The 230686-nt window shown below is 55.0% G+C and carries 205 protein-coding genes, 11 tRNA genes and 3 pseudogenes (1 of these 219 cut by a window edge); 83 read left to right on the forward strand and 136 right to left on the reverse strand.

Annotated elements, in window-relative coordinates; all coding sequences use genetic code 11:
* Positions 1-150: pseudogene (locus tag LZP73_RS00005) on the forward strand (ISAs1 family transposase); the annotation flags it as partial.
* A 415-nt stretch (positions 151-565) separates the two neighbouring features.
* Here LZP73_RS00005 and LZP73_RS00010 read toward each other — a convergent pair.
* The 6 genes from LZP73_RS00010 to LZP73_RS00035 all read right to left on the reverse strand — a co-directional run bounded on the left by LZP73_RS00010 (position 566) and on the right by LZP73_RS00035 (position 5796).
* On the reverse strand, positions 566-1027 hold the full coding sequence (locus tag LZP73_RS00010) for a hypothetical protein (protein WP_234232490.1): 462 nt from the start codon (positions 1025-1027) through the stop codon (positions 566-568).
* 77 nt (positions 1028-1104) lie between these two features.
* Positions 1105-1557, reverse strand: a complete 453-nt coding sequence (locus LZP73_RS00015; protein ID WP_234232491.1) for a hypothetical protein — start codon at positions 1555-1557, stop codon at positions 1105-1107.
* A 376-nt stretch (positions 1558-1933) separates the two neighbouring features.
* Positions 1934-2911: a transposase gene (locus LZP73_RS00020; protein ID WP_234232492.1), complete on the reverse strand. Its 978-nt coding sequence runs from the start codon at positions 2909-2911 to the stop codon at positions 1934-1936.
* A 123-nt stretch (positions 2912-3034) separates the two neighbouring features.
* Positions 3035-4024: a transposase gene (locus LZP73_RS00025; protein ID WP_234232493.1), complete on the reverse strand. Its 990-nt coding sequence runs from the start codon at positions 4022-4024 to the stop codon at positions 3035-3037.
* 372 nt (positions 4025-4396) lie between these two features.
* Positions 4397-5104, reverse strand: a complete 708-nt coding sequence (locus LZP73_RS00030) for a hypothetical protein (RefSeq protein ID WP_234232494.1) — start codon at positions 5102-5104, stop codon at positions 4397-4399.
* 161 nt (positions 5105-5265) lie between these two features.
* Positions 5266-5796, reverse strand: a complete 531-nt coding sequence (locus LZP73_RS00035) for a hypothetical protein (protein ID WP_234232495.1) — start codon at positions 5794-5796, stop codon at positions 5266-5268.
* A gap of 218 nt (positions 5797-6014) precedes the next feature.
* On the opposite strand from LZP73_RS00035, the gene LZP73_RS00040 reads away from it, so the two are divergent.
* Entirely contained in the window at positions 6015-7217 is a 1203-nt protein-coding gene (locus LZP73_RS00040; protein ID WP_234232496.1) for an IS4 family transposase, read from the forward strand.
* Positions 7218-7320: 103 nt separating this feature from the next.
* Here the strand turns inward: LZP73_RS00040 and LZP73_RS00045 are convergent, their stop codons facing one another.
* The 3 genes from LZP73_RS00045 to LZP73_RS21420 all read right to left on the reverse strand — a co-directional run bounded on the left by LZP73_RS00045 (position 7321) and on the right by LZP73_RS21420 (position 10481).
* On the reverse strand, positions 7321-8043 hold the full coding sequence (locus tag LZP73_RS00045) for a hypothetical protein (protein ID WP_234232497.1): 723 nt from the start codon (positions 8041-8043) through the stop codon (positions 7321-7323).
* A gap of 96 nt (positions 8044-8139) precedes the next feature.
* A complete protein-coding gene (locus LZP73_RS00050) occupies positions 8140-8454 on the reverse strand; it encodes a hypothetical protein (RefSeq protein ID WP_234232498.1) in 315 nt (104 codons plus the stop codon).
* A gap of 680 nt (positions 8455-9134) precedes the next feature.
* Positions 9135-10481, reverse strand: coding sequence for a GGDEF domain-containing protein (locus LZP73_RS21420; RefSeq protein WP_234232499.1), 1347 nt, complete (start codon positions 10479-10481; stop codon positions 9135-9137).
* 582 nt (positions 10482-11063) lie between these two features.
* Here LZP73_RS21420 and LZP73_RS00060 point away from each other — a divergent pair.
* The 13 genes and pseudogenes from LZP73_RS00060 to LZP73_RS00120 all read left to right on the forward strand — a co-directional run bounded on the left by LZP73_RS00060 (position 11064) and on the right by LZP73_RS00120 (position 23726).
* Positions 11064-11423, forward strand: coding sequence for an ArsC family reductase (locus tag LZP73_RS00060; RefSeq protein WP_234232500.1), 360 nt, complete (start codon positions 11064-11066; stop codon positions 11421-11423).
* Positions 11420-12571 carry a succinyl-diaminopimelate desuccinylase gene (gene dapE, locus LZP73_RS00065; protein WP_234232501.1) on the forward strand — a complete coding sequence of 384 codons (1152 nt, stop codon included), beginning with the start codon at positions 11420-11422 and terminating at the stop codon, positions 12569-12571. Before LZP73_RS00060 ends, dapE begins: the two co-directional genes overlap by 4 nt.
* A complete protein-coding gene (locus LZP73_RS00070) occupies positions 12565-13290 on the forward strand; it encodes a M15 family metallopeptidase (protein WP_442800699.1) in 726 nt (241 codons plus the stop codon). Before dapE ends, LZP73_RS00070 begins: the two co-directional genes overlap by 7 nt.
* Before the next feature lie 78 nt (positions 13291-13368).
* Entirely contained in the window at positions 13369-14220 is an 852-nt protein-coding gene (locus tag LZP73_RS00075; RefSeq protein WP_234232502.1) for an alpha/beta fold hydrolase, read from the forward strand.
* A gap of 416 nt (positions 14221-14636) precedes the next feature.
* The gene (can, locus tag LZP73_RS00080; RefSeq protein WP_234232503.1) at positions 14637-15254 is read left to right on the forward strand and encodes a carbonate dehydratase; all 618 of its coding nucleotides are present in this window, start codon (positions 14637-14639) and stop codon (positions 15252-15254) included.
* Between the two features lie 182 nt (positions 15255-15436).
* Positions 15437-16624 carry an 8-amino-3,8-dideoxy-alpha-D-manno-octulosonate transaminase KdnA gene (gene kdnA / locus LZP73_RS00085; RefSeq protein WP_234232504.1) on the forward strand — a complete coding sequence of 396 codons (1188 nt, stop codon included), beginning with the start codon at positions 15437-15439 and terminating at the stop codon, positions 16622-16624.
* 34 nt (positions 16625-16658) lie between these two features.
* The gene (kdnB, locus tag LZP73_RS00090; protein WP_169565821.1) at positions 16659-17729 is read left to right on the forward strand and encodes a 3-deoxy-alpha-D-manno-octulosonate 8-oxidase KdnB; all 1071 of its coding nucleotides are present in this window, start codon (positions 16659-16661) and stop codon (positions 17727-17729) included.
* Positions 17730-17811: 82 nt separating this feature from the next.
* On the forward strand, positions 17812-18549 hold the full coding sequence (kdsB, locus tag LZP73_RS00095; RefSeq protein WP_234232505.1) for an 8-amino-3,8-dideoxy-manno-octulosonate cytidylyltransferase KdsB: 738 nt from the start codon (positions 17812-17814) through the stop codon (positions 18547-18549).
* Positions 18550-18666: 117 nt separating this feature from the next.
* Positions 18667-18787: pseudogene (locus LZP73_RS21510) on the forward strand (DUF2897 family protein); the annotation flags it as partial.
* Between the two features lie 1475 nt (positions 18788-20262).
* Positions 20263-20808 (forward strand): hypothetical protein, encoded by a 546-nt coding sequence (locus LZP73_RS00105; protein ID WP_234232507.1) that lies wholly within the window; start codon positions 20263-20265, stop codon positions 20806-20808.
* 80 nt (positions 20809-20888) lie between these two features.
* A complete protein-coding gene (locus LZP73_RS00110; protein WP_234232508.1) occupies positions 20889-21446 on the forward strand; it encodes a winged helix-turn-helix domain-containing protein in 558 nt (185 codons plus the stop codon).
* A 570-nt stretch (positions 21447-22016) separates the two neighbouring features.
* On the forward strand, positions 22017-23087 hold the full coding sequence (locus LZP73_RS00115) for a DUF262 domain-containing protein (RefSeq protein ID WP_234232509.1): 1071 nt from the start codon (positions 22017-22019) through the stop codon (positions 23085-23087).
* 9 nt (positions 23088-23096) lie between these two features.
* Positions 23097-23726, forward strand: a complete 630-nt coding sequence (locus LZP73_RS00120; RefSeq protein WP_234232510.1) for an MAE_28990/MAE_18760 family HEPN-like nuclease — start codon at positions 23097-23099, stop codon at positions 23724-23726.
* Between the two features lie 108 nt (positions 23727-23834).
* Here LZP73_RS00120 and LZP73_RS00125 read toward each other — a convergent pair.
* Positions 23835-24107: pseudogene (locus LZP73_RS00125) on the reverse strand (IS4 family transposase); the annotation flags it as partial.
* A 425-nt stretch (positions 24108-24532) separates the two neighbouring features.
* On the opposite strand from LZP73_RS00125, the gene LZP73_RS00130 reads away from it, so the two are divergent.
* From LZP73_RS00130 to LZP73_RS00155, 7 genes are all read left to right on the forward strand, one after another.
* On the forward strand, positions 24533-25492 hold the full coding sequence (locus tag LZP73_RS00130) for a putative phage abortive infection protein (RefSeq protein ID WP_234232511.1): 960 nt from the start codon (positions 24533-24535) through the stop codon (positions 25490-25492).
* Between the two features lie 85 nt (positions 25493-25577).
* Positions 25578-26951, forward strand: a complete 1374-nt coding sequence (locus tag LZP73_RS00135) for a Shedu anti-phage system protein SduA domain-containing protein (protein WP_234232512.1) — start codon at positions 25578-25580, stop codon at positions 26949-26951.
* 85 nt (positions 26952-27036) lie between these two features.
* Complete coding sequence (locus LZP73_RS00140) at positions 27037-27738, forward strand: hypothetical protein (RefSeq protein WP_234232513.1); 702 nt, start codon at positions 27037-27039, stop codon at positions 27736-27738.
* A 120-nt stretch (positions 27739-27858) separates the two neighbouring features.
* Positions 27859-28440 (forward strand): YjgB family protein, encoded by a 582-nt coding sequence (locus LZP73_RS00145; RefSeq protein WP_234232514.1) that lies wholly within the window; start codon positions 27859-27861, stop codon positions 28438-28440.
* A 527-nt stretch (positions 28441-28967) separates the two neighbouring features.
* Entirely contained in the window at positions 28968-29375 is a 408-nt protein-coding gene (locus LZP73_RS21425) for an alpha/beta hydrolase family protein (protein WP_326490323.1), read from the forward strand.
* A gap of 5 nt (positions 29376-29380) precedes the next feature.
* Positions 29381-29803 carry an acyl-CoA thioester hydrolase/BAAT C-terminal domain-containing protein gene (locus LZP73_RS00150; protein ID WP_267960036.1) on the forward strand — a complete coding sequence of 141 codons (423 nt, stop codon included), beginning with the start codon at positions 29381-29383 and terminating at the stop codon, positions 29801-29803.
* A gap of 494 nt (positions 29804-30297) precedes the next feature.
* Positions 30298-30753, forward strand: coding sequence for an RDD family protein (locus tag LZP73_RS00155; RefSeq protein ID WP_234232515.1), 456 nt, complete (start codon positions 30298-30300; stop codon positions 30751-30753).
* Between the two features lie 201 nt (positions 30754-30954).
* On the opposite strand, the gene LZP73_RS00160 is transcribed toward LZP73_RS00155, so the two are convergent.
* From LZP73_RS00160 to LZP73_RS00195, 8 genes are all read right to left on the reverse strand, one after another.
* Positions 30955-31524, reverse strand: a complete 570-nt coding sequence (locus tag LZP73_RS00160; protein WP_234232516.1) for an NADPH-dependent FMN reductase — start codon at positions 31522-31524, stop codon at positions 30955-30957.
* A gap of 376 nt (positions 31525-31900) precedes the next feature.
* A complete protein-coding gene (locus tag LZP73_RS00165; RefSeq protein ID WP_234232517.1) occupies positions 31901-32821 on the reverse strand; it encodes a transporter substrate-binding domain-containing protein in 921 nt (306 codons plus the stop codon).
* Positions 32822-33149: 328 nt separating this feature from the next.
* Entirely contained in the window at positions 33150-36242 is a 3093-nt protein-coding gene (locus tag LZP73_RS00170; RefSeq protein ID WP_234232518.1) for an efflux RND transporter permease subunit, read from the reverse strand.
* Complete coding sequence (locus LZP73_RS00175; protein ID WP_234232519.1) at positions 36239-37321, reverse strand: efflux RND transporter periplasmic adaptor subunit; 1083 nt, start codon at positions 37319-37321, stop codon at positions 36239-36241. The genes LZP73_RS00170 and LZP73_RS00175 overlap by 4 nt, the downstream gene beginning before the upstream one ends.
* A gap of 207 nt (positions 37322-37528) precedes the next feature.
* The gene (locus LZP73_RS00180) at positions 37529-38332 is read right to left on the reverse strand and encodes a DUF1338 domain-containing protein (protein WP_169565830.1); all 804 of its coding nucleotides are present in this window, start codon (positions 38330-38332) and stop codon (positions 37529-37531) included.
* Between the two features lie 92 nt (positions 38333-38424).
* Positions 38425-39909 (reverse strand): succinylglutamate-semialdehyde dehydrogenase, encoded by a 1485-nt coding sequence (gene astD, locus LZP73_RS00185; RefSeq protein WP_234232520.1) that lies wholly within the window; start codon positions 39907-39909, stop codon positions 38425-38427.
* Positions 39906-40952 (reverse strand): arginine N-succinyltransferase, encoded by a 1047-nt coding sequence (gene astA, locus LZP73_RS00190; protein ID WP_234232521.1) that lies wholly within the window; start codon positions 40950-40952, stop codon positions 39906-39908. Before astA ends, astD begins: the two co-directional genes overlap by 4 nt.
* A 69-nt stretch (positions 40953-41021) precedes the next feature.
* Complete coding sequence (locus tag LZP73_RS00195; protein ID WP_234232522.1) at positions 41022-42236, reverse strand: aspartate aminotransferase family protein; 1215 nt, start codon at positions 42234-42236, stop codon at positions 41022-41024.
* Between the two features lie 146 nt (positions 42237-42382).
* On the opposite strand from LZP73_RS00195, the gene LZP73_RS00200 reads away from it, so the two are divergent.
* A complete protein-coding gene (locus tag LZP73_RS00200) occupies positions 42383-42811 on the forward strand; it encodes an Lrp/AsnC family transcriptional regulator (protein WP_234232523.1) in 429 nt (142 codons plus the stop codon).
* A gap of 271 nt (positions 42812-43082) precedes the next feature.
* Here the strand turns inward: LZP73_RS00200 and bamC are convergent, their stop codons facing one another.
* On the reverse strand, positions 43083-44198 hold the full coding sequence (bamC, locus tag LZP73_RS00205; protein WP_234232524.1) for an outer membrane protein assembly factor BamC: 1116 nt from the start codon (positions 44196-44198) through the stop codon (positions 43083-43085).
* Positions 44199-44201: 3 nt separating this feature from the next.
* Entirely contained in the window at positions 44202-45086 is an 885-nt protein-coding gene (dapA, locus tag LZP73_RS00210) for a 4-hydroxy-tetrahydrodipicolinate synthase (RefSeq protein ID WP_234232525.1), read from the reverse strand.
* Between the two features lie 171 nt (positions 45087-45257).
* On the opposite strand from dapA, the gene LZP73_RS00215 reads away from it, so the two are divergent.
* Both LZP73_RS00215 and bcp read left to right on the forward strand, forming a co-directional pair.
* Positions 45258-45797, forward strand: coding sequence for a glycine cleavage system protein R (locus tag LZP73_RS00215; protein ID WP_234232526.1), 540 nt, complete (start codon positions 45258-45260; stop codon positions 45795-45797).
* A gap of 68 nt (positions 45798-45865) precedes the next feature.
* Positions 45866-46333: a thioredoxin-dependent thiol peroxidase gene (gene bcp, locus LZP73_RS00220; RefSeq protein WP_234232527.1), complete on the forward strand. Its 468-nt coding sequence runs from the start codon at positions 45866-45868 to the stop codon at positions 46331-46333.
* Positions 46334-46485: 152 nt separating this feature from the next.
* Here the strand turns inward: bcp and LZP73_RS00225 are convergent, their stop codons facing one another.
* Positions 46486-47118: a LysE/ArgO family amino acid transporter gene (locus LZP73_RS00225; protein ID WP_234232528.1), complete on the reverse strand. Its 633-nt coding sequence runs from the start codon at positions 47116-47118 to the stop codon at positions 46486-46488.
* 129 nt (positions 47119-47247) lie between these two features.
* On the opposite strand from LZP73_RS00225, the gene LZP73_RS00230 reads away from it, so the two are divergent.
* Complete coding sequence (locus tag LZP73_RS00230; protein ID WP_234232529.1) at positions 47248-48162, forward strand: LysR family transcriptional regulator ArgP; 915 nt, start codon at positions 47248-47250, stop codon at positions 48160-48162.
* Positions 48163-48233: 71 nt separating this feature from the next.
* Here LZP73_RS00230 and LZP73_RS00235 read toward each other — a convergent pair whose 3' ends face one another.
* Entirely contained in the window at positions 48234-49370 is a 1137-nt protein-coding gene (locus tag LZP73_RS00235; protein WP_234232530.1) for an AI-2E family transporter, read from the reverse strand.
* Positions 49371-49467: 97 nt separating this feature from the next.
* Positions 49468-49689, reverse strand: coding sequence for a sulfurtransferase TusA family protein (locus LZP73_RS00240; RefSeq protein ID WP_234232531.1), 222 nt, complete (start codon positions 49687-49689; stop codon positions 49468-49470).
* A gap of 147 nt (positions 49690-49836) precedes the next feature.
* Between LZP73_RS00240 and LZP73_RS00245 the strand changes: the two genes are divergently transcribed.
* The 4 genes from LZP73_RS00245 (at position 49837) to LZP73_RS00260 (ending at position 54266) form a co-directional block, all read left to right on the forward strand.
* Complete coding sequence (locus LZP73_RS00245) at positions 49837-51270, forward strand: beta-barrel assembly-enhancing protease (protein WP_234233299.1); 1434 nt, start codon at positions 49837-49839, stop codon at positions 51268-51270.
* A 95-nt stretch (positions 51271-51365) separates the two neighbouring features.
* On the forward strand, positions 51366-51716 hold the full coding sequence (gene arsC, locus LZP73_RS00250) for an arsenate reductase (glutaredoxin) (RefSeq protein WP_169565841.1): 351 nt from the start codon (positions 51366-51368) through the stop codon (positions 51714-51716).
* Between the two features lie 13 nt (positions 51717-51729).
* Positions 51730-52113, forward strand: a complete 384-nt coding sequence (locus tag LZP73_RS00255) for a DUF2069 domain-containing protein (RefSeq protein ID WP_234232532.1) — start codon at positions 51730-51732, stop codon at positions 52111-52113.
* A 185-nt stretch (positions 52114-52298) separates the two neighbouring features.
* Positions 52299-54266: a hypothetical protein gene (locus LZP73_RS00260; protein ID WP_234232533.1), complete on the forward strand. Its 1968-nt coding sequence runs from the start codon at positions 52299-52301 to the stop codon at positions 54264-54266.
* Positions 54267-54429: 163 nt separating this feature from the next.
* On the opposite strand, the gene hda is transcribed toward LZP73_RS00260, so the two are convergent.
* Together hda and LZP73_RS00270 are read right to left on the reverse strand one after the other, a co-directional pair.
* The gene (gene hda / locus LZP73_RS00265; RefSeq protein WP_234232534.1) at positions 54430-55140 is read right to left on the reverse strand and encodes a DnaA inactivator Hda; all 711 of its coding nucleotides are present in this window, start codon (positions 55138-55140) and stop codon (positions 54430-54432) included.
* Positions 55141-55214: 74 nt separating this feature from the next.
* On the reverse strand, positions 55215-56366 hold the full coding sequence (locus tag LZP73_RS00270) for a DUF2066 domain-containing protein (protein WP_234232535.1): 1152 nt from the start codon (positions 56364-56366) through the stop codon (positions 55215-55217).
* Between the two features lie 195 nt (positions 56367-56561).
* On the opposite strand from LZP73_RS00270, the gene LZP73_RS00275 reads away from it, so the two are divergent.
* Positions 56562-57797: a uracil-xanthine permease family protein gene (locus LZP73_RS00275; RefSeq protein WP_234232536.1), complete on the forward strand. Its 1236-nt coding sequence runs from the start codon at positions 56562-56564 to the stop codon at positions 57795-57797.
* An 88-nt stretch (positions 57798-57885) separates the two neighbouring features.
* Here LZP73_RS00275 and LZP73_RS00280 read toward each other — a convergent pair whose 3' ends face one another.
* The gene (locus tag LZP73_RS00280; protein ID WP_234232537.1) at positions 57886-58218 is read right to left on the reverse strand and encodes a Grx4 family monothiol glutaredoxin; all 333 of its coding nucleotides are present in this window, start codon (positions 58216-58218) and stop codon (positions 57886-57888) included.
* A 226-nt stretch (positions 58219-58444) separates the two neighbouring features.
* Here LZP73_RS00280 and sodB point away from each other — a divergent pair, with 226 nt between their 5' ends.
* Positions 58445-59029 (forward strand): superoxide dismutase [Fe], encoded by a 585-nt coding sequence (gene sodB, locus LZP73_RS00285; RefSeq protein WP_169565847.1) that lies wholly within the window; start codon positions 58445-58447, stop codon positions 59027-59029.
* 149 nt (positions 59030-59178) lie between these two features.
* Here the strand turns inward: sodB and LZP73_RS00290 are convergent, their stop codons facing one another.
* The 5 genes from LZP73_RS00290 to dnaQ all read right to left on the reverse strand — a co-directional run bounded on the left by LZP73_RS00290 (position 59179) and on the right by dnaQ (position 63745).
* Positions 59179-61047, reverse strand: a complete 1869-nt coding sequence (locus LZP73_RS00290) for a cation:proton antiporter (protein WP_234232538.1) — start codon at positions 61045-61047, stop codon at positions 59179-59181.
* A gap of 311 nt (positions 61048-61358) precedes the next feature.
* Positions 61359-61435 (reverse strand) — tRNA-Asp (locus tag LZP73_RS00295).
* Between the two features lie 65 nt (positions 61436-61500).
* Positions 61501-61577: transfer RNA gene (locus LZP73_RS00300), tRNA-Asp, on the reverse strand.
* 127 nt (positions 61578-61704) lie between these two features.
* Positions 61705-63006: a TIGR03503 family protein gene (locus LZP73_RS00305; RefSeq protein WP_234233300.1), complete on the reverse strand. Its 1302-nt coding sequence runs from the start codon at positions 63004-63006 to the stop codon at positions 61705-61707.
* A 10-nt stretch (positions 63007-63016) separates the two neighbouring features.
* A complete protein-coding gene (gene dnaQ / locus LZP73_RS00310) occupies positions 63017-63745 on the reverse strand; it encodes a DNA polymerase III subunit epsilon (RefSeq protein ID WP_234232539.1) in 729 nt (242 codons plus the stop codon).
* A gap of 68 nt (positions 63746-63813) precedes the next feature.
* On the opposite strand from dnaQ, the gene rnhA reads away from it, so the two are divergent.
* The gene (gene rnhA, locus LZP73_RS00315; RefSeq protein ID WP_234232540.1) at positions 63814-64287 is read left to right on the forward strand and encodes a ribonuclease HI; all 474 of its coding nucleotides are present in this window, start codon (positions 63814-63816) and stop codon (positions 64285-64287) included.
* 14 nt (positions 64288-64301) lie between these two features.
* Here the strand turns inward: rnhA and LZP73_RS00320 are convergent, their stop codons facing one another.
* Together LZP73_RS00320 and LZP73_RS00325 are read right to left on the reverse strand one after the other, a co-directional pair.
* Positions 64302-65198 (reverse strand): LysR family transcriptional regulator, encoded by an 897-nt coding sequence (locus LZP73_RS00320; protein WP_234232541.1) that lies wholly within the window; start codon positions 65196-65198, stop codon positions 64302-64304.
* A 57-nt stretch (positions 65199-65255) separates the two neighbouring features.
* The gene (locus tag LZP73_RS00325; RefSeq protein WP_234232542.1) at positions 65256-66002 is read right to left on the reverse strand and encodes a class I SAM-dependent methyltransferase; all 747 of its coding nucleotides are present in this window, start codon (positions 66000-66002) and stop codon (positions 65256-65258) included.
* A 171-nt stretch (positions 66003-66173) separates the two neighbouring features.
* Between LZP73_RS00325 and gloB the strand changes: the two genes are divergently transcribed.
* Entirely contained in the window at positions 66174-66950 is a 777-nt protein-coding gene (gene gloB, locus LZP73_RS00330; RefSeq protein WP_234232543.1) for a hydroxyacylglutathione hydrolase, read from the forward strand.
* 215 nt (positions 66951-67165) lie between these two features.
* On the forward strand, positions 67166-68710 hold the full coding sequence (locus LZP73_RS00335) for a lytic transglycosylase (protein ID WP_234232544.1): 1545 nt from the start codon (positions 67166-67168) through the stop codon (positions 68708-68710).
* Positions 68711-68787: 77 nt separating this feature from the next.
* On the opposite strand, the gene LZP73_RS00340 is transcribed toward LZP73_RS00335, so the two are convergent.
* The 3 genes from LZP73_RS00340 to LZP73_RS00350 are packed head-to-tail and all read right to left on the reverse strand — an operon-like array spanning position 68788 to position 71807.
* Positions 68788-69450, reverse strand: a complete 663-nt coding sequence (locus tag LZP73_RS00340; protein WP_234232545.1) for a BsuPI-related putative proteinase inhibitor — start codon at positions 69448-69450, stop codon at positions 68788-68790.
* A complete protein-coding gene (locus LZP73_RS00345; RefSeq protein ID WP_234232546.1) occupies positions 69447-71270 on the reverse strand; it encodes an AsmA family protein in 1824 nt (607 codons plus the stop codon). Before LZP73_RS00345 ends, LZP73_RS00340 begins: the two co-directional genes overlap by 4 nt.
* A 42-nt stretch (positions 71271-71312) precedes the next feature.
* Positions 71313-71807: a putative 4-hydroxy-4-methyl-2-oxoglutarate aldolase gene (locus LZP73_RS00350; protein WP_234232547.1), complete on the reverse strand. Its 495-nt coding sequence runs from the start codon at positions 71805-71807 to the stop codon at positions 71313-71315.
* 217 nt (positions 71808-72024) lie between these two features.
* On the opposite strand from LZP73_RS00350, the gene LZP73_RS00355 reads away from it, so the two are divergent.
* Positions 72025-72342 (forward strand): hypothetical protein, encoded by a 318-nt coding sequence (locus tag LZP73_RS00355; protein WP_234232548.1) that lies wholly within the window; start codon positions 72025-72027, stop codon positions 72340-72342.
* A gap of 242 nt (positions 72343-72584) precedes the next feature.
* Here the strand turns inward: LZP73_RS00355 and LZP73_RS00360 are convergent, their stop codons facing one another.
* The 4 genes from LZP73_RS00360 to LZP73_RS00375 form a co-directional block, all read right to left on the reverse strand.
* A complete protein-coding gene (locus LZP73_RS00360; protein WP_234232549.1) occupies positions 72585-72980 on the reverse strand; it encodes a VOC family protein in 396 nt (131 codons plus the stop codon).
* A 230-nt stretch (positions 72981-73210) separates the two neighbouring features.
* Entirely contained in the window at positions 73211-73651 is a 441-nt protein-coding gene (locus tag LZP73_RS00365) for a YcgN family cysteine cluster protein (protein WP_234232550.1), read from the reverse strand.
* Between the two features lie 111 nt (positions 73652-73762).
* Complete coding sequence (locus LZP73_RS00370) at positions 73763-74755, reverse strand: lytic murein transglycosylase (RefSeq protein ID WP_234232551.1); 993 nt, start codon at positions 74753-74755, stop codon at positions 73763-73765.
* Between the two features lie 69 nt (positions 74756-74824).
* A complete protein-coding gene (locus LZP73_RS00375) occupies positions 74825-75115 on the reverse strand; it encodes a YcgL domain-containing protein (RefSeq protein WP_234232552.1) in 291 nt (96 codons plus the stop codon).
* A gap of 121 nt (positions 75116-75236) precedes the next feature.
* Between LZP73_RS00375 and minC the strand changes: the two genes are divergently transcribed.
* From minC to minE, 3 genes are read left to right on the forward strand one after another with little or no spacing between them, the layout of a single operon-like run.
* The gene (gene minC / locus LZP73_RS00380) at positions 75237-75902 is read left to right on the forward strand and encodes a septum site-determining protein MinC (RefSeq protein WP_169562833.1); all 666 of its coding nucleotides are present in this window, start codon (positions 75237-75239) and stop codon (positions 75900-75902) included.
* Between the two features lie 29 nt (positions 75903-75931).
* A complete protein-coding gene (gene minD, locus LZP73_RS00385; RefSeq protein WP_169562834.1) occupies positions 75932-76741 on the forward strand; it encodes a septum site-determining protein MinD in 810 nt (269 codons plus the stop codon).
* 2 nt (positions 76742-76743) lie between these two features.
* The gene (gene minE, locus LZP73_RS00390) at positions 76744-77001 is read left to right on the forward strand and encodes a cell division topological specificity factor MinE (RefSeq protein ID WP_169562835.1); all 258 of its coding nucleotides are present in this window, start codon (positions 76744-76746) and stop codon (positions 76999-77001) included.
* A gap of 100 nt (positions 77002-77101) precedes the next feature.
* Here minE and LZP73_RS00395 read toward each other — a convergent pair whose 3' ends face one another.
* The 3 genes from LZP73_RS00395 to LZP73_RS00405 form a co-directional block, all read right to left on the reverse strand.
* Positions 77102-77596, reverse strand: a complete 495-nt coding sequence (locus tag LZP73_RS00395) for an anthrone oxygenase family protein (RefSeq protein ID WP_234232553.1) — start codon at positions 77594-77596, stop codon at positions 77102-77104.
* A gap of 86 nt (positions 77597-77682) precedes the next feature.
* Positions 77683-78135 (reverse strand): DUF3465 domain-containing protein, encoded by a 453-nt coding sequence (locus LZP73_RS00400; protein ID WP_234232554.1) that lies wholly within the window; start codon positions 78133-78135, stop codon positions 77683-77685.
* Between the two features lie 115 nt (positions 78136-78250).
* Entirely contained in the window at positions 78251-79126 is an 876-nt protein-coding gene (locus LZP73_RS00405; RefSeq protein ID WP_234232555.1) for a LysR family transcriptional regulator, read from the reverse strand.
* A gap of 108 nt (positions 79127-79234) precedes the next feature.
* Here LZP73_RS00405 and LZP73_RS00410 point away from each other — a divergent pair, with 108 nt between their 5' ends.
* On the forward strand, positions 79235-79846 hold the full coding sequence (locus LZP73_RS00410; RefSeq protein ID WP_234232556.1) for a LysE family translocator: 612 nt from the start codon (positions 79235-79237) through the stop codon (positions 79844-79846).
* A gap of 376 nt (positions 79847-80222) precedes the next feature.
* Positions 80223-81005 carry a hypothetical protein gene (locus tag LZP73_RS00415; RefSeq protein WP_234232557.1) on the forward strand — a complete coding sequence of 261 codons (783 nt, stop codon included), beginning with the start codon at positions 80223-80225 and terminating at the stop codon, positions 81003-81005.
* Between the two features lie 89 nt (positions 81006-81094).
* Here LZP73_RS00415 and LZP73_RS00420 read toward each other — a convergent pair whose 3' ends face one another.
* The 20 genes from LZP73_RS00420 to rimJ all read right to left on the reverse strand — a co-directional run bounded on the left by LZP73_RS00420 (position 81095) and on the right by rimJ (position 99878).
* Positions 81095-81586, reverse strand: a complete 492-nt coding sequence (locus tag LZP73_RS00420; protein WP_234232558.1) for an arsinothricin resistance N-acetyltransferase ArsN1 family B — start codon at positions 81584-81586, stop codon at positions 81095-81097.
* Positions 81587-81621: 35 nt separating this feature from the next.
* Entirely contained in the window at positions 81622-81924 is a 303-nt protein-coding gene (locus tag LZP73_RS00425; RefSeq protein ID WP_234232559.1) for a DUF1330 domain-containing protein, read from the reverse strand.
* A 336-nt stretch (positions 81925-82260) separates the two neighbouring features.
* Positions 82261-82599 carry a carbon starvation protein CstA gene (locus LZP73_RS00430; RefSeq protein WP_234232560.1) on the reverse strand — a complete coding sequence of 113 codons (339 nt, stop codon included), beginning with the start codon at positions 82597-82599 and terminating at the stop codon, positions 82261-82263.
* A 62-nt stretch (positions 82600-82661) separates the two neighbouring features.
* Positions 82662-83618 carry a DUF4268 domain-containing protein gene (locus LZP73_RS00435; protein ID WP_234232561.1) on the reverse strand — a complete coding sequence of 319 codons (957 nt, stop codon included), beginning with the start codon at positions 83616-83618 and terminating at the stop codon, positions 82662-82664.
* 103 nt (positions 83619-83721) lie between these two features.
* Positions 83722-84123 (reverse strand): hypothetical protein, encoded by a 402-nt coding sequence (locus LZP73_RS00440; RefSeq protein WP_234232562.1) that lies wholly within the window; start codon positions 84121-84123, stop codon positions 83722-83724.
* A 691-nt stretch (positions 84124-84814) separates the two neighbouring features.
* Positions 84815-85927 (reverse strand): ribonuclease D, encoded by a 1113-nt coding sequence (rnd, locus tag LZP73_RS00445; protein ID WP_234232563.1) that lies wholly within the window; start codon positions 85925-85927, stop codon positions 84815-84817.
* A gap of 58 nt (positions 85928-85985) precedes the next feature.
* Positions 85986-87659: a long-chain-fatty-acid--CoA ligase FadD gene (fadD, locus tag LZP73_RS00450; protein ID WP_234232564.1), complete on the reverse strand. Its 1674-nt coding sequence runs from the start codon at positions 87657-87659 to the stop codon at positions 85986-85988.
* 193 nt (positions 87660-87852) lie between these two features.
* Entirely contained in the window at positions 87853-88767 is a 915-nt protein-coding gene (locus tag LZP73_RS00455; RefSeq protein ID WP_234232565.1) for an alpha/beta fold hydrolase, read from the reverse strand.
* Between the two features lie 33 nt (positions 88768-88800).
* On the reverse strand, positions 88801-89631 hold the full coding sequence (locus LZP73_RS00460) for a class I SAM-dependent methyltransferase (protein WP_234232566.1): 831 nt from the start codon (positions 89629-89631) through the stop codon (positions 88801-88803).
* A gap of 88 nt (positions 89632-89719) precedes the next feature.
* Positions 89720-90421, reverse strand: a complete 702-nt coding sequence (locus tag LZP73_RS00465; protein WP_234232567.1) for a M50 family metallopeptidase — start codon at positions 90419-90421, stop codon at positions 89720-89722.
* A complete protein-coding gene (locus tag LZP73_RS00470) occupies positions 90414-90713 on the reverse strand; it encodes a hypothetical protein (protein ID WP_234232568.1) in 300 nt (99 codons plus the stop codon). The genes LZP73_RS00465 and LZP73_RS00470 overlap by 8 nt, the downstream gene beginning before the upstream one ends.
* Before the next feature lie 167 nt (positions 90714-90880).
* A complete protein-coding gene (gene tsaB, locus LZP73_RS00475) occupies positions 90881-91582 on the reverse strand; it encodes a tRNA (adenosine(37)-N6)-threonylcarbamoyltransferase complex dimerization subunit type 1 TsaB (RefSeq protein ID WP_442800700.1) in 702 nt (233 codons plus the stop codon).
* Between the two features lie 201 nt (positions 91583-91783).
* Positions 91784-92497 carry a glutamine amidotransferase-related protein gene (locus LZP73_RS00480; RefSeq protein ID WP_234232570.1) on the reverse strand — a complete coding sequence of 238 codons (714 nt, stop codon included), beginning with the start codon at positions 92495-92497 and terminating at the stop codon, positions 91784-91786.
* A gap of 67 nt (positions 92498-92564) precedes the next feature.
* Positions 92565-93725: an iron-containing alcohol dehydrogenase gene (locus tag LZP73_RS00485; protein WP_234232571.1), complete on the reverse strand. Its 1161-nt coding sequence runs from the start codon at positions 93723-93725 to the stop codon at positions 92565-92567.
* Between the two features lie 51 nt (positions 93726-93776).
* Positions 93777-95168, reverse strand: a complete 1392-nt coding sequence (locus LZP73_RS00490) for an aldehyde dehydrogenase family protein (protein ID WP_234232572.1) — start codon at positions 95166-95168, stop codon at positions 93777-93779.
* 77 nt (positions 95169-95245) lie between these two features.
* Complete coding sequence (locus LZP73_RS00495) at positions 95246-96613, reverse strand: glutamine synthetase family protein (protein ID WP_234232573.1); 1368 nt, start codon at positions 96611-96613, stop codon at positions 95246-95248.
* Between the two features lie 165 nt (positions 96614-96778).
* The gene (locus LZP73_RS00500) at positions 96779-97027 is read right to left on the reverse strand and encodes a YfhL family 4Fe-4S dicluster ferredoxin (protein WP_234232574.1); all 249 of its coding nucleotides are present in this window, start codon (positions 97025-97027) and stop codon (positions 96779-96781) included.
* Between the two features lies 1 nt (position 97028).
* A complete protein-coding gene (gene trhP, locus LZP73_RS00505) occupies positions 97029-98399 on the reverse strand; it encodes a prephenate-dependent tRNA uridine(34) hydroxylase TrhP (protein ID WP_234232575.1) in 1371 nt (456 codons plus the stop codon).
* A gap of 188 nt (positions 98400-98587) precedes the next feature.
* On the reverse strand, positions 98588-99250 hold the full coding sequence (locus LZP73_RS00510) for a glutathione S-transferase N-terminal domain-containing protein (RefSeq protein WP_234232576.1): 663 nt from the start codon (positions 99248-99250) through the stop codon (positions 98588-98590).
* Positions 99251-99338: 88 nt separating this feature from the next.
* Complete coding sequence (gene rimJ, locus LZP73_RS00515; RefSeq protein WP_234232577.1) at positions 99339-99878, reverse strand: ribosomal protein S5-alanine N-acetyltransferase; 540 nt, start codon at positions 99876-99878, stop codon at positions 99339-99341.
* A 177-nt stretch (positions 99879-100055) separates the two neighbouring features.
* Between rimJ and LZP73_RS00520 the strand changes: the two genes are divergently transcribed.
* A complete protein-coding gene (locus LZP73_RS00520) occupies positions 100056-100469 on the forward strand; it encodes a VOC family protein (protein WP_234232578.1) in 414 nt (137 codons plus the stop codon).
* Positions 100470-100490: 21 nt separating this feature from the next.
* Here the strand turns inward: LZP73_RS00520 and LZP73_RS00525 are convergent, their stop codons facing one another.
* From LZP73_RS00525 to LZP73_RS00535, 3 genes are all read right to left on the reverse strand, one after another.
* Positions 100491-100748, reverse strand: coding sequence for a hypothetical protein (locus tag LZP73_RS00525; protein WP_234232579.1), 258 nt, complete (start codon positions 100746-100748; stop codon positions 100491-100493).
* A 205-nt stretch (positions 100749-100953) separates the two neighbouring features.
* A complete protein-coding gene (locus tag LZP73_RS00530; protein ID WP_234232580.1) occupies positions 100954-103005 on the reverse strand; it encodes an alpha/beta hydrolase family protein in 2052 nt (683 codons plus the stop codon).
* A 155-nt stretch (positions 103006-103160) separates the two neighbouring features.
* Entirely contained in the window at positions 103161-104675 is a 1515-nt protein-coding gene (locus tag LZP73_RS00535; RefSeq protein ID WP_234232581.1) for a fumarate hydratase, read from the reverse strand.
* 292 nt (positions 104676-104967) lie between these two features.
* Here LZP73_RS00535 and pabB point away from each other — a divergent pair, with 292 nt between their 5' ends.
* Together pabB and LZP73_RS00545 are read left to right on the forward strand one after the other, a co-directional pair.
* The gene (pabB, locus tag LZP73_RS00540) at positions 104968-106374 is read left to right on the forward strand and encodes an aminodeoxychorismate synthase component I (RefSeq protein ID WP_234232582.1); all 1407 of its coding nucleotides are present in this window, start codon (positions 104968-104970) and stop codon (positions 106372-106374) included.
* Positions 106375-106447: 73 nt separating this feature from the next.
* Entirely contained in the window at positions 106448-107062 is a 615-nt protein-coding gene (locus tag LZP73_RS00545) for a CoA pyrophosphatase (protein WP_234232583.1), read from the forward strand.
* Here the strand turns inward: LZP73_RS00545 and LZP73_RS00550 are convergent.
* Complete coding sequence (locus LZP73_RS00550) at positions 107041-107376, reverse strand: hypothetical protein (RefSeq protein WP_234233301.1); 336 nt, start codon at positions 107374-107376, stop codon at positions 107041-107043. The two genes, LZP73_RS00545 and LZP73_RS00550, sit on opposite strands and share 22 nt — an antisense overlap.
* 153 nt (positions 107377-107529) lie before the next feature.
* Here LZP73_RS00550 and asnS point away from each other — a divergent pair, with 153 nt between their 5' ends.
* Complete coding sequence (gene asnS / locus LZP73_RS00555) at positions 107530-108930, forward strand: asparagine--tRNA ligase (RefSeq protein WP_234232584.1); 1401 nt, start codon at positions 107530-107532, stop codon at positions 108928-108930.
* 67 nt (positions 108931-108997) lie between these two features.
* Here asnS and hrpA read toward each other — a convergent pair whose 3' ends face one another.
* Positions 108998-112873, reverse strand: coding sequence for an ATP-dependent RNA helicase HrpA (hrpA, locus tag LZP73_RS00560; RefSeq protein WP_442800701.1), 3876 nt, complete (start codon positions 112871-112873; stop codon positions 108998-109000).
* Between the two features lie 469 nt (positions 112874-113342).
* Here hrpA and LZP73_RS00565 point away from each other — a divergent pair, with 469 nt between their 5' ends.
* Positions 113343-115154: an autotransporter assembly complex protein TamA gene (locus LZP73_RS00565; RefSeq protein WP_234232586.1), complete on the forward strand. Its 1812-nt coding sequence runs from the start codon at positions 113343-113345 to the stop codon at positions 115152-115154.
* Entirely contained in the window at positions 115151-119035 is a 3885-nt protein-coding gene (tamB, locus tag LZP73_RS00570; protein ID WP_234232587.1) for an autotransporter assembly complex protein TamB, read from the forward strand. The genes LZP73_RS00565 and tamB overlap by 4 nt, the downstream gene beginning before the upstream one ends.
* A gap of 76 nt (positions 119036-119111) precedes the next feature.
* On the opposite strand, the gene rplY is transcribed toward tamB, so the two are convergent.
* The 11 genes from rplY to LZP73_RS00625 form a co-directional block, all read right to left on the reverse strand.
* Positions 119112-119399: a 50S ribosomal protein L25 gene (gene rplY / locus LZP73_RS00575; protein WP_169562870.1), complete on the reverse strand. Its 288-nt coding sequence runs from the start codon at positions 119397-119399 to the stop codon at positions 119112-119114.
* A gap of 140 nt (positions 119400-119539) precedes the next feature.
* Entirely contained in the window at positions 119540-120088 is a 549-nt protein-coding gene (locus tag LZP73_RS00580) for a DUF882 domain-containing protein (protein WP_234232588.1), read from the reverse strand.
* A 144-nt stretch (positions 120089-120232) separates the two neighbouring features.
* Positions 120233-121573, reverse strand: coding sequence for a L,D-transpeptidase family protein (locus tag LZP73_RS00585; protein ID WP_234232589.1), 1341 nt, complete (start codon positions 121571-121573; stop codon positions 120233-120235).
* A gap of 269 nt (positions 121574-121842) precedes the next feature.
* Positions 121843-121929, reverse strand: a tRNA-Leu gene (locus LZP73_RS00590).
* Between the two features lie 46 nt (positions 121930-121975).
* Positions 121976-122049: transfer RNA gene (locus LZP73_RS00595), tRNA-Cys, on the reverse strand.
* A 29-nt stretch (positions 122050-122078) separates the two neighbouring features.
* Positions 122079-122154: transfer RNA gene (locus LZP73_RS00600), tRNA-Gly, on the reverse strand.
* Positions 122155-122339: 185 nt separating this feature from the next.
* The gene (gene pgsA / locus LZP73_RS00605) at positions 122340-122888 is read right to left on the reverse strand and encodes a CDP-diacylglycerol--glycerol-3-phosphate 3-phosphatidyltransferase (RefSeq protein WP_234232590.1); all 549 of its coding nucleotides are present in this window, start codon (positions 122886-122888) and stop codon (positions 122340-122342) included.
* 44 nt (positions 122889-122932) lie between these two features.
* Positions 122933-124765 (reverse strand): excinuclease ABC subunit UvrC, encoded by a 1833-nt coding sequence (uvrC, locus tag LZP73_RS00610; protein ID WP_234232591.1) that lies wholly within the window; start codon positions 124763-124765, stop codon positions 122933-122935.
* Between the two features lie 54 nt (positions 124766-124819).
* Positions 124820-125464 (reverse strand): UvrY/SirA/GacA family response regulator transcription factor, encoded by a 645-nt coding sequence (gene uvrY, locus LZP73_RS00615; RefSeq protein ID WP_169563320.1) that lies wholly within the window; start codon positions 125462-125464, stop codon positions 124820-124822.
* A 694-nt stretch (positions 125465-126158) separates the two neighbouring features.
* Positions 126159-126249 (reverse strand) — tRNA-Ser (locus LZP73_RS00620).
* Between the two features lie 571 nt (positions 126250-126820).
* Positions 126821-126911 (reverse strand) — tRNA-Ser (locus tag LZP73_RS00625).
* A gap of 220 nt (positions 126912-127131) precedes the next feature.
* Between LZP73_RS00625 and LZP73_RS00630 the strand changes: the two genes are divergently transcribed.
* Positions 127132-128865, forward strand: a complete 1734-nt coding sequence (locus LZP73_RS00630; protein ID WP_234232592.1) for an AAA family ATPase — start codon at positions 127132-127134, stop codon at positions 128863-128865.
* Between the two features lie 74 nt (positions 128866-128939).
* Positions 128940-129455 (forward strand): bifunctional 3-hydroxydecanoyl-ACP dehydratase/trans-2-decenoyl-ACP isomerase, encoded by a 516-nt coding sequence (fabA, locus tag LZP73_RS00635; protein WP_234232593.1) that lies wholly within the window; start codon positions 128940-128942, stop codon positions 129453-129455.
* Between the two features lie 81 nt (positions 129456-129536).
* Here fabA and rmf read toward each other — a convergent pair whose 3' ends face one another.
* The 5 genes from rmf to rlmKL all read right to left on the reverse strand — a co-directional run bounded on the left by rmf (position 129537) and on the right by rlmKL (position 136058).
* A complete protein-coding gene (gene rmf, locus LZP73_RS00640) occupies positions 129537-129713 on the reverse strand; it encodes a ribosome modulation factor (RefSeq protein ID WP_169562876.1) in 177 nt (58 codons plus the stop codon).
* Between the two features lie 176 nt (positions 129714-129889).
* Positions 129890-131749: a DUF3466 family protein gene (locus LZP73_RS00645; protein ID WP_234232594.1), complete on the reverse strand. Its 1860-nt coding sequence runs from the start codon at positions 131747-131749 to the stop codon at positions 129890-129892.
* 26 nt (positions 131750-131775) lie between these two features.
* Positions 131776-133695, reverse strand: coding sequence for an ABC transporter ATP-binding protein (locus LZP73_RS00650; RefSeq protein ID WP_234232595.1), 1920 nt, complete (start codon positions 133693-133695; stop codon positions 131776-131778).
* Position 133696: 1 nt separating this feature from the next.
* Entirely contained in the window at positions 133697-133933 is a 237-nt protein-coding gene (locus LZP73_RS00655; protein WP_234232596.1) for a glutaredoxin family protein, read from the reverse strand.
* Positions 133926-136058 carry a bifunctional 23S rRNA (guanine(2069)-N(7))-methyltransferase RlmK/23S rRNA (guanine(2445)-N(2))-methyltransferase RlmL gene (gene rlmKL / locus LZP73_RS00660; protein ID WP_234232597.1) on the reverse strand — a complete coding sequence of 711 codons (2133 nt, stop codon included), beginning with the start codon at positions 136056-136058 and terminating at the stop codon, positions 133926-133928. The genes LZP73_RS00655 and rlmKL overlap by 8 nt, the downstream gene beginning before the upstream one ends.
* A 246-nt stretch (positions 136059-136304) precedes the next feature.
* Here rlmKL and LZP73_RS00665 point away from each other — a divergent pair.
* The 4 genes from LZP73_RS00665 (at position 136305) to LZP73_RS00680 (ending at position 136771) form a co-directional block, all read left to right on the forward strand.
* Positions 136305-136381 (forward strand) — tRNA-Met (locus LZP73_RS00665).
* Positions 136382-136415: 34 nt separating this feature from the next.
* A tRNA-Met gene (locus tag LZP73_RS00670) sits at positions 136416-136492 on the forward strand.
* A gap of 63 nt (positions 136493-136555) precedes the next feature.
* Positions 136556-136632: transfer RNA gene (locus tag LZP73_RS00675), tRNA-Met, on the forward strand.
* A 62-nt stretch (positions 136633-136694) separates the two neighbouring features.
* Positions 136695-136771: transfer RNA gene (locus LZP73_RS00680), tRNA-Met, on the forward strand.
* 554 nt (positions 136772-137325) lie between these two features.
* Here the strand turns inward: LZP73_RS00680 and LZP73_RS00685 are convergent.
* The 13 genes from LZP73_RS00685 to LZP73_RS00745 all read right to left on the reverse strand — a co-directional run bounded on the left by LZP73_RS00685 (position 137326) and on the right by LZP73_RS00745 (position 158038).
* Positions 137326-137859: a cell division protein ZapC gene (locus LZP73_RS00685; RefSeq protein WP_169562881.1), complete on the reverse strand. Its 534-nt coding sequence runs from the start codon at positions 137857-137859 to the stop codon at positions 137326-137328.
* A 165-nt stretch (positions 137860-138024) separates the two neighbouring features.
* Complete coding sequence (gene pyrD / locus LZP73_RS00690) at positions 138025-139044, reverse strand: quinone-dependent dihydroorotate dehydrogenase (RefSeq protein WP_234232598.1); 1020 nt, start codon at positions 139042-139044, stop codon at positions 138025-138027.
* A 62-nt stretch (positions 139045-139106) separates the two neighbouring features.
* Positions 139107-143951 carry an NAD-glutamate dehydrogenase gene (locus LZP73_RS00695; RefSeq protein ID WP_234232599.1) on the reverse strand — a complete coding sequence of 1615 codons (4845 nt, stop codon included), beginning with the start codon at positions 143949-143951 and terminating at the stop codon, positions 139107-139109.
* Positions 143952-144212: 261 nt separating this feature from the next.
* The gene (locus LZP73_RS00700) at positions 144213-146543 is read right to left on the reverse strand and encodes an efflux RND transporter permease subunit (RefSeq protein WP_234232600.1); all 2331 of its coding nucleotides are present in this window, start codon (positions 146541-146543) and stop codon (positions 144213-144215) included.
* 28 nt (positions 146544-146571) lie between these two features.
* Positions 146572-147594, reverse strand: coding sequence for a WD40/YVTN/BNR-like repeat-containing protein (locus tag LZP73_RS00705; RefSeq protein ID WP_234232601.1), 1023 nt, complete (start codon positions 147592-147594; stop codon positions 146572-146574).
* 53 nt (positions 147595-147647) lie between these two features.
* Complete coding sequence (locus LZP73_RS00710; RefSeq protein ID WP_234232602.1) at positions 147648-149012, reverse strand: DUF1329 domain-containing protein; 1365 nt, start codon at positions 149010-149012, stop codon at positions 147648-147650.
* A gap of 12 nt (positions 149013-149024) precedes the next feature.
* Positions 149025-151067, reverse strand: coding sequence for a DUF1302 domain-containing protein (locus tag LZP73_RS00715; protein WP_234232603.1), 2043 nt, complete (start codon positions 151065-151067; stop codon positions 149025-149027).
* Positions 151068-151397: 330 nt separating this feature from the next.
* Positions 151398-151613, reverse strand: a complete 216-nt coding sequence (locus LZP73_RS00720) for a DUF2835 domain-containing protein (RefSeq protein WP_234232604.1) — start codon at positions 151611-151613, stop codon at positions 151398-151400.
* A gap of 38 nt (positions 151614-151651) precedes the next feature.
* Positions 151652-154213: an aminopeptidase N gene (pepN, locus tag LZP73_RS00725; RefSeq protein ID WP_234232605.1), complete on the reverse strand. Its 2562-nt coding sequence runs from the start codon at positions 154211-154213 to the stop codon at positions 151652-151654.
* Positions 154214-154288: 75 nt separating this feature from the next.
* A complete protein-coding gene (prc, locus tag LZP73_RS00730) occupies positions 154289-156334 on the reverse strand; it encodes a carboxy terminal-processing peptidase (protein ID WP_234232606.1) in 2046 nt (681 codons plus the stop codon).
* A gap of 28 nt (positions 156335-156362) precedes the next feature.
* On the reverse strand, positions 156363-156995 hold the full coding sequence (proQ, locus tag LZP73_RS00735; RefSeq protein WP_234233302.1) for an RNA chaperone ProQ: 633 nt from the start codon (positions 156993-156995) through the stop codon (positions 156363-156365).
* Between the two features lie 282 nt (positions 156996-157277).
* Positions 157278-157736: a GAF domain-containing protein gene (locus LZP73_RS00740; RefSeq protein ID WP_234232607.1), complete on the reverse strand. Its 459-nt coding sequence runs from the start codon at positions 157734-157736 to the stop codon at positions 157278-157280.
* Positions 157737-157750: 14 nt separating this feature from the next.
* Positions 157751-158038: a YebG family protein gene (locus tag LZP73_RS00745; RefSeq protein ID WP_234232608.1), complete on the reverse strand. Its 288-nt coding sequence runs from the start codon at positions 158036-158038 to the stop codon at positions 157751-157753.
* A gap of 196 nt (positions 158039-158234) precedes the next feature.
* On the opposite strand from LZP73_RS00745, the gene LZP73_RS00750 reads away from it, so the two are divergent.
* Genes LZP73_RS00750 through LZP73_RS00760 form a run of 3 tightly spaced genes read left to right on the forward strand, consistent with a single transcriptional unit; the run spans position 158235 to position 162103 of the window.
* Positions 158235-158867, forward strand: coding sequence for a paraquat-inducible protein A (locus tag LZP73_RS00750; RefSeq protein WP_234232609.1), 633 nt, complete (start codon positions 158235-158237; stop codon positions 158865-158867).
* On the forward strand, positions 158854-159483 hold the full coding sequence (locus tag LZP73_RS00755) for a paraquat-inducible protein A (protein ID WP_234232610.1): 630 nt from the start codon (positions 158854-158856) through the stop codon (positions 159481-159483). Before LZP73_RS00750 ends, LZP73_RS00755 begins: the two co-directional genes overlap by 14 nt.
* The gene (locus tag LZP73_RS00760; RefSeq protein ID WP_234232611.1) at positions 159470-162103 is read left to right on the forward strand and encodes an MlaD family protein; all 2634 of its coding nucleotides are present in this window, start codon (positions 159470-159472) and stop codon (positions 162101-162103) included. The genes LZP73_RS00755 and LZP73_RS00760 overlap by 14 nt, the downstream gene beginning before the upstream one ends.
* Positions 162104-162183: 80 nt before the next feature.
* On the opposite strand, the gene LZP73_RS00765 is transcribed toward LZP73_RS00760, so the two are convergent.
* On the reverse strand, positions 162184-163410 hold the full coding sequence (locus LZP73_RS00765; RefSeq protein ID WP_234232612.1) for a nucleoside recognition domain-containing protein: 1227 nt from the start codon (positions 163408-163410) through the stop codon (positions 162184-162186).
* Positions 163411-163514: 104 nt separating this feature from the next.
* On the opposite strand from LZP73_RS00765, the gene rsmF reads away from it, so the two are divergent.
* Entirely contained in the window at positions 163515-164939 is a 1425-nt protein-coding gene (rsmF, locus tag LZP73_RS00770; protein WP_234232613.1) for a 16S rRNA (cytosine(1407)-C(5))-methyltransferase RsmF, read from the forward strand.
* 235 nt (positions 164940-165174) lie between these two features.
* Here rsmF and LZP73_RS00775 read toward each other — a convergent pair whose 3' ends face one another.
* Genes LZP73_RS00775 through apbC form a run of 9 tightly spaced genes read right to left on the reverse strand, consistent with a single transcriptional unit; the run spans position 165175 to position 172132 of the window.
* Positions 165175-165963, reverse strand: coding sequence for a TatD family hydrolase (locus LZP73_RS00775; RefSeq protein WP_234232614.1), 789 nt, complete (start codon positions 165961-165963; stop codon positions 165175-165177).
* Between the two features lie 44 nt (positions 165964-166007).
* A complete protein-coding gene (locus tag LZP73_RS00780; protein ID WP_169562899.1) occupies positions 166008-166334 on the reverse strand; it encodes a PilZ domain-containing protein in 327 nt (108 codons plus the stop codon).
* Between the two features lie 6 nt (positions 166335-166340).
* Positions 166341-167294, reverse strand: a complete 954-nt coding sequence (gene holB, locus LZP73_RS00785) for a DNA polymerase III subunit delta' (RefSeq protein WP_234232615.1) — start codon at positions 167292-167294, stop codon at positions 166341-166343.
* Entirely contained in the window at positions 167288-167917 is a 630-nt protein-coding gene (gene tmk / locus LZP73_RS00790) for a dTMP kinase (RefSeq protein ID WP_234232616.1), read from the reverse strand. Before tmk ends, holB begins: the two co-directional genes overlap by 7 nt.
* Positions 167914-168924, reverse strand: a complete 1011-nt coding sequence (gene mltG, locus LZP73_RS00795) for an endolytic transglycosylase MltG (RefSeq protein ID WP_234232617.1) — start codon at positions 168922-168924, stop codon at positions 167914-167916. Before mltG ends, tmk begins: the two co-directional genes overlap by 4 nt.
* On the reverse strand, positions 168921-169736 hold the full coding sequence (pabC, locus tag LZP73_RS00800) for an aminodeoxychorismate lyase (protein WP_234232618.1): 816 nt from the start codon (positions 169734-169736) through the stop codon (positions 168921-168923). The genes mltG and pabC overlap by 4 nt, the downstream gene beginning before the upstream one ends.
* Positions 169736-170320, reverse strand: a complete 585-nt coding sequence (gene dcd, locus LZP73_RS00805) for a dCTP deaminase (protein WP_169562904.1) — start codon at positions 170318-170320, stop codon at positions 169736-169738. The genes pabC and dcd overlap by 1 nt, the downstream gene beginning before the upstream one ends.
* 46 nt (positions 170321-170366) lie before the next feature.
* The gene (gene udk / locus LZP73_RS00810; RefSeq protein WP_234232619.1) at positions 170367-171005 is read right to left on the reverse strand and encodes a uridine kinase; all 639 of its coding nucleotides are present in this window, start codon (positions 171003-171005) and stop codon (positions 170367-170369) included.
* 11 nt (positions 171006-171016) lie between these two features.
* On the reverse strand, positions 171017-172132 hold the full coding sequence (gene apbC / locus LZP73_RS00815) for an iron-sulfur cluster carrier protein ApbC (RefSeq protein ID WP_234232620.1): 1116 nt from the start codon (positions 172130-172132) through the stop codon (positions 171017-171019).
* A gap of 160 nt (positions 172133-172292) precedes the next feature.
* Between apbC and metG the strand changes: the two genes are divergently transcribed.
* Positions 172293-174317 carry a methionine--tRNA ligase gene (gene metG, locus LZP73_RS00820; protein WP_234232621.1) on the forward strand — a complete coding sequence of 675 codons (2025 nt, stop codon included), beginning with the start codon at positions 172293-172295 and terminating at the stop codon, positions 174315-174317.
* Between the two features lie 92 nt (positions 174318-174409).
* Here metG and LZP73_RS00825 read toward each other — a convergent pair whose 3' ends face one another.
* Entirely contained in the window at positions 174410-175162 is a 753-nt protein-coding gene (locus LZP73_RS00825) for a Nif3-like dinuclear metal center hexameric protein (RefSeq protein WP_234232622.1), read from the reverse strand.
* Positions 175163-175344: 182 nt separating this feature from the next.
* On the opposite strand from LZP73_RS00825, the gene LZP73_RS00830 reads away from it, so the two are divergent.
* Positions 175345-175668: a hypothetical protein gene (locus tag LZP73_RS00830; protein ID WP_234232623.1), complete on the forward strand. Its 324-nt coding sequence runs from the start codon at positions 175345-175347 to the stop codon at positions 175666-175668.
* A gap of 98 nt (positions 175669-175766) precedes the next feature.
* On the opposite strand, the gene LZP73_RS00835 is transcribed toward LZP73_RS00830, so the two are convergent.
* Positions 175767-176237 carry a glycine zipper 2TM domain-containing protein gene (locus LZP73_RS00835; RefSeq protein WP_234232624.1) on the reverse strand — a complete coding sequence of 157 codons (471 nt, stop codon included), beginning with the start codon at positions 176235-176237 and terminating at the stop codon, positions 175767-175769.
* A gap of 53 nt (positions 176238-176290) precedes the next feature.
* Here LZP73_RS00835 and aat point away from each other — a divergent pair, with 53 nt between their 5' ends.
* The 3 genes from aat (at position 176291) to infA (ending at position 178003) form a co-directional block, all read left to right on the forward strand.
* Positions 176291-177001, forward strand: coding sequence for a leucyl/phenylalanyl-tRNA--protein transferase (aat, locus tag LZP73_RS00840; RefSeq protein WP_234232625.1), 711 nt, complete (start codon positions 176291-176293; stop codon positions 176999-177001).
* Entirely contained in the window at positions 176991-177701 is a 711-nt protein-coding gene (locus LZP73_RS00845) for an arginyltransferase (protein ID WP_234232626.1), read from the forward strand. Before aat ends, LZP73_RS00845 begins: the two co-directional genes overlap by 11 nt.
* 83 nt (positions 177702-177784) lie before the next feature.
* A complete protein-coding gene (gene infA / locus LZP73_RS00850; RefSeq protein ID WP_006081934.1) occupies positions 177785-178003 on the forward strand; it encodes a translation initiation factor IF-1 in 219 nt (72 codons plus the stop codon).
* Positions 178004-178106: 103 nt separating this feature from the next.
* Here the strand turns inward: infA and clpA are convergent, their stop codons facing one another.
* The gene (gene clpA / locus LZP73_RS00855) at positions 178107-180368 is read right to left on the reverse strand and encodes an ATP-dependent Clp protease ATP-binding subunit ClpA (protein ID WP_234232627.1); all 2262 of its coding nucleotides are present in this window, start codon (positions 180366-180368) and stop codon (positions 178107-178109) included.
* Positions 180369-180410: 42 nt separating this feature from the next.
* Entirely contained in the window at positions 180411-180719 is a 309-nt protein-coding gene (clpS, locus tag LZP73_RS00860) for an ATP-dependent Clp protease adapter ClpS (RefSeq protein WP_169562914.1), read from the reverse strand.
* 195 nt (positions 180720-180914) lie between these two features.
* Between clpS and cspD the strand changes: the two genes are divergently transcribed.
* A complete protein-coding gene (gene cspD, locus LZP73_RS00865; protein WP_011072576.1) occupies positions 180915-181121 on the forward strand; it encodes a cold shock domain-containing protein CspD in 207 nt (68 codons plus the stop codon).
* A 111-nt stretch (positions 181122-181232) separates the two neighbouring features.
* On the opposite strand, the gene LZP73_RS00870 is transcribed toward cspD, so the two are convergent.
* Positions 181233-183458 (reverse strand): NADP-dependent isocitrate dehydrogenase, encoded by a 2226-nt coding sequence (locus LZP73_RS00870; protein WP_234232628.1) that lies wholly within the window; start codon positions 183456-183458, stop codon positions 181233-181235.
* A gap of 267 nt (positions 183459-183725) precedes the next feature.
* Between LZP73_RS00870 and LZP73_RS00875 the strand changes: the two genes are divergently transcribed.
* The 6 genes from LZP73_RS00875 (at position 183726) to LZP73_RS00900 (ending at position 189513) form a co-directional block, all read left to right on the forward strand.
* Positions 183726-184457 (forward strand): pseudouridine synthase, encoded by a 732-nt coding sequence (locus tag LZP73_RS00875; protein ID WP_442800702.1) that lies wholly within the window; start codon positions 183726-183728, stop codon positions 184455-184457.
* Positions 184441-184920, forward strand: coding sequence for an NUDIX hydrolase (locus LZP73_RS00880; RefSeq protein WP_234232629.1), 480 nt, complete (start codon positions 184441-184443; stop codon positions 184918-184920). Before LZP73_RS00875 ends, LZP73_RS00880 begins: the two co-directional genes overlap by 17 nt.
* A gap of 234 nt (positions 184921-185154) precedes the next feature.
* Positions 185155-186270: a tRNA 2-thiouridine(34) synthase MnmA gene (mnmA, locus tag LZP73_RS00885; protein WP_234232630.1), complete on the forward strand. Its 1116-nt coding sequence runs from the start codon at positions 185155-185157 to the stop codon at positions 186268-186270.
* A 1-nt stretch (position 186271) separates the two neighbouring features.
* Positions 186272-186907 (forward strand): high frequency lysogenization protein HflD, encoded by a 636-nt coding sequence (gene hflD / locus LZP73_RS00890; protein ID WP_326490324.1) that lies wholly within the window; start codon positions 186272-186274, stop codon positions 186905-186907.
* A 25-nt stretch (positions 186908-186932) separates the two neighbouring features.
* A complete protein-coding gene (gene purB, locus LZP73_RS00895; protein WP_234232631.1) occupies positions 186933-188303 on the forward strand; it encodes an adenylosuccinate lyase in 1371 nt (456 codons plus the stop codon).
* 67 nt (positions 188304-188370) lie between these two features.
* Positions 188371-189513, forward strand: a complete 1143-nt coding sequence (locus LZP73_RS00900; RefSeq protein WP_234232632.1) for a ribosomal protein uL16 3-hydroxylase — start codon at positions 188371-188373, stop codon at positions 189511-189513.
* A 185-nt stretch (positions 189514-189698) separates the two neighbouring features.
* On the opposite strand, the gene LZP73_RS00905 is transcribed toward LZP73_RS00900, so the two are convergent.
* Positions 189699-190127: a DUF4826 family protein gene (locus LZP73_RS00905; RefSeq protein WP_234232633.1), complete on the reverse strand. Its 429-nt coding sequence runs from the start codon at positions 190125-190127 to the stop codon at positions 189699-189701.
* Positions 190128-190389: 262 nt separating this feature from the next.
* Here LZP73_RS00905 and LZP73_RS00910 point away from each other — a divergent pair, with 262 nt between their 5' ends.
* Positions 190390-191424, forward strand: coding sequence for a Glu/Leu/Phe/Val dehydrogenase dimerization domain-containing protein (locus tag LZP73_RS00910; RefSeq protein ID WP_234232634.1), 1035 nt, complete (start codon positions 190390-190392; stop codon positions 191422-191424).
* Between the two features lie 177 nt (positions 191425-191601).
* The gene (locus LZP73_RS00915; RefSeq protein ID WP_234232635.1) at positions 191602-191949 is read left to right on the forward strand and encodes a hypothetical protein; all 348 of its coding nucleotides are present in this window, start codon (positions 191602-191604) and stop codon (positions 191947-191949) included.
* 25 nt (positions 191950-191974) lie between these two features.
* Here the strand turns inward: LZP73_RS00915 and LZP73_RS00920 are convergent, their stop codons facing one another.
* From LZP73_RS00920 to ppsA, 4 genes are all read right to left on the reverse strand, one after another.
* Entirely contained in the window at positions 191975-192394 is a 420-nt protein-coding gene (locus tag LZP73_RS00920; protein ID WP_234232636.1) for a MarR family winged helix-turn-helix transcriptional regulator, read from the reverse strand.
* Positions 192395-192613: 219 nt separating this feature from the next.
* Positions 192614-193069, reverse strand: coding sequence for a DUF1285 domain-containing protein (locus tag LZP73_RS00925; protein WP_234232637.1), 456 nt, complete (start codon positions 193067-193069; stop codon positions 192614-192616).
* A gap of 80 nt (positions 193070-193149) precedes the next feature.
* Positions 193150-196197 carry a D-2-hydroxyglutarate dehydrogenase YdiJ gene (gene ydiJ, locus LZP73_RS00930; RefSeq protein ID WP_234232638.1) on the reverse strand — a complete coding sequence of 1016 codons (3048 nt, stop codon included), beginning with the start codon at positions 196195-196197 and terminating at the stop codon, positions 193150-193152.
* 94 nt (positions 196198-196291) lie between these two features.
* Positions 196292-198661 (reverse strand): phosphoenolpyruvate synthase, encoded by a 2370-nt coding sequence (ppsA, locus tag LZP73_RS00935; protein WP_169562926.1) that lies wholly within the window; start codon positions 198659-198661, stop codon positions 196292-196294.
* Between the two features lie 124 nt (positions 198662-198785).
* Here ppsA and ppsR point away from each other — a divergent pair, with 124 nt between their 5' ends.
* Both ppsR and LZP73_RS00945 read left to right on the forward strand, forming a co-directional pair.
* Positions 198786-199598: a posphoenolpyruvate synthetase regulatory kinase/phosphorylase PpsR gene (gene ppsR / locus LZP73_RS00940; RefSeq protein ID WP_169562927.1), complete on the forward strand. Its 813-nt coding sequence runs from the start codon at positions 198786-198788 to the stop codon at positions 199596-199598.
* 181 nt (positions 199599-199779) lie between these two features.
* The gene (locus LZP73_RS00945; protein ID WP_169562928.1) at positions 199780-200844 is read left to right on the forward strand and encodes a 3-deoxy-7-phosphoheptulonate synthase; all 1065 of its coding nucleotides are present in this window, start codon (positions 199780-199782) and stop codon (positions 200842-200844) included.
* A gap of 151 nt (positions 200845-200995) precedes the next feature.
* On the opposite strand, the gene LZP73_RS00950 is transcribed toward LZP73_RS00945, so the two are convergent.
* Positions 200996-204103: a glycosyl hydrolase family 18 protein gene (locus LZP73_RS00950; protein WP_442800712.1), complete on the reverse strand. Its 3108-nt coding sequence runs from the start codon at positions 204101-204103 to the stop codon at positions 200996-200998.
* 360 nt (positions 204104-204463) lie between these two features.
* Between LZP73_RS00950 and LZP73_RS00955 the strand changes: the two genes are divergently transcribed.
* Positions 204464-204889, forward strand: a complete 426-nt coding sequence (locus tag LZP73_RS00955; RefSeq protein ID WP_169562930.1) for an acyl-CoA thioesterase — start codon at positions 204464-204466, stop codon at positions 204887-204889.
* Positions 204890-205140: 251 nt separating this feature from the next.
* Positions 205141-205800: a response regulator transcription factor gene (locus LZP73_RS00960; protein ID WP_234232640.1), complete on the forward strand. Its 660-nt coding sequence runs from the start codon at positions 205141-205143 to the stop codon at positions 205798-205800.
* Between the two features lie 79 nt (positions 205801-205879).
* Here LZP73_RS00960 and fghA read toward each other — a convergent pair whose 3' ends face one another.
* Both fghA and LZP73_RS00970 read right to left on the reverse strand, forming a co-directional pair.
* Positions 205880-206716, reverse strand: a complete 837-nt coding sequence (gene fghA / locus LZP73_RS00965; RefSeq protein ID WP_234232641.1) for an S-formylglutathione hydrolase — start codon at positions 206714-206716, stop codon at positions 205880-205882.
* Between the two features lie 42 nt (positions 206717-206758).
* Complete coding sequence (locus LZP73_RS00970) at positions 206759-207889, reverse strand: S-(hydroxymethyl)glutathione dehydrogenase/class III alcohol dehydrogenase (RefSeq protein ID WP_267960039.1); 1131 nt, start codon at positions 207887-207889, stop codon at positions 206759-206761.
* 145 nt (positions 207890-208034) lie between these two features.
* Here LZP73_RS00970 and LZP73_RS00975 point away from each other — a divergent pair, with 145 nt between their 5' ends.
* Positions 208035-208946 carry a LysR family transcriptional regulator gene (locus LZP73_RS00975; protein WP_234232642.1) on the forward strand — a complete coding sequence of 304 codons (912 nt, stop codon included), beginning with the start codon at positions 208035-208037 and terminating at the stop codon, positions 208944-208946.
* A gap of 29 nt (positions 208947-208975) precedes the next feature.
* Positions 208976-209593, forward strand: a complete 618-nt coding sequence (locus LZP73_RS00980) for a DUF938 domain-containing protein (protein WP_234232643.1) — start codon at positions 208976-208978, stop codon at positions 209591-209593.
* Here the strand turns inward: LZP73_RS00980 and LZP73_RS00985 are convergent.
* Entirely contained in the window at positions 209590-210408 is an 819-nt protein-coding gene (locus tag LZP73_RS00985; protein WP_234232644.1) for a helix-turn-helix domain-containing protein, read from the reverse strand. The two genes, LZP73_RS00980 and LZP73_RS00985, sit on opposite strands and share 4 nt — an antisense overlap.
* A 250-nt stretch (positions 210409-210658) precedes the next feature.
* Here LZP73_RS00985 and LZP73_RS00990 point away from each other — a divergent pair, with 250 nt between their 5' ends.
* Positions 210659-212062: an aspartate ammonia-lyase gene (locus LZP73_RS00990; protein WP_234232645.1), complete on the forward strand. Its 1404-nt coding sequence runs from the start codon at positions 210659-210661 to the stop codon at positions 212060-212062.
* Between the two features lie 139 nt (positions 212063-212201).
* Here LZP73_RS00990 and LZP73_RS00995 read toward each other — a convergent pair whose 3' ends face one another.
* Positions 212202-212807 (reverse strand): DJ-1/PfpI family protein, encoded by a 606-nt coding sequence (locus LZP73_RS00995; RefSeq protein WP_234232646.1) that lies wholly within the window; start codon positions 212805-212807, stop codon positions 212202-212204.
* Between the two features lie 214 nt (positions 212808-213021).
* Positions 213022-213492 carry a hypothetical protein gene (locus LZP73_RS01000; protein ID WP_234232647.1) on the reverse strand — a complete coding sequence of 157 codons (471 nt, stop codon included), beginning with the start codon at positions 213490-213492 and terminating at the stop codon, positions 213022-213024.
* A 364-nt stretch (positions 213493-213856) separates the two neighbouring features.
* Between LZP73_RS01000 and LZP73_RS01005 the strand changes: the two genes are divergently transcribed.
* From LZP73_RS01005 to LZP73_RS01025, 5 genes are all read left to right on the forward strand, one after another.
* Positions 213857-214408, forward strand: a complete 552-nt coding sequence (locus tag LZP73_RS01005) for a phosphatase PAP2 family protein (protein ID WP_234232648.1) — start codon at positions 213857-213859, stop codon at positions 214406-214408.
* 130 nt (positions 214409-214538) lie between these two features.
* Positions 214539-215393, forward strand: coding sequence for a D-hexose-6-phosphate mutarotase (locus LZP73_RS01010; RefSeq protein ID WP_234232649.1), 855 nt, complete (start codon positions 214539-214541; stop codon positions 215391-215393).
* A gap of 152 nt (positions 215394-215545) precedes the next feature.
* Positions 215546-218665, forward strand: a complete 3120-nt coding sequence (locus LZP73_RS01015) for a YdbH domain-containing protein (RefSeq protein ID WP_234232650.1) — start codon at positions 215546-215548, stop codon at positions 218663-218665.
* A 21-nt stretch (positions 218666-218686) separates the two neighbouring features.
* On the forward strand, positions 218687-218878 hold the full coding sequence (locus LZP73_RS01020) for a YnbE family lipoprotein (protein WP_211164282.1): 192 nt from the start codon (positions 218687-218689) through the stop codon (positions 218876-218878).
* A 27-nt stretch (positions 218879-218905) separates the two neighbouring features.
* Positions 218906-219226: a YdbL family protein gene (locus LZP73_RS01025; RefSeq protein ID WP_234232651.1), complete on the forward strand. Its 321-nt coding sequence runs from the start codon at positions 218906-218908 to the stop codon at positions 219224-219226.
* A gap of 55 nt (positions 219227-219281) precedes the next feature.
* Here LZP73_RS01025 and LZP73_RS01030 read toward each other — a convergent pair whose 3' ends face one another.
* The 13 genes from LZP73_RS01030 to LZP73_RS01090 form a co-directional block, all read right to left on the reverse strand.
* Positions 219282-220148 (reverse strand): F0F1 ATP synthase subunit gamma, encoded by an 867-nt coding sequence (locus LZP73_RS01030; RefSeq protein WP_234232652.1) that lies wholly within the window; start codon positions 220146-220148, stop codon positions 219282-219284.
* Positions 220132-221592 carry a F0F1 ATP synthase subunit alpha gene (locus LZP73_RS01035; RefSeq protein WP_234232653.1) on the reverse strand — a complete coding sequence of 487 codons (1461 nt, stop codon included), beginning with the start codon at positions 221590-221592 and terminating at the stop codon, positions 220132-220134. The genes LZP73_RS01030 and LZP73_RS01035 overlap by 17 nt, the downstream gene beginning before the upstream one ends.
* Entirely contained in the window at positions 221579-222331 is a 753-nt protein-coding gene (locus tag LZP73_RS01040) for a F0F1 ATP synthase subunit delta (protein ID WP_234232654.1), read from the reverse strand. Before LZP73_RS01040 ends, LZP73_RS01035 begins: the two co-directional genes overlap by 14 nt.
* A gap of 11 nt (positions 222332-222342) precedes the next feature.
* Positions 222343-222609, reverse strand: a complete 267-nt coding sequence (locus LZP73_RS01045; RefSeq protein ID WP_234232655.1) for a F0F1 ATP synthase subunit C — start codon at positions 222607-222609, stop codon at positions 222343-222345.
* A 19-nt stretch (positions 222610-222628) separates the two neighbouring features.
* Positions 222629-223312 carry a F0F1 ATP synthase subunit A gene (locus LZP73_RS01050; protein WP_234232656.1) on the reverse strand — a complete coding sequence of 228 codons (684 nt, stop codon included), beginning with the start codon at positions 223310-223312 and terminating at the stop codon, positions 222629-222631.
* Entirely contained in the window at positions 223309-223584 is a 276-nt protein-coding gene (locus tag LZP73_RS01055; protein WP_234232657.1) for an AtpZ/AtpI family protein, read from the reverse strand. The genes LZP73_RS01050 and LZP73_RS01055 overlap by 4 nt, the downstream gene beginning before the upstream one ends.
* The gene (locus LZP73_RS01060) at positions 223581-223988 is read right to left on the reverse strand and encodes a F0F1 ATP synthase subunit epsilon (protein WP_234232658.1); all 408 of its coding nucleotides are present in this window, start codon (positions 223986-223988) and stop codon (positions 223581-223583) included. Before LZP73_RS01060 ends, LZP73_RS01055 begins: the two co-directional genes overlap by 4 nt.
* Positions 223985-225364: a F0F1 ATP synthase subunit beta gene (gene atpD, locus LZP73_RS01065; RefSeq protein WP_234232659.1), complete on the reverse strand. Its 1380-nt coding sequence runs from the start codon at positions 225362-225364 to the stop codon at positions 223985-223987. Before atpD ends, LZP73_RS01060 begins: the two co-directional genes overlap by 4 nt.
* A gap of 121 nt (positions 225365-225485) precedes the next feature.
* On the reverse strand, positions 225486-226181 hold the full coding sequence (locus tag LZP73_RS01070) for a potassium channel family protein (protein ID WP_234232660.1): 696 nt from the start codon (positions 226179-226181) through the stop codon (positions 225486-225488).
* A 24-nt stretch (positions 226182-226205) separates the two neighbouring features.
* Positions 226206-227672, reverse strand: a complete 1467-nt coding sequence (locus LZP73_RS01075; protein ID WP_234232661.1) for a TrkH family potassium uptake protein — start codon at positions 227670-227672, stop codon at positions 226206-226208.
* A gap of 266 nt (positions 227673-227938) precedes the next feature.
* Complete coding sequence (locus LZP73_RS01080; RefSeq protein WP_234232662.1) at positions 227939-228298, reverse strand: hypothetical protein; 360 nt, start codon at positions 228296-228298, stop codon at positions 227939-227941.
* A gap of 74 nt (positions 228299-228372) precedes the next feature.
* Positions 228373-228654: a putative quinol monooxygenase gene (locus LZP73_RS01085; RefSeq protein WP_234232663.1), complete on the reverse strand. Its 282-nt coding sequence runs from the start codon at positions 228652-228654 to the stop codon at positions 228373-228375.
* Positions 228655-228972: 318 nt separating this feature from the next.
* A protein-coding gene (locus tag LZP73_RS01090; RefSeq protein WP_442800703.1) for an ExeM/NucH family extracellular endonuclease crosses the window boundary here: on the reverse strand, positions 228973-230686 show its 3' portion. 1124 nt of this gene lie beyond the right edge of the window; the window shows 1714 of its 2838 coding nt (coding positions 1125-2838); its start codon lies off the right edge, out of view; the stop codon is at positions 228973-228975.

Genomic DNA, 230686 nt, shown 5'->3' on the forward strand with positions numbered 1-230686 from the left:
AATTTGGCTGGTCTTCGTCACATGGCACTTAACATGCTGCGCGCCGAAACAACCAAGATCAGCGTGCCGATGAAGCAGAAACGCTGCATGATGAAAACCGACTTTCTGGAACGCGTGTTATTAGCCGGTTTTGCCTCTATGGCCAATTAATGCACACTCATGCGGATGCCCTGCCGATAACGGCTTACTAATCCAGCTCTTAGAGTTACGAATACACTCTGACAGTTAAAGGCGGCGGCAGCGGTGAGAGCAACCCTCGAGGGCGTTAAGCGGTCACATCCGCGCTCCTAGACTGAGGCAAGGCTCCAGCGGCGCAAACAAGTAATGCGGTTAAAATCCGCGGATATCAGCAAGGTCAACCGCCGACACTTACTGGCCAAAGCCTACTGTCAGAGTGTCCTTACCGGAAATTTTTTGGGTTTCCGGTAAGGACACTATTTGCCTATTTGACAAAAGGAATCATATCAACGCCTTGCTCACCGGCGAGTAAGTTGGTGCTGTTTTTGCGGCCTTTTCTTTTAGCAAAAACCGCGACAACTGTATCGAGTCCGCGTGCAGCAACTTGTTATATGCATTCGACTTTGCTAACTATTAAATTGTATAAACTAATGTTGTTGTCGAAATCTGGTTCTTGCTCACGATATGTACCATCTAGTTTTGATTCTTGAGCATAAGCAAATAGCCATTCTGCTTTGCATTTATTTTGTACAGTAATTCTAGAATTTGTGCGTTCGGTAAATTGCGATGATGTTATATCGACGTAAACTCCGTCAACCTCTAACCAAGCATGACTTTTTATATCTGGGAACTTATCACTATCGAGCTTTGCACTTATTAGCTTAACGCTGCATCCTAATTCTTTTAGATAAACACCAAGAAGACTTGAAGAGAGAAAGCATGCACCATGTGGAAAGGAATTTAAACCTACCCAAGCAAAACCACCAAGGTTCAGAATTTTATAAGATTCAAATTCAACCAAAAATGAAAGTGCGTTTCTAAATTTATGAATATCACTTAAATGTTTCAAAGCTACTCCTTGCATATAACGCCTAAAGCAACCGCGCGCGCTTTTTGCGCGTCGGATTGCCTTTACTTGTTAGTTGCTTATGCCTCAAGATTTGACACCTGCTCTTGAAGCACTAAATTCAATTGTTCTTGGGTTATTTGAAACTCTTCATAAGTTCTTGCTGTAACTTCAAGCATTACATCTTGGAAGCACGCCACGTAGTGTGAAAGCCCAGAAAACAACGAATCACTATGCCTAGGATGAACTTCGTTTAGTTTAATTTGCTCTTTTATCCACGGCGAATTCTCTACCTCGAAGAAACCATAAATTCCCAAACCATGTTTTGTTAATGGATGCCCACCTCTAGCTTCATCGTTTGGACTTCCGTACTTGACTAGGCTAGATTTGAATTTAATACCGTAGATAAAGCCTTCGGATTTCTCGATTAAGAGATAAATCTCATGCTGTGTTGCCAGTACAAAGTTTTCATATGAAAAATCGTATTCACGACTTAATTTGATCTCTTTGACTATTGGTTTTTTCTCAAACAATGCACTGAATCCTTATGGGCAACTAACGCCCAGCGAAGCGGAAAATTTGTCCCGCTTGCGCTGTTTGTTAGATGTTTTGCGCAATTTCCGCCTGGCTTCTTGGGGCTGATTTTTGCCCAGATAATATTTCCTGAGAATATTTTAAACAAATCAGGCCAGCCATGTTAAAACAATAACATAATGCACTTTCAGTTAGGGCTCAAGCTAGGGAAAGTGATTTAACCGATAAAGAGTCGACAGGACATGATGCAAAATGGATGAGGATTGATAAAACAGGTCTACTTCACTCAAAAACAGTGATTTTTGGCGTCAGTTACCCAACCCATTTCCATTCATAGGGTCCTGAAAGGTATCGCTGTAAACAATGAAGTTAACGTCAGCCTGCGTTGAGGTGCTGGCAACAGGCGGAGAAATGCCGTCGTCGCTTCTCTAAATGTTCACAATAGCTGCTGAGTTCTTGCAGCGTTCCCACGGGACCATGGAACAGCTTGCCAAATTCAGTGGTGAGTTTTAACCAACTCTCTTGCTCGATATTCAATCTTGTTAGCAACTTAGCGCTGTTCTCTCCGATAGCACCACGCTTGTCATCTCGAATAATACGCCCTGTATCATCAATCAATTCAAGGTAATCCTGGAGCGAAAATGCGATGCCATTGGGCTGATTATCGCGTTCGTTGCCAATAAAAGGCAGTAGGTTTGGTGGTTGTTCGCCTTTCAACGCTGCCTGAATTCGCAGTTGAATGCTGGTGTGATTGGATTGCTCTGGGGTAGCCGCCATCTTGGCTCTGATGGGATTCAAATCGACATAAGCCATACAGGTTAATACTGCGGCCTCATCCAATAACGCCTGCGACTTAAACCTGCCTTCCCAGAATCTGCCTGAGCAGTTATCCTCTTGATTTGCTTGCCTGGCTATCGGTTCATTGAGGCAACGCATAAACCACGATATATCACATAGCCTGCTGCGATAGGTCGCGATGGAGTGCTTTAAATGGATCACTTCATGAGATTCAACCAGCCCACCCTGGGCAAATTTACGGGTTAATTCATCGCCTTTAAACAGTTTATGCCACTGCTTAAGCACTTCTGCGTCGCTCCAACCGTTGGCCGTGTCGAGATCAATTCGCAACACTACATGCAGGTGATTCGACATCACAGCAAAAGCAGCCACATCAATGGCAAACACCGCTTCAAGTTCAAACAGCAATGACTCTACCCAGCCCCGGCGATGGTCATAGTTCTTACCCGAGTATCGATCATCCCCACAGAGGAAGGCGCGACGCACCACCCGGCTGCAGCAGTGGTAGAAAGGGGTGTCTTCGACACTGATCTGAGTTCTTCTGGGACGCGGCATGGCAAGACTCCAACATCGACAATTTATCTCAGTCTAGAAGAGGCCGTTGGATCACGCCATTTACTGTGGGTGGCCTGATTCAGCACTGTCGTCGTAAAAATACCTCAATCAGGGACAGGATGCTTAGCCTGGATGCAGTGCTTCACTCTGCCGTTTGCCTCGACACCATTTACCACCGGATTTGGCTTTCATGGCACACATGGCATCCCACCTACCGCTGATGCCGCTGTATTGGCGGCGAAATTCTTTGGCGGAAGTGACCCAGGCATCCTCGCTGATACCCAGTTCAGTGAGCAATTTGGGGCGGGTGCCATCAATAAAGCCACGCTTATCTTCGCGCACAGCACGACCGGTCCAGTCAATCAATGCCAGATAATCGGCAAAGTGAAACGGAATACCGCTTTGCCCGGCAGCTACGGCCGCGCCATCGAAAGGCAGTAAAGGTTTGAGTGACACTCGAACAGGCTTTTCTTGCGCAAGCGCTTCAATCCGCTCCTGAATCGAAGTGTAATCAGACTCTTGCAGCGAGTCTGCAATACCCGCACGAATAGGATTTAAATCCACATACATCATGCAGGCAAGCAGCGCCTGCTCATCCAGTAGTGCCTGGGACTTAAAGCGCCCTTCCCAGAATACCCCTTTGCAGCCATCTTCCCGATTGGCTTTACGGGCAATCTCTTCATTGAGGCAGCGCATAAACCAACTCACACTGCCAAGCCGCTCTTGCCATTCGACAACCAGGCTGTCGAGCAGCATTCGCTCGCCTTCGGACAAGCTATCGCCTTTAAGAAATCGGGTAGCAATGGCATTACCGGCAAACAGCGTCGTCCAGCGTGCAACCACGTCAAATGGAGACAGGCCCTTTTGAGCGGCAAGGTCGATTTTCAGTACCAGATGATAGTGATTTGACATCACAGCATAAGCACAGACATCGATGCAGAATACCGATGACAACCGCCTGATTTTATCGACTATCCAGCCACGCCTGTGCTCGTAACTGTGTCCGGTGACCACATCTTCCCCACACAAAAACGCCCTTCGGACACAGCGATTAATCACATGGTAGAAGGGCGTACTTTCGGCATCAATCAACTGGCGACGGGCTGTGGTCATGGCAAGCCTCGGCAGGCAAAAGGGGATACCTCAAAGCCTAGTCAGACAGGCCCAAAAACACAAAAAGATTTGGATGTCCCCATAGACATCAATCAACTGGCGACGGGCTGTGGTCATGGCAAGCCTCGGCAGGCAAAAGGGGATACCTCAAAGCCTAGTCAGACAGGCCCAAAAACACAAAAAGATTTGGATGTCCCATCTTTACTGGGGACGCGGCATGGCAAGACTCCAACATCGACAATTTATCTCAGTCTAGGAGAGGCCGCTGGATCACGCCATTTATTATGGGTGGCCTGATTCATTATTTTTAAGCGAAGCGTAACACAAAGAACGCGACACTTTTGGGTTCGGGTTGAACGCCTTGTTAGCCATTTATTTGATTTGAATATCATTCTCGGTAATTATTACTTCGTATCCATCGTGATACTCTACTAGCTCTCCGGTAGAGCCACTTTGATAATCTAGCGCGAATGAATTGTAATATTGAGATATCGGACCAAATCTCAAATATAAATAATCATCTCGACCAAAATACTGCGAAACAGGAACTCCACTTCCGGTGTTATCCGTGGCATTGCCTTGCCGGATATCTGGTGGCACCGAAAAAGTGTAACCGACCCAAGTGAGAGATATTGGCTTACCCTCTCCATATGAATAGCCTGTCAGGTCATAACGCCACATTTCCGTAGACTTCAGTTTTACTGGTGTTTTGATGTGGTAGTAGCGCTTAGCCCATTCCTCGCCTTTTTTATATCCATTATCTGGGTGGGTAAAAGTAAGTACGGAACGCCTTCTACTTATATTTTTCTCACCCAGTTCCTTTCTTATTTGGAGAAGCAACTGATCCGCTTCTTTCTGGTTTTTCTCGATTTGAATAATTGCCTTATTCGCTCGTGCTTTGGCTTCCCCCATTAAATTATCATCGACCAAAGTGCCGATTTTCTGATAGGTAAAGCCGAAAAATGCCAATAAAGCAAGGGATAGCACGGACATAGACCAAATCATGGCTTTTCGATCCGACTTGTATTCAATTTTGAGTGTATTCAAATCCTCGCGAACTTTTGTTATCTCTTCTGACACGCTATGACCTCCAGTTCCAATTGGCTAACGCTTTGCTAAGGGGCAATTACCAGTTGGCTATACTTGCGCGAAGCGCCAAGCCGACTGGTAATTGTCCCAGTGAGTTTACGAACGAATTTCAGCAACTTGTTATGTGACATCTCTGATGTTGGGTATTTGGCTTATAAAAATGCCAACACTGCTTTTGCACCCAGAACTAAAGTCCATAAGATAGATAATATAAAGACCCCGTTAACTATGTTTGCCAGCCCAACATACTGGTATGTGGAACGCCTAAATTTCGTATATGAAATCCAATATTCTCTAGCAGCCTGATCTCGGCCTGATTCTGAAAGAGCCTTCACATCATTAGATGGATCCATTACTTGTTCTTCAATTTCAGTGAGCCTTTGGGTTCGATCTTTTATTTCGTTGTCACCAAGCGCAGATACAGTCTCTAGTATTGCCTGCTCTACGCCTAATCGAAATGCACCTGTTACATTGTTGCCAAAGAACACGATAAAGCAACCCGCAACAAATCCTGTAAGCTCAACGCCAAATAATTTACCTGTTAAATCTCCAGTGATGATCCAGGCGAGCACAGCAACCACAAAAATTAGACTTTTATCTCTGTCTTTGTCTACACCTAGCTCCTCCATTCGTTTGAGAAGCTCAGGGGAGCTCAAGATGGAGTAAAACTCTTGCTGAGTCATGTCTGTTCTCATCAAACCTCTAATGGGAATTGTGCGATTCGCATTTCTAATGAACTTGACGTTTCTGGGCAACATGCTTCCTCCTGAATCGTATCCTTGTCACATAACGCCGTTTTCTAGCGAATCCCCAGATAATTCCTTTTGGATTCAAATTGGTAGACACGCATGGTGTTGTTTGATCTAATCAATTTCGCCAAAAACCTACCAGATCCAACACCATGCGTGACATCCGTATCTTACACGATTTACTCAAAAAGCAATGCCCTCAAATACACCAAAAACGCCTTAATTCTCTGGTGGTTGCTACAGAAGCCTTACTCGATGGCAATCAGCTTTCATTGACTCAGTTAGGGCGTAATATTTCCGGCTCCGTGGCCCCTAAACACAACATCAAGCGTATCGACCGTTTGCTGGGAAATCCTCATCTGGTTGCTGATAAGTTTCTGATTTACCGCTGGCATGCGCTGCATCTTTGCGGTGCCAACCCTATGCCCGTCATTTTGGTTGATTGGTCTGATGTCCGCGAACAGCTCAGGATGATGACGCTGCGTGCATCGGTCAGTGTTCAAGGCCGTTCGGTGACCCTGTATGAGCGCACTTTCCTCTTTGAAGACTACAATGCGCCCCGCAGTCATAATGCTTTCCTGGCCGAGCTGGCTAAGGTCTTGCCGCCACGCTGTTGTCCGCTGATTGTCACCGATGCCGGTTACCGAAATACCTGGTTTCGAGAAGTTGAGCGCCATGGCTGGTTCTGGCTTGGGCGTGTTCGTGGTGATGTCAGCTACCAGCCTTGTAAGCAGTCGTCGTGGTACTCAAATAAGTCTTTGTATCCAAAGGCAACAAGCATAGCCAAACATATAGGTCAGGTGAGATTGGCCCGCAAAGCCCCCTTGCTGTGTAACTTGCACTTGTACAAAGCCAAGCCCAAGTCGCGTAAAGATACCCGTTCGTCCAAGGCTGGTCGCAACCACACTGCGCAAAAAAGCTATCGTCTGGGAAGTAAAGAGCCTTGGCTGCTGGCGACCAACTTACCCCCCGAGTCTTTCCCGGCAGTTAAGATAGTGGCGCTATATGCCAAACGGATGCAGATAGAAGAAACCTTCCGGGATTTAAAGAGCCCTCAATATGGCATGGGTCTGCGGCAAAGCCGAAGTAAAGATCCAAGACGCTATGATGTGCTTTTACTCATCGCCATGCTGGCCGAGATGCTCTTGTGGTGCATAGGTATCGCAGCGATGCATCTTGGTTGGCAGAGGCATTTTCAGGCCAATACGATAATAAACAGGGCTGTATTATCAATCGTCCGGCTTGGGAAAGAAGTTCGACGGCGACCTAAATACCAGATTAAAGAGTCAACTTTTCGTTGGGCTATGGTGGAATACATCAAACGGGTTCATGCCGGAGGCATGCCTGGATTATGAGGGGATCCTCCAGCGCCGTTTTAAGCGGCTTGTAATTGTTTGCTAAAATGTGACGCGAAGCGGAACCGAGCAAACTGTTACGAGTCCGACTTGAAAACCCTTGTTATGCGTACTCTTCGAGTATGCCATATAAACCTGCAAATCTAATATTCAAAGTATCATTATGTTTTAATACAACTTTTAGTTCATTTTGATCATACATAATAGGGTTTGCTTGAATAGAGCCATTCCAAGATTTCATTAACAAAATTTCCGAAGTTGGAACATCTATTCCCCACCAACTTTCTACGAGTTTATTTAAAAAATTAACAAGAGACTTTAATGCGATTAGAGAATCTTCAGGGCCGTAATTTGAGGGATTGAGTGACATTTTTGTAATCTTACATTTCTCAAAAGAATCTGAATCATCTGCTTTATGGTAATAAGCTACAGCATCATCACCTAGTGAAGTTACTACATCTTGTTTTATTACTTTTACTTTTGGGTGTACTAATTGATTACGTTGCTCGATTAACTTTTTTACTATTTGTGTTTCACTATCTCCTCGCGGCAAAGAAATGTCTTTGTGCCACTGAAGAATAAAATCAAACTTATCTAGTGTTGAAAACCTATCAACTTGAGCACTAATTTTGGAGTTTATATCAACAGATTTAAGAAAAGAATTTGCAGCAGCTTCCAATGCATAATTTACAGACAAAATAGATGATGTAGATAAGGTTCTACGAACATGCTCATTACTTTCCGATGATGCAAGGTCATAAAGTAAAACAGCATCGGAAAAAATTGAAAAGAAACTATTATCTGTAATTTCGACTGAACGCTTCATAACACTCCTTGTACGCATAACGCCGCCAACACAGGCGAGCGTAGCGAGTCCAGCCAGCTTGCTGGCGTTTGTGCTTGGCCTTGTTAAATGCGACGTTCACTTATAAAACACCTTTTTGATAAGCTTGCCGCTGTCTTGGTTAATAGTGCATGTGTGTGAACAAAAACTATTAACTATGAGCGGTTTTATTGAAGAAAAATTATAATATGCTGACAATTTCTCTCCAGGACTTTCTGCAATCCAGACTTTCTTACCATTTTTATCGTAAGCTATAAAATTGTTATGAGCTTCATTTTTAGGGAGTTCCATATAGTCATAAATGACGAGAACTAAATCATCAAGTTCTGCTTTATCTAGAACAGAATACTCTGCCTCAAATTTATAATCATTACTTTCAATGTAAATCATCATTTATGCCATTTAACATTTTAATAGTGCGCATGCGCATATGTACATAGATTCAATGCAAACCAGATTATCACAAGTGACTGTTCTGTAAAGCATTCAACTTATTCACTCCACTGAGCCTTCCGGCTAAACGCGCAAACGCGTTTGCACCTTTTTATGAGCGGGATAAGATCTCATGATTTCAGCACTGTTTTCAGTAACAGTACTTAGGGCGCACTCGACAGCTTAAACATGGCTGCCGATTGATCCCTTGAGCAACTAAGCGACTCAGGCAGCCGGCACTCACAGATGCTTTCGGGCAGGCTACCGCACGGGATTGCGGCTTCCAGAGTGCCAGGATGACGGCTAAGCAAAAGGGGAACGGGAGGTTCAAGATAAGGTTAGCTTCGGCTCATCCTGAGTCTGTTTCCATTGCACTGCGGCGTCTTGTGCTGTCCTTGCGTAGACCTAAGGCTCTGAGGCTACTGACGCCACTTGGAATAACTTAAGGTGCGCCTTGGACTAACTTAACCTAGTTTAGATTAACGATTAACTCAAGCAAAAACAGCGACAAAGGCAAGGCAAATCCCAATAGCACTGCCCTAGTGCTATTGAGGCTAACATTGCCGCAACCCAAGCGCCAATCAGGGTTCTGCCGCTGTTGCGCCGCTGACGTGTCTCTTGCTACCCTTTTAGCATTTGCATCATTGGCCTTTGTTGGCATCGGCAAAACAGACCCGATTGCGACCATTCTGCTTGGCCTGGTACAGGGCTTCATCGGCGAGGTTCAGGCTGCTCTCCAGGGTATGGCTGCCATCATTGGCCGCGCAGCCAATGGACACTGTGATGGGGCCATGTATATCCGTCCAACCCGCGACGCTGAGCCTGGCTATGCTGGCACGAATGTCCTCTGCAACCCGTTCGGCGCCCTGGCGGCTGGTATCGACCAGCACCAGGGCAAACTCTTCACCGCCTATACGGCTAACCAGATCGACCGTACGGACCGAATTGTGCAGCGTCTTGCCCAACGCGACCAGTATCTTATCCCCCATGGCATGACCTGAGGTATCGTTGATCTTCTTGAAATGATCCACATCCAGGAGCAGCAGCCAGAGCAGACTCTCGGTACTTTGGAGACGCTGAAGTTCCTCCTGGCCGAATTCGATGAACTTCCTGCGGTTGGCTAAACCTGTGAGTTGATCGTTCATGGCGGCCTGGGTGAGCAGAAATTCCCCCCGGCGCCGCTCATGATCAATTTTTTCCTGAAATATCGCCGACATGCTGACCATCAAGATGATGAACCAGCATATGGTAACGACAAAAATACCGAACAAATCCCCTTCATTGGAATTGAGCGATTTAATCAACAGGTACCCGAGTAGGGTCGGAACAGCATAGCCGGCCATGGTCTGCAGCCTGGCTATCTTGCCGCCTATGTACGGACTCAGAATCGCCTTCACCGCGCCCGAGTTGGCTGTCATCAGCAAGGCCGCGACCGCCAATGCAAAGCCGGTGGATGCCGTCAGCATGGACATTTGTCCGTAGAATTGGTCGATGCCATAGGCATAACCTGTGAAGGAGATGGTGGGTATGGCTAGCGCAATGAAGGCGATGAACTGCGAGGCTGTGACTCTTTGAAAACCATAGAGTAGCAGGCTGAGGGCGATGCAAAAGAACATGATCGCCGAATTGACCCCCATGTGGTTGCTCTTGCCCAGTTGCAGATCCAGCGTTACTTGCTGCTGGAAAGGTGTGAACAAGGCCAACACATCCGAGTCGAGCAGCACGTCAAAGCAACGCAGCGAGGTGATGATGATCACCAGCGAAACCAGGGCGCGCTGCAACCAGAGTTCGCGCCCCTTGCCGCGACTGGCCCTGAGGCTGAAGCCGATAAAAATCATGCATATTGCCGTCAGAGGGTTGGTTGCCGGTCCACCCGTGACCGGCCGGTACAAGGCCTCGACAGAGCCGAAGTACCCGGCAATGACGGTCAGACCAAACAAGATACAAACGGCACTGAGGGGACGGATAAGCGCTTGAGCAAATTTCACCAGTATCCAGGGTTTTTCTTCAATATTTGTCGCTAAACTAACGGCGGCTAACATACTCTTTGTCTCTTTTTCTGGGCTTCAAGCCGGGTGGAAGAAAGATAGCTCCCGACGCTTGCCTGTTTTTATCATTGTGGGCGCAGAGGCAGCTTCACCCCACGACAACCACTGTCTCTGGGGTAGCCTATTGTCTTCACGTAACAGGCTCGATGGGCCTAGGTGTTGCCTGAATCGACGAGTTTCGCCCATAAGTAATCAGATCCAACACTCCTGCCCCTGTCATTGCCTCTGTCATTTCATTGCCTATGCCATGGGTACCCGGCCTATCTTACACTATTTGTTATAAGATCAATGCCCTATTGTCCCTTAGACGGCCCAAGGCGAGGACACCTTGCCCCAAATGCCCGGGCATTGGCGTCTGAGGCTCGGGCGGACCAAGTTACGGATGGCATGAGCTCTTGCAGGTAATAAATAACCTCCATTCCAGGTAAATCCCTCAGCCGGCACTTGTGACTGCAAACGCACAATGCCACAATGCCTGCCTGCACCTAGGCTTTCGACACCAATTCAAGGGAGTAACCCACTTTGACCCTCTCTGGCACCAAAATTTATGGCATCAAAAACTGCGACACGGTAAAAAAAGCCCGTAAGTGGCTGGAATCAAACCAACTGGATATCCCCTTCCATGACTTCCGAGAGCAAGGCCTGGATGAGACGCTGCTCGGCGCCTGGGTCGACGCCCTGGGCTGGGAAGCGGTATTCAACAAGCGCAGCACAAGTTACCGCGCCCTGTCCGACGCAGATAAAGCCGACATAGACGCGCCCAAGGCGATCCTCCTGATGTTGGCACAGCCGACGCTGATCAAACGCCCCGTGCTGGTCGATGCCGAGCGGGTGCAGACAGGCTTCTCCGACGCAGCTTACAGTGCGTGGTTCCAGCTATGAGTCAATCACGGCCGGTTCACGAGCAGGACGTGGTAGCGCTCGCCATGCAGCTCATCGCCCGTCCCTCGGTGACGCCACTGGACGAAGGCTGCCAGACCCTGATGGCCGAGCGCCTCGGTGCCGCAGGCTTCGATATCGAGCCCATGGTGTTCGAAGACACCACCAACATGTGGGCCCGCAGGGGCAGTCAGAGTCCTGTCTTTTGCTTCGCGGGTCATACTGATGTGGTGCCGACCGGGGATCTCAATCGCTGGCATACCCCGCCGTTCGAGCCCACCCTAATAGACGATTATCTGTTTGGCCGCGGCGCCGCCGACATGAAGGGCTCACTGGCCGCCATGTTGGTGGCAACCGAGCGTTTCGTGGCCGAGCACCCGGATCACAAGGGCTCCATCGCCTTTCTGATCACCAGCGACGAGGAAGGCCCCTTCATCAACGGCACCACCCGGGTGATAGACACCCTGGAAGCGCGCAACGAGAAGATCACCTGGGCCCTGGTGGGCGAGCCCTCCTCGACCCACAAGCTCGGGGATGTGGTCAAGAATGGCCGTCGTGGCAGCCTCACGGGCAAGCTGACGGTCAACGGTATCCAGGGACACGTGGCCTATCCGCATCTGGCGGACAACCCTATTCACAAGGCGGCCCCGGCGCTGGCCGAGCTGGCGCAGATGCATTGGGACAAGGGCAACGAATTTTTCCCGCCAACCAGTTTCCAGATAGCCAACATCAATGCCGGTGCCGGCGCATCCAATGTGATCCCGGGCTCCCTGGAGGTGATGTTCAATTTCCGCTATTCCACCGAAGTGACCGCCGAGTTGCTGATCCAGCGGGTGCTGGGGATCCTCGATGCCCATGGCTTGGATTACGATCTCGACTGGACCTTCAACGGCCTGCCCTTTCTCACGGGTGAAGGCCCCCTGCTGGACGCCACCCGTGACGCCATTCGCGAGGTCACGGGCAGTGAGACGGATCCCCAGACGTCCGGCGGCACCTCGGATGGCCGTTTCATCGCCCCAACCGGCGCTCAGGTGCTGGAACTTGGGCCGGTGAACGCCAGCATCCACAAGGTCAACGAGTGCGTGCGAGTCGAAGATCTCGAGCTGCTGGCCAAGTGTTACCAGGGCATACTGGAAAGACTCCTGTGCTAGCCAGCGGCGCGCCGCCGGGGTTGCAGCGCCCCGAACTGTACGGCTTGGGGCCTGATGCCCTGGAAGAGGGGACACAGCTGATCCCGTATCAGGAACACTGGCTCGAAGCGAATACCGCTGCCGCCTTCGCCAACATGGCACGGGCCGCTGAAGACGCCGGCCTGACGCTGGCCATCTGCTCCGGCTATCGCAGTTTCGAGCGCCAGTTGCAGATCTGGAACGCCAAGGCGACAGGCCGGCGACCGCTGTTCGATGCCCTGTCCCGGCCGGTGAACCCAGAAGGCTTGAGCCATGCCAGGCTGGTCGAGCTGATCTTGCTCTGGTCGGCATTGCCCGGCGCCTCGCGCCATCATTGGGGCACGGATATCGACCTGTTCGATGCCAATGCCATCTCCAGGCAAGCCCTCAGGCTCAGCAGCGACGAGTATCTGCCTCAAGGCCCCTGTGGGCCCCTGTACGCCTGGCTGCAGGCCAATGCCGGGCGCTTCGGCTTCTATTTCCCCTACCAAGCAGGACTCAGCGGCGTCAGCCCCGAGCCCTGGCATCTGAGCTACTACCCTGTGGCATCGGGCTGGCTGGCAGATTATGATCCCAAGGCCCTGTATCTCATCCTGGAGCGCGCCGAGCTGGCCCTCAAGCCCCAGGTGCTGGCACGGCTTCATGACTTGGTCGACGAATACGTGTTTAGAATCGCACCTGCGCCGACGGCCATGCCCTAGCCGAGACTATGAACGGGAATAGAACGAGCTAACCTGTTATTTTTAATCTTATTTAATACTTTTTTGTGAGTCACTGTTATGGATTTTTCTGCCTGCCGTCACCAGGTCACCCTGGATGCACAGCCACTGAGTTACCTGGACATAGGCCAGGGACCGACACTCCTGTTCGGCCACGGCTACCTGTGTGACAGCCGTATCTGGGCGCCACAAGTGGCGCAGCTGAGTCAAGATTATCGCTGCATAGTGCCGGATCTCTGGGGCCATGGTCACTCTGGTGCCCTGCCTGCGTCCTGCCGCAATCTGCAGGATCTGGCCAAGCAGATGCTGACACTGCTCGATCTGCTGGGGATAGACAGCTGTGAGCTCGTGGGCCACGGCATGGGCGCCATCTGGGGCACAGAGCTGGCCCTGCTGGCACCGGGAAGAGTCAGGTCTTTGGTGCTGCTCAACAGTTTCATCGGCTTCGAGCCCGAAGTCACCCGCGACAAGTATCTCGCCCTGCTGGATGAGGCAGCAGCTGCCGGTCACTTCCCGAGTGCCATGATAGACAGCATGGCGCCGCTCTTTTTTGCCGCAGACACCCGGACACGAGCGCCCGGCTTGTATCAGGATTTCTGCCGTTTTCTGGCAACACATGGCACAGCTCACGACTCGACTAATAGTGCAGAGCCATTCGCCAGCCTGGTCCGCCTAGGGCGCATGTTGTTTGGCCGCCGGGATCTGCTGGAGGAGGTCGAAGCTTTGGCACTGCCCTGCCTCATCATGGTGGGATGCGAGAACCGGCTGCGGACCGTGCTCGAGAGTTACCTGATGCATGATGCCATAGCCGGCAGCCAATACGTCCAGCTGCAGCACGCGGGGCATCTCGCCACCCTGGAGCAAGCCGAGGCTGTCACCGCCAGACTCGGTCAATTCCTGAGCCGCCCATGATCCTGGCTGGCGCCGCCGGCACTGGTGTCAGTACCGGCACCAGTACTAGACACAGCAAAAATCTTGTTCCAACAAAAACATGGTTAATCAGTTGTATACTTATGTTTAAGCCATTTTTGACTAAAGGTTTTTAAGTTTGGATTAAATTATTTCATCCTTTGCCCTTCAGGATAAATTTGCAGAAATAAACCGATATAACATTTTAAAAAACAATAAGATGGGATATATTTCCGGCAGAACGCCTGCAACCTCGACACGAAAGTTGGCTGCAGGCTTGGATGGATAGATTGGATGGATAGACCAGAGCGCGAAAAATTACTGGTACACTAAGCAGACAATGGGCCCGAAGAACGGCTCGAGTCCCACTCAAGCAACTCAAAGCATGAGTGCTGGCATAGAAAAAAACACAGGTATCAATGAAACTACTTAAACAGCTATTCGATAATAATCGCCGATGGGCCGGCCGCATTCGCCAGGAAAACCCGAGTTTCTTCGAGCAATTGGCGACCCAACAGAATCCCGAGTATCTGTGGATAGGTTGCTCCGACAGCCGGGTGCCCTCGAACCAGATCATCGACCTGATGCCCGGCGAAGTCTTCGTTCACCGCAACATAGCCAACATGGTGATCCACACAGATCTCAACTGCCTGTCGGTGCTGCAATACGCCATCGACGTGCTCAAGGTGAAGCACATAATGGTAGTGGGTCACTACGGCTGCGGCGGCGTACGCGCCGCCATGGGCACCCAGCGCCTGGGGTTGATAGATAACTGGCTAGGTCACCTGCGGGACATACATCGCCTGCATCAGGAAGAACTGACAGGGCTCGACGAGCAGGCCAGGTTCGATCGCCTGTGTGAGCTCAACGTCATAGAGCAAGTGGCCAATGTCACCAGCTCACCCTTGGTCCAGGAAGCCTGGGAGCGCGGCCAGGAAGTGGCAGTGCATGGCTGGATCTACAGCGTCCAGAATGGCCTGTTGACGGATTTGGACGTGACAGTGGACCGCACCCTGGGGCTCGCCAACGCCCGTTGACATGACAGCCGCGGCTCCATGGCCCGGCTCATCCCCAAAAAAGTCTGCCCCAGGGCAGACTTTTTCCTTTATCGATAAATTTTCCTTAATAAAACATCGCAGATAGCACTTCATCCCAGTTATAATCTGGCGGTTTATTGGAGCGCATCTGACGCGCAACGCATTCTGAGGAGATTACTTCCATGCCCGGTTTTGAATTATTTGGTCCTGAAGAGAAGCAGGAAGTCGCTGACGTAATGGAGCACGGCTTCACCTTCCGTTACAACTTTGACCATATGCGTAACGATCGCTGGAAGACCCGCGACATGGAACAGATGCTCTGCGACAAGATGAACGTCAAGCACGTGCACCTGTTATCCAGCGGCACGGCCGCACTGCAGACGGCCATGATGGCCGCCGGCATAGGCGCAGGTGACGAAGTCATAGTGCCGCCCTTCACCTTCGTCGCCTCGGTCGAAGCCGTGTTCATGGCCGGTGCCATCCCGGTATTTGCCGAAATCGACGAGACCCTGTGTCTGTCTCCCGAAGGCATAGAAGCCGCCATCACCCCACGCACCAAGGCGGTTAACCTGGTGCAAATGTGTGGCTCCATGGCCAAGATGGACGAGATCAAGGCCATCTGCAAGAAACACAACCTGGTGCTGCTGGAAGATGCCTGCCAGGCCATAGGCGCCAGCTACAAGGGCCAGGCCCTGGGTACCCTGGGCGACGTGGGTTGCTACTCCTTCGATTCGGTCAAGACCATCACCTGTGGTGAAGGCGGCGCCGTATTGACCAACGACACCACTATCTACAACCATGCCCACATGTTCTCCGACCACGGCCACGACCATGTCGGCAACGATCGCGGCGCCGAATCGCACCCCATCATGGGTCTGAACTTCCGCATCTCGGAAATGAACGCCGCCGTGGGTGTCGCCCAGCTGCGCAAGCTGGACACCATCATAGAAATCCAGCGCAAGCACAAGAAGCTGATCAAGGATGCCATGGCCGACATCCCGGAAGTCAGCTTCCGTCTGATCCCGGATCCCGAAGGCGACTCAGCCGGTTTCCTGAGCTTCATGCTGCCCACTGAAGAACGCACCCAGGAGATCAGCCAGAAGCTGGCCGCCAACGGCGTCGATGGCTGCTTCTACTGGTACGTGAACAACTGGCATTACCTGAAAAACTGGAAGCATATCCAGGAGCTGCAATCCCCGGCCGCCCTGCCCATCATGCTGATCCAGGACAGACCCGATTACACCCAGGTGTCTGTGCCCAAGTCGGATGCCATCATGAGCCGCACCATCTCCATGCTGATCAAGCTGTCATGGACGGAAGAGCAGATCATGGCGCGTATCGAAAACATCAAGAAAGCCTTCGCCCAATAATTTCAGGCCAATAATTCCCAGGGAGTGTATTGCAATGAGTTTCAAGAATTTTAAAGTCGTTGAAAAAATGATCTTCGGCCGGGGCTCCTTCGCCCAACTGGACGAAGTGCTGGCCGCCGAGCGCAAGACAGCCGAGGACTTCGTGGTCTTCCTGGTCGACGACGTGCATCAGGGCAAGCCGCTGGAAGCCCGTATTCCCAAGAAGGCCCAGGATCTGGTGATCTGGGTCAACGTCGACGAAGAGCCGAGCACAGTGCAGATAGACACCCTCACCGAACAGGTGCAGGCCTTCAACGCCAAGTTGCCGGTCAGCGTGATTGGTCTGGGCGGCGGCTCCACCATGGATGTGGCCAAGGCCGTGTCTCTGATGCTCACCAACCCGGGCGGCTCCGCCATGTACCAGGGCTGGGATCTTATCAAGAACCCGGCGGTGCACCATGTCGGCATTCCAACTATCTCGGGTACCGGCGCCGAAGCCTCGCGCACAGCTGTGCTCTGCGGCCCGGTGCGCAAGCTGGGACTGAACTCGGATTACACAGTATTCGATCAGATCATCATGGACTCTGAGCTCATCGCCGGCGTGGAAACGGATCAGTGGTTCTACACAGGCATGGATTGCTATATCCACTGCGTCGAGTCACTGCAGGGCACCTTCCTCAACGAGTTCTCCAAGTCCTATGCCGAGAAGGCCATGGATCTGTGTCGCCAGGTGTACCTGGACGATCACCCGGAGAAAGACGACAAGCTGATGATGGCCTCCTTCATGGGCGGCATGAGCATAGCCTACAGCCAGGTCGGCGCCTGTCATGCCGTGTCTTATGGCCTGGGCTATATCCTCGGCTACCATCACGGCATAGGCAACTGTATCGCCTTCGACGTGCTGGAAGAGTTCTACCCTGAAGGGGTGGCAGAGTTCCGCCTGATGCTGAAGAAGCACAACATCACCCTGCCGAAGAATATCTGCAAGGACTTGCCGGATGAGACCATAGCCAAGATGGTTGCCGTGACCAAGAGCATGGGGCCGCTGTGGGCCAACGTCTACGGTCCGACCTGGGAAGAGAAAGTCACGGATGAAATGTTGACTAAGCTATTCCGCCGTATCTAGTCTTAGAGACGCTGCGTTTATTCTGGGGCTCCTTTGGGAGCCCATTTCACTTTAGCCTCGCTAAGTAAAGTAGGTAGATTTGATGAATGTTACTCTGTTGATCCCGGCGCGCTACGGCTCGAGCCGCTTTCCTGGCAAGCCGCTGGCACCCATTAACGGCAAGCCGATGATCCAACACGTCTACGAGAGAGCCGGACTGGCCAAGGGCCTGACCAGCATCTATGTTGCCACCGACGACGTGCGTATCAAGGATGCGGTCGAAGGTTTCGGCGGCAAGGTGGTGATGACCTCGGCCGAAGCGGCATCGGGGACGGACAGGATCGAAGATGCCATCACTCAGCTGGGCCTGGGCGATGACGATCTGGTGATCAACCTCCAGGGCGATCAACCACTGATAGATCCTATCTCGATTGAGCAGATCATCAGCCTGTTCGAGCGCCATCCGGGCGAATTCGAAATGGCCACCCTGGGCTTCGAGATAATCGACAAGGCCGAGCTGGACGATCCCATGCATGTGAAGATGGTATTCGACAACGACTATAATGCCCTCTATTTCTCCCGCGCCCGTATTCCCTTCGGCCGCGATACCCAGGACTACCCCGTCTACAAGCATTTGGGGGTGTACGCCTACACGCGTCGCTTCGTTAAGCTGTTTAATAGCCTGCCGCTGGGACGTCTGGAAGATCTGGAGAAGCTGGAGCAACTGAGGGCACTGGAATACGGTCATAAGATCAAGGTCGCCATCAGCGCCTTCGATTCGCCGGAAGTCGATACCCCGGAAGACATCCGCAAGTGCGAACAACGCCTGGCGGTAGACTGAGCCTGACCGGGTTCCTGTTGCTTTGATGAACAGGAACCCGGATCGGCCTTCAATAACGCGCTTGCGGCAAGCCCCGCACAGGCGCGTTAACAACACTGAGATACGCGAGGTTAGAGCATGTCATCATGGGAAGTGTGGATCATCATCCTGCTTGTGGTCGGCGTCATCGCCAGCAACCTCGTAGTCCTGAGGTACAACGCCAAGTTCAAGCTGCCGCAGTTTGGGCCTGAGACCAAGGGCAAAACCAAGCCCGAAGCCCTTAGCGAAACCCAGCCAGAAGCCTTTCCCGAAACCAAGACCCCGACCGAGGATGCCGAGCCGAAAGATGCCTCCTCGGTGAACAGCGAAGCAGACAAGGCAGAGCCAGCCGAAGCTTCGGCAGGCAGAGACGCAAAGGCAAGCCAATCTCAGCCAAGTAATGAAAATCCCAAAGCGCAGCAACCCAAGAGCTAGCAGGTACGGCTCGCGAGCGGTTCGCACTATCCCCTTGGATGCGGACTTGCCGCGAACGACCGCCGCTGAACCTGCTGCGAATGCAGCCATGGCACTCCTGACGGCTGGCATTTCTGACGGCTGGCACTCCTGACAGATAGCAACTCTTACAGATAGCACTCTGGCGTATAGCCCCCTGCCCTGATTATCTTCCCCCGACCTCCCCTCTACTGCTTGTTAACTTATTGTTGTTATTGTAATCTCGATGGCAATCTTTTGCGGCCGCCCTGCATTTACAAGCATAAGGGCGTTCGTAAGCATGAGGGCCTTCGCAAGCATAAAGGCCGCAAGCATAAGGCTCAGGCCAAGGACACAGATCCAGGGAAGAGAGATCCAGCAAAACTGCCAATCGCCCCACGTCTTTGTCCCGCCACGCCGGCACCCTGTTGAAGGCAGCCTTCACAGCTGACCGGCACAATGCCTTAACAGCTGTTTTTTAACAATCCGGATGCCATGGAATGACCATGGCGTCCTGCGGTAGCCATGGCCTCGGGTTTTGCCTTTCTCGTGTGACCTGACTCAGCAGAGACTGCCCGGCCGACTGACACTACCGGCATAAGGCTGCCGATAGATGCCAGGTGGCAGCCTTGAGCCTGCTCATCAATGTGTCGCGCAGGCGCTCTGTTCAGGATGTTTTATGACAGGGCAAGAGTGTTTAGGCTGTCTTTATCCTTTTACATGATGTCGGTTCGCCAGGTAGGGCAGAAATGCCGTGACCTCCGGTGCCCCCCATAGTGTCAGGATGCTCAAAGACAATGGAAACGTATCTAGTATGTGATCCAATACAGGTAGGTTTTTCTGTCCGCAGCCAGTAGCACCGCAATCTGAGACTTTCACTTATCTGAGTGAGAAAGCGGCTCTTGAACATAAAATTTATTCGCATGAGTTATTGCACTGGAACACTGGATGTTTATCCAGTTGATTTTTTGGTTTTAGCCTAAAACTGCCGCGTTTGCATGAAAAAGTATCTGAGCGATGCGCATTTGCACAAGGGTGTCACAAAATAAATATTATAATTCAGTGTGTTACAGGAATACTGTGTTGGAATCACGAGATCTCGTTATTTGTGTAAACGCGCATGCGCGTTTAGCCGGAAGACATTGGACTAAAACCAAACTTAATGCTTTACACAACAGTAACTTGTGATAACGTGGTTTACATTGGACTAATGTACATATGCGCATGCGCACTATTAAAATGTTAAACGTACAGAGAAGAATCATGGCCGATGACGGAAGCGATAAGTCGACAAAAGACAACTATGTAAAATGGGTCAAGTACCACGATCTGGGTAAATCCAGCCCGGCTTTCACCAAAGTGCTTGTTGACTATCTATGGGAGAAGTCTACCCCATCTATTTATTCCGAATTTTTAAGTCTTTTCAGTAGCAAAGCTAAAGATAGAAAGCGAAGTCTAGAAGAAGAAAAACACACTCTTGTCAAAGAACTCCTTGAATCGGATATTGATCCTGTTGCATTTGATGTTCTGTTGTCTAATGAAATAAATAGGCGTCTAAAGGTACGGTTTGGTGTTGCATTTTTGATTCTGACTTTACTATTTACTGCCGCTTCATATGCAATAGTAATTCTTGATGGGGTTTATAATTGGGGTATTTCAGAAATCGCGATAACCGCATTGGTTATCGAAACACCAATACAGTTTATCGGGCTGCTCTACATCATTGCTAGAAATCTATTTCCGAGTGCAGGAAATGAAAATGGTCATTATCCTAAACTACGAGCGGAATCGAGAAATGAAGACGATTAACAAGTCAATGCAACCGACCGCTAACGCGTCGGCTGATTGAAGCGTTATGTTCGGAAGTACGCCAGAAAGATGAGATTAAAATGAAAGTAAGTAATCCATTGACGATCATTGCTATATTTGCTGGGCTAGCAGAAACACTAGCAACCGTTGCTCTTGTAAAGCTACCGTTAGAAATACAACAAATATTTGTCTATTTTGTTATAGCTTTTCCATCTGGAATAGTTCTTCTTTTTTTCTTTGTTCTCTATTTTAAAAATATAGTTTTGTATGCTCCCAGTGATTTTGATGATCAAAACCACTACCTCGAAGCAAACCATATTAAGAAAACATTGAATGAACGCGTTGATGAAATATTTAGTGAGATCAATAAAAATGGAATGAGGCTGACTAAAGAAGAAATCGAAAGGGCCAAGAATAGATTGGGGGATAGCATCGATAAAACAGTAGCTATATCAAATAGAGAAAAGGATATTCTTGAGCTATTAGAGGATGGGCCAGCATCACTAACTTCTATTTCAAATCACGTAAACGCAAGTCATCAATCGGTGGCTAGATCGCTCCATAAACTGGTTCAGAATGGCTATTTGGAGCAGGTAAAAGATGCCTCTGGCAAAACGACATGGTCACTTGGAACATAACAAGGCGCTCAATCAAGGACGCAGCGAAGCTGCGCCGCTTAGCTTGGCGTTGATATGATTCCCTTTGTCAAATAGGCAAATAGTGTCCTTACCGGAAACCCAAAAAATTTCCGGTAAGGACACTCTGACAGTAGGCTTTGGCCAGTAAGTGTCGGCGGTTGACCTTGCACTCTTGTTTATGAAATGGCCGCGGATTTTAACCGCATGCTCTTACTGATCTTGGCTTATTGATTTTTTAATAAGTTTATCGAAAGAGCGCAGGTTGGTTGGCAAGGTGCCTAACTCTTGGCGAAAGCTCGCAGATAAGAGTGCACAGCGTCAGTTAACCTATCAGAAACCAAGGCCACATCTGTGGTCTCCTTGTGCACGTCCAAACCAATAAAAAGTGTGTTAGCTTTAGACATGTCGGCCTCCTGTGGATGTTTGATGTTCAACAAACAGTGTGGCTCTGCTTTTGCTAATCCACGAGAAAACACGGAGGCCGACACTTGCACAGGGAATCATTATGTCTAGCAGCCTTACTAGTATCGAGTAAATATTTATCAAGCATCATAACAAAATGGAGTAAACATGCTTAGTGAACAAAAGTTAACTGATATAGAAAAACAAATATTAGATGAAAAGAAAACTGTAGATTTTGATACAAGAGAATTTACAATCGAGTTCTTAGTTCAAAAATATTTAACCGATATTGAAACGGAAGAAAACGATATATTTGTTCCTGAATATCAACGCGATTTTGTATGGGATGAAGTACGTCAATCACGACTAATAGAATCAATTACTTTAGGACTTCCAATACCTATCGTTTTTATGGCTGAAGATGCCCAAGGGCGACTGGAAATTGTAGATGGCTCACAAAGAATCAGAACATTAGCTGCTTTTATCTCAGACGATCTAAAGTTAACGCGACTTGAAAAACTGACCGAACTAAATGACTTAACATTTGGAGACTTGCCTAAATCTCGTCAAAAAAAGATTAAAAACACACCCATAAGAATGATCGTTCTTTCTGAATCGGCAACAGAAGAAGTTAGAAACGATCTGTTTGAACGAATAAATCGTGGTAGTGATTTATTGCGCAATATGGAAAAGAGGAAAGGCATCTACCCAGGTACTTTCAATGACTTTATATACAAAGAATGTGCTAAAAATGAACTGTTAGTTAAACTGGCACCATTAGGGAAAAGTGTACTTAATAGACAGGAACATGAAGAATTAATTCTCAGGTTTTTTGCATTAATGGATTCATACCCAAAATTTCCAACATATGGGCGAGGCATTGGTGTAATGCTCGACGAATATATGGAAGAAAAAAATAAGACTTTTACTCCTGATGAAAGAGAAATTAAACAGAAGCAATTCACTGATATGTTAGAGTTTGTGGATGAGGTTTTTGAAAATGGCTTCCGTAAGAAAAATGGCAATTCAATAACAAGAATTTTCTTTGAAGCAATTTCTGTTGGAGTTCATCTAGCTCTCCAAAATGGTAATGCTCTTAATACATCCAAACTTGACGCAGGTGAATGGCTTAAAGATCAAAATTTCAAACGCCTAATCTCTGGCACGCATCGCACTCATAGCCCTGATAAAATTAATAAGCGCATAGATTTTGTAAAAAGCCAGTTAATTAATAGGTAGGTGACAGTCTTGCATACAATTAAAGATGATTTTGAAGAGAAGCGACTGGAAGCTGAAATTTTAATTAATCATATCCAAGATGTTTCTAACGAAACAGGGAGCGTCAATAAAGTAGCAATATTAAAATCAGCATTCATTATACTCCTTTACAATGTGATTGAATCGACAGCGGTTCTAATACTTGAGAGAGTACATGAGAAAGTTTCTCGGCACCAATATTGCGAATTGTCAGAGCAACTTAAAAAGCTTTATATTGAATGTTATATGTTCAATGAAAGTAAAAAGAAACAACAAGTAGCGTTGGATTTGATTATTGGTAACTCTCTTGCTTTTCCTGATTTTGAGGAACTGACAAAAAAGATAAACCTTTTTTCTGGCAATCTTGATGCCAGAGAGTTAAGCAAAATTATGGAGCGTTATGGAATAGGAAAAATAACAAGCTTAAATAAAGAAAAGCTGGTCATAGTTAAAAATAAGAGAAACAAAATTGCACATGGCGAAGTTATGTTTAAGGAATGTTGTCGTAATTCCACTCATAAAGAATTATCTGTAATTAAAACTGCTGTTTTTGATTCATTAAATCAAATGATTTTACTGACAGATAAATATTTTGAGCAAAAAAGGTATCTCGTACATTGAGTTATTGGCTGCTAACAAGTTGCTTAAACGGAATAAAAACAGTTGGTTATCGCTACGCGATTTTAACCAACCATTTTTATCCGCTTAGCAAAGCGCTGGAGGATCCCCTCATAATCCTGGCATGCCTCCGGCATGAACTCGCTTGATATATTCCAGCATTGCCCAACGAAAAGTTGACTCTTTAATCTGGTATTTAGGTCGCCGTCGGACTTCTTTCCCAAGCCGGACGATTGATAATACAGCCCTGTTTATTATCGTATTGGCCTGAAAATGCCTCTGCCAACCAAGATGCATCGCTGCGATACCTATGCACCACAAGAGCATCTCGGCCAGCATAACAAAAAGATGGGACATCCAAATCTTATAACGTGGTTTGCATTGGACTAATGTACATATGCGCATGCGCACTATTAAAATGTTATTGAACTCGACCTCTCGGTTAGGTTAGCAAGAAAAGGATGTGCTTCAAGTGTGTGCCATTGTTCGGCGCGCCAGCATTAAGAGTGTGCTGTATCTAAATCCGCTGCTCCGTTCGTGATGCCAATAGTTGGGCCGCAGTATGTGGTCGGGGTGTGCCAGCTTCGTGCTTTGCCCAAAGTTAGTTTCAAATGGCGGCAAGTGAGGTATTCTTGCCACAATAGTAACCGGCGGCTTCGCTCTCGCTCCGTAACCCGCGTTGTAGCAGGGGCAAACCGTCGTTCAATAACAAGTAAAGCCATGCGACCCCAAACTTCCGCTTCGCTCCAGTTCGGGTCGCATGCTTTAGGGCGTTAGTTTTCTTTCATGGGTAAGTTCAACTTTGGTATATGAATAAAAAAATATTAGTTGTAGTCATAATTGTGGTTTGCTTAAGTTCACTAGTGCCAATATCTTATGTGATCAATTTTGGTCATTTGGATATCTCGAGCAAACCAGAAATTTGGGGAGCTTTTGGCGATTTTATTGGTGGTATATTAAACCCTTTCTTAAGTTTCGCCGCATTTATCAGCGTTCTAATCACTGTCTTTATGCAACAGGCTCAATTAAAGCAAAACGAAAAACAGTTAGAAATGACAAGAGATGAACTTGCTCTTTCTACAGATGAATTGAAACGTAGTGCTGACGCTCAGAATGTACAGATAGATACTGCTAAATTACAGAATTTTGAATCTACATTTTTCAACCTATTAAACCGCTTTGAATCTCAAATTGCTCATTTGATTAGGGTGTATATTGAAGAAGATGTATTAAATGATTCAAATGTACCAAGTAAGTTTGAGTTAGACAGGGATACTAGATACTGCGGTTTTGAACATCTTAGGTATGAACTATATAAATACCAAGAGTACTACAGCTCAGAGGAGTATGGCGGAGACAACCCGAAAAGGTGTGATTCTAAAGAAGCCTACTACGGAATAACTCAACATGGTAATCATGGTATCGTTCTTGATTCATATTTCATGCATTTCAAATTTCTCATAGACTTCATAGAAGAAAGTGATATATCAGATAAAAGAAAATATTACCGGATTTTATTTTCTGAACTTACTAATGGAGAATTGATCTTTGTATTTTATCAAGTCCTATATGGCCAAAACTTAGTCAACCTAAAACCTAAAGTTGAAGAATATAGCCTTTTTGAATACATAGGCTATAGGGGACTAATAGATAATGCATTGGATCTAAGTAAGTATGAAATGACGGCTTATGGAAATAATGACGCTATCAAAACCAATATGGCATATTACTTTAAAGAGAAAACTAACAAACAAATCAACGCGGACTAATAAAGCTTGGCTTGGTTCGCTACGCTTACAATTATAGCCAAGCTTTATTCGCCCGTTATTCGGGCGTTAAATGCCAAAGGAAAATATGAGCATTGGAATTGAAAATTTAGGAAAATTTGTTTTCGAGTACATCTCTAAATATAGAGAAGGTTACGAAAGCTTTACATCATTGCCCCCCAATGGGGCTGGATATCCTAAATACACAATTTCGCCATTTTTAAAGTCAGAAGCATTTGAAGTAATTCTTGCAGAAGATGGGGTTGTGATAAATGAAGTTGCAAGTGAGCCTGAGCATCAATGGTATATTGCTGGTGGACCTGCATTAAAGGTCGATCTTGAGCCTACAAAAACGCCAAGTGAAGTAACTCAATTTATCAAAGATAACGGACTAGCCGGAAAACCTATCGGAATCTATCGGATTGTTGCCAAAGAACATATTCCATCATCCGTTTGGAAAGGAAAGATAAAGAATATTTCTTTTCAAAAAACAGTCGTAAATGACGAGTTGAATGTTTCACTTCATTTAATAGAGGTGAAAACCAGTTTAAAGAAGCTTGTTTGTAATCTGACATTTGGTGCATACGGTATCGTTTTAGAACCCCACTTGCCTGACACACGTTCTTCTTTTGGAGAACCCTATATAATTGAAAAAATGGGGTTTTTCCCCGCAGATCTGAATAATAGGCGATTCTTCAATTACATCGAAATTTTTGGCCAGTCGGACATAGAGGCTTGGGATGAAAGAATTATTAGCCTTCGTGTCAAACATGACTTAAGACGAGACTTTGCCAAAACTCTGTCTAGACCTGAAGGGAATAATGGCGGCTCAATCTCCATGGGAGCAACTAATCAGTGGGTGGAGAATTATACAAATCGCTTAGGCACGTTAAAACTAGTAATAGATGATTTTAGAAATACTCTACTATTTCAATCTCATGAAACTGAAGATGTATTTCATAAGCTAATAGAAAAACATCCAATTCTATTAGATGTATATGGCAGTTGTGAAAGTAAGCCTAAGCTACATTACCCAGATGGAGAGTTATCGCCGATTGGGAAAACATATGTAGAGCCGGATTTTATAGTTTCCTACGCTGATCAATCTTACAAGTTAGTTGAACTAGAAAGAGCTTCTAAGAATGTTGCCACTAAACAAGGCCAACCAAGAGCAGAAGTTGGTCAAGCAGCATTTCAAACTGCCGAGTGGGTACACTACATTAGAGAGCACTATAACCAAATACGAACAAGGTATCCTGGAATTCATACCAAGTGCAAAACAAGCCTTATAATGAGTCGTTCGACTCAATCTAGTTTTAATAACGTAGCAGATATCAATAGATATAAGGAAATGATAATTCAGCAATACAACGTAGATGAGTTTTTAACCTATGATGATCTATTTGATAGGGCGTGTACTGCATATACGGTTCTTACGGGGTTATCGCCACATGGCATTTAACAAGGCGCTGCTACGGAAAATTTACTCACTAGCGCTCCTAAATTTCCGCAGAGCACGGCGTTAGCCTGCAATTAGGATAAAGCTCTTGTACAAGATTATAAATTTCTTAGCCTTTGTCGGCTGCATTGTCTGGCTGTATATCGATCAAAGCCCAGAACCGGTTGTTGTCTTGTTGCTAAGTGTCGCTGGCTTTTTCCGTGATGATATTCATGGAATGATTGGTAAGAATGTTTTCTCGTTAACCCCAAAAACTGGCTTGATTCGCGATCTCGAATCTGCGAAGTACTCATTCATTGATTCTGAGTTTATTAACCCTAGAATTCTAGATGATTTATGTGGATGGCTTAGCGATAACGGAGATCAAATTGTTTCTATAAATATCACTGACTCAAACGAGAGCAATCGATACTTTGGTGATGTTGATGTAGAGAAGTCCGATACAGATTTCCCCATCGTCACATGCACAAACGAAGAAGGTCGGGTTTCATACAAATACATCGGCCGGTCGTTTAGTGGGCTTCATGTCGTTCAAACGTGGTCGAATGGTGGTGGATCCGGAGTTTTCTGCAATGTGCTGCTTGTCACTCTAAGTCTGGATTTTGCTTTGAAGTATGACGGTGTTAAGTATGAAAAGAAATCTCGGTATGTTGTTAAACTCATAGGCTCCTTTCCATTGGGAGATCGCTATGATGGAAAAATTGGCTACAAGTTCGGTATTCTTACCATACCAGCTTGTAAGGGACGCAAGTCATTGCGAGACAAAAGGTCACGTGTGCTGGTGCTATAAGGCTAACAATGCCAAGCACAGCGACGGCTTTTTCGTTGCGGCTTCGCCTCCATTACAAAGCCGCGCGTGTTGGCGGCGTTATGTTTCTCTCACACTATGTACCAAACAAAGGAGTTGTACATGAGATATTTTGCTGCGCTAGCGATTTCTTTAGCGCTACTAACAGGATGTCAATCTACCCAAGAGTTGAAACCTGTTTCCCAGATAAAACCAGCGGTTGCAAAAGAAGGTTCACTGGCCAATGAAAAACTAATCTTAGATGCGACAGCAGACTTGCAGGCGCTAACAGGAACCCCTATCAAAAGCTCCGAAGTATTGAAGTTCGTTATTCAGCAACCAGTTGGGGAAGTTGGTTCTCGCGCATGGCGGGAAATGTGGGTAGTTAAAACACCTGATGGCAAAACTCAGTTTTTACTTACCTTCAAGGAAGTTGGTTTAGGCGCAGCTGATTTTGAAATAACAAAAATGGAAAATGAGCACAGCAGTAAGAAGTGCCCAAAAAATGTTGCAAAGTTTCCCATTGGTGAAACCACTTCAGATGATATTGTTTCATGTATGGGCAAACCTAGTCACGAAGACTACAACCCAGACGGTCGCTTTGTTTACCTTTATGACAGTCAGAAAAAAATCGTGCTCGCGTATCTTTTCGGAAAAGATAAAAAGCTGATCAAAGTTACAGGTTACGAAAAAACGGGCAGCTAGAAACATAACAAGTTTGTGAAGTTCGCCCAACAAGTTGGGCTGGGACGCGCGAACAGCGCGCGCCCCTTACAAAAGCGCTGGAGGATCCCCTCATAATTCGGGCATGCCTCCTGCGTGAACTCGCTTGATGTATTCCATCATTGCCCAACTAAGAGTCGACTCTTTAAATCTAACTCTTTTTAACTGAAATGTTGGTTCGCAGCCGGACTTCCCAAGCCAGACGATCGATAATACTGCCCTGCTACTTATCCTGTTGGCCTGAAATTGGTGCAATCGGGCAAGGCCTAAAGTGGCAGCCATCAGAGAATTAGGTTTTTTGTACCTTCTTTATCAACAAGAGTAAGGAGATTGTTTTTTGAGTAAATCGCATAAGATATAGACTCACGCGGGTAGGCAGGCGCATAATCCCGGGCGAGTAGGTTTTTGGCTAAATTGATCAGACAGCAGCATGCGTGTCTACAATTGTAAATATAAAGGGAATTATCTGGAAATTCCCTGGATGGTGACATTAGTACCAAGGAGAACTTGTGCGTAAATATCTTTTAATTTTCATCTCTATCTTTCTAGTCAGTAACGCAAACGCTGAAACGTTTGAATACGAGGTTAGTAAGGTTAATTATAAAAACCTAGTCGCAAACCTTTATCTGCCTAAAACCAACCATAAGGTACCTGTAGTCATTGCTTTTGGCGGTTCTGAAGGAGGCCTACACACTGGTAATGCAAATGGTGAAATGATAGCTCCCCATGGCATAGCAGTACTTGCTTTAGCTTATTTCAAAGAAGATGGAATTCCACAAACATTAGATCAAATACCAATGGAGTACTTTGTTGATGCCATTGATTATATTGAAACACAGCCATTAGTCGATGCGACCAGAATAGGGGTTGTTGCAGGCTCCAGAGGCTCAGAAGCTCAGAAGCTGCAATTATTTTAGCGACTATGGATGACAGGATCAAGTCTGTTGCCGTCACAACCCCATCTAAAGTAGCTTGGAATGGACTAACTATACCAAAATCAGCTTGGACCTATAATGGAAAGGATATTCCTGCCCTAGGTTTAGAACTTGATTCCAATGCAAAATTGCTTAAGCGCTTTACCGTTTCCTTACAGAATGAAGAAAAGGTAAATGATGCGTTATTTAAGTTTGAAAAAATTAACGGTCCTTTGCTATTAATTTCAGCTGAAGAAGATCAAATATGGCCTTCTTACAAAATGTCTAAAGATATTGAACTTTATTTAAAACAAAAGAATTTTAGATATTCAGTTGTTCATAAATCTTATAAGACAGGGCACGGGTTCAGCCAAGAAACGGCCCCTGAGATTAAGCAAACAATAATAGATCATTTTGTAAATACGTTATAGCGACAACAAGTTATTGAATAGTTTTAAAATTCAATCAGCTTTAAGATTATATTAACCGGGCGTTGATATGATTCCCTTTGTCAAGTGAGCAAAGAACATCCTTACCGGAAACCCAAAAAATTTCCGGCAAGGACACTCCGACAATGGATTTTGCCCGTAAGTGCCGGCGGTTGGCCTTGCACTCTTTGCGACAAAAACAGCGCAGATTTTAACCGCATTGCTGGCTTGAGTCACAGGCGTGTCGTCTCTCAGTCAACGCAGGGCTGGCTTATCTCAAATCAAGGCCACATGAGTGATCTCCTTGTGCATCCAAACCGATGAAAAGTGTGTTAGTTTAGGCATATAGATCTCCTGTGTATGTTTGCCCATTTAGGTTTGCAAATGGCATCAAACAGTGTGGCTCTGGTTTTGCCTGCCTCAGGAGAGTCAGGATAAAACGCACAGGCCGGCAGCTGCACAGGGAATCACTATGTCTAAACCTTTAAGGAGAAATAATGAAAGACTTAGAATATGCAGGGTTTTGGGTTAGGACGGGAGCGGCGTTAATAGACAGCATCTTAATCCTCATCATTATCATGCCAATATTGACTCTCATTTATGGTTCAGATTACTGGGGTGGCAAGTCATATTTTTGGGGGTTTTGGGATCTTATGTTCAACTATATATTACCCGCTATTGCGGTCATTCTATTCTGGGTATACAAATCAGCTACGCCGGGTAAAATGGCTTTAAAATTAAGTATCGTGGATGCAAAAACGGGAGGAAAACCCTCTACCGGTCAACTCGTAGGGCGTTATTTCGCGTATTACATTTCCACGATTCCTCTTTTTCTTGGGATCATCTGGGTTGGTATCGATAAACGCAAACAAGGTTGGCATGATAAATTAGCCGGCACTGTTGTGGTGAGAAATACGGCAAAAGAAACTGTGCAATTTGAGAGTCAGGTTTAACAAGGCCAGGTACAGAAATTCTGGCTATCCTCATAGCGCCTTAGGATGCCGTCAGTGATCCGGAAGCACGGGCTCCGACGTGCAGGCATACCAATCTACCAATAAAAGGCGCTCAGGCGCCTTTTTTGTGTCTTTTAAAGCAAGATCCGGGACGACTGCACTACCGGACTAAGGCATCACTCAGCTTATGAAGCTCATGGCTTAGCGGCTGGGTTTAGTGGCTTGGAGTCGTTCCGTCCAGGCGGCCAGGGACTGTAACAGCCGCGCCAGGTGCTCGCGGGTGTCCACATCGATGAGATGACCATCGGCGTCGAAATGGGTGCCGGCGGAGGCGATCATCACCTCGGGTTTATTGACGAAGTGTACATCCAGGTAGATGAGGATGCGGCGCAAGTCGTATTGGGCCCTGGCGCCACCGAAACGTCCTATGCTGGCGCTGACGATGGCCGCGGGTTTATCTGCCAGCGGCATGGGGTTGCAGCGCGACAGCCAGTCTATACAGTTCTTGAGTACCCCGCTGACCGAGTAATTGTACTCTGGGGTCGCGAACAGTATGGCATCGGCCGCCAGCACCTGTGCCACCAGCGCCTCGACGCTTTTCGGTATGCCTTTATCTTTAATGTCTTGATTATAAATGGGTATATCCGAAATATCGGCAATCTCAATCTTCATGCCGGCGGGCGCCAATGTCTGCGCCGCCCTGAGGGTCGCCGAATTGTATGAGCCTTGGCGCAGGCTGCCGGAGATAGCAATCACATTAAGCTCAGCCATAACACTTCCTTTCCGATAGGGTTCATCATCTTGGTCTGGTATTTGGCCTAACAGGCCAGCGCATTCAGGCACAGAGTGCCAACTCAGCCGGCCCGGCGATAAACCCTGGCCGCCTGACATGCATAATCAGCCTAGCCCATAAAGCGCGCTTGCGACAGTCGGCTAAGCTCGCACTGGGCAGTCGTACTGGGCATAAGTTCAGGCGCATAGGTTCAGCAGCATGAGTTCAGTAGCATAAGCTCAGAAACATAAGTCAGGCGCATGAGCTCAGAGATATAAGCTCAGAAACATAAGTCAGGCGCATAAGCTCAGAGACATAAGCTCAGGAGCATAACTTGAGTAGACGCTTCAAGCCATGGCCCGAGAAGCGGACGGCCTAATGCGCCGGCGACTGCCACCAACTTGTGTCTATCGCCGGCATGTCGGCGGGCAAGGTGGGATTGGTCAACTCGAACACCCGTCGATTCCTCAGCTCGGTCACCAAGCGGCCATGATAGCTCAGGAAGAGGCGCTTGAAGGAGCCATCGGCCAGAGCCAAACGCAGGCCCTTCTCTATGCGATTGGCCAATTGCCGGTTCGCCTTATTGACGAAGAAATAGATGGGATAGTCATAATGCAGCGCCAGTTGGCTATCGACCAGCAGCCCAGGGTATTGCGGTCCCATGACGGCCATCTCGTCCCAGACCTCGTTGATGCCCCTGGGCACATAATCGAAGCGGCCGGCATTGAGCATGGGAAACAAGTTCTGATATTGAGTCACCCTCTGAACCTGCAGCCTATTGTGGGTCAATATCGCCAAGTCGGTCCAATCGGCACCGAAACCGGCCACAAAATGGCGCTGCAGCTGTTCCAGCGTCTCCAGTTTGGCAAACTTGGCCTGGTTGCGGCTATGGATCAACAGCACTCGGTAGCCCAGCAGGCCCTGCATGATAGGAATGCGTACGGCTAGCAGCCGTTGTTCGAGCTCCCGGCTGGTAGGCAAAAAGGCCACATCGACCTCCCCCTGCTCCAGCATGGCGATGCCGCGGCTCTGGGTCACGGCCGTCGTCAGCGGCAGCAACGGCAAGCCGTTTGTTGCGCTTTCTGTGGCTGTGATTTCAGCGGCTATGATTTGAGGAGCTGCGGTTGCTGTAGCTATTGTTTCAGGAGCCGTGGTTTCAGGAGCTGTGATTTCTGCCGCTGCGGTTTCAGCAGCTTGGCTCTTGCGTAACGCCAGCTCGAGCAGTTCGATCCGATATTGATACCTGAGATCTGTCTGAAAATAACGTATCTGCTGCGCCGGCTGGGGCTTAGCCATGGCCGCACCAAACAGGCCACTGCCGAGCAACAGCAGACAGCCAACGCCTAAATTAACACAGGATGCAGAAATAAGTCTTAGCCTCATGAGCAGATACAGACACCGGCTTGCCGGCATAATAGAACACAAGAGTGACAGTATATAAGACATGGCGTCACTTGAATAGCATCCCCTTTGCAGTCAATTGCTTAGTCTGTCTTTAGCGCCCGGCTTCAGTGACCGACTTTGCCGTACAAGGGTAAGGCGCATGTGGCAGGTAACCCTGTGGAAACCAAAAGGGGCGCCGGCGGCGCCCCTTCTTGGAAACTGGGCTTAGACAAGCGCCACCTCAGTTCGCCAGTTCCTGCTCCAATTGCCTGGCAATCGCCTCGGGCGAGCCGCTGCCGCGGGCAAACACCCCGTAAGCCACAGGGATCACCACCAGGGTAAACAGGGTCGCCAGCAAGATCCCCGACAGCACCACCACCCCTATGACGAAACGCGTCTCAGCGCCGGCGCCTACCGCCAATACCAGAGGCACAGAGCCGGCCGCGGTCGTGATACCCGTCATCAATATGGGCCTGAGTCTTTGGCTCGATGCCTGAATGATGGCGCTATCGAAGTCAATGCCCCTGTCCCTGAGCTGATTGGCAAACTCGACGATGAGGATACCATTCTTGGCCGCCAGCCCCACCAGCATTATGATGCCAATCTGGCTGTAGATATTCAGACTCTGGCCCGTCAACCACAGGCCTATCAGGGCGCCCAGCGTCGCCAGGGGCACGGTCAACATGATCACCACAGGATGCACATAACTTTCAAATTGCGCCGCCAGCACCAGGAAGACCACCCCGAGCGCCAGGACGAACACGAAGTAGATTGAAGCCCCTGACTCATCATAATCCAGCGATTGCCCCTTGTAGCTGATCACGGCTTCCGCCGGCAGATAGGTACTGGCAAGCCCGTTCAAATAGGTCAGCGCCTCACCCAGGCTATAACCGTCCGCCAGGCTGGCCTCTATGGTGATGGCCCGCATGCGGTTATAGCGATTGAGGGAGCTGGCATCGGCAAACTCTTCCACAGAGACCAGGTTAGAGAGGGGGATCAACTCCTTGCTGCGGTCCGAGCGCACATAGATGTTTTGCAGATCGCTCGCCGTATTCTGGCTCTCCCTGTTGCCTTCTATGATGACATCATACTCTTCACCATCACGCATGAAGCTGGTCACCAGGCGCGAACCCAGCATGGACTCCAGGGTACGGCCTATGTGGGAGATGGAGACCCCGAGATCCGCTGCCCTGTCCTTATCTATGACGACCCTCAGCTGTGGCTTGGTTTCCTGATAATCATGATCTAAGCCGATAAGCTTGGGGTTTTTCGCCGCCTGCTCGAGAATGATGTCCCGCCAGTTGGCCAGATCCTCGTAGCTGGGGCCGCCCAAAACGAACTGCACCGGCTTGCCGACCCCGCGACCGAACGCCTGGCGCATGATGGGAAAGGCCCTGACCCCCGCCAGATCCGCGAGACGGCTGCGAATATCGGCGATGATCTCCTTCACCGGCCGGCGCTTGCCCCAGTCTTCCAGCACTATGATGGCCATGCCGTTGGAGAAGTCCGCCGCCTGGCCGAAGCCCCTGGGAGCCCGGATCAGCAGACGCATTATGTCGCCGCTGTCGACCAGCGGCATCAAGCGATTTTCGATCTCGTTCATATAGGATTCTATGTACTCATAGCTGGCGCCCTGGGGGCCGTTGACCATGAGGAACAGGGAACCCCTGTCTTCCTGGGGAGCGAACTCCTGTGGCACCTTCTGCACCAGGTAGGCGCTGCTCGCCAGCGCCGTCAGCACTATGGCCCCTATCAGCAGCGGCCTATGCATGGCCTTCTGCAGTCCCTTGCGATAGCTGGCTTGCAGCGCCGCCATGATACCGTCGACCTTGCGCACCAGCCAGGAATCCTCGGCCGCAGGCTTGAGCAGCTTGGAGCACATCATGGGGCTGAGGGTCAGGGCCACCAGGCTGGAGAAGATCACCGCCGCACTCATGGTCACGGCAAATTCCTTGAACAGCTTGCCCAGATCCCCCTCGAGAAAGGTGATGGGCATGAACACGGCCACCAGCACCAGCGTGGTCGCAACCACGGCGAACGCCACCTCGCGGGCCCCGAGAAATGCCGCCTTCAGCGGTGAGTCCCCCTCCTCCACCCGTCTATGGATATTTTCCAGCATGACGATGGCATCATCCACCACCATGCCGATGGCGAGGATCATCGCCAGCAGGGTCAAGAGGTTGATGGTGTAACCCATGACATAGAGCACTATGAAGGTGCCGAGCAGGGACACTGGCACTGTCAGCGCCGGGATCAACATGGCGCGCACACTGCCGAGGAACAGATAGATCACCACTATCACCAGGCTCAAGGCGATAAACAGCGTCTGGTAGACTTCCTTGATCGACGCCTCGATAAAGACTGAGCTGTCGTAGGAGCGCTTGATGGACATCCCCGCCGGCAGTGTCGGATTGATCTTGTCCACCAAGGCATTGGCGGCGCGGGCCACCTCCAGGGTGTTGGCGGTCGACTGCTTGGAGACCCCAAGGCCTATCATGGCCTCCCTGTTGCCGCGGAACATGATGCGCTCTTCTTCCGAGCCTATTTCGACCTTGGCCACATCTCCCAACTTGACCAGATAACCGTCTTGCCCCTGGGTGATCACCAGGTTGGCGAAGTCCTCGGCGGTGCGAAAGCCGCGCTCCAGCCGCACTGTGAAGTGGCGCTCCTTGGACTCTATCGAGCCCGCGGGTAACTCGACGTTTTCCGAGCGCAGCGCAGATTCGATATCGGCCACCGTCAGGTTGCGCGCCGCCAGCGCCTGCCTGTCTATCCACACCCGCATGGCGTAAACCTTGCCACCGCCGATGCGGATGTTGGCCACCCCATCGACCACGGAGAAGCGATCCACCAGATAGCGGCGGGCATAATCCGTCAGTTGCAGCGTGGTCATCTGATCCGACACCAGGTTGAGCCACATGATCACTTCGTCACCGCCACTGGCTTTCTGCACTTCCGGCGGATCCGCTTCTTCCGGCAGGTTATTCAGCAGGCCGGAGATCCTGTCGCGCACGTCGTTGGCGGCGGCCTCTATGTCGCGGCCTATGTCGAATTCCAGGGTGACAGATGAGCGGCCATCCCGGCTAGAGGAACTCACATGACGTATGCCTTCGACGCCGCTGATCCTGTCTTCGATCAGCTGGGTGATGCGGCTCTCTACCACGGCGGCACCGGCGCCGCGGTAGTTGGTCTCTATCGAGACTATCGGCGGATCTATGTTGGGATATTCCCGCAGCGGCAGCTTATCGAAGGCCACCAAACCGAAGGCGATCAGCAAGAGACTGATAACCGAGGCGAATACCGGCCGTTTGACCGAGAGATCTGTCAGTATCATACTCGCGACTCCGTATCGGCATCGTCTTTGAAGCTGAACTGCTCGGCAAATTCCACTTTCACTTCATCGCCCGGGCGCACCTTGAGCAGGCCGCGGATGATGATCTGTTCCCCCAGCGCGACGCCGTCGGTGATTTCGACCCAACCCCGGGTCCGCAGCCCTATGCTCACCTGGCGGCGCTCCACCTTATTCTCTGCATTGACGAAATACACGAAGTGTTGTTTCTGAATGGGGATGATCGCCGACTCGGGCAAGAGCACAGCGTCGCGGCTCTGTTTGATCAACTTGACCTTCATCAGCATCCCAGGCAACAGCTGCAGCTTGGGGTTGGCGATTTCGGCCCTGACGATAACGGCGCGGGTGGTGGGATTGACCCGGCTGTCGATGGAGGTCACCAGTCCCTTGAACACCTGCTCAGGAAAGGCCACCGCCCTGGCCTCGACGACTTTGCCCGGCTGCAGATCCTGGATGAAGCGCTCGGGCACGGAAAAATCCAATTTGATGCGGGAGATGTCGTCCAGGGTGGTGATCTCTCTGCCCGGGGTCACCAGGCTGCCAACACTGACCTGGCGCAGACCGAGACGACCGGCGAAGGGCGCGGTGATATGCCTGTCTCTCAGCGCCGCTTCCGCCTGTTCCTGCTCGGCCCTGGTGGTATCTATCAGGGTCTGCAAGCGATCGCGTTCCAGCTCGGCCACCGTTTGGCTGGTTACCAGGGTGCGGATCCGGTTCAGTTCGCGTATATGATCCTGCACCTTCACCTTGGCGGCTTTCACCTTGGCCAACTGCTCGGCATTTTGCAGCTGCACCAACAAGTCCCCTTGCTTGACAATGTCACCGTCGTCGAAATTAAGGGCGGTGACCAGATCTGTCACCTTGGGGGTAATGGTCACCGAGTCATAGGCCTTGTTGGTGCCTATCGCCTCGACTTCATCGCGGATGGCGACCAGCGCCGCCTTGGCCACCACCACCTTAGTGACGGCTTTCACCTTGGCCGGCAAGCTTGTCTGCGGCTGGAACTGCCGATAGCCGAACCAGGCAAGGGCCAGTACGGCGAGTATGAGTATTATTTTTTTCATCGAGGGTCCATGAGACATCAGGCTAGAATGCGGCTAGTTTACCGGCTCATGTTCGCGTATCAACCCGTTTTACTTTTACTTACAAATTACGCACATAGCTTACGCTCTGAGCTTAAGTCCTCGTCGGTTCCATCTCATCTGTGAAGGCGCAAAAAAAATCCCCCGCTGTGAGCGGGGGATTTGGCCGGCATGCAGAGCACATCCGGTTTAGCGGGCGTTGGTGCTCTCGAAGATCTTGTCGGCCGAGGCGGCAACGAAACCAGAGTACAAGTTGCCGTCGGCGCCGGGGAAGCGACGGGCAAACTCGTAGAAACAGCTGGGGATCATGGCGCTGCCATCGCTGAACTCCACCATGACCTCGTCGGCCAGGGTCGAAGATTGCTTGAGCATCTGCTCTGGGCTGCCCTTGATCTCGCCGCCTGAGGTGTTGAGTGCAAAACCCGCCTGTTTCAGGGCCTGGTTGACCGAGTCCAGGGTCTCGAAGTTTTGCAGTGCATTGACAGACACAGTGAAGTGGTTGGCTCTGAAGCCCCATACCGCCAACCAGGCAGCATATTCGCTCTCGGCCAACAAGGTACGGTAGGCCGCCTGATCCAACTGCCAATGACGGCCGGAATAGAGGAAGTTGTCCGCGGTCACTGCCTCAGGATCCATTTGCTCAACCAATTGGCTCACTATCGCCTGCAGCTCGGGAGAGCATTTCTCCAGCAACAACTCGGAGATAAACACCTTGGGCTGGTTGGCATCCGGATGCTCGAAATGCTTGGCATAGAGCTTCTTCGCCTCGAAATGGTATTCGCCGCACTCGACATAGCCGAGGGCCAGGAAATGCGCCGCCAGTTTGTCCAGATTGACCTTCTCCAGATTGAAGGTACGCAGTGCGATATGGTCGTTCAGCACATCATTTTGCTGGGAAGATCCCAATAAGGCATGGATCTTGTCTGCCGACGGCGTGACCGTCAGGTAGTTTTGCCATAAGTGTGCGAAAAGCTCGTTGACCTGGGTATGCATATAAATCCTATCTTTAACTGTTGATACTAATGGTTTTATTTATCTTGCGATGGAAACCGCCAGGTTTGCCGCCGCATCGCCTTTGTCCGAGCTTAGATGCTCAGACCCGGGCTCAAACTGGCCGGCAGACTGACACTGTCGGCTTCTACCGATGACACAGGATAGGCGCAGTAGTCCGCCGCATAATAAGCGCTGGCCCTGTGGTTGCCACTGGCACCTATGCCGCCGAATGGCGCGGCGCTCGACGCCCCCGTGATGGGCTTATTCCAGTTGACTATCCCGGCGCGGATGCGACCGAAGAAGTGCTGATAATCTGCTTCATCATCTGCCAGCAGACCCGCCGACAGGCCGAAGGCCGTGTTATTGGCCTCTTCGATGGCGGCATCGAAGTCATCGAAACGATAGACTTTCAGCAGCGGGCCGAAGTGTTCCTCGTCCGGCAAGGCCGCGGCCCCGGTCACATCTATGATCCCCGGGGTGACGAAACCCAGCGCCGGATCTATTTGCCTCAGTTCCAGCAATGACACCCCGCCTGCCGCCTGGATCTCGGCCTGGGCCTTGACCATGCCGGCGGCGGCCTTGGCGCTTATCATGGCACCATAGAAAGGCTGCTCCTCGGCGAACGGCTGTCCCACCTTGATCTTTTGGCTGGCCTCGACCAGCTTGGCCAAGATGGCATCGCCATTGGCACTGTTTTGGATAAACAGGCGCCGGGCACAGGTGCAACGCTGGCCGCTGCTGATGAAGGCAGATTGTATTATATCGTGTACCGCGGCGTCGATATCGGCCACATCCTTGAGCACCAGAGGGTTGTTACCGCCCATCTCCAGCGCCAGTATCTTGCCCGGCTGACCGGCATACTGCTGGTGCAGCAGGTGGCCCGTGTTGGAGCTGCCGGTAAAGAACAGGCCGTCTATGCCGGGATGACAGGCCAACGCCTTGCCGGTGGCGACTTCGCCCTGTAACAGGCTGATGACGCCGGCCGGCAGTCCCGCCGCTTGCCACAGCTGCACTGTGTATTCTGCAACCTTGGGGGTCAGCTCAGATGGCTTGAATAGCACGCTATTGCCGGCGATCAATGCCGGCACTATGTGACCGTTGGGCAGATGACCCGGGAAGTTGTAGGGGCCGAATACCGCCACTACCCCATGGGGCTTATGACGTATGAAGGCCCGCGCGCCCGGCATGGGATTTTCCACTGTGCCTGTGCGCTCCTTGTGAGCCCTGATGGAGATGGCTATCTTGCCCGTCATGGCCGCCACTTCGGTGCGGCTCTCCCATAACGCCTTGCCGGTTTCTTCGGCGATCAGCCGTGCCATGGTGTCACTGTTGGCGGTCAGCTGTGCGGCGAAGGCTTCTACTACCTCGAGGCGCTCGGCCAGAGACAGGGCCGACCACTGATAGAAGGCGACCCGGGCGGCCTTGACCGCGGCGTCTACCTGGGCGGCATCGGCGCCATGGCCCTGCCAGACGAGTTCGCCGTTGGCCGGGTTGATTGAGGCGAACAGGGCGCCATGGCCCTGTTGCCACTCGCCGTTGATCAATTGCGCTTTATTCGTTTGTGTGGCTGAGCTCATTTGGCCCCCTTGTCGAGATTTAAATAACGCACGGCGTCGCCGTCGTTGACATTCAATGCATCCGCCATCGCCGGGCTCATCCACAGGCTATGGGACTCGCTGTCGAACCGGCAATCGTCGCTGACGGTGGCGCGAAATGCCTGGCTTTCACAGTTGCAGACGGCCAACTGGTTCTGACCCCGACGCGCGTCGGCGTCGGCGGTGATCACTACCTTGGCTCTATGGCTCTGCCTGACAGATTTGATCTGCTTCAACTGGGCTTCGACAGTCGGGCCGGCATCGAATAAGTCGACATAGCCCCTGTGATTGAAGCCTTCATTCTCGAGCAGCTTGAGCGCAGGCACGGTATTTTCATGCACCTGGCCTATCACCCGCCTGGCGCTTTCGGGCAACAGGTTGACGTAGATGGGATAACGCGGCATGAGATCGGCAATGAAACCCTTGTTGCCGACGCCTATCAGGAGATCGGCGGCGCTGAAGTCCATGTTGAAGAAGTTGCTCTGTAACCAGTTCCAGAATGGCGGCTGCCCCTGTTCGTCGGCCGCACCGCGCATCTCGGCGATCACCAACTTGGCGAAGCGCTTGGGCTGCTCGGCCATGAACATGAAGCGCACCTTGGACAGGAAGCGGCCATTGAGGCCGACCCTGTAGGGTTCACGCAGGAACAGGGTGCAAATTTCCGTCACCCCTGTGTAGTCGTTGCCGACCGTCAGCACTTCCACCGGATTGAACACCCCCAACTCTTTGCACTGATGGACCACAGTGCTCTTGTGGAAATGGTACAGGGGGTTGCTCAGGCCTACCGCGGCCTCTATGCCGGTGGTGCCGAGGATCTCGCCCGTGTCCGTGTCTTCGAGCACAAACAGGTAGCCCTCATCGCCCGGCTGGCTGATGTCGGCGGCGAAGCTATGCTCAGAGTGAGTAATTTTTTGGGTTAACTTCTGCTCATCGAGCGGCAAGGAGGTAAAACCTGCCCCCGATTCTCTGGCTATATTCAGCAGCGCAGGATAGTCCGATCCCTGAATTGGGCGGATCAATAACATATGTTTTTCCCTAAGGTAAAGATGAGAGGCGTCCAGGGCCGCTGGTGGCAACCCAGGACGCGAGATGCCTTAGGCGGCGTTGGCCGCAACCAACTTGGCGATGGCGGTCTCGAAGCGGGCCAGGCCCTGCTCTATGTCTTGCTCTGGGATCACGAGGGAAGGAGCGAAACGCACTACGTTGTAGCCTGCCATCAACACCAGCAGGCCTTCTTCGGCGGCTGCCAGCATGAAGTCGCGGGACTTGCCGGCATAATCTGCATTGAGCGCAGCGCCGAGCAATAAGCCCTTGCCGCGCACTTCGCTGAACACCTTGTATTTTTCATTGATTGCCATCAGGCCGTCGCGGAACAGTTGTTCCCTCGCCTTGACGCCATTCAAGACTTCGGGCGTGTTGACCGTGTTGAACGCCGCCAGGCCCACGGCGCAGGCCAGTGGGTTGCCGCCATAGGTGCTGCCGTGGGTGCCGACAACCAGGTGCTTGGCCAGCTCAGTGCTGGTCAGCATGGCGCCTATGGGGAAGCCGCCGCCCAGGGCCTTGGCCGTGGTCAACACGTCCGGGGTCACACCCAGTCCCATGTAAGCATAGAGTTCGCCGGTACGGCCGACACCCGTCTGCACTTCGTCGAATACCAGCAGGGCATTGTATTGGTCGCAGAGTTCACGCACGCCCTTGATGAATTCCGGGGTCGGATTGATGATGCCGCCCTCGCCCTGCAACGGCTCCAGTACCACGGCACAGGTACGATCCGAGATCAACGCCTTGAGGCTGTCGAGGTTATTGTATTCGGCATGATCTATGTCCGCCGGCTTGGGGCCGAAACCATCTGAATAGGCGAGTTGGCCGCCGACGGATACGGTAAACAGAGTACGGCCATGGAAGCCTTGTTTGAAGGCGATGATCTGGGACTTCTCGGCGCCATGGTTATTCAGGGCCACGCGGCGTACCAGCTTGAGGGCCGCCTCGTTGGCTTCGGCGCCCGAGTTGGCAAAATACACTTTCTCGGCGAAGGTGTTATCCACCAGTTGCTTGGCCAGCATCAGCGCAGGCTCGTTGGTCATGGTGTTGGACAGATGCCATAGCTTGTTGGCTTGCTCGGTCAGGGCATTGACCAGCACTGGGTGACAATGACCCAGGCAGTTGACCGCGATACCGCCGGCAAAATCGATAAACTCGCGTCCCTGTTGATCCCAGAGTCTGGAGCCCTGGCCTTTGACAGGAATAATGGGAGACGGCGCGTAATTGGGAACCATCACTTCATCGAACATACTTCTGCTTATCTGCATACAAACCTCTTGACTCATTCATAAGGGACCGGTTGACCGGATATCTAGTTATTCCTTTATTATATTGAGCAGATATAGCAAAATGCAGCAGCATTAGGAACTAATTTCGCGGTAAATTCGATAATTTGACGGAAAGATTTAGCAATATGATAAGCAAAGAAGACGAACGCCTGCTGGCACTGCTCAAAAACAATGCCCGCATCAGCGTGTCGGATCTGGCCAGGGAGCTCAATCTGTCACGCTCGACGGTACAAACCCGCATCGCCCGCCTGGAGCAGACAGGCGTCATCAAGGGCTATGGGGTCGAATACGGCGAGGCCTATGTCAGCAACCTGGTGTCGGCCCATGTGTCCATCAAGGTGCGACAAAAGTTCACCACCAAGACCAATGTCGAGCTGAAGAAGATGCACAGGATCTCCGAGCTATACGCCATCAGCGGCGAATACGATCTCATCGCCGTGGTCCAGGCCCAAACCACAGAGCAGCTCAGTCACCTGCTGGATGACATAGGCAATCTGGATGGCGTGGAGCGCACGACCTCGGCGGTGATCCTGGAAACCAAGTTCAAACGCTGAATGCTGTCATCGAACCCAGGCAGGAACGCAACAATATCAATTCGGTGATGAGCCTGGAAACCAAGTTCAAGCGCGAGAGCCAGCACCCAGCATTCTGGCATCAAATTGTTGCATAAAGATTGCCGCATAGCATCCTTGCCAAAAACGATCTCATCCGCCTGTGACTCTGAAGCGCCAATGCCTGCGGCTCACACAGGCTTGCCTTGCCCGCACATCGGATAAAAAAATCCCCCGCCAGGGCGAGGGATTTCTCAGACTCACAGCGCCAGTGTTAACGCTTGTTGCGGTCTTCTTTCATCAGGTTAGCCAACGCCTGGTAGACACCGGCCACCACTTCATTGCTCAGCGGCTCATCTTCGGCATCACGCAGCACTATCTTGGTCTGCTCAGAGGCGTCGCCATCTTCGAGCAAGATGCGGTAATTGCCTTCCTTGAGCGGTAACTTGTCATCGCCCCACAGCGAGCTCCAGAAGCCGGAGTTATCGTTGAAGCTCAGGAAGTACAGCCCCTTGTTGCTGTCCATGTCGGCAATCTCGAAGCCCATTTCCGGCAGGACGATACGCAGTCTGTCCCACACTTGCTTGTAAGGCGCGGCAGCTAACCAATAGGCCTGACCCGCTTGCTCATCTTCGCCGGCTTGGGGCTCGACCAGAGATACCTCAATCCCCAGACTCTGCTGCAGACGGGCGGCCTTGATGGCTTTCTCGCGCTTGATGCTCATGTAAGACACGGCGCTGTTGAGCATATCCACGGTATAACGGCGCTTATCTTCGCCACTGAGCAGTATGTCCTGCTCGACACCGTTGTAATGTTCTTCATGCTCTATCAGGTTGATGGTCACATTACCGGTACGCCCATGGGGACGGACTTCGACATTGAACCGGTAGCGCTGACGCAACAGGTAGACCTTGTCGGCACTCCACATGTTGGACTCTATGACTTCCTGGCTCTCTATCCAGTCGGTTTCTATGCTGCCCTGCTCATAGTTTTCGCTGCGGCTGCCTATGCCCTGCTTGGTCATGAAGCCCTTGAGCGTAGAGAAGATTTCCTGCTTCAGATCCACCTTATTGTCTATGGACTCGACCACTATCTTGATGTTGTCGCTGCCCTCTTCCACATGGGTGCCTTCGGCCATGGGCAATACCTGCAGTGGCGGGCGTACGTCCAGACGTTTGCCGACCAACAGGGGATCGGCCTTGGGACCGATCGCCGGGATCTTGTATTCCTGGTTGTAGCTGGGCTTATGCAAACCGGCTGGGATCACCAACTCGGGGGACGTTGCCGTGTGGACATAGGCGTCGTTGTCGTTGACCTGCCTTCTGTCCAGTGGCGAGCTACAGGCGGCAACGGCGGCGATCAACATGAGTGGAGTGACTTGCTTTAACATTAATTATTTAACCTCTATCCGGGCGGTTGTCATTGCATCTAACAGAAGACCATGACATTGCTCAGAAAGTTCAGTCAAAGGTAAACGAATATGTCCATGGCTGATGAGGCCCATGCGGTGGGCGGCCCATTTCACCGGGATCGGATTGGCTTCACAGAAGAGCGCAGTGTACAGGCCTCTGAGCGGGGTATCCAGCGCCAACGCCAGCTCGGCATCGCCGGCCAGGGCCGCGTCACACATGGCTTTGAAAGCCTTGGGCACCAGGTTGTTGGCGACCGAAATCACCCCGTCACCACCGAGCAGCATGAACTCCCTGGCGCTGGCATCATCGCCGCTGTAGAGCTTGAAATCGGCACCGCATAATTCGCGCAGCCGCGCCACCCGGCTCAAGTCGCCAGTGGCTTCCTTGATACCTATGATGTTGTCGACACCCGCCAGTTCGGCCACGGTTTCGGGCAACATATCCACCGCGGTACGGCCAGGGACATTGTAAAGAATTTGCGGAATATCTGTGCTGGCGGCGACCGCTTTATAATGGGCAATCAATCCCTTGGGCGACGGCTTATTATAGTAAGGCGTGACCCCAAGCATGGCGTCCACGCCTATCTTGGTCAGGCCCTTGGTCAATTCTATGGCTTCGGCGGTGGCATTGCCGCCATTGCCGCCAATCACAGGGATACGGCCGGCAACGAATTTGAGTATCTGGGCGGCCACCTCGAGATGCTCGGACATAGGCAGGGTCGCCGACTCCCCTGTGGTACCCACGGCCACTATGGCATCAGTGCCCTGGTCTATATGGAATTCGACTAATCTTTCAAGACTTGCAAAATCTACTGCGCCATCACGCAACATTGGCGTGATAAGGGCTACGATGCTTCCGTTTATCATCTGGCTTCCCCAAGATTTCAGGATTCGCTATGGTACTTAGGCCAACCTCTAATGACAAGCATTAACGGGGCTCTCAAATCGATTTAGTTATGCTAGCATTAGCTCCCGCACCCAAACTCAGTTTTAGCGCCTGAGTTTTCGCTCCATGATCTCGAAAAGTGAGGAAAATACATGACCAACTATATGGTCGTAACGGCTATGGGCGTCGATCGTCCCGGCCTCGTCAGTAAACTTGCCCGACTCGCCAGTGATTGCGACTGCGACATAGTCGACAGCCGCATGGCATTATTTGGTAACGAATTTACCCTGATCATGATGTTATCTGGCTCTTGGGCGGCGATAACGAAAATTGAAAGCACACTCCCAGGTCTCAGCGTCGAGTTGGAGCTGATGACGGTGATGAAACGTACCTCCAAGCACACGCCACAGAACTATATCTCGCGCATCGAAGTCGACTTCAACGGTAAAGATCAGCGCGGCACCATGAAACGCATCACCCAGTTCCTCGCCGACAGATCTTTGGATCTTGCCGCCGTACGCTCCTACTCGGAAGAAGTGTCGGCCGACACTCAGATCCAGCATGTTTACCTGTCGATCAATATTCCCGAGAAAGTCGAGCTGGAAAAACTGGAGCAGAGCATACATCAGCTGGCCCAGGAGATGTCGCTCGACTGCAGCATCAAACGCATGCAAGGCATTGCTGCGCCCTAACCAAGTGCCACCGGAAGTAGCCAATGGCGATGGGGATACCGGTCGCCATCCCAATAGAAGGAAACCAGATGAAGACCTTAAAGGCGGGCGATAACGCCCCACTCTTTACCCTAGAAGATCAGCACCACCATGAGGTGTCGCTGCAGGATTGCCTGAGCCGAGGCCCGGTATTGGTGTACTTCTACCCCAAGGCCATGACCCCGGGTTGCACGGTGCAGGCCTGCGGCCTGCGTGACAGCAAACCCGACTTGGACAGCCTGCAGGTGACCGTGCTTGGCATCAGCCCGGATCCCGTCGCCCGACTGGCAAAATTTGCCGACAAGCACCAGCTCAACTTCCCCCTACTCAGCGATGAAGACCATGCCATCGCCGATGCCTTCGGCGTGTGGGGCGAGAAGAAGTTTATGGGCAAGATTTACGATGGCATCCACAGACTCAGCTTCCTCATAGGCACGGAAGGCAAGATTATTCATGTGTTTGATAAATTCAAGACCAAAGACCATCATCAGGTCGTCTTGGCCAAATTGGGCAAGTAAGTCCGGCAAAGCTGCGGCAAGCAATTCATTTACATGATAAAAAAGGCCCTTGGTGGGCCTTTTTGCTGTCAAACCTTTTCATCCGCTCAAGCTGTTTCATCCGTTCAAGCCACTCTTTCAGCTCAAGCCACTTTATCCAGTTGCTCAAGCTGTCAGCCCATATCCACCGAGTCCGGCATATAAGGCCAGAGGATAGCACCTGCTATGCTCCACATGGTCAGCCAGATGAACCTGTCCAGATAGCGCCAGGCGACGGGTTTGCTGAATAGTGGGCCGAGCAGACGAGCGCCGAAACTGAGACTGAAAAACCAGATGAAGGAAGCCAGCACGGCGCCGGCGGCGAACCAGGGGCGTTCCGGGGCATCGAATCCAGTACTTATGCTGCCGAGCAGCACCAAGGTATCCAGGTACAAGTGCGGATTGAGCAAGCTGATCCCCAGGGTGGTCAAGATGGCACCTCTGAGGCTGCCCGCTTCCCCGCCGGCGCCTGTATCCAACCCCTTGACGACGAAGGAAGCCCTGAGGGCATTGGCACCGTACCAAATGAGGAATGCCGCCCCACCCAGGCTCGCCATATGGGTTAGCAGAGGAAAGGCGATGATCAGCCGCCCCAGTCCCGCGACCCCGGCGATGATCATCAAGGCATCTATCATCGAACAGAGCAAAGCGATGGGCAAGGGATAGGCCTTCTTGATGCCTTGCTTCAACACGAAGGCGTTCTGTGCGCCGACCGCCATGATAAGACTCGCCCCTATTGCCACCCCTTGAACAAATACCGTTTGCATTTTCTACTCCAACCAAAATTAAGTTGGTTGCAGCATACCCAGGGCAATAAAATTAATATAACTAATATTTTCGATGATACATTAGTCAAACTTATAACAGTTCCATTCCTGAAACGAGCGAGTACAAGCATGCTGGATTATGCCAACCTGAAGGCCCTGGCCGTCGTGATCTCCGAAGGCGGTTTCGAGCGCGCCGCCAAGGTTTTATGTATCACCCAATCGGCCGTCTCCCAGCGCATTCGCCAGCTGGAGGAAAAAGTGGGCCAATCCTTGGTCATCCGCAGCAGTCCTGTGGTGGCGACGCCGACGGGGAAACGCTTGCTGCGGCATTATTCACAGGTGCAACTCCTGGAGAGTGAATTGCGGGCCGAAATGGATGCGGACGATCCCAAGCAGCCGACCAAGGTCAGCATAGCCGTCAATGCCGACAGCCTAGCGACCTGGTTCCTGCCCTCGCTGGCCGACCTGTTCAGCCGACAGAAATGGCTGCTGGAATTGATAGTCGATGACGAGTCCCATACCCATCACTTGCTGAAAAATGGGGAAGCCGTAGGCTGTGTCACTACCACCAGAAATGCCATGCCTGGCTGCAGCAGTGAACCTTTGGGGGTGATGCAATACCTCTGCGTCGCCACGCCTGAGTTTCGCGCCAGACATTTCGCCCAAGGCATGACCCAGGAGGCTCTCAGGCAGGCGCCGGCCGTGGTGTTTTCCACCAAAGACAAGCTGCATGAGCAGTTTCTGGGGCAGTATTTTGGGATGCAACCGGGACAATGGTGGCAACACAGCATCCCCTCCTCGGAGAGTTTTCTCGAGGCCATAGCCCAGAGCTTGGGCTATGGCCTGGTGGCCCATCTGCAGGCTCAGCCGCTGCTCGAACAGGGCCTGCTGGTCGATCTCAGCCCTGGGCATAAGATGCGGGTACCACTATTCTGGCAACATTGGAACATCAAGGCCAAGCAAACGACACTCGTGTACCGCGCCTTGGCTGCCACCACAGGACAAGTGCTGCAGCAAGAGTCGGACTCACCATGGCTGGGGTAAAAACAATCAAGCCGAACCTTGCAGGTTCGGCTTGATTGTCCATGAGTTCGCTGGCCAGGCCGTTAGCCGGCCTATGCTCTGTTCTGCGCTTGCTGCTCAGGTTGTTCTGACTGCTCCGGCAGCGCCTGCTCAGTGGCTTCCTCCTCTGGCATGCTGTCCTGGTGCTTGGGCCAGGCGTTGATCACGGCTTTCACCAGAGACGCCAGAGGGATGGCGAAGAACACCCCCAGTACTCCCCAGAGGCCACCGAAGATGAGCACCGCCGCTATGATGACCACAGGATGCAGGTCCACCGCATCCGAGAACAGGATAGGCACCAGCACATTGCCGTCCAGCGCCTGGATGATGCCATAGCCCAGCATCAGATAGCCGAATTGCGGGCTCACGCCCCACTGGAAAAAGGCCACCAGCGCAATGGGCAAGGTCACCAGGGTCGCCCCCACATAGGGGATCAACACGCTCAGCCCAGTCAATACCCCCAGCAGTGCCGAATACCTCAAGCCCATCAAGGCGAAGAAGACGTAACTCGCCACCCCTATGATGATGATCTCTATCACCTTGCCGCGGATATAGTTGAAAATTTGCTGATCCATCTCGAACCAGACCTGACGGGCCAAGCCCCTGTTGCTGGGGAAGAAACGCTTGCTGCCGCGGAGCAATTCGTCCTTGTCTTTGAGGAAGAAAAACACCAGCAGTGGCACCAGGATGGCGTAGACCATCCACACCAGCAGCGAAGCCGAGTAGCCAAGCAGCTGCTTGCCTATGTCGAACAGATGCTGGGTATCGAGCAGCTTCTTCAGCTCGGCCACCATGGTATCCAGCTGCTCCGAACTGATGAACTGGGGGTATTGATTGACCAGGCTCTGGGCCAGCTGCAGGCCTTTATCCAGCATCCCGGGTAAATCTGTGATCAGCCCCACTCCCTGGCGCCACAGGCTGGGGATCAGGCCGAAGAAAATCAGCAAACTGACGCCGATAAACAGCACAAGTACCAAGGAGGCTCCCATGGTACGGTTGAGGCCACATTTTTGCATCTGGGCCACAGGCCACTCCAGCAGGAAGGCCAGGATCAGCGCCACCAGCAGGGGCGCCAATAAGCCGCCGGCAAAATAAATCAACAATGCCAGCCCCAGCAGGATAAACATCAGGGTCACGGCCTGGGGATCACTAAAACGTTCTTTATACCAGCGAGCTAAAAATGTAAACATCCCAACTACCCATCCTATTGTTCGCCAAAAGTGCCTGTCGCGACAGGCTAGTGTTTCGTGCCGTTTTACTCTTTAGCCTTATGCCATCGAGGCCAACTCAGGCCGATTTGGTGATCCTCAATGTGAGCCTGTTGGCGTCATTGTACAGCTCCTGCAACCCATGGCCCTGATTTTTTAAGAACCGGGGAACATCCATGCGGGATCCCGGGTCTGATAACACGACCTGCAACTGTTCGCCCACAGCTAACTGCTTCAGTGCCAGTTTCACCTTTACCAGGGGCAAGGGACAACGATATGAGGTTAAATCAATAAAAACCATAATGAACTTGCTATGAACAAACCTAGGCTATTATCCTAAGTTGCCAGACAAACTACAAGCCAGACTCTCACTCGCTGACATACTGGTCGGGACATATAAAGGATCCGCTTGCATAACTTGACTCTCTCCAAATTAACCAAATCCTTGATGGCGGGCGCCGTCTCTCTGATGTTGTCGACTCTGGTTGCCCCGAGTTTTGCCGGTAACGATTTGCCCGATCTCGGCACCGCCGCCGTCAATACCTTCAGTTTAGAGAAAGAAACCCAATATGGTGATGCCTATATGCGGGTGATCCGCTCATCGGCGCCCATGCTGAACGATCCTGTGTTGAGCCAGTACCTGACAGAGCTGGGCAATAAACTGGTGGCCCATGCCACAGGCGTCAAGAGCCCCTTCTCTTTCTTTCTACTCAGGAACGATGAGATCAACGCCTTCGCCTTCTTCGGTGGCCATGTCGGGGTGCACACAGGGCTGTTTCTCAACGCCGACAACGAGAGCGAACTCGCCTCCGTGCTGGGCCACGAGATCACCCACGTCACCCAGCGCCATATGGCCCGCAGCCTTGAAGCACAACAGAAGAGCAGCCCGGCCACCATAGCCGGCATGTTGGGCGCCATACTCCTGACCATAGCCGTGCCTCAGGTCGGCATGGCGGCATTGGCGACCACCCAGGCGCTGTCGGCCCAGACCAAGATCAATTATACCCGCCAGCATGAGCAGGAGGCCGACCGCATCGGCATGCAAATCCTGGTGGAGGCCGGCTTCGATCCCGACGCCGCGGCAGACTTTTTCGCCAAGCTCGCCAGCCGCTATCGCTTCACCAGCAAACCACCACAGATGCTGCTGACTCACCCACTGCCCGAGTCGCGCATCACGGAAGCCAGAAACAGAGCGGCGCAATATCCCCACAGACGTATTGCCGACAGCCTGGATTTTCAGCTGGCCAAGGCCAGGGTCCAGGTACGTTTCTCCAGTTACAGTGACAACGCCGCCCTGGATATCTTCGACAAGCAGCTCAAGCAGCATAACTACAGCTTCCAGAGCGCCGCCCTCTATGGCAAGGCGCTGGCATTGATGCGACTGAAGCAATTTCCTGCGGCCGAAGCCATAGTGGATAAGCTGCTGCAAGGGGACGATGACAACCTCTTCTATCTGGATACCAAGACAGATTTGCTGCTGGAACGCCAGGCGAGCACCGAGGCCATTGCCCTGCTGGAACACCAGCGCCGGCTCAAACCCAGCTCTCAGGTGCTCAACGCCAACCTGGCCAATGTGTATATAGAAGCGGATCAGGCGCCCAAGGCCATACCCCTGCTGGAGGAGATGATCTTTCTCGACAAGCAGAATCCGCTTCCCTACCAGCTGCTCACCGCCGCCTATAACAAGATGGGCGATAAGGCGATGGAACACTTCGTCAACGCCGAATCCCTGGCCTTGAATGCCAACTACCCTGGAGCCATAGATCAGCTCAACTACGCCTACCGCTTCTCCGAGGACAAGCCGCTGCAGCTGGCGAGGATCGAAGCCAGGATCCGGCAATTCAGGCAGGCCCAGAAGCTGTTCGACGAGCTTAAAAAATAATCTCATCCCGCCGCGCCGGCTGACGGGGCGGGACTTTTTCGGTATCATGCCGCCATAACCCTTAACCCATCCAAGAGATCGAGGTTCACCCCTATATGACCCATGCGACCATCTACCACAATCCCCGTTGCTCCAAGAGCCGCCAGACCCTGGCACTGCTGGAACAACAGGGCTGCCAGTTAAGCGTCATCGAATACCTCAAGACGCCGCCGACCGCCACAGAGCTGACCGAGATCCTGGCGGCATTGCAGCTGAGTCCCAGAGAATTGATGCGCACCAAGGAAGACGAATACCGGGCGCTGGCACTGGACAATCCGGCGCTGTCGGATGCCGAACTCATCGCCGCCATGCAGGCCAATCCCAAGCTCATAGAGCGGCCTATCGTCCTGGTGAATGGCAAGGCGGCACTGGGCCGTCCGCCGGAAAACGTGCTCACACTTCTCTGAATCTGGTAATACAATGAAATCAAGCAGTTTATTCCAGCTCAGCCGTATCGGCTATATCGCTCTGGTGTTGCTCCTGTCGGCCTGGTTCATAGGCCAGGGAGTGCGCGGTGAGTACTCGGTGCTGTTCAGTATCTTATGGATTATTCCTCTATTATTTCCCCTCGCTGGGATCATCAGGGGTAACCCGTACACTTATGCCTGGGCGAGTTTCATTCTCTGCCTCTACATGCTCCATGGCCTGACCTTGCTCTACCTCGCAGAGACGGATTTGGCCTTTGCCCTGATAGAGGTCGGCCTGATAGCCGCGCTGCTCGTCGCCTTCCCTTTCTATGCCAGAATCCGTGGCCGTGAGCTGGGTCTGGGGCTGAAAAAGCTCAAGGAAAAGACCAAGGAGTAACTGGCCCCCCCGGCATTCGCCAAGGCGGCCAGCCTCAGTACCCAGCGCCCACGGGCGCTTTTTCATTTCTGCCATTTGCTTCCGCTCGGGCATTTCTCATTTCAGATCAGCATGCTATATTGGCTTATCGGCTAATTAGTTACAAAAATCCAACAATGGCGTCACCTCACCACCGGAGCCCTAGCATGCGACATACCCGACAGCTGCCACTGGCCGCAGCCCTGCCCCTCGCATTCGTCATGACACTGCCACTGGCGGGTTGCGGAGGCTCGAGCAGCGCGGCCAACACCCCAACGCCCACGCCGCCGGCCCAGTCGACGCTGACCCAACTGCAACGCTGTGACAGCCTCGCCTCGCTGCAAACCGTGACCACGGGCTCTGAGCTCTCCTTCCAGCTGGAGGGTCATTACCTTGCCGGTCAGGCCGGAGCCATAATGGCCAGCATTGGCGGCAGAGACAGCCAGGGGCTGAATTATCTGTGGCAGCAAACGGCGGGGCCGGCGCTGAGCCTGATCGACAGTCATGGTCCCCTCCTGGCGCTAGCCCCCGAGCTCGACGGCGCCTATGGTTTCCGCCTGACCGTCACAGGCGCCGGGGTGGACGTGAGCGAAGAGATAGAGATCCAGGTCGATGCCGCCGGCACGTCACTGAATGTGCGCCAGGATCAGCAGGTCGTCGAAGGCAATGATGTCAGCCTGCGGCTGGGACGGGTCGACAATGCCGTCGCCGCCGATATCGACTGGTGTGTCGCCGCCGGACCGGATCTCTCGGTCGATCTCAGCAACAAGGAAAGGCCGCTGTTCAAGGCACCGCAAGTCGACCGGGACACCCTGAGTCAGTTGAGTGTCAGCGCCACAGTGGCGGGCAATGTCCTGACCGAAAATGCCTATCTGCTGATCACCCAGGCACCCGCCATCGACTCCAGCTATTTCGACACCCCGGTCGCCCGCACCCATGCCTACAGGGCAGATTCTGCCTATGCGGCCACGCTCGCCCCCTGTGTCTATTCCAACCAGCTCAACGACACCTGCCCCCTGGCGCAACTGCCGCTCATAGGCCAGCAGGCCGAGGCGACGGATAGAGAAGCGATACTGGACCGGCTGCTGGTATCCCACGACTGGATGGGGGAAAACTTCGAGGCCTTCCTGACCCAAATGGATCCGGACAGTGATTTTGCCAAATTGCTGCAAGCCGTCACCGCCGTGGTGATCTCCAGCGACATAAGGCCTTCTTTCTACTGGGTGGCTACCGGAGCCATCTACCTGGATCCCGAGGATCTTTGGCTGACGGCCGCTCAGCGCGACAGCATCAACGAGGCTCCTGACTACCGCGCCGGCTTCGGCAACGAGCTCGCCTTCCTGATGCCATGGCGTTATGTCAAAGATAACGCCTATGTCTCACGTTTCTACGACCGCAGCCAGAGAGCCGCCCGTACCCTGACGGCGCTCCAGCCGGATCTGGCCTCCCTGCTCTACCATGAACTGGGCCATGCCAACGATTTCTTCCCCCGCAGCATCCACGCCAGCCTGAGCGGACCTACCCTGTTGGATGACTATCGGCGCCGCGACGCCACCAAGGCACTGCTCTCGGATAGCGTCAGCAACCTGTATCCCCTCAACAGCACCGAAATGCTGGCGCTGGCCGAGGTCAACTTCCTCGGCGCCGACGCCAACGCCACCCAGAAGGCCTATACTCCCAGCGATATCAGCCAATTTTTCCGGAATGACAGGGCCAATGACTTCTATGCTTACAGCAGCAGCCGCGAAGATACCGCCATGTTGTTTGAAGAAGCCATGATGAGTCACAGGTACGGCATACAGAGGGATGTGGCTGTGACGGATAAGCCTGCCCAGATCACGGCATCCAGCATCAAGGTCGACTGGGGTCAGCGGGGGCGGATCGGCGCGCCTGAGCTTGCCGACCGTGCCGCACTTGTCATAGATGGGATCCTGCCCGAACTCAATGGCGCCGCCATCCTAGCCGCTCTGCCCGAGCCGCTTGCCATGACGCAGGGGCGCTCCTGGAGCGATAACCTGGGCATCTCGCCCATGGCAAGCCAGCCCAAGTCCCAGGGAGTCGCATCCAGGCTCTCCCCGGATGCCACCCCAGAACTCAGGTTAAGCGGCGACAGGCATAAGCCGCTCAACAACTGAAGTCGGCTCCTGAGTCTCATTCATGAGCCCGGCATTCGGGCTGGTAGGCAATGAGCACCGGGCAAACTCGAGGAAAGTACGAGCAAAGCACAATAAAAAGCGCGGCCAATGGCCGCGCTTTTTGTGTTTAACCTGCCAACCTCAGCACTAGAGGGATAGAGGGCTAGAGGCGCAACATTTCCTTGGCGAAGGGTATGGTCAGCTTACGCTGATGCACCATGGAGGCCTTATCCAGCTTATCCAGCACATCGAACAGGGTCCGCAGATCCCTGGCCATGCGATTGAGCAGGAAACGTCCGACATCCTCGGGCAACTGCAAGCCACGCATCGCCGCCCTGCGCTGCAAGGCGGCCAATTTCTCTTCGTCCGCCATCGGCTGCAGCTGGTAATTGAGCCCCCATTGCATGCGTGAGATCAGATCCGGCAAGCAAAAACCCGCATCCAGGGGGGAAGAATTGGCACTGACCACCAAGGCACAACGCTTATGCTCGGCAACGCGATTGTAGAGGTCGAACAGGGCCTCTTCCCACACAGGATGCCCGGCTATCGCATGTATGTCGTCGATACACACGAGATCCAGGTTTTCCAGGCCTTCCAACAAGGCGGTCGAGATGCTCGCATGTATCCCCAGAGGAATATAAAAGCTGCGCCGCTCGCGCTCATTGGCTTGGGCACAGGCGGCGTGCAGCAGATGGGTACGCCCGGATTTTTCCGGCCCCCAGAGATAAATGGCCGCATCGCTTTGCCCTTGGGCACTGGCCTGCAGTTTCTGGATCAACTCGTCATTCCCCATGGCCGGGTAGTAACTGTTGAAGGTCTCATCATCGGGCAAGTGCACCGGCAGGGAAAGTTGCAGAGGTGAGTTTTGTGTCACTCAGGTACGTCTCGATATCAAAATAAAAAATTGCGGCGGCCAGTGTAACACAGGCCCCCTGGAATGTTAAAAGCTCACTGGAGGCGCCAGTGGTACAGGAGCTGGGGCGCACCCGATGAAGCCTGGGCGGCGTCGGCAGAGAACTGCGCCGACGGGTTATGCTCGGCGGTATCTTGGGCCGCATCTTGGGTCACAGAGATCTTCGGCTCCAGGCTCAGCAGCCGCTGCAAATCGGCTTCGGAGCCGAACAGCTCCAGCTTGAAGGTCACAGTGTCGCCCTGGACTCGGCTCAGCCTGGTGGTATTCACCACGCTCAATTGCTGCAGGTACTTTTCAATTTCAACCAGTTGCTTCATCTGGTTGATGCCGGTGAAGGTGACGCTGCTCTGCTGCTTCTCCCCCGAATCTGCTATGGCATATTGGGCCACGAAATAGCGGCTCAGCGCCGACATCATCTCGTTGATCGCCGTCGCCGAATCCGCGGTTTCCCCCTGGTGGTAGAAGGCGGGCTGAGTGCCTGCGCCGGCACTGTCTTTGGGAAACAAACTGAGTTGATACTTGATGCTGCCCGCGGCAGGTTCCAATGCCGCGATGGCGAAGAAATCTGCCTGGTAACGCGCCGAAGCCGAGGCGACGACCTCGGTAAACATGCCGCGCACATCCGCCACGCCGACCCGCATCACATCGTCCAGATCCATCAAAGGGAATAACAGCGGCACCCCCCGTTCGGCGGAAAACTGCGAGAACTGCTGCCGCTCGGCGAGCGCAGAGGCATCCCCCAGCACCAAACGCTCTTCCTGGTTTTGCATCGCCAGCCAGACCAAGGTCAAGGGGCGCTGGCTGCCCCACACGGGCAGATTCGCCTGACGCAGCAGAGCTATGATGCGGCTTTGATCGTAACTGGCCTGCAGCCAGAGCTTGGCGTCACGCTCGACATAGCCGTATTGGCTCAATAGGGCTTCCGGGCGCTTGAGCTGCTCCCGGATCAACTCGTTATCGAGTACGGCTTCATCGCCGGCGTTTTTCAGTATCACCTGTTGCAATGCCGTTTTAAGCCCCTGATGCCGTTCGCCCGCATCTCGGGAAGCGACGGCCACCTCGGCATCGGCCAATTGTGACACTTCGATCGCCATGGCATTGCCAATCGACAGCAAGGAATACACACACAGAAATAAGGTGGCTTTTGATAAGATTTTCAGCATCTTTGGGAAAGGGAAAATGAACACATTGACGCCAAGTGTATCATAGTTGGCGGGGTTAGCGAGCCTGAGAGGTGTTTCTGTCAGCCTGGGTTAAGGCCGCACCCGCAGGTAATCCCGGCGGACTATTCCGGATAACCTCCGCCAACGAGTGAGATCATTCGTCCTTGGCGGCACAAGCTGCTAACATAGGCCGGTTTATATTGGCATGAGCATAACATAATGAAAAATTTGGCTTTACCCCTACAAGGCGCACAGATGTTGTTCGTCGCCTTCGGCGCCTTGGTCCTGATGCCCCTGTTGACCGGGCTGGACACCAGCGTGGCCCTGTTTACCGCCGGCATAGGCACCCTGCTGTTCCAGCTGGTGACCAAACGCCAGGTCCCCATCTTCCTCGCCTCCTCCTTCGCCTTCATCGCCCCTATCCTCTATGGGGTCCAGACCTGGGGCATACCCGCGACCATGGGTGGCCTGATGGCCGCGGGCGCAGTATACCTGGGGCTGGCGACGCTGGTTAAATTGCGCGGTAGTCACTTCATCCACAACTTGTTGCCGCCCGTGGTCGTGGGCCCGGTGATCATCATCATAGGCCTGGGACTGGCACCGGTTGCGGTCAACATGGCCCTGGGCAAGAGCGGCGATGGCGGCTTGGTGCTGGTACAAGCCAATACCGCGCTGGTGATTTCGCTGGCATCTTTGATGACCACCATAGCCGTGGCTATCTTCGCCAAGGGCCTGTTGAAGCTGATGCCTATCCTGAGTGGGATCTTGGTCGGCTACGGTCTGAGTCTGGGCTATGGCATAGTGGACTTCGCCCCTGTGCTTGACGCCAATTGGCTTGCCATGCCGCACTTCGTCGCCCCGGAGTTTAACTGGCATGCCATCGCCTTCATGATCCCCGTGGCCATCGCCCCCGCCGTCGAACATATAGGCGACATACTGGCGATCTCCAATGTCACCGGCAAAGATTTCATGAAGAAGCCCGGCTTGCACCGCACCCTGGCCGGTGACGGCATAGCCACCATAGCCGCCTCGGCCTTCGGGGGGCCGCCAAATACCACCTACTCCGAAGTCACCGGCGCCGTCACCCTGACGCGCAACTTCGATCCCCGCATCATGACCTGGACCGCCATCACGGCCATCACCCTGGCCTTCGTCGGCAAGTTGGGAGCCCTGATGCAAACCATCCCCGTGCCTGTGATGGGCGGCATCATGTGTCTGTTGTTCGGCTCCATCGCCGCCGTCGGCCTCAATACCCTGATCCGCAATCAGGTCGACCTGAACGAGCCGCGCAACCTCAGCATAGTGGGCGTTACCCTGGTGTTCGGCATAGGCGGCATGGCATTCGGCATAGGCTCATTCAGCCTGACCGGCATCAGCCTCTGCGGCATAGTCGCCATTTTGATGAACCTCTTGTTGCCTAAGCCCAAGAAGCTGGCGGCAGCGGCCCAGGCTTAGATGCCTGCTCCGCCTCTGGCATGAGTTCGCAGATATAAAAAAGCCCCGGCTCAATGAGCCGGGGCTTTTTCCATCCCGAATGCGGGCTTTACTCGGCCGTCTTATACTTGTCGGCCGTCTCTTTGATCAGAGGTTGCAACTCGCCCTTCTGGAACATTTCCATCACTATGTCACAGCCGCCGATCAGTTCACCTTCGATCCACAACTGTGGGAAGGTTGGCCAGTTGGCGAATTTAGGCAGTTCGGCGCGTATGTCCGGATGCTGCAGAATATCGACGAAGGCAAACTGTTCGCCGCAATTGATCATCACCTGGGCTACCTGAGATGAAAAACCACAGCTCGGCAGTTTTGGTGAACCTTTCATGTACACCAGGATAGGGTTTTCGGCAATTTGCTGTTTAATCTTCTCTACTGTTTCCATCTGCTTTTCCTAATACGACGACATTGACTTTATGGACTATATTGTACGACAGCTGACCTGAGAACAAAATCCCACAGTTTGTAAGGTTATGCCTGCATTTGATTTTTAACCGCCGACTATCTGGACAATTAGCCAAACAATGATTCACTTAAGGGATTTTATCGGTACAATAGCTGGCAGTGAGCAAGTCAAAAAAACGATAACCTAAGTCCATGGAGAGATACTAATGGCTTTCGAATTACCCGCATTACCTTATGCAAAGAACGCACTTGAACCCCACATTTCTCAAGAAACCATCGAATACCACTATGGTAAGCATCACAACACTTACGTTGTTAAATTAAATGGTTTGATTGAAGGCACTGATTTCGCAGGCAAGAGCCTGGAAGAGATCATCAAGACTTCAAGCGGTGGCGTGTTCAACAACGCGGCCCAGGTTTGGAACCACACCTTCTACTGGAACTGCCTGTCACCAAACGGTGGCGGTGCACCAACAGGCGCCGTTGCTGCCGCTATCGATGCCGCCTTCGGTTCATTCGACGCGTTCAAGGCCCAGTTCACTGATTCTGCCGTGAACAACTTCGGCAGCGCCTGGACCTGGTTGGTGAAAAAGGCCGATGGCACAGTTGCCATAGTCAACACCAGCAATGCCGGCACCCCGCTGACCGATGAGTCTGTTACTCCTATCATGACAGTGGACGTGTGGGAACACGCTTACTACATAGATTACCGTAACCTGCGTCCAGAGTACCTGGCGCACTACTGGCAGCTGGTCAACTGGGACTTCGTTAACCAGAACTTCGCCGCTTAATCAGCGCGCTGCATTGTCTCTGGCCGAGCCAATAGAGACCAAGTGCCAAGCGCTTGCAACTGAAAACGGATACCTGAGGTATCCGTTTTTTTATGGGCTTTTTGCCAACACAGCAGCGCGCCGAGTCGGGCCCGAGCCTCATGCGGCGCTCAGGTTGTCGCCTCTGCCCCGGCTCTGCTCCCGGCTTCTTGCTGCTGTGCTTGCTGCAGCAAGGTCTGTTCCCTGGCCTCCTGCAGGGCTTCCACTGTGATCAGGCTGATTAGCTCTATGTCGTCGGGCAGGGGCAAGGCTTCATTGGCGGTCACCACCACCAGCTTGTTATCCTTCAGATAGAGCAGCGGCAATGCCCCCTCGCCATAACGCTGCTTGAAGTCATTGAAGCCGAAGCTTTCCGTCAGGTGGGTGCTCTTTATGACTGCGCCCTTGGCCATCAGGCTGGCCAGCTTGGCATAGGATACCGCCTCGCCGAACAGGCACAGGCGCTTGAGGTAAGATTCGGACAGCTGATGTCTGGCGCTGCCGGGGTCGATATTGTTCAACCCAAACACCTTGGTGGGCCCAAGCATGTCCTGATAATGAAAGTTCACCAGCGGATTGAGCTGACGATAGGGCGACATGATCAGCACCCTGCCTATCCCGGTCAAGTCCAGATAGGTTTCGGCATGCTCCGATGCCGGATTGCCGAAATACACTGGGATATTGTCCATCCGCGCCAGACGAATATTGTCCCAGTTGCTGTCGGACAAGATGACCTTGATCCCATTGGCCTGGAGAACTTTCGCCAACTCACGGCAAAACTTGGAGGCGCCGAAGATCAGCAGCCCCTGGGCCGAGCCCGCCTTGACCCCTAGAAAGCCGGCCCAGCGCCCCGCCGTCAGGCTCTGGATCACCACAGTGCCTATGATGATCAGAAACACCAGGGGCACGATGAGCTCGGAGCCGGCAATGGCCAAAGCTTCCAGCTTGATGGCAAACAGGGAAGACACCGCCGCGGCCACTATGCCGCGCGGCGCCACCCAGGACAGAAACCACTTATCGGCCACAGACAGCGAAGTGCCTATGCCGGAGCACCAGACGCTGAGCGGCCTGGCGACCAGCATGATCACCGCCAGCACCCCGAGGCCGCCCCAGCCCAGGCCCATGAGGGCATCCGAGTCCAGCCTGGCCGCCAACAGGATGAACAGCGCCGAGATCAACAGCACAGTCAGCGTCTCCTTGAACTCGAGAATGTCGGCTATGTCGACGCCGCGCATGTTCGCCAGCCACACTCCCATCAGCGTCACGCTCAGCAGGCCCGACTCCTCCTGCAACAGGTTGGAGCCGACGAATACCCCCAGCATCAGGGTCAACACTGCGGTATTGCGCAGATAGTGCGGCAACAGATTATGCCGCAATATCTGGCCCAGCAGATAACCTGCCAGCGCGCCCAGGCCTATCCCGAGCGACAGCATGGATCCCAGGGCAGAGAGGACATGGGACGCGGGCGCGGCGGCAACGCTGATAAATTCGAACACCAGGACCGCCAGCAAGGCGCCTATGGGATCTATCACTATGCCTTCCCAGCGCAAGATACTCGCCAGCTGGGACTTGGGCCTGACACTGCGCAGCATGGGCACTATCACTGTCGGCCCCGTCACCACCACCAGGGCACCGAACAAGAGCGCCAATGACCAGTCGAATGCCAGCAGGTAATGGCTGGCCACAGTGGCACAGCCCCAGGTGAGCAGAGTGCCTATGGTGATGAGATGGGTCACCATGCGGCCATGATCTTTGATTTCCTTGAAATTAAGCGTCAGGGCGCCCTCGAAGAGGATCACCGCAACCCCGAGTGAAATGATGGGAAATAAGAGATCGCCGAAGAGAACATCGGGATCCAGTACCCCGAAGCCTGGGCCGAGCAGCAAACCACAGAGCAGCAGCGGCAGAATGGCCGGCAGACGCAGGCGCCATCCCAGCCACTGACAGAATAAGGACAAGACACCTATGAGTGCCAACATCCCGGTGATCCTTTCCAGCATAAGCTCTCCTTAGGTGAGTAAAATCCTGTCTTTGCCTATATGCCCCAAGGGCAGCAACGGCGCCGACACCCTGTATCATAGCGGTTTTCCCCGCCGGGCCAGCAACTTTCTCGGCACCACTCTCGGTAGTACTTTACATAGTTCTTTGCATAGCTCTTTGCGCCACTCTTTGCATAGTGCTCTGCATCATTCTTTACATAGTGCTCTGGATAGCAGGCCATGGGCTTAGTATTCGATCGAAGGCTAAATGGGCCGGGAGAAAATCCACAACGAAAAAAGCCCCATCTTTCGATGAGGCTTTTCTCTTGAGTTGGCGGAGCGGACGGGACTCGAACCCGCGACCCCCGGCGTGACAGGCCGGTATTCTAACCAACTGAACTACCGCTCCATTAACTGGCTTGGCTTTTCAGCACTGCTGAGTCAGCTGACCCAGCAAAAAATCTGGCTCTCGATTGGCGGAGCGGACGGGACTCGAACCCGCGACCCCCGGCGTGACAGGCCGGTATTCTAACCAACTGAACTACCGCTCCACTCGAGATGCGAAGCATAATACGGTTGCCCCCGGGCAGCGTCAACCGTTTTTTCACCGCACTCTGCCGATGAGTCAAAAAATGACCAACGACTTAAAATGGCTGACAATTTACCCCCGCAGCCGGACTAATCGCCGAGTTCATCCTCGTCCGGCAGGGTCAGATCTATCTCCTGCGGCGCCAACGGCGCTGTCGATGTTGCCGCCGATGCCTGCGCTTTCTGCTCGGCGGCCGCCAAGGCCTGGGCCAGATTCTGGCGTTTGCGCCAGATGACCAACCCCAGCACCCCGAGCAACAACAGGCTGATGTTGATGGTGATTATCCAAAAAATGGCATCATCCTTGGCCTTGGCCTCGGCTATCCGCGCCTTCTTGGCCGCGATTCTGGCGAGCTCGGCGGCGCTCGGTGGCGGATCCGGCGGGGCGATCAGGTTAAAGAAATGCTCGGGTAAGTCTATGACCACTTCACGGCCGGCGGGCGTGGTGCTGGCGAGAAAACCTGTGACTCTGTAACTGCCAAACTCGGTCGCCTGGGGCAACAACAGGTCGCTGCTCGCCTCACTGAAGCCCTGCTGCACTATGGGCAGTCTCAGTCCCGCCGGGCCGAAGAGTTCGAACCTGACATGGGTCTGCGCCAACACCAGCTGGGTATCATCTATCTCCAGGTGCAATTTGCGCCTGTCCTTGTCGGTGCCATCGAGCTGCATCAAGGTCACAGTGACAGGGCTGGGTGACAGGCTGAACGGCAGATTCACCTGGCGATCGAACACATTGTTATGGGCCTTCACCTCGAAGACATAATCGCCCCATGGCTGATTGAGATTGAGTTTGGCGGTAAACACCCCGTCGTCGGGCCTTTCATCCAGCCCTTCGCCATCGTCACTGTAGGAACCTACTATCAGGGTGCCCGAGGCAAAATTCTCATCACCCGCCTGGTGGGTACTGATGAATCTGGCCGACCATTCGAACAGATAGTCCAATCCCGGCATCCGCAGCCGCTGGGCATCGCCCATCAATTTGGCCACCAGCTTGACCCTTTCCCCCTGAAACAGCGGCTGCGGCAGCGGCTCGACCTGGATCTCCAGCTTGGAAATCTTGTCTATGGTTGACCCCTGGGTGACTCTGCCGAGCAATTGCCATGGGCCAGGCATGGGATTGGCTATGGTGATCATGTCTCCCGAGAGGCCATCGACCCATTTGACCGTGTCCGGGTGTCTGCTGGTGTACCATTTGCTGCCATCGGGCAATATCAGGATCACGGGCGCCGAGCCATAATCGCGTTTGATCAACAGGGTGACGCTGTCCACCATGTGATCTATGCGAAAACGGTTCTTGAGTTCGGCCGCTTGGGTCGCCTGGGTCACGGCCAGGACCGCACTGGGCAGGCAGCAACACAGGAGCAAGGCAAAAAGCCGCATAGGCAGGGTCATCACGCTCGGTCTATCCTCTCCAAAGGCATTTCCCCGACTTGGCCACCAAGTCGAGTCTTTGTTCATGCATAAGGAGTTCATCGGCCGAGGCAGAGATCACTTTAAGCTTAGATTTCAGTGGGTCCAATCTTTGGATGCCTCCGCCCTCCTGCCCCGCCTGCTCATTGGACAGGTTGAACTTGGTCTGACCGCCGGTCATGATCAGATAGACGTCGGCGAGGATCTCGGCATCGAGCAAGGCGCCGTGGAGTTCGCGGCGAGAGTTGTCTATGCCATACCTTTTACATAGGGCGTCGAGGTTATTCTTCTGCCCTGGGTGCAGAAACTTGGCGATCTCCAGGGTATCCAGCACCTGGCAGATATCCGCCGTCTTGGGCCCCTGGGGCTGCAACAGGGAAAATTCGTGATCCATGAAGCTGACGTCGAAGTTGGCGTTATGGGCGACAATTTCGGCACCGTCGATGAAGTCGATGAAGCTCCTGGCAATGTCACGAAACTTGGGCTTGCCCGCCACCGCCTCGTTGGTGATCCCGTGGACCGCGATGGCTTCCTCGTCGATCAGCTGTTCAGGGTTGATATACTCATGAAAATGTCGCCCGGTCAGCTTGCGGTTGATCACCTCGACACAGCCTATTTCGATGATCCTATGCCCAAGGTAAATCGCGCCGCTCCCCTGATTCATACCCGTGGTTTCTGTATCCAGTATGACCTGACGGCTCGCGTTGGAAATGATATTCATAATATTTTGCAGCTTCTTTAAGGTATTTTTGGTTATACTCGGCCGAAATTCATGGCTATGGTAACAACTTGAACACTGAACTCAAACTAATCCATATCTTCACCGATGGATCTTGTTTAGGCAATCCGGGCCCGGGCGGCTATGGCATCGTGATGAAATATAAACATCATACCAAGGAGCTCTCCGACGGCTTCTCGCTCACCACCAATAACCGCATGGAACTTCTGGGTCCGATCATCGCCCTGGAGAGCCTGAAAGAGCCATGCAACATAGTGCTCACCAGTGACAGCCAGTATATGCGCCAGGGCATCACCCAGTGGATCCATGGCTGGAAGAAGAAAAACTGGATGACGGCCAACCGCACCCCGGTGAAAAATGTCGACCTGTGGAAACGCCTGGATGCCGCCTCGCAGCAGCATAAGGTCGACTGGCAGTGGGTCAAGGGCCACGCCGGCCATCCGGAGAATGAGCGCTGTGATGTGTTGGCAAGACAGGCGGCCGAAGCCTCGCCGACCCAAGCCGACACCGGCTATCAGGCCTGAGCCATGCCGGCATGTTAGGGCGTGATGTTGAAAAAATTCTGGCAGAAAGCGATGAAGGCCTGCCCCAACGGCGTCGGGTGCCGGCTCTTGTGGGTGATCAAATAGAAGCTGCGCTCCAGTGCCAGGCCCTCGACTGTGACCAGCGCCAGTTCCTTGCGGCTCAATTCCTTCTCGACCGTCAGTTCGGATAATACCCCCAGGCCGGCGCCCTGCTTCACCGCCAGCTTGATGGCCTCAGGGGTATTGAAACAAAACTTCACCTTAGGCTGCATCGCCAGCGCATTGGCGGCATTGACAAAATGTTCACGGGTCCCCGAGCCCTCCTCCCTCAGCACCCAGGGAAAGCCCGTCACCTCCGCCGGTGACACCCGCTTGTTGGCGAAGGGATGCGCCGGGTGGCAGAAGACCAGCAACTTGTCTCTATGCCAGGGTTCGACGGCGATGCGTCTGTCGGCGCAATGGCCCTCGATGAAACCCAACTCACTGCGACACTCGGCAACCGCCTGGATCACCGCCTGGGTATTGCTGATGTCGAGCTCCACATGGCTCTCCTGGTGCTGTTGGCAGAAGGCCACCGCCGCCTTGGCCAGCAGATAGTTGCCTATGGTCGAGCTGGCACTGACGTTGAGCTGCCCCACCAATTCCCCGTCCTGACTGCTGAATGCCGCTTCTATCTGGGCCACCCTATGCAGCAGATCGCTGGCCAGGGGCAATAACAGGCTGCCCTGGGCATTGAGGTGCAGCTTGTTGCCCAGACGCTCGAACAGCCGGCTGTTGAGCTGCTTTTCCAGTTCGGCCAGCGCCATGGAAGTGGCGGGGGCTGACAGGTTCAGGTGTTCGGCCGCCTTGGCCACCTGGCCTATTCTGGCGACGGCATCGAACACGGCCAACTGTTTGAGGGTAATGCGCATGGCGAAGAAAGGTTCCTGAAAAGAGACGAATGCGTTAATACGGCGCTGCCAAGAATATCATTTGGTTTTCGGCTGTGACACCCTGCCACTGCGACCCGCGCTGGGCGCCGTCGACCACTGGGGCTGACGCCGTTTACGCCTGTCGGCTATGGGGGTGAGCGGCGTCTCCAGTTTGCGGGCGACGATCAAATACAGACTGCCGGCACTGGGCAACCAGGCCTCGAGTGTCTGCTGCCAGAACCCCGAGTCCTGGAACTCCCCCAGCAAGCTGTGATACAGCAAACGTTCATCACAGACCACCTGATAACCCAACAACCCCAGCCAATCCCTGACTCTGGACGGCAGGAAGAAACGGCCGCTCCAGGGCAGTTCATCCCTGTGTTTGGGCAGCAACTTGCCGATAAAGGCCGGGCTCAGGGGATTGAGGCCGACGATGAGCAAGTAACCACCTGAGATCAATACCCTGTCCGTTTCCCGCAGGATACGGTAGGGATCGGCCTCGAACTCCAGCAGCAGACTCATGAGCACGGCATCCATGCTGGCATGTTGCAGTGGCAAGTGGCAAAAGTCCCCCTGGAGCTGTGCACCTCTGTCCGGGAAGAGGGAAAACTGATGCGCCACGCTGCAGCCCTCGCTGGGCAATTGGGCACTCAGGGGGCCGAGCTTGAGCAGATGATAACCGAAAATCTTCGGCCACCATGGCGAGATGCAGGCCATCACTCTTTGACGCAACTGGGCACCGTTTGGCAGTGCCGTCCAGCTCTGCGGCTTGGCATGGCTCCTGGTGTTATTGGTATGGGACACACACGCCTCCTCGTTGACGGCCTGAATACGTTTGCAGATTGTCGTACCAGTGACAGGCAGATACCACTATACAAACAATCATTGTGTTGCGTACACTGGAATGGTCAAGCAGGACCATGACACGCCAGCGACGCAATACTGCCTAAGGCATTGGACCTACAGGAATATACCATGCTTAATATATCAGGCATTCCCGCCTTCAATGATAATTATATCTGGCTGATTTGGGATCAGGATCCGACTAAGGCCTATGTGGTCGACCCTGGCGATGCCGATGCCGTGCTTGACTATCTCGCCGCCCACGATCTGGCCCTGACCGGCATACTCATCACCCACCACCATGCAGATCACACCGGCGGCATCGCCAAGCTGCAGGCGCACTATGGGCAGGCCTTGAGCGTCTATGGGCCCGAGGCCGAACAGATCCCAGGGGTCAACCAGCCCTTGCCCGGCGATCAGAATATTCGCCTGCCCTTCATAGAGCCCAGCTGCTGCATCATCCGGGTGCCTGGGCATACCTCGGGGCATATAGCTTACCTCATCCAGGACGCCTTATTCTGCGGTGATACCCTGTTCAGTGGCGGCTGCGGCCGGCTGTTCGAAGGCACCGCCGCCCAGATGCTGCACTCTCTGACCCGGCTGGCACAATTCCCGGTGAACACCCGGGTCTATTGTGCCCATGAATACACGGAGGCGAACCTGGCCTTCGCCCTCACAGTCGATCCCCTCAATCCGCAACTGCGCGAGTACCAGCGCTGGGTCGTCAAGGCCCGTCAGCATGGCATTCCGACCATACCCTCTGAGCTGTCGACCGAGCTGGCGATCAATCCTTTCCTGCGTTGTTTCCGCAAGGATATACAAGACGCCATAGAGGAGAAGTTCAACCGCACCCATTTGGATGAGCTGCAAACCTTCACCCTGCTGCGCCAATGGAAAGATAATTTTTAGCCCCAGGCCAGGCAAAAGACCCTTACAAAGCGACGGTTTAGGCCGCTGCGGTCAGGCGCCCCCCAGCCAATAACCTTAGTTTCTCTGCTACATTTGAAAGACACGCACCCGTATTTGCTCTAGAATATGCCGCTTTGCTCAATAACTGCGCCCATAACTTACTGGCCTGGTATGTGCTTTTAGGCGGTGCCAATAACAGAGGACTCACGTTTTCGATGCGAGTATCACCTTATTTTTTTGCGGGGGGATTTGCCCTGCTCAGTGGTTGTCAGATGCTGAACGACCAAGCGGTTAACCCTGTCGTGGCCCCGCCGGCGACCCAACCTGTGGTCGTCAGCCTGGTGGAAACCCCGGCGGCCGAGGAACAGATCACAGATCTTTGGGAGCGGATCCGTCAGGATATGACCCTGGCCGTGCCCGACAAGAAACTGGTAAACCACTACCGGGATTGGTACATAGCGCATCCGCAACACCTGGCCATAGTGTCCGAGCGCGCGGCCCCTTTCCTGTATTTGATCGTCGAAGAACTGGAAAAACGCCGATTACCGATAGAACTCGCCCTGCTGCCGATAGTCGAGAGCTCCTTCGATCCCTTCGCCTACTCCCACGGCGCGGCCTCCGGGCTATGGCAATTTACCAGCCCCATGGCCAGCCACTTCGGCCTGAAAATGAACTGGTGGTACGACGGACGTCGCGATGTTCCCGCCGCCACCACGGCAGCGCTGGATATGCTGGAGTACCTCTACAACAAGACGGGGCAGAATTGGTTGTACGCCATCGCGGCCTACAACACGGGCGAAGGCCGGGTCCTGAACGCCATCAAACACAATGAGAGTAAGGGCCTGAAGACAGACTTCTGGTCCCTGAGACTCCCGAAAGAAACCAAGCGCTACGTGCCGCAACTCTTGGCCCTGGCCGACGTCATCAAGCACGCAGATGACTATGGCATCACCTTGGCTGCCATAGACAATGCGCCGCAAATCGCCGTGGTCGATGCCGACAGCCAGATAGATTTGGCCCTCGCCGCCCGCCTGGCCAAGATGTCGACCGAAGAACTGCAGCGACTGAATCCGGGTTTCAACCGCTGGGCCACAGCCCCAGAGGGACCCCACACCTTGGTGTTGCCCATAGACAAGTCGGAAGAATTTAAACAGGCACTGGCAGACACAGACTCGGCCGCCAGAATTAACTGGCTCAGATATCAGATCAAATCCGGCGACAGCATAGGGGTCATAGCCAAGCGGCATAACACCACGATAGCGGCCATTCGCTCGAGCAACGGCTTGACCTCCAACACCATAGTGGCAGGCAAGTATCTGTTGATCCCTGTGTCGGCGCAAAACCCTGAATTGTACACTCTGTCGATGAATCAGAGACTGAATCATAAGCCAAGCGGCAAGGGCAACAAACTCGACTATAAGGTCAAGGCGGGTGACTCTCTGTGGACCATAGCCAGGGCACACAAGGTCAAGATTGACCAACTCAGTCGCTGGAACCACCTCAACAGCAAGAACCCGCTGCAATTGGGGCAGAAGCTGGTGATCTGGACCCAAGGGAATGGTTCATCCAGTGACGCGAATGCCGTGATAAGGACAGTCAACTACCAGGTTAAATCCGGTGATTCCCTGGCCCGCATCGCCAGTCGTTTCAAGGTCAGGGTGAGCGATTTGATCGAATGGAACGACTTGGGTTCAGCCCGCTACATACAGCCAGGGCAAATGTTGAAACTCTTGGTCAATGTGACCAAAGGCAACGTCTGACGGACTGTCGCAGTTCCAGGATAAAAAAACGGCAGCCCAGGCTGCCGTTTTCGTGTCCGCTGCAATCCCGGCTATTCTCAGTGCGGTGGCGTCAGGGCCAAGCGCACCGGGGCCAGGGTAGCTTGCTGTGCCTCCAGGGCCTTGCCGGCAAAATAGGCTTCCAGGTAGTAACCTTTCCCCTTCACCCTGGCCAGGGCCTTGGCGGGTATCAGGAACCTGACCTTAATCACGCCACCGGCCTGGATCACTGTGTCCCGCAGCGCCTGGGTAAACATCATGTCGTCCGACCAAGCCCAGAGCCGCTTCCCCTGGGGATCGAGCAACCAGAGATCGGCCGTCATCCCCGAGTTATACCTCAGGGCAATGGCATGGCGCTGCACATTGGTCACCAACAGGGTCACCTTCAGCGGCTGGTTAGGCTCGAACGCCGAATCCAGGATGAGTTCTCCGGTGAATAAGTCCTGCGCCATGCCGTCCTCTCCTTTGGCCGCTTGCTGTGGCCCGAGTGTAATGAGTGTACTGTCATTCATGCCGAGCGGCAGCGGCCTCACCAGAGGCCCGGTGTGCCTTGGCTGGCTCGCCGTCATTGGCTGCGGCTGAGCCTCTGGCTGGGGCCGGGCTTGGGTCTCGACGGCCGCTGGCGTTTGTTGCCCTGCGGTTTTGTCTTCGCCATGATAGGGGGAGCTGCAGGCCGCAAGCCCGAGAGACAGCAGCAATAAGCTTGTGGCTTGGCGCATCATTTACCCCCCAGTTTCTTCAGCAAGGACTCCTTGAGCTTATCTTTGAGTTTTTCCTCGGCCTTCGCGGCTTCCTGCTTCAGCTTTCCGCCCAGCAATGCCTGGGTATCCAACGCATACTCGGGTTTTTCAAAGGTGCCTGTGATGGCCAGGGGAATGTCGATCCCCGCCAGTGCATCCTGACTCTCGCCGCCTTGACCCTTGAGCGAGCCCACCAGGCTGGTGGTCAACTTGTAGTCCAGGGCTTCACTGATAAGGTTTGCTGTCCCCGCCCCCGCCAGGCGCAGCAAGGGTGACGCCATCGCCAGGTCCGGATTGGTGACCAGGGCCTTGGCCACGGTGAAGCTGCCGCCAAGGCTGGAGAAGTCTGTCTTGCGCTCGGCGTTATCCTGGGCCGACATATCGCCCTTGAGCTTGGCCTGGGCATCGCGCAGCATCTGTGGAATATTGACCCCGTAGAGGGAGCCGTCCGTGACCTCGAAATTGCCGTTCGCCAGCAGATTGGCTTTGATATTTTCCGGCAGCAGGCTCTTGCCCGTTCCCTTGACGCTGAAGTTGGCACTGCCGGACAGGAGATCCACCTCGGCGGCATCCATCAACAAGGGCCTGACCTGCACCCCGGCAAGCTGCTGGTTAAACTCATAACTCGCCACCTTCTGCCGGGCGTCGAGCCTGGCCTTGGCGCTGAGTTTCCCTTGATATAAGTCTGCCGTCAGTTGCTTGAGATCCACTATGCCTTTGTTGATGGCCAAGGTCATCGCCCAGTTTTGGGTCTGCACCTTGGCCAGCTTGATGGCTTTCACTGTCAATGCCAGCTTAAGATCCAGTTGCTTGAGGCCACTGAGATCCGGCTCTGTCGTCGCGGGGGAGGACGTCGCGGCCTTGTCGGCATCCGCCTCGCTCTTGGGCAACCAGGCATCCAGATCCAACTCGTCCATGGCCAGGGTGACATCCAGTTGTGGCACCTTGGTGCCATAGTTAACCCCAACCCGGCCCGAACCCTGGATATCGCCGGCACTCAATTTCCTAAGGGTCAAGAGTAACTGCTGCTTATCCAGTGCAACGTCCGCATCCAAGAGCAGCTCGGCCGTCAGTTTTTGTTTGGGAATGCCGGCCCCCTGCAGCAGGTTGGCGACCTTAAAGTCGCGCACCTGCACTTGCTGCAGATCCCGGCTCAGCTTCAACTTGCCTTCACCCTCACTATGCAGCGTCATATCTGTCAACTTGGCATCGAAGTCATAGGCAACGGAGGCGAACTCGTCGAGGGAAAATTTACCCAGACTGAAACGGGTCAGATTAAGGCTCTGGGTCTGCCCCTTGGCCTCATCGATCAGGTTGACCTGTGCCTGACTTATGCTCACTCCGCCTATATTCAGGCTCTCCAGCTTCACGGCCGCGGGCTTTGGCTGTGCCGGCTGGCGGGTCTTGGACTCACCCACCAGGCCATCCAGGCTCGACTCGCCATTCTTGCGGGTCACCAGGTTGACGGTTAACCCGTCGAGTGTGAGCTGAGCTATCTCCACCTCTTTGGAGAGCAGCGGCATCAGCGCCACTTCGGCGACGGCGCCCTTGATCTCCACCATGGCAGCGGGCTTGAATCCCGCCGGATTGGATAAGGCTATTCCACCGAGATTGATGCCGAGCGCGGGAAAAAAGGTCCAGGAAAGATCTTGCTCTATCGCCAACTCCCTGCCCGTGTGTTGTTTCACCGCCGCAATGATTTCGGGCTTAAAGTCGTTCGGGTCAAAAAACACCGTCAGGTAAATCACCAGCGCCAATATCAGGCTCACAGTGACGGCCAACAGCCACTTGATCAATTTCATAACCATATCCTTGTTAAATCATCATATTGCTAACGAAAGAGTTTAGCCTAAAAAGCTCAGGTCCAAGGCGTTATCGCTGACGGCAATGCCATTGTCGTCGGCATATAACTGCATGCCTGCGGTTATCTTCACGCCATTTATGTCTATGGGGACACCTATCTCACCAACGCCATGTTTCGCCGTTTTGATCGGCATGGCACCGAGGGCCTGGATGCCTATGTCCATCCTGGCAAGCGCTGCCACATCGCGCACATAGCCGAATATCACTATCCCTTGCCAGCCCATGTCGACGGCAGATTGGGCTATCATATCGCCGAGCAGCGCCCGTCTGGATGATCCCCCGCCATCGACCACCAACACCTTGCCGCGGCCAGGTTGCGCCAAGACGTCTTTCACCTTGGAATTATCTTCGAAACATTTGACCGTCACTACCTCACCCCAGAAAAGCTTTCTGGCGCCAAACTGACGAAAATCGCCCCTGAGCAGCTGCAAGCTGGCTTCATCGTGATCGAATAAATCCGGTAACAGATCTAACATGCTTGTCTCCCTGCAAAATCAAAATCTTAGATTACGCACTCTCGACCAAGGCGACAAGCCTTGTGACAAATTGGATATCTCTTTTCGACTCGTTAGTGTATAAAGCCTTTGAGCCTGATAGCATAAACACTATAATAAGCTTAACGTAAACCCTATGAGTCCACGACCCTATTCAAAAACCTTGTATATGGTTATTTTTAACTAAGCGAACACCTCAATGACTAAAGATCTTGATTTACAGAGCGCGATAGCCGCCCTCGATGAGTATGGATACGATAAAAAACTCTCAACGGATCTTGAACAAGCACGTAACAAACAACAAATGGCTAAATATATTAAGTCACTCGACTACAGCCTGCGGCGTTTATTAATATTACAGGATACTGTAAACGACTTGGTTGACGAAAAGAAACACCAACTCGCACAACAGGAAAATATCCAAACCTATAAGACAAAGATAATAAACTTATCCCGTGAATATAATATGACGTATGACGAAGTGCTGGGAGTGATGGCGAACCAGAGTCAAAAATAACCAGGATATTGTTAACCAGGTACACTGTTGCAACTAATCCCCTGATTTATCACCGGCATTTCTTTTTCAAGCATCAGGGGAATGTCATGAGTTACCCCATGCAGGCTCGGATGTTTGAGCCTGCCCTTCTTGCAATACCCGTCCGCTTAAGCTGCTGCACCGCCTCTCGGGCGTCGGCCTGGTTTCCTTTAGCCTAATCCCTAATACAGCATTCGAGCACCTCAACGCCGGCCCCTCATGGCTCACGTGGCGGCTGCCAACTTTGCGGCTAATTCATCATAGTCATAGGAGGTAATTTCAAACGGGTTGCCATCGGGATCGGCAAAGTAGATTGACCATGCCAAGCGATGATCGACTCTGCTGAAATGAATGCCGCAGTTCTTGAGGTGCTGTTGCCAGCATAGGAAGTCGGCGCAATTCACGCCAAATGCGACCGTGGTATTTTGTGGTGTCTTGGAGTCGAATAAAGCCAGATGCACAGAACCATTGGCTAAGGTCAGTGGGCCTCCGCCGGGTGCCCACTGGGCCAATGCCGGCAACCGGGTAAAACCAAGATTATCCCTGTACCATTTTTCTGCCGCGGTTAAATCCGCAACATAAATATGGATATGATCGACTCGCGAGAGAACGGGTGGCATATTGACTCCTGACTTTATCCTTTCCTACCGTTATTATCCATGCCTTGGGTGACGTGAGCCAATTAATACTAGCCTGGTTTTCCGGCAATAACAGAATATGCCCGCCGGCAATTCATTTAAGCTTAATGCGAAAACCCAAAGTGACGGGCGAGCAGGACAGAATCAGGTATTAAAGCCGAAGAATGGCAGAGATAACTGCCATAATATGAATCTATGGGGAATAAACAGCCTCAGTCGAGATCTTTCAGCGGCCAGAGCACTATATGGTCTTCTATGTCGCGCACCCGCTCCTCGTTGACCACCTTGCCCAGAACGGAAATCCCGGCCTGGTGCATGGCGTCTTTCGAACCTGAGATCAAGGGATGCCAGGCTGCGAGGCCACGTCCCAGATGCAGGCGGCGGTAGGCACAACTGTCCGGCAACCAGGTGAGCTCGGCTATGTTGTCTGCCGTGATGGCGGTACACTGAGGCACATGCTGGAAGCGGGTATCATAGTGCCGACAGCCGCAGCTTTGCTCATCGAGCAACTTACAGGCCGCATTGGTGTAGTGCAGCTCCTCGGTGTCGTCGTCGATCAACTTATTCAAACAACATTTGCCGCAACCGTCACAGAGGGATTCCCATTCCTGTGTGCTTAGCTCTGCCAGTGATTTCTGTTCCCAAAACGCCATGTGTATTCTGAATCTCAATTAAAAAGCCGCTACTGCGGCTTATTTTACCCTAATTGCTGCCTGGGCAGCCAACACTCTGGCCGGCACTATCCCTGACACTGAGGTTGATGGCTAATCTATGGCGGGATACTTGATCCGCTCCGACAGATAAGTCACTGAGATGCCGAAATAATCGGAGCGATTCCAGTTCATCAACGCCCGGTAGTTGTCATACACCAGGTACTTGCGTCCCCGCTGACCATCTGGCATCAGGACAGACACCTGCATGTCGTCCCTGTTCGGCAGATCTTTGCCATCGTAACGCCGCACCCCCAGGGCTTGCCAGGCGGAGAATGGCTTCTTGGTCTCCAGCCCCACCAGACTCATGTCGAGACTCGAAGGCACCTGCACCTGGCGGCCCCAGGTCTCCGAGGCCTGCCAACCTGCCTGCTGCAGAAAGTAAGCGGCCGAGGCGAAGGCATCACTCGGGTTGCTCCAAATGTCTTTCTTGCCATCGCCGTCACCGTCCTGGGCGTAGGCCAGATAAGAGGTCGGCATAAATTGGGTCTGGCCCATGGCGCCGGCCCAGGAGCCCTTGAGTTCTTCGAAGGGGATATTTTCCTGCGCCATGATCTTCAATGCCGCGAGAAACTCTTTCTTGAAGAAGGCCTCACGCCGGCCTTCATAGGCCAGCGAAGCCGTGACTGACAGCACAGGATAGCTGCCCATCAGCGCCCCGAAGTTGGACTCCACGCCCCACAGGGCGACTATGAATCTGGGCTGCACCCCGTATTTTTCGCCTATGGCGGTGAGCTCCTCCCTATGCTGCTTGAATAAGCTGCGCGCCTGCTCCACCTTCCACTCGGGCACCACGCGGGGCAGATAGGTTTCCAGGGTATGCTGGCTCTCGGGCTGCGACTTATCCGAGGCTATGGCCTTCTTGAATAACTTAAGCTGCGCAAAGGCACTCTCAACCGTGGTCTTGGGTATGCCCGCCGCCAGGGATTCTTTCTTTAAATTATCGAGATAGTCGCCGAAGCTGCCCCTGTCGGCTTGCGGCTGCGCCATCGCCGGCAGAGACATGATGGCGCCGACAATGACACTATGAAGTAATTTCCAATTCATAACTCACCCTACATATTTCTAACGCTTGTGTGCTTGGCTATCCTGTCACTGGCGTCCTAACCCCTGTGACTAATGCGCTTGTGCCTGTTCTTGCTTATTCTGCTGCTTGTACTCTTCGAGCAAATTCACCTGTGGCGGCGGTAACTGCAGGTAATAGCCCTTATCGGCCAATTCTGCCCTCACCCTGTCGATATCTGCGATACCCAGGTGATCACGTTTGGACAGGGGTAACAGCATCACCAGCTTTGGCGGACCGAACATCTCCAGCAAGGCCTGGGGCACATCCTCAAAATGATCGCGCTTCCCAACAAAAAGGTAGGTATCTGCCCTGCGACTACTCTTATAAACGGCACATAACATAATGGTATCAATTTCCCCGGTATCAAACTTGCCAGCCAATGGGCCACACTATAACATGGTCACTTCGTAATTTAATTGCAAATCAGCGGACGACTGATGATTTCTGGAGAATAATGCCGGGATGCCAAAACCTAGTCTCGAGTTGAAAGGGTCCTCTTTTACGCTTTCGGTACTGCACATCAATAATCAGGATTTAGATGCGGTCGCCGCCGAGTTAGACCACAAACTCGCCCAGGCACCGCAATTTTTTATCGGCGCCCCCCTGGTCGTCAATCTCAGCGGGCTGGATGGTGAAGAGGTGGATGTCGCCGCCCTGAAACAACTCTTGACCAGCAGGCAGTTGGTGATTGTCGGTGTCACGGGCGCCTCTGCGGCCTTGAACCAACAAGCCAAAGATCAAGGCCTGGCCAGCATCAAGGCCGGCAAGCAGAGTCCTGTGACCCCACCCCAGGTCCGAAATACCAAAATAGTGAAGCAAAACATTCGCTCAGGACAGCAAGTCTATGCAAAAGATGGCGATTTGGTCATTTTTGGTGCCGTTGGCAATGGCGCCGAAGTCATTGCAGATGGTAGCATTCATATTTACGGTGCACTGCGTGGTAAAGCCATGGCGGGTGCCGGCGGCGACCGCCATGCTGTGATCATAGCCCAGTCCATGGAAGCCGAACTGGTTTCTATCGCAGGGCAATATTGGCTGGCAGAAAACCTGCAACAGCACTGCCCTGGGAAGAGTGGCTGTATTCGCCTCGAGGGCGAGTCACTCATAGTCGAATCATTGCCCCTATAACTTAATGGCAGAAAAGGATAGAAAGAAACATGGCACAAATTATTGTTGTCACCTCAGGTAAAGGCGGTGTGGGCAAGACCACATCGAGTGCTGCTATTGCCACGGGGCTGGCCCTTCAAGGCCACAAAACCGTGGTCATAGATTTCGATATCGGCCTGCGCAACTTAGATCTCATCATGGGCTGTGAACGCAGAGTCGTATACGACTTCGTCAATGTCATCAATGGTGAAGCCAACCTGAATCAGGCGCTGATCAAGGACAAGCGCTGCGAGAAGCTGTTTGTCCTGCCGGCGTCCCAGACCCGGGATAAAGACGCCCTGACCAAGGAGGGCGTCGGCCGGGTACTCGATGATTTGGCCAAAGAATTTGACTATATCCTCTGTGACTCCCCTGCGGGCATAGAGCAAGGCGCCATGATGGCACTGTATTTTGCCGATATCGCCATAGTCACCACCAACCCTGAGGTCAGCTCGGTGCGCGACTCGGACAGGATCCTCGGCATGCTGCAGAGCAAGTCGCGCCGCGCCGAGCAGAACCTGGAGCCCATCAAGGAATATTTGCTGCTGACCCGCTACTCGCCTACCAGAGTCAAGAGCGGCGAAATGCTCAGCGTCGAAGACGTCAGCGAGATCCTGGCGATCCCACTGCTCGGGGTGATCCCCGAATCCCAGTCGGTGCTCAAGGCATCGAACTCGGGTGTGCCTGTGATCATAGATCAGGAAAGCGATGCCGGCCTGGCCTACAGCGATACGGTTGCGCGCCTGCTTGGCGAAGATTTGCCGGTACGTTTCATCACGGAAGAAAAGAAAGGTTTCCTACAACGGATATTTGGTAGCTAATTATGTCTCTACTCGACTATTTCAGAAGCAATAAGAAAACCAGCACTGCGGTCATGGCCAAAGAGCGCCTGCAGATCATAGTCGCCCACCAGAGGGGCGAACGTGGCGCGCCGGATTATTTCCCGCAGATGAAACAGGAAATTATCGAAGTGATCCGTAAATATGTGCAGATATCTGAAGATCAGGTCTCGGTGCAGCTGGATCAGAACGATGATAACCTGTCGGTACTCGAGCTGAACGTTACCCTGCCCGACAGATAAGCCATTCGCCCACCACTCCCGACATGGGATTGGTGGGTCTCCTGCCGGCGCCACACTGAACGACATATTCGCCGCAAAGTATTCGGCGCGTTGCGCCCATTTAGCCTAACTGTGCCAAGCCGATAGCATAGCATGCCGCCGCCAGGAACGATGCCAGGGTCCTGAGATGATTCCAGCGCCGCCAACGGCAAACATATTCACGCCAGAATCCAACAGACTCGGGCCGATGCGGAGCGACTCTTTTTAGCGCCTCATTGAGCGGCACATTAGCCACAACAGTCACCAACAAACAACCGCCCAAATACACCAGGCTCCCAAGCAGCAAGCATACGGCGCTTGGATGCTGCCATTGGATGAGCGAGAAACTCCCCAGTATCAGGCTAATGCCTGCGGCACCAAAAAAGCAGCCGAAGAATAATGGATTCAGGACAGTGATATTGATGGCTTGCATGGCGGACATGCCGGCTTCGGCCGGGAGCTTTTCGAGTGCGTCCATGACAAAATTTGAGAATGCAAAAAAGATCCCGGCAACCAGGCCACAGCTCAGCACCCCGGCCAGAGTCAGGGGAAAAAGAACAGTCTCGATCCAATTCATATCATACTCCCGCGGCAATCATTGCTATCCTAGGGCTAAGCCCACACGCCAGCAGTCATCCGGCTTTGGGCCGGCTCGCCATAAGGCTATTGATAGGTTCTGCCATTATGTTTAAGCCAACCCGCGACATGACGCCCATCGGGATCCCTGTGGGTCCAATGCACTAGCCCGCCCTGTCGGTTCCACTCATACTCGCCGTAAAACTGCACCCTGTCACCATTGGCCAGCGTGTCTATCCTGGCGGCCAAATCTATGTTATGTGCTATCAACAACGTCAGGCCCGAAGGGAGGCGTAAGATAAACCTCTGGTGCCTGGCCCCCTTGGTATCGTCCGCCAACAGAGCCACCACCAGGCCCATGCCTTCGACCTGGAGCTGACTCTGGTGGTTTTCGAAAGCCCGCTCTATTGCGCCGTCATAGGCAACGGCACTCTCTGCCGGGGGCATGTCGGCAACCAATAGCGGCTGCCGGCTTTGACCCGCATCCATCCATAGATAGATCCCCGTCACCAAGGAAAGGATGATCAGTAATTTTTTCATGCTAGGCCTCTTGCCGCATCATCTGCTTGGCTACTGCCAACCCCAGCCAGCCGCCGCTAATGCAGCAAACTAGAGCCATACTTTCAATCCGCGGCTCCCTTAATAACACAGGCGCTCATCTCTCGACTCGAGTAGGCACACATGCTGATAAATTGCTTTGTAACCAATGGGTAAACTTTTGCTCCAGCTCATCCGGTTCTCTGTTGTGACTCAGTAATATGTAATCATGTCCGGATGGAATAAAGCCGAAGGGTGCTATCAGATTACCTCTTTTCAGATCGTCCACGACTAATGGATATGAACCTATTGCGGCCCCCAAGCCATCGACGGCAGCCTGAAAACAGAAGTAGAAATGCGCAAAGCTTTGGCCAGCATTGCCAGCAAGAAATGTATCGCCGTAACTCGAAGACCAGTCATCCCATGCCTGTGGCCTAGTCTGGCTATGGAGCAGCTTAATCTTGCCCGGGTCATGTTTCACCTGTTCCCAATATTCAGGCGAAAATACGGGACCAACCCACTCATCCACTAACCGAATCTTTTGATAATCATGGGACAGCGCAAAATCATCACGCCGAATCGCCAACGACAAGCCTGTCGTCCCCAGGGTGACAGGGCCTCCGGCTGTCGATAACCTGACATCGGCCCCCGAACTTAGGTAAAAATCCGCTAACCTGGGCATCAGCCAGCGCATGGTCAAGGTTGGCTCGCAGGACACTTCCAGACAGGGATTTTTCATCCGATACAGCCTGTTTACGCCGGCATCCAGGGCTTGAAAAGCCTGCTCCGTATAGTCTTTGAGCAACTCGCCCTCTTGGGTCAGATGCAGATTCCTGCCTTGCCTGTAAAACAAGGGCAGAGAGAGGTGGTTTTCCAACACTTTGATCTGTTTGCTCACTGCCCCATGGGTGATATTCAATCTGTTTGCGGCTTCGGTATAACTCGGCGATGATGCTGCAACATGAAAAACGTGAAATGCCTTGAGGTGTCTCATCCGTGACTTTTTCTCACATAGCTGCTGAAATTATTTCGATTATAGCCAGCCGATAAAATGCATACAATGACGACTCAAACATCATCATAGATCAAATTCGGAGTATGCATGGAGTTCATCAGCCTCGCCGTCCTCGGCGTGTTAATCGTCATCAGTCCAGGGGCTGATTTTGTGTTGGTGCTGAAAAACAGTATCAACCATGGCAGAAAGGCCGGGATCTGGACGGCCATTGGAGTGAGTCTCGCCATCTGTATTCATATAGCTTATTCACTGCTCGGCATAAGCTACTTGATAGCCCAAAATGAATTGCTATTCAGTTTAGTCAGATATGCGGGTTCGGCCTATCTCATCTATTTGGGGTTGAAAGGCATTTTCTCCAGCGGTGCTCAGATAACCTCAGTCAAAGCAGACGCAACAGATGTCAATACTGCGCAGTATCTGGCACAAGGTTTCTTATGCAATCTCTTAAACCCGAAAACAATGCTCTTCTTCCTGAGTATTTTCAGCCAAGTGATTTCACCCGCTGCAGGTGATTTCCATCCGGCTGTCATATACGGGCTATATATGGTGCTACTGCACGGGCTCTGGTTCTGTATCGTCGCCATACTCTTCACCTCAAATGCACTTCAAGCGCGCTTGCTGAAAATGAAGCAAAGATTAAATCAGGCATGCGGCGCAGGTTTACTCGCCTTCGGCGCCTTGCTTGCCATAAAGTCCTGAAGCCGCCAGCCGCTTTCCAATGTAAATTAACCGGTGGTGCGAATTCACCTTGGCCTTCGACAAGCGCACGGCGCTATGGATTATCGCAAGGCCTGGTTTAGTGGAATCGAAAGAGCAGGAGCGGGAGCTATATCCTGTTTTTCTCTTTTCCCAAATAGCGCGAATCATAGCGTTATTTTTAAATCATTATATTTTACTTTGGATTTGGCGATATAAATTGTATGTAACTATAGTTAGTCAGCGCCTGCCAATCGCAGGCAGAGAAATACAATCTTGGCTGATAGGTTAACTATTTTAATTTATGTTTAATTTATTTTAATTTGCTGTGGCCCAGCCGAGTTGACTTTGTTGAACTTACATTCAAAGGGAACTTCCAATGTCTCACAAAGCGCTGTTATTGACGATATCCATGCTGCTTTTCGGCGCCGTGCCATCGCTGGCCATGGCCAAAGAGCTGCCTTCCAAATCCGCCACAGATGCAAGCGATGCCAAGATTGTCGAGTGCCCGCTGGCAGCCAATCAAGCCGACAAATTCGCCCTTTGCGCCACCGCGACCTGTTGGACACTCGATGGCGTGGCTTACTGCAAATGTGATGTCATGAATGAAGAAAGTATTTCCTTCAGTTTTGACTATGAGGCAAACGGCGAAAGTAGAAACATTTGCGATACGCTTTTGCAAGGAAACCACAACGGCTTCACTGTCAGCACCTATGCCACGCCCCGCCAGATTGAAACCGACTATCAGCCCGAGACGGAAAAGCTCGGCCCCCCAATGGGCTATTACACCTGCAACACCGAGTCGGGCCCACAGACCTATGGCGCACAATGTGATGGTGGGCTGTGCTTCACCAGTACTCAGGGCCAAGACTTCCCGGGTCTCGGCCATATCAACCAAAATGAGATTGTGTGTTCTTGCCCACCCACGCTGAGCAAAGCGCCGGGCTTCCAGATTGCCGGCCCCTGGAGCTGCAAACCGGGCGACAAAAATGCAGACAACCACTGTTGCGATCAAGATTACTATGAGGATATGTGTGGCGTCACCAGCGTAACGGCTACGGGCACTGTACTGGCAGTGAACGCTCCCATAGGTACCGCCAGGGCGCTTTCAATCAAGCTCGACGGTGAGGTGCCCAGGTTTAATTCCTGCCGCTTCAAATAACCTGCCGGTTTTTTGCAAAGCCCATGCGCAGGGTGCCGTGCTGCGCAACCTTTGTCATTTCTCCTCTGGGGCCCATTCATGCTGGTTTGTTAGTTGTGCAAGCTTTTTTGCCAGTAACCCACATCCTGCCACTGACCAAACTTAAAACCTATTTTTTCAAAATGGGCTACTTTCTTCATGCCCATTTTTTCATGGAGTGCAACACTCGCTTGATTTGGCAAGGTTATCCCGCCAATCACAGACTGAACACCACAAGCTTTCAGCTTCGCCATGAGAGCGAGATACAACATGGAGCCATAGCCTTTTCCCCTGGCCCCGGGAGCAAGGTAGACTGTGACTTCCACTGAAAACCTGTATGCACTTCTGTCTTTCCATTTGGTTGCGTAGGCATAGCCAACGACAACCGAATCTTCCACTGCAACCAGCCAGGGCAAACCAGCAGCTTGAACATTCTGAATTCTTCGATTGATTTCTGTTGCAGATACCTTTTCTTCTTCAAACGTAATAGCTGTATTTTCAATATAGTGGTTATAAATTCCAGCTATCACTTCTGAGTCAGCTTCCACGGCTTTTCTTATCATGCTACCCAACTGTATTTTTCTTTGTTAACCGTTTGCTAAGTATTTTTTTCATAACATGCAATGATAGTCGTATTGAGTACAGACGTTGCAAAGAATTGTGACTTGGCTTTTAAGTACTCACTGTCAGAGAAGAAGTCATCCGCTGCGTTTTGACTGGGAAAATTGATCGTGAACACACGGTTGATAGCCACCTCTACTTGAGACAGCAGCACCTCAGACACGACAAAATCGAAACCAAAACCGCCGCCATATCTGGCTAAAGTGGGCTTCATTGCCTCACGGTATTGGGCGTAGGTTTCATTATCTGAAACCTCTAACCCCACTAGCATTTCATACATCACGACATCTCCATTGTATCTTGTATCTTGTTTCTTGCTGAGTATTCCGGCAACACACTCAACATCCCACTCAGGGACTCACACCACAGGTGATGCTCACCCGGAGAATCGGGCATGAACTGTCAGGCGAAATCGTCATGCGCCAAGCTTCTAAGCCGCTCGGTAATGGTCCCACGCCCAAGACGCCCCCACTACACGACGAAACACAGCGAATAACCTGTTGCGACCTGAAAGGCGTCTTTGGCGTCATCGCCGAAATGGCAACTACACGACGAAACACGGCGAATAACCTGTTGCGACTCCAGCGCCCGAAGGGTGCGTTTGTGCTGATGCTTATTACTTGTTAATGCTGACGCTGATCCATAAATAGGCGATACACAGAGCAACGAATATGTACAGGGCGGAAAGCACTATATTCAATTTCCACAGGTTTAACCAAAATTGCCCTTTAAAATAGGTTCGTTGCCTTACTTCAGCTTTAAACAGGGCTAAAGAGGAAGGCACCAACATTAACGCAGACCAGCCAAAAGCCGGTAACACTATGAGCATTATGCCCATGCCCGCCACGCTTGCCGAAGCCTCAGACGTTTCACCATCAATGGGGGCCAGCATCATGTATCCTAAGATGATACCTGCGATGGCAAGCAGAAACCCTAACAGCTGAAGTGTTCTCATATTCGTCCTTGGTAATACGTCAAACACAGTGCAGCTTTGCTGCGTCCGTGTGCTTTAACTTGTTACATGCTGGTTGCAGATTTAGCCAATTGGCCAATTTTCATACCAAGCAATGACTTGAGTTTGAGAAGTTTATCAATATGCCAGCCCTTAATTCTCTCAAGTTCAGCATCTGAATCATCTATAACACCATCCGTATATAGTGCTAATCTCGAAGCTCGCTTATTATCAAGGCGCTCCCAGCTGATTGCTTCACCAAGCTCACTCTCAATTTTTTCTTTTTGATTATGCAACTGATCAAAAACATACTTATTTTTATCTTTATCACCTAAATCTATATAGAATTCAGCGCGTGCCTTACCGCCCTGCGCAAAATTCGCACCATAGGTTAAACCGCTAAATCCAGATGGAAATGAATACCAATTCTGGGGCTGACCTGCCTTCGCAGAAGTAAATCTATGTGCATCCCGCAAGGTATCAATCAAACTTTGAAAATAGTTTTGATATTTCTCCCCTTTTGTAGACACTGAAGACCTTTGAGTTTGGCGCTTCTTATTCTTTTGCCATTCATTAGGCGACGCGGCCAGCTTGAAATTGAATGCTGGTCTTGAATTGTCAATTCTTATTACTTCAACAACAACGCCGAAAAATAATGTTTCGTTATCGGTTCTCTGATTTAGCCAATCCATTGCTTGTCTATGTTCTTCTCGGATCGACTCTGAAATCCAAATAACTATCGACGCATCGAACCCAGCAGCATATGTTAATAATTTTCCAAGATGGTCATGATCTGTTTGTGTAAGTTGATTCTCAACAATCACAGACTTGGATGAGCCTAAGTCTTTAGCTAGAATATCTAGTGAAAAATCACCTACACTAGCTTCTTGCTCGATTAACTCCAGTTCCATTCCGAGTGCCTTTCCCAGCTCCTCAATGTTTTCAGCAAGCCACGGTGTAAAATCAGACGCTTCACGAGGCCATATTTCTCTTAACGCAACTTTACTCAACTCTCCGAACAATGTGATTTCTCCTTATGGTATGGAACACTTAATTAAGCAAAACTAAGCTCGGTTAAAATATTAAAAAACAGTAAAAATAACCAACTGTACTTTTTGAAGTTTTTTAGGACTTTAACCTCTCAATAGACAATTTCAACTTTCCACTATACTTTTCGTAATCTCTTACCTGGGTAAGCTTACCCAAAAACCTAATTGCTATTAAATATGTAACTAAAGAAAGAAAGCTAATGAACCCATAGGCAATATTACTGTTTTCTGTAGAAATATTCATAAATTGATAAATTTGAGAGGCCGCTATGAAAGCAAGAACCGTTAGTAATGATTGACCAATGTAGATAATTAAACATTTATTATCTTCATGTAATTTCCCAATGACTTCTAATTGCTTTTCTAAATATGTGATTTTTCTAGCCTTATTCCACTTCCACAATATTAAGAACCAACCTTTATAAACCGGTATAGTCGCAATCAATCCAATAATTGCAGCATATTTTTCGAAAGACATATTACCCCTTTTAAATCTTAATATTTCATAGTGCGTATACGTATATATACATAGGCCAATGAAAATCACTCTATCACAAACTGCTGTTCTGCAGAGTATTTAATTCGTAGTCCTGAGTTTTTCGGTTAAACACACATAAGCGTTTAATCTCTTTATGAGCGGGCAAGATCTCGTTATTTTCTCCCCCCTCACGCAGAGAATTGGTCCATCTCCAGCCACGCTACCGCCCTTGGATCCGGGCTTCCACTTCGCCGCTGTATGCTGCTCTCGATTGTTGGATACTCTCGTTGTTGGATGGCCATGAGCGTCACTTGCCGAAAACGGGAATGATGTGCATGGAAGGAAATGTGAAGCAAGAAACCCTATGGATCTCTGTTGCTATCTTCCTGACAACTGGGCTGCTTCCATGGCAATATCATCACTGTTATTAATGAGTTAACTTAAGATATATTCGCCGCTATGGCAAGCTGAAAACGGCACTGACATCACTTTACCTAGCACAGGCACTTGTGGCATTGCTGCGCCTGTATGCTTTAGTGCGTGCATGCCGGCCGGGGCAATGTGTCTGTGGCCTACTATGACAGCCAGCAGCTCCCAGCTAACAGGCATGGCCCTGATGGCGGACGGCGGAAACAAAACGGGGACAGGTAAATACCTGTCCCCGTGACATTCGCGGTGTAAACCCGATGCGCTAAGCTAGCCTCAGCTGCCCCAACGCCTCGGCGGCGAGGGTGCCGCGCCAGCCGCTGAGCACCAAGGGGGTCTCCCCCTGCTTACCGGCCCATAGCCATTGCAAGTAATCATGAATGTGACGCTTGGAGCTCAGGAGTTCGACCGGCACCTGATGGTGCTCGCACACCTGCGTCAGGCAGTTCTTGATCGCCTTGAAGGCGGACTTGTAGCCCGGCTTGAGCGCCAGCACATCCACGGCCTCGGGCAAGTTGGCCAGATCTGCAGTCTGCAGCACCCTGAGCAGATCTTTGCCGTGGATCCGCTTCTCTTGTTCGGTCAGGTCATTGATCCGCAACAGCTCGGGCAGGCTGCCTGGTTGCTTCTTCGCCAGGGCGATCAGGGCGTGATCTTTGACGACGAAACCCAGGGCGAGATCCCGTGCCAGGGCCTTCTCCATGCGCCACTTGGCCAGCACCTTGAGGTAGGCCAATTGTTGCTGCGTCAGCTGGAAGGCATTCTTCACCCTGAGATAGGCTGCGTTTGTGTCCGGCGCCGCCAGGCGGTCCTGGGTCATGCGCTCGCCTTCTTCATATACCCAGGCCAGCCTGCCCTGCTGTTCCAGCTTGGCCAGCAGCTGAGGGTAGAGCTTGTAGAGGTAGAACACATCGTTGGCGGCATAGTTGAGCTGGGCTTCGCTCAGGGGGCGTTTCATCCAGTCGGTACGCGACTCGCCCTTATCCACTATCACATCGAGACAGGTCTCTACCAGCTTGGCGTAACCCATGCCATGGCCCATGCCACAGACGGAGGCGGCTATCTGGCTGTCGAACAAGGGACCTGGCTGACATTGGCCATTGTGGGCGAACACTTCCAGATCTTCGCTGCAGGAATGCACCAGTTTGATGATGCCGGGATCGGTCAACAGGCTCCAGAAGGGCGAGAGATCCTGTATGGCAACCGGGTCTATCAATGCCAGGCTCTTGCCGTCGTAGGCCTGGATCAGCCCGAGTCTGGCGTAGTAGGTCCGGGTGCGGACAAATTCAGTATCCAGCACCAGCAGCTTAGCCTGGCGATATTGCTCAACCAGTTGCGCTAGTGCGGCTTCATCACTCACATATTGAAACGCTAACAAATTATTCTCCGGAATGAGGGGCCCTAAAAACAAAAGCCGGCGATTGCCGGCTTCATCCTTACGCAGTCTTGACTTCGTCTCGAAGTTCCCGGCGTAAGATCTTGCCCACATTGGTTTTGGGTAATTCCTGACGGAATTCTACCAGCTTAGGCACCTTATATCCCGTTAAATGATGACGGCAATGGGCGACTACCTCGGCTTCGGTGAGGGATTTGTCTTTGGCAACCACAAATACCTTCACCAATTCGCCGCTGGCTTCGTTGGGCACCCCAACCGCCGCCACTTCCAGCACCTTGGGATGCATGGCCACCACTTCTTCCACTTCGTTGGGGAAGACGTTGAAACCCGACACCAAGATCATGTCTTTCTTGCGATCTACTATGAAGAAGAAGCCCTGCTCATCCATATAGCCTATGTCACCTGTCGCCAACCAGCCCTCGGCGTCGAGCACCTTGGCGGTTTCTTCCGGCCGCTGCCAGTAGCCCTTCATCACCTGGGGGCCCTTGCCGAACAACTCGCCGGTCTCGCCCTGGGGCAAGACCTTGCCTTCCTCATCGCGGATCTGGATCTGGGTCGAAGGCGCCGGAAAACCTATGGAGCCGTTGTAGCCCTCGAGGTTATAGGGACAACAGGCCAACAGGGGCGAGGCTTCGGTGAGGCCATAACCTTCCAGCAAGCGGGTCTGGGTTATCGCCTGCCACTTGTCGGCCACGGATCTCTGGACCGCCATGCCGCCGCCGATGGACAGCTTGAGTCGGGAAAAGTCCAGCCGTCGGAATTCTTCACTGTTCACCAGCGCGTTGAAGAGGGTGTTCACCCCCGTCAGGGCGGTGAAGGGGTATTTCTTCAGCTCACTGACGAAACCGGGAATGTCCCTGGGGTTGGTGATCAGCAGGTTGTTGCTGCCCTTATGCAGGAACAAGAGGCAGTTCACCGTCAAGGCGAAGATGTGGTACAGAGGCAAGGCAGTCACCACCAACTCTGTGCCCTTGTTGAGCATGGGCGAATAGGCGCCGTCGGCCTGCAGCACGTTGCTGACCACATTGCCATGGGTCAACATGGCGCCCTTGGAGACCCCAGTGGTGCCGCCCGTGTATTGCAGGAAGGCCAGATCATCGAAGCCGATTCTGGGCTTGACGTACTGCATCCGTCGCCCCTTGGACAGGGCATCACGCAGCGACAGCGCCTTGGGCAGATGGTACTTGGGTACCAGCTTCTTGATGTACTTGACCACGAAGTTGACCAAGGTGCGCTTGGGGGCGCTGAGCAGATCCCCGAGCCCAGTGATGATCACGCTCTCCACCTGGGTCTGATCCACCACTTCTTCCAGGGTGCGGGCGAAGTTGGACACAACCACTATCGCCTTGGCGCCCGAGTCGTTGAGCTGGTGCTTGAGCTCCCTGGGGGTGTAGAGGGGGTTCACATTCACTACCACCATGCCGGCACGCAAAATACCGAACAGGGCGATGGGATATTGCAGCAGATTCGGCATCATCAAGGCGACCCTGTCACCCTGTTTGAGTCCCAATTGATTCTGCAAATAAGCGGCGAAGGCCCGGCTGCGCTCTTCCAGCTTACGATAGGTTAAGGTCGCGCCCATGTTGATAAAGGCGGGTTGGTCGGCATATTTGGCCACCGAGGTCTCAAACATATCGACAAGGGAAGTGTATTGCGCCGTATCTATTTCGGCAGGCACGTCTTCGGGCAAATTCTCAATCCAAGGCTGGTCCACAAATCTCTCCTAGAATCCCCATGGCGGCAGCAATGCAGCCAGGGTCAATGTAAGGCGTGCGTAAAATTGCTTATTAAAACGCCGACTTACTTCTTATACTTATTGAACACCCACAAAAATCATACGGGCGTTTTAATTTTTGATCATCATCACATAAATGCAACCAAAAGCCCAGCCCGATTTTTGGTATGCATCATCGCCCCGCCGAGACGCTTTTCTCGGCCAGAAACGCCCTGATCTCTGCGGCCACCCCGGCGGCATTGCCCATGTGCAGGTGATGATCCCCCGGCAACACGGCTTCGGTCAGGTGGCGGTACCAGCCCCTGGCCAATGGCAAGGCGCTCCTGAGCTGGTGAAAACCCTCGCTGCCGGTCAACAACAGGGTCGGAGTGGCAACCTGCTGCATCAGGGCGTCGACCTGCTCGAAGGTCAGGCGCAGCGGCGAGTCCAGCTTCAACCTGGGATCGCTGCGCCAGCAAAAGCCCTGCTCCGTCCGGCGCATGTTGCGCTCCACCAGCAAGCGGCACCAGGACTCGTCCAGGCCGGTAAGGCCGGCCCTGGCACGTACCGCCACCTCGAGCGACTCGTACGAGGTGGCGGGTTTGCCCCTGTTACCGAGCCAGCGCCCGTGCTGGTTGAAACTGTGCGCCAGGCGCTGCCCCGCCTTGGCGGCATCTTCGAACAGCGGGCATAGGGCTTCGATCAATACCAACTTATTGACCTTGGCGCCAAAGCCGGCGGTATAGGCCGAGGCGACTATGCCCCCCAAGGAATGCCCCAGGATGGCGACCGGGGCCTGGGTCTGCCCCAGGTGCGCCAGCAGTTGATCCAAATCATAGAGATAATCGAGCCAATGCAGCGGATAGGCCCCTGGCCTATGGTCAGACAAACCATGTCCAGGCCAGTCTATGGCCAACAACTGGAAATCGCTCAGGTGCCCGGCCAGCGGCGCGAAACTGTTGGCGTTATCCAGCCAGCCATGCAAGGCCAGCAACAAGGGCTTATCCTTCGCCCCCCAGAGTCGACCGCAGAGGCGAATATGGGGCAACGCCAGCTCAACTTGCTGTCCCGCCGGCGGCGGATTTTCGGGGGCGGAAGATTGCCACATATAGCCTCGAATGTCAGTTAGCTTGTCGCTAATTTAAGAAGATTTTTTAATGAACTTGAGCGTCATGCGATCGCTCTCGCCTATGGCAAGGTATTTATCCCTGTCTTGCTGTCCCAGCGCCAGCACAGGCGGCAGTGTCCATACCCCACGGGAATAATCTTTGCTGTCTTTCGGATTGGCATTGACCTCGGAGCTGGCAGCCAACACGAAACCCGCCTTGGTCGCCAGGGCTATCACCTGCTCCGGCACCATGTAACCGCTGTCGGGATCCATGCCTGGCTTGGCCCTATGCTCCACCACGCCGAAGACACCGCCGTCTTTCAGCACCCGGAAGGCGGCATCGAATATCCCTGCCAGCTGATCTTGCATCGCCCAGTTATGCAGGTTGCGAAAGGTCAGCACCAGATCCGCACTCTTGTCGGCCCCGAGCGTCAACTTGGCCGGCGGATCCAGGGTCACGGTCGAGGCGGCGCCCAGCACATCGCTATGTTGCGCCAACCAAGCGGCGAATTTCTTGCCATTCTTGGCCCTATACCTGTTGCCCTGGGTATCCTGGCTCGGCTCGGTTTCGAAGTTGGCGGCGACATAATGGCCGTCTTTGGCCAGATAAGGGCCAAGGATCTCGGCATACCAGCCAGCGCCTGGCCAAAGCTCGATCACCGTCTGCGAACTGTTAATCCCGAAGAAGTTCAGTGTGTCCTGGGGATGGCGGTACTCATCACGCAGGCTGTTTTTGGCCTGGCGGAAGTCACTCTTCACCGCTTGGGCCAAGGCATCCTGGGACGGCTCGGGCGCCGCAGCCAAGGCTTGGACAGACATCAGACCGGTGAGAAGGAGCGAAGCACAGATTGAGGTTATTTTCATTTTGACTCTCGTGGGGAAACCGAAGCCTCAAGCTAACAGTCGGGATGAAAAAAGCCAAGGGATTGAAATAGCTGGTTACATTTAGTGTTCAGCGCAGCAGGCTGGCCCGGTCGACCCGGCGCCATGCCAGATACAGAAAGCCGGCACTGCAGCTCAGCCATGACAGCACCCAGAACCAGGCCGGCAGCCAGCTGTTCTGTGCCAGGATGACGGCATCGCCCTGGCCCGAGAGGCCGAACAGGACCGCCGGACTGGCCAAGGCATTGAGCATGATCATCAGCGCCGCTACCCTAAGCCCGCTGAGCAGGGCCGGCTGATGCTTGAGTCTCAATGGCAACAGCAACAAGCAGGCCAATGTCAGCAGGATGCCTATGGTCAGGAGATCCCGCCCCCAGAGCAGCAGGCTCAGCAGCACGGCGCCGCCGAGGAAGGCAAAACTGGCTCGTATCCCCCTGGGCCAGGTGGCCAGGATGAAAATCAGGTAACCCCAACAGGCGGCGCCGAAGTAGCCGGCGAAGCCGATCAGCAAAGGCGCCCCCCCCTGGCTGAAACAAAAGCCGGCACCATTGGGAAACAATTGGATATGACTGACGATGCCGCCACTGAGCAGGGTCGCCAGACCGTGGGACAATTCGTGAAAGAAGCTTTCGAGCCATTTGAAGGGAACGCCGAGATACGGCAAACGGGTGAGCAACAGGGCAAGCAACAACTCCAGGATGAAACGACCTCGGCCCGGGACACCCGAAGGGACAGCGGCGGCGTATCTTGACGCAGTGACGGCATCAGGCATAGATGTCTATGCCCACCATGCTTTGGATCTCATCGCGTTTGGCAAAATTTTGCGTCAGCATATATTGGTTTATCGCCCCTTCTGTGCCCTGCGCCAGGCTATCATAGGTCAGATGAGAGTCGTGGAAGGATGAGGGCCGCTCGCCACTGGCATGGACGCGGGTCGACATGCCACTCTGGCTCAGCGGCAGCGGCGGAATGAACGCAGGACCCGACTGGGCCGGGGCAACAAGGGTCTGGGGCGGACGGTTACTTGCTACAGCCTGAGTGAGTCCTATCGAATTAATGTTCATCTGCATCTGTGCCTCGTTCTATGCGGCGCCACACGTCTCACACCCACACTGCAATCTATTGTTTCCTGACATGTATTTATACTAGTCCAGCCGACTGGCATTCGCTAATGGGCCGTACGCTAAAATGCCTGTCAAGGCTTGCAGTCCCCCTCTGGCGTGTCACTAAGCTATTCTCTTCCCGGCAATTTTTTCCAGGCAACTGTGTCGCGTAAATACACGGGTTGCAGTTCATCGACGCTGGTGGTCTCCCCGGCGGCGATGCCCACCTGTGCCAGCTCAAGCATGGCCCTGGCATCGGGAAACTTGACTTGCGGCAGCGCATCCAGGCCCTGGCCCAGGTGCAATAACTCGGGATAGGCGTCGAAGCCGGTGCCGCAGGCGACTATCGGCCGCGCCGTATCCAGGGCCAGCTCAAGCGCATCGGGCGCACTGACCTGCTCGACAGCGACCTGGGTCGCTATGCCATCGACGGCCACATATTGGCCCCAATAGACCTCACCCATGCGGGCGTCTATGGCACACAGCACTTGGTTGGCGCCGTGTTCGCTTATCGCCATCTGCGCCATCGCCGCCAGGGTCGAGATGCCGATCACAGGCAACTCCTGCCCCAGCGCCAACCCCTGGGTCATGCTGGTGCAGATGCGTATGCCGGTGAAACTGCCGGGCCCCCGGCCATAGGCGATGACATCCACCTTATCCAGGCCTATACCGGCCCGCTGCAATACCGCATCCACCATGGGCAACAGCCGCTGGCTATGCTCGCGGGGCGCATCGGCTATCTCGGCATAAACATGCCCATCGACCAGCAAGGCGGCGGAACAGGCTTCGGTGCAGGTATCGAGCGCTAAAATCGTTGGGGAAGCAGTCATCTGGTTGTTTTCTGTCATCAGTAAAGGCCAATCCCATTGTTGGATGGCAGGAATAAGGTATAGGGCGCCCGGGCGCAAATCAATGAGCGCATGAGTATACCCCAAGACAGGGTGGATAATTCAAGTTTCCTGATACATATCCCCGGATCTCAAGCGGTTTTGTGTAACCAGGGTGCGGATGGCGGCTTGCCGGTTCAGGCTTCAGCCGGTGGCCTCATGGCGGATGAAGTCGATGAGCCATTGGGTCACGCGTTTGTTGTCCAGCGGCTGGGACAGGGACTCCAGCCCCTGCGCTATGCGCCCCGCCGGGATCCTGTGGCGGCGCGCCTCCATCAAGTCCCGGGAATAGGCCTTGCTGAATTCGGGGTGCCCCTGAATACCGAGGAAATGCGCATCTATCTGCACCATGTAGAAGGGGCAGAAGTCACTGGCGGCCAGCACCTGGGCGGCGGCGGGCAAGACACTGACCTGATCCTGATGGCTGACGAGCAGCGACATGCGCTCCTCGGCCTGGGTCATCCAGGGCTGTTTGCTGGTGATCTCTGTCGTGGCCACCCCCACGCCCCAGCCCTTGGGCGATTGTATGACTTCACCGCCGAGCGCCTTGGCCATCAGCTGATGGCCGAAGCAGATGCCGACCAGTTTCTTGTTGGCCAGGTAGAGCTCGCGGACATAGGCCTCCAGGGTGCGGATCCAGGCCAGCTCCTCGTTGACGCTATGGCGGCTGCCGCTGATGATATAGGCATCGCACTCGTCTATGGCGGCCGGATACTCGCAGTCCATCACCCGGTAGATGCAGATGCCTATCGTCTCATCCAGTCCGGTCAGGAGCTCATGGAACATCTCCGGATAGTTGCCATGGGCCTGCAACAGCGGCTCGCTGACATCGTCACATTGCAAAATACCTATCTTCATCCTCTCCCCCTACTCGCTCGGCTGGCTGCCTCCGTTAAGCCTAAAGCACTAGATGGCAAATGTCCTGCTACAGGCTGCCGGTCAGCGCGTCCCTGAACAGGTCGGCATATTGTTCGGCGTCGAAGGCGATGGGATTGCCCGCCGCGGCCGCATCCGCCAACGCCATCCGCCCTATCCGCTGCGCCTCTTCCCCGCCCAGGCCTATCTCGGCCAGCGTATGGGGGATCCCCAGCTCGGCCCTGAGATCCAGCAGCCACTGCAAGCAGGCGTCGAAGCCCGGCTCGGGCAATTCCAGATAGCGGGCCAGGCGGCCCATGGGCGCCTCTATGGCGCTGCGGTTGGCCAGTAACACATAGGGCATGAGGATGGCGTTGAGCAGGCCATGGTGTTTATCGTACAGGGCCCCCAGGCTATGGGCCAGGGCATGCATGGCCCCCAGGCCGCGCTGAAAGGCGGTTGCCCCCATGCAGGAGGCCACCAGCATCTGGGTGCGGGCCTCAAGATCGTCCCCGTTGGCGACGACCCGCGGCAGGTGCAGTTTGATCAGCCGCATGGCCTCCAGCGCTATCCCGGCGGCCATGGGATGGTAACCCGGGGCGCAATAGGCCTCCAGATTATGGGATAAGGCATCCATGCCGGTGGCGGCGCTGAGGTGCGCCGGCAGCCCCAGGGTCAGCTCGGGATCCAGCAGCACCCGCGCCGGCAACATTTGCGGATGAAACAGGATACGTTTCAGCCGCCTGGCGCTGTCCGTTATCACCGCCGCCCGGCCGACTTCCGAGCCCGTGCCCGCCGTGGTCGGGATCGCCACCACGGGGGCCATCAGCCGGGTGTCCAGCCGGGTCCAGTTATCCCCCAGATCTTCGGCATCCCACAGGGACAGGGACTGGGCCGCCATCATGGCGATGGTCTTGCCTGCATCCAGGCTGGAGCCGCCCCCCAGGGCGATGACGCCATCGAAGCCGCCCCGGCGAAAGACACGCATGCCGAGACTGACATTGTCCGCCGTTGGGTTGCCCCGAATGTCGCTGAACACAGAGGCCTCAAGGCCGGCGGCGCGGCATAGGGCCAGCGCCCGAGACACCATGGGCTGCTGCGCCAGGCCGGGATCTGTCACCAGCAGGGGCTGGGTCATGCCCAGTTGCCGGCAGGCCTCCGGCAGTCGCCGCAAGACCCCGGCGCCGACGCTGATGGCCGTCGGATAGTTCCACTCTGCCTGCAATGCCATACCGCCTCCTGAGTTCCACTCTGTTGTGGGTGCATGAAAAAGATCTTGCTTTCAACACCTATGTTTGATGTGGAAAGACTTGGGTCTGGTCAGGTAACCGAATCCCAATTCCGACAGGCTGCATCCCCTGCCCGATTGCTTCACCCCAGTCCAGGCGAGCCCGGGATCCAGATAATCGCACCTGTTGATGAAGAAGGTGCCGGTTTCCAGCCGCTCGCCCAGGGCGATGCCTGTCACTATATCCCGGGTGAAGATGCTGGCGCTCAGGCCAAATTCGCTGTCGTTCATCAGGGCGAGTGCCTCCTCATCGTCTTCGACCTTCATTATGCCCACCACAGGGCCGAAGGACTCCTGGGTCATCAGCCGCATCCCATGGTTGACCCGGGTCAGCAGCTGCGGCGCCAGATAGGGTGTGCCGGGACGGCTCAATGGGAACAGCGCCTCGTCTATGTGGGCCACCGCCCCCCGGGCCAGCGCCTCCTGAATTTGCCCCCGAACGAAATCGGCCGCCGCCGCGTTGACCAGGGGTCCCAGGGTGGTTTGGGGATCGTCGCTGCGCCCCAGGCGGTAGGCCTTCACCGAGGCGACGGCCTTGGCGACAAAGGCGTCATAGATGTCCGCATGGACATAGACACGCTCTATGGCGCAGCAGGACTGGCCCGAATTGAAGAAGGCGCCGTCGACGACGCTCGCCACCGCGCCGTCAAGCTCGGCGTCGGGGCGGACATAGGCGGGATCTTTGCCGCCGAGCTCCAGCCCCAGGCCGATGAAGCGGCCGGCGGCGGCCCGCTCCACCAGTGCCCCCGCCGTCACAGAGCCGGTGAAGGCCACATGGTTGACGGCCCCCGAGGCGATGATCTTGGTGGTGGCCTCGTGGCTCAGATGCAGGTAGCTCAGCACTCCTGGGGGCAAGCCGGCGGCCTCGAAGGCGGCATACAGACGCTCGGCACAGAGCGGGGTCTGGGCCGAGTGCTTCAACAAGACGCAGTTACCCGCCAGCAAGGCCGGCACCAGGCTGTTGATGGCGGTGAGATAGGGATAATTCCAGGGCGCTATGACGAACACCAGCCCCAGGGGCTCATGTTGGATGTAACGGCTGAAGCCCGGCTTGGCTGCCAGGGTCAGAGGAGCCAGGGCCGCGGGCGCCGCGGCTATCATGTAACTGGCCCGCTCGGCGAGCCCGGCGACTTCGCTCGCCGCGTAGCGCAGCGGCCGGCCCATCATCCAGCAGAGCTCCAGGGCTATGTCCTCCCGCTGGGCCAGCAGGTACGCCACCGCCTTGGTACAGATGGCCTGACGCTGTGCCAGGGGCGTGGCCGCCCAATCCCGCTGGGCCCCCCTGGCCTCGGCGAGCACGCGCGCTATTTGGGCCTCGTCCGCCAGCGCCCGGCTGACGTAGACGCTGCCGTCTATGGGGGATAGGGTGTCCTGGAATTGACTCATGCGCTGCCCTCGGTTGTTGCCTGTGTTTCAGCTGCTGCTCCTGCCCGGCTGCCAACGAATTGAACTCGGCCTTTAGGTTAAACTATCTCGAAATAGCGTTGCAGTTCCCAATCCGTCACCTGGCGGCGAAACTCGCGCTCCTCCCATTCCCGACTGGCGGCGAAATGCGTCACGAAGGCCTCGCCAAACAGCGTCCCGGCCGCTTGGGATTGCTTCAACTGCGCCGCCGCCTCCCAGAGGCTGGCCGGCAGCGCCAGGGAGGCATCATGGGTCTGGTCGTAGGCATTGCCCTTCACCTCGGGCAGAGGTTCCCACTTATGCATTATGCCGTAGAGGCCGCTGCCGAGCGCCGCCGCCAGCGCCAGATAGGGATTGGCATCGGCGGCGCCGAGGCGGTACTCGATACGCTGGGATGCCGCAGATCCAGGAATGAGCCGCAGCGCCGTGGTGCGGTTTTCTACCCCCCAAGTGGCATCCGTCGGCGCCCAGAAGCCGGGCACCATGCGGGTATAGCTGTTGATGGTCGGCGCTATCAGGCAGAGCAACTCGGGCATCAGCCGCTGCTGCCCGGCGAGGAAATACCGCTGCAGCTGGCTCATGTTATGTGGCGCATCGGCATCGAAGAAGGCCGACGTGCCGTCCTTATGGCGCAGCGACAGGTGAATATGCCCGCTCTGCCCTGGATAATCCCCCGACCACTTGGCCATGAAGGTGGCCAGCAGGTTGCGCCTCTGGGCCAGGACCTTCATGAAGGTCTTGAACAAGGCGGCCTTGTCGGCGGCGGCGCAGGCCTGGTCGACCGTGATGGCCGCCTCTATCACCCCTGGGCCGGTTTCCGTGTGCAGGCTCTCGATGGGAAAATCCATGGTCTGCCCCATGGCGAGAATGTCGTGATACAACTCGGAATGCACAGAGTTACGCAGCATGGAATAGCCGAACCAGTCGGGGGTGATGGGCTTGAGATCCAGGTAATGCTTCTCGCGAATGGAGTGCGGGGTTTCATCGAACAGGAAGAACTCGTACTCCAGCGCCGCGAAGGCGTCGAAACCCAGCTTATCGGCCAAAGCCAGCACCCGCCGCAGGCAGCCCCTGGGGCAGATGGCCTCGGCGTCGCCGGTAAACTCGGCCAGGAAGAGCAACATGCCGGCTTCGCCTATCACATCACGGCAGGTATCGGGCAAGATGCGCACGGGTGCATCCGGGTAGCCGGTATGCCAGCCTGTGTAGCGGCTATTATCATAGAGCCTGTCTTTCATGTCCCAGCCCAGCACCACGTCGCAGAAAGCGAAGCCTTTCTCCAGCGAGGCGAAGAATTTCTCCTTCGCCATGTATTTGCCGCGCATCACCCCATCGTTGTCGAACAGGCCGACTTTGACATGGCTCAGACCCCGCTCTTCCACTATCGCCATGGCCTGGACCCGGGTCTTGACCTCTCTGGCTTGCATAAGCGTTCTCCCTTGCACTGGGCTCTCTGTCTATCCATTTGAAAATATGGCATCAAATGTCATAGGCGGCGAAATTTTTTTCACCATTTTTGCCAATGCAAGGCTCCGGAGGCCGGCCAAGGGGCTGGGCCGGCTCGGGCTTGGCCGGCTCGGGCTTGGCCGGGACTATTGAGGGTAGAGGCTCAGGTATTTCGCCAGCAAGCCGGCTGCATCCTCCACCCGCTCGGGATCCTGGTCGATACAAGCTATCGGACAGGCCCTGACGCATTGGGGCTCATCATAATGACCGACACATTCGGTACACTTGGCGCTGTCGATCTCATAGATGGCTTCCCCCAGGGCGATCGCCCCATTGGGGCACTCGGGCTCACACATGTCGCAGTTGATGCAGTCATCCAAGATGCGCAATGCCATATCAGCGTCCCCCTTGCTGCCCCTGGGGCAAAGACTGGCCAACAGGCTCGGGAGACAGATAGCGCATCAGGATCCCATAGGCCAGATTGAGCTCCGTCTCCAGGGCAATTGCCACCTTGTAGCCGGCCCCCTTGGCATCTTCTATGGCCTCTCCCTTGGCCGATTGCATCCGGGTCAGGGTGAAGCTCAGGTTGCCTTCAGGGGTCATCAGCTCGAGGCGGTCACCGACCAGGAATTTATTCTTGACCTCTATCTCCACCAGCCCCTGGGCGTTGCGGCCCAGCACTTCGCCGACGAATTGCTGGCTGTCACTCCTGGAGTGGCCATGGTCGTAGTTCTGCATGTCCTGGTGGCGATGGCGCTGCAGGAACCCCTCTGTATAGCCCCTATGGGCCAAGTGTTCCAGCGACTTGGCCAGAGCGGGATTGAAGCCTCTATCCTGCATGGCATCGTCTATCGCCTGGCGGTAGATCTGCGCCGTGCGGGCGCAATAATAGAAGGACTTGGTTCTGCCCTCGATTTTCAGCGAGTGCACCCCCATCTTCACCAGGCGTTCCACATGCTCGACCGCCCGCAAGTCTTTGGAGTTCATTATGTAGGTGCCGTGTTCGTCTTCGAAGGTCGGCAGGTATTCCCCCGGACGTCCCTGCTCCTGCAGCAGGAAGATCTCATCGCGCGGCGCGCTGGTCGCTGCCTGGGCTTCGGGCAGGTACAGGCCGACCGGCGCCTTGGCTATTATGTCACCCGTCTCGGTTTCACTGGCCGGATGGGCAGAATATTGCCAGCGACAGGCATTGGTGCAGGTGCCCTGATTGGGATCGCGCTTGTTGATGTAGCCGGACAGGAGGCAGCGGCCGGAATAGGCCATGCAGAGTGCTCCATGCACGAAGACTTCCAGCTCGACTTCCGGGCAGCGAAAACGTATCTCCTCTATCTCATCCAGGGATAATTCCCGTGACAGTATCACCCGCTCGATTCCCTGTTGGTGCCAGAACTTGACCGTCGCCCAGTTGATGGCATTGGCCTGTACCGACAGGTGCACAGGCATGTCGGGAAAATGCTCCCGAACCAACATGATTAACCCGGGATCCGAGAGTATCACGGCATCCGGCCGCATCTGGATGACGGGCGTCATGTCTTTGATGAAGGTGGTCAGTTTGCCGTTATGGGGGGCTATGTTGCTCACCACATAGAATTTCTTACCCAGGCTGTGGGCCTCGTCTATGCCCAGGGCCAGGGTCGGCATGTCGAACTCATTGTTGCGTACCCGCAGGGAATAGCGCGGCTGGCCGGCATAGACGGCATCGGCACCATAGGCGAAGGCGTAACGCATGTTCTTCAAACTCCCGGCGGGAGACAACAACTCGGACATAATATGGGGCTCACTCGAACGTCTAAAATTGGAAAGCCGCCATTGTAAAAGGTCGTTTTCTTGCGGCAATCAATACCCCAAGCCGCCGGGATTTAACTGCACTATCATTGATCCAGATCAACTTTAGGCGCTCTGGGGCGCCACATGCAGGGTATGTTTCGTGGGGCAGGCATGGAAGCGGCGCAGCTTCACCCCTCAAGGGCCTGCGCCAGAAACCGGCGAAATTCGAAGGGGACCAGGTTGCCCGGCTTCCCCTGGCACTCGGCGAGCATGCGGCGGTAACTGGCATTCTCCTCTACCCTGCGGATAAATGCCGCCAGCTCGGGATGACGATAGCCAGACAGCTCGGCATCGGCCAGGAAAAGGGCCGCCAGCAGGGTCGACAGGAGCAGCACGGCGCCGAAATCACATCCGGGTAAGCTGTGCTTATCCGTCAGTAATGTATCCAACAGGTGATCGACACTCGCTTTATACGCCGCGACACCCGCCTGCCGCATCAGGGCGCTGTTTTCTGACTCGCCGAATTTGCTCGCCAGCAACCTGGCCCTGAACAGAAATAGGATGGCCGCCTCGACATCCGAGTCGGCGAGGCGGAACAATTTGGCATCCAAGGTTTGATGCCAATTCCCTGGCAGGTAATCCAGGGCGATCAGCAACGAATCCACCCGGACGCCCGCTTCCCCCAGCAATACTGGCACCTGCTTCTTGGGGTTGGCCCGGGCCAGCAGCTCATCCGTCTGCAGCTCGTCCCAGGACAGCAGATGATCTTCATGCCGTATGTTTTTTTCCAGCAACAGCCATTTGATGCTCCGGGAAAAAGGAGAATCATAGACCCATATCAGTCGTTCCATATCATCCATCCCTCTGTGAGCCGGCCTCGGCCTGCTGCCACAGGTCTTTTGCTCTTGACCTTTTGTTAGCGTACTTCTGCTGGCAGCCTTAACCGGCTGGATTGACCTTGGAGGTCAACACATGATCCTGCCAGCTGCCGGCAATCTTGAGATAGGATTTGGCATAGCCTTCGCGCTCGAAACCCAAGCGCGCCAACAGGGCTGCGCTGCGCTCATTGTCCGGCATATAGTTGGCCATCACCCTATGCAGCCCCAGCTCGTTGAAAACATAGTCCAGGCCAGCGGTCAAAATCTCCTGCATCAGCCCCTGGCCCTGGTACTTGTGGGCTATCGAATAGCCGAGGAAACAGGCCTGGAAGGCACCGCGGGACACACAGGTGAAATTGGCCATGCCTATGATGTCGGTGCGCGCTGCATTCAGGGCGACAAACTTATAGTCGCTGCCGTCATCGAAGGCCGTCTGGGCCGCCGCCGAGGCTTGCTGCCAATAGCCCAGGGTCAGGTAATCCTCGCCGCGGATGGGCTCCCAGGGCGCCAAATGTTGCCGGTTTTCCCTGTGATAACTGAGCAGGAGTGGTGCGGCTGCCGGGGCCTGTATCTCCAGCCGGGTTCGCGATGTTGCTATCATGGGTTATTTCTCGTATACACTTTATGCGAGCCTGCCTGTGGAACAAGGCACAGGCAGGTGCTAAAAAACATTTATGCTACTGATAATAAATGTCTTTCAATCAAGAAACAATGGCAGACGCCCCGCCTGGCCCTGAGGCGCGAACCAGGTCGGTGGCGATGAAGCAGAGGAAGCCCCATGATATCTATCCTGGATCTGGACCATATAGTGCTCAATTGCCGCGACCTCGCCGCCAGCGAGGCCTTCTATTGCCAAGTGCTGGGCTGCCGGGTCGAGCGCAGACTGGCCGAGCCTGTGCTGGTGCAGCTGAGGGCCGGAGCGGCGCTGATCGACCTGACATACGCCGAACCAGGCGAAGATAAGCCCAGGGTTTCGACCGGGAATATGGCGCATTTCTGCCTCAACCTGGCCCAGACCGACGGCAGGGCGCTGCTGGCCCACCTGCGTCAGCATGGGGTGCGGCACGAGTCCTTGAGTGAAAAGTATGGCGCCAGAGGCTACAGCCAGTCTGTGTACATCTATGACCCGGATGACAACAAGGTAGAATTGAAGCTGCTGGCACCGCGCCATAGCGATGATCAAGAGTCATGAGCTGAGTACTGGGCTAAGCGCTTAACGCCAGGTGCCCAAAGCACCAAGAACCCGCAATCGTCCCACAGTCTCGAGACTCAGATCCCCTGGCTGGGGACTCCAGCTCAGGCGCAGGTAATTGACCAGATCCCACAACTGACCATAGCTCAGGTCCAGGCCAAGGTAGGTATGACTGGCGTCCATGGCCCGGTAGTCGCGACCATAAACCTTCTGCCCCGTGACTTTGGCTATGCCATAGTCATGGAACCTGGGGGCCGGCAGATTGACTACACGAATCACGTTAGCACGCCACTATGGAATTGCAAATCCGCCAGGGCCAACGAATGCTGAAATCAATTTAATTACAGCTTGTTAGCAGCCTGCCTCATGCGGCTGACCTGGGACAAATCCCGAGCATAAAAAAAGCCAGGACTCTGTCCTGGCTTGTTAGCGGCTTAACCTATACTGACCCTGATTATTTTGGCCCGGATTATTCTGGCCCGGATTATTTTTGGGTCCAGCGGTCCATCCAGCCCAGTACCTTGGCGTACCACTGCTGCAGGTTGTCGGGATTGAGGATCCAGTGATTCTCATCCGGGTAGACCAGCAGCTCCGAAGGAATGCCTTGGCGCTGCATGAAGCTGAAGGCCGCCAGCCCCTGATCGTAAGGCACGCGGAAGTCCTTCTCACCATGGATCACCAGCATGGGCGTCTTCCAGTTTTCCACATAGTTGGCCGGGTTGAACTTCTCGTACAGGGCCTTGCTCTGCTCATAGCTGCCACCGAACTCATGCTCAGGGAACCAGAGTTCCTCCGTCACATGGTACATGGAGCGCATGTCGAACAGGCCGGCATGATCCACCAGGCACTTGAAACCGTCGTTCCAGTTACCCTGGATCCAGTTCATCATGTAACCGCCGTAGGAGCCGCCCAAGGCACAGGCGTTATCCGTGTCCAGCCACTTCTGCTGCTTGCCGGCGGCCGCCAGGCCCTTCTGCAAGTCTTCCAAGGGCTTGCCGCCCCAGTCCAGGGAGATGGAATCTGTGAAGGCCTGGCCATAACCGGTCGAGCCGTGGAAGTCCACCATGACGACACCGTAGCCGGCACCCGCCCACAACTGGGCGTTCCAGCGGCCGCTGAAACTGTTGCCGAAGGAGCCCTGGGGACCGCCATGCACCAGATAGGCGACGGGATATTGAGTCCCTTCCTTGAAGTTGGCCGGCTTTATCCAATAGCCGTAGACTTGCTCGTTATTCCAGCCCTTGAAGCTGAACTGCTGATAGTCACCGAACTTGATCTCCGCCAGCTTGTCCTTGTTGACATCGGTCAGGCGCTGCAGCCCCTGGCCATCCAGGTTGACTGTGTAGAAGTCGCCGGGCTGATCCAGCGCCTTATGCTCGAAGATCACCTTGTCCCGGGTCACGGCCAGCAGGCTGTTGCTGCCTTCGTTGTAGATGCTGCGTACGTCACCGAACTGAGTGTTGACCTCGAAGATGCTCACCTGACCCAGATCCTGGGCGGTGACATACAAGGTACGGTCATCCGGGCCGAACGCTATGGAGCTGGGGCTCCTGTCCCACAGGGGAGCGATTTCCTTCACCTGACCCGTGACAGTGTCGCGCAGCATAATGGCGTATCTGTCGGCCTCGAAGCCGGGTTTCTTCATCGCCAGGTAGGCCATGTAGCGACCGTCGGCAGAGAAAGTCGGCTGGGCATCCCAGGCCTGATTGTCTTCGGTCAGATTAACCGTCTTGCCACCTGCGACCGGCACCTGCCAGATGTCGTAATTCGTGGTCCAGGCCTGATCTTTGCCCGGCGCCTTGGCACTGTAGACTATATGCTTACCGTCCGGGGTGAAGCTCACCTCTTCCATGCCGGAGAAGGGCTTGGGCGGGGTTTCTGTATCCCTGCCCTGGGTGACATCGACGGCGTCGGTCAGCATCTGATCGCCGAGCTGAGCGACGAACAAGTGACCGCGGGCATGATCGCCCCAGGTATCCCAATGGCGCACCATCAGCTGGTTATATTCGCGTCCAGTGCTCTTGCGCTGCGCTTCCTGGGCAAACTTGTCTTTGGAACAGGCCAGGTCGGCACACTCGGGGAAGACCCTGATGCTCATCACCAGCTGCTTGCCATCATTGGATAGCTTGTAAGCTTCGACATCCAGCGGCAGATCTGTTACCTGCCTGGCTTCGCCGCCATCCAGGGCCAGATTATAGATCTGGCTCGAGCCATTGCGGGCGGCGATAAAATACACAGACTTGCCATCCGGGGCGAAGGCCACGTCATGCTCTGTGCCGCTGGCCGTGGTCAGCTGTTGTGGCTTGGCGCCGGACTCGGCGAGATCCAGCAGATAGAGATCCGCACTGGCATCCCCCTTGGCGTCCAGGGTCTTGAGGCCATAGACAAGCTTAGTGCCATCCTTGGAGACGGCGGCCGATTGCAGCTTATTGAGCTTGACCAGCTGTTGCACATTGAAGGGAACGGGTTCGGCGGCTTGGGCCGACAGGGCCAGTCCAGCGGCCCCCAGCGCCAATAACAGGGGAGTCATTTTCATTCTTATTCTTCCGTTTTGAGTTGATTTTGTTGCTATGTCATTAATTTATCATTTATTTAGCTAAACACACTAGCCAAACAAAAACGCTCAGGCAAGCCTGAATTGCCTGTCTGAGCGAGTATTTTGTGACAAAATGTCTGACTGACGCCTAGGGCTTAGGCATTGGCGGCGTTGGCTATATTCACTTTCCAAATCGCCGGGCCGGTTTCATGGGCGTTGACCCCTTGTGAATCCACGGCCACAGTCACAGGCATGTCCTGAACGTCGAATTCATAGATGGCTTCCATCCCCAGATCTTCGAAGGCCACCACCCGGGATTTCTTGATCGCCTTGGACACCAGGTAAGCGGCGCCGCCGACGGCCATCAGGTACACTGCCTTGTGTTTCTTGATCGACTCCACAGTCGCGGGGCCGCGCTCGGCCTTGCCTATCATGCCCATCAGACCCGTCTTATCCAGCATGAGATCGGTGAACTTATCCATGCGGGTCGCGGTTGTCGGGCCGGCAGGGCCAACCACTTCGGTGCCGACGGGATCGACAGGGCCGACGTAATAGATGAACTTGCCGCTGAAATCCACCCCTTCCGGCAGGCCTTCGCCGCTTTCGATCAGGCTCTGGATGCGCTTATGCGCCGCATCACGGCCCGTGAGCATCTTGCCGCTGAGCAGTATGGTCTCGCCACTCTGCCACTGCTCTATATCCGCCTGGGTGACGGTATCCAGGTTCACCCGGCGCACGTCGGCACCCACTTCGCGGGTGATTTCCGGCCAATCGGCCAGGGATGGCGGCGTCAGCTCGGCAGGACCCGTGCCATCCAGGTGGAAATGCACGTGGCGGGTGGCGGCGCAGTTGGGGATCATCACCACAGGCTTGGATGCCGCGTGGGTCGGTGCCGACTTGATCTTGATGTCCAGCACTGTGGTCAGGCCGCCCAAGCCCTGGGCGCCTATGCCCAGGGCATTGGCACGCTTGAAGATGTCCAGGCGCAGCTGCTCTTCCGTGGTCTCGGCGCCGCGGGCCAGCAATTCATGAATATCGACGCTCTCCATCAGGGCTTCCTTGGCCAGCACTGCGGCTTTCTCGGCGGTGCCGCCTATGCCTATGCCCAGCATGCCGGGAGGACACCAGCCGGCACCCATGGTCGGCAGCGTCTTCTCTACCCAGGCGGCGATATCATCGGACGGATTGAGCATCGCCATCTTGGCCTTGTTCTCAGAGCCACCGCCCTTGGCGGCGATCATCACTTCGATATGGTGACCGGCCACCATGTCTATGTGCACCACAGAGGGGGTATTGTCCTTGGTGTTCTTACGGCTGCCGGCGGGATCGGCAACGATAGAGGCACGCAGCGGGTTATCCGGATTGGTGTAGGCGCGGCGCACACCTTCATCCACCATCTGCTGTACTGTCATGTCTGTCTTGTCCCACTGCACGCCCATACCGACCTTGACGAAACAGGTCACTATGCCTGTGTCCTGGCATAGGGGACGTTTGCCTTCGGCGGACATGCGCGAGTTGATCAAAATCTGCGCGATCGCATCCTTGGCAGCGGTGCTCTCTTCGCGCTCATAGGCCTCGGCCATGGCATCGACGAAGTCTTTCGGATGATAATAAGAGATGTATTGCAGGGCATCGGCGATGCTCTCGATAAAATCGGCTTGTTTGATCATCTGAGGGGTTCCAGACACAGTTGTATTCATAGACATAGTGGGCGCTCCAGCAGCCATTGCGGCCTAACTCTTTCTAGTAGTTATGGTAATGATTCGGGTATAGATATCGGGCTTTCATTCGCCTTGCATTCACTCAGCCACCCGGGTATCGGTGCCGACGGGTTTACACGCCCTTTCCCTGGCGCTTTCCCCTGTTATCCGGTGCCGATTTAACCTCTTAGTGCTTTAATGGCCAATATGATACTCTTTCCGCCCTTTTGGGGCTACATCACATTTTTAATAGGTTTAGGTTATGGACACAGACGCAGCGTCTTCCCGGGTTTCACCTCAATTGGCTTGCCGTCAACTGGACTGGGACATAGACACCCGGACGCTCTTCGGTCACTTCGCCCACTTGCCCTGGGCCGTCCTGCTCGATTCCGCCGACGCCAGCCACCAGGATGCCCGTTACGATATCATCTGCACCGCCCCCATAGCGACCTTGGTCACCCGCGGAGCGCAGACGGAATTGAGCCATTGGCAAGCCGGCAAGCCGGGCCACGGCGAACGCCTGAGCCAGGAGCCGTTCGCGCTGCTCAGCGACACACTGCAACGCCTCTTTCCCGAAGCCAAAACCAGCCGTTTTCCCTTCGGCGGCGGCGCCCTGGGCAGCTTCAGCTATGACTTGGGGCGACGCATAGAGAAGCTGCCCGCCACCTCGCGTCGGGACATAGAGCTGCCGGAGATGAATATCGGCTTCTATGACTGGGCATTGATCTTCGACTATCAGGATAAAGGCTGGCATCTGCTGCATTACCGGGGCGAAGCCGCCCTCGAACTTGAGCTGCAACGGCTCGAGGCCAGCTTGCTGAGCACGAGGGAAACCCCGGCCTTCGCCCTCACCTCCCCCTGGCAGAAGCAAATCACCCAGGCCGAATACGCGGCGAAATTCGCCAGGGTGCAGGAGTATCTGCATAGCGGCGACTGTTACCAGATCAACCTGACCCAGAGGTTCAGCGCCGACTACCAGGGCGATGAATGGCAGGCCTATTGCAAGTTACGCCAGGCCAATGCGGCGCCCTTCTCCGCCTTCATGCGGCTGCCGCAGCAGGCCCTGCTATCCATCTCCCCCGAGCGTTTCATTCAGCTCAGGGGCGACAAGATCCAGACCAAACCCATCAAGGGCACACTGCCGCGTCATGCAGATCCTGTGCTGGACGCCGCCGCCGCCAAACGGCTGCAGGCCTCGCCCAAGGACAGGGCAGAGAACCTGATGATAGTCGACCTGCTGCGCAACGACATAGGCAAGGTCGCCAGCCCAGGTTCCGTATCTGTTCCGGCCCTGTTCGAGGTGGAGAGCTTTCCCGCGGTGCACCATCTGGTCAGCACTGTCTGCGCCACCCTGGCCCCCCAATATGGGGCCACAGATCTGCTCAGGGCGGCATTTCCCGGCGGCTCGATCACAGGCGCACCCAAGATACGGGCGATGCAGATCATCGAAGAGCTGGAACCGGCACGCCGCAGCCTGTATTGTGGATCCATAGGCTACCTGAGCCAGGATGGGCAGATGGATACCAGCATCACCATCCGCACCCTGGTCGCCGAAGGCGGCAAACTCTATTGCTGGGCCGGTGGCGGCATAGTGGCCGACTCACAGATGGAGGCCGAATACCAGGAGAGTTTCGACAAGGTCAGCCGTATCCTGCCCTTGCTCGAATGAGGCTCGGCATAGGCGAGACTCAGCATAGGCAGTACAGGGCAAATTGAGCCAACAGGCGGCTAACGGGCGGCATATGGATCAGACAGAATTCCGACTCAGATACAGCTTACATCCGCTGTCGCCACCGCTGGCGACGCCACACGCTGCCGGTCTCAGAAAGGCCGCGGTATTGGTGGCGTTGGCGGACATAGAGGGGGAACTGCAGCTGGTATTGACCCGAAGACCCCTGCATTTGCGTGCCCATCCGGGCCAGATAAGCTTTCCCGGTGGCAAGGTGGAAGCCGGCGATGCCGATGACACGGCCACGGCACTGCGCGAAGCCGAGGAAGAGATAGGTCTGCACCCGGCCAATGTCGAGGTCCTGGGGCAACTCCCCGCCCACAAGACAATCACAGGGTTCGAGATCACCCCGGTTGTCGGCCTGGTGAGAGACGCCTTCGAGCCGAGACTGGATCCCGGCGAGGTGGCCGAGTATTTCACCCTCCCCCTGTCCTTCGTTATCGACCCCATGAACCGGCATAAACGCCAATTCCTGCGCCATGGCCGTTACTATACAGTGGTATTTATCCCCTATGGGACCAAATTCATCTGGGGCGCGACGGCGGCCATCATAGACATTCTCTGCCGCCAACTGGGCGTGAAGACATACCAGCCCCAGGGCCGGCGTCAGACAAACAGATTCAAATAGAGGCCGGCCGACAGGGAACAGAGCAATAATAAGGGAATATTGAACCAATAGCCGATGCGGCTATGGTGCGCCATATAATAATTCATCACCAGGCTGACCACACTTATCCCGGTGCAAATCCAGAGCAATGTCTCCAGCAACAGGGTCGGCTCGGGATCCCAATTCAAACGCACCGGCAAGCCATGGCTGAGCACATTACCGAAGGCACGCTCCGGCCTGGCCTCATCGAACACCAAGAGGGCATACAGAGCCAGGGACCAACCTGCAAGTGACAGAGTCGCCAGACAAATCTGAAATATTTTCCTTTTTTTCATCATATCGCCGCTTCCCCCATGCGCTTATTCCATTAAAGATTTGCCATATTGAGTCAGAATACCTTTTTCAGCTTGAGAAAAGCCACCAGCAAGGTAATATAAACCTCCAAATTTTTTATATAAAAACGTTTTTCGTTGGAGAACTAAGCAACAATGAGCATTGCATCTGTCGCTTCTGTATTTAAAGGTGAGCACGCGGTCGGTTCGCAAGTCACGGTTCGCGGCTGGGTCAGAACCCGTCGCGATTCCAAGGCCGGCATCTCTTTCCTGGCCGTATATGACGGTTCCTGTTTCGACCCTATTCAGGGCGTGGTGCCAAATAGCTTAGACAATTACAACGAGCAGATATTGAAGCTGACGGCGGGTTGCTCCGTCATCATGACGGGCAACGTGGTCGAATCCCCGGGCGCAGGCCAGGCATTCGAACTGCAGGCCACGGCTGTGGAAGTGACCGGCTGGGTCGATGATCCAGACACCTACCCCATGGCGGCCAAGCGTCATTCTATCGAGCATTTGCGCGAGCTGGCTCACTTGCGCCCCCGCACCAACATCATAGGTGCCGTCGCCCGGGTGCGTAACTGTCTGTCCCAGGCCATTCACAGGTTCTACCATGAGCAAGGCTTCATCTGGGTCTCCACCCCGCTGATCACCGCCTCGGATACCGAAGGTGCCGGCGAGATGTTCCGCGTCTCGACCCTGGACATGGAAAACCTGCCGCGCACCAGCGAAGGCAAGGTCGACTATGACAAGGACTTCTTCGGTAAGGAAGCCTTTCTGACGGTATCGGGTCAGCTGAACGGCGAGACTTACGCCTGTGCCCTGTCCAAAATATATACTTTCGGTCCGACCTTCCGCGCCGAAAACTCCAACACCAGCCGCCACTTGGCCGAATTCTGGATGGTCGAGCCGGAAGTCGCCTTCGCCACCCTGAACGATATGGCCGGCCTCGCCGAAGACATGCTGAAGTATGCCTTCAATGCGGTATTGACCGAGCGCATGGACGATCTGGAATTTTTCGCCCAGCGGGTTGACAAGACGGTGATAGAACGTCTGCAGTCCTTCGTCAGCAGCGATTTCGCCCAGGTCGATTACACGGATGCGGTCGAGATCCTGCGCAACAGCGGCAAGAGCTTCGAATTCCCCGTCTCCTGGGGCATAGATCTTTCCTCGGAGCATGAGCGTTATCTGGCCGAAGAGCACTTCAAGGCCCCTGTGGTAGTGAAAAACTACCCCAAAGATATCAAGGCCTTCTACATGCGTCTCAACGACGACGGCAAGACAGTCGCCGCCATGGACGTGCTGGCTCCCGGCATAGGCGAGATCATAGGTGGCTCCCAGCGTGAAGAGCGTCTGGACGTGCTGGATGCCCGCCTGGCCGAGATGGGCCTGGAGAAGGAAGATTACTGGTGGTATCGCGACCTGCGTCGTTACGGCACTGTGCCTCACTCAGGCTTCGGTCTGGGCTTCGAGCGTCTGGTATCCTATGTCACGGGTGTGAACAACATCCGCGACGTGATCCCCTTCCCCCGGGCTCCCCGCACCGCCAACTTCTAAGCTTTGGCCTTGGAACATAAAAAAACGCGCCTAGGCGCGTTTTTTATTGCTTGTTCAGCGCTACCGCTCAGGCCTGGCTTATCTGGTTGAGGATACGCTTCTCCGAGATGGGATAGGCAGTGCCCAGCACCTGGGCGAAGCAGGACACCCGGTATTCTTCTATCATCCAGCGCGCCTCCACCAACACCTCGGGCACAGGCATGGAGCGCGGAAGCTTGGCCAATTGACTCGCCAGCACCTCCTGCACCTTGTTGATGCTGTGCATGTGCAGCCTGTCGCGGCTGGGATCCACCGGCAGCTTGTCCAGACGATTCTCTATGGCGGACAAATACCTGGCCACATCGCCCAGGCGCTTCCAGCCACAGGCCTCGACGAAGCCCTTGAACACCAGCGCATCGAGCTGGCTCTGGATATCACTCATGGCGAAGGCAATATCCAGGCTGATCTTGCCCTTGAGACGCTTCTTGATCTTCTGGTACAGGGTGAGGATCTTCTCCACCTTGAGGGAGATCTGCTCGGCGGTGGGGTTAAGCTCCTGGCGCACCCACTCCTTGGCCTGCTCAAACTGCTCCGGATTACGCACATCCAGGCCCTTCTCGTCCAGCAACTGCTGCACAGCCGCGGCGATTATGTCATCGATCAGGATCTGCACCTGGCCGAAGGGATTGAAATACATGGCCAACTTGGCTTTGTTCGGCAACGCCTGCTGCAGATGTTTCACCGGCGAGGGGATGTTGAGCAGCAACAAGCGCCGCAGTCCCTGCCTGTGGGTCGTCTGCGCCTCGTACTCGTCGTCGAACAGCTTGATGGCAACGCTATCCTTGGTATCGACCAGGGCCGGGAAGGCCTTGACCTGATAGTTGCCCTTCTGCTGCTGATACTGCAACGGCAGCTCACCGAAGCTCCAGTCGGTGAGCGCACTCTGCTCTATGCCGGAATCGGCCACCTGGCGTATGGCCTTGGCCACCACCCCCTGCAGCCCGGCCTTGAGCGGCTCAAGTTGCCGTCCCTGGGCGACCAACTTATGGTTATCGTCCTCTATCTTGAAATTAAGTTGCAGATGGGCCGCCAGCTGACTCAGGTCGAAGTCCTCCGGCGTCAGCCGCACCCCGCTCATGCGCAGCAGTTGCTTGCACATGGCCGGCAGCAAGGGCTGCTCGAACGGCGTCATCGCCTGCACGCAGGCACGGCCATAATCGGGCGCCGGCACGAAGTTGCGTCTCAGGGTCTTGGGCAGGGATTTTATCAGCGCCACGCATTTCTCTTCCCTCAGGCCAGGCACCAGCCAGTCGAAATCCTGCTCGTCTATCTGATTGAGCAGCGCCACGGGTATGTGCACCGACACGCCATCGTCCAGGGCCGCAGGTTCGAAATGGTAACTCAGCTTGAGGCTCAGATTGCCCTTGTGCCAGCTCTCGGGGAAGTCCAGCGCCGACACATGGGCACCGCTGCGCTGCATCAGCAGCTCTGGGCTGAAATTCAGCAGCTCCGGCTGCTGACGGCGGGCGGTTTTCCACCAGCCGAAGAACAGCTGGCCGTTGTAGATGCCTGCTGGGATCCGCGGCTCGTAGAAGTCCACCAGCACTTGCTCATCCACCAGGATATCGCGCCGCCGTGACTTATGCTCCAGCGACTCCACATCCTCGAGCAGCTTCTGATTGTTGACGAAGAAGGCTTCCTGGGTCTGCAACTGACCTTCGGCCAGGGCGCTGCGGATGAAGATCTCCCGCGCCTCGACCGGATCTATCGGGCCGTACTGTACCTTGCGCCGGCTCACTATGTTCAGGCCGTAGAGCACCTGATTCTCGAAGGCGATGACGCTGGCGGGCTTGGCCTCGAAATGCGGCTCGACATAGCTCTTCTTCACCAGATGGCTGGCCAGGGATTCGAGCCATTCGGGCTGGATCTTGGCGCAGCAGCGGGCGAACAGGCGTGAGGTCTCGGTCAGCTCGGCGGCCATGATCCACTTGGGCCCCTTCTTGGCCAGCGGCGAACCGGGAAACACGAAAAACTTGCGGTTGCGGGCGCCCAGGTATTCGTTGTTGGCGTCCTTGAACCCTATCTGGCTCAAGAGCCCCGCCAGCAGGGCCTTGTGCAGATTGTCATAATCCGCCGGGGTGTCGTTCAGGCGCCACTTGAGTTCATGCACCGCCTGTTTCAGCTGAGTGTACAGGTCCTGCCATTCGCGCACCCTGAGGTAGGCCAGGTATTCGTCGCGGCATAATTTGCGGAACTGGCTCGCCGACAGGGCCTTCTGCTGTTCCTTGAGGTACTGCCACAGCTTGACCCAGGAGACGAAGTCCGAGTCTTTATCGGCGAAGCGCCTGTGGGCCTCGTCGGACGCCTGTTTCTTGTCCATCGGCCGCTCGCGGGGATCCTGGATGGACAGGCCGGCGACTATGACCAAGGCCTCGTTGAGGCAGCCCAGCTGGTGCGCCTCTATCACCATCCGCGCCAGGCGGGGATCCACAGGGATCCTGGCCAGGTTCTTGCCAAGCGGTGTCAACACCAGCTTGTTGGCTTGCTGCTTCACCGCCTGCAGCTCTTCCAGCAGCAGGAAGCCGTCGCGGATATGGCGTTGATCCGGTGGCTGAATGAAGGGGAAGGCCCCTATGTCGCCCAGGCCTATGGCCAGCATCTGCAGTATGACGGAGGCCAGATTGGTGCGCAGGATCTCGGGATCTGTGAACTCTGGCCTGTTGTTGAAGTCCGCCTCGTCGTAGAGGCGGATGCAGATCCCAGGGCCGACCCGGCCGCAACGCCCCTGGCGCTGGTTGGCGCTGGCCTGGGAGATGGGCTCAATAGGCAATCGCTGCACCTTGGTGCGGTAACTGTAGCGGCTGATGCGGGCCGTGCCAGGATCTATGACATAGCGGATCCCAGGCACAGTCAGCGAGGTCTCGGCCACGTTGGTCGCCAGCACTATGCGCCGCCCCCTGTGGCTGTTGAACACCTTGGACTGCTCGCCGTAGGATAGCCTGGCGTACAGGGGCAGCACTTCCGTGTCGCGGTACTGGCGGCGGTTGAGCTGCTCGGCGGTATCGCGGATTTCACGCTCACCGTTCATGAAGATGAGTATGTCCCCCGGGCCTTCGGCGACCAGCTCATCGACGGCGGCGAAGATGCCCTCGGTGACGTCCAGATCTGCATCCTGCTCCTGCAGCAAGGGGCGATAGCGGGTCTCGACCGGGTAGGTACGCCCCGAGACTTCGATGACGGGCGCCTGATTGAAATGCCGGGAGAAACGCTCCACGTCTATGGTGGCCGAGGTGATGATCACCTTGAGGTCCGGCCGCTTCCTGAGCACCTGTTTCAGGTAGCCGAGGATGAAGTCTATGTTGAGGCTGCGCTCGTGGGCCTCGTCTATGATGATGGCGTCGTACTGATCGAGAAACTTGTCCGAGGTCAACTCGGCCAGCAATATGCCGTCTGTCATCAGCTTGATGTAGGAGTCGCTCTTGATGGCATCGGCGAAGCGCACCTTGAAGCCGACGGCCTCGCCCAGCGGGCTGTTGATTTCCTCGGCAATCCGGCTGGCAACGCTGCGGGCGGCCAGTCGCCTAGGCTGGGTATGGCCTATCAGGCCGCGACAACCCAGGCCCAGCTCGAGACAGATCTTCGGCAGCTGGGTGGTCTTGCCCGAGCCGGTTTCACCTGCGATGATCACCACCTGGTTGGCGGCTATGGTATTGGCTATCTCGTCCCGCATCAGGGAGACGGGCAGGTTCTCCGGATAGCTTATGCCGGGTCTCGCCGCCCGGCGCTGCTGAACCTTGGCATAAGACGCCTTGGCCGCCTCGGCAAGCTGCGCCAACGCCGCCGTCTTCTTGTCCGAATCGGCTTCCTTATTCAGCCTGAACAAACGCCGACGGATCCTGGACGCATCCGTCTGATAACAAAGGGAGAGAAACGCGTTCGATAGCGGGTGTTTGTCCGAGTTCAAATCCAAATTCCATTGCCGACTTCAAAGGCAAGGATCCTAGCAAGGAAAGGGCTCTATGGGTATGGCTAATTCAATGGATTGGCGGGCAAATGTGCTTATCTGCCCCCTGCCCTGCTCCCCTTGTCCCCTTGCCGGCCAGCCGCCATAGCCATTGCCGTGTCGCCGTGATAGCCATGCCCCCTCCATGCACCCGACTTGGTCCCTGATCTGGCCCCCGTTCTGGCCGAAGCATGAGGGCGCTCGGCGCCTGCATGACACTGAGCCGACCCTGGGTGTTGCAGCCGAACGCCATTGAGCTTTCCCGTGTTACTCATGTGTAACTGTTTGTTTCCTTTGTCAGCATTTCATCCCGCTATTTCAATCCCCTCCTTGCCTGTTTTGCGGATTCTGGCGACAATGACGACAGAACTCACCAGATTAAGTGCTTCAATTCTTGCGAATCGCGTCGTTCGGTACATGCCTGCGTTTCATGCTCGTCAGCTGGGTGCTGAGCTGCCGTTATGCCCATGCGGATGCCGCCTGGCTCAGCCTCAAGATAGAGGGCGTAGAGGGCAAGCTGGCACAAAATGTCCACGCCCATCTGGGACCGCTGCCGGATTCCGCCGTCCAGCGGCGGGCCTATCTGTTCAACGTCGAGTCCAATGTCACAGCCGCACTCGAATCTCTGGGCTATTACCATGGGCGCCTGGAGAAGGAAGTAGTGGAAACCGACTCAGGCCCCTGGCCCCTGACGCTCAAGATCACCCCGGGGGAACCGACCCGGCTGCAATGGGTCGATATCCAATTTGCCGGAGAGATGCTGGACGATGATGCCTTCGATGCCTGGCTGGATCTCATCGCCCTCAAGCCGGGTGACATACTGGATCATGGCCAGTACACGGACATCAAGTCGCAACTGCTGGGGCTGGCCTTTTCCCGTGGCTATTTTGACGGCAAATTGACCCTGGCCCAGATCAAGGTCAACCGCGACCTGGATCTGGCCCGGATCAACCTGCATTATGACTCGGGCCAGCGTTATCACCTGGGGGAGATCAGTTTCGAGGGCCATACACTCGAGCCAGGCTTCCTCGAACGCCTCATTCCCTTCGAGCCCCATGCGGCCTATTCCAACAAGCGCCTGAATGCGCTCAATGGCAAGTTGCTGGATACCGGCTACTTCGCCAATATCAAGGTGCTGCCCCAGATAGACAAGCTGGCCCAGGGGCAAGTGCCGGTGCGGGTCGAACTCACCCCGAGAGCGGATCACGCCATAGAACTGGGCTTGGGCGCAGACATAGGCAAGAGTGCCGACAGCGTGATAGAGCCCAGGGTCAGAGTGACCTGGCGCACACCTCAGCTCAACCGCTATGGCCACTCCCAGGAAACCAGCCTCGAATGGAAGCCCGACAAGCCCAAATTTTTAACCACCTACACCCTGCCTCTGAGCCATCCGCTGGACGATCAGCTGAAGATACGCCTGGGATTGCTGCGGGATCAATACGGTGTGACTCAGGATTATGATGCCGCCGGACGGACCTTCAATGACATAGGCCGCCTGGAGTCGAGCAAATATTTGTTGGGGCTGTTACGCCAGCACAGGCTAGCCGACAATTGGCTGTTCGGCTATTCCCTCGAGGCTAACAGGGAGTTCTATACCCAGGCAGATGTGGATTACGATCCCGTGTTCTATCTGGCCGGCGTTAGCCTGTCACAAACGGTGCGCAGCGATAACGCCCTGGATCCCAAGTCGGGTTTCCGGCAGATTTACAGTCTCGAGTATGGCGATCCCGAACTGGGTTCCCAAACCCGCCTGGCCAGGTTACAGGCCAGATTCAAGTGGATAGACACCTTCTTCGACAAGCATAGAATCGTTTCCCGGCTGGATCTGGGGGCCAACTTGGCCGAGGAACATCAACTGGCCTATATCTCACCCTCACTGCGCTATTTTGCCGGGGGCGATCAGAGCGTGCGTGGCTACAGTTATCAGGAACTCGGCCCCTACCGGGACTATATCAATAGCCAGGGCGGCCTGTCCCGTGAAGTCGTGGGGGGCCGCTATCTGATGGTGGCCAGCCTGGAGTATCAATATTATCTGACCCAGCACTGGCGCCTTGGCAGTTTCATAGATGCGGGTAATGCCTTCGATAACCGTCAGTTCGAGCCTGTGGTGTCTGTCGGCGGCGGAGTTCACTGGATTTCGCCCATAGGCCCTATTCGGCTCGACTTGGGGGTCGGCCTGAAAGAAACCGACACGGTGGACAGATCCTGGCGTATCCATCTGACCATGGGGACAGATCTATGACCCAGGCCACGCCGGCGCCAACGTTACTCAGAGCCAGGCTGCGCCTTGGCTGGCGTTATTTCAAATGGCTGACGCGCGTGCTTGTCTATGTGCCCTTGACCCTGGTCATACTGGCGGCCCTCTTGCTTGGCACCCCACTGGGCGCCCGGGTGTCGGTTTCTCTGGCGAACGCCCTGGTACCGGGTCTGACATTGAGCTATAGCTCGGGCACGCTGAACAAGCACCTGAGCCTGGCAAACGCCGGTTGGTCGGGGACGGGAATAGACGTCAGGCTGACGAATGTCGACTTCGCCTGGACTCCGGCTTGTCTGCTGCATAGGCAAGTCTGTGTCAACGACTTGAGCGCCACTGAGGTCAAAGTGGCGATCGATACCCAGGCGCTTGCGGCCGCAACCACTCTCGAAACCAATCTTGAAGCCGATCGAGACGACGGCCCGGCAGCACTGCCGCTGGCCATCAGCCTGGCCCAAGCCGAGCTGCACCAAGTGCGGGTCACAGTAGACAGCAACAGCTTCAGCGCCGCCAGCCTCCACACAGGCGCCACCTGGCGAGCGGAGGGCTTGATCGTCACCTCGCTGGACACCCAGGGGCTGGAGGTCGTCATCCCGGCGGACCCCATTCAGGGCCAGGCCAGCGTTCCTGGCCAAGTCCCAACGGCCGCCACGGCCGGCATTCCTACATCTATTCCTGCAGGCATTCATGCAAACAGAGATGCCAGCACAGCCAATGTCTGGCCGTTGGCCCAGCTGCCGGCCGTCGGCATGCCCTTTCCCCTGTATGTGAAGGCGCTGACACTGACAGACAGCCGGCTGCAACTGGGTACCAGGGTCGACCACTTCGGCCACATAGCCCTGTCGGCCAGCTACCTTGGGTATGATCTGGTCATCAATGAGCTCAATGCCAGCCATGATGACGGCACAGTGCAGCTCAGCGGCGAACTGGCCCTGGAAGGCGCCTATCCCCTGCGCCTTAAAGCGGCATTGGCGTTGGACAAGCTGGCCGAACTGCCGCAGCTCACGGGGCAGACATTGCAGTTGACCCTGGATAATGACTTGCACGATTTACACCTGAGCGCCAGCGCACAGGGCGATGCCGGCTTCAGCCTAAGGGGCAAGATCAATCTGCAATCCCCGGACTTACCCTATCAGATGTCACTGGCCCAAGGCATGGCCCACTGGCCGTTGCAGGCGCCGCTTTACACCCTGAGCGAGCTGACGCTCCAAAGCCAGGGGAACCTCAGGCAGCAGCACTCGAGCCTGACGGCCAGACTCGGCACGCCCTTCCATGGCGAGCTGGCCATTGCCACCGAGTTCAGCCATGGCGACGAAAAACTCACCCTGGAACGCTTCGATGCCAAGGGCAGCCCAGGCATGCTGTCGCTCCAGGGGGAGCTGGACTACAGTGACGGCCTGCGCTGGCAAACCCGGCTCATGACCCAAGAGCTGCAACTGGAGCAACTCCTGCTCCCAGACGGCCAGACACTGCCCGAGAGCAGCATATCCGGCCGCCTTAACAGCCAGGGTTATTGGCAGGATGGCCACTGGCAAGTTGCCTTGTCCCAGACGCAATTACAGGGCTCGTTGCGGCATTTTCCTTTCACACTCGACGGCGATGTCCGCCTCGACAACCTGTGGCACCTCAGTGCCCAAGCACTGCACGCCGAGGCACTCGGTGCCAGCCTGACTATGCATGGCACGGCTGGACAGCAATGGGATCTCCATGGCCAGCTGAATGTGCCCGACTTCAGCCGCTGGTTGCCCACAGCCAAGGGTCGACTGCGGGCGCAACTGGACGTCAGTGGCAGCGAATCGCATCCACAGTTACAGCTAGCGGCCGACATAGGCGAGGCAGAATATGCCGGCGCCAACTTGCAGGCGGCAAAGTTGAACGGCCTGTATTCCCCCTTGGATAACCATAAGTTCGATATCGAGCTCAAGACCCGGGACCTGGTCTGGAATGGCCATAGCCTCACGGGCAGCAGCATAGTCGCCAAAGGGGATGCCAGGGCGCAAACTTTGACCCTGAATACCCAGGGGGAACTCGCCCTGGCCAGCCATATAGCCAGCCAGTTCGATGCCGAGCATTCACTCTGGGCCATTTCGGTCGCCGACCTGTCACTGGGGACACGCCTGGGGCGCTGGCAACTGGACAAAAGGGTCGATATCGCTTGGGATCAGGCCAGGGCCCAGGGCAAGCTAAGCGCCTTTTGCCTGCAACATGCGGAAGGCCGGCTATGCCTGACAGACGCCAACCACATTGGCAACCTAGGCAAGGTCAAACTCGAGGGCCAGGGCAATCCGGGGAAAATACTGGCGCCGCTGCTGCCGGCGCACATAGACTGGGACGGGCCGGCGCGCCTGGAGGCCGAGCTTGACTGGGCCCCACAACATAAGCCCAAGGCGTATCTGGCCCTGGAATTTGCCCCGGGCAGCCTGACCCTGCAGCAGGACAAGCAGCGCCGACTCAAGATGAACTACCAGCAACTGTCCCTGCTCAGCCGCCTGGATGAGCGGCAGCTGGTCAACCAGATACAATTTCAATCCGAGGACATTGCCAGTCTGGACACGGAAATCGCTGTCTCTGTCACCCCGGATCGGCGCCTGAGCGGCTTTGCCAACATACAGGAAATCAATTTGGCGCCCTTTGGGGAATTCTTCCCCCAACTGGACCGGCTTGAGGGCCTGCTTTCCAGTAAGTTAACCTTCGCCGGAGACTTGATGACGCCCAGAGTCGCAGGCGAGATAGGCCTGAAACAAGGCACACTCTCCCTGGCCTCGAATCCAACCCTGCTGGAAAACATCGACATGGATATGCGGCTGGCCGGCCAACAGGGGCGTCTGGCGGGTCACTGGCAGATGGGCGACGGCAAGGGCCAACTCAGCGGTCAACTGCAATGGCCACAGGGGCAATTCAGCGGAGAGCTGGCAATCCAGGGCCGGGAGCTGGCGCTGATCCAACCCCCCTTGGCCATTTTGGATGTGTCACCCGACATCACGGTCCGCTTCGATCGCCGCCTGCTGGACATAAGCGGCAAGATCTCCGTGCCTTCGGGCAATATCAAGATAGTGCCGCTGGTCAAAGGCGGGGTTGCCGTCTCGGATGATGTGATCTTCGATGACTCAATCGCTGCCGAGCAACAGCAATTGAGTCCCTATGGGATAGCCGCCAACCTCAACATAGAGGTAGGGAAAGCACTGCTCATCGACGGCATGGGCCTCAAGGGCAAGCTGCGGGGCTCACTCAAGCTGCAACAGCAGGCCTTCCGCCCTCCTCTCTTGTATGGGGATGTCAGGGTCGTCAACGGCAGCTATCGTTTCATGGGACAAACCTTGAAGATCACCAAGGGTGAGGTGCAGTTTGTCGGCCCGACCCAGGTACCGAATCTCAATATAGAAGCCATAAGGGAGATCCGCACCGAAGACATCACGGCCGGAGTGAGGATCACAGGCACGCCGCAGCGCCCCCTGGTGACCTTGTTCTCCAATCCGGCCAAGGAACAGGGGGAGATCTTGTCCTATATCCTCAAGGGCAAGGGGCTTTCCAGCAGCACAAGCGAGCAGAATAATGCCTTGATGATCAGCGCGGCATTGAGCCTGAGCTCACAACTGGATGGCGGGGCCATCGGTGGCATAGGCAGCACGGCAACCGGCTTGATTGAAAAGTTCGGCTTCTCCAACGTGCAACTGGACACCAACGATGAGGGACGGGTCGCCATCAGTGGCTTCATAGGGGAGGACTTGATGGTCAAGTATGGGATAGGGGTGTTTAACCCAGGCTATGAAATGACGGTCAGATACTATCTGTTATCCCAGCTCTATCTGGAAACTGTCTCCGGCACCCTGGGGCAATCATTGGATATCTACTACAGCTTCGATCTCTAGGCCGATTTCGACCTCAAATGGCCAGGAACGGGCAACAAAAAAGCGCCTCAAAAGGCGCTTTTTCGTCGAAATCACATTAAGCGAATGTGAAATCTACGTGTTCAACCAAAGGCTTGAATACGTGACGTTGCATAGCTTGAGCACGAACACTCACTTCTTTGCCATCTAAAACGATGGTCAGAGTAGAAGTATAGAAATCTTCGTTAGCCTGGATGTTGATGATGTCTTTGTGATCAAAAACAATTGAAACTGGCTCTTTACCTGCGCCGTAGATAACAGCTGGTACTTTACCTGCATGACGTAGGCGGCGGCTCGAACCTTTCCCTACTTCAGTACGGGTTTGTGCTTGGATAGTGTAAGACATGGATTTCTCACTTAATTCTTAAATAGAAAGTATGCCGCCATTTTCGACCAATGACGGCTCATATAAAGCGCGCGGATTCTACCATGACAGCCGGGGGAGAGCAAGGCCGGATCTCAGGCCAGAGTTCCGGGCGCAGCGCCTTACCAGTGGCGCACCGGACCGCAATCCACATGCACGAAACCCGAGTCCGGGTAGTAACCTACCCCGCCGAGTTTAAGCGACAGTGCCGCGTCCCTCAGGTTCTTGAGCTTAACGCTGGGGATAGCTATGTCCATCGCCATGCCACGCATATGATAGCTCTGCTTGGCAACACCGCTGCTCCTGGCCGCCAACATGGCGTTGGTCTCGGGCGAGCGATAGCCGGAAATCACATGTATGTCATCCCGGGTGTCCAAGGTTTCACGTAAACTGTACAAAATGTCGAATAAGCGCTTATCCATGGGCACGGCCAAATTTTGCCTATGATCGCGCAGTAAGTGACTGAAATCAGACATGACATCACTTTGATAATGACCATCAACCCAATATGCACCACCACCATGTTCACCCGTATGACGATTGTACAGGCTCAGGGCCCGACTCCCTTGGGTTGACCTGCTGGCCATGGCTTTAGAAGGGATCACAGAGAACATTGCCGCACCACCCAGGCCCAACAACAACTGCCTACGGGCAGGACAAATCACAGACACTAGCTCACCTTTTGATCATTTTTCATACAAGAGACAAGCAAATTATACTGAATAAGCGCCGAGATCAAGTTTTCTGCAGGGTGAAAGTGCCGTGTTTGCTGGGTTTCGCCCCTATGTCATTGCTGTTCAATCATTTACCCCGGGTCAATTAACTGCCTGGGTATTCGCCGCCACCCTGGACGAAGAACCCGCCTCCTTGAGCCGGTAAATGTCCTCCCGGTACTGGGACAAGTGTGCCTCGTCGACCCAAGCGGTCCAATAGACGAGATATATCGGCAGCGGCTGATTCAAGGAAAACCACTGAGTCTTTCTCGAGCCCTGCCGCATTCTATGCCAGGTACGGGTGTCCTTAATCAAGTGTTCGGCAAACCAATCGGCCAACTCCTCTACCTTTTCGATGCGGATACAACCATGGGACAGGGCCCTGTCTGCCCGCTCGAATAGCCGCTTATCCGGGGTGTCGTGCAGGTAAACGCCAAACCTGTTGCTGAAGTGGAATTTGTAGCGTCCCAGGGCATTCTTGGCGCCGGGCCTCTGCACCAGGTAATAGGGGAATTTGCTTGCTGCCTGTTGACGCCATTCCTCGGGTGACTTGATTATCTTGTTGCCCTGATAATCGAAGACGTCGAAACGTCGCTGGGATAGATAATCACCATCCCGGCGGATCTGAGGCAGTAGCTCCTTCGCCAAGATACTGTGCGGCACCCGCCAACTGGGATTGAGTATGATATTGGAGATCTCACTCTGCAGCTGTGGCGTCGGCAGCCTCGGCTTACCCACTATCACCTTGGATCTCAACGCCACCTGCCGTCGATCTACCAGGGTAAGCTCAAATGCCGGAATGTTGATCAAGAGGTAACGCTCGCCGAGGCGCGCCAGATATTGGGTCTTCTCGACAAAGTTCCTTGCCAGCAACTCGGCCCTCTGCATTGGGGTCCTGTTCAGCCAGCCCAAGGTCTGAGGCCCTATCACGGCATCCGGGGTTAATCCATGCCGGGACTGAAAGTGCCTCACCCCAAAGGCCAAGGCGGCGTCGTAATAGGTCTGCTCATGGGGCTCGGTATCCAAGTCACCGAGCAACCAGAGGCGATAGGCTATGGGGGCCAACAGCCGATGACTGTCACCTGGCCTCAGCCAGCCGCTCAGTTCGATAGGCGCCCAGGCATAATGCTCCTCGAGCCATAACAGCTGGCGAATGCTGTTACTCACCCAGAGGTAATCCTCCGCCGGGGGTTCCAGCGCCAGGGCCCGTATGTCTGCGCCCGCCTGGGGCGGAAGTGTATCGAAGGCCAGTCTGACACCACGCTCATGCCAATAGCGGGCGATATCCATTTGTATTTTATCTACATATTCAAGATACTGGGCCTCTGTCCCCTGCTCAAGCAAGCGGAAGTAATGGGCAAATTTGGCATCTGTTTCGGCGAGCTGCAACACTTGCAGTTGGTGTTTCAGGATCAGCCTGGCCGCATCCCCTGCCCCTTGCACAGCGCAAGTCCCTCCCGTCAGGAACAAGCACAAGCACAATGCATAAGCCCAGTGTTTCACATTCAGTTCTCCATGATACTCGGATCTATTATGGCAAAAGAATTCGCTGCCAGATGGGGGAATGACAGAGATAAGTTGCGAGTCGAATGGCCGCTAGCGGCACCAGGAATTGGCCAAAAGAGGAATTTGATGAGCCCGGCGGCGGAGTTGAATTTTCGCGAATGACGGCAACAAAAAAGCCCCAATGCTGGATTGAGGCTTAAATGTAATGGTACCCGAGGCCAGACTTGAACTGGCACGCTGTTACCAGCGAGGGATTTTAAATCCCTTGTGTCTACCGATTCCACCACTCGGGCAAACTCTGTATCTCAACGACGGGAATCGTGTCACTGAAATTTAATATGGAGGCGCGACCCGGAGTCGAACCGAGATCGACGGATTTGCAATCCGCAGCATAGCCATTCTGCCATCGCGCCATAGGTTTGGAACTTGAGTCGACTAAGATTGGAGCGACATATCGGGTTCGAACCGATGACCTATACCTTGGCAAGGTATCGCTCTACCAACTGAGCTAATGTCGCAATCATCTTTTACCGCTTTGGTTCCGTAGCCAACCAGGGAGGAAGCAACTCGATTGCTTCGGCCAGCTTGTCTACGGGAGGGCATTCTACCTATTTAACCCCCACTGTCAATCACAGTTCCGCAGATAAATCACTGCCTGCGCACTAAATAATCTCATTGGACTTTTATTGCGCTGTTTATTGCCTCATTCGGCGATGAGGTCTTTCCAGGCGGCCAAAATGTAGTTCATCATGGACCAGAAAGTCAGTACCGTTGCCACATACAGCAGGGCGTAGGCGGCATATACCATGAGGTCGTTGTATTGCCAGATGAGGCCTATGATGGCGACCATTTGTGCCGCCGTCTTGTATTTGCCTATCCAGGATACGGCCACGGCGCCGCGTTTGCCTATTTCCGCCATCCATTCCCGCAGCGCCGAAATCACTATCTCACGGCCAATCATGAATAAGGCGGGAATGGTCAACCAGACACTGGCGTACTGATGCACCAATAACACCAATGCGGTGATCACCATCAATTTGTCGGCCACGGGATCCAGGAAGGCCCCAAAGCGGGTGAGCTGTTTGAGTTTACGGGCCGCATAACCGTCGAGCGCATCTGTCAGTGCCGCTATCCAGAAGGTAAAAGCCGCCGCAAACGGCGCCCAGGAATAAGGCATGTAAAACAACACCACAAAAATCGGCAGTAAAAATAGCCTGAAGAGCGTTAATGCAATAGGTAAATTAAACGGCATGATAAAACCAATTAGTCATAAGCAGCGCCAATCTTGCCTTAAATTTACCCCCCTCGCAATGCATCATGGATTGTTTGCGCCATTTCTATGCTGATCCCGGGCACTTTCACCAATTCGGCGACACTGGCGCCCTTAACTTCTTGTAATCCACCCAAATGTTGCAACAATGCTTTGCGCCGTTTGGGGCCGACCCCAGGGATTGACTCCAAGGTTGACGTGTTGCGGGTCTTCTGTCTTCTATTCCTGTGACCCGTAATGGCGAATCGATGGGACTCGTCGCGGATATGCTGGATAAGGTGCAATGCCGGCGAATCGGCGGCCAGGGAAAAGGTCTGCCGGCCCTCTCCTAAAATCAGGGTTTCCAGGCCGGGTTTGCGCCCTTCCCCCTTGGCGACGCCGATCAACAGAGGTGCCTTGTCCTGGGCAACGAATTTTTCGTCCACCACTTCCTGAGCTATGTTGAGCTGCCCCAAACCACCGTCGATGAACAGCAGATCGGGGATCTTGCCGTTGCTGTCGAGTTTGTCGAAGCGGCGGCTGATGGCTTGCCGCATGGCCGCGTAATCATCGCCCGGGGTGATGCCTTCGATGTTGAAGCGGCGATAGTCCGCCTTATGCGGCCCCTCACGATTGAATACCACACAGGAGGCGACGGTGCTCTCTCCCATGGTATGACTGATATCGAAACATTCCATGCGCCGGATAGGCGTGCTGAGTTCCAGGGTTTCCTCCAACAACAGGAAACGCTGCTCGACCGTGTTCTTATGGGATAACTTGGTCGCCACCGCATTGCTGGCATTGGTCAAGGCCAACCGCAGAAAACTGGCGCGCTCGGAACGCACCTTGGTCTTGAGTTCCACTCTCTTATCCAGGGCCAGGCTGATCGCTTGCTGCAACGCCTCCATGTCGTCGAAACCATGACTCAAGACGATTTCCTTGGGTATGGTGCGCTGAATGTCGGCATTGAGGTAAAACTGCAGCATGAAGGAGCGCAGCACCTCGTCCAACTCTGTCTGGGCCGGCACCTTGGGATAATAGCTGCGACTGCCAAAGATCTTGCCTTCACGAATGAACAGCAAATGAAAACAGGCGATCCCCGAGGCGTAATGCACGCCGATAACATCCAAATCGCCGCGGCTGTTGGTCACTTCCTGCTGTTCGGCCACCCGCCTCAGGGCGGTTATCTGATCCCTGTAGCTGGCCGCCAGCTCATAATGCTGGCTCGTCGCCGCCTCATCCATCTTGGCCACCAGCTCGGCAATCACCAGGTTATCCTTCCCCTTGAGGAAGAGACTGGCCAGTTTCACCTGCTCGGCATAGTCGCTGTCGCTGACCTTGCCGACACAAGGCGCACTGCACCTGCCCAGCTGATACTGGAGGCAGGGACGGGAGCGCGACTTATAATAGAGGTCATCACACTGACGTATGGGGAATAATTTCTGCAGCAGATGCAGGCTCTCGCGCACGGCGCCGCCGTTGGGATAGGGTCCGAAGTAATGGCCCTTCTCACGTTGCGGCCCGCGATGATAAGCCAATCTGGGGTGGCGGTGATCGCTGAGGAAAATGTAAGGGTAGGACTTATCATCCCTGAGCAATACGTTATATTTGGGCATGTATTGCTTGATGTAATCATTTTCAAGCAATAAGGCATCTGTTTCGCTGTGGGTCAGGGTCACATCTATGTTGGCGATGTGGGACACCAACGCCTGGGTCTTGATGTTGGGCAGGTTGCTGCGAAAATAGGAACTCAGACGTTTCTTGAGATCTTTTGCCTTGCCCACATAGATGACGTCACCGGCGCTGTCGTACATGCGATAGACGCCTGCCGACGAAGACACAGTGTTAAGGAAGGCTTTTGAATTGAATCCGCTCGACATACTAGTGACTACTCAAGGGCTCATACCCAGACAGCTCAGACGCACTCACGGGCGTTAGAATTGACCCGTGTCGAGCATCTTGTAACGAATGGCTAAACGTGTCAGCTCAACATCCCCATTTATACCTAATTTGGCGAATAGGCGATAGCGATAACTGTTGACTGTCTTGGGGCTCAGGTTGAGCTGCTCGGAAATATCATTCACTTTTTCGCCATTGGTGATCATCATCATGATCTGCAATTCGCGCTCCGACAGGCTCTTCAGGGGATTGTCCTCTCCCGAATTAAACTGACTCAGCGCCATCTGTTGCGCAATTTCCGGGGACAAGTATCTCTGCCCATGGGCGACTTGGCGTATGGCCTGCAGGACTTCCGGTGGTGTCGCCCCCTTGGTCAAATACCCTGAGGCGCCGGCCTGCATGACCTTAGTCGGGAATGGATCTTCTGAGTGTATGGTCAAGACGATGATCCTGGCATGGGGCTGATAGCGCAATATCTTGCGTGTCGCCTCCAGGCCCCCTATGCCCGGCATATTCATGTCCATCAGGATGACATCGGCTTCATTCTGGCGCGCCCACTGCACCGCAGTTTCACCATCGGGCGCCTCGCCAACCACTTTAATACCGCGTTCATCTTCGAGAATACGCCGGATCCCGGTGCGAACCAACTCATGATCATCGACCAAATATACAGAAATCAACTTCAACCCACCCTATCCCGCTTGTTATAAATTGGCAATCCAGCAGCAAATTTATTTGTTAAGCTAATTTAGCCCATCTGATGGCATTAGCAAAGCATAAATTGGATCAAGTTAACTCAATGATATTAAAAGAGAACGTCAGGCTGCAGTACGGTATAGGGTGAAAGACTAAAAATGCAACAAACAACCCTCCTATTGCGGGTCACTTTTGCCGGAGAAAAGTCACTTGGCGACACCCCATATAGCTTACCAGACTCGGCATAATGCATGACGCCAAACCTGCATTAAGGCATGCCTTAGGAGCCTGAATACGAAAAAGGGCCACTATTATCTAGTGACCCTTCATCTTGAATATGGCGGAGGTGCAAGGATTTGAACCCTGCATAAGAGTGCTATAAACCCATACCGGCCTTAAAGTTCAGCATACAAAAAAAAAGGCTAGCATCACTGCCAGCCTTTCTCGTTGAATATGGCGGAGGAGCAAGGATTCGAACCCTGCATAAAGGTGCTATAACCCATGCTGACCTTAAAGTTCAATAAACAAAAAAAGCCGTCATTGCTGACGGCCTCTCTCGTTGAATATGGCGGAGGAGCAAGGATTTGAACCCTGCATAAAGGTGCTATAACCCATGCTGACCTTAAAGTTCAATAAACAAAAAAAGCCGTCATTGCTGACGGCCTCTCTCGTTGAATATGGCGGAGGAGCAGGGATTTGAACCCTGGATGGGCTATAAACCCATGCCGGTTTTCAAGACCGGTGCATTCAACCACTCTGCCACCCCTCCGAACGAGCGAGATAATAGCTAGCTATGACGTGACTGTAAACCATAAATTATTAAATCCCGCCCGTTTGCTTACTTAGCGATCAACTCGAATGTTTTTTGCTATGGCATCAAAAGTGACTATGGCGGAGGAACAAAGATTAGAACCCTGCATAAGAGTGCTATAAACCTAGATCTCACTCAGTACACATACGAAAAAGGGCCACTATTTCTAGTGGCCCTTCATCTTAAATATGGCGGAGGAACAAAGATTAGAACCCTGCATAAAGGTGCTATAAACCCTAAAGTTCAATATACAAAAAAGGCCGTCATTGCTGACGGCCTTTTTTGTTGAATATGGCGGAGGAGCAGGGATTTAAACCCTGCATGAGAGTGCTATAAACCTAGATCTCACTCAGTACACATACGAAGAAGGGTCACTATTTCTAGTGACCCTTCATCTTAAATATGGCGGAGATGCAAAGATTAGAACCCTGCATAAAGGTGCTATAAACCCATGCCTACTTTAAGGTCCGCTTTAAGATCCAGCATACGAAAAAGGGTCACTATTTCTAGTGACCCTTTATCTTAAATATGGCGGAGGAGCAGGGATTTGAACCCTGGATGGGCTATAAACCCATGCCGGTTTTCAAGACCGGTGCATTCAACCACTCTGCCACCCCTCCGAACGCTGCAAATACTATAAGTAAGGCGTTAACTTGTAAACCTTAAATTGCCAAACTTGAACCAAATGCTCAGCTTATGTGCAAAATGGGCTCTTTTCAGCCAACTAGCCCCCCTAAACGGGGTGGGATAGCGGCTTGCAAATGCAAAAACTACAATACTGTGAGCGACATGGGGACTGGTATGATAAAATCTGGTTAACTTCTCATGATATTTGCAGCCATGACTTCGATTCAGATCCCGACATCGTCACTCGCACCTCAGTTCCATTTACCTCCCCTGTCCCAAGCCAATCCGGGATTGAGCTCCTTGCTGCTTGGCCAAGAGCGCATAGTGGATGCTTTTTCCTTGTTGACTCAGGTTAATGGCCAACAACTTTATATCGCAGATTTTCCCGGCATAGAACGCCAGATGACGATGGCCGCACTGGTCAATCAGCAGGGAGCCCTGCCCGCCCAATATTTGGTTGCCGCCAAGGGCGATGACCAGGGGGTCAAGTTTATTTGGCAAACAGATACCCCCAATGAGAAGCAAGGCGTCATAGCCGAGCAACGCCTGCCCTACCTGTACCTGAGTGGTCATATTCGCCGCGCCGACTTGCTTGGGCGTATAACTCGCACCGATAAGACCAGCCAGTATCAAGCTGGGGCCTTGGCCAAGTGCCATTATTTGTTTATTTGTGCCGAGTCGTTATGGAAACGCGAGCCGCTATGGGAACTGCTGCTGCAGGTGCTCGAAGAAGGCCAGTACAAGATAGGCGGCGAGCTGGCACCCATTCCGCTGAACTGCAAGCTGGTCCTGATTGGACCTGGCCAGCTGTACAGCCAGGCGCTGGCAGAGGACAGGTTGTTTCAGCGCCATTTTCCCCTCTTGGGTGAAATGGCCGGTGAGATAGATCTGACCCTGCATAAGGAAACCCAATACTGCCAATGGCTGCAAACACTGGCCGGCAGCATCGATACCAAGCTAAGTCAATCGAGCCTCTTGCCGCTGTTGCGTCACAGTGCCAGGTTAACCGAACACCAACACAGGCTCAGCCTGTCATCCGCCGACATGCTAAGGCTGTTGGCACAAGCCAAAGCCTATTCAGGCAAGGCGCAACTGGACGCCGCCGCCATAAGTCATGCACTGAAGCAAATGCATTTCCGGCACAACAGCTCGGAAGTGTTTTCCGCCCAGAGTTTTGACGATAATTTTATCAACCTGCCGACTCAGGGCGCCATCATAGGCCAGGTCAATGGCCTGACAGTGATAGATTCGGTCGACTACAGCTATGGCGAGCCGGCGCGCATCACAGTCTCGGTGCATTATGGCGACGGGGAAGTGGCCGACATAGAACGTAAGTCCGAGCTTGGCGGTAACATTCATGCCAAGGGCATGATGATCCTATCCGCTTGCCTCTATCGTATCTTCGGCCGTGATGCGCCGCTGCATCTCAATGCCAACATAGTGTTCGAGCAGTCTTATCAGGAAATCGACGGCGACAGCGCCTCCTTGGCCGAATATTGCTGCCTGATGTCCGCGATTGCCGAACAGCCGATAGCCCAGTCTTTCGGTATTACCGGCGCGCTGGATCAATTCGGTAACGTCCAGGCCATAGGCGGCGTGAATGAGAAGATTGAAGGTTTTTTCAGCCTATGCCAGCGCCGCGGGTTGACCGGGGAACAAGGGGTCATCATTCCCAAGGCCAATATGCTACAACTCAATCTCGACCCTAACATCATAAGTGCCGTGGAAAGTGGCCTGTTTCATATTCATGCCATCACTCATATGGATCAGGCGGTGGAACTCTTGATGAATATGCCGGCCGGGGTTCCGGATGAAGACAATGATTTCCACCATGAGACCCTCTACGGTCTGGTGCAGGCGAGATTGGACAAGCTGGCCGGTCATTTGGATGAAGAACCTGGCCTATTCAGTCGTCTGTTAACAAAATTGAAATTTTTCGGTGGTTAAATAGCTGATCGGAGTTGTTTAGCGTACACCTGTTCGCTAATCTTGGCGGCTCTTATTGCTGGAGTAGTAACCTAATGAATAGAGCAAACAGTTTCACCAAAGAAGAACTTATCGCCTGTGGCCAGGGCTCACTGTTCGGTAGCAACTCGCCACGTCTGCCAATAGACAATATGCTGATGATCGACAGAATTGTGACCATTAATGGTGATGGCGGTGAGTTCGGTAAGGGAGAAATTGTCGCTGAACTCGACATAGACCCCAGCCTGTGGTTCTTCGATTGCCATTTCCGCGGCGACCCCGTCATGCCGGGTTGTTTGGGATTGGATGCCATGTGGCAGCTGGTCGGCTTCTTCCTGGGATGGGAAGGCGCCGAAGGTAAAGGCCGGGCACTGGGTGTGGGTGAAGTCAAGTTCACGGGCCAGGTGCTGCCTGATGCCAAGAAAGTCACCTACAAGCTAAACATCAAGCGTAAGATCCACCGTAAGCTGGTAATGGGCATTGCCGATGCCGTGATGGAAGTCGATGGCCGTGAAATCTATTCCGCGACCGATCTCAAGGTCGGTATCTTTAGCGATACTTCGACTTTCTAGACCTTCAATTGCTTGCCTAAAAAAATGCCCTCTCGTTGGAGGGCATAGGCTGCATTATTTACTGACAGTTACTTAGAAAAATTACTTACTGAACATACCGTTGATTCTGCCGTCGACGCCTTCGCGCCAACCGCCTAACCACTGTGACCGCGAATCAAGACTCGCATAGGGACAAAGCTCCTTGGAACGCCCCCCCACTCCTGCTTGAAATCCTTTTGAAAATGCTCTGTCTAAACGATCTCGTTTTTGTCTTTTCATGCAAGCGTCCTCTGTTTCTACAGTAATAGAAGCTATGGCTTCACTGATAGAAATAAAACTTTTCTCGACCGAGATCAATCAAAAAATCGCCTATTATAATGGCTAATTATTAAACTATTGAGATCTTGATGAAAAAAAATCGAGGCATTGGCCTCGATTTTTTTCAAGAGAAGATCTTAGCTGAACATTTTGCGCCGTAACCAGACAAAAGGCAGCAATAACAACCAGGCAATGCCCGCAGCGCCCGAGCGTTCGAAATTACCACCATCATTGCTGTCATCGGCCAAATCACAGGCTGAGGCCGATGCCGCCGGCTGCAATACCACCATACGCGGCAGGTAGGCGGTAACAGGTTCGCCGTTACCGTTCAGTTCAAACAGAGGCAGACCATTATCCCCAATGATCAAATTCCCATCAGCATCGAATTGGTACTGGGGCTTACGTATGAATGCCGTCCCTACTATGGTGCCATTTTCATTGATACTGCTGCCCTCGACGACGAGGATGTCGCTGTTATAGGACAGGGTCTTGCCCGTACCGTCCTGCACCTCAACCTTGTTGCGGCTCCAGCTGTTATCTGCTCCCTTGACATAGCCTTTCGACTCACAAGTCAACAAATCATTGATATTGTTGAACTCATCGCTGGTCTTGTCATAGAGGAAACCTGCCTTGGGTCTGGGTTTATCCTTATCACCCGTGGTCTCGATGAAGCCGACCACCTGGCCCTTGTTGTTGATATCCTTGGCTCGACTGCTGCGATCAGACAAGATGCTGAAGAAATCATTCGGCGTCACTATCTCAGTATCCGGCGTAGTGGTATCGAAATAGAAAAACTTATCCCTCAGATAACCGTCGATGTACTTCTTATAGCTACCCACCAAAATTCCACTGTCGTTGATGTCATAGGCAATAGAGTTGCTGACCTCATCGGCCATGGGTACCCAATGGTATTGGTACTCACCGTTGGCGTCTTTAGCCCAATAGGCGGCGTCCATACGCAACTTATTAGTATCGTCGTTACGGTACACGTGTGAGCGACCGGCAACCACGCCGGCACTGTTCACGCCTAACCCCTGAGCCGTATATATGAGGCTGGAATCTGCCGCCGGCGTCAGGCCCAATGGCAATTCAGTCCCGCTCGCGGTGCCGGCTTCGACTTGCCAGACATAACCGCGTATCTGGTATTGAATGTTGGATGACACTGTCTGGCCACGGCTATTCAGCGTTGGATATTGCTCTTGTTGCACGCAGACATCCACGGGAAGAGTATTGCTCGTACCCAGGCAGTAATCGACCCGCTCACCACCAAATTGGCTGATCGCCGTGCTGGCATAACCCGTTACCAAGCCGTTGTTGTTGATGGCACTCGCCGTCGACCAGCCGCCGAGCTCAACCGTCTGGGCGTCTTTGACATAAGTCGTATAAGGCGGCAACAGCTCGATTTCGCTATCACCATCCTTTACCACCCCATGGGACTCATAATCGCGCAAGTACCAGAATTCCTGTCCTTCCGTCGTCCCCGTATATTCGACTGTCCGCTGTTGGGCCGTCATGCTGCCGACCTTGACCCCCGCATCATTGATGTCGTAATAGACGGCATCGACCGAGTTGACCGTACTGGCATCGTTTGCATCTGTCAGTTCCGGGGCGGTAGTGCCATTGATGCTGTCGAAGGTTGGCGTCCAGGGGGCCGGGCTGCTGTTCTCCTCGGCGGTGAAAGTGAAGTTGTTGGCCACTAGCGGCAGGTTGATCGAATAAACGATCTTCTCTTCGGGGGCGATGCCATCTTCTACATCTATGACCCCACCTTCAACATCGGCGCTATTGAGCTTCTTCTTGCCCTTGGACACACCGACCAGCTGCTCCTGATCGTTAACGGCAGTCGCATAACCCGTGCGGGTGCCTGCGAGTGTCCCTTTCAGATCAAAGTCTTCCAGATTGACGATTTCATACACGGAAGCCGCCTGGGCCGTATGCAACACACTCATGACACCCACGGCCACCAAGGAAAGGGTCTTATCAAACGTTAACTTCATTAATTTATTTCCCATTATTATTATGGTTACTTCAGTGACTCAAGCTCTTCCCATCGCTCAAAGTAAACCTCTAAAGATTGTTCTTTCTCTGCCAGCTCATTGAGGCGTTCATTCACCAGGGCGCTGTCCTGACTGTAGAAATCCGGCTCACCTATCCTCAGCTGCAGCTGCGCTATTTCTTGCTCCAAGGCTTCCATTAACCCGGGTAAGGCGTCCAATTCTTGCTGTAACTTGTAAGACAGCTTCTTGGTGGCCTTAGGCGCCGGCGCAGGAGTCTTGACCACTTCGGCGACAACTGGAGGTTGGACCGCCTTTTGCGACTGAGGTTCCTCGGAATAAAATTTAGCGCCCTGAGACACGGCATCCTGGTAGCCGCCGACATATTCGCTCCAGCGACCATTGCCGGCAAACCACCAGCTGCTGGTGACGGTATTGTCGATGAAGGCCCTGTCATGGCTCACCAGCAACAGGGTGCCATCGTATTCGGTCAACAGCGACTCTAACAATTCCAGGGTCTCTATGTCGAGATCGTTGGTAGGTTCGTCGAGTATGATGAGATTCGCTGGCCTCAGGAGCAGACGGGCCAACAACAGACGATTTTTCTCACCGCCGGACAAGGCCTTAACCGGCGTCCTGGCACGCATGGGGGAAAACAGGAAGTCCTGCAAATAACTCAGGATATGCCTGTCTTTACCATTGATGGTGACCGTCTTCTTGCCCTCGCCGACGTTATCCTCGACGGTTTTTTCGGGATCCAAGGCCTCACGGTACTGGTCGAAATAGGCCACTTCCAGCTTGGTACCCACCTTGATCTCACCCGATTGCGGCTGCAACTTTTCGATCAGCAGTTTAATCAGGGTGGACTTGCCGCAACCGTTGGGTCCGATCAAGGCGATGCGATCGCCCCTGACCACAGTAGTGGTGAAATTTTTCACCAAGTCCTTATCCGGCAAGTTGTAGTTCAGATCTTTGACGTCGAACACCAGCTTACCCGAACGCTCGGTCTCAGACACTGCCATCTTGGCATTGCCCTGACGATTGAGGCGCTCCATCCGCTCGACCCGCAGGGCCTTGAGCGCCCGCACCCGACCTTCGTTGCGGGTACGGCGAGCCTTGACGCCCTGGCGGATCCACACTTCTTCTTCCGCCAGGCGCTTGTCGAACTGCGCATTCTGTTCCGCCTCGACCCTGAGCCATTCCTGCTTGCCGTCGAGATAGGCCTGATAGTTGCCCGGCCATGACGTGACCACGCCGCGATCCAAGTCGACAATGCGGGTCGCCATCCGGGCGATAAAGCCCCTGTCGTGACTGATGAAGACGATGGCACCCTGATAGCTCAGCAGGAACTGCTCCAGCCATTCTATGGTGTCTATGTCCAGGTGGTTGGTTGGCTCGTCGAGCAACAGCAGATCCGGCTCGCTCACCAGGGCACGGGCCAAGGCGACCTTACGTTGCCAGCCACCGGACAATTCCGACAGCGGCTTGTCGGGATCCAGCCCCAGCAGCTCACAATTTTGATTGATGCGTGAATCCAGTTGCCAGCCGTTGAAGTGATCCAAGGTTTCCTGCAGGCGTTCCATCTCCTTGAGCATACGTTCCATCTGCTCAGGATTGGCATGGGCCACGTCGTGGGACAGCTGATGGTAACGCTCCAGCGCCTCACCCACATCCTTCAAGCCGGCCGAGATATAGGCATAGACAGTGCCCTGCTCCGCCTTGGGCGGATCTTGCTGCAGGCGGCTGACAGTCACATCGCCGGCGATGTTGAATTCCCCGTCATCGAGCAACACATCGCCCGACAAGATTTTCAGCAGGCTGGATTTTCCGGCGCCGTTGCGTCCCACAATACAGACACGTTCACCGGCTTCGATGGTAAAATCGGCATTTTGCAGCAGTGGGGTATAACCATAGGCTAATGAGCCATTATTGATACGAACCAGACTCAAACTAAGCTCCTGTAAACTCTTTTAATTGCTTGGCATCGAAAGGCCAATTCAGCTCACGCCCATCTGGGGCCATGAGCACTGGGATCCGTGTGCCGTAACGCTCGGCCAAGGTGTCATCATCACAGATATCTCGGCGACTGAATGCAATAGCCGCATCCTGCACCAGGGCTTGGGCCAACTCACACAGATGACAGCCCTGGGTATGGAACAACAGATACAAGGTTGCCGACTCAGACATGGGTGATCAACCAAGTGTTGTGAATATGCGGATTGCGCTTGTAATCCAACGGCAGGGTCATGGCGTCGATATTTGTCACCTGGATCTTCAATTTAGCCAGCGCTTCCACGTCCATCTTAAACTTGCGTTTATTGTTGGAGAAGATCAACTCACCCTGGGGGCTGAGCAATTTCACCAGGGAGGTCAACAACTCCACATGATCGCGTTGCACGTCGAAGGAGTCTTCCATCCGCTTGGAATTGGAGAAGGTCGGCGGATCGATGAAAATCAGATCATAGGATTGCTGACAATCACGGATCCACTGCAGACAATCGGCCTGGACGAACTCATACTGCTTGCCCTGCAAACCATTGAGGGCAAAGTTGTCCTTGGCCCAGTTGATATAGGTATTGGACATGTCGACAGTGGTCACAGACTTGGCGCCGCCGAGCCCGGCGTGGACCGAGGCCGACCCAGTATAGGAGAACAGGTTCAACACCTTGCGCCCCTTGGCCTTCTCACCCACCAGCTTGCGGGTCAATCTATGATCCAGAAACAGCCCTGTGTCCAGATAGCCCGTCAGGTTCAGCTTAAACTTGGCGCCGTATTCAGTGGTGATCCGCTCCAGCTTGCGCTCGTCGAGTTTCTGATACTGGTTGGCGCCTTTCTGACGTTCACGGGTCTTGAGGATGATCTTGTTCGGGTTGATGCCGATTGCCGCCGGTAAGGCCAGGAGAACATCGCTGAAACGTCGCTTGGTCACGGCCTCGGGAATGCTTGCCGGCGCGGAATATTCCTGCACTATCACATAGTCCAGGTACTTATCGACCGCGACATTGTATTCGGGAATGTCCGCATCATATAAGCGGTAACTGTCTATGCCCTCTTTCTTGGCCCATTTCTCCAGTTGCTTGGCATTCTTCTTGATCCTATTGGCGAACGCAGGTGCGATATCGGCCACATCCATGCCATCTTCGGCCGGCAAAGGCGCATCCCGCCGGGTATTGGTGGCATGCAGGGTATAGAGGTTAAAGGCACACTCGAGCGCACCGTTAAACATCTTCATCTGCTTATCTGCCTTGAGCTTAAGCGAAGAGATGAGTTCGACATCGCTGCAGAGGACGGCGACGCGCCAGCCACCGAATTCCTTCTTCAGCTTATCGCCCAGTTGATAATAGAGTTGCAGCAGCTCAGATACGCTGCCCAAACGCTCACCGTAAGGCGGGTTGGTGATCAAAAAGCCTTCGGCCGCCGGGGGCTCGACCGTCAGGGCATTGGCCACTTGAAATTCGATGAGATCCAGCACACCGGCATTTTCGGCGTTGCGCTTGGCCAGGGCAACCAGGCGTGAATCTATATCCGAACCATAGAACTTGATGGCACAGCGCTTGGTGCCCAGAGAGGCTCTGGCCTTGGCTTCGTCGACCACTGCCTGCCATAGCTTGCTGTCGTGGCAGCGCCAGTGTTCGAAGCCGAATCTGTTTCTTTGCAGCCCGGGGGCGATATCGGCGGCCATCATCGCCGCCTCTATGAGCACAGTACCACTGCCGCAGAAAGGATCGAGCAAGGTGGTGGGTGCCGCTTGCCAGCCGCTGCGGGCCAGCATGTTAGCGGCGAGATTCTCTTTCAGCGGCGCCTCACCCGTGGTCGAGCGATAGCCGCGCTGGTGCAGCGAAGGGCCGGAGAAATTCATCGCTATGGTGATTATGCCATTACGAAAATGGGCATCGATCCTGAAGTCGGCATCGACACGGGCCACATTGGGGCGCTCCACGCCATCGTCACGAAAACGGTCGACGACCGCGTCTTTGATCTTCAGGGCACCGAACTGGGTATTATTGATGAAACCGCCGGTGCCATGAAAGTCTATGCTGAAGGTGTTGCGGTTGGAAAAATGCGCAGGCCAATCAACGCAATATGCCGCGTTATAAAGCTGTTCCGCCGACTCACACGCGCCCTTATAGATGACCAATACCAGGCGACTGGCAAGGCGGGTCCATAAAGTAATGCGATAAGCCAGCTCTAACGGCGCAGAAAAGTACACCCCGGCAACGCTCTCTTTTATCTCGGTCGCGCCAAATTCCGCCAGCTCGTTAGCCAGACTATATTCGAAGCCCTTGGGGGCCGCAGCAAAAAAATTAAACATGAATAGTAAACTACGCCGTCAAAATCAAACCGCCATTATACCTGTTACCACTAATAAAAGATAAACAGTTATTGGCCCCCATGGCCTTGGCACACACAGTTCCCGCCCCGTAACGCCAAAGGTTGCCGATTTCAGTGTGAAATACCCGCATCCAGTCGCTTATTTGAGCACTCACCACTTATTTTACACTTGCGCCTTGCAATGCCAAGACGCTGTCGTTATAGTCTGCCCCGCTTTGAAGACGGACGCGGGATGGAGCAGCATGGTAGCTCGTCGGGCTCATAACCCGAAGGTCGTAGGTTCAAATCCTGCTCCCGCAACCAATTCAAGGCATGAGTACAAATGATATTATTCGGACGCGGGATGGAGCAGCATGGTAGCTCGTCGGGCTCATAACCCGAAGGTCGTAGGTTCAAATCCTGCTCCCGCAACCACTTCCTCACTGAAGGAAGCGAATAATTCAGTGTTAGGCTCAAGATGTAAAGCATGAAATCGGACGCGGGATGGAGCAGCATGGTAGCTCGTCGGGCTCATAACCCGAAGGTCGTAGGTTCAAATCCTGCTCCCGCAACCACTTTCCTACTGAGGAAAGTAAAAATTCAGTGTTAAGCTCAAGATGTAAAGCATAAAATCGGACGCGGGATGGAGCAGCATGGTAGCTCGTCGGGCTCATAACCCGAAGGTCGTAGGTTCAAATCCTGCTCCCGCAACCACTTCAAATGTATTCCTCAGTTATTCTTCAGAAACAATCCAACTCAGCTAATTTCCTCATATACAACCAAGCTTATATGCAGCATGGTAGCTCGTCGGGCTCAGCTCTTGATAACCCCTGATTGCTGATGACCAGAGACTCCTGATAACCCCAGGCACTTCATAAACAGAGATCTCATAACAGGCTCCTCATGAACAAGCACCTGAGAAACAGGCGAAGAGCCTGGATTCAGATAAGGCGCCGGCAGCCATTTAAATTTAGCTTTCCTGGGTAATTATTATGCAGGAATATCCATCTGAACCACGGTTATCATAGGCAAAATTCGGTTGCTGACTCTCTTTTTTTAACCCGGGTTTAATATAGGTATTTTACCCGAGTTAATTATCCCTTGGCATGGCTATCTCACTTCTTTTGGCTGAGCATGATTTCCCGTGCAACAGCAGAGGTAAGATTCCGGGTAAAACCAGGCTAAAGATGGCGCAGGTTAAAAAGATAGAGACAGGAATAAGGATAGGAATAGAGATAAAGATAAAAGGAGGCGAAGTAGAATATGCCTCAAGCGGCAACTATGTGTTTTTTCACCCTCAATGGATGCAATCTGTTATGCATTATCTTTATGGTTTCAAACTGACTCAAGATTTTGGCATCGCTCAGGGTCAACTCCTTAGACAACAGCATGACCAGGGTCGCCTGCAGGCTATTTTCCACCACCAGCACCAAGGCCCTCTCCCCGCGACACTTGAGTTCGAACAACTTGCCTGCTTCGCTGTAGACGCAGACATCGCTGACATCGAAGAACCAGGACTTAGGCATCTGAGGTTTCAGCATGAAATGAGCCGCGGTGGCATTCAATGCCGTCTGCACTATGGCAGCGTCTGTGACAGACAATACTCTGGGCAGCCGATCGAGCAGTTCGATATAGAACCGTGCATGTTCGATACTGAACTCACTCTGAAATAATGCATCCGGAATAAGTGACTTGGCTCTATAAGGAGTAAGAAATTCCATTTCCATACCTAACGAAACGCTTAATACACCATACGTATCGTTATATCTCCACTGCCAATCCTTCTGTGGCATTAATAACATAACCTTTACCTACAAGCTGAACTCATGCAGATAATAGTAGATATTTTACTCAATATCAAAAAGTATTTTAAATATCCAACCAATAAACAAGATCTTAATGAGATCTAATAGGGATCTTTTTGCGATCTGAATGAGAAAAAAGGATCGCTTCCACGATCCTTTTCTTTATTTTGCCCTATATGCGGCAACTATTTCTTTTATTAACTCTGGGCCATGATAAATAAATCCGGAATATATCTGCACCATGGACGCACCCGCATCGAATTTTGCCAGCGCATCGGCGGCAGAATTGATCCCGCCAACCCCCATGATGGGGATCTGTCCCTGTAAGGCCGTAGCCAGCTGTCTGATCACTTTGGTGGACAGCTCCGCCAGAGGCTTACCACTTAAGCCACCGCTTTCATTGGCATTTTCCAAACCACTGACCCCATCTCTGGTGAGTGTGGTATTGGTTGCAATCGCCCCGTCAAACTTATTCTTAAGTAAAGACTCGGCGATATTGTCAATCTCGTCCGAAGTCAGATCCGGTGCAATTTTCAGTGCAACTGGCACATAGCGTCCATGCTTGGCCGCGAGTTCGGCTTGTTTCACTTTGATCGCACTCAGAAGATCATCCAACAGATCGCCATACTGCAGCGATCTTAATCCAGGCGTATTGGGCGATGAAATATTCACTGTGATGTAGGAAGCATAGGGATAGACTTTGTCCATGCAGATCAAATAATCGTCTTTTCCCGTTTCGACCGGGGTATCCTTGTTCTTGCCTATGTTCACGCCGACCAAGATATCGGATTTTTTGGCGATAAGGTTCTTAACCAGGTTATCGACCCCTTTATTATTAAACCCCATGCGATTGATAATGGCCTGAGCAGGTTTGAGCCTGAATAGTCTGGGAAGCTCATTACCCGGCTGCGGCCTGGGTGTCACAGTGCCGACCTCGACATGACCGAATCCCATGGCATGGAAGGCATCTATGGCCTCACCGTCCTTATCCAAACCCGCAGCTAAACCTACGGGATTGGGAAATGTCAGTCCCATGAAATTCACCGGCGCAGGCGCTATCTGCTGACGATATAAACAGGCCAGCGGACTGTTGGAGGTGGAACTTAAACTGCGAATGGCCAACTTATGCGCTCGCTCAGGGTCCATCTGGAACATGACTTTCTGTGCGATTTTGTAAAACATGCTTTCTCCTTGAGCTAAAAAAAGCCCCGGCGATCGCCAGGGCTTAAGATATTAACAACGCCTTACTTAGGACCTTCGCAATGAAGGATAAGCAGGTTCAATTCCCGCAGTGCAACCGAGAACTTGGCAAATTCATGACTCTGAGATGTCTTGAAGTCGGCCAGCATGTGGAACCATCTCTCCAGCAGTCCCTGATTGCTCTCTAACCACTGGGCAATCACGGTATCGGCATCACAGGTCTCGCTGCAGGTTTTCAATACCACAGAACTGAGCGCTCTCTGTTGCCAATCCAGCTCTTCCCTGAAGGCCGCTCGGGCCAGGGCTTGCCAATGGTTAGCCACGGGCTGGGCGCTGATCTGGTTCAGGAACCAATGCAGCTCGACTCTGGCACCCAACTTGAAGTAGGTCTCGGCCACCAGTGCCACAGGCTTATCCTGGAGCTGGGCTATCTGGGCTATGTCCAGTGCCGAGAACAGGGTGCTCATGTTGGCAACCTGAGTCGCCACTTCGACGGGCACCTTCTGCTCGACCAGCTGGGCTATCTCGGCGTCGATACCGGCCACTTCATCCTCAACCATGTAATTATGCACATTGGCTTCAAGCTGGCTGAATACCGGCTTATAGAAGGCAATGCTCTGCTCTATGCTGAAATTACGGTTGCGGTGACGCAGGAACCAACGACAAACCCGGCGCATGTTGCGACGCAGCTGATACAGCATCTCGCCTTGCACGCTGGCAGGGGCAATGCCATTGAGCGCCGAGATGGATTTGGTCAAATCATCCAAACCGAACACTTCACGGGCAATGGTATAACAGATCGCCGCCTCGGCCACCGAAGCACCGGTTTCATCCTGCATGCGCTGAACGAAATTCATCCCCATGTTGTTGACCAGTTCATTGGCCAGAGAGGTCGCAATAATCTCACCGCGCAGTGGATGCGCTGCCATCTGTTCGCTGTATTTCTCCTGCAGTTTCTGCGGGAAATATTCGATCAGCAGCTGGCTGAGCAGAGAGTTATCGGTAATTTCCGGTGTCACCAACTGTTCTTTGAGCAACATCTTGGCGTAGGCCACCAACACAGATAGCTCAGGACGGGTCAAGGCACGGCCATTCGCCAGGCGCTCGGCCAGTTCCTCTTCCGATGGCAGGAACTCCAACGCCCGATCCAGCTTGGCATCTTTTTCCAAATACTGAATGAAACGTATCTGTTCTTTCAACTGCTCGGCACCATGTACCTGAGTCACAGAGATGGTACGGGTCTGATCTTTACAATCTTGCAGTACTATCTGACCGACTTCTTCGGTCATCTCTTCCAACAAACGGTTACGTTGCTTCAGGGTCATCTCGCCGTCGGCCACCAAGGCGTTAAGCAAGATCTTGATGTTGACTTCGTTGTCCGAGCAGTCAACCCCGCCTACGTTGTCGACGAAATCGGTATTTATCCGACCGCCATTGGCAGCATACTCGATACGGCCCAACTGAGTGCAACCTAAGTTACCCCCCTCGCCTATGATCTTGGCGCGGACTTCACGACCATTGACCCGAATCGCGTCGTTGGCACGATCTCCTACTTCGGCATGGGTCTCACGGGCAGCTTTAACATAGGTGCCGATACCGCCATTCCAGATGAGATCCACCGGCATCTTCAGCAATTCTTTCAGCAGTTCGTTCGGCGTCATGGTGGCTTTTTCTGTGCCCAACATGGCCTTCATTTCCGCCGACAGCGGGATAGATTTAGCCGAGCGCAGGAATAAACCGCCGCCCTTGGAGATCAGCTTGGCGTTATAGTCTTCCCAGCTGGAGCGCGGCAAGACGAACAGGCGCTGACGTTCGGCATAACTGGCAGCGACATCCGGATTCGGGTCGATGAAGATATGCATATGGTTGAATGCGGCCACCAGCTTAGTGTGCTCAGACAACAACATACCGTTACCGAATACGTCACCGGCCATGTCACCTATGCCGAGGCAAGTGAAATCTGTGCTCTGGCAATCCACGCCTTCTTCGCGGAAGTGACGTTTAACCGACTCCCAGGCACCCTTGGCCGTAATCCCCATCTTCTTGTGATCATAACCGTTGCTGCCACCCGAGGCGAATGCATCGCCGAGCCAGAAACCGTATTCGATGGCGATGGCGTTGGCGATATCCGAGAAGGTCGCAGTCCCCTTATCCGCTGCCACTACCAGGTAAGGATCGTCTTCGTCGTGACGTACCACGTCCGCCGGCGCCACTATCTCACCGTTGATGATATTGTCGGAGATATCCAACAAACCGCGGATGAATAAACGGTAACATTCCTGACCTTCGGTGAAGAAGGCTTCACGGCCACCTTCGGTCGGCAGTTGTTTACAAACGAAACCACCCTTGGCTCCCACAGGCACTATCACAGTATTCTTAACCTGCTGGGCTTTGACCAAGCCGAGAACTTCGGTACGGAAGTCTTCGCGGCGATCGGACCAGCGCAGACCGCCCCTGGCGACCTTGCCACCACGCAGATGCACGCCTTCGACTCTGGGCGAGTAGACGAAAATCTCATACTTCGGCAGTGGACGCGGCATTTCAGGGATCAGTGCCGGTGAATATTTAAAGGAAATATAGCTCTTGGGCTCGCCTTCAGGGGTCAACTGGTAGAAGTTGGTCCTCAGGGTTGCATTGATCAAATCCAGATAGCGGCGAATGATGCGATCATCATCCAGGCTGGAGACTTCATCCAGACGCAGGTTGATCTGCTCCATAAACTTGCCCAGGGTACGGGTCTTCAGCTTAGGATTGAACTTGCGGATAAACATCTTCACCAGCAAGTCGGCGATCTGCGGATAGCGGCTGAAGGTTTCTTCTATGTATGCCTGACTGAAGGTCGCATCTATTTGACGCATGTACTTGGCGTAGGCACGCAGCACTGACACTTCGCGGCCGCTGAGGCCTGTGGCCAGCACCATACGGTTGAAACCATCGTCTTCCAGTTGCTTCTGCCATACCTGTGACAGTGCCGTCTGGAATCTGTCCTGGCTGTCGGTTAGGTTTTCAGTGGCCGCGCCCTTGACCGTCATCTGGAAGTCTAAAATCCAGAAGGTCGCACCGTCGGAGGTCTTGACCTCGTAGGGGCGTTCGTTGATCACCCTCAGGCCAAAGTTTTCCAACATGGGCAACACGTCGGACAGGTGGATAGGCTCATCCTTGTGGAATAACTTAAGGCGTACCTTGTTGTTATTCAGCACGGCTTCCTGGGGTTGATAGAACAACATGCCCAATTTATGGTTGTCGTCCAACGCTTCGAGGTGCTGCATGTCGACCACGGCCGAGCTTGGCAGGACATCTTCCTTATAGCTTGGCGGGAAGGCGTTGAGATAACGTTTGAGCAGGCGATTTCCCGCATCCTCACCCAGGGCACTGTTGAGTGCAGTGTTGACCTTGTCTTCCCACGAACGCGCCGCTTCGATTAAGTTGTTTTCTATAGCTGACACATCTACATCCATACTATTATCATCGACTTTAACTATGTAGTGAGTCCTGGCTAGGCTCGACTCGGAAAAATAAGTCGTAAACTCTACATCTTCTGTACTGCGGAAATGCTGGGCGAGAATACGCTGGGTATCCTGGCGCAGTTTGGTGTTGTATCTGTCTTTGGACACATACACCAGACAGGAAAAGAAGCGACCGAAGCCATCTTTGCGCACAAAGAGTTTCAACTTGTCCCTGTCCTGCATCTCCAACACGCCGTGGGCCATGTTGGCCAACTCGTCGACTCTGGCCTGGATTAGCTCATCGCGGGGCAAGTTTTCGAGAATATTCAGCAGTGCCTTATAGTCGTGTGAGCGTGGCGTCAGACCCGAACGCTCCATCACTCGCTGGACTTTCTCGGCCAGCATGGGAATTTCCCTTGGACTGCGGTTATACAGGTTCGAAGCGTACAGGCCTATGAATCTATCTTCGCCTATCACATTGCCTTGCTTGTCGAAGCGCTTGATCCCTATGTAATCGACATAGGCGGGTCTATGTACCCGGCTCTTGGAACTGCTCTTGGTCAGTACCAGCAGGCTCGCATCCAGGGCTTCTTTGCGTGCCGACTCGGACAGGCTGGACAACATCAGCACTTTTTCCTGATGCGTATGACCCGGCTTATTCATCAGACCCAGACTGCTGGGAATGTTCGGCACCAGCTCGACATCGCCCTCGATACGGCGAAGTTCGTGTTGACGATAGCCGAGCAAGGTAAAATGATGATTATTCAAGTAGGTGAGGAAATTAATCGCTTCTTCCAGCTCCTGCTTATCCCCAGGGAAAGGACGTGTAGACAGTTCCTTGATGGTGCTGCTCAGTTTATCCGACATGGCTTGCCAGTCATTCACGGACGCAGACACATCTCCCAGCACAGATTCGATTTCTTTTTCCAGTGCCTTGATGTCCTGGTTGCTGCTTTGCCTGTCGATTTCGATAAGGAATACGGCAATGTGCTCAGCGTTTTTAGGGCTGTCTTTGGCATAAGTGACCTGGGAAACACCGCCGGCATCACGTGTGATGGCCAAGGGAGTATGCAGCATCATGTGTGCTGTGATCCCCATACGGTTCAAGATCATACCGACCGAGTCGACCAAAAATGGCATGTCAGGCTGAATGATTTCGATAATGGTATGGGTGGATTGCCAGCCGTGTTTGGACTGACTTGGGTTGAACACGCGGATATGCGTGCCGCTGGTTGGGGTCTTGTTGAGTGCATTCCACAAGCTCAGGACCGCGCCATAGAGATCGCTGTCGTTACGGGCGTTAAGATCGTCCTTCGACATATGGGCGTAGAGGCAAGTCGCGAATTGGCCAACTTGTTTTGCTTGTGAACTAGGGACTTTGGAGTCAATCAATCTAACTACATTTTCAAGTAGTACTGAAGGCATTGCATCTTTCAAGGCCATGTTGCTGTTTCCTTAAGCGTCTATGGCAGCGCTTTTTTCATTATTTGGATGCTTCGGCTTAATGGCTCGCGCAAATGTTAAGGTCTGAGCCATTGCGCGAAGTCTATTACTAAATCCACCACATTTCGAGCAAAATTTTAGTGGTACAGCCTCTACAAATCCAGCAAATACGGGAAGCGAGCAAGCTCAATGAAGAAACAATCGGTTCTTTAGACTAAGTATTCAAAAAGAAATGGGGAGTCATACTCCCCATTGCTTTGTTCAGCGGGCTTTACGCCAGAAAATGGCCGCCAGCGACGGCAAGATAATTATGGCTCCGAGCATGTTCACCAAAAACATGAAGGTCAGCAGTATGCCCATATCCATCTGGAACTTGAGTGCCGAGAAAAACCAGGTACTGACGCCTATCGCCAGGGTCAAGCCGGTAAAGATAACCGCACTGCCCCGCTCGACCAAGGCTTCATAGTAAGCCTGCTGCACCGCCATGCCGGCGCGTAATTTCACCGACATGGTCGACAGGATATAGATGCCATAATCCACCCCTATGCCGACCCCCAGGGCGATCACGGGCAAGGTGCTGACCGCCAGCCCTATGTCGAGCCGGGTCATCAGCGCCTGTGCCAGGGTAGAGACCACATACAAAGGCAAGATCACCGCTATGGTGGCCCGTAGGGATTTAAAGCTCATCAGACACAGCACAAACACGGCACCATAGACATAGAGCATCATGGGCAACTGCGCCGCCGCCACTGCCTCATTGGTCGCGGCCATCACCCCCACAGGCCCGGAAGCCAGCCTGAACTTGAGGCTATCCGTGTCCATCTTGGCTGCCAGCGCCTTGGCCTTGGCTACGACCACTTCTATGGTTTCGGCCTTATGGTCCTTGAGGAATAAGTACACAGGCATGACGGAGCAATCACCGTTGAGCAGCCCTGAGGTGGTGGGGATCCTGCCTATCGCCTGTACCAGGCTGGCGGTATTGCGCGGCAGCACTTGCCACTTGGGATTGCCTTCGTTGAAGCCGGCGTTGACCTTCTTGGCTATAGAGGCCAGACTCGCGGTCGACTCCACCCCGGGCGTGTTGCTCATCAACCATTCATATTCATCTATCTGAGCCAGCACGTCGTGATAGGTACAGGCCTCGGGCGGGGCCTCGACTATGATGGTCATCACATCTGTGGTGATAGAGAAATGATCTGTGATATAGAAGGTATCCTGGTTATAACGTGAATCCTGATGCAGCGCCGGGGCGCCGCCCTTGAGATCCCCTATCTTCATCTGGCCAGCCTGCTGGAAGCCAAAGCCGTACAGGACAGCCGTTGCCAGCAACACCATCAGCGCGTATTTCGGCGTGGCGAAACGCGACAGGGTACGCCATATCCAGTCCACACCCGTGGGTGCGCCGCACGCCTCTGCCCTCTTGGCCTCGGGGGTTTTAGTCCCTTTCAAGTTGGCAAAAGACAGCACCAAGGGCAGCAGAATGAGGTTGGTCAGTATGATCACCGCCACCCCGAGCGAAGCCGAAATCGCCAACTCACGTATGATGCCTATGTCGATGGACAGCAAGGTCAAGAAGCCCACAGTGTCAGACAACAAGGCGACCCCACCTGGCACCAACAAACTGCGGAACGCACTGGCGGCGGCCGCTTTGCTGGTCTGACCGTCCAGCACCCGCCGGCGCACGGCATTGATCATCTGTACCCCATGGCTCACGCCTATGGCGAAGACCAGGAAAGGCACCAAGATAGACATGGGATCCAAGCCGAAGCCTATCACGGTCAACAGCCCCAACTGCCAAACCACGGCGATCAGGCTGCACACAAGTGGCAGCAGAGTCAGCACCACGGACTTGGAGAACAGATACACCATGACCGCAGTGACCAGGATGGCGATCAGGAAAAACAACAGCACGCCTTTGGCACCATCGGCGACGTCGCCGGCCATTTTAGCGAAACCTATGATGTGAATTTTCACCTTGTCGGTTTCAAACTTGCCCCGCAGCTCCTTTTCAAGCTGCGCCGCGAAGGCGATGGTATCCAGTGGCTTGCCGGTTTGGGGATCGAAGTCCATCAATTGTGCCGTGAGCATGGCGGCACTGTAATCGTTGGCAATCAGGCGGCCGACTATGCCCGCCTTCTCTATGTTGTTGCGTACCGTCTCCAGCCCGGCTTCGGAGGTGGAAAAATCCGCCGGGATCACAGGGCCACCGGCGAACCCATCTTCAACTATCTCGGTGAAACGGGTCGAAGGTGAAAATAACGACTTCACCTGTGAGCGGTCGACGCCGGGAATGAAGAACAGCTGATCGTGGACATTCTTGAGGGTGTCGAAATAGTTGGCATTGAAAATATTGCCACTGGTATCTTCGACCGCCACCATGATGCTATTTGCACCACCAAACTGTTTCTGGTGCTTGAGGTAAGTCTGCATATAGCTGTGATGCAGCGGGATGTTTTTTACAAAAGCCGCATCCATCTTCAGCTGACTCGCCTGATATGCCAACACCAGTGTCATCAGTGCAAACCCGATTATCACCAGCAGGCGATGGCGAAATAAAAAAGTTTCAAATCCGTTGACCAGTTTTTCTAACATCTTTAGGCCCTGTTATTGTTTTAATAGGTTACTGCTTGAAAATGACCAGCCCCTGAGAGCCTGCCAGCCAGAGATTGCCCTTGGCGTCTCTGGCCATGGCCACCAGGTTTTCCCCCTGACGGCGGGCGAGCAATGACGCCTGCCCGGAGCCGTTCACTTCGATGATCACCCCGGCATTGCCTATGAGGGTCAAATCATCATGCTCGCCGGCCAAGGCCGCATTGATCGATGAGCTGGCCGGGATAGCTATCGGCTGCCACGCCTGTAAGCTGCTGTCGGACTTAAACACATGACCGCGCAGGCCCATCACATATACGGCGTCATCGAGCTCTATGGCGTTAAACATGGAACCTTCGTAGTTCAGCTCCAGACGGCTGAACTGCCTGCCCTTATCGGCTGATACCGCCAGCATGCCAAGCTCGCCGGCCAGTAACAGGCGACCATCCTTGAGGGGAATAATACGGTTGAAGTGCGCCAGCAAGGAGGCACGCTCGCTGAGATAGGCGGCTTCATCGTTGGCCTTCAGATCGGCCAGATAGGCCACATCCTCTTCGAACAGGAGTTCCTGATGGAATTCTTCCTGCCAGTGTTCCCCGCCATCCAAGGTGCGATAAAACAATCCATAGGCACCGACGGCAATGCCTTCATTTGCATTGAAAAACAACACATCAAACAAGGGTTTCTCTATCTCGGGTGCCTGCATCTGCACAGTCCAGGTCTGCCCGCCGTCACGGGTATGTATTATGGTGGCATCATGGCCCACGGCCCAGCCCAACTTGGCATCGAGGAAAAACACCTTGGTCAACAGGCTGGTCACAGGGGTGTCCACCTGATGCCAGGCCTCATCCGAGCTTCCATGGAGCAACACATGGCCCTTGTCTCCGACCGCGACCAGAGTGTCGCCGGCCTTGCCAATGTCGAGCACCAGAGATGACACGGCCAATGGCTGTATTTGGGAGGTCAGAGGATCCAGATTTGGGGTCGCGGATACGAGTGCCGACACGGACAATGCCCCCACAGCACACACTAGACGAAGCATGCGATACGGCATACAAACTTCCTTAAACTAATGAGGGGCGCGCTGCGCCCCTGTCTGCTGATGTATTAGCGGATGCCTGCACGTCTGAGCGCATCCGGGGTGAAATTCGCCTCTGTCAGTTTGGCGTCGAAGTCATACATGCGTCCTTCGTTATCCAAGCCGATCGCCAGATAGCGACGGGATTGCAGATCGTGGAAGACTTCCAGGGTACTCCAAGGTGTCGGCACCTCGTAATAGTTGAGTCCGTGCGCCACCGCGACCCGATAGAGCTCGTCACGATTATCGTACAGATCCGCTATAGATACCTGCCAGGAATCCTCATCCAGGTACATGTCGCGCACCTTGTAGATGTGGCGCATACCCGGCTTGAGTGTCGCCCTGACCTGCCATACCCTGTGTTTTTCCCAACGCACATACTCTGGATTGATATGTCCTGGTGTCAGAATTTGATCATACTTCAGCTTATCCGAATGCAGCTTGTAGTCGTTATAAGGAATATAGATCTCTTTCTTGCCGACCAACTCCCAGTTGTAGCGGCTGGGCGAGCCGTTGAACATATCGTAATCGTCGGTGGTTCTCAGGCCATCGGACACAGTGCCCGGCGTATCGAACGCCACGTTGGGCGCCTTGCGAACCCGGCGTTGTCCTGTGTTATAGGTCCAGGCCTGACGCGGCAGCGCTTCCTGATCCAGTGTCTCTTTTACCAGGAGTGCGGTACCCGCCAGACGTGCCGGCTGAGTGACCACCTGCTTGAACAGTGCCAGGGTATTCTCCTGCTTGAGCTTCTCGGGCGTCATATCCGGACGGGAATACTCGAAGCGCAGTTGCTCCGACAGTTCGACCAAAGTGTAGTCGCCTCCCTTGGTGGGTGCCGCTTGGTTACGCTCTGTCTCGACATCCACACCACGGAAACGCAATATATGGTTCCAGATGGCCTCCAGGCCATTGGCCGGAATGGGAAAAGGGATCCCGATAGCCGCGCCTGAAACCCCATTGCCATTGGCGACCAGCTCGCCGCGGGTGGCGTTGGCCTTGGTGGCGTCATAAACAAATTGCGGCACCGAGGCAGTACGCCGGGTCTGATACACATTCATCTTGAAAGTGCTCGGATACAGTTCGAATAACTTCATCTGTCCCGGCGTCAGGTTCGCCTTGTATTGGTCCTTATTGGCGTTGGTGATAGTCATTTCTATCTTATCGCCGGGAAAAGGATCCGGATGATGCATGCCCTTGGTATAACCCGCAACCGGCTTGGTGATGCCACCATCCCACGCCGGAATTGAGCCATCGGCATTCGCGGCTTTTTCGCCACCGAGCGGGGTCAACTCGACACCGAGTTTGGCCGCCTCGGCCTGGGAGACCTTCGCCAGTGCCGCCGGGGCACTCAGCCCCATAATGACGGCGGCCGACAATAACGTCAGTTTCTTCATGCTGCTGTCCTTTTAAATCGAATACTTGATATTGAAAGAAATATAATCACGATCTGCCATCGCATTGGTCGTTCCTACACCGCCGAAGAAATTGTTGTAGGACAGATCTGCTCCCCAACGACTCTGGTAGTCGAAGTTGAGGCCGACGGCCACCGACTTGCGCCCTTCGGTAAACAGGAAGATAGGATCGGGTGTGATGCCTTTGACGTCGTGAGAGAAGATCATCCTTGGCGACACGTTGACGCCGGCAAACAGGTTATTGAAGTCGGCCTTGGCCACCAGGCGATAACCCCAGGCAAAATCGGTTGGGAAGGGATTGGTCTCTGGGCCATCCTGCAATGCCTGGATGATCCCCGGCATATCAGGATTACCACCCGAACGTGCCGTACCCGGGCCGTTCAGGCGCAGCTCATCGAAGCCCGGCATGTCGTGGATCCAGACGCCGCCCACTTCGGCCAGCATGGTCAGGTTATCCGTGCCCAAGGTAGGACCGAACAGGTGGGTAAAGGTCATCTGTGCCTGGGTGGTGTCCCGACGGATGAAGCCATCGGCATATTCGCCCGGGGCAAAGGTCTTCATCTGGGAAATCCCATCCAGATCGGGACGAATACCCGCGTTGGCCAGCTGTTGCGGCATGGCGGCGAACAGGAGTTCAACATCATCTATCTGCAGCGGCTCACCCTGACGATGGGCGATTTCACCGGCAACCGAGGTATCCCCTATCAGGGTATTGAAGCTGAAGCCATAGAGCTTGATGTCTTCCGGATAGACTATCTGCGCCTTGGAGAAGCTCTTCAGGCTCAGCAACAAGTCGCGATCTATGTTATCGGCGTTTTGCCCAACCAGGGCAAGATCACCGAGCAAGGCGCCGCTGGTAAAGTTGGCCGTGGTACCACTGATCAGCGGCCGGCGGCTGTGGTAATTCATGAAATAGAGGCCAAACTCAGTTTCCCCCAGCTCAGGGGCATAATAGCCGAGCTTGATGCCGTATTGACCCGAGTCACTCGGCTCCAGCTCATCCTCAATCAGGGTCACCTTGGTGGGGTATGCCAACGCCATCTCTGCCAAGACCTCGGTCGGGTACATCTGTCCACTGTTGAGCATGGCACCGAGACGTGAGTATTCGGCGAGCAGGAAATCCAGGTTGATGTCTGGGTTGGCATTGAATCCCAGCTGGGCATTTTGATTGTAGCCACCGAAGCCGGCAAAATCATTGGTTGCAAAGATGGAGCCAGGGGTAGGAACCCAGATAGGCTGCCAATCGTATTGATAGAAGGCCTCCATGGAGAGGGAGTCGGTGATCCCGAGCGATGCCCATACCATACCCTGAGGCCTGAAGGCTTCTTTCAGCTCGGCGCCGGGGGCGTTGAGAATGTTCAGGTCGACCGGGTTAATCTCGGCAATACCGTGAGAAATCAAAGTACTCTCACCCCAGGATACCACCTGCTTACCCACACGGATCGACAGGGGGTTGGCGCCATTGTTGAAGTCGAAATTGGCGTATACGAAGGCATCGAGCAGGCGCAAATCTTTACATTGGACCTCTTCGGCGCGCTTGTCGGCACAGGGATCGAACTTTTCGCCGGTCAGCGGATCGTTGAAATCATAATTGCCATCGTTGAGCTTACGATCGTAAAAATACATGCCACGGGCAAACAGACCAAAGTTTTCATACTTCAGGGACAGTTCGTGCAGCCCCTTGAAAATTTCCGAGGTGGTATCGCCCTTGGAGTACAAGAGGTTACTCAGGTCGTTGTTGCTCGAGTAAGACCCAGGCTGGGCCCAGGTGTCTTGCGAATTGTAAATGGTATTACCGAAGGCACTGTAACCCGACCAATTAAACTGTGGCTGGTTCACCTTGCCTATCTGGCCTTCCCAGTCGCGGGCGCCGACACGCCAGCTGGCACCGGCGGTCCAAGTGGAGTCGAATGTCCCTTGGACATCCCCCCAATCGAATGACACTGCTCCGACGTCGGGGATCATTCCCAGACTCAGTGCCGACGCTACCCCCAAAGCAAGCGCCGACTTGTTAAAACAGTTTTTAACAATATTCATTTTAGCTTCTCTCCGTAACCTGCTGGATTCTTCGTTATAGGAATTTCAACCAACATCTTGTTAGCCTACAGGTAACGCCATTGTTACAGCATTTAACAAGCAACGGCAAGGCGCAAACGCAGAAAATTTTCCAGAGAATTGAGGACTTAGCTGCGTTTCACCGCAATAAAACGAACGCTTGATTTGAATCTGCCGGCGATTGGGGGGGAATGGCCGCAAGCAAGTATGATAATAGGTTATAGATCAACTAGATAGAATAGAAACCCGGGTCGCTGCGCCGCGATAGAATTCAGTCGAGCGTTTAAAGTAAATACTCTAATAAACTTAAGGCTAACTCAACGTCAAAGACACCAAATTGCCCAGGGGATCCAGAACCAAGACAAACTGGCCTTGCACGCCCTGCTCGGTCAGGAAGGGACGAAAGTGACGCCCGCTGATCTTCAGCACGCGTCCCTGGGTATCGCGAACCACAATCTTGTCGGCAAGCCCTTGGTAATAAGGTAAAAAATCTTGATAGCTCAGATTAAGGGTGAAATAAACCCGCATCAGATACGGGGCGGCGTTACCGCCGCCCCCTCCATAAATTACGCCAGGGCTTTGGAGACTTTCTCGAACAGATCTTTGGATAAGTCGGGCAATGCCAGCAAACGCTGCAAGCAGGCGCGCATCGATGCCTGCCGCGCCGAGTCAAACTTACCCAGCTGGATCAACGGCGTGATGATCCGCGCCGCCACCTGGGGATTGAGGCTATTGAGTTCGACCAGGCAATCGGTAATAAACTCATAACCCTTGGCATCCACACGGTGGAATTGATAGGTGTTGGCCGCGGCAAAACTGCCTATCAAGGAGCGCACCCGGTTCGGATTACTGAAACTGAAACCGGGATGTCCGGTCAGCGCCTTGATCCTGTCTATGACCTCGGGGACATTCTGGGTCGCCTGCAAGGCAAACCATTTGTCCATCACCAGCGGGGTGTCGTGCCACTTGGCTTCGAAGGCTGTCATCAAGTCATCACGACAGTCCAGATCGGCCCCATTGGCCGCCTGCAATGCCCCCAACGCATCCGTCATGTTGTCGGCAGTGTTAAACTGGCTCAACACCAAGGCTTCATGAACCGGGGATACCCGGCTCAGCCAGCCGAGGCAGGCGTTTTTCAGGGCTCTGGCGCCGGCACTGTCCAAACTGGCCTGCTCCCGATAGCGGGCCAGCAATTCGTCTTCACAGGCGACGGCCAGGGTATCCAGGACAAACTCCCTGGCCAGGGCCAAGGCATCGAGCTCGACAGACTCAGCCTGCTCAATCAGCGCCGACGCCGAAGGTAAGCTGAGGATCTCGGCCAACAGCGCAGAGTCCAGATCTGCGTCCAGAATCGCTCCCCTGAAGGCCTCCACCACCCTGGGATCGAGCAGCATGGACCCATGACGCTGCAGCTGGGCCACATTGTGCCAAATCGCTTGGCTCACCAGGCTGACAGAGGCTTCCCAACGGGCCACCTCGCTGCTGGCGAAACGCAGTAGATGGACCAATTGCGCTATGCTGAAGTCATAGTTGAGTTTCACCGGCGCCGAAAAGTCCTGCAGCAAGGACGGCACGGGTGCCTGAGCCAGGCCTTCGAATTCGAAGCTCTGCTGGCTTTCTTTGACATCCAGCACCCGGTTCACCAACGACCGCCCCTGGGCATCGAGCAACTCGAGGGCGAAGGGAATATGCAGGGGCTGGCCGGCATCGACATTCACGCTGCTACCCGGCTGTTGCCTTATCTTGAGGCTGTAGCGGCCGCTGGTGGCATCGAAACTGTCGCTCACTGTCACCACGGGCGTTCCCGCCTGGCTGTACCATAACCTGAACTGGCTGAGATCGACCCCACTGGCATCCTGCATCGCCTGGACAAAATCATCGCAGGTCACAGCCTGGCCGTCGTGGCGGGCGAAATAACATTGCATCCCCGCCTGAAAGCCCTGCTCACCGAGCAAGGTATGCAGCATGCGGATCACTTCCGCGCCCTTGTTGTAAACTGTGACGGTATAGAAATTGTTCATTTCTATCACAGATTCCGGGCGTATCGGGTGCGCCATGGGACCCGAGTCCTCGGCGAACTGTTGATTCTTGATCACCTTGATGGCGTGAATACGGTTGACCGCCCGCGAGCCCAGATCTGAACTGAACTCCTGATCGCGAAACACTGTCAGACCTTCCTTCAGACTCAGCTGGAACCAGTCACGGCAGGTGACTCTGTTGCCTGTCCAGTTATGGAAATACTCATGGCCAACCACAGACTCTATGCCATGGTAATCTTCATCGGTGGCCGTCATCTTGTCGGCCAGCACATACTTGGTATTGAAGATATTCAGGCCCTTATTCTCCATCGCCCCCATGTTGAAGAAATCCACCGCCACTATCATATAGATGTCGAGATCATACTCCAGACCAAACCTGGACTCGTCCCAAGCCATGGATTTTTTCAGGGACGCCATGGCGTGATCCGCCTTATGCAGATTGCCTTTATCGACAAAAACCTGCAGCTTGACCGGGCGCTGGCTGCGGGTGACAAATTCATCTTCGAGCAAATCGAAATCCCCTGCGACCAGGGCAAACAGGTATGCAGGCTTAGGGAAAGGATCTTGCCAGCAGGCATAATGACGTCCCTCGGCCAAGTCGCCCGTGTCCATCAAATTGCCATTGCTCAACAGGAAGGGAAATAACTGCTTCTCTGCCTCTATCCTGACATCATACTTGGCCAACACATCGGGACGGTCGAGGAAATAGGTGATACGGCGAAAGCCTTCCGCCTCGCACTGAGTGCAATAAGCACCATCTGACATGTACAGCCCCTCGAGGCTGGAGTTCGCCGCCGGATCCAGCTGGGTCACTATCTCGAGCTCGAATTCATTCAATGCCGTTGCTATGCTCAGCTGCCCCTGGGCCTGACTGAACTCCGCCGGCTGGCCATTGAGCCGTACCGAGATCAGGGTCAAGTCATCGCCATCCAATACCAGAGGCGCCCCGTGTTCGCCGCTGCGCAGCACGCGGCTCCTGGCGATGACCCGGGTCGCTGCGGCCTCGAGATTAAAATCCAGCGAGATATGGGTGATATTGAAGTCTGGCGCTTGATAATCTTTAAGAAATTTAGCCGTTTGCTGTGACATATAGACACTTCCCCTGTTTTAGTTCATATAAGCAAAAACGCGCCTTAAGCGCGTTTTTTCCTGTTGCCACCGCGCTTACTTAGCGCTGTTTTTCGCCACTCTCTCGGCATCGACCAGATCTAGGGTGATGTAGGCGGTTTCATCGAGGAAGGCATCCGGCGCCAGGACATCGTCCGTGCTCTCGTCCAACGAGGCTATGGCTTTCAATCCGTGAGCCAGACGGCGTTCGTTGATGCGATCCAATTGCTTCTTCTCATCGGCTTCACGGGATGCCAAACGCTCGCTCTCAACCAGAGAAACCGACTTCTCCTTATGATGCTTCTTGAATTCATTGATGTCCTGGAAGACATAATTGAATTCAACATCCGCCTTAATCCGGTTTAAATGCTTCTGTTCCAGGTTGGCAACCAAGTCGCTGGAGATCTCTCCCAGCGTGCTGTATTGCGCCACAGGAACCCTGTCCCAGGGCAAGGCATTGGTTTCTTCCGCCTCGCCATACTCTCCGGGCTCCAGGGCACTCGGGAAGGCGATGTTGGGTGTCACCCCTTTGAGCTGGGTGCTGCCGCCGTTGATGCGATAAAATTTGGCTATGGTGTATTGCACATGGCCTATCGGCTTGTCATACATATCATAGATACGCCCCAGGCTCTTATGTTGCTGCACTGTGCCCTTGCCGAAGGTGGACTCGCCGACGATCAAGGCACGGCCATAATCCTGCAGCGCGGCGGCGAAGATTTCCGACGCAGAAGCGCTGTATCTGTCGACCATCACAGTCAGGGGGCCGCCATAGGCACTCTGGCCATCGTTGTCACGGTTCTGTGAGACGTTGCCATTGGCATCGCGAATTTGTACCACGGGTCCCATGTCGATAAACAAACCCGTCAACAGGGTCGCTTCGGTCAAGGCACCGCCACCGTTGCCGCGCAGGTCTATGACCACACCTTCAACCTTGGCTTCGTTGAGCTTGACCAGCTCTTTGGACACATCCTGGGAAAGGTTCATGTAGAACCCAGGGATGTCTATCACCCCCACCTTACGGTGAGCGTAAGGCCCTTCCTGAGGTTCTATGACCTTGGAGGTCGCCGCCCTGTCTTCCAAACGGATCTTGTCTCTCACTATGGTCACATTGACGGGTTTGGCATTGGCGCCGCCCTTCTTGGGCAGGATCTGCAACACCACCTTGCTGCCTTTTGGGCCCTTGATGAGTTCGACCACGTCGTCGAGACGCCAACCGATGACATCGACTATCTCGCCCTCTTCCTGACCGACGCCGACAATTCTATCTTCCGGTGCCAGCTTCTCGCTGTTGGCAGCAGGGCCTCCGGCCACCAGACTCTTGATCACTGTGTAATCATCATCGAGCTGCAACACGGCACCTATGCCTTCCAGGCTGAGGTTCATTTCCATCTGGAAACGCTCGGCGTTGCGCGGCGATAAGTAGCTGGTATGCGGCTCTATGCTGCGGGCGAAGGCATTCATCACACCCTGGAACACATCTTCGCTCTGGCTCTGGCTCAGACGCTTGATGGCGTTGTTGTAACGCTTTTGCAAGATAGTGACTATCTCGTCCCACTTCTTGCCTGTCAGCTTGAGATTCAGGGCATCATACTTGACTCTCTGGCGCCACAGCTCATCGAGCTCCGCCGTGTCTTTGGGCCAAGCGGCATCGTCTCTGTCGAATTGATACACATCTCCGGGGACAGTGAAATCTATTTCCTTGTCCAACAGAGACAAGGCATAGGCAAAACGCTCATAACGGCGCTGCTGTGCGAGATCGAACATCTTATAGGCAGAGTCCAAATCTCCGGACGTCAGCATGTCATCGAATTGCTTCCGGTACGGCTTGAAGCTGTCCACGTCCGCCTGGGTCAACACATTGCGGCGAAAATCCAATTGCTTCAAATAACGATCGAAAATCTGCTGGGAAAACCCGTCGTCCAGGTTGAATCTATGGTAGTGCGAACGGGTGAATAAACCGGTCACCCTCTTACTGGCAACCTTATGCTGAGGTTCCTGCTTAAGTGTGGGTAACTCGCTGATTTGAATCGTAGGAGACAAGGCCCACGCCGGAAAACCAACCAAAAAGCTGGTGACGGACGCGGCTAAAGTGAGTTTTCGCATCAACAAGTTACTCCTTTCAATACTATGACTACAGCAGGATGTGTTCGGCTCGGACCTTAATGCTCAAGCCACTGTCCAACTGGACCAGAACATCTTCCTTGTTAATGTCGGTGATCACACCTGCAACCGGTGACTTACCCAGTTTGACATTCACGCGCTGTTTTTGTTTCAAATCGCTCAGATTTGCTTGCACCAGTTTGACTTCCGGCTCGGCCTTGGCCTTCGCCGCAGGTTTAACACTGCGTTCGGCTTTGGGGGCCTGGGTCTTGGTTGGTTTTCTGACGGGCTTCTTCGCAGCCGGCTTGGGCGCTTGCGCTGCGCGCTTGGCCTTGGCTTTTTCCTGACTTTCTTTCAGGGTAGCCTGCGCATGATCTATGTGTTCCTGCTCCAGCTCGCCACAGTCAACACCATCGAGATCCACACGCTGCACACCGGCTTTCACACACTTAAGATAGCGCCAGCTGCTGGTATAACGCCTCAGGGCGACTCTCAATTGAGTTTTACTGACTTTAGAATCATCAGCCAACCTTTCAGCCAAATCTTGGAACAACCCGATTTTTAATGGCTTGGTTTCACCTTCGGCAATAAAACACAAAGGAAATTTTTCATACAAGTACGCCAGAATTGCGTTGGTGTCGGTCAACTTTTCTGTTGATTCCATCATTACTTCCACAGTCAAAAAGGGACCAGGGTGACTGGCTGACCTTCATCAGCCTCTTCCGAGTCGTTTATCTTCGTTAAACTCTCATTGGAGCTTAACGTACAAATTAGCATCATAGCCGTGTTTGCTAAAGCAAAATTAACAGACTTTAACAATTTACCGGATCAAGACACTCGCGCCTTAAACTGAGACTTATCTCCATCAGGCCCGGTGCGTGCAGCCGCTTATTATAAGGCGGGCGCCACCGAATGCGACCATGATTTGTCCATTATCGTACGCAAATTAAGCAAATAGGCTCTTTTCAAGGCTTTTAACCAAGGTTTCCAGACCCTTTTGGTCTTCGGCATCGAAACGGTCATACTCGGGACTGTCTATATCCAGCACGGCGATAAGCTCCGAAGCGGCAAAAACCGGGATCACTATCTCAGAATTGCTGGCACTGTCGCAGGCGATATGGCCGTCGAATTGATGCACATCGGCGATTCTCTGGGTGCTGGCCTGCGCCGCGGCTGTGCCACAAACGCCCTTGCCCCACGGGATGCGGCTACAGGCGACCTTACCCTGGAAGGGGCCGAGCACCAGTTGTTCACCCCGTTTAAGGTAAAAACCGACCCAATTGATCCCGCTGAGGTTGTCATTGAGCAAGGCGGAAAAATTCGCCATGGCGGCAACCTGATCATCCTCACCGGCAAGCAAGGCCTGCGCCTGGCGATTCAAAGTGGCGTAAAATGTCGACTTCATCGGCAGTTCCTAATCTAAGAGTTGGCTGTATCTGCCTTCTTGGCAGGTTTTTTGGCTGGCGTACTTTTAACCTGAACGCCACCTTTAAGCAAGTTGGTCAACTCGTCTTTACGCGTCGCGAAATAGAATGCCAACTTCTCCGAAGTCGCATCGTCGAGTCCCAGGCCAGCCTCTTGAATGAAAGGGATCAGGTTATCGGCGATATCGAGCATCTTGTCGTAGGCATCGGCCTCCTTCTTAGATGTGAACGTCATCTTTTCAACCCCTTCTCTGACCACGACAAATTGTGTTATAACCGCCATGAATGCTCCGCACTGTTTTTATATACAGTGCATAGAGTGGCACAGATCCAACTTGTGATGCAAGTGATCTCATTATTCTGCTACTATCGGCAGGTGATTGTTTAACGATGTAAAAACGCCTTGATTCAGACCGACACTACCGAAACTGGCTTGCTTGGCGACACAGCCCCGAATAACCGGATACCCAGATATCGCTATGGATGAACCAACAAGAGACGCCTCAGTGGTATTATGCCGCTCCTGTGATCTGGCCATCAGGAAACGGGCGCTGCCATCCAATGTCAGGGCCATCTGTCCCAGATGCCACTCTGTCCTGTACGACAGCCCCTATTGTTCCATCAACGGCATGCTGGCCCTGTGCGTGACCGCCTTGATGTTTTATTTGCCCGCCAACCTCTTCCCCGTGCTGGAAATCCATTTCTTCGGCAGCATAAGAACCACGACGGTATTTCAGGGGGCGCTGGCGGTCATGGACCAAGGCTACTGGATAGTAGGCATTGCCGTGCTCGTTGCCGCAGTGCTGGCGCCCGGGGTGCTGATACTGTCTATCTTCACCCAGATACTGATAGTGAAATTCGGCCTCAAGACACATACGGGCCGCGCGCTGTTGAAGCATCTGTTGCAGCATCAGGGGTTGTTGTCGGAGCTGACCATGCTGGAAATCTATGTGATCAGCTTTTTGGTTTCAGCCTTCCAATTATCTGATTTCTCAGATATCTTTTTTGGTATCGGCACTTTCTGCTTCGTGATGCTATTCGTGACCACCCTCTTCCTGCAGCGGGAATATAACTTGGATCATATGTGGAGTTTTCTCGATGAAAACCACTGAAAGTTTACAGGGACAGGCCCTCGGGCTGGTGTTGTGCCATGTCTGTCATCAGCTGAACCAGAGCAAAGAGGGCCACTGTCGCCGCTGCGGTCAGGCCCTGCGCCAGCGGGATCACGGCAGCATACAGAAGAGCTGGGCACTGTTGATCACCGCCGCCATCTTACTGGTGCCGGCCAACATCTACCCCATTACCACTATCGTCAAGCAGGGCAAGATCACCCAGGACACGATTCTTTCCGGCATACTGCATCTGGTCCAGTCGGACATGCTGCCCATTGCCATCATAGTGTTCGTCGCCAGCATATTGGTGCCTTGGCTGAAAATCATCGGCCTGGCCATCTATCTGTCCGCCATCAGTTTCAACATACCCGTCTCCAAACGCAAGTTGATGGTGGGTTTTCACATTATCGAGTGGATTGGCCGCTGGTCCATGCTGGACCTGTTTGTGATTTCCCTTACCGTCGCCCTGGTCAACATGGGGCAATTGCTGGATGCCAAGCCCGCACCTGCGGCCACCGCCTTCGCCCTGGTGGTGTTATTAACCCAACTGGCAGCCAAGGTGCTGGACACACGTTTACTCTGGGATCGATTGGAAAAACAAGATGACGCAAATTGAATCACCTAAGATAGTAAAGAAAAAGCTCTTCTCCCCTATTTGGTTGCTGCCTATTCTCGCCCTGGCACTGGGCGCCTGGCTCGGCATCAAGAGCATCAGGGAGTCGGGAATCGAGATCCAGATCCATTTTCCCAGCGCGACCGGCATCGACATAGGCAAGACCCTGGTCAGGTACCAGGGCTTGACCGTGGGTAAGGTCATAGACATAGCCATAGACGAAGACCTCAAAGGGGTCGACGTCAAGGCGCTGATAGATTACCGCTCCGAGCGCTTCCTCAACGAGGGGACCCTCTTCTGGTTAGTCACCCCCAAGGCCAGCATCACGGGCGTCGAGGGGCTAGACGCGCTCTTCTCGGGCAACTATATCGCCATGCAACCGGGCGGCGGCGGTTCCAGGACCTCGTACGAGGCCCAGCGCGAGCCGCCGGCGATGCAGCCCGGCAGCGAGGGGGTCGTCATCGAGCTCAAAGCCGATAAACTGGGATCCCTCGATGTGGGTTCCCCCGTGTTTTATCGTCAGGTACCGGTCGGCAGCATAGTCAGCTATCGGCTCGAAGGCAGCCAGCGGATACTGATAAGTGCCTTCATTCAGGAACAATTTACCCATCTGGTGAAGAAAGACTCACACTTCTGGAATGTTTCTGGGGTGCAGATCGACGCTTCACTGGCCGGGGTCAAGGTCACCACAGAGAGCCTGGCGTCTATTTTGGCCGGCGGTATCAGCTTCGATTCCAATGAACAGGGGATCGAGGCCGAAAACGGTGACAGTTTCCCCCTGTATGACTCGCGGGAGCAGGCCGACGGCGGCCAGATGCTGACGCTCACCGGCATAGACGCCAACGGCATAAGTAAAGGCACGGGTATCTTCTATCGGGGCGTCGCCATAGGGGAAGTGCGGGACATACAGCCCCTGAAGGATGGGGTCAGGCTGACAGCCAGCGTGAACCCTGAGTATGGCTCGCTGCTGACCCGGGACGCCCACTTCTGGCTCGAAGGCGCAGATCTGTCGCTCAATGGCGTGAGCCATGCAGAACGCCTGCTCACAGGCAAGGTGATCAATTTTCTCCCCGGGGTAGCGGACGCCGCCATTCCGGCCAATCCCGAATACCCTCTGGCCAACGAGGCCCCCGAACTGGCCCAGGCACAGAAACGCCTCCTCAAGGTCAATGCCGATGAGAATGCCGGCATTCAGCCCGGGGCCGATGTCAGATACAAACAGATTAAGATAGGCTCTGTGCTCAGCGTGAACCTGAGCAAGGATTTTTCCGTCGTCGAATATCAGCTGGAAATCTTGCCGGAATTTGTCGGCTTGGTGCATAGCGACAGTTACCTGCTGCCGGAATCGGCACTGGCGATAGACGCCTCACTGGATGGCGTCTCGGTCAAGAGCCGCGATCTCGCCACCCTGGTCAAGGGTGCCGTCAGCTTGCTGCCGGGCAAGAGCCACAGGCCGCTAGCCGCAGCGGCAACACTCAAGCTCTTCGCTTCGGCCGCGGAAGCGGAGCAATTTTTTGCCAATCAAAAACTGACCCATCTGACTCTGGTAAGCCAGGACGGTGCCGATCTGGCGAAAGGCTCCCCCGTCTACTACAAGAAAATGCAGATTGGCCTGGTCGAGGCCGTCAATTGGCAGGCCAGCAGCGACACTTTCCAGATCCGCCTGGCACTCGAGCAGGCTTTCGCCGCCCTGGTCAAACCCAATACCGTCTTCTGGCGCAACAATGCCGTCGAGATCAATGCCAGTCTGGCGGGACTGGAAGTCGCGGTTGCACCGCTCAAAGGCGCGCTCAAGGGCAGCATCAGCCTGGGGCTGCTCGCCGAAGAGGTGAAGGCCGACAGCCAACGCCTGTATGAGTCCAAGACACTGGCACAGGCGCAGGCACAGGCCATCAGCCTCACCTTCCCGGCCTCGGCCAGGCTCTCCAGTGGCGCCGCCATTCGCTATCGGGGCCATAAGGTCGGTGAAGTCCAACAGATCAAGCTCAACGCAGATCTGCAGACATTAACCGCCAACGCCTACCTCTATGGCGAATATGCCGACTATTTCAGCCGTCAGGACAGTGAATACTTCCTGGTGGACGCCCAGATCTCCCTCGCCGGCATAAAGGCGGTGGACACGCTGATCACCGGCCCCTATGTCGGCGTGACTCCGGGCAGCAGTGCCAGCAGCAGCCAGACATTCGCGGCCAGTATGAGCAGCACTGCCTACGCCAACCTCGACAGTTCAGCGCTCACCTTCACCCTGGAAGACACCAATCTGGGCTCGATACGCATAGGCACCCCACTCTTCTTCCGTGGCATAGCCATAGGCCAGATCGATGGCTATAGCCTGTCGGCCACGGGCAACAGGGTGCTGATGCTGGCCCATGTGGAGGGCAAGTACAAGCATCTGGTCAATAACAGCAGCAAGTTCTGGAATGTCTCCGGCATCAAGGTCGATGTTGGCCTATTCTCCGGCGCCCAGATAGAAACAGGGTCGCTTGAGAGCATACTCGTCGGCGGCATCAGCGTCGCCACCCGAGAGCCGACTTCATCTGCCAATGCCTTGGTTCAGGGCAGCATACTGCCACTGCATGCGAGCGCGGAGAAAAGTTGGCGCGACTGGCAGGCGGCCAACTGAGGCACAGACATACCCCACAATGCAATAAAGGGCCCAGGGGCCCTTTATTGCATTGCACGGCTTTATTCCCTACGCCGGCATCAGCCGTAAAACCAGTAGCAAACGAAGATCGCCGCCAAGAGGCCGGCGCCGTCGGCCGCCAAGCCACAGCCGAGGGCATGACGCGTCTGGCGTATCCCCACTGAGCCGAAATAGACAGCCAACACATAGAAGGTGGTCTCAGTGCTGCCCTGGAAGATAGCCGCCAAACGCCCGGCGAAGGAATCGACCCCATGGTGATCCATGGTCTCGAGCATCATGGCTCTGGCGCCCGAACCGCTGAAGGGTTTCATCAGCGCCGTCGGCAAGGCGTCGACGAAGCGGCTGTCGAGACCCAACAGGCCAACCAGCTCGCCAGTCAGCTGCAACAGATATCCGAGGGCGCCGGACGCCCTGAGCAGGCCTATGGCCAGCAGCATGGCCAACAAGTAGGGGATCAGCTGTATCGCCTGGTTGAAGCCCTCCCTGGCACCTTCGATAAATTCATCATAGATGGCCACCTTCCTGACCGCCGCCGTGAGCACGAAGGCGAACACCAGCAACAACAAGACGCCGTTGCCGAGCGCCGTCGACACTGAGCCTATCGTCTGGGCGGACAGCGTCCCCAGGTAGAAGACGCTCGCCACCAAGGCCCCCAGCAACACGGCGCCGTAGCCAAGCACTACGGTATTGAGCAAGGACAGGCGCTGTACCATGGCGACCACCAGGAGCCCCACCAGGGTCGAGGCCGATGTCGCCAGCAAGATGGGCAGAAACACGTCGGCGGGAGCACTCGCCCCCTGCTGCGCCCGGTAGAGGAACACGGTCACGGGCACCAGGGTCACAGACGAGGTATTGAGTACCAGAAATAAGATCTGCGCATTGCTGGCCACAGCCTTGTTCGGGTTCAGACTCTGCAGATCCTGCATCGCCTTGAGCCCAAGCGGGGTCGCGGCATTGTCCAGGCCAAACACATTGGCGGTTAAGTTCATAGTGATGCTGCCGAAGGCGGCATGCCCCCTGGGCACTTCCGGCATCAACCTGCTGAGCAGAGGCTCGAATAACCAGGCGATGGCACCGACAACCCCGGCCTTTTCGCCGACGCGCATCAACCCCATCCACAAGGCCAACACCCCGACCAAGCCGAGGGCTATCTCGGCCGCTAACTTGGCACTGTGGAACAATGCCTCGACCGACTGACTCAAGACATCCGCTTGCCCATTGAACAGGCGGACCAAGATGGCCACAGCCGCCGTGATAAAAAACACCAACCAAACCCGATTCAGCACACTCTTTCCTCTGCAAGGCCTTACCAATTAAGCCAGAGATTAATCCCTGTCACTGAGCGCCACTATGCTATAATCGCGCCAATTGATGAACAGTTAATTCTCTTATGGTTCAGTTAAATCAAAATTTTATCGATAGTATGGCGCAAGAGTTGCCGGCACATTTGTCCCTCGACGACTTTATCGCCTATTGTGACAAGCCGCTGCGGCGCTCCATCCGCGTCAACAGCCTGAAAATATCCGCCGCGGACTTTATCGCCCTGATGGCACCAAAGGGCTGGGTGTTTGAAGCCATTCCCTGGTGCAGCGACGGTTTCTGGATAAGTTACGATGAGGAAGAGCAGCTGGGCAATGCCGTAGAGCATCTGCAGGGGCTGTTCTATATTCAGGAAGCCAGCTCCATGCTGCCGCCCACGGCCCTGTTTGCCGGGAACGAGCCGCAATTGGTGCTGGACCTCGCCTCGGCGCCCGGTTCCAAGACCACCCAGATGGCGGCCTTGATGCATAACTCAGGCCTGTTGGTGGCCAACGAATATTCCGCCAGCCGGGTCAAAGTATTGCATGCCAATGTGCTGCGCATGGGCGCCAGTCATTGTGCCCTCACCCACTTCGATGGCCGGGTGTTCGGCGAATACTTGTACGAGCGTTTCGATGCCGTGTTGCTCGATGCCCCCTGCGGTGGCGAAGGCACGGTGCGCAAAGATCCCGATGCCCTCAAACACTGGGATCCTCTCGATGTCCAGGCCATAGCCGAGACCCAGAAGGCGCTGCTAATATCGGCCTTCCTGGCACTCAAACCCGGCGGTACCCTGGTCTATTCGACCTGCACCCTGAACCGCACCGAGAATCAGGGGGTGTGTGAATACCTGCAGCAAACCTACACGGATGCGGTGCGATTCGAACCCCTGAACGACTTGTTCGAGGGCGCGGCCCGGGCCTGTACGCCGGAAGGCTTTCTGCATGTCTGGCCACAGATCTTCGACAGCGAAGGCTTCTTCGTGGCCAAGCTCACCAAGCTGGCGTCCGTGCCGCGCCTGCAAGCCGAGCCCAAACGGCAGAAGAATTTCCCCTTCACACCGGCATCGGCCAAACAGGTGGCCGCACTGCAGGACTATTTCAGCCAAAACCTGGGGATCACCCTGCCCCACGACGGCCATATCATGGTCAGGGACGAAGAGTATTGGCTATTCCCACAGGCGTTTGCCGACTTCATCGGCCTGATGCGCTTCCAGCGTATAGGGTTGAAGCTCGCCGACAGCATCAAGCATGGCTTTAAGGTGCGCCACGAAGCGGTTATCGCCCTGGGGCAAACCAGCAGCAAGCAGGTCGCGCTGGATGAGGCCCAGGCGAAGGAATATCTCATGGGACGGGATATCCAGCTGGAGCAGGCAGGCAAAGCCAGGGGGGAAGTGATCGTCAGTTATGGCACGAGCCCGTTGGGAATGGCCAAACATCTGGGGAATAAGTTAAAAAACAACCTCCCCAGGGACTTGGTCAAAGACAAGGTCGCCATCTTGCCCGTCATAGGCTGATGGCAACATATTTGGTTACAAACTTGCGGCTAAAAAGCGGGGGCGACAGCGCATTTTTTGCGCTATTAAACTACACTTTCGCACAGATATAAGTGCAAGCTTGTCATCTGTAGCGCAAGGCTCTCGAATGAGCCATTCCCCTAGGCCCGGAACAATCGGAATAGTTTTGGGCCTCTTTTTGTGTCCTGCTCTTGCCGCCACTAAGGCGGCAAAGGCCGGCACTAAGCCGGGCCCATTATCTGCCAACCAGCTTGGCCGCATCTTTGAACAAGTTGAAAAAGTTCTCCCCCGTATACTCGGCCAACTCCTGGTATGTCTCTCCCCGCAGCTCGGCGACAAATTCCGCCACGTCACGAACGAAGGCGGGTTGGTTTTCCTGGCCCCTGTGGGGCATAGGCGCCAAATAGGGGGAGTCGGTCTCGACCAACAGCCTATCCCTGGGTACCTTGCGGATCACGTTTCTCAACTCGCCGGCATTCTTGAAGGTCACTATGCCTGAGACAGAAATATAGAATCCCAGCTCGATCGCCGCCTTCGCCATCTCCCAGTTCTCGGTGAAACAATGCAGCACACCGCCGACCTTGTCGGCCTGGCCCTGTTTCAGCAGGCGAATTGTGTCTTCCCTGGCATCTCTGGTGTGGACTATCAAAGGTTTATTGACCTCGACCGCCAAGGCTATCTGTTGCTCGAAGCACGCCTGTTGCAACGCCTTGGTATCGTCGGCATAGAAATAATCCAGCCCAGTCTCACCTATGGCGACGACCCTGGGATCTTGGGCGAAACTGGCTATCTGGGCCACATCCAGTCCGTCTTTGACGTCCAGCGGGTGCACCCCTGAGGAGAGAAATACATTGTCAAACGCCGCCACCTTATCGCGCATGGCCGCAAAGCCCTGCTGTCTGACGTTGACACAGAGTAAATATTCGACGCCACGCTGCTTGGCGGCATCCAGTATGAGTTGCAGACTCTGGTGGTCCGGGGCGGCCTTAAGCCTGTCTAAATGGCAATGGGAATCGATGAGCACTGGTGGGTCCAAGCATGAATCATAATGGGGGCAAGGATACCCAGCTACATGGTACAGGTCAAATCGGCAGAACTCAGCTCGCCGGACAGGAGTTTCTCTATATGGTGTTTATGGCTGTCAGGCTCAGACAACATCTTGATGCCTATCCCCGCGGGCCGGCCGCCGGACGCCCCGACAGGATTGATCCAAACCACCCTCCCCCTGAACTCATTCACGCTCGAGGTCCCGGGTAAGCGGTAGGCTATCATCAGCTCTTCGCCCAGGAAATGGCTCTCGGTCGTCGCCACAAACAGGCCAGCGGGTCTGATGAAGGGCATGTAGGCCCGATAGAGTTGGTGCAAGGTATCGAAGTTAACCACAAGATCTATCATAAGATGTTATCTAGTTGTTATTTTCTTATATTCTAAGACAAAACGCTGGAAAAGGCCCAGATAATTGACACTCGGCATCGTCTGCAGGCTATGGCACTGGTCCATGACGTCCGCCGCCAGGGCCGCCACCCGCTGGCGCTCGAGGGCATCGGCCCGGGTCTCGCGCAGCAAATACTGCCGCAACACCAGATACAATACCTTGAGCGCATCAAAAATCTGTCCCTCGCCAACCCCGAGCAGGCCGGCATTGAGATGACCCGAACTCAGGCTGCCGGCCCAATCCTTGCGCAGCGCCAGCAAGGCTTGATAATGCCCGCTCTGCAGACTGGCGGCCAAGGCAAGCGGCCCACCCACGACCGGCAGACACCAGGTCACATCTTCCTGCAGACCATACAAGTTTGCCAACCAGTGGCCTAGGTCTGCCCTGGATGGCGCAGTGAAGCTGATGCGCTGGCAGCGACTGCTGATCGTCGGCAGCAGGCGCCCAGGGGTGTCGGACTGGAGTATGAGCAAGGTGTTTTGCCCAGGTTCTTCCAGCGTCTTCAGCAGCGCATTGGCCGCCGCCAAGTTCAGCCGCTCGCAATTGAAGAGCAAGGCTACCCGCCGGCCCCCCTGCTGCGCCGTCGAGCTCAGCTTGTGGCATAACTCGCGGATCTGGTCGACCTTGATCTGATTGCCGTCGGCCTCGACCCGGTAAAAGTCCGGGTGACTGCCGGCCTCGAACAGCTGACACGCCTTGCAAAAGCCGCAACTGCCCTGAGCCGTCGGCTGCTGGCATAGGGCCGCTTGCGCCATGGACAGGGCTAAAAGCTGCCCCCCGAGCGCGCTGTCTATGCCAATCAGCTGTGCATGGCTGAGCCTATTGTGCCTGAGTGAATCTATGAAGCGCCCGGCCGCGGCGGCGAGCCAGGGCAGCTGGGCCAGAGTCGGCTCTTGGGCGGGTGCCTGGCCTGCTACCATTGGATCCCCTGCAACACGGCCAGAATATCTTTATGCACCTGGCCTATTTCCTGGCTGGCATCTATGACCAGGATGCTGTCATCCTCGGCCGCCAACTGCAGGTAAGTCGCCCGGGCGCGTTCGAAGAAATCGAGCGTTTGTTGCTCTATTCTGTCCAGTTCGCCCCTGCCGGCGGCGCGGCTCAAGCCCAATGCCGGCGGTATGTCCAGGTACAAGGTCAAATCGGGTTTGAAGCCCTTGAGGGTCGCCTCGCTGACCGCATGCACCAATGGCATGAGGCCGCGGCCGCCCCCCTGATAGGCCAGAGACGAGAGGTTATGCCTGTCACCCAGCACCCAAAGCCCGGCGGCAAGCGCAGGCTTGATCACCCTGTGGATCAGCTGGGCTCTGGCGGCATAGATCAACAGGCACTCGGCCTCATCACACAGGGGGTCGCTGGGATCGGCTATCTTAACCAGGTCGCGAATACGCTCGGCCAAGGGGGTCCCGCCGGGTTCACGGGTACAGACAGGCTCCCGCCCCGTATGCCGGGTGATAAAATCATGCATCAAGGCGACGGCACTGGATTTGCCGGCGCCTTCCAAGCCTTCGATCACGATAAATTTAGCGTTGTTTTCGCTCATTTATTTCTTCTCTGAAATTGATTGACCGCGCGATTATGCTCAGCCAGCGTGCTGGAGAACACATGGCTGCCGTCGTTGCGCGACACAAAATACAAGTAATTCACTGCCGCTGGGTTGGCCGCCGCGCGTAACGCCGCCCGGCTCGGCGCCGCTATCGGAGTTGGCGGCAGGCCGGCCACCCTATAGGTGTTGTAGGGTGTCATTTCCAGCAGATCCTTGCGGCTGATATTGCCCTGGAAGCGCTCCCCCATGCCGTAGATAACAGTGGGATCTGTCTGCAGGCGCATCCCCTTCTTGAGGCGATTGCTGAACACGGCCGCAATCCATGCCCGCTCGTCGTCCCTGGCGGTTTCTTTCTCTATGATGGACGCCAAGATCAACAGCTCGTAGGGTGACTTGAGTGGCAGATCGCTGGCGCGTTGCGCCCAGGCCGCCGCCAACTCCTGCTGCATCTTCTGATAGCTCTGCGCCAATAGGCTAGCCAGCGCCTGATCTGCCACATAATGATAGGTATCCGGGAAGAACTTGCCCTCCGGCAGCCCGGAATCATCGCCCTCGGCGGCCAATACCGAGTCGAAGACGCCGGCGGGCACGTTCAGATGAGGCACCCCCTGCAACTGCGCCTGCCACTGGGCCAGACTCTGGCCTTCGATCAGGGTCAGGCTGAAGCGCTTTTCCTTGCCCTGGGCCATTTTCTGCAGCAACTGCACCAAGGTGTCCCCCGGGGCCATTTCATAGAGACCGGCGCGGATCTGTGCCAGCTCAGGCCGTAACCTCAGCAGCAACTTGAGCTTCCACAGCTCAGAGATAACCCCCTGGTGAGCCAGCTCTCCGGCCACCTGATACACAGAGGTGCCGTGAGCCAATGGAACTTCCTGTACCCGCTTGATGTTCAGTGGCGTGTCGCCGTAACGCACGACAGTGTGATAACCCCAAAAACCCGCCACACTGGCTAAGGTAAGCAAGGTCATGAAAGTGGCCAACAGGCCGATAAGCATTTTTTTCATAATATCAAAGCTAGTGTTTGTCTCAATGAAGCGGTGAACTGCGCCCTGGGATACTTGACCCTGTCTATGGCCAACACATCGACTATGCCAAACAGGCTGTTGGTGACGAAGACATGGTTGGCATAGTGAAGAAAATCCTCATTCAGATCCGCCACTATGACATTAAACCCCAGATCGGCCAAGGCCATGATCACCTGCGCCCGCATCACCCCGGCGACGCCGCAGGCAGTCAATGCCGGGGTAAACACCTGGTTTTCACGGACGAAAAACAGGTTCCCCATGGATGAGGCTATGAGCAGATGATGGCTGTCCTTGACCAGCCAGTCGTCAATGCCGTCAGGCAGGACTGCAGACCTGATCAACACTTGTTCCAGGCGATTGAGGTGCTTGATCCCCGCCAGCAGGGGTTGGCGTCCGAGGCGCACTTCGGAGGCGCACAGACGTATGCCCTGCCGTTGCCAATCGGCGTAATGTTCCGGGATAGGGTGCAGCGACACTATTTCTGTGGGATGACAAGGCGTTGGCGGCGCGTAACCCCGACCGCCAACGCCCCGGGTGATAACAAGCTTGATACACTGGTGTGGATGGGCGGCGCCCAGGCGATGCAGCAAGGCCGCCAACTCGGGGCTCAAGTGCCAATCCAGGCCCAAACGCGCCGCGCCTTGCTGCAGGCGCTGCATGTGGGCATCGAAGAAGGCGATGCCCTCCGGGCCGACACGCATGGTGGCGAACAGGCCATCGCCATAGGCCAAGCCCCTGTCGAAGGGACTCACGGACGCCATGGCTTGACCATTCACCCAAACCTGAGTCATCAGCTGTCCTGGCTGATGCGGCTCGCTACCGCTTCTTGCTGATCTTTATACTTGGCACTCTTACGCGTGTTGTAGGGACGTGCGACCGCATGGTTCAAGCGCTCAAAATTCAATGCCCCTATGGTCATCCGCGGCCGCAGTGCCAGGGGCAGCTTGCCGCTGTTGTAGAACTCCAGCACTATCTTGCCCTGCCAACCTGGATCGATACGGTGCGCCGTCACATGCACCATCAAGCCCAGGCGCGCCAGCGAGGAGCGGCCGTCGAGCCAGCCGACGATATCGGCCGGCAGAGTCACACTCTCATAGGTCACGGCCAAGGCCAGCTCCCCCGGATGGAGGAAGAAGGCTTCGCCGTCGGCGATCTCTATCTTGTCGCTCATGACCCTATCCAGGGCCGCCTGCATCTCGACACTCGGGCCGCTCAAATCGATAAAAGGCGCGGTATGATCCTTGAAGACCCGAAATTGGCTGCCAAGACGGACATCGACACTCACACCACTTATGGCTTCTATGCCCGGGCGGGGGAAGATCACTATGGTGCCATCATCGAGACATTGTTCGATCTCAATATCGGTTAAACGCATTTTGCCTTTGACTCCCTGAAATGATTGCTATTGACTGGTCCCTGGCCTATTTAGCCAGCAAGTGCTGAATTCGTGCCTTGAGAATATCTGTCGCTATGCGGTTCTTGCCACCGCGCGGCACTATGATATCGGCATATTGTTTCGACGGTTCGATGAACTGCAAAAACATCGGCCGCACCGTCTTCTTATACTGGGAAATCACCGACTCCATGGTCCGGCCACGCTCGGCCACGTCCCGGGTCAAGCGGCGCAGGAAACAGATGTCCAGCGGCGTGTCCATGAAGACACTGGCATCCATCAATTCCCTGAGTTTGGGATCGGTCAGCAGGAGGATCCCTTCGAGAATAATCACCTTTTTCGGTGTCATACTCAAGGTTTCGCTGGTGCGGGTATGCTCTGTGTAGCTATAGCAGGGAATATCCACTTGCTCACCGGATTTCAGCTGTTGCAGATGCGCGCAGAGCAACTTGTGGTCCAGCGCCTTGGGATGGTCGTAGTTGGTCAGGACCCGCTCGTCCATCGACAGATGGCTCTGATCCCGGTAATAAGCGTCTTCGTTGATCACCCCTATCTGATCTGTGCCTAAATCACGGCGTAGCTCCTCGAATATCGTCTTTGCAATCAAGCTCTTGCCTGATGCTGACGCGCCGGCTATTCCGATAATGACACACTGCTGAGAATTCATACCCTTAAACCTTACTCTTCATCTGTTACGCTAATTGAAATGTTTGCCTTGGGTTGTGATACCGCCAAGGCCGCGCCCACTTTACGGGCTATGTCTGAATAAATTTGTGTGACCTCACTCTCCGGTTGCGCCACCACGCAGGGGGCTCCCTTGTCCATGGCCTCGCGGATCTGCAGCTGCAGGGGTAAGGCCCCCAGGAGCGGCACCCGATAGCGCTCGGCGATTTTACGGCCGCCATCTGCGCCGAAGGGATGCTCCCTGTGACCACATTCGCTGCACACATGGAAGCTCATGTTCTCCACTATGCCAAGCACGGGCACATCCACCTTTTGGAACATGACTATGCCTTTCTTGGCATCGGCCAGGGCTATGTCCTGGGGGGTGGTGACTATCACAGCGCCACTGAGCGGCACCTTCTGTGACAGGGTCAGCTGTATGTCGCCCGTGCCCGGTGGCATGTCCACCACCAGATAGTCCAACTCTGGCCACTGAGTCTCATTCAGCAGCTGGGTCAGGGCCCCCGCCGCCATGGGACCGCGCCAGACAGTGGCGTCTTCGGCGCTGATCAGGAAACCCAGCGACTGAGCGGCTATGCCATGGACCTCGGCCGCCGCTATGTGCTTGCCGTCCGGTGACATGGGCTTGAAGTCGGGGATCCCCAGCATGAGAGGGATCGAGGGGCCATAGATGTCCGCATCCAAAATGCCGACTCGGGCGCCTTCGGCCGCCAATGCCAGCGCCAGGTTGACCGCAGTGGTCGACTTACCCACCCCGCCCTTGCCCGACGCCACGGCAATCACATGCTTGACCTTGTCCAGGGCCGTACCCGAGGTGGCAGTACTAAAACTGCCGGCCTGGAAACTGGGATGACATTCAACCGCCTCGACCCCTTCGAGCCCAAGCAGGCCAGGCGTCAACTGCGCCACTGTGGCCGCATATTGACTCTTGCAGGGGTAGGGATAAACCAAGGTCAGTTGCAGGGTTTTACCCGCCATTGCCAGTTGCGTGACGCAACCGGCACTGACAAGCCCCTGGCCCAGATAAGGATCGATAACCGCATCGAGTATGGCCAGTACCGGCCCGAGAAGATCGCCACTTAAGCGATAATCTTGCGTAGCTGAAGACAAAACGCCTACCCCAGTATAAAAATTTGCCCAAGTGTATCAGATATTGGTAAAAACATTCGCGTAGAATTACTCCAATTGCTGCAGCTTTTGGTGAAAATTCTCCATTAATCGGTTAGTATCACAGCCAATAATTCCGGGCCCAACATGATTTTGAGATAAGATGGCAACTTCACAACGTAAAATCCTCGTGACCAGCGCACTCCCTTACGCCAACGGACCTATACATTTAGGCCACATGTTGGAATACATACAGACAGACATCTGGTCACGTTATCAAAAACTTCGTGGCCATGAATGTCATTACATCTGTGCCGATGATGCCCATGGCACCCCCATCATGCTCAAGGCGCAGCAGCTTGGCATAGCGCCCGAAGAGATGATAGCGCAAGTCAATAAAGAGCATCAGCAGGACTTCGCCGACTTCAATGTGGCCTTCGATAACTATCACAGCACCCACAGCGAAGAAAACCGCGTGTTGGCGAGCGATATCTACATCAAGCTGCGCGATAACGGTTTCATCAAGAGCAAGAGCATTTCGCAGTTATTCGATCCCGAGAAGCAGATGTTCCTGCCGGACAGGTTCGTCAAAGGCACCTGCCCCAAGTGCAAATCGGAAGATCAGTACGGCGACAACTGTGATGCCTGCGGCGCCACCTACAGTCCGACCGAACTGATCGACCCCAAGTCGGCAGTCTCGGGCGCCACCCCTGTGATGAAAGATACCGAGCACTTCTTCTTCGACTTGCCGGCGTTTGAGCCCATGCTCAAGCAGTGGACCCGCTCCGGCGCCCTGCAGACAGAGATGGCCAACAAGCTGGATGAATGGTTCGAACAGGGGCTGCAGCAATGGGACATCACCCGTGACGCCCCCTATTTCGGCTTCGAAATCCCCGACGCCCCGGGCAAGTTCTTCTACGTCTGGCTGGATGCGCCTATCGGCTACATGGGCTCATTCAAGAACCTATGCGACAAGCGCGACGACCTGAACTTCGATGAATTCTGGGCCAAGGACTCCAAGGCCGAGGTGTATCACTTCATCGGCAAGGACATAGTCTATTTCCACAGCCTGTTCTGGCCTGCCATGTTGCATGGCGCCGGTTACCGCCAACCCAACAGCGTCTATGCCCATGGCTATGTGACGGTCAACGGCGCCAAGATGTCCAAGTCCAAGGGCACCTTCATCAAGGCACGCACCTATCTGGATCATCTGGATCCCGAATACCTGCGTTACTACTATGCCGCCAAACTGAGCAGCCGCATCGACGATCTGGATCTCAACCTGGAAGACTTCGCCCAAAGGGTGAACTCTGATCTGGTCGGCAAGCTGGTCAACCTGGCGTCACGCACAGCCGGGTTCATCACCAAACGTTTCGACGGCAAGCTGACCAAGGTGGCCGATGAGAGCCTGATCCAAACCTTCCTCGGCAAGCAGGAGCAGATCGCCGAGTTCTACGAGACCCGTGAATACGGCAAGGCGATGCGCGAAATCATGGCACTGGCGGATATTGCCAACGCCTATGTGGCCGATGCGGCGCCATGGCAGCTGGTCAAGCAGGAAGACCAACAGGAACTGGCCCACCAGGTGTGCAGCAATGCCCTGAATCTATTCCGTATCCTGGTAACCTATCTCAAGCCTGTGCTGCCGCGTTTGGCCCAGGACGTGGAAGCCTTCTTCCTGATGCCACTGACCTGGGAAGGCCTGGGGCAGGACATGGAAAACCATGCCATTGCCCCCTTCAAGGCCATGATGCAGCGGGTCGACTTGGATAAGGTCAACGCCATGGTCGATGACTCCAAGGACAATCTGCAGGCGACCGGCGAGGTCAAGACGGGTCCCCTGGTGGACGATCCTATCTCAGACACCATCAACTTCGATGACTTTGCCAAGCTGGATCTGCGCATCGCCCGCATAATCAAGGCGGAGCATGTGCCAGAGGCGGACAAGCTGCTGAAGCTGCAACTGGATATCGGCGGCGAAACCCGCCAGGTGTTTGCCGGGATAAAATCCGCCTATGCCCCGGAAGCGCTCGAAGGCAAGCTGACTGTCATGGTCGCCAACCTGGCGCCGCGCAAGATGCGTTTCGGCATGTCCGAGGGCATGGTGCTGGCAGCCGGTCCCGGCGGCAGCGAGCTGTGGATCCTCGAGCCCCATGAAGGCGCCGAACCTGGCATGCGGGTAAAATAACCCGAGGCGACAGCCTAGACCCAGGCCCAAAACGCCTGGGTCAGAGAACGAAAAGGCCGCAACTGCGGCCTTTTTCATGCTTTAATCCCGGCTTACACGGGATTGTCGATATCCACGAAATGGTGTTCCAGGCCAAATTCCCTGGCCAAATGTCGTCCCAACGCCTGAATCCCGAAGCGCTCGGTCGCATGATGGCCGGCGGCGAAATAATGTATCCCTTGTTCGACTGCGCTGTGATAGGTGCGCTCCGAGACTTCACCACTGATGAAGGCATCCACCCCCAAGGCGGCCGCGGCATCGATATAATCCTGAGCCCCGCCCGTGCACCAGGCCAGACTATATATCTGTGCTTCGGGATCCCCTATGTGCAGCGGCGCCCGGTTGAGGGCCTGACTGAGCTTTTGGCTAACGTCTGCGGCCCGCATGGGCTGATCCAGATTGCCGCGCCACAATAGCCCCTGCGTCACCTCTTCGACCACTTCGGCATTCACCAGCTCCAGCACCCTGGCCAATTGGGCATTATTGCCCAGCACAGGGTGGGCATCCAGTGGCAGATGGTAGCCGAACAGGTTGATGTCATGGGCCAGCAAGGCCTTGATCCGTCGCTGTTTCATGCCTGTGATGACTTCCGGCTCACTCTTCCAGAAGAAACCATGATGTACCAGAATGGCATCGGCGTTCAGTCTTATCGCCTCATCGATCAGCGCCTGGCTGGCGGTGACCCCGGTCACCAGGGTATGGATCTGGGCTTTACCTTCGACCTGCAGCCCATTGGGGGCATAATCCTTGAAGCTGGAGACCTGTAAAAACGTTTGTAAATAGTGACTCAATTCCGACCTTGTCATGGCTTAATCCCTCCGAATACACCCGTCCAAGTTTACCCTATCCCATGGAAGCGACACAATTTTATGCCCAGGGCTCCATGCCTAACCGGGCTAATCCCCCCTGAAATTGGACTTTTACCCGCCATGACCTATAAAATTACCAGGCACTTCAAAGTCAATATTAAAATTAATAGGTTATTACTATGTCAAAACTGACCAAAGAAGAAGTCGTCAACGCCCTGGAAACCGCGCTGTCGAGTCAACAAAACAAACGCGTCAGCATTGAGCAAAAAGGCAGCTGGTACAAGATAGACGGCGGCAAGTCGCTGAGATTCAGCGAACTCGAGACCATGCTGGCCGAACTTACGCCGCAAGCAAGCCCCAAGGCGAAAACGTCAGCGGGCAAAGCCGCCGCCAAGCCGGCCGCTGTCAAGCAGACAGGCGCCAAGGGCAAGACGCCCAAGGAGTTATGGCGGGAAAAACTGGCGGCATTGGCCGGGCACCAGCAACTGCCACGGGGATTTTGATGCCCAAATCGAGGCCATGATGAGCTGAGGCTCGGACGCTGAAGCTAACAAAAAAGGAGCCCATGGCTCCTTTTTTGTTAGCTTGTCGGTTGGCGTGGCTACATGGCCAGATCGACCCTGACGCCACCTTGCAGATACACGACCCTGACCTCATCACCGGCGTTGAATACCATGCCGGGATCCAGGTCCTGGATCACCATCACCCGCGTGCCATCCTCCAGATCGATCAAGAGTTCGACCAGCTGCAATTGGCGGTAGTATTGCCCCTCGCCATAACGGCTGCCCATGCCGGCGCCAAGCAAGGCCCCGAGCACTGTAGCCACGTCCCGCCCCGAGCCGCTGCCGAACTGATGGCCAACCACACCACCCAACAAGGCGCCACCGAAGGTCCTCCAGCCATTGTGGCTGTCTTCTATCAATTGGCTCTCGGTCAGCTGCCTGACAGAGTCCAGGGTGCCATAGACGACCTTCTCCACAGGCACGGCTTGGTTGCGCTCATAATCAGCGTAGGCGGGTGAGAGTAAGGTTAAAAAAATCATCACAAAGCTAACCAGGGCAGGTTTCAACATATCCGAATTTCCGCTAACTTATAAGAAGGCCCATTCCTAAATCATACGTAATTGTGAACTCACTGTCTTATCTGAATCACGAATTAGCCGCATTTCCATCACCGGAGCATGCACTGACAGATCCCAATGGTCTCCTGGCCATAGGGGGCGATCTGCAGCCGAATCGACTGCTGGCCGCCTACTATGAAGGCATTTTTCCTTGGTTCAATGTCAACGACCCTATTCTCTGGTGGTCACCGGATCCCAGGGCAATCTTCATACCCGGCAAGATTAAGATTAGCACCAGCCTGAGAAAGTTCCTCAGGAAACAAAGCTGGCGCATCACGGTAAACCACGCCTTTACCGATGTGATGGCAGGCTGTGCCCAGCCCAGAAAACAGCAGGACGGCACCTGGATCACCCAGGAGATCCAACTGGCCTATCGGGAATTGCATATGCTGGGACACGCGCATTCCATCGAGGTATGGGATAACCACAGGCTCATAGGCGGCCTGTACGGCTTGGCCATAGGCCAGGTATTTTGCGGTGAATCCATGTTTCACCGCCAGACCAACGCCTCCAAGGCCGCCATGCTTGCCCTGCAGCAACACTTGCGGCGCGGCGGCTTTAGGCTGATCGATGCCCAGGTGATGAATCCCCACCTGGAAAGCTTGGGTGCCGAATCGCTCAAGCGAGACGACTTTCTCGTACTGTTGAAACGTTTTCGCGACGCAGAGCCTCACGCAGGCGTATGGGAACAAACCGAGGTGGTACTTGAACTCTAGCACAGGCCCGATCACTGTAGGCATCAGCCAAGCCTTCCCCTGCAGTTATCTTCAAGGACAACAGGAGCAATTGCTGGTCATACAGGAAGATATCCTGGACCTGCAGCTGTTTGAACGCTTGCTCTCGCTCGGTTTCCGGCGCAGCGGCAATGCCATCTACAAGCCAAGGTGCCCCCATTGCAATGCCTGCCTGCCTATTCGCATTCCCGTGAAGCGCTTCATGCCATCGAAACGGCAGAAACGCACCCTGGCCCATAATCGCGATCTCAGCTGGCGAGTCACCTCCTCTGTGGGGGATGAGCACTATGCCCTGTATAAACGCTATATCAATCTCAGGCACAGTGACGGCCCCATGTATCCACCCACCAGGGAGCAATATGAGCACTTCCTCCATTGTCACTGGTTGCCGCCACAGTTCATTGAAGTCTATCGCGGCAAAAAACTGCTGGCGGTGGCAGTCACAGATGTGCTGCCAAACAGCCTATCGGCCATCTACAGCTATTTCGAGCCCCAGGAGGCACGCAGATCACTCGGCGCGCTGCTGATTTTGCTTCAGTGCCGTCTGGCCAGCTTGATGGGCAAGGAGTTCCTTTATCTCGGCTATCAAATAGATGAGAACCGCAAGATGAGTTACAAGCGCCTGTACCACCCTTATCAAATTTTAACCGAACAGGGATGGCAAGATTACGAGGCCGATTAAGCACTTCTCCTTTACAGCAGGCTGAAATTGGGGCATGATACGCCCGTTTTTTATATTCGAAGGCTAATGGGATAATTAATTAAATGGCGAAAGAAGACAACATTGAAATGCAAGGCACTATCCTTGAAACCTTGCCAAACACAATGTTTCGTGTAGAGCTTGAAAATGGTCATGTGGTGATAGCCCACATTTCAGGCAAAATGCGCAAAAACTACATCAGGATCCTCACTGGCGATAAAGTTACCGTCCAGCTGACTCCTTACGATCTGACCAAAGGTCGCATTGTCTTCCGCGCACGCTGATATAGTCTCTTGGATATAAAAACCCGGCCATGCCGGGTTTTTTTGTTGGCGGAAAGACAAAAATGGCTGCAATTGCAGCCATTTTTATTGGGTCGGCTTAGGCCTAGTTAGTGACTTTTTCCGGGCTTTCTGCGTGGATCACCAGCTGGCCGTTTTCGACATCCACATGGGCTATGCCACCGGCTTGCAGCTGGCCGAACAGGATCTCATCGGCCAGGGGCCGTTTTATCAGATCCGTGACCACCCGCGCCATGGGGCGTGCCCCCATGTTCTCGTCATAGCCTTTCTCCGCCAGCAAGGTACGGGCTTCATCACTCACCTGCAAGCTGACTCGCTTATCATCCAGTTGCGCCTGCAGTTCGACCAAGAACTTGTCCACCACCTTGGCTATGATGGTCATGTCCAGATGATTGAACCAGATGATGGAGTCCAGACGGTTGCGGAACTCGGGCGAAAACACCCGGTTGATCTCCGACAAGGCATCCTGGCTATGATCTTGTTGCTTGAAGCCTATGGACTTGCGCACCGTCTCCTGTACCCCGGCATTGGTGGTCATCACCAGGGTCACATGACGGAAATCCGCCTTGCGGCCATTGTTGTCCGTCAGGGTGCCGTGATCCATCACCTGCAGCAAGAGGTTATAGACATCCGGATGCGCCTTCTCTATCTCATCGAGCAGCACCACACAGTGAGGATTCTTGATCACCGCATCGGTCAACAGGCCACCCTGGTCGTAGCCCACATAACCTGGAGGCGCCCCGATCAGCCGAGACACGGTATGACTCTCCATGTACTCGGACATGTCGAAGCGGACCAGCTTCATCCCGAGGCAAGCGGCCAACTGGTTGGTGACCTCAGTCTTACCCACACCCGTTGGGCCGGCAAACAGGAAGCTGCCCACTGGCTTCTTCTCCGCCCCCAAGCCACTGCGTGACAAGCGAATGGCGGCGCTGAGGCTCTCAATCGCCTTATCCTGGCCAAACACCACCATCTTGAGGTTACGTTCCAGGTTACGTAGTAAGTCCTTGTCCGAGGCAGACACAGACTTCTCCGGGATCCTGGCTATCTTGGCTATGATGGCCTCTATCTCAGCCTGGCCTATGGTGCGCTTACGCTTGCTCTGGGGCAGCATGGTCATGCGGGCACCTGCCTCGTCTATGACGTCGATCGCCTTGTCCGGTAAATGCCGGTCGTTGATATGCTTGTCCGACAGGCTGGCGGCACTGCTGAGCGCCGCCATGGTGTAACGCACTCCATGGTGCTCTTCGTATTTGGACTTGAGTCCCTGGAGTATTTTGGTGGTTTCCGCCACCGAAGGCTCGTTGATGTCCACCTTCTGGAAGCGGCGGGCCAACGCCCTGTCCTTCTCGAAGATGCTCTGGTATTCCTGAAACGTGGTCGACCCCATGCAACGCAGACCGCCGTTGGACAACAGGGGTTTAAGCAAGTTGGAGGCGTCCATCACCCCGCCGGATGCCGCACCTGCGCCTATGATGGTATGGATCTCATCGATGAAGAGAATGGCATGCTTATCGGCCGCCAGCTCCTTGAGCAGGCTCTTGAAGCGTTTCTCGAAATCGCCGCGATACTTGGTGCCGGCCAACAAGGCGCCCAAGTCCAGGGAATAGACGGTGGCGTTGCGCATCACCTCCGGCACTTGGCCCTTGACTATGCGGTAGGCCAGGCCCTCGGCAATCGCCGTCTTGCCCACGCCGGCCTCACCGACCAGCAGGGGATTATTCTTGCGGCGGCGGCACAGGGTCTGGATCGCCCGCTCGATTTCCACGTCCCTGCCTATGAGGGGATCTATCACCCCCTGGCTCGCCAACTGATTCAGGTTCGCCGCAAACTGGGACAACATGCTTTGATCTTCGTTGTTGTCGGATTGATCTTCGATACGTTCCTGTTCGGCATGCTCACCCGCGTCATCGTCTTTGACGAAGCCATGGGAGATAAAGTTGACTACGTCCAGACGTGTGATGTCGCAACGGCGCAACAGGTACACAGCCTGGGACTCCTGCTCACTGAAGATAGCCACCAACACGTTGGCGCCATTGACCTCGTTGCGGCCGGAAGACTGGACATGAAACACCGCCCTTTGCAGCACCCGCTGAAAACCTAAGGTAGGCTGGGTCTCGCGCTCGGCCTCCCCCTCGGCGATGAGCGGCGTGGTCTGTTGAATGAAGCTGGCCACCTCTTCCCTGAGCTTGTCTATGTTGGCGCCACAGGCAACCAAGGCCTCCTGAGCCGCAGGGTTGTCGATCAAGGCCAACAGCAAATGTTCTACCGTCATGTACTCATGACGCGAATCCCTGGCTTGCTGAAACGCCAGATTCAAGGTGACTTCAAGATCTTTATTCAGCATAAGCACCCCCTAAGGAAACAACTAACAACTTCGGCACCCACATCAGGCTTGTTCCAGAGAACACAGTAACGGATGTTGGTTTTGTCTTGCAAACTGATTTACCTGTAACACCTTAGTCTCGGCTATGCCGAAGGGAAAAACGCCACAGATGCCTTTGCCTTGATGATGAATGGTTAGCATGATTTCTGTGGCTTGCTGTTCATTTTTACGGAAAAACAGTTGCAAGACCTCAATCACAAAATCCATAGGTGTGTAGTCGTCATTGTTCAGTATTACCTTGTACATCGACGGTGGCATCAGCTCAGCGTCGACACTTTTCTCTACGTGTTCAACCTGTCCTATCTTACCCATGTTTCAATACTAGCCTCTCGTATTCGCCTCTACCAATTGAGACATAAAATTTAACCGTATGTTGCCCAAATGTTAATATTTGCTTGACATCCGCTTTTACTGCTTTCATTCTGTTCAGCGAGCGGTGAACTCAGTCCCGCTTAATATAAGTTTTACTATCTTACTGGTAAGTAGACAACAGAAGGAAGTGGAAGTATGGCAAGCGGAACTGTTAAATGGTTCAACAACGCCAAAGGATTCGGGTTTATTTGCCCAGATCAAGGTGGTGAGGACGTTTTTGCACATTATTCAACTATTGAAATGGAAGGCTACCGAACGCTGAAAGCGGGTCAACCAGTCCAATTCGAGGTAGAGCAAGGTCCCAAAGGGATGCATGCGTCAGCCATCTCGCCAACGAAATAGCTTGGTGATCGAACATAGAAAAAGGCAGGGATTTCTCCCTGCCTTTTTTATTGGGCGTAGCTGACAGCATAGGGGCCGCTATCGCAGGCCCTTATCCATCAAATACTTAACTCACACAGTCAAGAGTCGGTTCAGGGTCGCGCTCGGGCGCATGGCCTGCTCCGCCTTCGCCTTATCCAGACGATAGTAACCGCCTAAATCCACCGCCGCGCCCTGGGCCGCATTCAACTCGGCAACAATTTGCTGCTCATTGTCGGTCAAGGCCTGCGCCAACGGAGCAAAATGCGCCTGCAGTCGAGCGTCGGCGTCTTGCTTGGCCAGTTCCTGAGCCCAGTACATGGCCAGGTAGAAGTGGCTGCCGCGATTATCCAGCTCACCCACACGACGTGAAGGCGACTTGTTGTTATCCAGGAATTGGCCTATGGCCTTATCCAGGCTATCGGCCAATACTTGCGCCTGTGGATTATTGGTTGTTTGACTCAGGTGCTCCAACGACGCTCCCAGGGCCAGGAATTCACCCAGGGAATCCCAGCGCAGGTGACCTTCCTTCTCCATCTGCTGCACATGCTTGGGGGCACTGCCGCCGGCACCCGTTTCAAACAGACCGCCGCCATTCATCAAGGGAACGATCGACAACATCTTGGCACTGGTGCCCAGCTCGAGGATGGGGAACAAATCGGTCAGGTAATCACGCAGTACGTTGCCCGTCACAGAAATGGTGTCTTGCCCTGCCTTGGTGCGAGCCAGGGTAAAGCGGGTCGCCTCTTCCGGTGACATGATGCGAATGTCCAGACCTGAGGTGTCGTGCTCAGGCAGGTATTGTTTCACCTTGGCAATGAGCTGCGCATCGTGGGCACGGTGCTCGTCCAACCAGAATATGGCCGGAGTATCGCTCAGACGGGCACGCTTGACCGCCAGTTTGACCCAATCACGGATCGGTGCGTCTTTCGCCTGACACATTCTCCAGATATCACCTGCTGCCACCTCATGGCTCATCAACACTTGGCCGTTGTTGTCTATCACCTTGACCACGCCGGCGGCGGGGATCTCGAAGGTCTTGTCATGGCTGCCGTACTCTTCGGCTTTCTGGGCCATAAGACCCACGTTCGGCACACTGCCCATGGTGGTAGGATCGAAGGCACCGTTGGCCTTGCAGAAGGCGATGGTTTCCTGATACACGCCGGCGTAACAGCGATCCGGGATCAGCGCCTTGGTGTCATGCAGTTTGCCATCCGGGCCCCACATCTGACCCGATGAACGGATAGCTGCCGGCATGGAGGCATCTATGATAATGTCACTCGGCACATGCAAGTTGGTGATGCCTTTATCCGAATCGACCATGGCAAGTGCCGGACGGGCGGCATACACGGCGGCGATGTCGGCTTCGATTTCGGCGCGTTGCGCCTCCGGCAGGGAGGCGATCTTGGCATACACATCGCCGAAGCCGTTGTTGACGTCCACACCCAGCTCGTCGAACAGAGCGGCATGCTTATCGAATACCGGCTTGAAGAACACCTTCACCGCATGACCGAACATGATGGGATCCGAGACCTTCATCATGGTGGCTTTCAAATGCAGTGACAACAACACGCCTTCCGCCTTGGCCGCAGCGATTTCACGCTCGTAGAAAGCTTGCAGCGCCTGTTTGCTCAGCACGGCGGCGTCGATCACCTCGCCCGGCAGCAGCGACAGCGACTCGCGCAAGACTTTTTCCTGGCCGTCTTTCTGTGCCAGCACTATGTTCACACTGCCGGCAGCGGCCATGGTCAGGGATTTTTCACTGCCGTAAAAGTCGCCTTCGCTCATGTGTGCCACATGGGACTTGGAGTCACTCGCCCACTTGCCCATGGAATGGGGGTTTTTCTTGGCGTAGTTCTTCACCGAAGTCGGCGCGCGACGATCCGAATTACCTTCACGCAGCACAGGGTTGACCGCACTGCCTTTGATCTTGTCGTAACGGGCCTTGACCGCTTTCTCGGCCGCCGTCTTGGGCTCGTCCGGATAGTTGGGGATGTCATAGCCCTTGGCTTGCAGTTCGCTGATGCAGGCCTTCAACTGGGGGATGGAAGCGCTGATGTTGGGCAGTTTGATGATGTTGGCTTCCGGCTTGTTGGCCAGTTCACCCAACTCACTCAGGGCATCGGCAATCTTCTGGCTCTCGCTCAGGTTGCCGGGGAAGTTGGCAAGGATACGGCCCGATAAGGAGATATCGCGGGTCTCAACATTGATGCCGGCAGCATCGGTAAAGGTTTTGATTATGGGTAAGAGTGACAGGGTGGCCAGTGCTGGCGCTTCGTCCGTTTCGGTATAAATAATTGTCGATGCGTTATCTTTCATTTTTCGTCCTACATTATTGTAAAATATTATTTTTTATAATGACTTATCACAGGGAAACCCGCCGATACGCACTTGCATGGCACAGCATCCGAGTTGAATTCCTGACACCGCGCAAGGGGCGGGTCGCAAAGCATGAATGACATAAAACAGAGAGCTTATTTAGGCGGACATCATAGAGCATTCATCATAATATTCAAATTCCACTAAGGGCGAATGCCGGGTACACTGTGGCTACATCATTTTACAGCAGATTAAGTCAGGTAACGCGTGCTACGTCCGACCCAGCCTAAAAGCGCACAACGTAAGACCCCGGCCAAGAGTGAAAAACGTCAGCCCATGGGCGACAGAGACAAGGTGATCGCCAGACGCAAACATGCGAACACCAGCACCCGCAAGAAACCCATCTTCGGCAGCCAGAAACCCCGTACCGCCCACACCACAACGCCGACAGCAGCACCTGTCATCCTCTTGTTCAACAAGCCCTTCGATGTCCTTTGCCAGTTCACCGACGCCCAAGGGCGCAAGACATTGAAAGACTTCATTCCCGTGCCCGGCGTCTACGCCGCCGGCCGCCTGGACAGGGACAGCGAGGGTTTGCTGTTGCTGACCAATCAGGGAAAACTGCAGGCCAGCCTGACGGAACCCAAGCAAAAAACCTTCAAGACCTACTGGGTGGAAGTCGAAGGCATACCCACGGAAGAGGCCCTGGCGGCGCTGCGCCAAGGGGTCGAGCTCAAAGACGGCATGACGCTGCCAGCCGAGGTCAGGCCTATGGCAGCGCCCGATGTCTGGCCCCGCAATCCGCCGGTACGCCAGCGTCAGAACATTCCGACCCGCTGGCTGGAAATCCAGATCTGTGAGGGTCGCAATCGCCAGGTCAGACGCATGACGGCCCATGTTGGCTATCCGACCTTAAGATTAATTCGTTATAAAATAGGTCAATGGAGTCTCGATGGCCTCAAATCCGGCGAATATTCGGTCCATGAGTCAAAGATATAAGCCCAACGTCACAGTCGCCTGCATCATCCAGTGCCGGGAGCAGTTTTTGCTGGTGGAGGAGCAGATTGACGGCGTCAGGCGCTACAATCAGCCAGCGGGTCATCTGGAGCCGGGAGAGAGCCTAATCGCCGCCTGTCAAAGAGAAGTCTACGAAGAAACCGGCCTGAAATTGATGCCCGACGCCCTGGTCGGCATCTACCAGTTCAGCGCCGATGCCGAACTGGCCTTCGTGCGCTTCACCTTCTGCGCCAGCCTGGACGAGCCAAGCCCAACGGCGCCCAGGGACAAGGCCATCAGCGCCGCCCTCTGGCTAACTCTGGATGAACTCATCGCCCTGGAGCAGAGCCACCGCAGCCCCCTGGTGCTGGCCTCCTTGCGGGATTATCTGCAGGGCCGGCGCTACCTGCTGGAGCTGCTCGATAGCCGGGCGCTCAACATAACGCCGCCCCCCAAGCCGGCATAGCAGCAAAGAGCGCGGCTTTCCTGTGCTGGCATCAAGCCATGATAGCCCCTGGCATCAAGCCATGATAGAATATGGCCCCGCATAAACCTGTGACAACAGCCTGCTGCAAAAGCGCCCGAAAAACGGCCCAGGCCACCGAGGCGACGCAGCATTAGCGCAGGTTTTACTTGGCAAGCGCATTGCCGCGACATGCGTTTGCTCGCTGCATGAATATACTTAACGGTTTTAGGATCTATGACGTCAATCGAACCCACTCATATTGGAAAAAAAGTCATTGTCGGCATGTCCGGCGGTGTTGATTCATCTGTATCTGCCTATCTGCTGTTGAAGCAGGGCTATCAGGTTGAAGGCCTTTTCATGAAGAACTGGGAAGAAGATGACACCGACGAATACTGCGCCGCCAATGCCGATTTGAAGGATGCCCAAGCCGTCTGCGACAAGCTCGGCATCAAGCTGCATACGGTCAACTTCGCAGCCGAATACTGGGACAATGTGTTCGAGTATTTCCTGGCCGAGTATAAGGCGGGCCGCACCCCAAACCCGGATATCATGTGCAACAAGGAAATCAAGTTTAAGGCCTTCCTGGAATTTGCCGATGAGATCCTCGACGCCGACTACATCGCCATGGGCCACTATGTGCGCCGGCGCGATGTCGCTGGCAGCACTCAGATGCTGCGCGGTGTCGATGGCAACAAAGATCAGAGCTACTTCCTCTACACCCTGAGTCACGAGCAAGTCGCCCGTGCCCTTTTCCCCGTGGGCGAGCTGGAAAAATCCGAAGTGCGTGACATAGCCCGCGAGATGGGGCTCATCACCCATGACAAGAAAGACAGCACGGGTATCTGCTTCATCGGCGAGCGCAAGTTCACCGACTTCCTGGCGACTTACCTGCCGGCGCAGCCAGGCAAGATAGAAACGGCCGAAGGCGAAGTCATAGGCACCCACCAGGGGCTGATGTACCACACCCTAGGCCAGCGCAAGGGCCTGGGCATAGGCGGGCTGAAGAACAGCAACGACGATCCCTGGTATGTGGTAGATAAAGATCTCGAGCGCAACGTGCTGGTGGTCGCCCAAGGGGGTCGCCACCCGCGGCTGATGTCGGTTGGCATGACGGTCAAGCAATTGCATTGGGTCGACAGACAGGGACCCGCAGATGGCACCAGGCTCACGGTCAAGACCCGCTACCGCCAGCAAGACGTGGCCTGCAGCCTGAACTACCTGGATGCCGATCATATCAGGGTCAGCTTCGATGAACCGGTGGCGGCAGTGACCCCGGGGCAGTCGGCGGTCTTTTACGCCGATGAGATCTGCTTGGGCGGCGGCATCATAGACGAATTGATACGAGGCTAATGTGAGCGAGCAAGAGGTAGAACGCACTTTATTCGAGCGGACCATGGCCTTTGCCGGCATCTTGCAGGCCATAGCCCAGGTACAAAAGCTCGCCAGGCAAGGCGAGAGCGAACAGGAAGCCCTGGCCGCCAGTTTGAATACCATCCTGGTCACCAGCCCGGAAAACACCGCCGAGGTGTATCAGGATCAGGCCGCACTGAAAACGGGTTACCGGCTGATCCAGACCCAACTGGGCGATGGCAATAAGAAAGATGTTGAGGTCACACGTTATCTGGTGGGCATATTGGCGCTGGAGCGCAAGCTCGCCAGATCGAAAAATGGCATGGGCATGCTGGCGGAGCGCATCAACCAGGTGCATAGACAACTGCATCATTTCAAGATCACCGACGAGCAAGTCATCGCCAACCTGGCCAGCATCTACAGCGACATCATCAGCAACCTGGGGCCCAAACTGCAGATCTCAGGCAATCCCGTGTGTCTGCAGCGGCCGCTGGTACAGCAAAAAATTCGGGCACTGTTACTCGCAGCCATGCGCAGTGCCGTGCTGTGGCGTCAACTGGGCGGCAGGCGCAGACACTTAGTGTTTGCCCGCAAGGCCATAGTAGACACAGCAACTAAAAGTCTTACCCTACAATAAAATACAGTTCATCAAGGAGCTTCACATGGATCTTTCCGCACTAACTGCTATCTCTCCGATAGACGGTCGTTATGGTAGTAAAACCGCTTCATTGAGAGGGATTTTCAGCGAGTTCGGTCTTACCAAGTACCGTGTTCAAGTCGAAATCAACTGGTTGAAGCTGTTGTCGAGCTGCCCCGAGATTGCCGAGATCCCGCCTTTCAGCGAAACCGCACTGGCGCTGCTGGACAGCATCAAGGACAACTTCAGTGAGGCCGATGCACAGCGGGTCAAAGACATAGAAAGCACCACCAACCACGATGTGAAGGCGGTCGAGTATTTCATCAAAGAAAAAATCGCCACCAACCCCGAGCTGGTCGCCATCGACGAATTCGTGCATTTCGCCTGTACCTCTGAAGACATCAACAACCTGTCACACGGCCTGATGCTGACCGAAGCCCGCACCCAGGTACTGGTGCCTTACTGCCAGCAACTGGTCGACGCAGTCAAGACCTTGGCGGTCGAATATCGCGCCATTCCGCTGATGTCACGCACCCATGGACAACCGGCCTCACCTTCGACCCTCGGCAAGGAAATGGCCAACGTCGCGGTGCGTCTGGAGCGTCAACTGAAGCAAATTCAGGCGGTCGAGATCATGGGCAAGATCAACGGCGCCGTGGGCAACTACAACGCCCACATCTCCGCCTATCCGGAAGTCAACTGGCATGAACTGTCCGAGCGTTTCGTGACCAGCCTGGGACTGAATTGGAATCCCTACACCACCCAAATCGAGCCGCACGACTATATCGCCGAGCTGTTCGACGCCATCGCCCGTTTCAATACTGTGCTGCTCGACTTCGACCGTGACATCTGGGGTTATATTGCCCTGGGCCACTTCAAGCAACGCACCATTGCCGGCGAAATAGGTTCATCTACCATGCCGCACAAGGTCAACCCTATCGATTTCGAAAACTCAGAGGGTAACCTGGGCATAGCCAACGCCCTGATGCAACACCTGGCAGCCAAGCTGCCTGTCTCCCGTTGGCAGCGTGACTTGACCGACTCGACAGTGCTGCGTAACTTGGGCGTCGGCATAGCCCACGCACTGATCGCCTATCAGGCGACACTCAAAGGTATCAGCAAGCTGCAGGTCAACGAAGAACATCTGCGCAGCGAGCTGGATCAGAACTGGGAAGTCCTGGCCGAGCCGGTACAGACTGTGATGCGCCGCTACGGCATAGAGAAGCCCTACGAGAAGCTCAAAGAACTGACCCGCGGCAAGCGTATCGATGCCCAGCAGTTGGCGGTATTCATCGATGGCCTGGAATTGCCGGCCGACGTTAAAGTCGAGCTGAAGAAGTTGACTCCGGCCAACTACATAGGCCGCGCCGAAGCCTTCGTCGACGAACTCAAGTAATTAACCCTAACCGAGAGGTTCAAGGCGGCGAGGCACCTATCAGAGGCCTGCCGCCTTTTTTGACACTATGTATAAACTCAATCTAGATATTCAGCAGTTCATCGGCCAGTACTGGCAGCAACAGCCCTTGGTCATCAAGCAGGCCTTCCCAGATTTTGTCGACCCCATAGGTGCCGACGAACTGGCGGGGCTCGCCTGTGAGGAAGAGATAGCCTCCCGGGTGGTAGTCACCAAGGACAAGGACTGGGAGCTGATCCAAGGGCCGTTCGAGGACTATGACAAGTTCGGTGAGACCCATTGGCAACTGCTGGTGCAGGCGGTGAATCACTGGTATCCGGATGCCCAGCCCCTGGTAGAGGCGTTTCGCTTCCTGCCCGACTGGCGCTTCGACGATCTCATGGCCTCCTTCGCCACCCCTAAAGGCGGCGTCGGTCCGCATTTCGACAACTATGACGTGTTCATCATTCAGGGCGAAGGTCAGCGCCGCTGGAAAGTGGGTGACAAGCTGGCGGACACCCGCAATGTCAAGACCCGCGGCGACAACCCGGACTCGCCCTTGATCGACGATTTCGAGCCCATCATAGACATAGTGCTGGAAAAGGGCGACGTGCTCTACATACCACCGGGTTTCCCCCACTGCGGCGAAACCCTGTCACTGGCCATGAGTTACTCCATCGGCTTCCGTGCCCCGAGTCAACAGGAACTGGTGAGCCAGATAGCCGATGAGCTGATCGACACCAACCAGGGACAACAGAGATTTACCTCCAGCGAGGAAGGCTCGGCACCGGGTATCATCAGCGCCAGCCATCAAGCCGGCATCATGGCGCTCTTGACCCAGTTGAGCCAAGATCCAGACTGCTATCAGGCGGTACTGGGGAAACTCCTCAGTCAAAACAGGTTCGAACTGGATATCTGTGAGGGTGAAGAAGCCTACAGCACCCAGGAGTTGCTCGATGCCCTGGAGCAAGGCGCCAGCATCAGACGCATAGGCGGCCTCAAGGTATTACGCCTCGAAGACGACGCCAGTTCACGCCTGTTCATCAACGGTGAAGTCCACCCACTGCCAGGCACGGACGAAGCCACACTGCAGCAGCTGTGCAACCGCGTCATCCTGAGTCCGGATGAGGCACTCGCCCTATGCCGGCAAGCCGAAGTGCTTGAGTTACTCTGCCAGCTCATCAACAAAGGCTATTGCTACCTGAGCGAGTGAAGCATAGCTCAGGCCCAGCTTTAGCCATGCGCCTTAGAGATGGCTTAGGGCTTTCTAAGCCTGAGTTTACAGGCTGGAAACAAACAGGCTGGAAACAAAAAAGAGGCACCCCGGGTGCCTCTTTTTTTAAAAACCAACTTTTAAAGCACCCCTTCAGAGCTTCAGAGCTATTCCGGGCCGCTGGCTCAGCCCCAGAGTTTCTCGTCGTTTTGGATCTGGTAGAGACTCTCGGCGCGGGATACCAGCAAGTCGGCGAACTTGGCCTGAGTCGGGTCCTTGGTGGCACCGGATCTATGCAAATTTTCCGCCTTCATCTGCCACATCATGGAAAAATGGCGGATTGCCTCACGGGCGGTCGCCGCCACTTTGACGTCGACATAATCTGAGGGCAGATCGCCCGACATCACCCAGAAGGTCTGCTTGGTTGGCTGCTTGGACTCCATCTTCCATATCGCCAGGTAGGGAGCCAGATAACGGCTTTCGTCGGCAATCACCTTGCTGGGGATCACACCCTTTTCCGCCAAAAAGCGATTGGCTTTCTGAAAATGTTCTCTGACCCACGCCTGTCTCATGGCTTCGGTGTCTGGGTTCTGCTCGACAGTTTGTTCCGTCATACTTCCTTCCTATCTTATTGTTATATTTAGATATCTATCTAAGCTGACGATTCGCTATCGCCATGATATTCAATATTTACAGCCACCTAGTTTACGTTTACGTAAAGTGGAAAGCAAAATTGCCACACAAATCGTAAATATTCCCTCACTGTGCTTGGTTGAGGGTAGCGCTAAATGCTATCGTTCTGCAATAAATATAACAAGCAGGTCGGCAGGTTGCTTGCTCCTGCCGGCTTTTTAATCGTTCAACGGAGATCAGCACGTGGCTGTATTTAATCATGTATCTTTTGACGAACATGAACAGGTTGTATTCTGTCATGATAAAGAAAGCGGCTTAAAAGCCATTGTCGCAATTCACAACACCAACCTGGGACCCGCGGTCGGCGGTTGTCGTATGTGGAACTACCCATCCGATGATGAGGCTCTGACCGACGTCTTACGTTTATCCCGTGGCATGACCTATAAGAATGCCCTGGCCGGTCTGAGCATGGGTGGCGGCAAGTCTGTGATTATCGCCGATCCCAAGACCCAGGACAGGGAAGCCCTGTTCCGTGCTTTCGGTCGTTTCATCGACAGCATAGGCGGTCGTTACTACTCGGCCGAAGATGTGGGCACCACCACTGCCGACATCATGATCGCCCACCAGGAAACCCCTTACATGATGGGCCTGGAAGGTCAGAGTGGCGATCCATCTCCCTTCACCGCCCTGGGAACCTATCTGGGTATCAAAGCCGCCGTCAAGCATCAGCGTGGTTTGGACAGCCTCAAGGGCCTGAAGATCTCGGTTCAAGGTGTTGGTCATGTGGGTTATTACCTGTGTAAGCATCTGCATGAAGAAGGTGCCGAGCTGATCGTTACCGACATACACCAGTCGTCACTGGACAGGGTGGCCGCCGAATTCGGTGCCACTGTGGTCGCGCCGCAGGATATCTATACACAAGACGTCGATGTTTACGCTCCCTGCGCCCTGGGTGCCACACTGAACGACACTACCCTGCCGCTGCTCAAGGCGACTATCGTTGCCGGTTGTGCCAACAACCAGCTGGCCGAAGTCCGTCACGGTGAAATGCTCAAGGACATGGGCATACTCTACGCCCCTGACTATGTGATCAACGCAGGTGGCATCATCAACGTCTCGTTCGAAAAAGACTATGACGCCGCCAAGTCGACCGCCAAGGTAGAAGAAATTTACAACACCCTGCTGAAGATCTTCACTCAGGCCGAAGCACAGAACCGCACCACGGGTGCGGTTGCCGACGAGATGGCCAAGACCATCATAGACGCCGCCAAGAAGTAACTCTGCAACATTGTAGATAAGATTGAAGGAGCAGCCCCCGGCTGCTCCTTTTCCTGTATAGCCTCCCCTTCTCTTCCAGCCCTCCCTGCTGAAACACAAAATTCATCTTTCTATGCTGGCGAATTCCCCCGTTGTCGACTTAAATTAGAGGCTGATTTCTGGGCAAAGGACAGCACTATGGTCAGCTTTACCTACAATCTCAACTCGGATTTGGTCGAAGTACAAGCCAGTGACTGGAATGGTTTGGAGCGAGTGTTCATCAATGGAAGCCTGGTATCACGCAAGCTGAATTTCGGCCCCAGGAGCGAGCATCTCATAAAGTATAAGGACGGCCATAGCTATCGCTTTCAACTCCTGTTGGATCCCCAGACCCAGGAACTGACATGCCGCATCTATCGAAGGGAATTATTGGTCACCAGCCTCAAACAAGGCAAAGAACATCTGCTGAGAACCCAGCGCTACCTGCAACATAGCCTGTCTTTCGCCTGTGTCGCCATACTGTATCTCATGTGGTTGAATGTCTGAGTCTGGCAGCCGAGAAGATGCCAGGCTAATCCTTCAAGGCATTTATCTTATTCAATAACGCCATGAAGTCTTGCTGTTCCTCGCCCGTGAGGTTGGCGAGAAATTTCTGGTTGACCCGTTCGGCTTCACAAATAAGATCTTGTTCCAGCGCCTTGGCCTCGTCTGTGAGGAAAATTTGAAAGGTACGACGGTTATCGGCTTCCTGATGGCGGCTGATAAAGCCCAGCGACTGCAGCTGATCCAACAACCGGGTCATGGTGTAGTTCGCCACATCACAGCGTTTGGAGAGCTCGGTCTGGCTTAGCCCCTCCTCCTGCCAGAGGGAAAACAGCACAGGCCAAAGCTTGATATCGAGATGATAACGCTTAAGTTGGCGATCCAATTCATTTTGCAGCTCAAGGTTAAGATGCGATACCAGATAACCCAAGCTTTCATAATACTTCAAACCTTACCTCCAAACCCCACTCGTCTGTTCAAGGCCCCGGACCGGCATACTCACGCCAGCGCCCGGGCTAGTTTTATACTATCACTTAACCTGCAGGAAACTAGTGCTTAATCCAGACAGCTATAGCACTAATGGTTATAAAGAGTGTGTGAATGTTTTAGTCAGCTTAATACAGGCAGGTATAGCACTAATAAAGACAGGCAAAGTCAGCTTTGTATTTCAGTCCGCGGCAGATCCCTCCCCGGGCAACAGAAATTCGTCGACGAAACGATAGTAACAGGCGCGCCCCAGCCGGGCCGTTAAACCCCGCTCCAACACTACATAGATCCCCTGCTGTTGCACTTGACACTGCCGCACATCGGCCAGTGGGTGCTCGGTGCCTATGCTGCTGCGTAACACTAAGCCGCCATTCTCCTGTGGGCGGTAATCCACTATGACCAAGGCTTGTTCCCTGACGCTCACCTCGAGCCGCTCCGCCGGGGTGAGCAGGAAATGCCGTCCCTCGATGCAGTGCAGGACAGAGGCAAAGAGTCTGGCGTATTTTTCCGGCAGAGGTTCATGACGGTAAGACCAATCCCCGGCGGCATCTATGTCGAAGAGGACTTCCCGGCTGCAGTCCGTCTGTTGCAGCCAATGGCTCAGGGCCTGCTCGGCATGGGTAGTATCTTGCTTCATTGCGTGTTTCCTGCAGAAATGAGAGCCAGCATTACGCTGGCTCATCCTTTAGCTCACCTCATAATACAGACTGCTGCGACTCACACCAGTGTCAGCAAGGCTTCCAATGGGTGTTGCGGCTGTAAGCCGGCAAAGCGTTTGACCTGGCTTCGACAGGAGTAACCTGAGACCAAGACGCGCTCAGCTGCTGTCTGCGCCAGGGTCGGTTGCCATGACATGGCGAACAGCTCCCGGGAGCGCTGCACATTCTGCGTCTCATGCCCATAGGTGCCGGACATGCCGCAACAACCCAGGTTCACCGTCTTCAAATCGGCACCATAGTGGTTGAAGATACGTTGCCATTCATTGCCCGTGTTGGGCCTGGCGGTCGACTCGGTGCAATGGCTGAAGAAGGTAAACTCGGGTCTGGTCCCCTCGGTTGTCGATGCAGGTGCAGGCAAGGTGTCGAGCAGGGGCAGCAGCCATTCGTTGACCAGCTGCACCTCGAAGTTGCCCCGTGCTTGCCCCAAGATTTCTTTATATTCATCCCGATAGCACAGGACCAGGGCGGGATCTATGCCAACCATGGGCATCTCCAGTGCATGCAGCTGGTTGAGGAAATCGGCACTTGTCTTGGCCATCTTGGCAAACTTGTCCAGGAAGCCCTTGATATGTGCCGGTTTGCCATTGGGTTTGAAGGGCAGCAACACCGGCTTGAAGCCCAGTTTTTCAATCAGCTGAATGAAGCGCAGGACAAGTCCGGCATCATAGAAGCTGTTGAAGGGATCCTGCACCAGGAGCACATGGCGGCGGCGCTCCTCCGGGGACAAGCGCTGCAACGCCCCTAAGTCATAGCCGCGACAGGCATGGCCGTCCAGTCGCTGTTTCAGGGTCGGCACCGACAGGGCCGGGGCGTCGACATAACCGAGCGTCTTCTCGAGCAACCACTGGCTGAAACGGTTCTGTGCCGCCAGGTTGACCAGTCTGGGCGCCTTGGCCATCAGCGGCAGGCCGTCTTCTATGCCGGCCACCAGATAGTCTTTCGCCGGGCGCAGATAGCGCTGGTAATAGATGTTAAAAAATTGCGCCCTGAACTTGGGGACATCCACCTTCACAGGACACTGGCTGGAGCATGCCTTACAGGCCAGGCAGCCCTGCAAGGATTCCATCACCTCATGGGAATAGTCATAGTCGCGCTTGGCATTGAGGCTATTCTGCACCCTTTGCAACCAGCCGAATGGCTTGGCCCTGGCCAGCTCATTGACATCCACCCCTTCGGCCTCCAGCAGCCTGAGCCATTCCCGCATCAAACTGCTGCGGCCCTTGGGCGAATGTATCCTGTCACCCGTGACCTTAAAGGAGGGACACATGGGCGAGTAAGTGCTGTAGTTGAAACACAGGCCGTTGCCGTTACAGTTCATCACATCCGGGAAGGCATCGCGCACCTGCACGGGAATTTGCCTGTCGAAGCTGCCACGCTTGGCGCTGTCAACATTGTAGCGCAAGGGGCCGCTGTCTTTTGGGGCCACCAGCTTGCCGGGATTGAGCCTGTTATCCGGGTCGAACAGGCCCTTGATGTGCTGCAGCACGCCGTAGAGTTCGTCGCCGAAGACCGCCGGGCCGTATTCGCCCCGCACCCCCTTGCCATGCTCGCCCCACATCAGGCCGCCGTATTTGAGCGTCAGCGCCGCCACCTGATCCGAGATGGTTTTCAGCAATGCCTCGTCTTCGACATCACACATGTCCAGCGCCGGACGTACATGCAGCACCCCGGCATCCACATGGCCGAACATGCCATATTGCAGTTGATGACCATCGAGCAAAGCCCTGAATTCCATGATGAAATCGGCGAGTTTCTCCGGCGGCACGGCCGTGTCTTCGGCGAAGGCTATGGGCTTGCGTCTGCCTTTGGTGGCGCCCAGGAGGCCTACGGCCTTCTTACGCATGCCGTAGATCTTTTCTATGCTGGGCTTGTCCTGGGTAGACTGATAGCCGAGCACGCCACACTCGCCGTTGGCGATTTGTGTGGCTAACACCGCCTCCAGGCTGGCGAGCTTCTGTTGTACTTCCTCGTCATCACCGGCAAATTCGACCATGTTCAGGCCTTCTATGACCTTGCCAGGGACTTCCTGGATAAGATCTTTGACCGAATGCCAGACTATGTCTTCTCTGGCCAGATTCAATACCTTGGAATCGACGGTTTCCACCACTGTCGCCCGCGCCGCCACCAAAGCCGGGGCATGACGCAGCGCCGACTCGAAGGAGTCGTACTTGATATTGACCATGGCGCGGCGGGTCGGCAGCGGCGTCAAATTGAGCTTGGCCTCGGTGATCACCGCCAGCGTGCCTTCCGAGCCGGTTAAGATACGGGACAGATCGAACCTGCTCAGCTCATCGTTCCACACATGCTCGAGATCATAGCCGGTCAGGAAGCGGTTGAGCCTGGGAAAGCGCGTCTTGACCAGTTCACGTTGCTCGCGGCATACCCGGCTTATCTCGGTCAGCAGTCGCTGGCCCATGGCGTTGTCGGTGAGCTGCGCCGGCGTGTGCAACTGCCCGGCATCCACTGGGCGGGTATCGAGCACACTGCCATCTATGAGGACACTGCTCAGCTCCAGCACATGATCCGAAGTCTTGCCATACACCAAGGAGCCGGCGCCCGAGGCGTCCGTGTTGATCATGCCGCCGACTGTGGCGCGGTTCGAGGTCGATAAGTCGGGACTGAAGAAGAAGCCGTGGGGCCGCAGCGCATCGTTGAGCGCATCCTTGACCACACCCGCCTCGACCCTGGCCCAGCCTTCCTCGGCGTTGATTTCCAGCACCCGGTTCATGTAACGCGACACATCGAGGATCAGTCCATGGGTCAGCGACTGACCGTTGGTACCTGTGCCGCCGCCACGGGCGCTGAAGGTCACCTTGTTGAACTCATCCGTTGCGGCCAGCCTGAGCGCAATTTGCACATCTGCCTGGCTCTTAGGGTAAATGACCGCCTGGGGAAGAAATTGATAGACGGAATTATCCGTCGCCTGGGCCAGACGCGCGCTATAGCGTTTATCTATGTCGCCGGCAAACTCAGTCAGTGCCAGGGCGTCCAGATAGGCCAAATAAATGGGTTCTAAAGTTTGTTGATGCGTTAGCAGGGGTAACATGAATGGCTTCTGTCAATTATCGTTATTGGCTCATTATAAACAAAAAAAAGCCGCTAAAAAGCGGCTTTTCTTAACAAGTTGATAAATTGGCAGCTTAAGCGTGTGCTTCGGCCAAATACAACCAGGTATCGATCACTGTATCTGGATTCAGCGACACTGTATCTATGCCCTGCTCGACCAACCAGGCGGCGAAATCCGCGTGATCCGAAGGTCCCTGACCACAGATACCCACGTAGGCACCCTTGGCCTTGGCGGCTTTGATGGCCATGGACAACAGGGCTTTCACCGCGTCGTTACGCTCATCGAACAGGTGGCTGATGATGCCTGAGTCACGGTCCAGACCCAAGGTCAGCTGAGTCAAATCGTTCGAGCCGATGGAGAAACCATCGAAGTGCTCGAGGAATTGATCCGCCAACAGGGCGTTGGATGGCAATTCACACATCATGATGACACGCAGACCGTCTTTACCCCGCTCCAGGCCTTGCTCTTTCAGCAGCTCTATCACTTGCGCGGCTTCGCTGACGGTACGCACGAAGGGGATCATCACTTCGACGTTCTTCAGGCCCATCTCGTTGCGTACCCGCTTGATGGCTTCGCACTCGAGGGCGAAACAGTCACGGAATGACTCGGAGATGTAACGGCTGGCACCACGGAAGCCCAGCATAGGGTTTTCTTCTTCCGGCTCGTACTTGTCACCGCCAACCAGGTTAGCGTACTCGTTCGACTTGAAGTCAGACATACGTACTATGACTTTCTTCGGGTGGAATGCCGAGGCTATGGTGGCGATACCTTCGACCAGGCGCGCTATGTAGAACTCGACCGGCGAGTCGTAACCGGCGATCATCTCATTGATTTCGGTTTGCAGCTCGGCAGACTGCTGGTTGAATTCCAGCAAAGCCTTGGGGTGAATGCCTATCATGCGGTTGATGATGAATTCCAGACGGGCCAGGCCGACACCTTCGTTAGGCAGGCGGGCAAAATCGAAGGCCCTGTCGGGGTTACCCACGTTCATCATGATTTTCATCGGCAATTCAGGCAACGCATCGACGCGATTGGTTACCACGTCGAATTCTTGCTGGCCTTCGTAGATGAGGCCCGTGTCACCTTCGGCACAAGAGACGGTCACCAACTGACCATTCTTGATGCGCTCGGTCACGTCGCCACAACCTACTACCGCAGGCACGCCCAGTTCACGGGCGATGATGGCCGCGTGACAGGTACGGCCGCCACGGTTGGTGACGATGGCGCTGGCGCGCTTCATGATGGGTTCCCAGTCAGGATCTGTCATGTCGGTGACCAACACATCACCCGGCTGAATTTGATCCATGTCGGCGATTGAGTTCAATACCTTAGCCACACCGCTGCCAATCTTATGACCTATGGCGCGGCCCTCGCAGATGACATCGCCACGGGTTTTCAGGTGATAGCGCTCGATCAATTGTACGTCTTCACGGCTGCGGACAGTCTCGGGACGGGCCTGGACTATGTAGAGCTTACCGTCGTTACCGTCTTTGGCCCATTCGATATCCATGGCACGGCCATAATGCTTCTCTATGACCATGGCCTGTTTGGCCAGTTCCATCACTTCGGCATCGTTGATTGAGAACTGACGGCGCTGGGCGGCATCAACATCTTCAATCTTGACTTGCTTACCGTGGGCGGCATCGTCTGAGTACACCATCTGGATCAGCTTGCTGCCGATATTGCGGCGCACCACGGCCTTGTGACCTGCGACCAGCGTCGGCTTATGCACGTAAAACTCGTCTGGGTTAACTGCGCCCTGCACCACCATTTCACCCAGACCGAAAGAGGAAGTGATGAAGACCACGTCGTTGTTGCCAGATTCCGTGTCCATGGTGAACATCACACCGGAAGACGCCTTGTCCGAGCGCACCATGCGCTGCACACCGGCAGACAGGGCAACGCCCCTGTGGTCATACCCCTGGTGAACGCGGTAAGATATGGCGCGGTCGTTGAACAGAGAGGCGTATACGTGCTTGATAGCCACCAGCACTGATTCGAAACCTTTCACATTGAGAAACGTTTCTTGCTGACCGGCGAAAGAGGCATCGGGCATGTCTTCGGCGGTAGCGGAGGAACGCACAGCGAACGAGGCGTCCTGGGTTTCGGCAGCCAGTTTGTCATAAGACTCACGGATGGCTTGCTCTAATTCGGGTTGGAAAGGGGTATCTATCACCCATTGTCTGATCTGTGCACCCGCTTTGGCCAGTGCGTTGACATCGTCCACATCCAGTGAATCGAGAATGTCATGAATCTTCTGGTTTACTCCACTTTGCTCAAGAAACTCGTTGAACGCATGGGAAGTTGTCGCAAATCCGCCAGGCACTTGAACACCAGCATTGGACAGATTGCTGATCATCTCGCCAAGAGAAGCATTCTTACCGCCAACCAAGTTGACGTCACCCATGCCTAATTCCTGATACCAGAGTACGTATTGCTGCACAGTTCTATCTCCGCAAGTTTATTTCAGTGGCCCCTTCACACGAGGGCAGCGGCATTTTACACTCCAGCACAAGCAGCGTAAATCTATAATTTTATTTGTAATTTTATTACTACAAGAGGTCAGTATGGCACCAAAAGTATTCTACATCTCAGACGGCACGGCGATCACGGCCGAGGTTTTTGGACATGCGGTACTCTCTCAATTTCCGTTAGAATTTGAACAGCTTACAATCCCATTTGTCGAAACAATTTCCAAGGCAGAAGCGGTTAAACGCCAAATCAATGATAGTTTTATTACAACAGGCGAACGGCCATTGGTGTTCCATTCGATAGTCAAAGCGGAAATTCGTGACATCATCTACTCCAGCGAAGGCCTGGATTATGACTTTTTGAACACCTTCGTGGCGCCACTGGAGCAACATCTTGGGGTGTCGGCCATGCCGGTGCTGCACCGTACCCATGGCAAGGCCAATCACAGCTACGAAACCCGCATAGACGCCATCAACTTCGCCATGGAAAATGACGATGGCCAGACCATGAAGCACATGGATCACGCAGATCTTGTGCTCCTGGGCGTGTCCCGTTGCGGCAAGACCCCCTCCAGCCTCTATCTGTCGATGCAGTTCGGCATCAAGGCGGCCAATTATCCCTTTACCGAAGATGACATGGATAACCTCAAGTTGCCCGACGCCCTCAAGCGCAACAAGAGCAAACTCTTCGGTTTGACCATAGATCCCGTGCGCCTGCATGAAATTCGCCAGAGCCGCATGGAGAACAGCCGTTACTCTTCACTGCGCCAATGCCGGCTGGAAGTCAAGGAAGTGGAGATGATGTTCAAACGCGAGCGCATTCCCTATATAGACACCACCAACCACTCGGTAGAAGAAATTGCCACCAAGATCCTCGATGTCACAGGCATGGAAAGGCACATGTTTTGAGGCTGAACCATGCCAATTTCCGTTTGGGATCAGCGCTCTTTCGCTGATATTTATCTAAGCTGAAGCAAATTCATTGCCCACTTGGCTAGAATTGCGACGATAGGCACTGTGCAGCGCGGCGCGATTCGTTATAATCTTACCAATCTGGCGAAAAACGCCGCACGCATGCCCGGTATTATGAATGACCATTAAAACAGACGAACTCCGTACGACCTTATTGGCGAAAGTCATCTCACCTGCCCAACTGGCATCTGAGTACCCCTTAACTCAGGATGCCGCCGATTATCTGGTGCAACAACGTCGCGAAGTCGAAGCCATCATAGCGGGTGAAGATCAGCGGCTGTTGGTGATCATAGGCCCCTGCTCCATCCACGATACCAAGGCGGCGCTGGAGTATGCCGGCCGCCTGGCCAAGCTGCACCAGGAACTCAAAGAGGATCTCTGCATCCTGATGCGGGTCTACTTCGAGAAGCCACGCACCATAGTAGGTTGGAAGGGCTTGATCTCGGATCCGGATCTCGATGGCAGCTTCAGCCCCAACAAGGGCCTGCGTCTGGCGCGCCAGCTGCTGCAGCAAATTACCGAACTAAAACTGCCGATAGCCACAGAGTTTCTCGACATGGTCAACGGTCAGTATATTGCCGACTTAGTCACCTGGGGCGCCATCGGCGCCCGCACCACTGAGAGCCAAATTCACCGCGAGATGGCCTCGGCCCTCTCCTGCCCGGTCGGCTTCAAGAATGGCACCGACGGCAATATCAATATCGCTGTGGATGCAGTGCGTGCCGCCAAGGTGCCGCACATTTTCTATTCGCCGGACAAAGACGGCGCCATGGCTGTGTATCGCACCCATGGCAACCCCTTCGGCCACATCATATTGCGTGGCGGCAAGACGCCCAACTATTTTGCCGCCGACATAGAAAAAGCCAGGGTACAGCTGGAAGCCGCGGGGATCTCCCAGCGCATGGTGGTGGATTTCAGCCACGGCAACAGCGAAAAAAATCATAAGAAGCAATTGGACGTCGCCGCAGACATCATGGCGCAGATGCGCAGCGGCAGCACAGCCATCGCCGGCATCATGGCGGAAAGCTTTATTCAGGAAGGCAATCAGAAGGTGGTTGCCGGTGAGCCCCTCTGCTACGGCAAGAGCATCACAGACGCCTGCCTGCACTGGGACGACTCGGAGAAACTGTTGCGGGACCTGGCCGCGGCATCGAGAGCGCGCCGCGCCTTGCTCGCAAAATAATCCTATTGCGGCACCCTATTGCGGCCCTGTGCCGCTGCAGCATGGCTCTTTATATATAAAAAAGGCTTCCTTCGGGAAGCCTTTTTTATCCTCATACGGCGAATGACTTGCGCCAGGGAAGCCGGCTCATTCGCCGCACACTAAAGCGCCCCTAGGGCAAGTTACAGAGGAAACGCCAACTGCCACTGCTGCCCGGACTGTCCTGGGTCCACCACAGGGCCTCGAACACGGCGCTGGCATTTTTCATCCGATCGCCCGTGGCCGCATGACTTGGATTGCCCTGCCAGTCTTTCTGGGGAAAATCCGGATAGGCGGGGATCAGACTCGCATCTATACCGGCCGCCGCACAGCCATCCTCGGGTGGCGGGCAGACCGCAGGCTCGGTATCACAGCCGGGCGGTGGCAATTGCGGGCCGGCCCCCTCGCTGCCGAAACCATAGGTCTCACCGTTGAAACTCACAGTGAAGTTCGACGGCATGGCCACCGGCAGGTAATACTTGATGCTGCCGGCAAAACTCGCCCCGGGCGCCAGGCTCTTCCAGCTCGGCAGGGTAAACTTGACCCTGTGGAAGTCCTTTTCCAGCCCGCCTATGTTGTTGCCGGCGGCGTTCGAGCCATCGGTAACCAGAGTCAGCCCCATGCCGGACTCATCGCTTATCACCGCCGAAGTGGCGGTGGCGATGTCGAACGCTATCTCGGCGCCGCCCGGAATGGTCATTTGACTGTGATTGCTTATGGTCAGTGTCGGCGTGATGGGATAGTTACTGTCACCCAGCTTGAAGCCCGAGAGGCTGGCACTCAAGTCCAGCGCCTGCTGCGGCTTGGGTTGATTGCTCAGCCGGTTGCCGTAAGGCGTAGCGGCGACGAAGGCGTTATAGGCGATGCTGGTCATGGTATCCCCTATGTAGAATTCGCCCTGGCCGGCGTTGCGGTTCGGGTACCAGGCGAAATCACCGGCCAATTCCCAGAACATCACCCCGCCTATGCCCTTGTCCAGCACATACTGCACCTTGCGGCCCATGGCTTGTTCATCTTCGGTCGACAGGAATACCTTCTTGAGCGGATTCCATAACCAGGACGACTCGGCCACTGCATCGTAATGGCGCTCATAGGTACCTGTCAGCCTGTCCGCCGGCAAGCTGGGATCCAGACCATAGTCGGCCAGGTAACTGCCGCTGATCCCCTGCTCCAGGTTCTTGGCATGCCACATGGGGTTGGAGCCGGCGAACATCTCGGCGCCATGAATATCGAGATCGTGCCACAGGTTGTCTATCCCCTGGGCACCATAACCACAGTTTGAGGTGCCATCCCCGGTCCCCGTAGGGCAGGCCGTCTGATCCGGGTAAGCCGCCAGTCCCCATAAGCCGTTGGTGCCACCGCTGACATTCTGCCAACCCCGGGTGTAGTAGGGAATGCCTATGTTGATCCTGCCTGCGGGCATGGCCCCGCGGAAATAATGGTAGGCCCAGTCGGTGTTGAGATAACCTATCCCCCTGTACTGCACTGTGCTGTACACATCCCAGAAGGCCAACTCGGCATCGCTGCCTGTGTCGAACAGGGCGGCATTATGGCCGACGAAGTCGTTCCAGGCACCGTGCAGGTCATAGCTCATGATGTTGACGTAATCCAGGTAACGCGTCATCTGGTACGCCTCCATCCCCCGCAGCAGGTAACCCGAGGCCGGCGCGGCGACCGTCAGCATATAGTGCCTGCCGTCGGCCAAGCCTGCGGCGTCGAGCCTCTCGCGCAGTGTCTGCATCAGCGCATCGTATTGCTTGAACAGACTGGCACGCAGGGGCTCGGACACGGCGAAATCGTCGGGATTGCCCGACTTGGCCATGGAAGTCGCATATTCATAGTCTATGTCGGCACCATCGAAGCCATAGGTGCGCAGGAAGGCAACCACAGAATCGGCGAAGGTGTCCATGCCCTGCTGGGTCTTGGTCATCTCATAGAAGCCGCCACTGGCCACCCTGGCCCCAGTGTCATCGAAATAGCCGCCGGTTTCGGCCCAGCCACCGATGGAGATCAGTGTCTTGACGTGCGGATGCAGTTTCTTGTACTTGTTCAGCAGGTTGAAATGGCCCTTATAGGCGTAGGCCGGGTCCATCTCGGCGCCCGCGACCCCGTCCCAGGTCATGCCGGTGGCGGCATTGTCCTGACTGGCGGGATCGCCGACTGAGATGTGATTGTTCGCATCTATGTGGGCGAAGGCGTAGTTAATATGGGTGATCTTGTTCCAGGGTATGTCCTTGGCCAGGTAGGCCGCCTGATGGTTTTTCCCTGTGCGCCAGGAGGTGAAGTAACCTATGATGCGCCGCGCATGATCCGCGCCCATCTTCTCGCGGCCGGACTCGTCATACACCAGGCAATAGCGCGAGTTGCCGAGCAGGCCTTCGGGACGACAGGCTTCATCGTCACTGGTAGGGGTTCCGGCAAATCCCGTCAGTGCCGTCGACAGACTGCTGGCCCCCTGGCTATCCACCGCCTCGGCCTGCAGCCGCAGCGGCCCGGCACTCGGCGCTGTGTAACTGGCGCTGTAGGGGGCACTGGCATCTTCGCCTATCAGTTCACCATTGACCCAGAAACGCACGTTGGCAAGTTCACCCTCGGGATCGCTGGCCTCGGCCGTCAATGCCAGTGGCGTGTTCAACGCCAGGACAAAGTTATCCGCAGGCGCCGTCAGGCTGACCCTCGGCGCCTGATTGCCTATGTTTGCCGTGAGCTTGATGGGTTGGGACACGCCGCTGGCCTCGTGGCTGTCATAGGCCTTGGTCTGCAACAGATACACGCCGGCACTGGCCGCCTGCCAATTGAAGCTGAAGGGGGCACTGTTATCGGTCGCCACCAGCTGGTCGTTGACCCACAACTCGAGCTTCACCAGGGTGTCGCCCGCATCCGGATCGCTCGCCGATGCCATTACGGTCACCTCACCACCCACCAAGACAGCGCTGTCATTTTGCGGTGAAACAATGATAGTCACAGGCGGCAAGTTTGACCCGCCGCCGCATTCCCCCAGCGTCTGCCACACGCCCCACTGGCCGGTTTGGGCCGGATTTTCATTTGTGGTCCACCATTGGTTCCGATACAAGGTGTCCAGGTAAGTCACGGCCGTCGGAACGGCATAGACTTGTGCCGCCGACCAGGGCGCGGCGCCGCTGCAGTCGACTGCGGCGGCATGGGCATTCGGCCCAGCGGCCAACAAGGCCAGCCCGAGGGCCGTCGCGAGCGGCGAGCGCCACCCGGCATTGGCTTTCATATCACTCATGAGTAAATTCCTTTTCTGATATTGAAGTTAATGCCGCCAATTCCCTGTGCCGGAGACGGGCTCCGGCAGCGACTAAGACCTGTGACTAATGCCAGTGAATAAGGCCAGTGACGACCCTAACAACTTACGCTCATGTTTAAAATTTGTTAATAGCCAGGATATATTTTTAAGTGAATGCTTATAACAAAAGGATGAACGGGCGCCATAATGGGTCCGGGTCACACCTAAGGCGTACGCCGAGCCCGAGGCCGGCAACCCGGATGCGGCACGCGCCGCGTCATGACTATCATAATGGCGCCAAACTGCGTACAATACGCGCCCTTGTTTAGCCGCATAACCTCAGGTTGCCGTATGTCCTTCACAGAAACCCCAAGCCACTATTCCGACGCAGTGAGTCAACGCATCGAAGACTCGGAAGCCAGGGTGATCAAAGCCGTGTTCCCTTCGATCACCAACCACCACAACACCCTCTTCGGTGGCGAGGCCCTGGCCTGGATGGACGAAACCGCCTTCATCGCGGCGACACGTTTCTGCCGCAAGACCCTGGTTACCGTCAGCTCGGACAGGATAGACTTCAAGAAGCCGATCCCGGCGGGCAGCCTGGCGGAACTGATCGCCCGGGTGATCTATGTGGGCAACACCTCACTCAAGGTCGAAGTGAATATCTTCGTCGAAGACATGTATCAGGATCACAGGGAACACGCCATCCGCGGGGTATTCACCTTCGTGGCCGTGGACGAAGACCGCAATCCTACCAAGGTATGGACTCAGGAATAGCGAGGCTCTTAGCCCGTATACCCCGAAACCGGCGGCAGGCTGGGTCGCGGCACTCGCTGCGGCCGCCAAGCCCGACTCACATGAGACGCCTTGATATGAGCCGCTCTTGGTATAAACCCTTCTCGATATAAGCCGTTCTTTATATAAAAAAAGAAATCGCCAAGTACATAAATAAAGCGATAGGCTCGGCAATTACTTTTCTGTTACATTGTTTCATCTTCACGCGCCACTAACCTAAATTATATAAAGCCATGAAGTTTGAAAACCTGACTATTATCATCGCAGACGACCACCCTCTGTTCAGAAATGCCCTGCGCCAGGCGCTCGGCATGGCCTTCAGCGACACCCTATGGTTCGAGGCCGACAGTGCCGAAGCCCTGCAAGCCGTGCTGGACCAAACCGCTGCTTGCGACCTTATCCTGCTGGATCTGCAGATGCCGGGCTCCCATGGTTACTCGACCCTGATCCACCTGAGATCCCATTACCCCGACTTGCCCGTGGTGGTGATCTCGGCCCACGAAGACATCAACACCATCAGCCGCGCCATACATTATGGCGGCGCCGCCTTCATCCCCAAGTCGGCCTCGATGGACACCCTGGAAGCGGCACTGACCGCCGTACTCAGTGGCGATATCTGGCTGCCGCCGGGAACAAACATCATCCCCATAGAAGATGATGCTGTGGATCAGATGGCGAGCAAGTTGTCGGACCTGACCCCGCAGCAATACAAGGTGCTGCAGATGTTTGCCGAAGGCCTGCTCAACAAACAAATCGCCTACGATCTCGGGGTATCCGAAGCCACCATCAAGGCCCATGCCACGGCGATATTCCGTAAACTCGGGGTACGCAACCGCACCCAGGCGGTGATCGCGCTGCAGCAATTGGAAATGGATAAGCGCGAGCTGAGCTGACATTAACCAGCCAACGTAAAAAAGGCAGCCATTGGCTGCCTTTTTTCTATTCCGCGGCTCATGCCGGCCTGGCTCTTGACTAGAAATACAGGCTGTGGAATGTCAGATGCTGCTCTATGAAGCTGGCGATGAAGTAATAGCTGTGGTCGTACCCAGGCTGCAGCCTGAAATCCAGCGGATAGCCCTTATGCCCGGCAATCTCCACCAGCTGTTGGGGCCTGAGCTGCTGCTCCAGGAAGGTGTCCGCATCGCCTTGATCTATCAATATCGGCACCTCGCTCACCGCCAATTTCAGCAATTCGCAGGCATCGTATTGCCGCCAATGCTCGCGATTCTCCCCCAGATAAGCGGCGAAGGCCTTCTCACCCCAGGGGCAGGCCATGGGATTGGCTATGGGGCTGAAGGCCGAAATAGAACTGTACCTGTGGGGATGGCTCAAGCCTATCACCAGGGCGCCGTGGCCGCCCATGGAATGGCCGCTTATCGCCCTTTGCCCTGTCACCGGGAAATGGGCCTCGATCAGCGCCGGCAACTCATCCACCACATAATCGAACATATGGTAATGACGGTTCCAGGGGGCACGGGTGGCATTGAGGTAGAATCCCGCCCCCAGGCCGAGATCATAGGCCTTGTCGGCGTCATCCGGCACCCCATCGCCACGTGGGCTGGTATCCGGGGCGACTATGGCCATGCCCAGTTCCGCGGCCATGCGCTGGGCGCCGGCCTTCTGCATGAAGTTCTCATCCGTGCAGGTCAGGCCCGACAGCCAATAGAGCACGGGCACGGGTTTCTCGGCGGCCTGGGGCGGCAGGAAGATGGCGAAGCGCATCTCACAGTCGAGCACCCTGGATTGGTGCTTATACTGCTTATGCCAACCGCCGAAGCTCTTGTTACAGCTGATGTTTTCTATGGTCATCTGCTCTCCTTCCGGGCCCTTGGGCCCATGGATCTTTTCGGCTTACTTATCGAAGTGGATCACGCTGCGAATGCTCTTGCCCTGATGCATCAAGTCGAACGCCTCGTTCACCTGCTCCAAGCCCATGGTATGGGTGATGAAGTCATCCAGCTTGAACTCGCCGGCAAGATATCGCTCGACTATGTGCGGCAATTCGGAGCGGCCCTTGACGCCGCCGAAGGCCGTGCCCTTCCACACCCGTCCTGTGACCAGCTGAAAGGGCCGGGTGGAGATCTCCTGCCCGGCACCCGCGACGCCTATGATCACCGACTGGCCCCAGCCCTTGTGACAACATTCCAGCGCCGAGCGCATCACATCGACATTGCCTATGCACTCGAAGGAATAGTCGACGCCGCCGTCTGTCATGTCGACGATAACCTCCTGGATCGGCTTGTCGAAGTTTTTGGGGTTGATGCAATCGGTCGCCCCGAGTTTTTGCGCCAGTTCGAACTTAGACTCGTTGATGTCTATGACCAGGATGCGGCTCGCCTTGGCCATGGTCGCCCCTATCACCGCCGAGAGGCCTATGCCGCCCAGGCCGAAGATGGCCACAGTGGCGCCGGCTTCCACCTTGGCTGTGTTCATCACAGCGCCCATGCCTGTGGTCACGCCGCAGCCCAGCAGGCAAATTTCTTCCAGCGGAGCGGCCTTATTCACCTTGGCCAGGGAAATTTCCGGCAATACCGTGTATTCGGAGAAGGTCGAGCAGCCCATGTAGTGGAAGATCGGCTGGCCGTCTTTGTAGAAACGTGTGGTGCCATCCGGCATCAGCCCCTGCCCCTGAGTGGCACGGATCTTCTGGCATAGATTGGTCTTGCCCGAGAGGCAGAACTTGCACTCGCCGCATTCCGGGGTATAGAGAGGGATCACATGATCGCCCACCTGCACGCTGGTGACCCCCTCGCCTACCTGCTCCACTATGCCGCCGCCCTCGTGGCCCAAAATGGCCGGGAATACACCTTCGGGATCGTCACCGCTCAGGGTGAAGGCATCCGTATGGCACACGCCGCTGGCCACTATGCGCACCAGGACTTCGCCCGCCTTGGGCAGCATCACGTCCACTTCTTCTATCTTCAGGGGTTGACCCGGGCCCCAGGCCACTGCGGCTCTGGATTTAATAAATTGAGCTGTCATTGCGCACTCTCTCCTTGTTGAGAAATCTCTCGGGCATAGCACCGGCTGCAAGCCAGGCGGCAGAGATCCGATGCCCCTATTGTATTTACTTCCCATAGATTGATAATCTAGCCAGAAGGCAATTTATTTTTACTGAGTGGTAACAATGTACCTCTGGGAAGGCATAAGCGAATTTGTCGCCGTCGCCGAAAACGAGAGCTTCACCCTGGCGGCCAGGCACCTGGATATCTCCACCGCCCATGTCAGCCGCCAGGTCGCGGCGCTGGAGAATCGTCTCGGCACCAAGCTCTTCTACCGCACCACCCGCAAGGTATCGCTCACAGAGGAAGGCGGCCTCTACTATCGCCATTGCCGTCAGTTACAGACGGGGCTGGAAGAGGCCGAGCGTGCCATCACCAGCTTGAGCGGTACCCCCCAGGGGCTGGTCAAGTTGACGGCCCCCGTGGCCTACGGCGAGAAGTACATAATGCCGCTGCTCAGCGACTTCATGGTGCGTTACCCCAGCATAGAGCTGAGCGTGGATCTGACCAACCGTACTGTCGATCTGGTGGAGGCAGGCTACGATCTGGCGATCCGCCTGGGCAAGCTGGCCGATTCCAGCCTGGTCGCCAAGCCCCTGAGCGCCAGGACCCATTATGTGTGCGCCGCCCCCGCCTACCTGGCGACCTATGGCGAGCCCCATTCACTGTCCGAACTGGGCCGGCACAATTGCCTGATCGGGAATCACAATTACTGGCGCTTCATCGACGCTGGCAAGGAGCGCAACATCAAGGTGCGCGGCCGCCTCGCCTGCAACAGCGGCTATGCCCTGAGGGATGCCGCCATCAAAGCCATAGGCCTGGTGCAGTTGCCGGACTATTATGTGGATGCAGACTTACAAGCCGGCCGCCTGGTGTCCGTGCTCAACGGCTATCGCGAGGCCAGGGAAGGCATCTGGGCCCTGTATCCGCAGAACCGTCACCTGTCGCCCAAGGTACGTTTGCTGGTGGATTTTCTGGCCCAGCGACTGGCCGAACAGGATGCTGCCAGGCCGAACGCGCCGCAACAGGCCCAATGAGGCCAAGACCAAGCCAACAAGGACAAGCCATGACAGAGTTACCCTTTTCCCAAGCCTGTGAAAACAACAAGGCGCCGATTTTATCCGCCTTGACACCCCTGCTCGCCGACAGTCGCCATGTACTGGAAATCGGCAGTGGCACGGGACAACACGCAGTGTATTTCGCCAGGCATCTGCCCGGGCTGCGTTGGCAACCTAGCGATCAACTCCAGTACCTCCAGGGGCTCAGCGCCAGATTGCGCCGGGAAGCGACCAGCAATGTCGCGCCGCCGCTGCAATTGGATGTCCTGGCTCCCTGGCCTGTCGCCGCCCTCGCCGAGCCCATAGACGCCGTCTTCAGCGCCAATACCCTGCATATCATGAGTGAAACCATGGTCGAGGCCTTTTTTGCCGGCATAGGCAATTACCTGCCCTCGGTCGCGCTGCAACTGCTCGTCTACGGCCCCTTCAACTACCAGGGGAAATTCACCAGCGCCAGCAACGCCGACTTCGATCTCTGGTTGAAACGCAACAATCCTGACAGCGGCATTCGGGACATAGAATGGATCACCGACCTGGCCGCGGCCCAGGGGCTGGGGTTGGTGCAAGATCTGACCATGCCGGCCAACAACCGCCTGTTGCACTTCAGCCGGGCCCATGCCGGCTAATACCTCGCCCTGAAGTGCCATTCCCCCTCGGCGACCTCATTTCTCACCGCTTGCCGGATGGAAGCGTCAATTTGCGGCGAGTCTATGTCATAGAGTCCACACAGGGAAAATGCCTTGCGCATATTGATGGAACGCCCAAGGTATTCATACACCACCCTGGCACAGATGGGCATACGCTCACCACTGCCGCTCACCCCGATTTTCAGCCCCTTGAGCTGAGATATTCTGTTCTTGAAGGTCGGGAATAAGATCGTTTGCGAAATCTCATGCCCGGTCAGGGACTCGTAATCCAGCATGAAAATACGGTCGACCAGAAAGTGAGCCATGCCCAGGTAGCGACAGTGATACACCTTCTTATGGGGAAATTCGATCATCCTCTCCATGCGCTGATAGTAGATCTGCTGTGCCTGCTTTTCGAAGCAGACCAAGGTTCGCAACAATTTCCCCGGGTGCGCCATGGAGAGATAATATTCAAAGTAAAACCCCAGATACCTTTCCAGCTCACGGGTGCCGGCGGCTTGCAATCTCTGCATATGGGATAACTCAGGCAACGGCGCGGCCTGCGGCTGCTGTTCCCGCGGTTTGACCTGCACCAATAACTTGAATTGATTGTGGGGAAGCAGGGCTTCAAATTCTTCGATACCGAAAAAATTGCAGATCCGCAGCATGGTATTGGCACCGGGTTTATGCTGGCCACTGAGGTAGCGATTGAACTGGGCCCTGTTGAGTTCCAGACGGCGACAGACCTCGGCAATGGACTTGTGGTAGCTGCACAGCAGCTTCAGGTTGCTGGCAAAATCGGTAGTTTGAGACATAGGGCTTCCTCACGACGGGTCGCCCATATTAAGCAATTCCCCCGGGCAACTCAATCGAACGCCCGACCCTATTTGATGCCATAACAGCGTCAAAATGCACCAGGCATTGGCAAAATCCGCATCAGATGTATGCCTGTCAGCAAATGTTGTTTCCCCAGAGGATCTGCTTCAATAGCCCATGGCACCAAGCCGGCGGCCGGCGCCCATGCCATGGCGCGGCCAGATTGCAACCTGAGGTGGAAATCCAAGCATGACAACACGTATAGAACAAGACTTACTCGGCGAGATGGCGCTCGATAACAATGCCTGGTACGGCATTCAAACCCAACGCGCATTGGATAATTTTGCCATTAGCGGCACCCGGATAGGCGAGTTTCCCGAATTGGTGACTGCGCTGGCCATGGTCAAGGCGGCCGCCGCCGATGCGAACCTGAGAGTGGGCTATTTAACCAAAGACAAGGCCGAGGCCATCAAAGCCGCCAGCCAAGAGATCATCGAGGGTAAGTATCACGAGCAGTTTGTGGTGGATGTCATTCAGGGCGGGGCCGGCACCTCAACCAACATGAACGCCAATGAGGTGATCGCCAACCTGGCCCTGGCCAAGCTGGGCCATGAGAAAGGCGCTTATCACCTGTTGCATCCCAACGACGACGTCAATCGTTGCCAGTCAACCAATGATGCCTATCCCACGGCGGCGCGCATAGCTATCCAGCTAGCCGGCGATAAGTTGATAACGGCGATCACCGGGTTGAAGCAAGAATTCGAAGCCAAAGCCGATGCCTTCTTCGATGTGATAAAGATGGGCCGCACGCAACTTCAGGATGCGGTGCCCATGAGCCTGGGGCAGGAATTTATGGCCTTCGCCATCAATTTGGATGACGAGATAGCCCGGATACGCCAGGCCAACACATTACTCTGTCACGTCAACCTGGGGGGCACGGCAATAGGCACGGGCATCAACAGCCACAGTGATTACGCCCAGGCCGCCATCGACAGCCTGGCCAGGCTAGCCGACAAACCCCTGGTGCAGGCGCGCAACCTGATTGCTGCCACCTCGGACATGGGCGACTTTGTGTATTACTCCGGGGTCCTGAAGCGGCTGGCGGTTAAGCTGGGGAAGATAAGCAACGATCTGCGTTTGCTGTCGAGCGGCCCCAGAACCGGCTTGGGTGAAATCACCCTGCCGGCCATGCAGCCAGGGTCGAGCATAATGCCGGGCAAAATCAACCCTGTCATTCCTGAAGCCGTCAACCAGAGCGCCTATCAAGTGATAGCCAACGATCTGGCCGTCACGCTTGCCGCCGAGGCAGGGCAATTGCAGCTCAATGCCATGGAACCGCTGATCATTTACAACATTTTGAATTCAATGAAGATATTGGTATCAAGTTGCGACATGCTCGCCAGCCGCTGCGTCCGGGGGATCACGGCCAATCGCAGCCGCTGTCGGCAACTGGTCACGGACAGCATAGGCACTATTACCGCCTTGGTGCCTGAGATAGGTTATGGCAATGCCTCGGCCATAGCTAAACAGGCGATGGCCGAAAACAAGTCCGTCGTAGAACTGGTATTGCACTGCGGCTTGTTGAGCCAGGAGCGGCTCGAAGCCCTGCTGGATCCCGCCTCCATGCTCCAGGTTGCCGGCTCGCCAAGATAAGCCCATGCCGGACAGGCAAAGGTATTGCCTACCGGCAGCAGCTATGCTCAGGTTTATGGGCTTTACCTTTCATGGCTGGTATTTCCCCGAGTGTCACCTTGGTAGCTTGGCTTGGCTGCGGCTCATCTGTGGTTGGCGCTTAGTTCACATAAGCGGATTTAATGGATGAACCGATAAGCTCTTCGTAAATCTCCTGCTGCCCCGCAGGAATAAGCTGCCTGAGTACCTCTTTACGCTTGGCTTCATCAAATAAGCGTTCTGCCAACCAACCTATCAGGTACACAGAAGACAGACAGCCTCCCGCCGTTGCGATATTCCCATGAACGACAAGCGGTTTATCCTGGACAGCTACGCCCATAGACAGCAGCCCGGCTTTGGCGTCTGGATGTGTCGTCGCCGATATCGCCTCCAGCAACCCCAGTTTTGCCAGGATAAATGAACCGGCACAGATTGAACCTATCAGCTGGGTGTCAGGGTTCAAGTGAAACGCATTGATGAACTCCTTATCTTCAATTGCGGCCGGCACGCCTAGATAACCACTGGTGAATAACACCACATCCGCATCGTTAGCCTCAGAAACATGGCCATGGGTCTTGACCTGCATGCCCAAGGTGGAGACATGGTCACTCTTGGTGCCAAGCACTTTGACCTGCCAGTCGGTCTTATTCCTTCCCAAAATGTCCCACATCAAGAAAAAATCCAGGTCGGTAAACTCATCGAATATAACAATGGCGACGCTTATCATTAGAAATCCTTTTGTCGGAGGACCGGGCATGGGACGCTGTTTCAATAACTGCTGTACTGGCCATCAAAGCCACGATGGAGCGCCAACGTAGATCTGCTGACAACAGAGCAGCTTTAACATAAATACAACAATGTTATTAATGAGTTAGCCTAAAATAAACGCATCAGAATGGCAAGCTGAAAGCTTGCTGTCCGTATGAAACCCGGTACCGGTGCTAGCGGCCATCCCCGGTCGCAGCCCTGGCTGTCAACAAACCGAAAATCGTCAGTAACAGCGCCAGCATTATGGTGACGCCACACAGTTGCAGTATGCCGGTGACGAGCGGGTGATCCATCCCATGGGGCGGCGGGAATTTTTCACTCAGGGTCGGCATGAGTTTCGATGAGTAGCCCATGAAGGCCCCGACCAATCCGGCCAGGCCATTGGTCCAGGTGCCCAGCTGCAGCGTGACGAACCAGAGCTTCAGGGCCATGGCGCCCAGGCCGAGTTCTTTGACCAACAGTCCCAGGACTATCATCAAGACCCCGTTTGCGGTGAACTCCATATGGGCCATGACTATGCCGCGAAACCATTGCACTGCGTCCGGCGGAATGAAGCCGACCATGCAGCCGAATGTTACCTGGATCACCCCCAGCACCAAGGTCCAGTGGCGGAGCTTGGATTTCAACTCTGGCATGTTGGTCATGACTCTGCTCTCCTCGACTCACCCTAGGCCCGGTTTGATGGCGCATCTGCCCGGGCGCGGGCTGCCTCTGACTAAAATGGGCCAGTCCCGGGACTGACGCTGGCGGCATGCACTCCCCAGCACACAGGGACAGAGCAGCCATAGAGATCAAGTATAGCCAGCCCTGCGCCTAAGGTTGCACGGGCCGGAGCCCCTCTAGCTCACTCATGACCGAACGCCGACGATAAAAGCGCCAGGCCGATTGAGTGGATCTTTCCTGCTTGTGCTAAACCTTAATCTAGGAGTCCCGTCCCGGTCGGTTTTCAGAGCTTGCGGCAGTGGAGAGCGGCTCGTTGGCATACTCCCTGACACAAGGAATAAGAATATGTTCACAGCTAAGATGCTCAGAGCTTGCTTGCTGCAATCGGCGATACTCGCTGCTTGTGTGCCGCTGGCGGCCCAGGCCAAGAGTTCGACCGAGCAACAGGGAGAGACATTGCAGCTGGTGATCCCGGCGATCGCCCTGGGCGCCACCCTCTTCTACGAGGAAGGTTACGATGGCAGCCTGCAATTCTTCGAATCCCTGGCCACCAATGAACTCACCACTTATCTGCTCAAGCAGGCGATAGATGCCCGCCGGCCCAATGGCAATTGCTGTAATTCCTTCCCTTCCGGCCACACCTCGACCGCCTTCATGGGAGCGGCCTTCATTCACAGGCGCTACGGCTGGGAGTACGCGGTTCCCGCTTATCTGGGCGCCGCCTATGTCGGCTATACCAGGGTCGACGCCGACAAGCACTACACCCGGGACGTTGTCGCCGGCGCTGTGATAGGCATAGCGAGCAGCTTCTATTTCACCGAGCCATATGAAGGGGTCAAGATCACCCCCTATGCCGCCGACGGCAGCTACGGCATCATGTTCAGCGGCCGCTGGTGAGTCGCCGCCCATTGAGCCGCCGGGCGCTTGCCGCGACGCCAATCGAAAATTTCATGCAGCTGCCTCTTATCTCGGCCGGGGAAACTTTGTAAGCTAGGCGCCAGGGATCTGCCAGGCTTGAGGGCCATATATGCTTGCTATCACAAATAAAAAACACACCAACGGCTTGGATTATCTCGATATAGAGACGGATTTATGCAAGGCGCGCATTTTTCTGCAAGGCGCACAAATCGACTATTTCCAACCCAAGGGCAAGCCGCCGCTGCTCTGGGTATCGGGCGCCGATGACTACCAACCGGGCAATGGCATCCGCGGCGGCATCCCCATCTGCTGGCCCTGGTTCGGCATGCACCCAAACCCGGATTTTCCCCAGCACGGCATAGCCCGTACCCGCATCTGGTCATTGGCGTCGATAGAGATGCGGGCGCAACAGCTGGAGTTGCGCTTCGAACTGACCCTCGACGAGCAGGACAAGCGCTTCTGGCCCCATGACAGCCGCGTCTCAGTGCTCTTCAGTCTGGGAGACAGCCTCAGCGTCAGCCTGAACAATCACAACACGGGCAGCCGCCCCATCAGCCTGACCCAGGCACTCCACAGTTACTTTCCCATAGGCGACATCCACCAGTTGCGCGCCAGCGGCTTCAGCGGCGCCAAATACATAGAATTTGGTGCCGGCCCCTACCCCCAGGAGGATGACACTGTGACCTTCGAGCGGGAAACCGACAGGGTCTACACAGACTTGGGCGAAGTGCAGTGGCTGCATACCCCAAATGGCACCATAGAAGTGGCCAGGGAGCATAGCCACTCGGCCGTGCTGTGGAATCCCTGGATAGCCAAGTCACAACGTCTGAGCCGCTTCAATCCGGATGACTACCTGAGTATGGTCTGCCTCGAAGCCGCCAATGTGCTCGACGACGGCCTCACCCTGGCACCCGGCGAAAGCCACAGTCTCATCACCCACATCCGCTGGTGGGAAAGCGACTAGGCTTACAGGCATGAGCCAATGCCCGGCGGCATGCCCAGGACGGCCGCCGGTGCTTTTTGTCCCGCAGTGCCCCGATAAGTTACCCTCCTCTGCATAGGCTATCCCCGGCTGGCATGATAAGCTTCGAATATCGATTCAAGGACATACACTCGATGCCTGCTGCCAAGTTCAAGTCTTTCGCCATTAAAACCCTGCTGCCGCTGGCCCTGCTGCTCTCCCTGTCTGTCTGGGCCCTGGTGGCCAATTATCAATGGCTGGCGCTCACCGCCGCCAATCACTTACTGGCCGATTATGATATTCACCTGGATGAACTGGAGCTGAAGTTCGACAGTCTGGAGGAGTGGCACTTCCCCCGGCTGAAATTCAGCATCAAGGACAATCGCATCGAGCTGCAGGATCTGCGCATCAGCCTGGATACCTCCCCCCTGGCGGCACTGCCTTTCGCCTTGCCGCAGTTCGGCACTCGTCAGCTCAAGCGCATAAGCTCGGGCCCCATGCGGGTGTTACTGGGCCAGACACTGTTTCAGGACAGGGGCCAGGCCTTGGATGAACAGGGACCGGCATTGGCCCTGGATCTCGACAGCTTGCCACAAATCCACCTGGGCCGGACTCGCTTCAGCCTGGCAGGCGTAGCGCCAGAGGACTTCAGCCTGGAGATGGAAAGCCTGCGCCTCAACCGGGCGCGGCAGCTGACCACGGCATTGAAGTTCGACGACCGGCCATTGCTGCAATTGCACGCCCAGCTGGATGAGGAGTTGTGGCGGCTCGATACCCGCCTGGACACGGACACACTATACCGGCTCGCCCTCGCCACCGACGCCCTGGCACTGAAGAGCCCCTTGACCGACAGGCTAGCCGCCGCCGTCGCAGTGCTCGAGTCCCATGACATCAGGCTCGAAGGCCAGCTGGTTTCCCGGCTGGCGCTGACACTCAAGACGGCCGAGCTGAGCAGTCACCACAGGCTGATGGCCGGCGCCCTGACCCTGGGGCAATTCGACCACCTCAGGCTGGCCCCCGAACCCGAGCTGGCACTGGCCATTTCCGGGCGTTTGGGTGCACTGCAACTGACGCTCGAGCCCGTCGCCATGGCCCTGAGACCGAGTCGGGCAGGACGCAGAGCCCTGCTGGCCTTGCTGGCCCCAGAGATAGAGGGAAATAAGCTGGACTCGCTGCTGCACGCTCTCAGCAGCGGAGCCGAGGCGTCTGAGTCCGAGCGTGCCAAGGGCGACACAGGACTGTCGACTGCAGCCGACCTGGGCCTCAGAGTCACACTGCCTACCCGGGTGCAACTGCCACTGGCCAACATGGGAGCAGCGGCACCACTGGCCAACATGGGAGCAGCGGCACCACTGCTCTTGGAGCGGCTCTCCCTCGAGTTGCTCAACAGCCGCATCCAGACCAAGCTGGAGATGTCCGAACTGAGTTACTCGGCCCAGCAGGGCCTGAGCGGCCATTGGGCCCTGGAGCTGGCGCGGGCCAAGCACCTGGCGCTGACGGACTTATTCCCCCCACCGGCCGCCATGCGGCTCAGCCTTGGCGGCGGCCATCTGCAGGCCGGTGGCGAACTGGCATTGACGGCGCAGCAAGCCAGCCTGTCACTCACCGAGGGCCAGCTGGCGCTGGAGGATATAGAGGTGCGCCGCCAAGGCGAGCGGACGGCAACGACAACGACAACGACAACAGGCTCGACTGTGACGCAGCAGAGTCTGAACCTAGCAAGCGCCAGGCTGAAACTGGGCCCATCGAACTTAACCTGGGCAGATAAGCGACTGAATTTGCACGCAGCGCCGCCACAACTGACCTTGACGGACATCGCCTTCAAGCAACAAGTCTTTGCCGCGGCCCAGGCTCAGGTTCAAGTTCAAGCTCAGGTGCAACCCCGGGCGCAGGCTCAGGAGCATAGTCCCTGGCTGACCGACGGCATGAAAGAAGGCATCACAGCCAACTTGGCCGAGGCCAGGCTGGCATTGGCCCGGCCGCTCAGGCTCAGCTTGGATACCAGGGTGGCCGGCGTCGACGCCCTGCTCGCGCAGCCATGGCAAAATGAACTGACACTGAGCCTGAACGAGATAACCTCGGACAAGCAGCAGCAACTTAAACTGAGGCTGAAACAACAGAGGTTGTTCAGACTGGCGCACCTTAGCCTGCAACAGCAGTTGCAATGGCAAGGCAAAGAGTTACGCGGCAAGGAACATTGGCAACTGGATGACCTCAAGCTCGACAGTCGCCATACCCTGACGCTGATGCCGACGGCCGATAGCGACTTCGAGCTCTCGGGCCACTGGCAAATGGACAGCAAGCTTGCCGACTTGTTGGCGCTCTACCGCCGGATTGCGCCACTGCCTGCCGAGCTGGAGTTCAGCGGCCAGAGCCGGCTCAGCGCCGATGTCCAGCTGCGCCACGGCAGTGAAGACACCCTGTTCGCCATCCAATTCCAGCCTAAGCTCCAGCAAGTCTACGGCAACCTGGGGCAGATACTGCTGCATGATGGCGATGCCGAGGCCAGCTGCGAATACCGGCTGGAAGCCAGGCATGAACGGCCAACGGCAGCCGATGCCGGCAATGCCAACAGCCGCTTGGACTGTGCCGACATGAATTTGACCATAGGCAACCTGGATCTCGGCGTACCCGTCACCAACCTGGCGCTGCATGCCGGCATGTCGCTCAGCAAAGATCCAGCCAAGGTCGCAGACAATTGGCTCAAGCGCCTCACAGGCCTGAGCGATGTCGACCTCAAACTCACCGCCGGCGGTGACCTGCTCGGCGGCCAATTTCTGCTGCCGACGTTCAAGCTGCAGTTGCAAGAGAGATCCCACGCCTACCTGATGTTGCAGGGACTGAGCCTGGAGGAACTGCTCACCCTCTTGCCCCAGCAGGGGGTACATGCCGACGGCATCTTCGACGGTGTGCTGCCGGTCGACCTGATCGATGGCAGAGTCAGCGTCAGCGGCGGCCGACTGGCCGCCAGGCCACCGGGCGGCCTCATCGCCATCAAGGATAATCCCGCCATAGAGCAGATGCGCCTGTCGCAACCCTATCTGGATTTTGCCTTCTCGGCCTTGGAACACCTCAACTACAGTCAGTTGAGCGGCAGTTTCGATATGACCCCCGCCAGCGATGCGACCATCAAGGTTGAAGTGAAAGGTCACAGCCTGGGTATTGAACGTCCCATCCACTTGAACTACTCTCAGGAAGAGAATATGTTGCAACTATTCAGAAGCCTGCAAATAGGCAACGATCTGCAGGACAGAATCGAACAATCCGTGAAGTAAAAGGAAACGTCAGTGAAGACAATGCCATTTCAACGCCTCAGTCTGGGTGCCCTGTTCGCCCTCTCGCTCCTGCCCGGCTGCACGCCTACGGTCAAACTCGAGCCACCGGACAAACCGATAGTGATCAACCTGAACGTCAAGATTGAGCACGAGATAAAGATCAAGGTAGATAAAGAACTCGACGAGTTACTGAGCAACGAGCAACTTTTTTGATACAGGTATCGGATTGAGGAGTCACAGATGAAATCAAGATTATTATTACTCGCTGCGGGTTTGTTGCTGAGCCTGAATGCCTTCGCCATGTCACTGCAGGAAGCCAAGGCCATGGGCTATCTGGGTGAGCAGCTCAACGGTTACCTCGGCCTGGTCCAGGCCAACAGTGAAGCCAAGGCTGTGATGGACGAGGTCAACGCCAAACGCCGGGCCCACTACGAGATCATCGCCAAGAAGAACAAGATCTCAATCGACGATGTCGCCAGACTGGCCGGCGAGAAAGCCATCAACGCCAGTGGCAAGGGCAATTATGTCCAGGATGCCAGCGGCAAGTGGATAAAACGCTGACCCAGATATTACCTATAACCTGAAACCCGCAGCTGCGGGTTATTCATGGCTGTCCTCAGTCGGTTGGCGGCCAGTCGAGGCCAATCCCGGGTTCGGCAAACAGCACCTCAATTTCCTCGATGATTTCCTGTTGCCGCAAGCGGTTGAGATCCAACTGCATGCCCTGGCTGAGTTCTTCCAGATGGGACTTGGCCCGCTCCATCTGCTCCAGCCGCTGATGGTTCTCCATCAGCAGGGAAGTCAGCATATGCTGCACCATGCCCTGCTGCAGGCAATGCCATTGCAACTCTCGGTACAAGTCGCCGGCAGGCAGCTGCAGTTGCAGCGATGCCGGTGGCCGTGGCAGCATTTGCGGCTGCACAGGGTAAAGCCGTTGCCGCCCTATTCCTTGCTGGCTCTGGCACAACAGGCTTATTGCCGCAGGTCTGGGCGCAGCCAACAGGCTTGTCAGCACCTGCTGGGCACAGTCTGCCACCTCATCGAGCGTGCCTGGCCCCGCCAGCACCAGTCCGGGCTCGGTGCCGCCAAGACGCCGCCCCAATCGGCTTCCAACAGTGCAGATCCGCCAGTCACTCACTGCCTCTGTCTCATAGGCCCGCACCAGCTGTTCGTTGAAACCGGCACAAAAGCCCCGCTCAGAACCCAGGATCAGCAGCACAGGCCGGCCGACTGCGCCCGGCTCGATACTCTGTGTATCGCGGCTGTTGAGAACTGTGCCATGGGTGCCGGCGGCCAGTCCTGGGTGAAAATGCGCCACCAGCGACAACGCCTGCAGGCAGGCTTCATAGACCTGTTGTTGATGATTCACCGCCTTCTTGAGACGGATAAGCTCCATTCTGGCCAGGTTGCGCATGCTGCCGACTATGTCATCCAGCTCCCGGTATAACCCCAGGCGGTAGCGCAGCTCACTCTGTTGGCTCATCGGCATTCAACCATTGTTTGAGCCGCTGCAGCCATAGCCGACGCTCGTCGGCGAGCGTCAGGCCACAGGCCAGACTCTGCTGGGTCAACAGCGCCAACTGCGCCGGCAGCCGACTGACATCCAGCAGCTGCTCATTGTAGGCTATCAACCAGCACAACTGGGCCTCGGCCGACACTGGACTCAGCCTGTCCTGGGAAAAGATCGCCCGCAGCAGCCGGCCACGGGCCAGCTTTTGCTCCATGGCCGGCTCCAGCTTGGTGCCAAAACGGGTGAAGGCTTCCAATTCCAGAAATTGCAGGTAATCCAGGCGAATGCGGCCGGCTTCAGTCTTGATGGCCGGGTGCTGGGCTTTGCCGCCGATGCGTGACACGGAGCGGGTCACATCTATGGGCGGCAGCACACCGGCGGCGAACAGTTTCTGATCCAGATAGATCTGCCCATCCGTGATGGAAATCAGGTTGGTGGGAATATAGGAGGCAATCTCCCCTTGCTTGGTGGTGATGATGGGCAGCGCCGTCATGGAGCCGCCGCCCCCTTGCGCCGACAACACGGCCGAGCGTTCCAGCAACCTGGAATGCAAATAGAAAATATCCCCGGGATACGCCTCTCGCCCCGGTGGCCGGTGCAGCAGCAGCGACAGTTCACGGTAGGACTGGGCGTGCTGACTGAGGTCGTCGTAAATGATCAGCGTGTCCAGCCCCTGGGCCATCCAGCCCTCGGCGATCGCACAGCCGGCGAAGGGCGCCAGGTAGCGGCAACCGGGCAAGGCGTTGGCCTCGGCCACCATCAGGCAGCTGTACGCCAGCGCGCCCTCACGCCTGAGGATGTCAGCCACGCTGGCCACGCTGCTGCGGGTCTGGCCTATGGCAACATAGATACAGCGGACCCCTTCCCCCCGCTGACGCAAGATGGCGTCTATGGCCAGCGAACTCTTGCCGACACTGCTGTCGCCTATCAGCAACTGCCGCTGGCCCTTGCCTATGGGGATCAGGCTGTCTATGACCCTGTTGCCGGTATAGAGAGGCTGATTGACAAAATCCCTCGCCATGATCGGCGGCGAAGGCGCCTCCAGCCGCCGGTAGTGCCAGATCTCGGCTGGCGGCTCGCCATCGAGCGGCTGTCCCAGGGGATCGAGTATCCGCCCCAGCACGCCATCGCCGACACTGATTTCCAGCCTGCGACCCGAACGGTGAGCCAAGGTGCCCGAGGCCAGTCCCGAGGCCTGCATCAGCAGTACGGCCCCCAGACGCTGGGGCTCGAGCATGAATACCAGTGCCGTGCTGCCGTCTTCCAGATGCAGCACCTCGTCCATCATCGCCGAGGGTAATCCGCGGATCCAGACGATGCCGTCACCGACACTTATCACTGTGCCCTGCTCGCTGACACGGGTGTGCAGCCGGTAACCCGGACCGAGGCGAAACAGGGGCGGACTAGTGGCCGACATGACTCAGTCCTGAGCGAAAGAAAGCCAGTTCATCCCTGAGGTTGGCATGCAGCACCTGGGCCCCTATGTCGATGCGAAAACCGCCAATCAAGCCGGCATCGATATGGAGTTCAGGCGTGCACGCCTGCCCCAGCAGCGCCGTCAGCGCCTGGGTCAGTGATTGCTGCTGCGCCGGCGTCAGCGTATGGGCACAACTGACAGCGACAGGTCCCTGCAGTTGCCCGAATGCAGTGCGCAGCGCCTGTTGCTCGGCCGCAGGCAACTGGTGCAAATCCGCCAGCAGCATGTCAAGCAAGGCCTGGTCCAGCGCACTGCCTGCCAGACGCTGCAGCAGTTCGGCACACAGGGCCAGCGCGGCCTGGGCCCCCTGCTGCTCGAGTGTCTTTCTGAGCTTGGCGCTGTCTTGCTGCATCAGCGTCTGGAGCCTTGTCCGCTCTGTGTCTGCGGCCTGTTGCACCTGGGTCATGGCCAGCTGCTTCTCCTGTTGCAGTGCCTGTTGCAGCGCAGAGCGGCGCTCGGCCTGTTCGCTGTCCCACAGTTGCAGCTGCTGCCGGTATTGCTGCACCAAGGCGGCGGCCTGTTGCTCGCGCAAGGTCGCCGCCTGCTGCGCCTGGGTCAGCTGCTGCTGACGTTTGGCGATCGCGGCCTGAATTGGCCGATAGAGGAAATGGTGCAAGATCCACAGCAACACCAGGAAATTGAGCACCTCGAGGCCAAAGGTAATGGGATCCAATGACATAGCTATGGGTCTCAGTGTTGCATGTATTCGAGCAGTGGATTGCGGAACAGGATGATCAGCACCACCACCAGCACATAGATAGCCAGCGACTCGATCATCGCCAAACCGATAAACAGCGTCCTATTGATGCTCTTCTCCGCTTCCGGCTGTCTGGCCAGGGCATCCAGGGCACTGCTGATGGCCCTGCCCATGGCCAATGCCGGCAACATCACCCCAAGGGCTATCGCCAACGCCGCCACCAGGGTGGAAACAACACTGAATAAATGCATGTCTGTCATACTGAGACTCCCTCTGTATTCATGGCTCTTGCTTGTGGTCGGCCGCCACGGCAGACCCTTGCCCCTGCAGACCGCTGCCTATGTACAGCAACGCCAGCAAACCGAAGATATATGCCTGCACCAAGGCCTCTATGATGTGCAGCATCAGCAGGGGAATAGGCGCGAGAAACCCCGCCACCACCAGCACCAGCAATGCCGCCATCTCCATGCTCATGATGTTGCCGAATAACCTGAGCGCCAGTGCCAGGGTGCGGGTCACCTCGCTGAGCAGATGAAAAGGCAGCAGTATCGGACTGGGGGACAGGTAATGGCGCAGATAGGCGCTCAGGCCAAGGCGGCGAATGCCGAACCAATGCACCGAGCCAAATACCAGCATGGCCAGTGCCGCGGTCACCGACAGGTCGGCGGTGGGTGAATGCAGGCCCGGGATCAGCCCAGTCAGGTTGGCAAGAATAAGAAAGACCCATAATGACGCTATGAAGGGGGTGATCTGCCGATAGCTATCCGGGCTTATGTCCCTTACCGTATTCTCCATCATCTGATAGACAGTCTCGCACAGGGTGCGCCAGGGATTGTCCCCCTGCTGCAGCTTATGGCGCAGAAACAGGCTCAGCAGCAGCAACAGCAGCATCAGTCCCCAAGTGGTGAGCACAGCCCCCTGGATTGCCAGCCAAGGCAACAAATGCACAGACTGCTCGTTCATGGGTGCTGCCTCAAATACCAGATCACATTCCACACCCCAAGTGCGATGCCGAGCAGGATCAGGCTGACGGTCCAGCGGGTTTGGAAAACCGGACTCATGGCATCGAGCCAGCGGCCCAGATAGGCGCCGGCCACCATGGGCACCACCAGCAGCAAACCCAGGGTGCCACCGTACAGCAGCAGGCCAAATAAACCGTTCTTCTGTCGTTTGGCCCGTTCGTGTCTGTCATTGTCCTTCTGTACCGATTGGCGGTAGTCCTGGTGTTTCATCATAATGCTTCATGCCGCTGGTTGATGGCCAATAGCTTGCGTGCCAAGGCCTGCTCGACTTGAGCTATGCTGCGCCTGGCCTGAAGCAGATCCTGCTCGGCCGCCTGCCACTGGGCATCCAGGTATGGCAGCAGCTGTTCACGGCTGTCGGCCAGCACGAACTGGCTGCAACACAGCCGCAGGCAGTTCTGTGTCATCAACAGCACGGCTCCCGGCTGAGCCAGGTAATGCCACTTGCCGCCGACATCACAAAAGCGGGCGATGCCGGGACGCAGACAAGTCACCAGGGTCTCGTGGTGGGCGTAAACACAGAAGCTGCCGCTGGCGTCATGGCCGACAAAGCTGCCGACGCTGTCATTCCCATAGCCCTGGGTCGGTCCCTCAAGCCGCAACTGAAAGGCCTTCATCCTGCCATGCTCCCGCGCATGTAACAGTCGGCTTCGCTCAGACTGTCGAACCGTCCCTCCAGAAAGCCTTCACAATCGCCGAGCATCTGCTCCACCGGCACACTGACCCCGGCGATGCCCGTGTGTTCGGCCACCACGGCAAAAGGTTGGGTCAGGTAGCGCTGCAGCTTGCGTGCCCGATCGACTATGTTGCGATCCTGGGTCGATAACTCCTCAATCCCCAATATGGTAATGATGTCCTCCAGCTCCTGATAGCGGGCCAGATGCTCGCGCACCGCCATGGCGATACGATAGTGGCGCTCGCCCAGCAGCTGTTTATCCAGCATGCGACTGCTGGACTTCAAGGGGTCCACCGACGGGTAGATCCCCTTGACGGCTTGACTGCGGGACAGGATCACACTGGTGTCCAGATGATTCATTATGGTGCTGACGGCGGGATCAGACATGTCATCCGCCGGTACATAGACGGCCTGCACCGAAGTGATGGAGCCGGCGCGGGTCGACAGGATCCGCTCCTCCAACGCCGCTACTTCGGACACCAGTGTCGGCTGATAACCGACTGTGGCCGGCATCCTGCCCAGCAGACCCGAGATCTCACTGCCCGCCTGGACGAAGCGAAACATGTTGTCCATCAGGAACAACACTTCCCGGTGCAGCGAATCGCGCAGATACTCGGCATAGCTCAGGGCGGTAAAGCCGACATGAAAACGCACCCCTGGGGATTCATCCATCTGGCCATAGACCATCAAAGTACGGGACAATACCCCGGCATCTTTCATCTCATGCCAGAGCTCGTGTCCCTCGCGGATGCGTTCCCCAACCCCGGCAAACACGGATACGCCCTGGTGCAGCGCGCTCACCGCATGCATGAACTCCATCATCAGCACAGTCTTGCCGACCCCGGCACCGCCAAACAGGCCAGTCTTGCCGCCCTTGACGAAGGGACACAAGAGATCGATCACCTTGATGCCCGTGGTCAATATGTCCTTGGCCGCCACTGTGTCTTTCAGTGGCGGCGGCGGGGTGAGAATATTGCAATATTGCTGCGGCTCAAACGGCGGCAAGGCATCCAGTGGCGCGCCAAACACATTCAGCATCCGCCCCAGACACTCGGGTGCCACAGGCACATGCAGCGGCGCGCCGCAGTCCATGACTGGCATTCCCCTGGCCAGACCGGCGCTGCTGTGCAGGGCTATGGTGCGGATCCTGTGCGGATCCAGATGCTGGTAGACCTCCAGCATCACCCCCTCGCCATCGGTTTTGACCAGCAAAGCCTGATTGATGGGTGGCAGATAGGCCGTCAACACATCCACCACAGGGCCGTGGATGGCATCTATATGGCCTATGGCCGTTTGCTCCTCCGCTATCACCGGCATGATTCATTCCTTGGGAAAATGCTCCTTTAAGCATAATCACATAAACACGGGTCATGAAAATTTTTCCCCGCAGGCCGCCACTGAGCCACCACAGGCGGCATAGGCGCCTGGGAAGGCCCCATCAGTCCCCAGGCTCAACCCCATTGAGCCGCAAGGCATCCTTACCCAGATCCGTATGCAACCAGCGGCTGCGCAGCTGACCCAACCTGTTGCTATGACACACTATCACCGCCTCATCATCTTCTTTGAGCTGAGTCTCCTCATCGACGAGAATAAACTTGTCTCGCCGATACAAAAACATCAGCCGACAACCGTCGGGCAATTTCAGCCCCTTGACCGGCACAGCGTCCTGGGCGCTCACCACAAAGGAGAACAAGGCGGCGTCATTCTTGAGCAGAGCCGACATGGATATGGGTTTTTGCCCCTGCACTATCGCGGCCAGATAGCGGCTGATGGTGCGGCTGGGGATGATGGTATTTTCCAGTCCCAGCTCGATGCAGATGTGTTCGAACTCGGGATCGTCGATGCGGGTCACCACCTGGCGAAAGCCTATGGAGCGGCCTACCAGACTGGCGATGATGTTGGTTTGATCGTTGTTGGTGACACAAAACAGGTAGTCTGCGACATCCGGGCCGGCCTCCTGCAGGATCTGCGGCTTGCTGCCATCACCGTGGATAACACCGCAGCCCAGTGACTCGAGCACGTTCTCGACCATGTCCTTGTCTCTTTCGATGATCACCACATCATGCTCCAGGCTCAGCAGCTGGCGGGCGGTGTGCATGGTCAGGCGGGATGCGCCTATGAAGACGATTCTCATAAACAGGACTCCAGTTCTACAGCGTCAATCGAGTGCATACCTGCGCCCCAGCCACACTCCCGGATAAAACAGGCACAGCAATGCCAGCACTTCCAGCCGGCCGGCAATCATATCGACACAGAGCACGGCCTTGAGCAGCCAGGGCAGTTGCGAGGCCGTGATGCCGGTCGATAAGCCCACTGTGCCCACGGCGGAGACGACCTCGAACAGCGCATCGAGCGGCTCATAACCGTAACAGAGAAAGGCCAGCCAGCTCGGCAGGCACAGGACGGCAAGCAGGCCTATGCTGAGCATGGCCTGCTGCAACTGCTCCTGGTTCAGTACCTTGCCCTGTAGCCGAGGCTCAATCACAGCATGGGGGGCGGCGCAGGTCCGCCGCAAACTGGTCAGCAGCAAACGCCATAACAGCAGCAGGCGGAACATCTTGCAACCGCCGGCGGTGGATCCCAGGCAGCCGCCGAGAAACATGGCAAAGATCAGTACAAGTTTACCTGCCTCCCCCAGGCTCGCCACCTCAGTGTTGCTGAAACCCGTGGTGCTCAATGCCGACAGCCCCAGGATCACTCCGTGTCGCCAGTCGCCAGGCTGGCCGGACGAGGGACCGGCAAGCTCCAGCCACACCAAGACAGCGCAAACCAGCAGCGTCAGCCACAGAAACAGGCGCAATTCCTGATTCTGTCCTATGGCATGCCAGGCACGCTGTTGTATGCGCAGGTAAATGGCCAGCGAAACCGCGCCGCTCATCCCCATCAGCATCACGCCCAACTGGCCGCTGAAGGCCAGACCGGCCAGGCTGTCGTCCCGGGAAGAAAAACCGCCGGTGGAGATCGCGCTGAGGCCATGCAGCAGCCCGTTGAATAAATCCCCGAAACACAGCCAGCAGACCAGTATGGCCACCAGGGTCAGCAACAGATAGATGTGCAAGATGCGGCGGGCATACACCTTGACCGTCAGCACCATGTCCTGGCCTTCCGGCACCTCGAGCAACTGATACGCCGCCACGGTGCGCGGCATCAGAAACACCACAGACAGCACCACTATGCCCAGCCCGCCATACCATTGCATCCAGGCGCGGGTGAACAAAAACGTCCTGTCCGCCTCGGCCACTGACTGCAGCGTGCTCAGGCCAGTGGTCGTGACTGCAGACACGGTTTCCAGAATAAGATCCTGCCACTCCAGGCCACTGGGCCAAAGCGCCAGCGTCATCAGCAAGGGAGTCAGCACAAACGCCGCACTGGTGAGAACAAAACCTTCGCTGCGCATAAACTGTCTCGGATCGGGCAAGCGCCTCGACAGCCATGCCAACAACAATAACAACAGGATAACGGCCGCAAACGTCGGCAGATAGGCATATTCGGCGAACCACAGCGCCACCAGCAGCGGTGGCAGGCACAGCCAGGCAAGTAGCAGCGCCAGCCGGCCGCCCATGCGGGCCAGCACGGTAAAACGCGCCGCATAGAGCAGGGATTTGAATCCTTCCTTGTCACTCATGCCTTGGCCAATTCTTGCCTCAGTTACAAGGAGTGTAGCAGCGGCAGGCGTCATGGGTATGGGCCCGGGGTAGCTTCAGATGGCGACCCTGCTCTGCTTAAGCCCGACAAGATGCACAAGACATTATTGCAGCCACACAATATAGGGGTTTCTGGGGAAGGATTGACAGCATGGGGCCCGATACAATGGACTCTAATGGCTATGGCAGCATAAGGAGGACCTGTAGGGAATTATTCATCCCCAAGGCTCACGAATGCTAAACCGCCCTAAGTTGCCTTCGCTGGGGTACGGCGAGCAGCAAGCAGAGGTTCAACAGAAAATTTACCCTTCAATCTCAGCAAATTAATGGCCGGTAAGACGATGACCGCCTCCAGCGGTGTCAGGAATAAACAGGAAAGCAGGGTAGCCTTGACTCCCATGGTATTCACCGCCAGGCCAGACGCCAGCGCCTGCCTATGCAATTTAATATTGGCGGCCAATAACACCAGGCCCAGGCCGCACAGCAAGAAGAGATAACTGGCAGAAAAAGCCTTGGTATCCAGGCCAAAATGATACAAGGCAACCACAAGCAACAGCGCCAGCCAGAACACCAGATACAGCTGCTTCACCAACAGATAATTTTTCACTGGCTTTCCTCGATACCCAATACCCGGCAACGTAAATATCACGCACTGAGGCAATCCCAGCCGCTTAAAGCCTGTCATCCCTGGTAGAAACATCCCTTGGGTGGTGCACCGAAGAGCGGCATGGCGGCTTGCATCTGTTCCTTGGGAAAGTTTGCCACGGATTGCGTGTGGGACTCGACGGAAAGCCATTTCTCTAGCACCACAAAGCGGTTTTTATCGTCGGCGCTTTGCAACACTTCACACAGTTCACAGCCCTCGGAGGAAGAGATATGAGGGATGAGTGACTTGAGAAAAGCAAAGAGTTCTTCCGCTTTACCCTCGGCGGCGACAAATTCATTGATGCGTGTAATGGTCATTCTCTTTCCTTTATGATTGTGCCTATGGGCTCACTGCCTCACCTGCCCGGTCGCCATAGCTCGAACTGAACGGCCCGGATTGTTCGCCCTAAGCTACTGGTATTTAATTGTCTTCTCAAGCACTGAGATAAAAAATAAGACTCGAGGCCAAATATCTGCGCGCCATGCCAGGCCGTCATGCTCGGCAGTAAACGAGTTCCATGACCTCTGGATACAGGACTCCCCAATCAAGCCCATGGCGGCAATGAAAAAGCCCGCATAGCGGGCTTTTTTAATCCATGACTGTCGGACGCAGCTTAGCGCGCCGACACGGGGCGACTAGCGGAAGCTGAGTTCTGCCGTGTCTGTCAGGCCGTCGTTATCTTTGACCATCAGCTCGACCCGGTTCAGGCCGCGCTTGGCGAAGCGCCACACGATAGCGCCGTTGGCACGGCGACCGTCGTTGAAGGTCCATTTTTGTTTCTTGAGGTAGCCATCTTCGTCATAGCTGGTCGAGATGAACATGTCGACCAGCCAGAGGTTGATGTGCTGGATTTGCGCCACTGGGGCCTGCTGCTGCGGCGCGACCTCCACGCTGATGCTCTGGGACACGCTATGGCTCAGGCCATCGTTGTCCGTCACCGTCAGGGTCAGCTGATAGTCACCGGAGGCGGCGTAGCTATGGCTCAGGGTCGGCGTCGTGGCGACAGTGCCGTCACCCAGGTCCCAGAGGAAGTCGACCAGCTCGCCATCGGCGTCGCTAGAGGTCGATGCCAGAGTGACGGTTCCCCCTTCCTGCGTCAGGCTGAAGCTAGCCACGGGTGCCACTTTGGCGGGCGCCAGTGCCAGGGAGATCACCACAGGGTCGTGATCCGATGAGCGATACGCATCGGTAGCGTACAAGTCTGTCAACTGCTGCGCCGACTTGAACTCCTCGTTGTAATCCAGGATGCGTGGCTCGTCGGTGTTGATATGCCATTCGGTGACATCGACTATCTTGTCCACCAAGTCACCGCTGGCAAGGGCGTGATCCAACTGGCCCGATTCGCCGGAGAACACGTAGGAATAGGCATCGACCTTATTCAGGTGCTCGAACAGTTCGGTGAAGCCCGCCTGTTTGAAGGCGGTCAGCGGATCTTCCTTGGCGTAGGAGTTGAGATCGCCGATGATCAGCACGCCCTGCTCTGGATACTGCTCTGCCAACCAGATCCCGGCGGCCTTGGCGGCGCGGCTACGGGTCTGGTTACAGTTGCCCTGACCGTCGTTGACATCCGGATCCCCGAGTGCGGCGCAGTCGCTGCCCTTGGACTTGAGGTGATTGACCGCCAGTACCAGGCTTTCCTCGGAACCGGCCACGCTGAAGGCCTGGGTCAGGGTCGGACGGTTCTTGCCGTCGTCAAACAAGGGCTTGCCGGTTTCATCCAGCGGCGAGTTGGCGCTGGAGAGGATGGCGGCGGCGCCATTGGGGGTGACTTTGTCGGCCCGGTAGATGATGCCCACGCTGATGGCATCCGTGCCTATGGCGGCGACACCCGGATCTATATAGCTGTAACGCGCTTCGCCTATGACGGCATTGAGGCCGGCGACGAGATCGGCAATCGCCGAATTGGCGCCGAAGCCATCATTTTCGATTTCCATCAGGCCGAAGACATCGGCACCTATGCCAACCATGGCACTGACAATTTTCGCCTTCTGACGATTGAACTCACTCAGGGTATCGGCACCGCGGTCGGTCGGGAAACCCGCTCCCTGGCCATCACCATTGAAGTAATTCAACACGTTGAAGCTGGCCACCTTGAGATCGCCCTCTGTGATGACAGGCTCTGTGGTGCGCGCATTGGCGGTGACGAAGTTGACCGTCTCGGTCGGCATCACACGATACTTGCCGAAACCATAGTGCATCACTGCGTCAAGACCTGTGATCTTGTCACCGACACGCACAGTGTTGGCGGCGCTCAGGCCAGGTGCCGGATAACGTATAGGATCCGGATTCTGGGCGGTCAGGCCATCGTCGAGCAGAATGCTGTCACTGGCGTTGGCGGCGCTGACGGCC

This window comes from Shewanella sp. AS16 (genome assembly GCF_021412365.1).
Lineage (GTDB): Bacteria > Pseudomonadota > Gammaproteobacteria > Enterobacterales > Shewanellaceae > Shewanella > Shewanella salipaludis.

Bases quoted from the DNA above. Each gene is read 5' to 3' on its own strand.
- LZP73_RS00195 (WP_234232522.1), bottom strand. From the start codon at position 42,236: ATGCAGATAAGCAGAAGTATGTTCGATGAAGTGATGGTTCCCAATTAC.
- LZP73_RS00500 (WP_234232574.1), bottom strand. From the start codon at position 97,027: ATGGCATTGCGCATCTTGGATGACTGCATCAACTGCGACATGTGTGAG.
- trhP (WP_234232575.1), bottom strand. From the start codon at position 98,399: ATGTCCGAGTTGTTGTCTCCCGCCGGGAGTTTGAAGAACATGCGTTAC.
- LZP73_RS00075 (WP_234232502.1), top strand. From the start codon at position 13,369: ATGGATTTTTCTGCCTGCCGTCACCAGGTCACCCTGGATGCACAGCCA.
- kdnA (WP_234232504.1), top strand. From the start codon at position 15,437: ATGCCCGGTTTTGAATTATTTGGTCCTGAAGAGAAGCAGGAAGTCGCT.
- LZP73_RS00980 (WP_234232643.1), top strand. From the start codon at position 208,976: ATGACAGAGTTACCCTTTTCCCAAGCCTGTGAAAACAACAAGGCGCCG.
- clpS (WP_169562914.1), bottom strand. From the start codon at position 180,719: ATGGGTAAGATAGGACAGGTTGAACACGTAGAGAAAAGTGTCGACGCT.
- bamC (WP_234232524.1), bottom strand. From the start codon at position 44,198: ATGTTAAAGCAAGTCACTCCACTCATGTTGATCGCCGCCGTTGCCGCC.
- pepN (WP_234232605.1), bottom strand. From the start codon at position 154,213: ATGTCACAGCAAACGGCTAAATTTCTTAAAGATTATCAAGCGCCAGAC.
- LZP73_RS00655 (WP_234232596.1), bottom strand. From the start codon at position 133,933: ATGTCTGAGTCGGCAACCTTGTATCTGTTGTTCCATACCCAGGGCTGT.
- LZP73_RS00050 (WP_234232498.1), bottom strand. From the start codon at position 8,454: ATGATGATTTACATTGAAAGTAATGATTATAAATTTGAGGCAGAGTAT.
- LZP73_RS00180 (WP_169565830.1), bottom strand. From the start codon at position 38,332: ATGCATACCCAGGTCAACGAGCTTTTCGCACACTTATGGCAAAACTAC.
- LZP73_RS01015 (WP_234232650.1), top strand. From the start codon at position 215,546: ATGCCTGCTGCCAAGTTCAAGTCTTTCGCCATTAAAACCCTGCTGCCG.
- LZP73_RS00945 (WP_169562928.1), top strand. From the start codon at position 199,780: ATGACCATTAAAACAGACGAACTCCGTACGACCTTATTGGCGAAAGTC.
- LZP73_RS00155 (WP_234232515.1), top strand. From the start codon at position 30,298: ATGAAAGACTTAGAATATGCAGGGTTTTGGGTTAGGACGGGAGCGGCG.
- LZP73_RS00255 (WP_234232532.1), top strand. From the start codon at position 51,730: ATGAAATCAAGCAGTTTATTCCAGCTCAGCCGTATCGGCTATATCGCT.
- LZP73_RS00995 (WP_234232646.1), bottom strand. From the start codon at position 212,807: ATGATAAGCGTCGCCATTGTTATATTCGATGAGTTTACCGACCTGGAT.
- minD (WP_169562834.1), top strand. From the start codon at position 75,932: ATGGCACAAATTATTGTTGTCACCTCAGGTAAAGGCGGTGTGGGCAAG.
- dapE (WP_234232501.1), top strand. From the start codon at position 11,420: ATGAGTCAATCACGGCCGGTTCACGAGCAGGACGTGGTAGCGCTCGCC.
- LZP73_RS00145 (WP_234232514.1), top strand. From the start codon at position 27,859: ATGAGATATTTTGCTGCGCTAGCGATTTCTTTAGCGCTACTAACAGGA.
- LZP73_RS00470 (WP_234232568.1), bottom strand. From the start codon at position 90,713: ATGAACATTAATTCGATAGGACTCACTCAGGCTGTAGCAAGTAACCGT.
- LZP73_RS00230 (WP_234232529.1), top strand. From the start codon at position 47,248: ATGCTGGATTATGCCAACCTGAAGGCCCTGGCCGTCGTGATCTCCGAA.
- LZP73_RS01030 (WP_234232652.1), bottom strand. From the start codon at position 220,148: ATGAGCCAACAGAGTGAGCTGCGCTACCGCCTGGGGTTATACCGGGAG.
- rmf (WP_169562876.1), bottom strand. From the start codon at position 129,713: ATGAAAAGACAAAAACGAGATCGTTTAGACAGAGCATTTTCAAAAGGA.
- LZP73_RS00355 (WP_234232548.1), top strand. From the start codon at position 72,025: ATGACTAAAGATCTTGATTTACAGAGCGCGATAGCCGCCCTCGATGAG.
- LZP73_RS00320 (WP_234232541.1), bottom strand. From the start codon at position 65,198: ATGCGCATTACCCTCAAACAGTTGGCCGTGTTCGATGCCGTCGCCAGA.
- LZP73_RS00990 (WP_234232645.1), top strand. From the start codon at position 210,659: ATGACAACACGTATAGAACAAGACTTACTCGGCGAGATGGCGCTCGAT.
- kdsB (WP_234232505.1), top strand. From the start codon at position 17,812: ATGAATGTTACTCTGTTGATCCCGGCGCGCTACGGCTCGAGCCGCTTT.
- LZP73_RS00350 (WP_234232547.1), bottom strand. From the start codon at position 71,807: ATGTTAGATCTGTTACCGGATTTATTCGATCACGATGAAGCCAGCTTG.
- fghA (WP_234232641.1), bottom strand. From the start codon at position 206,716: ATGACCATAGAAAACATCAGCTGTAACAAGAGCTTCGGCGGTTGGCAT.
- uvrC (WP_234232591.1), bottom strand. From the start codon at position 124,765: ATGTCGAGCGGATTCAATTCAAAAGCCTTCCTTAACACTGTGTCTTCG.
- LZP73_RS00240 (WP_234232531.1), bottom strand. From the start codon at position 49,689: ATGGTTTTTATTGATTTAACCTCATATCGTTGTCCCTTGCCCCTGGTA.
- LZP73_RS00415 (WP_234232557.1), top strand. From the start codon at position 80,223: ATGTCTCACAAAGCGCTGTTATTGACGATATCCATGCTGCTTTTCGGC.
- LZP73_RS00410 (WP_234232556.1), top strand. From the start codon at position 79,235: ATGGAGTTCATCAGCCTCGCCGTCCTCGGCGTGTTAATCGTCATCAGT.
- purB (WP_234232631.1), top strand. From the start codon at position 186,933: ATGGATCTTTCCGCACTAACTGCTATCTCTCCGATAGACGGTCGTTAT.
- dcd (WP_169562904.1), bottom strand. From the start codon at position 170,320: ATGCGTTTAACCGATATTGAGATCGAACAATGTCTCGATGATGGCACC.
- LZP73_RS00695 (WP_234232599.1), bottom strand. From the start codon at position 143,951: ATGGCCTTGAAAGATGCAATGCCTTCAGTACTACTTGAAAATGTAGTT.
- tsaB (WP_442800700.1), bottom strand. From the start codon at position 91,582: ATGACTGCTTCCCCAACGATTTTAGCGCTCGATACCTGCACCGAAGCC.
- LZP73_RS01005 (WP_234232648.1), top strand. From the start codon at position 213,857: ATGTTCACAGCTAAGATGCTCAGAGCTTGCTTGCTGCAATCGGCGATA.
- cspD (WP_011072576.1), top strand. From the start codon at position 180,915: ATGGCAAGCGGAACTGTTAAATGGTTCAACAACGCCAAAGGATTCGGG.
- LZP73_RS00710 (WP_234232602.1), bottom strand. From the start codon at position 149,012: ATGAAGAAACTGACGTTATTGTCGGCCGCCGTCATTATGGGGCTGAGT.
- LZP73_RS01075 (WP_234232661.1), bottom strand. From the start codon at position 227,672: ATGAGTGACAAGGAAGGATTCAAATCCCTGCTCTATGCGGCGCGTTTT.
- LZP73_RS00425 (WP_234232559.1), bottom strand. From the start codon at position 81,924: ATGTATGAAATGCTAGTGGGGTTAGAGGTTTCAGATAATGAAACCTAC.
- LZP73_RS00510 (WP_234232576.1), bottom strand. From the start codon at position 99,250: ATGGAACGACTGATATGGGTCTATGATTCTCCTTTTTCCCGGAGCATC.
- LZP73_RS00745 (WP_234232608.1), bottom strand. From the start codon at position 158,038: ATGGCGGTTATAACACAATTTGTCGTGGTCAGAGAAGGGGTTGAAAAG.
- LZP73_RS00985 (WP_234232644.1), bottom strand. From the start codon at position 210,408: ATGTCTCAAACTACCGATTTTGCCAGCAACCTGAAGCTGCTGTGCAGC.
- LZP73_RS00755 (WP_234232610.1), top strand. From the start codon at position 158,854: ATGAAAACCACTGAAAGTTTACAGGGACAGGCCCTCGGGCTGGTGTTG.
- LZP73_RS00960 (WP_234232640.1), top strand. From the start codon at position 205,141: ATGAAGTTTGAAAACCTGACTATTATCATCGCAGACGACCACCCTCTG.
- LZP73_RS00835 (WP_234232624.1), bottom strand. From the start codon at position 176,237: ATGTTGAAACCTGCCCTGGTTAGCTTTGTGATGATTTTTTTAACCTTA.
- LZP73_RS00275 (WP_234232536.1), top strand. From the start codon at position 56,562: ATGAAAAATTTGGCTTTACCCCTACAAGGCGCACAGATGTTGTTCGTC.
- LZP73_RS00290 (WP_234232538.1), bottom strand. From the start codon at position 61,047: ATGCTGGAAAGGATCACCGGGATGTTGGCACTCATAGGTGTCTTGTCC.
- LZP73_RS00825 (WP_234232622.1), bottom strand. From the start codon at position 175,162: ATGACAAGGTCGGAATTGAGTCACTATTTACAAACGTTTTTACAGGTC.
- pabB (WP_234232582.1), top strand. From the start codon at position 104,968: ATGGACACAGACGCAGCGTCTTCCCGGGTTTCACCTCAATTGGCTTGC.
- rimJ (WP_234232577.1), bottom strand. From the start codon at position 99,878: ATGATAGCAACATCGCGAACCCGGCTGGAGATACAGGCCCCGGCAGCC.
- ydiJ (WP_234232638.1), bottom strand. From the start codon at position 196,197: ATGTTACCCCTGCTAACGCATCAACAAACTTTAGAACCCATTTATTTG.
- LZP73_RS00495 (WP_234232573.1), bottom strand. From the start codon at position 96,613: ATGCAAGCCAGAGAGGTCAAGACCCGGGTCCAGGCCATGGCGATAGTG.
- LZP73_RS00370 (WP_234232551.1), bottom strand. From the start codon at position 74,755: ATGAATTGGAAATTACTTCATAGTGTCATTGTCGGCGCCATCATGTCT.
- bcp (WP_234232527.1), top strand. From the start codon at position 45,866: ATGAAGACCTTAAAGGCGGGCGATAACGCCCCACTCTTTACCCTAGAA.
- LZP73_RS00750 (WP_234232609.1), top strand. From the start codon at position 158,235: ATGGATGAACCAACAAGAGACGCCTCAGTGGTATTATGCCGCTCCTGT.
- LZP73_RS01035 (WP_234232653.1), bottom strand. From the start codon at position 221,592: ATGTCGGCCACTAGTCCGCCCCTGTTTCGCCTCGGTCCGGGTTACCGG.
- LZP73_RS00780 (WP_169562899.1), bottom strand. From the start codon at position 166,334: ATGATAGATCTTGTGGTTAACTTCGATACCTTGCACCAACTCTATCGG.
- LZP73_RS00905 (WP_234232633.1), bottom strand. From the start codon at position 190,127: ATGACGGAACAAACTGTCGAGCAGAACCCAGACACCGAAGCCATGAGA.
- LZP73_RS00830 (WP_234232623.1), top strand. From the start codon at position 175,345: ATGTCAAAACTGACCAAAGAAGAAGTCGTCAACGCCCTGGAAACCGCG.
- holB (WP_234232615.1), bottom strand. From the start codon at position 167,294: ATGGTAGCAGGCCAGGCACCCGCCCAAGAGCCGACTCTGGCCCAGCTG.
- minE (WP_169562835.1), top strand. From the start codon at position 76,744: ATGTCTCTACTCGACTATTTCAGAAGCAATAAGAAAACCAGCACTGCG.
- LZP73_RS00365 (WP_234232550.1), bottom strand. From the start codon at position 73,651: ATGGCGTTTTGGGAACAGAAATCACTGGCAGAGCTAAGCACACAGGAA.
- LZP73_RS01085 (WP_234232663.1), bottom strand. From the start codon at position 228,654: ATGACCATTACACGCATCAATGAATTTGTCGCCGCCGAGGGTAAAGCG.
- LZP73_RS00040 (WP_234232496.1), top strand. From the start codon at position 6,015: ATGCGTGACATCCGTATCTTACACGATTTACTCAAAAAGCAATGCCCT.
- LZP73_RS00335 (WP_234232544.1), top strand. From the start codon at position 67,166: ATGCGAGTATCACCTTATTTTTTTGCGGGGGGATTTGCCCTGCTCAGT.
- LZP73_RS00135 (WP_234232512.1), top strand. From the start codon at position 25,578: ATGAGCATTGGAATTGAAAATTTAGGAAAATTTGTTTTCGAGTACATC.
- proQ (WP_234233302.1), bottom strand. From the start codon at position 156,995: ATGGAATCAACAGAAAAGTTGACCGACACCAACGCAATTCTGGCGTAC.
- LZP73_RS00645 (WP_234232594.1), bottom strand. From the start codon at position 131,749: ATGAAGTTAACGTTTGATAAGACCCTTTCCTTGGTGGCCGTGGGTGTC.
- LZP73_RS00400 (WP_234232554.1), bottom strand. From the start codon at position 78,135: ATGAAAAAATTACTGATCATCCTTTCCTTGGTGACGGGGATCTATCTA.
- LZP73_RS00170 (WP_234232518.1), bottom strand. From the start codon at position 36,242: ATGATACTGACAGATCTCTCGGTCAAACGGCCGGTATTCGCCTCGGTT.
- LZP73_RS00545 (WP_234232583.1), top strand. From the start codon at position 106,448: ATGGATCAGACAGAATTCCGACTCAGATACAGCTTACATCCGCTGTCG.
- dapA (WP_234232525.1), bottom strand. From the start codon at position 45,086: ATGATAAACGGAAGCATCGTAGCCCTTATCACGCCAATGTTGCGTGAT.
- LZP73_RS00160 (WP_234232516.1), bottom strand. From the start codon at position 31,524: ATGGCTGAGCTTAATGTGATTGCTATCTCCGGCAGCCTGCGCCAAGGC.
- LZP73_RS00975 (WP_234232642.1), top strand. From the start codon at position 208,035: ATGTACCTCTGGGAAGGCATAAGCGAATTTGTCGCCGTCGCCGAAAAC.
- tamB (WP_234232587.1), top strand. From the start codon at position 115,151: ATGACCCAGGCCACGCCGGCGCCAACGTTACTCAGAGCCAGGCTGCGC.
- LZP73_RS00530 (WP_234232580.1), bottom strand. From the start codon at position 103,005: ATGAAAATGACTCCCCTGTTATTGGCGCTGGGGGCCGCTGGACTGGCC.
- LZP73_RS00360 (WP_234232549.1), bottom strand. From the start codon at position 72,980: ATGCCACCCGTTCTCTCGCGAGTCGATCATATCCATATTTATGTTGCG.
- astD (WP_234232520.1), bottom strand. From the start codon at position 39,909: ATGAGCTCAGCCACACAAACGAATAAAGCGCAATTGATCAACGGCGAG.
- LZP73_RS00280 (WP_234232537.1), bottom strand. From the start codon at position 58,218: ATGGAAACAGTAGAGAAGATTAAACAGCAAATTGCCGAAAACCCTATC.
- mltG (WP_234232617.1), bottom strand. From the start codon at position 168,924: ATGAAAAAAATGCTTATCGGCCTGTTGGCCACTTTCATGACCTTGCTT.
- LZP73_RS00870 (WP_234232628.1), bottom strand. From the start codon at position 183,458: ATGAAAGATAACGCATCGACAATTATTTATACCGAAACGGACGAAGCG.
- LZP73_RS00700 (WP_234232600.1), bottom strand. From the start codon at position 146,543: ATGTTAGAAAAACTGGTCAACGGATTTGAAACTTTTTTATTTCGCCAT.
- LZP73_RS00430 (WP_234232560.1), bottom strand. From the start codon at position 82,599: ATGAGAACACTTCAGCTGTTAGGGTTTCTGCTTGCCATCGCAGGTATC.
- LZP73_RS00520 (WP_234232578.1), top strand. From the start codon at position 100,056: ATGATATCTATCCTGGATCTGGACCATATAGTGCTCAATTGCCGCGAC.
- clpA (WP_234232627.1), bottom strand. From the start codon at position 180,368: ATGCTGAATAAAGATCTTGAAGTCACCTTGAATCTGGCGTTTCAGCAA.
- LZP73_RS00455 (WP_234232565.1), bottom strand. From the start codon at position 88,767: ATGTGGCAATCTTCCGCCCCCGAAAATCCGCCGCCGGCGGGACAGCAA.
- LZP73_RS00245 (WP_234233299.1), top strand. From the start codon at position 49,837: ATGGCGGGCGCCGTCTCTCTGATGTTGTCGACTCTGGTTGCCCCGAGT.
- kdnB (WP_169565821.1), top strand. From the start codon at position 16,659: ATGAGTTTCAAGAATTTTAAAGTCGTTGAAAAAATGATCTTCGGCCGG.
- pabC (WP_234232618.1), bottom strand. From the start codon at position 169,736: ATGACTCAGGTTTGGGTGAATGGTCAAGCCATGGCGTCCGTGAGTCCC.
- LZP73_RS00705 (WP_234232601.1), bottom strand. From the start codon at position 147,594: ATGCCGTATCGCATGCTTCGTCTAGTGTGTGCTGTGGGGGCATTGTCC.
- LZP73_RS01055 (WP_234232657.1), bottom strand. From the start codon at position 223,584: ATGATGAAACACCAGGACTACCGCCAATCGGTACAGAAGGACAATGAC.
- LZP73_RS00915 (WP_234232635.1), top strand. From the start codon at position 191,602: ATGGTCAGCTTTACCTACAATCTCAACTCGGATTTGGTCGAAGTACAA.
- LZP73_RS00235 (WP_234232530.1), bottom strand. From the start codon at position 49,370: ATGTTTACATTTTTAGCTCGCTGGTATAAAGAACGTTTTAGTGATCCC.
- rplY (WP_169562870.1), bottom strand. From the start codon at position 119,399: ATGTCTTACACTATCCAAGCACAAACCCGTACTGAAGTAGGGAAAGGT.
- LZP73_RS00105 (WP_234232507.1), top strand. From the start codon at position 20,263: ATGGCCGATGACGGAAGCGATAAGTCGACAAAAGACAACTATGTAAAA.
- pgsA (WP_234232590.1), bottom strand. From the start codon at position 122,888: ATGCCGTTTAATTTACCTATTGCATTAACGCTCTTCAGGCTATTTTTA.
- LZP73_RS00485 (WP_234232571.1), bottom strand. From the start codon at position 93,725: ATGGCATTGCAGGCAGAGTGGAACTATCCGACGGCCATCAGCGTCGGC.
- LZP73_RS01010 (WP_234232649.1), top strand. From the start codon at position 214,539: ATGCTTGCTATCACAAATAAAAAACACACCAACGGCTTGGATTATCTC.
- LZP73_RS00950 (WP_442800712.1), bottom strand. From the start codon at position 204,103: ATGAAAGCCAATGCCGGGTGGCGCTCGCCGCTCGCGACGGCCCTCGGG.
- LZP73_RS00045 (WP_234232497.1), bottom strand. From the start codon at position 8,043: ATGAAGCGTTCAGTCGAAATTACAGATAATAGTTTCTTTTCAATTTTT.
- LZP73_RS00760 (WP_234232611.1), top strand. From the start codon at position 159,470: ATGACGCAAATTGAATCACCTAAGATAGTAAAGAAAAAGCTCTTCTCC.
- LZP73_RS00375 (WP_234232552.1), bottom strand. From the start codon at position 75,115: ATGTTATGTGCCGTTTATAAGAGTAGTCGCAGGGCAGATACCTACCTT.
- LZP73_RS00630 (WP_234232592.1), top strand. From the start codon at position 127,132: ATGACTTCGATTCAGATCCCGACATCGTCACTCGCACCTCAGTTCCAT.
- astA (WP_234232521.1), bottom strand. From the start codon at position 40,952: ATGTTATTGATCCGCCCAATTCAGGGATCGGACTATCCTGCGCTGCTG.
- LZP73_RS00345 (WP_234232546.1), bottom strand. From the start codon at position 71,270: ATGAAATTGATCAAGTGGCTGTTGGCCGTCACTGTGAGCCTGATATTG.
- LZP73_RS00685 (WP_169562881.1), bottom strand. From the start codon at position 137,859: ATGTTATTAATGCCACAGAAGGATTGGCAGTGGAGATATAACGATACG.
- arsC (WP_169565841.1), top strand. From the start codon at position 51,366: ATGACCCATGCGACCATCTACCACAATCCCCGTTGCTCCAAGAGCCGC.
- LZP73_RS00970 (WP_267960039.1), bottom strand. From the start codon at position 207,889: ATGACAGCTCAATTTATTAAATCCAGAGCCGCAGTGGCCTGGGGCCCG.
- udk (WP_234232619.1), bottom strand. From the start codon at position 171,005: ATGAATTCTCAGCAGTGTGTCATTATCGGAATAGCCGGCGCGTCAGCA.
- LZP73_RS00115 (WP_234232509.1), top strand. From the start codon at position 22,017: ATGCTTAGTGAACAAAAGTTAACTGATATAGAAAAACAAATATTAGAT.
- LZP73_RS00715 (WP_234232603.1), bottom strand. From the start codon at position 151,067: ATGAATATTGTTAAAAACTGTTTTAACAAGTCGGCGCTTGCTTTGGGG.
- LZP73_RS00900 (WP_234232632.1), top strand. From the start codon at position 188,371: ATGTATAAACTCAATCTAGATATTCAGCAGTTCATCGGCCAGTACTGG.
- LZP73_RS01045 (WP_234232655.1), bottom strand. From the start codon at position 222,609: ATGACAGACATGCATTTATTCAGTGTTGTTTCCACCCTGGTGGCGGCG.
- LZP73_RS01025 (WP_234232651.1), top strand. From the start codon at position 218,906: ATGAAATCAAGATTATTATTACTCGCTGCGGGTTTGTTGCTGAGCCTG.
- LZP73_RS00225 (WP_234232528.1), bottom strand. From the start codon at position 47,118: ATGCAAACGGTATTTGTTCAAGGGGTGGCAATAGGGGCGAGTCTTATC.
- LZP73_RS00175 (WP_234232519.1), bottom strand. From the start codon at position 37,321: ATGAAAAAAATAATACTCATACTCGCCGTACTGGCCCTTGCCTGGTTC.
- LZP73_RS00720 (WP_234232604.1), bottom strand. From the start codon at position 151,613: ATGCGGGTTTATTTCACCCTTAATCTGAGCTATCAAGATTTTTTACCT.
- LZP73_RS00490 (WP_234232572.1), bottom strand. From the start codon at position 95,168: ATGAGTCAATTCCAGGACACCCTATCCCCCATAGACGGCAGCGTCTAC.
- LZP73_RS00305 (WP_234233300.1), bottom strand. From the start codon at position 63,006: ATGACCCTGCCTATGCGGCTTTTTGCCTTGCTCCTGTGTTGCTGCCTG.
- LZP73_RS00550 (WP_234233301.1), bottom strand. From the start codon at position 107,376: ATGAAAAAAAGGAAAATATTTCAGATTTGTCTGGCGACTCTGTCACTT.
- LZP73_RS01050 (WP_234232656.1), bottom strand. From the start codon at position 223,312: ATGAACGAGCAGTCTGTGCATTTGTTGCCTTGGCTGGCAATCCAGGGG.
- LZP73_RS00340 (WP_234232545.1), bottom strand. From the start codon at position 69,450: ATGATGCGCCAAGCCACAAGCTTATTGCTGCTGTCTCTCGGGCTTGCG.
- metG (WP_234232621.1), top strand. From the start codon at position 172,293: ATGGCAACTTCACAACGTAAAATCCTCGTGACCAGCGCACTCCCTTAC.
- LZP73_RS00420 (WP_234232558.1), bottom strand. From the start codon at position 81,586: ATGATAAGAAAAGCCGTGGAAGCTGACTCAGAAGTGATAGCTGGAATT.
- sodB (WP_169565847.1), top strand. From the start codon at position 58,445: ATGGCTTTCGAATTACCCGCATTACCTTATGCAAAGAACGCACTTGAA.
- gloB (WP_234232543.1), top strand. From the start codon at position 66,174: ATGCTTAATATATCAGGCATTCCCGCCTTCAATGATAATTATATCTGG.
- pyrD (WP_234232598.1), bottom strand. From the start codon at position 139,044: ATGTTTTACAAAATCGCACAGAAAGTCATGTTCCAGATGGACCCTGAG.
- fabA (WP_234232593.1), top strand. From the start codon at position 128,940: ATGAATAGAGCAAACAGTTTCACCAAAGAAGAACTTATCGCCTGTGGC.
- rlmKL (WP_234232597.1), bottom strand. From the start codon at position 136,058: ATGTTTAATTTTTTTGCTGCGGCCCCCAAGGGCTTCGAATATAGTCTG.
- LZP73_RS00200 (WP_234232523.1), top strand. From the start codon at position 42,383: ATGATAAGCAAAGAAGACGAACGCCTGCTGGCACTGCTCAAAAACAAT.
- LZP73_RS00165 (WP_234232517.1), bottom strand. From the start codon at position 32,821: ATGGCTAAGCCCCAGCCGGCGCAGCAGATACGTTATTTTCAGACAGAT.
- atpD (WP_234232659.1), bottom strand. From the start codon at position 225,364: ATGCCGGTGATAGCGGAGGAGCAAACGGCCATAGGCCATATAGATGCC.
- asnS (WP_234232584.1), top strand. From the start codon at position 107,530: ATGAGCATTGCATCTGTCGCTTCTGTATTTAAAGGTGAGCACGCGGTC.
- LZP73_RS00035 (WP_234232495.1), bottom strand. From the start codon at position 5,796: ATGACTCAGCAAGAGTTTTACTCCATCTTGAGCTCCCCTGAGCTTCTC.
- LZP73_RS00740 (WP_234232607.1), bottom strand. From the start codon at position 157,736: ATGAAGTCGACATTTTACGCCACTTTGAATCGCCAGGCGCAGGCCTTG.
- LZP73_RS00480 (WP_234232570.1), bottom strand. From the start codon at position 92,497: ATGAAGATAGGTATTTTGCAATGTGACGATGTCAGCGAGCCGCTGTTG.
- LZP73_RS00215 (WP_234232526.1), top strand. From the start codon at position 45,258: ATGACCAACTATATGGTCGTAACGGCTATGGGCGTCGATCGTCCCGGC.
- can (WP_234232503.1), top strand. From the start codon at position 14,637: ATGAAACTACTTAAACAGCTATTCGATAATAATCGCCGATGGGCCGGC.
- dnaQ (WP_234232539.1), bottom strand. From the start codon at position 63,745: ATGAATATCATTTCCAACGCGAGCCGTCAGGTCATACTGGATACAGAA.
- LZP73_RS00880 (WP_234232629.1), top strand. From the start codon at position 184,441: ATGAGTCAAAGATATAAGCCCAACGTCACAGTCGCCTGCATCATCCAG.
- LZP73_RS00395 (WP_234232553.1), bottom strand. From the start codon at position 77,596: ATGAATTGGATCGAGACTGTTCTTTTTCCCCTGACTCTGGCCGGGGTG.
- LZP73_RS00260 (WP_234232533.1), top strand. From the start codon at position 52,299: ATGCGACATACCCGACAGCTGCCACTGGCCGCAGCCCTGCCCCTCGCA.
- LZP73_RS01020 (WP_211164282.1), top strand. From the start codon at position 218,687: ATGCCATTTCAACGCCTCAGTCTGGGTGCCCTGTTCGCCCTCTCGCTC.
- minC (WP_169562833.1), top strand. From the start codon at position 75,237: ATGCCAAAACCTAGTCTCGAGTTGAAAGGGTCCTCTTTTACGCTTTCG.
- LZP73_RS01040 (WP_234232654.1), bottom strand. From the start codon at position 222,331: ATGTCATTGGATCCCATTACCTTTGGCCTCGAGGTGCTCAATTTCCTG.
- LZP73_RS01070 (WP_234232660.1), bottom strand. From the start codon at position 226,181: ATGAGAATCGTCTTCATAGGCGCATCCCGCCTGACCATGCACACCGCC.
- infA (WP_006081934.1), top strand. From the start codon at position 177,785: ATGGCGAAAGAAGACAACATTGAAATGCAAGGCACTATCCTTGAAACC.
- LZP73_RS00460 (WP_234232566.1), bottom strand. From the start codon at position 89,631: ATGAAAATAACCTCAATCTGTGCTTCGCTCCTTCTCACCGGTCTGATG.
- LZP73_RS01060 (WP_234232658.1), bottom strand. From the start codon at position 223,988: ATGAAGGCCTTTCAGTTGCGGCTTGAGGGACCGACCCAGGGCTATGGG.
- LZP73_RS00565 (WP_234232586.1), top strand. From the start codon at position 113,343: ATGCTCGTCAGCTGGGTGCTGAGCTGCCGTTATGCCCATGCGGATGCC.
- LZP73_RS00110 (WP_234232508.1), top strand. From the start codon at position 20,889: ATGAAAGTAAGTAATCCATTGACGATCATTGCTATATTTGCTGGGCTA.
- LZP73_RS00535 (WP_234232581.1), bottom strand. From the start codon at position 104,675: ATGATCAAACAAGCCGATTTTATCGAGAGCATCGCCGATGCCCTGCAA.
- LZP73_RS00465 (WP_234232567.1), bottom strand. From the start codon at position 90,421: ATGCCTGATGCCGTCACTGCGTCAAGATACGCCGCCGCTGTCCCTTCG.
- LZP73_RS00925 (WP_234232637.1), bottom strand. From the start codon at position 193,069: ATGAAGCAAGATACTACCCATGCCGAGCAGGCCCTGAGCCATTGGCTG.
- LZP73_RS00130 (WP_234232511.1), top strand. From the start codon at position 24,533: ATGAATAAAAAAATATTAGTTGTAGTCATAATTGTGGTTTGCTTAAGT.
- rsmF (WP_234232613.1), top strand. From the start codon at position 163,515: ATGGTTCAGTTAAATCAAAATTTTATCGATAGTATGGCGCAAGAGTTG.
- LZP73_RS00025 (WP_234232493.1), bottom strand. From the start codon at position 4,024: ATGACCACAGCCCGTCGCCAGTTGATTGATGCCGAAAGTACGCCCTTC.
- LZP73_RS00020 (WP_234232492.1), bottom strand. From the start codon at position 2,911: ATGCCGCGTCCCAGAAGAACTCAGATCAGTGTCGAAGACACCCCTTTC.
- tmk (WP_234232616.1), bottom strand. From the start codon at position 167,917: ATGAGCGAAAACAACGCTAAATTTATCGTGATCGAAGGCTTGGAAGGC.
- LZP73_RS00405 (WP_234232555.1), bottom strand. From the start codon at position 79,126: ATGAGACACCTCAAGGCATTTCACGTTTTTCATGTTGCAGCATCATCG.
- LZP73_RS01000 (WP_234232647.1), bottom strand. From the start codon at position 213,492: ATGACCAACATGCCAGAGTTGAAATCCAAGCTCCGCCACTGGACCTTG.
- ppsR (WP_169562927.1), top strand. From the start codon at position 198,786: ATGGCACCAAAAGTATTCTACATCTCAGACGGCACGGCGATCACGGCC.
- mnmA (WP_234232630.1), top strand. From the start codon at position 185,155: ATGACGTCAATCGAACCCACTCATATTGGAAAAAAAGTCATTGTCGGC.
- prc (WP_234232606.1), bottom strand. From the start codon at position 156,334: ATGCGAAAACTCACTTTAGCCGCGTCCGTCACCAGCTTTTTGGTTGGT.
- LZP73_RS00440 (WP_234232562.1), bottom strand. From the start codon at position 84,123: ATGTCTTTCGAAAAATATGCTGCAATTATTGGATTGATTGCGACTATA.
- LZP73_RS00955 (WP_169562930.1), top strand. From the start codon at position 204,464: ATGTCCTTCACAGAAACCCCAAGCCACTATTCCGACGCAGTGAGTCAA.
- LZP73_RS00150 (WP_267960036.1), top strand. From the start codon at position 29,381: ATGGATGACAGGATCAAGTCTGTTGCCGTCACAACCCCATCTAAAGTA.